Annotated in this window: 220 protein-coding genes, 13 tRNA genes, 1 rRNA gene, 3 pseudogenes, 1 riboswitch and 2 other annotated features (2 of these 240 running past the window's edge); of the genes and pseudogenes, 112 read left to right on the forward strand and 125 right to left on the reverse strand. The window is 39.0% G+C overall.

Annotated elements, in window-relative coordinates; translation table 11 throughout:
• The 9 genes from GY23_RS07700 to GY23_RS07740 form a co-directional block, all read right to left on the reverse strand.
• Window positions 1-391 carry the 5' portion of a VOC family protein gene (locus tag GY23_RS07700; protein WP_245827626.1) on the reverse strand. 14 nt of this gene lie to the left of the window's left edge, so only the first 391 of its 405 coding nucleotides appear in the window; its start codon is at window positions 389-391; the stop codon falls past the left edge of the window.
• A gap of 73 nt (window positions 392-464) precedes the next feature.
• On the reverse strand, window positions 465-914 hold the full coding sequence (locus GY23_RS07705) for a GNAT family N-acetyltransferase (RefSeq protein ID WP_075618638.1): 450 nt from the start codon (window positions 912-914) through the stop codon (window positions 465-467).
• 182 nt (window positions 915-1,096) lie between these two features.
• Window positions 1,097-2,146, reverse strand: a complete 1,050-nt coding sequence (locus GY23_RS07710; protein WP_075618639.1) for a F0F1 ATP synthase subunit beta — start codon at window positions 2,144-2,146, stop codon at window positions 1,097-1,099.
• Window positions 2,147-2,603: 457 nt separating this feature from the next.
• Window positions 2,604-2,978 (reverse strand): nucleotide excision repair endonuclease, encoded by a 375-nt coding sequence (locus GY23_RS07715; RefSeq protein ID WP_075618640.1) that lies wholly within the window; start codon window positions 2,976-2,978, stop codon window positions 2,604-2,606.
• Window positions 2,979-3,072: 94 nt separating this feature from the next.
• Window positions 3,073-3,585: a GNAT family N-acetyltransferase gene (locus GY23_RS07720; protein ID WP_075618641.1), complete on the reverse strand. Its 513-nt coding sequence runs from the start codon at window positions 3,583-3,585 to the stop codon at window positions 3,073-3,075.
• Window positions 3,586-3,602: 17 nt separating this feature from the next.
• Window positions 3,603-4,418, reverse strand: coding sequence for an STAS domain-containing protein (locus GY23_RS07725; protein WP_161487585.1), 816 nt, complete (start codon window positions 4,416-4,418; stop codon window positions 3,603-3,605).
• A gap of 349 nt (window positions 4,419-4,767) precedes the next feature.
• Window positions 4,768-5,100, reverse strand: a complete 333-nt coding sequence (gene ytxJ / locus GY23_RS07730; RefSeq protein ID WP_075618643.1) for a bacillithiol system redox-active protein YtxJ — start codon at window positions 5,098-5,100, stop codon at window positions 4,768-4,770.
• Between the two features lie 112 nt (window positions 5,101-5,212).
• Window positions 5,213-7,108 carry an alpha-E domain-containing protein gene (locus tag GY23_RS07735; protein WP_075618644.1) on the reverse strand — a complete coding sequence of 632 codons (1,896 nt, stop codon included), beginning with the start codon at window positions 7,106-7,108 and terminating at the stop codon, window positions 5,213-5,215.
• Window positions 7,102-8,553: a circularly permuted type 2 ATP-grasp protein gene (locus GY23_RS07740; protein WP_139311088.1), complete on the reverse strand. Its 1,452-nt coding sequence runs from the start codon at window positions 8,551-8,553 to the stop codon at window positions 7,102-7,104. The genes GY23_RS07735 and GY23_RS07740 overlap by 7 nt, the downstream gene beginning before the upstream one ends.
• A 264-nt stretch (window positions 8,554-8,817) precedes the next feature.
• Between GY23_RS07740 and GY23_RS07745 the strand changes: the two genes are divergently transcribed.
• Window positions 8,818-9,180: a VOC family protein gene (locus GY23_RS07745; protein WP_075618645.1), complete on the forward strand. Its 363-nt coding sequence runs from the start codon at window positions 8,818-8,820 to the stop codon at window positions 9,178-9,180.
• A 449-nt stretch (window positions 9,181-9,629) separates the two neighbouring features.
• Here the strand turns inward: GY23_RS07745 and GY23_RS07750 are convergent, their stop codons facing one another.
• The 6 genes from GY23_RS07750 to argS form a co-directional block, all read right to left on the reverse strand.
• Window positions 9,630-10,703 (reverse strand): ABC transporter substrate-binding protein, encoded by a 1,074-nt coding sequence (locus tag GY23_RS07750; protein WP_075618646.1) that lies wholly within the window; start codon window positions 10,701-10,703, stop codon window positions 9,630-9,632.
• Between the two features lie 13 nt (window positions 10,704-10,716).
• Entirely contained in the window at window positions 10,717-11,496 is a 780-nt protein-coding gene (locus GY23_RS07755; RefSeq protein WP_075618647.1) for an ABC transporter ATP-binding protein, read from the reverse strand.
• Window positions 11,497-11,500: 4 nt separating this feature from the next.
• The gene (locus GY23_RS07760) at window positions 11,501-12,307 is read right to left on the reverse strand and encodes an ABC transporter permease (protein ID WP_075618648.1); all 807 of its coding nucleotides are present in this window, start codon (window positions 12,305-12,307) and stop codon (window positions 11,501-11,503) included.
• A 209-nt stretch (window positions 12,308-12,516) separates the two neighbouring features.
• Window positions 12,517-12,687 carry a YpzG family protein gene (locus GY23_RS07765; protein WP_075618649.1) on the reverse strand — a complete coding sequence of 57 codons (171 nt, stop codon included), beginning with the start codon at window positions 12,685-12,687 and terminating at the stop codon, window positions 12,517-12,519.
• Between the two features lie 109 nt (window positions 12,688-12,796).
• Window positions 12,797-13,252: a YaiI/YqxD family protein gene (locus GY23_RS07770; protein WP_075618650.1), complete on the reverse strand. Its 456-nt coding sequence runs from the start codon at window positions 13,250-13,252 to the stop codon at window positions 12,797-12,799.
• An 84-nt stretch (window positions 13,253-13,336) separates the two neighbouring features.
• A complete protein-coding gene (gene argS / locus GY23_RS07775) occupies window positions 13,337-15,001 on the reverse strand; it encodes an arginine--tRNA ligase (RefSeq protein ID WP_139311089.1) in 1,665 nt (554 codons plus the stop codon).
• Window positions 15,002-15,146: 145 nt separating this feature from the next.
• Window positions 15,147-15,354 (reverse strand) — a binding site (T-box leader).
• A 112-nt stretch (window positions 15,355-15,466) separates the two neighbouring features.
• Here argS and GY23_RS07780 point away from each other — a divergent pair.
• The 4 genes from GY23_RS07780 to GY23_RS07795 all read left to right on the forward strand — a co-directional run bounded on the left by GY23_RS07780 (window position 15,467) and on the right by GY23_RS07795 (window position 19,145).
• Window positions 15,467-16,231 (forward strand): MerR family transcriptional regulator, encoded by a 765-nt coding sequence (locus GY23_RS07780; RefSeq protein WP_075618652.1) that lies wholly within the window; start codon window positions 15,467-15,469, stop codon window positions 16,229-16,231.
• Window positions 16,221-16,889, forward strand: coding sequence for a VC0807 family protein (locus GY23_RS07785; protein WP_075618653.1), 669 nt, complete (start codon window positions 16,221-16,223; stop codon window positions 16,887-16,889). Before GY23_RS07780 ends, GY23_RS07785 begins: the two co-directional genes overlap by 11 nt.
• A gap of 100 nt (window positions 16,890-16,989) precedes the next feature.
• On the forward strand, window positions 16,990-17,832 hold the full coding sequence (locus GY23_RS07790; protein ID WP_075618654.1) for a DUF1028 domain-containing protein: 843 nt from the start codon (window positions 16,990-16,992) through the stop codon (window positions 17,830-17,832).
• Between the two features lie 731 nt (window positions 17,833-18,563).
• Entirely contained in the window at window positions 18,564-19,145 is a 582-nt protein-coding gene (locus GY23_RS07795) for a phosphatase PAP2 family protein (protein WP_245827608.1), read from the forward strand.
• On the opposite strand, the gene GY23_RS07800 is transcribed toward GY23_RS07795, so the two are convergent.
• Window positions 19,138-19,653, reverse strand: a complete 516-nt coding sequence (locus GY23_RS07800) for a GNAT family N-acetyltransferase (protein WP_075618656.1) — start codon at window positions 19,651-19,653, stop codon at window positions 19,138-19,140. The genes GY23_RS07795 and GY23_RS07800 overlap by 8 nt on opposite strands.
• A 206-nt stretch (window positions 19,654-19,859) precedes the next feature.
• On the opposite strand from GY23_RS07800, the gene GY23_RS07805 reads away from it, so the two are divergent.
• On the forward strand, window positions 19,860-20,984 hold the full coding sequence (locus tag GY23_RS07805) for an NADH-dependent flavin oxidoreductase (RefSeq protein WP_075618657.1): 1,125 nt from the start codon (window positions 19,860-19,862) through the stop codon (window positions 20,982-20,984).
• A 46-nt stretch (window positions 20,985-21,030) separates the two neighbouring features.
• Here the strand turns inward: GY23_RS07805 and GY23_RS07810 are convergent, their stop codons facing one another.
• From GY23_RS07810 to GY23_RS07825, 4 genes are read right to left on the reverse strand one after another with little or no spacing between them, the layout of a single operon-like run.
• Window positions 21,031-21,540, reverse strand: a complete 510-nt coding sequence (locus tag GY23_RS07810) for a GNAT family N-acetyltransferase (RefSeq protein ID WP_075618658.1) — start codon at window positions 21,538-21,540, stop codon at window positions 21,031-21,033.
• Window positions 21,541-21,555: 15 nt separating this feature from the next.
• Window positions 21,556-22,575 carry an ABC transporter permease gene (locus GY23_RS07815; protein WP_075618659.1) on the reverse strand — a complete coding sequence of 340 codons (1,020 nt, stop codon included), beginning with the start codon at window positions 22,573-22,575 and terminating at the stop codon, window positions 21,556-21,558.
• Window positions 22,553-23,293, reverse strand: coding sequence for an ABC transporter ATP-binding protein (locus GY23_RS07820; protein ID WP_075618660.1), 741 nt, complete (start codon window positions 23,291-23,293; stop codon window positions 22,553-22,555). Before GY23_RS07820 ends, GY23_RS07815 begins: the two co-directional genes overlap by 23 nt.
• Window positions 23,294-23,318: 25 nt before the next feature.
• The gene (locus tag GY23_RS07825; protein ID WP_075618661.1) at window positions 23,319-23,990 is read right to left on the reverse strand and encodes an SOS response-associated peptidase; all 672 of its coding nucleotides are present in this window, start codon (window positions 23,988-23,990) and stop codon (window positions 23,319-23,321) included.
• A gap of 456 nt (window positions 23,991-24,446) precedes the next feature.
• Here GY23_RS07825 and GY23_RS07830 point away from each other — a divergent pair.
• A pseudogene (locus tag GY23_RS07830) lies at window positions 24,447-25,803 on the forward strand (arsenic transporter).
• A gap of 171 nt (window positions 25,804-25,974) precedes the next feature.
• Here the strand turns inward: GY23_RS07830 and GY23_RS07835 are convergent.
• The 5 genes from GY23_RS07835 to GY23_RS07855 form a co-directional block, all read right to left on the reverse strand.
• On the reverse strand, window positions 25,975-27,147 hold the full coding sequence (locus GY23_RS07835; RefSeq protein ID WP_075618662.1) for an MFS transporter: 1,173 nt from the start codon (window positions 27,145-27,147) through the stop codon (window positions 25,975-25,977).
• Window positions 27,134-27,559: a MarR family winged helix-turn-helix transcriptional regulator gene (locus tag GY23_RS07840; protein ID WP_075618663.1), complete on the reverse strand. Its 426-nt coding sequence runs from the start codon at window positions 27,557-27,559 to the stop codon at window positions 27,134-27,136. The genes GY23_RS07835 and GY23_RS07840 overlap by 14 nt, the downstream gene beginning before the upstream one ends.
• Before the next feature lie 153 nt (window positions 27,560-27,712).
• Window positions 27,713-28,753, reverse strand: coding sequence for a Ger(x)C family spore germination protein (locus GY23_RS07845; RefSeq protein ID WP_245827609.1), 1,041 nt, complete (start codon window positions 28,751-28,753; stop codon window positions 27,713-27,715).
• A complete protein-coding gene (locus GY23_RS07850; RefSeq protein ID WP_084544062.1) occupies window positions 28,740-29,894 on the reverse strand; it encodes a GerAB/ArcD/ProY family transporter in 1,155 nt (384 codons plus the stop codon). Before GY23_RS07850 ends, GY23_RS07845 begins: the two co-directional genes overlap by 14 nt.
• 26 nt (window positions 29,895-29,920) lie before the next feature.
• Complete coding sequence (locus GY23_RS07855; protein ID WP_245827610.1) at window positions 29,921-31,906, reverse strand: spore germination protein; 1,986 nt, start codon at window positions 31,904-31,906, stop codon at window positions 29,921-29,923.
• A 185-nt stretch (window positions 31,907-32,091) separates the two neighbouring features.
• On the opposite strand from GY23_RS07855, the gene GY23_RS07860 reads away from it, so the two are divergent.
• Window positions 32,092-32,943, forward strand: coding sequence for a VOC family protein (locus GY23_RS07860; protein ID WP_075618666.1), 852 nt, complete (start codon window positions 32,092-32,094; stop codon window positions 32,941-32,943).
• A 32-nt stretch (window positions 32,944-32,975) separates the two neighbouring features.
• The gene (locus GY23_RS07865) at window positions 32,976-34,046 is read left to right on the forward strand and encodes an LLM class flavin-dependent oxidoreductase (protein WP_075618667.1); all 1,071 of its coding nucleotides are present in this window, start codon (window positions 32,976-32,978) and stop codon (window positions 34,044-34,046) included.
• A 185-nt stretch (window positions 34,047-34,231) separates the two neighbouring features.
• On the opposite strand, the gene GY23_RS07870 is transcribed toward GY23_RS07865, so the two are convergent.
• A complete protein-coding gene (locus tag GY23_RS07870; protein ID WP_075618949.1) occupies window positions 34,232-34,696 on the reverse strand; it encodes a GNAT family N-acetyltransferase in 465 nt (154 codons plus the stop codon).
• Between GY23_RS07870 and GY23_RS18450 the strand changes: the two genes are divergently transcribed.
• The 9 genes from GY23_RS18450 to GY23_RS07910 all read left to right on the forward strand — a co-directional run bounded on the left by GY23_RS18450 (window position 34,685) and on the right by GY23_RS07910 (window position 41,574).
• Window positions 34,685-34,894: a hypothetical protein gene (locus tag GY23_RS18450; RefSeq protein ID WP_169834553.1), complete on the forward strand. Its 210-nt coding sequence runs from the start codon at window positions 34,685-34,687 to the stop codon at window positions 34,892-34,894. The genes GY23_RS07870 and GY23_RS18450 overlap by 12 nt on opposite strands.
• Before the next feature lie 200 nt (window positions 34,895-35,094).
• Window positions 35,095-35,838, forward strand: a complete 744-nt coding sequence (locus tag GY23_RS07875) for a metal ABC transporter ATP-binding protein (protein WP_075618668.1) — start codon at window positions 35,095-35,097, stop codon at window positions 35,836-35,838.
• Complete coding sequence (locus GY23_RS07880; RefSeq protein ID WP_075618950.1) at window positions 35,838-36,698, forward strand: metal ABC transporter permease; 861 nt, start codon at window positions 35,838-35,840, stop codon at window positions 36,696-36,698. The genes GY23_RS07875 and GY23_RS07880 overlap by 1 nt, the downstream gene beginning before the upstream one ends.
• A 22-nt stretch (window positions 36,699-36,720) precedes the next feature.
• Window positions 36,721-37,665, forward strand: a complete 945-nt coding sequence (locus tag GY23_RS07885; protein ID WP_075618669.1) for a metal ABC transporter substrate-binding protein — start codon at window positions 36,721-36,723, stop codon at window positions 37,663-37,665.
• A 390-nt stretch (window positions 37,666-38,055) separates the two neighbouring features.
• Window positions 38,056-38,625: an NADPH-dependent FMN reductase gene (locus tag GY23_RS07890; protein WP_075618670.1), complete on the forward strand. Its 570-nt coding sequence runs from the start codon at window positions 38,056-38,058 to the stop codon at window positions 38,623-38,625.
• A 206-nt stretch (window positions 38,626-38,831) separates the two neighbouring features.
• Window positions 38,832-39,251, forward strand: a complete 420-nt coding sequence (locus GY23_RS07895; RefSeq protein ID WP_075618671.1) for a MarR family winged helix-turn-helix transcriptional regulator — start codon at window positions 38,832-38,834, stop codon at window positions 39,249-39,251.
• A 53-nt stretch (window positions 39,252-39,304) separates the two neighbouring features.
• On the forward strand, window positions 39,305-40,243 hold the full coding sequence (locus GY23_RS07900) for a ring-cleaving dioxygenase (protein WP_075618951.1): 939 nt from the start codon (window positions 39,305-39,307) through the stop codon (window positions 40,241-40,243).
• An 84-nt stretch (window positions 40,244-40,327) separates the two neighbouring features.
• A complete protein-coding gene (locus GY23_RS07905) occupies window positions 40,328-40,936 on the forward strand; it encodes a flavin reductase family protein (RefSeq protein ID WP_075618672.1) in 609 nt (202 codons plus the stop codon).
• A 35-nt stretch (window positions 40,937-40,971) separates the two neighbouring features.
• A complete protein-coding gene (locus GY23_RS07910; RefSeq protein ID WP_075618673.1) occupies window positions 40,972-41,574 on the forward strand; it encodes an alpha/beta hydrolase in 603 nt (200 codons plus the stop codon).
• Window positions 41,575-41,687: 113 nt separating this feature from the next.
• On the opposite strand, the gene recQ is transcribed toward GY23_RS07910, so the two are convergent.
• Together recQ and GY23_RS07920 are read right to left on the reverse strand one after the other, a co-directional pair.
• Window positions 41,688-43,442: a DNA helicase RecQ gene (gene recQ / locus GY23_RS07915; protein ID WP_075618674.1), complete on the reverse strand. Its 1,755-nt coding sequence runs from the start codon at window positions 43,440-43,442 to the stop codon at window positions 41,688-41,690.
• A 46-nt stretch (window positions 43,443-43,488) separates the two neighbouring features.
• On the reverse strand, window positions 43,489-44,106 hold the full coding sequence (locus GY23_RS07920; RefSeq protein WP_075618675.1) for a DUF1836 domain-containing protein: 618 nt from the start codon (window positions 44,104-44,106) through the stop codon (window positions 43,489-43,491).
• 143 nt (window positions 44,107-44,249) lie between these two features.
• Here GY23_RS07920 and trhA point away from each other — a divergent pair, with 143 nt between their 5' ends.
• Window positions 44,250-44,897 (forward strand): PAQR family membrane homeostasis protein TrhA, encoded by a 648-nt coding sequence (gene trhA, locus GY23_RS07925; RefSeq protein WP_075618676.1) that lies wholly within the window; start codon window positions 44,250-44,252, stop codon window positions 44,895-44,897.
• A gap of 131 nt (window positions 44,898-45,028) precedes the next feature.
• Window positions 45,029-45,466: a transporter gene (locus GY23_RS07930; protein WP_075618677.1), complete on the forward strand. Its 438-nt coding sequence runs from the start codon at window positions 45,029-45,031 to the stop codon at window positions 45,464-45,466.
• Window positions 45,467-45,611: 145 nt separating this feature from the next.
• On the opposite strand, the gene GY23_RS07935 is transcribed toward GY23_RS07930, so the two are convergent.
• Both GY23_RS07935 and GY23_RS07940 read right to left on the reverse strand, forming a co-directional pair.
• On the reverse strand, window positions 45,612-46,892 hold the full coding sequence (locus GY23_RS07935; protein WP_075618678.1) for a M48 family metallopeptidase: 1,281 nt from the start codon (window positions 46,890-46,892) through the stop codon (window positions 45,612-45,614).
• Window positions 46,893-47,223: 331 nt separating this feature from the next.
• Window positions 47,224-47,742, reverse strand: a complete 519-nt coding sequence (locus GY23_RS07940) for an alpha/beta fold hydrolase (RefSeq protein ID WP_075618679.1) — start codon at window positions 47,740-47,742, stop codon at window positions 47,224-47,226.
• A 619-nt stretch (window positions 47,743-48,361) separates the two neighbouring features.
• Here GY23_RS07940 and GY23_RS07945 point away from each other — a divergent pair.
• Complete coding sequence (locus GY23_RS07945; protein ID WP_245827628.1) at window positions 48,362-49,168, forward strand: cation diffusion facilitator family transporter; 807 nt, start codon at window positions 48,362-48,364, stop codon at window positions 49,166-49,168.
• Between the two features lie 504 nt (window positions 49,169-49,672).
• Here GY23_RS07945 and GY23_RS07950 read toward each other — a convergent pair.
• The 4 genes from GY23_RS07950 to GY23_RS07965 all read right to left on the reverse strand — a co-directional run bounded on the left by GY23_RS07950 (window position 49,673) and on the right by GY23_RS07965 (window position 54,150).
• The gene (locus tag GY23_RS07950; RefSeq protein WP_075618681.1) at window positions 49,673-50,098 is read right to left on the reverse strand and encodes a hypothetical protein; all 426 of its coding nucleotides are present in this window, start codon (window positions 50,096-50,098) and stop codon (window positions 49,673-49,675) included.
• 214 nt (window positions 50,099-50,312) lie between these two features.
• Window positions 50,313-50,732 (reverse strand): protein-tyrosine phosphatase family protein, encoded by a 420-nt coding sequence (locus GY23_RS07955; protein ID WP_075618682.1) that lies wholly within the window; start codon window positions 50,730-50,732, stop codon window positions 50,313-50,315.
• Window positions 50,733-50,744: 12 nt separating this feature from the next.
• Window positions 50,745-52,862: a type IA DNA topoisomerase gene (locus tag GY23_RS07960; protein WP_075618952.1), complete on the reverse strand. Its 2,118-nt coding sequence runs from the start codon at window positions 52,860-52,862 to the stop codon at window positions 50,745-50,747.
• 91 nt (window positions 52,863-52,953) lie between these two features.
• Window positions 52,954-54,150, reverse strand: a complete 1,197-nt coding sequence (locus GY23_RS07965) for an alanyl-tRNA editing protein (RefSeq protein WP_075618683.1) — start codon at window positions 54,148-54,150, stop codon at window positions 52,954-52,956.
• A gap of 97 nt (window positions 54,151-54,247) precedes the next feature.
• Here GY23_RS07965 and GY23_RS07970 point away from each other — a divergent pair, with 97 nt between their 5' ends.
• The 3 genes from GY23_RS07970 (at window position 54,248) to GY23_RS07980 (ending at window position 56,322) form a co-directional block, all read left to right on the forward strand.
• Entirely contained in the window at window positions 54,248-54,505 is a 258-nt protein-coding gene (locus GY23_RS07970; RefSeq protein ID WP_075618684.1) for a hypothetical protein, read from the forward strand.
• A gap of 178 nt (window positions 54,506-54,683) precedes the next feature.
• Window positions 54,684-55,025: a P-II family nitrogen regulator gene (locus GY23_RS07975; protein WP_075618685.1), complete on the forward strand. Its 342-nt coding sequence runs from the start codon at window positions 54,684-54,686 to the stop codon at window positions 55,023-55,025.
• A gap of 13 nt (window positions 55,026-55,038) precedes the next feature.
• A complete protein-coding gene (locus tag GY23_RS07980) occupies window positions 55,039-56,322 on the forward strand; it encodes an ammonium transporter (protein ID WP_211270651.1) in 1,284 nt (427 codons plus the stop codon).
• Between the two features lie 82 nt (window positions 56,323-56,404).
• Here GY23_RS07980 and GY23_RS07985 read toward each other — a convergent pair whose 3' ends face one another.
• From GY23_RS07985 to GY23_RS07995, 3 genes are all read right to left on the reverse strand, one after another.
• Window positions 56,405-57,229 carry a squalene/phytoene synthase family protein gene (locus GY23_RS07985; RefSeq protein ID WP_075618686.1) on the reverse strand — a complete coding sequence of 275 codons (825 nt, stop codon included), beginning with the start codon at window positions 57,227-57,229 and terminating at the stop codon, window positions 56,405-56,407.
• Between the two features lie 902 nt (window positions 57,230-58,131).
• The gene (locus GY23_RS07990; RefSeq protein ID WP_075618687.1) at window positions 58,132-58,677 is read right to left on the reverse strand and encodes a flavodoxin family protein; all 546 of its coding nucleotides are present in this window, start codon (window positions 58,675-58,677) and stop codon (window positions 58,132-58,134) included.
• A gap of 360 nt (window positions 58,678-59,037) precedes the next feature.
• Entirely contained in the window at window positions 59,038-59,967 is a 930-nt protein-coding gene (locus GY23_RS07995; protein WP_075618688.1) for a catalase family peroxidase, read from the reverse strand.
• Window positions 59,968-60,109: 142 nt separating this feature from the next.
• Between GY23_RS07995 and GY23_RS08000 the strand changes: the two genes are divergently transcribed.
• The 5 genes from GY23_RS08000 (at window position 60,110) to GY23_RS08020 (ending at window position 64,207) form a co-directional block, all read left to right on the forward strand.
• Window positions 60,110-60,457 (forward strand): ASCH domain-containing protein, encoded by a 348-nt coding sequence (locus GY23_RS08000; protein WP_075618689.1) that lies wholly within the window; start codon window positions 60,110-60,112, stop codon window positions 60,455-60,457.
• Window positions 60,458-60,460: 3 nt separating this feature from the next.
• The gene (locus tag GY23_RS08005; protein WP_075618690.1) at window positions 60,461-60,901 is read left to right on the forward strand and encodes a hypothetical protein; all 441 of its coding nucleotides are present in this window, start codon (window positions 60,461-60,463) and stop codon (window positions 60,899-60,901) included.
• 387 nt (window positions 60,902-61,288) lie between these two features.
• Complete coding sequence (locus GY23_RS08010; RefSeq protein WP_075618691.1) at window positions 61,289-61,549, forward strand: hypothetical protein; 261 nt, start codon at window positions 61,289-61,291, stop codon at window positions 61,547-61,549.
• A 203-nt stretch (window positions 61,550-61,752) separates the two neighbouring features.
• Entirely contained in the window at window positions 61,753-63,132 is a 1,380-nt protein-coding gene (locus tag GY23_RS08015; protein WP_075618692.1) for a Glu/Leu/Phe/Val family dehydrogenase, read from the forward strand.
• A gap of 574 nt (window positions 63,133-63,706) precedes the next feature.
• Entirely contained in the window at window positions 63,707-64,207 is a 501-nt protein-coding gene (locus tag GY23_RS08020) for an SRPBCC family protein (RefSeq protein ID WP_075618693.1), read from the forward strand.
• Between the two features lie 215 nt (window positions 64,208-64,422).
• Here GY23_RS08020 and GY23_RS08025 read toward each other — a convergent pair whose 3' ends face one another.
• Together GY23_RS08025 and GY23_RS08030 are read right to left on the reverse strand one after the other, a co-directional pair.
• Window positions 64,423-64,689, reverse strand: a complete 267-nt coding sequence (locus GY23_RS08025; RefSeq protein WP_084544064.1) for a hypothetical protein — start codon at window positions 64,687-64,689, stop codon at window positions 64,423-64,425.
• A gap of 315 nt (window positions 64,690-65,004) precedes the next feature.
• Window positions 65,005-66,279: an acetyl-CoA hydrolase/transferase family protein gene (locus GY23_RS08030; protein WP_075618694.1), complete on the reverse strand. Its 1,275-nt coding sequence runs from the start codon at window positions 66,277-66,279 to the stop codon at window positions 65,005-65,007.
• A gap of 316 nt (window positions 66,280-66,595) precedes the next feature.
• Between GY23_RS08030 and desA the strand changes: the two genes are divergently transcribed.
• The 4 genes from desA (at window position 66,596) to GY23_RS08050 (ending at window position 69,985) form a co-directional block, all read left to right on the forward strand.
• Window positions 66,596-67,630, forward strand: coding sequence for a Delta(5) desaturase DesA (desA, locus tag GY23_RS08035; protein ID WP_075618695.1), 1,035 nt, complete (start codon window positions 66,596-66,598; stop codon window positions 67,628-67,630).
• Between the two features lie 107 nt (window positions 67,631-67,737).
• Complete coding sequence (locus tag GY23_RS08040) at window positions 67,738-68,868, forward strand: sensor histidine kinase (protein ID WP_075618696.1); 1,131 nt, start codon at window positions 67,738-67,740, stop codon at window positions 68,866-68,868.
• Window positions 68,869-68,870: 2 nt separating this feature from the next.
• Window positions 68,871-69,473: a response regulator transcription factor gene (locus GY23_RS08045; protein WP_075618697.1), complete on the forward strand. Its 603-nt coding sequence runs from the start codon at window positions 68,871-68,873 to the stop codon at window positions 69,471-69,473.
• Window positions 69,474-69,694: 221 nt separating this feature from the next.
• Window positions 69,695-69,985 carry a hypothetical protein gene (locus GY23_RS08050; protein WP_075618698.1) on the forward strand — a complete coding sequence of 97 codons (291 nt, stop codon included), beginning with the start codon at window positions 69,695-69,697 and terminating at the stop codon, window positions 69,983-69,985.
• Window positions 69,986-70,552: 567 nt separating this feature from the next.
• Here the strand turns inward: GY23_RS08050 and GY23_RS08055 are convergent.
• The 4 genes from GY23_RS08055 to GY23_RS08075 all read right to left on the reverse strand — a co-directional run bounded on the left by GY23_RS08055 (window position 70,553) and on the right by GY23_RS08075 (window position 74,538).
• Complete coding sequence (locus GY23_RS08055) at window positions 70,553-71,218, reverse strand: hypothetical protein (RefSeq protein ID WP_075618699.1); 666 nt, start codon at window positions 71,216-71,218, stop codon at window positions 70,553-70,555.
• Entirely contained in the window at window positions 71,211-71,741 is a 531-nt protein-coding gene (locus GY23_RS08060) for an RNA polymerase sigma factor (protein ID WP_075618700.1), read from the reverse strand. The genes GY23_RS08055 and GY23_RS08060 overlap by 8 nt, the downstream gene beginning before the upstream one ends.
• Before the next feature lie 719 nt (window positions 71,742-72,460).
• Window positions 72,461-73,660, reverse strand: a complete 1,200-nt coding sequence (locus tag GY23_RS08070; protein ID WP_075618702.1) for an MFS transporter — start codon at window positions 73,658-73,660, stop codon at window positions 72,461-72,463.
• Between the two features lie 38 nt (window positions 73,661-73,698).
• Window positions 73,699-74,538, reverse strand: a complete 840-nt coding sequence (locus GY23_RS08075; RefSeq protein ID WP_075618703.1) for a pirin family protein — start codon at window positions 74,536-74,538, stop codon at window positions 73,699-73,701.
• Window positions 74,539-74,775: 237 nt separating this feature from the next.
• On the opposite strand from GY23_RS08075, the gene GY23_RS08080 reads away from it, so the two are divergent.
• Entirely contained in the window at window positions 74,776-75,102 is a 327-nt protein-coding gene (locus GY23_RS08080) for a winged helix-turn-helix transcriptional regulator (RefSeq protein ID WP_075618704.1), read from the forward strand.
• Window positions 75,103-75,615: 513 nt separating this feature from the next.
• Here the strand turns inward: GY23_RS08080 and GY23_RS08085 are convergent.
• Entirely contained in the window at window positions 75,616-75,960 is a 345-nt protein-coding gene (locus GY23_RS08085) for a winged helix-turn-helix transcriptional regulator (RefSeq protein WP_211270652.1), read from the reverse strand.
• A gap of 235 nt (window positions 75,961-76,195) precedes the next feature.
• Here GY23_RS08085 and GY23_RS08090 point away from each other — a divergent pair.
• A pseudogene (locus GY23_RS08090) lies at window positions 76,196-76,636 on the forward strand (NADPH-dependent FMN reductase).
• 616 nt (window positions 76,637-77,252) lie between these two features.
• On the opposite strand, the gene fumC reads toward GY23_RS08090, so the two are convergent.
• The 4 genes from fumC to GY23_RS08110 all read right to left on the reverse strand — a co-directional run bounded on the left by fumC (window position 77,253) and on the right by GY23_RS08110 (window position 81,254).
• Complete coding sequence (fumC, locus tag GY23_RS08095) at window positions 77,253-78,632, reverse strand: class II fumarate hydratase (protein ID WP_075618705.1); 1,380 nt, start codon at window positions 78,630-78,632, stop codon at window positions 77,253-77,255.
• Between the two features lie 335 nt (window positions 78,633-78,967).
• Window positions 78,968-79,702 carry an amino acid ABC transporter ATP-binding protein gene (locus GY23_RS08100; RefSeq protein ID WP_075618706.1) on the reverse strand — a complete coding sequence of 245 codons (735 nt, stop codon included), beginning with the start codon at window positions 79,700-79,702 and terminating at the stop codon, window positions 78,968-78,970.
• Window positions 79,703-79,735: 33 nt separating this feature from the next.
• Window positions 79,736-80,437 carry an amino acid ABC transporter permease gene (locus tag GY23_RS08105; protein ID WP_139311101.1) on the reverse strand — a complete coding sequence of 234 codons (702 nt, stop codon included), beginning with the start codon at window positions 80,435-80,437 and terminating at the stop codon, window positions 79,736-79,738.
• On the reverse strand, window positions 80,424-81,254 hold the full coding sequence (locus GY23_RS08110) for an amino acid ABC transporter substrate-binding protein (protein WP_075618708.1): 831 nt from the start codon (window positions 81,252-81,254) through the stop codon (window positions 80,424-80,426). The genes GY23_RS08105 and GY23_RS08110 overlap by 14 nt, the downstream gene beginning before the upstream one ends.
• Before the next feature lie 425 nt (window positions 81,255-81,679).
• Between GY23_RS08110 and pepF the strand changes: the two genes are divergently transcribed.
• Complete coding sequence (gene pepF / locus GY23_RS08115; protein ID WP_075618709.1) at window positions 81,680-83,500, forward strand: oligoendopeptidase F; 1,821 nt, start codon at window positions 81,680-81,682, stop codon at window positions 83,498-83,500.
• Window positions 83,501-83,555: 55 nt separating this feature from the next.
• On the opposite strand, the gene GY23_RS08120 is transcribed toward pepF, so the two are convergent.
• On the reverse strand, window positions 83,556-84,497 hold the full coding sequence (locus GY23_RS08120; protein WP_075618710.1) for a DMT family transporter: 942 nt from the start codon (window positions 84,495-84,497) through the stop codon (window positions 83,556-83,558).
• Between the two features lie 185 nt (window positions 84,498-84,682).
• Between GY23_RS08120 and GY23_RS08125 the strand changes: the two genes are divergently transcribed.
• The 3 genes from GY23_RS08125 to GY23_RS08135 all read left to right on the forward strand — a co-directional run bounded on the left by GY23_RS08125 (window position 84,683) and on the right by GY23_RS08135 (window position 87,597).
• A complete protein-coding gene (locus GY23_RS08125; protein ID WP_075618711.1) occupies window positions 84,683-85,156 on the forward strand; it encodes an Lrp/AsnC family transcriptional regulator in 474 nt (157 codons plus the stop codon).
• A gap of 124 nt (window positions 85,157-85,280) precedes the next feature.
• Window positions 85,281-86,273 (forward strand): EAL domain-containing protein, encoded by a 993-nt coding sequence (locus GY23_RS08130; RefSeq protein WP_075618712.1) that lies wholly within the window; start codon window positions 85,281-85,283, stop codon window positions 86,271-86,273.
• A 37-nt stretch (window positions 86,274-86,310) separates the two neighbouring features.
• Entirely contained in the window at window positions 86,311-87,597 is a 1,287-nt protein-coding gene (locus tag GY23_RS08135) for an MFS transporter (protein ID WP_425434979.1), read from the forward strand.
• Between the two features lie 205 nt (window positions 87,598-87,802).
• On the opposite strand, the gene GY23_RS08140 is transcribed toward GY23_RS08135, so the two are convergent.
• The gene (locus GY23_RS08140) at window positions 87,803-88,663 is read right to left on the reverse strand and encodes an AraC family transcriptional regulator (protein WP_075618713.1); all 861 of its coding nucleotides are present in this window, start codon (window positions 88,661-88,663) and stop codon (window positions 87,803-87,805) included.
• A gap of 198 nt (window positions 88,664-88,861) precedes the next feature.
• Entirely contained in the window at window positions 88,862-89,119 is a 258-nt protein-coding gene (locus tag GY23_RS08145; RefSeq protein WP_075618714.1) for a hypothetical protein, read from the reverse strand.
• 212 nt (window positions 89,120-89,331) lie between these two features.
• Here GY23_RS08145 and GY23_RS08150 point away from each other — a divergent pair, with 212 nt between their 5' ends.
• Window positions 89,332-90,315 (forward strand): NAD(P)/FAD-dependent oxidoreductase, encoded by a 984-nt coding sequence (locus GY23_RS08150; RefSeq protein ID WP_075618715.1) that lies wholly within the window; start codon window positions 89,332-89,334, stop codon window positions 90,313-90,315.
• Window positions 90,316-90,363: 48 nt separating this feature from the next.
• Here GY23_RS08150 and GY23_RS08155 read toward each other — a convergent pair whose 3' ends face one another.
• The 3 genes from GY23_RS08155 to GY23_RS08165 form a co-directional block, all read right to left on the reverse strand.
• Entirely contained in the window at window positions 90,364-90,984 is a 621-nt protein-coding gene (locus GY23_RS08155) for a YczE/YyaS/YitT family protein (protein ID WP_075618716.1), read from the reverse strand.
• Between the two features lie 1,056 nt (window positions 90,985-92,040).
• Window positions 92,041-92,523, reverse strand: a complete 483-nt coding sequence (locus GY23_RS08160; protein WP_075618717.1) for a site-2 protease family protein — start codon at window positions 92,521-92,523, stop codon at window positions 92,041-92,043.
• Window positions 92,524-92,640: 117 nt separating this feature from the next.
• Entirely contained in the window at window positions 92,641-93,447 is an 807-nt protein-coding gene (locus GY23_RS08165; RefSeq protein WP_075618718.1) for a DUF2935 domain-containing protein, read from the reverse strand.
• 298 nt (window positions 93,448-93,745) lie between these two features.
• On the opposite strand from GY23_RS08165, the gene GY23_RS08170 reads away from it, so the two are divergent.
• Window positions 93,746-94,816, forward strand: a complete 1,071-nt coding sequence (locus GY23_RS08170) for a YkvI family membrane protein (protein WP_075618719.1) — start codon at window positions 93,746-93,748, stop codon at window positions 94,814-94,816.
• A 364-nt stretch (window positions 94,817-95,180) separates the two neighbouring features.
• Here the strand turns inward: GY23_RS08170 and GY23_RS08175 are convergent, their stop codons facing one another.
• Both GY23_RS08175 and GY23_RS08180 read right to left on the reverse strand, forming a co-directional pair.
• Complete coding sequence (locus tag GY23_RS08175; protein ID WP_075618720.1) at window positions 95,181-95,747, reverse strand: C40 family peptidase; 567 nt, start codon at window positions 95,745-95,747, stop codon at window positions 95,181-95,183.
• A 234-nt stretch (window positions 95,748-95,981) separates the two neighbouring features.
• A complete protein-coding gene (locus GY23_RS08180; protein WP_075618721.1) occupies window positions 95,982-97,628 on the reverse strand; it encodes an FAD-binding dehydrogenase in 1,647 nt (548 codons plus the stop codon).
• A 232-nt stretch (window positions 97,629-97,860) separates the two neighbouring features.
• Between GY23_RS08180 and GY23_RS08185 the strand changes: the two genes are divergently transcribed.
• On the forward strand, window positions 97,861-98,523 hold the full coding sequence (locus GY23_RS08185; RefSeq protein ID WP_075618722.1) for a GntR family transcriptional regulator: 663 nt from the start codon (window positions 97,861-97,863) through the stop codon (window positions 98,521-98,523).
• Between the two features lie 176 nt (window positions 98,524-98,699).
• On the opposite strand, the gene brnQ is transcribed toward GY23_RS08185, so the two are convergent.
• Window positions 98,700-100,055, reverse strand: a complete 1,356-nt coding sequence (gene brnQ / locus GY23_RS08190; protein ID WP_075618723.1) for a branched-chain amino acid transport system II carrier protein — start codon at window positions 100,053-100,055, stop codon at window positions 98,700-98,702.
• Between the two features lie 274 nt (window positions 100,056-100,329).
• Between brnQ and trhO the strand changes: the two genes are divergently transcribed.
• Window positions 100,330-101,298 carry an oxygen-dependent tRNA uridine(34) hydroxylase TrhO gene (trhO, locus tag GY23_RS08195; RefSeq protein WP_075618724.1) on the forward strand — a complete coding sequence of 323 codons (969 nt, stop codon included), beginning with the start codon at window positions 100,330-100,332 and terminating at the stop codon, window positions 101,296-101,298.
• Between the two features lie 131 nt (window positions 101,299-101,429).
• On the opposite strand, the gene GY23_RS08200 is transcribed toward trhO, so the two are convergent.
• From GY23_RS08200 to GY23_RS08230, 7 genes are all read right to left on the reverse strand, one after another.
• Window positions 101,430-102,701 carry a metal-dependent hydrolase family protein gene (locus GY23_RS08200; RefSeq protein ID WP_075618725.1) on the reverse strand — a complete coding sequence of 424 codons (1,272 nt, stop codon included), beginning with the start codon at window positions 102,699-102,701 and terminating at the stop codon, window positions 101,430-101,432.
• A gap of 216 nt (window positions 102,702-102,917) precedes the next feature.
• Window positions 102,918-104,546: an ABC transporter substrate-binding protein gene (locus GY23_RS08205; protein WP_075618726.1), complete on the reverse strand. Its 1,629-nt coding sequence runs from the start codon at window positions 104,544-104,546 to the stop codon at window positions 102,918-102,920.
• A gap of 34 nt (window positions 104,547-104,580) precedes the next feature.
• Window positions 104,581-105,501, reverse strand: a complete 921-nt coding sequence (gene opp4C / locus GY23_RS08210; protein WP_075618727.1) for an oligopeptide ABC transporter permease — start codon at window positions 105,499-105,501, stop codon at window positions 104,581-104,583.
• Between the two features lie 18 nt (window positions 105,502-105,519).
• Entirely contained in the window at window positions 105,520-106,470 is a 951-nt protein-coding gene (locus tag GY23_RS08215) for an ABC transporter permease (RefSeq protein WP_211270653.1), read from the reverse strand.
• Window positions 106,471-106,489: 19 nt separating this feature from the next.
• Window positions 106,490-107,497 (reverse strand): ABC transporter ATP-binding protein, encoded by a 1,008-nt coding sequence (locus GY23_RS08220; protein WP_075618728.1) that lies wholly within the window; start codon window positions 107,495-107,497, stop codon window positions 106,490-106,492.
• On the reverse strand, window positions 107,494-108,519 hold the full coding sequence (locus GY23_RS08225) for an ABC transporter ATP-binding protein (RefSeq protein WP_075618729.1): 1,026 nt from the start codon (window positions 108,517-108,519) through the stop codon (window positions 107,494-107,496). Before GY23_RS08225 ends, GY23_RS08220 begins: the two co-directional genes overlap by 4 nt.
• A gap of 15 nt (window positions 108,520-108,534) precedes the next feature.
• On the reverse strand, window positions 108,535-109,767 hold the full coding sequence (locus GY23_RS08230) for a M20 metallopeptidase family protein (RefSeq protein ID WP_075618730.1): 1,233 nt from the start codon (window positions 109,765-109,767) through the stop codon (window positions 108,535-108,537).
• A 794-nt stretch (window positions 109,768-110,561) separates the two neighbouring features.
• Between GY23_RS08230 and GY23_RS17815 the strand changes: the two are divergent.
• A pseudogene (locus GY23_RS17815) lies at window positions 110,562-110,995 on the forward strand (EAL domain-containing protein).
• A gap of 442 nt (window positions 110,996-111,437) precedes the next feature.
• Here the strand turns inward: GY23_RS17815 and GY23_RS08250 are convergent.
• The 4 genes from GY23_RS08250 to GY23_RS08265 form a co-directional block, all read right to left on the reverse strand.
• Window positions 111,438-111,650, reverse strand: coding sequence for a Spo0E family sporulation regulatory protein-aspartic acid phosphatase (locus GY23_RS08250; protein WP_342742398.1), 213 nt, complete (start codon window positions 111,648-111,650; stop codon window positions 111,438-111,440).
• A 208-nt stretch (window positions 111,651-111,858) separates the two neighbouring features.
• The gene (locus tag GY23_RS08255) at window positions 111,859-112,983 is read right to left on the reverse strand and encodes a DHHW family protein (protein ID WP_075618733.1); all 1,125 of its coding nucleotides are present in this window, start codon (window positions 112,981-112,983) and stop codon (window positions 111,859-111,861) included.
• 15 nt (window positions 112,984-112,998) lie between these two features.
• Window positions 112,999-114,423, reverse strand: a complete 1,425-nt coding sequence (locus GY23_RS08260) for an MBOAT family O-acyltransferase (RefSeq protein WP_075618734.1) — start codon at window positions 114,421-114,423, stop codon at window positions 112,999-113,001.
• A 52-nt stretch (window positions 114,424-114,475) separates the two neighbouring features.
• Complete coding sequence (locus GY23_RS08265) at window positions 114,476-115,039, reverse strand: DUF4358 domain-containing protein (protein ID WP_075618735.1); 564 nt, start codon at window positions 115,037-115,039, stop codon at window positions 114,476-114,478.
• Window positions 115,040-115,371: 332 nt separating this feature from the next.
• Here GY23_RS08265 and GY23_RS08270 point away from each other — a divergent pair, with 332 nt between their 5' ends.
• Window positions 115,372-115,644: an alpha/beta-type small acid-soluble spore protein gene (locus GY23_RS08270; protein WP_075618736.1), complete on the forward strand. Its 273-nt coding sequence runs from the start codon at window positions 115,372-115,374 to the stop codon at window positions 115,642-115,644.
• Between the two features lie 70 nt (window positions 115,645-115,714).
• Here the strand turns inward: GY23_RS08270 and thrB are convergent, their stop codons facing one another.
• The 3 genes from thrB to GY23_RS08285 are packed head-to-tail and all read right to left on the reverse strand — an operon-like array spanning window position 115,715 to window position 118,967.
• Entirely contained in the window at window positions 115,715-116,620 is a 906-nt protein-coding gene (gene thrB, locus GY23_RS08275) for a homoserine kinase (protein WP_075618737.1), read from the reverse strand.
• Entirely contained in the window at window positions 116,617-117,678 is a 1,062-nt protein-coding gene (gene thrC / locus GY23_RS08280; RefSeq protein WP_075618738.1) for a threonine synthase, read from the reverse strand. The genes thrB and thrC overlap by 4 nt, the downstream gene beginning before the upstream one ends.
• Window positions 117,675-118,967, reverse strand: a complete 1,293-nt coding sequence (locus GY23_RS08285) for a homoserine dehydrogenase (protein ID WP_075618739.1) — start codon at window positions 118,965-118,967, stop codon at window positions 117,675-117,677. Before GY23_RS08285 ends, thrC begins: the two co-directional genes overlap by 4 nt.
• 126 nt (window positions 118,968-119,093) lie before the next feature.
• Between GY23_RS08285 and GY23_RS08290 the strand changes: the two genes are divergently transcribed.
• Both GY23_RS08290 and GY23_RS18240 read left to right on the forward strand, forming a co-directional pair.
• Window positions 119,094-120,458 carry an aspartate kinase gene (locus GY23_RS08290; protein WP_075618740.1) on the forward strand — a complete coding sequence of 455 codons (1,365 nt, stop codon included), beginning with the start codon at window positions 119,094-119,096 and terminating at the stop codon, window positions 120,456-120,458.
• Window positions 120,459-120,623: 165 nt separating this feature from the next.
• A complete protein-coding gene (locus tag GY23_RS18240) occupies window positions 120,624-120,779 on the forward strand; it encodes a hypothetical protein (RefSeq protein WP_161487586.1) in 156 nt (51 codons plus the stop codon).
• Between the two features lie 76 nt (window positions 120,780-120,855).
• On the opposite strand, the gene GY23_RS08295 is transcribed toward GY23_RS18240, so the two are convergent.
• On the reverse strand, window positions 120,856-121,971 hold the full coding sequence (locus GY23_RS08295) for an NAD(P)/FAD-dependent oxidoreductase (protein ID WP_075618741.1): 1,116 nt from the start codon (window positions 121,969-121,971) through the stop codon (window positions 120,856-120,858).
• 134 nt (window positions 121,972-122,105) lie between these two features.
• On the opposite strand from GY23_RS08295, the gene GY23_RS08300 reads away from it, so the two are divergent.
• Entirely contained in the window at window positions 122,106-122,804 is a 699-nt protein-coding gene (locus tag GY23_RS08300; protein ID WP_211270654.1) for a TraR/DksA C4-type zinc finger protein, read from the forward strand.
• 249 nt (window positions 122,805-123,053) lie between these two features.
• Here GY23_RS08300 and GY23_RS08305 read toward each other — a convergent pair whose 3' ends face one another.
• A complete protein-coding gene (locus tag GY23_RS08305) occupies window positions 123,054-123,389 on the reverse strand; it encodes a hypothetical protein (RefSeq protein WP_075618742.1) in 336 nt (111 codons plus the stop codon).
• Between the two features lie 509 nt (window positions 123,390-123,898).
• Here GY23_RS08305 and GY23_RS08310 point away from each other — a divergent pair.
• From GY23_RS08310 to GY23_RS08325, 4 genes are all read left to right on the forward strand, one after another.
• Window positions 123,899-124,579, forward strand: coding sequence for a hypothetical protein (locus GY23_RS08310; RefSeq protein WP_075618743.1), 681 nt, complete (start codon window positions 123,899-123,901; stop codon window positions 124,577-124,579).
• 7 nt (window positions 124,580-124,586) lie between these two features.
• On the forward strand, window positions 124,587-124,790 hold the full coding sequence (locus GY23_RS08315) for a DUF3953 domain-containing protein (RefSeq protein ID WP_211270655.1): 204 nt from the start codon (window positions 124,587-124,589) through the stop codon (window positions 124,788-124,790).
• 173 nt (window positions 124,791-124,963) lie between these two features.
• A complete protein-coding gene (locus tag GY23_RS08320; RefSeq protein ID WP_075618959.1) occupies window positions 124,964-125,311 on the forward strand; it encodes a DUF4260 domain-containing protein in 348 nt (115 codons plus the stop codon).
• A 323-nt stretch (window positions 125,312-125,634) separates the two neighbouring features.
• A complete protein-coding gene (locus tag GY23_RS08325) occupies window positions 125,635-126,129 on the forward strand; it encodes a YflT domain-containing protein (protein ID WP_075618745.1) in 495 nt (164 codons plus the stop codon).
• Window positions 126,130-126,344: 215 nt separating this feature from the next.
• On the opposite strand, the gene GY23_RS08330 is transcribed toward GY23_RS08325, so the two are convergent.
• Entirely contained in the window at window positions 126,345-127,484 is a 1,140-nt protein-coding gene (locus tag GY23_RS08330) for a carboxypeptidase-like regulatory domain-containing protein (protein WP_075618746.1), read from the reverse strand.
• A 67-nt stretch (window positions 127,485-127,551) separates the two neighbouring features.
• Complete coding sequence (locus GY23_RS08335; RefSeq protein WP_075618747.1) at window positions 127,552-129,261, reverse strand: pyrroloquinoline quinone-dependent dehydrogenase; 1,710 nt, start codon at window positions 129,259-129,261, stop codon at window positions 127,552-127,554.
• A gap of 173 nt (window positions 129,262-129,434) precedes the next feature.
• Here GY23_RS08335 and GY23_RS08340 point away from each other — a divergent pair, with 173 nt between their 5' ends.
• Together GY23_RS08340 and GY23_RS08345 are read left to right on the forward strand one after the other, a co-directional pair.
• Complete coding sequence (locus GY23_RS08340) at window positions 129,435-129,866, forward strand: cupredoxin domain-containing protein (protein WP_075618748.1); 432 nt, start codon at window positions 129,435-129,437, stop codon at window positions 129,864-129,866.
• Between the two features lie 665 nt (window positions 129,867-130,531).
• Window positions 130,532-130,831 (forward strand): hypothetical protein, encoded by a 300-nt coding sequence (locus GY23_RS08345; RefSeq protein WP_084544069.1) that lies wholly within the window; start codon window positions 130,532-130,534, stop codon window positions 130,829-130,831.
• Window positions 130,832-131,316: 485 nt separating this feature from the next.
• Here GY23_RS08345 and GY23_RS08350 read toward each other — a convergent pair whose 3' ends face one another.
• Both GY23_RS08350 and GY23_RS08355 read right to left on the reverse strand, forming a co-directional pair.
• Entirely contained in the window at window positions 131,317-132,663 is a 1,347-nt protein-coding gene (locus GY23_RS08350; protein WP_075618749.1) for a GntP family permease, read from the reverse strand.
• 14 nt (window positions 132,664-132,677) lie between these two features.
• Window positions 132,678-133,811, reverse strand: a complete 1,134-nt coding sequence (locus GY23_RS08355) for a glycerate kinase (protein WP_075618750.1) — start codon at window positions 133,809-133,811, stop codon at window positions 132,678-132,680.
• 849 nt (window positions 133,812-134,660) lie between these two features.
• Between GY23_RS08355 and GY23_RS08360 the strand changes: the two genes are divergently transcribed.
• Together GY23_RS08360 and GY23_RS08365 are read left to right on the forward strand one after the other, a co-directional pair.
• Complete coding sequence (locus GY23_RS08360) at window positions 134,661-135,173, forward strand: YdcF family protein (RefSeq protein ID WP_245827611.1); 513 nt, start codon at window positions 134,661-134,663, stop codon at window positions 135,171-135,173.
• A gap of 103 nt (window positions 135,174-135,276) precedes the next feature.
• Window positions 135,277-137,010, forward strand: a complete 1,734-nt coding sequence (locus tag GY23_RS08365) for an ABC transporter ATP-binding protein (RefSeq protein WP_075618752.1) — start codon at window positions 135,277-135,279, stop codon at window positions 137,008-137,010.
• Window positions 137,011-137,075: 65 nt separating this feature from the next.
• Here the strand turns inward: GY23_RS08365 and GY23_RS08370 are convergent, their stop codons facing one another.
• The gene (locus tag GY23_RS08370) at window positions 137,076-137,387 is read right to left on the reverse strand and encodes a glycerate kinase (protein ID WP_075618753.1); all 312 of its coding nucleotides are present in this window, start codon (window positions 137,385-137,387) and stop codon (window positions 137,076-137,078) included.
• Window positions 137,388-137,875: 488 nt separating this feature from the next.
• Here GY23_RS08370 and GY23_RS08375 point away from each other — a divergent pair, with 488 nt between their 5' ends.
• Window positions 137,876-138,862, forward strand: coding sequence for a proline dehydrogenase family protein (locus GY23_RS08375; RefSeq protein WP_211270659.1), 987 nt, complete (start codon window positions 137,876-137,878; stop codon window positions 138,860-138,862).
• A gap of 976 nt (window positions 138,863-139,838) precedes the next feature.
• On the opposite strand, the gene GY23_RS08380 is transcribed toward GY23_RS08375, so the two are convergent.
• From GY23_RS08380 to GY23_RS08390, 3 genes are all read right to left on the reverse strand, one after another.
• On the reverse strand, window positions 139,839-140,645 hold the full coding sequence (locus GY23_RS08380; protein ID WP_075618755.1) for a DUF2935 domain-containing protein: 807 nt from the start codon (window positions 140,643-140,645) through the stop codon (window positions 139,839-139,841).
• Window positions 140,646-140,715: 70 nt separating this feature from the next.
• Window positions 140,716-143,808, reverse strand: coding sequence for an AAA family ATPase (locus GY23_RS08385; RefSeq protein ID WP_075618756.1), 3,093 nt, complete (start codon window positions 143,806-143,808; stop codon window positions 140,716-140,718).
• Window positions 143,805-144,992 carry an exonuclease SbcCD subunit D gene (locus GY23_RS08390; RefSeq protein WP_075618757.1) on the reverse strand — a complete coding sequence of 396 codons (1,188 nt, stop codon included), beginning with the start codon at window positions 144,990-144,992 and terminating at the stop codon, window positions 143,805-143,807. The genes GY23_RS08385 and GY23_RS08390 overlap by 4 nt, the downstream gene beginning before the upstream one ends.
• A gap of 301 nt (window positions 144,993-145,293) precedes the next feature.
• Here GY23_RS08390 and GY23_RS08395 point away from each other — a divergent pair, with 301 nt between their 5' ends.
• Together GY23_RS08395 and GY23_RS08400 are read left to right on the forward strand one after the other, a co-directional pair.
• Window positions 145,294-146,214: an S-layer homology domain-containing protein gene (locus GY23_RS08395; RefSeq protein ID WP_075618758.1), complete on the forward strand. Its 921-nt coding sequence runs from the start codon at window positions 145,294-145,296 to the stop codon at window positions 146,212-146,214.
• Window positions 146,215-146,414: 200 nt separating this feature from the next.
• On the forward strand, window positions 146,415-147,044 hold the full coding sequence (locus tag GY23_RS08400; protein ID WP_075618759.1) for a YfbR-like 5'-deoxynucleotidase: 630 nt from the start codon (window positions 146,415-146,417) through the stop codon (window positions 147,042-147,044).
• 114 nt (window positions 147,045-147,158) lie between these two features.
• On the opposite strand, the gene GY23_RS08405 is transcribed toward GY23_RS08400, so the two are convergent.
• A complete protein-coding gene (locus tag GY23_RS08405) occupies window positions 147,159-147,824 on the reverse strand; it encodes a DUF4085 family protein (protein WP_075618760.1) in 666 nt (221 codons plus the stop codon).
• A gap of 287 nt (window positions 147,825-148,111) precedes the next feature.
• Here GY23_RS08405 and GY23_RS08410 point away from each other — a divergent pair, with 287 nt between their 5' ends.
• From GY23_RS08410 to GY23_RS08420, 3 genes are all read left to right on the forward strand, one after another.
• Complete coding sequence (locus GY23_RS08410) at window positions 148,112-148,330, forward strand: DUF1659 domain-containing protein (RefSeq protein ID WP_075618761.1); 219 nt, start codon at window positions 148,112-148,114, stop codon at window positions 148,328-148,330.
• A gap of 20 nt (window positions 148,331-148,350) precedes the next feature.
• Window positions 148,351-148,560, forward strand: a complete 210-nt coding sequence (locus GY23_RS08415) for a DUF2922 domain-containing protein (protein WP_075618762.1) — start codon at window positions 148,351-148,353, stop codon at window positions 148,558-148,560.
• 61 nt (window positions 148,561-148,621) lie between these two features.
• Entirely contained in the window at window positions 148,622-148,750 is a 129-nt protein-coding gene (locus tag GY23_RS08420) for a YvrJ family protein (protein ID WP_075618763.1), read from the forward strand.
• 48 nt (window positions 148,751-148,798) lie between these two features.
• Here the strand turns inward: GY23_RS08420 and GY23_RS08425 are convergent, their stop codons facing one another.
• The gene (locus GY23_RS08425; RefSeq protein ID WP_075618764.1) at window positions 148,799-149,353 is read right to left on the reverse strand and encodes a GNAT family N-acetyltransferase; all 555 of its coding nucleotides are present in this window, start codon (window positions 149,351-149,353) and stop codon (window positions 148,799-148,801) included.
• A 203-nt stretch (window positions 149,354-149,556) separates the two neighbouring features.
• Between GY23_RS08425 and GY23_RS08430 the strand changes: the two genes are divergently transcribed.
• From GY23_RS08430 to GY23_RS08440, 3 genes are all read left to right on the forward strand, one after another.
• Window positions 149,557-151,050, forward strand: coding sequence for an MDR family MFS transporter (locus GY23_RS08430; RefSeq protein WP_075618765.1), 1,494 nt, complete (start codon window positions 149,557-149,559; stop codon window positions 151,048-151,050).
• A gap of 223 nt (window positions 151,051-151,273) precedes the next feature.
• A complete protein-coding gene (locus GY23_RS08435; protein WP_075618766.1) occupies window positions 151,274-152,005 on the forward strand; it encodes a BsuPI-related putative proteinase inhibitor in 732 nt (243 codons plus the stop codon).
• Window positions 152,006-152,304: 299 nt separating this feature from the next.
• Entirely contained in the window at window positions 152,305-153,408 is a 1,104-nt protein-coding gene (locus GY23_RS08440; protein WP_075618767.1) for a DUF4236 domain-containing protein, read from the forward strand.
• 99 nt (window positions 153,409-153,507) lie between these two features.
• On the opposite strand, the gene GY23_RS08445 is transcribed toward GY23_RS08440, so the two are convergent.
• Both GY23_RS08445 and GY23_RS08450 read right to left on the reverse strand, forming a co-directional pair.
• Entirely contained in the window at window positions 153,508-154,614 is a 1,107-nt protein-coding gene (locus GY23_RS08445; RefSeq protein ID WP_075618961.1) for a 5-methyltetrahydropteroyltriglutamate--homocysteine S-methyltransferase, read from the reverse strand.
• A gap of 140 nt (window positions 154,615-154,754) precedes the next feature.
• Window positions 154,755-154,859: riboswitch (SAM riboswitch) on the reverse strand.
• A 359-nt stretch (window positions 154,860-155,218) separates the two neighbouring features.
• The gene (locus tag GY23_RS08450; protein WP_075618768.1) at window positions 155,219-156,829 is read right to left on the reverse strand and encodes a catalase; all 1,611 of its coding nucleotides are present in this window, start codon (window positions 156,827-156,829) and stop codon (window positions 155,219-155,221) included.
• 401 nt (window positions 156,830-157,230) lie between these two features.
• Here GY23_RS08450 and GY23_RS08455 point away from each other — a divergent pair, with 401 nt between their 5' ends.
• The 3 genes from GY23_RS08455 (at window position 157,231) to GY23_RS08465 (ending at window position 159,455) form a co-directional block, all read left to right on the forward strand.
• Entirely contained in the window at window positions 157,231-158,019 is a 789-nt protein-coding gene (locus tag GY23_RS08455; protein WP_075618769.1) for a transporter substrate-binding domain-containing protein, read from the forward strand.
• A gap of 61 nt (window positions 158,020-158,080) precedes the next feature.
• Window positions 158,081-158,746, forward strand: coding sequence for an amino acid ABC transporter permease (locus tag GY23_RS08460; RefSeq protein WP_075618770.1), 666 nt, complete (start codon window positions 158,081-158,083; stop codon window positions 158,744-158,746).
• Window positions 158,733-159,455 (forward strand): amino acid ABC transporter ATP-binding protein, encoded by a 723-nt coding sequence (locus tag GY23_RS08465; RefSeq protein WP_075618771.1) that lies wholly within the window; start codon window positions 158,733-158,735, stop codon window positions 159,453-159,455. The genes GY23_RS08460 and GY23_RS08465 overlap by 14 nt, the downstream gene beginning before the upstream one ends.
• 47 nt (window positions 159,456-159,502) lie before the next feature.
• Here GY23_RS08465 and GY23_RS08470 read toward each other — a convergent pair whose 3' ends face one another.
• Window positions 159,503-159,871, reverse strand: a complete 369-nt coding sequence (locus GY23_RS08470; protein WP_075618772.1) for a DUF2188 domain-containing protein — start codon at window positions 159,869-159,871, stop codon at window positions 159,503-159,505.
• A gap of 674 nt (window positions 159,872-160,545) precedes the next feature.
• Between GY23_RS08470 and GY23_RS18560 the strand changes: the two genes are divergently transcribed.
• The 4 genes from GY23_RS18560 to GY23_RS08490 all read left to right on the forward strand — a co-directional run bounded on the left by GY23_RS18560 (window position 160,546) and on the right by GY23_RS08490 (window position 162,161).
• A complete protein-coding gene (locus GY23_RS18560) occupies window positions 160,546-160,725 on the forward strand; it encodes a hypothetical protein (RefSeq protein ID WP_075618773.1) in 180 nt (59 codons plus the stop codon).
• Between the two features lie 289 nt (window positions 160,726-161,014).
• On the forward strand, window positions 161,015-161,179 hold the full coding sequence (locus GY23_RS08480) for a YvrJ family protein (protein WP_075618774.1): 165 nt from the start codon (window positions 161,015-161,017) through the stop codon (window positions 161,177-161,179).
• A gap of 111 nt (window positions 161,180-161,290) precedes the next feature.
• Window positions 161,291-161,914 (forward strand): sigma factor-like helix-turn-helix DNA-binding protein, encoded by a 624-nt coding sequence (locus GY23_RS08485; RefSeq protein ID WP_075618775.1) that lies wholly within the window; start codon window positions 161,291-161,293, stop codon window positions 161,912-161,914.
• Complete coding sequence (locus GY23_RS08490; RefSeq protein WP_075618776.1) at window positions 161,907-162,161, forward strand: helix-turn-helix domain-containing protein; 255 nt, start codon at window positions 161,907-161,909, stop codon at window positions 162,159-162,161. The genes GY23_RS08485 and GY23_RS08490 overlap by 8 nt, the downstream gene beginning before the upstream one ends.
• A gap of 87 nt (window positions 162,162-162,248) precedes the next feature.
• Here the strand turns inward: GY23_RS08490 and GY23_RS08495 are convergent, their stop codons facing one another.
• The gene (locus tag GY23_RS08495) at window positions 162,249-163,022 is read right to left on the reverse strand and encodes an N-acetylmuramoyl-L-alanine amidase family protein (protein WP_075618777.1); all 774 of its coding nucleotides are present in this window, start codon (window positions 163,020-163,022) and stop codon (window positions 162,249-162,251) included.
• A 413-nt stretch (window positions 163,023-163,435) separates the two neighbouring features.
• Between GY23_RS08495 and GY23_RS08500 the strand changes: the two genes are divergently transcribed.
• A complete protein-coding gene (locus tag GY23_RS08500; RefSeq protein WP_075618778.1) occupies window positions 163,436-164,062 on the forward strand; it encodes a LysE family transporter in 627 nt (208 codons plus the stop codon).
• Between the two features lie 103 nt (window positions 164,063-164,165).
• On the forward strand, window positions 164,166-165,431 hold the full coding sequence (locus tag GY23_RS08505) for an MFS transporter (RefSeq protein ID WP_075618779.1): 1,266 nt from the start codon (window positions 164,166-164,168) through the stop codon (window positions 165,429-165,431).
• 82 nt (window positions 165,432-165,513) lie between these two features.
• Here GY23_RS08505 and GY23_RS08510 read toward each other — a convergent pair whose 3' ends face one another.
• Window positions 165,514-165,789 (reverse strand): YqhV family protein, encoded by a 276-nt coding sequence (locus tag GY23_RS08510; RefSeq protein WP_075618962.1) that lies wholly within the window; start codon window positions 165,787-165,789, stop codon window positions 165,514-165,516.
• Window positions 165,790-166,048: 259 nt separating this feature from the next.
• Here GY23_RS08510 and GY23_RS08515 point away from each other — a divergent pair, with 259 nt between their 5' ends.
• Window positions 166,049-166,675: a LysE family transporter gene (locus GY23_RS08515; protein WP_084544071.1), complete on the forward strand. Its 627-nt coding sequence runs from the start codon at window positions 166,049-166,051 to the stop codon at window positions 166,673-166,675.
• Here GY23_RS08515 and GY23_RS08520 read toward each other — a convergent pair.
• The 7 genes from GY23_RS08520 to GY23_RS08550 all read right to left on the reverse strand — a co-directional run bounded on the left by GY23_RS08520 (window position 166,660) and on the right by GY23_RS08550 (window position 176,119).
• Window positions 166,660-168,012 carry an amino acid permease gene (locus GY23_RS08520; RefSeq protein ID WP_075618780.1) on the reverse strand — a complete coding sequence of 451 codons (1,353 nt, stop codon included), beginning with the start codon at window positions 168,010-168,012 and terminating at the stop codon, window positions 166,660-166,662. The two genes, GY23_RS08515 and GY23_RS08520, sit on opposite strands and share 16 nt — an antisense overlap.
• 258 nt (window positions 168,013-168,270) lie before the next feature.
• A complete protein-coding gene (locus tag GY23_RS08525; RefSeq protein WP_245827612.1) occupies window positions 168,271-169,374 on the reverse strand; it encodes an ATP-binding protein in 1,104 nt (367 codons plus the stop codon).
• Window positions 169,375-169,740: 366 nt separating this feature from the next.
• Entirely contained in the window at window positions 169,741-171,144 is a 1,404-nt protein-coding gene (gene gnd / locus GY23_RS08530) for a decarboxylating NADP(+)-dependent phosphogluconate dehydrogenase (protein WP_075618782.1), read from the reverse strand.
• Window positions 171,145-171,162: 18 nt separating this feature from the next.
• A complete protein-coding gene (locus GY23_RS08535) occupies window positions 171,163-172,509 on the reverse strand; it encodes a GntP family permease (RefSeq protein ID WP_075618783.1) in 1,347 nt (448 codons plus the stop codon).
• A 354-nt stretch (window positions 172,510-172,863) separates the two neighbouring features.
• Window positions 172,864-174,408, reverse strand: coding sequence for a gluconokinase (gene gntK / locus GY23_RS08540; protein WP_075618784.1), 1,545 nt, complete (start codon window positions 174,406-174,408; stop codon window positions 172,864-172,866).
• Window positions 174,405-175,133: a GntR family transcriptional regulator gene (locus GY23_RS08545; RefSeq protein WP_075618785.1), complete on the reverse strand. Its 729-nt coding sequence runs from the start codon at window positions 175,131-175,133 to the stop codon at window positions 174,405-174,407. Before GY23_RS08545 ends, gntK begins: the two co-directional genes overlap by 4 nt.
• A 317-nt stretch (window positions 175,134-175,450) precedes the next feature.
• On the reverse strand, window positions 175,451-176,119 hold the full coding sequence (locus GY23_RS08550) for a GNAT family N-acetyltransferase (protein ID WP_075618786.1): 669 nt from the start codon (window positions 176,117-176,119) through the stop codon (window positions 175,451-175,453).
• Window positions 176,120-176,653: 534 nt separating this feature from the next.
• On the opposite strand from GY23_RS08550, the gene GY23_RS08555 reads away from it, so the two are divergent.
• Window positions 176,654-177,847 (forward strand): chromate transporter, encoded by a 1,194-nt coding sequence (locus GY23_RS08555; RefSeq protein WP_075618787.1) that lies wholly within the window; start codon window positions 176,654-176,656, stop codon window positions 177,845-177,847.
• Between the two features lie 141 nt (window positions 177,848-177,988).
• Here GY23_RS08555 and GY23_RS08560 read toward each other — a convergent pair whose 3' ends face one another.
• The 5 genes from GY23_RS08560 to GY23_RS08580 form a co-directional block, all read right to left on the reverse strand.
• Window positions 177,989-178,417, reverse strand: coding sequence for a hypothetical protein (locus tag GY23_RS08560; RefSeq protein WP_075618788.1), 429 nt, complete (start codon window positions 178,415-178,417; stop codon window positions 177,989-177,991).
• A gap of 88 nt (window positions 178,418-178,505) precedes the next feature.
• On the reverse strand, window positions 178,506-179,279 hold the full coding sequence (locus GY23_RS08565; protein ID WP_075618789.1) for a hypothetical protein: 774 nt from the start codon (window positions 179,277-179,279) through the stop codon (window positions 178,506-178,508).
• An 18-nt stretch (window positions 179,280-179,297) separates the two neighbouring features.
• Complete coding sequence (locus tag GY23_RS08570; RefSeq protein WP_245827613.1) at window positions 179,298-183,146, reverse strand: DEAD/DEAH box helicase; 3,849 nt, start codon at window positions 183,144-183,146, stop codon at window positions 179,298-179,300.
• A gap of 253 nt (window positions 183,147-183,399) precedes the next feature.
• The gene (locus GY23_RS08575) at window positions 183,400-184,338 is read right to left on the reverse strand and encodes an acetamidase/formamidase family protein (RefSeq protein ID WP_075618790.1); all 939 of its coding nucleotides are present in this window, start codon (window positions 184,336-184,338) and stop codon (window positions 183,400-183,402) included.
• Between the two features lie 182 nt (window positions 184,339-184,520).
• On the reverse strand, window positions 184,521-185,783 hold the full coding sequence (locus tag GY23_RS08580) for a S8 family peptidase (protein WP_075618791.1): 1,263 nt from the start codon (window positions 185,781-185,783) through the stop codon (window positions 184,521-184,523).
• A gap of 129 nt (window positions 185,784-185,912) precedes the next feature.
• Here GY23_RS08580 and GY23_RS08585 point away from each other — a divergent pair, with 129 nt between their 5' ends.
• Together GY23_RS08585 and GY23_RS18455 are read left to right on the forward strand one after the other, a co-directional pair.
• On the forward strand, window positions 185,913-187,130 hold the full coding sequence (locus tag GY23_RS08585) for a helix-turn-helix transcriptional regulator (RefSeq protein ID WP_075618792.1): 1,218 nt from the start codon (window positions 185,913-185,915) through the stop codon (window positions 187,128-187,130).
• A gap of 12 nt (window positions 187,131-187,142) precedes the next feature.
• Entirely contained in the window at window positions 187,143-187,283 is a 141-nt protein-coding gene (locus GY23_RS18455) for a hypothetical protein (protein WP_169834557.1), read from the forward strand.
• Window positions 187,284-187,349: 66 nt separating this feature from the next.
• Here GY23_RS18455 and GY23_RS08590 read toward each other — a convergent pair whose 3' ends face one another.
• Window positions 187,350-187,988: a DUF2238 domain-containing protein gene (locus tag GY23_RS08590; protein ID WP_075618793.1), complete on the reverse strand. Its 639-nt coding sequence runs from the start codon at window positions 187,986-187,988 to the stop codon at window positions 187,350-187,352.
• A gap of 167 nt (window positions 187,989-188,155) precedes the next feature.
• On the opposite strand from GY23_RS08590, the gene GY23_RS08595 reads away from it, so the two are divergent.
• A complete protein-coding gene (locus tag GY23_RS08595) occupies window positions 188,156-188,815 on the forward strand; it encodes a hypothetical protein (RefSeq protein WP_075618794.1) in 660 nt (219 codons plus the stop codon).
• Window positions 188,816-189,091: 276 nt separating this feature from the next.
• Here the strand turns inward: GY23_RS08595 and GY23_RS08600 are convergent, their stop codons facing one another.
• On the reverse strand, window positions 189,092-189,505 hold the full coding sequence (locus tag GY23_RS08600) for a hypothetical protein (protein WP_075618795.1): 414 nt from the start codon (window positions 189,503-189,505) through the stop codon (window positions 189,092-189,094).
• A gap of 107 nt (window positions 189,506-189,612) precedes the next feature.
• A complete protein-coding gene (locus GY23_RS08605) occupies window positions 189,613-190,224 on the reverse strand; it encodes a LysE/ArgO family amino acid transporter (protein ID WP_075618796.1) in 612 nt (203 codons plus the stop codon).
• Between the two features lie 185 nt (window positions 190,225-190,409).
• Between GY23_RS08605 and GY23_RS08610 the strand changes: the two genes are divergently transcribed.
• The 3 genes from GY23_RS08610 to arsC are packed head-to-tail and all read left to right on the forward strand — an operon-like array spanning window position 190,410 to window position 192,503.
• A complete protein-coding gene (locus tag GY23_RS08610) occupies window positions 190,410-190,757 on the forward strand; it encodes an ArsR/SmtB family transcription factor (protein WP_075618797.1) in 348 nt (115 codons plus the stop codon).
• 13 nt (window positions 190,758-190,770) lie between these two features.
• The gene (locus GY23_RS08615) at window positions 190,771-192,066 is read left to right on the forward strand and encodes an arsenic transporter (RefSeq protein WP_075618798.1); all 1,296 of its coding nucleotides are present in this window, start codon (window positions 190,771-190,773) and stop codon (window positions 192,064-192,066) included.
• A gap of 17 nt (window positions 192,067-192,083) precedes the next feature.
• Window positions 192,084-192,503: an arsenate reductase (thioredoxin) gene (gene arsC / locus GY23_RS08620; protein WP_075618799.1), complete on the forward strand. Its 420-nt coding sequence runs from the start codon at window positions 192,084-192,086 to the stop codon at window positions 192,501-192,503.
• Window positions 192,504-192,588: 85 nt separating this feature from the next.
• Here arsC and GY23_RS08625 read toward each other — a convergent pair whose 3' ends face one another.
• Together GY23_RS08625 and GY23_RS08630 are read right to left on the reverse strand one after the other, a co-directional pair.
• Window positions 192,589-192,945 (reverse strand): YolD-like family protein, encoded by a 357-nt coding sequence (locus GY23_RS08625; protein ID WP_075618800.1) that lies wholly within the window; start codon window positions 192,943-192,945, stop codon window positions 192,589-192,591.
• Entirely contained in the window at window positions 192,946-193,167 is a 222-nt protein-coding gene (locus GY23_RS08630) for a WYL domain-containing protein (RefSeq protein ID WP_075618801.1), read from the reverse strand.
• A gap of 178 nt (window positions 193,168-193,345) precedes the next feature.
• Here GY23_RS08630 and GY23_RS18920 point away from each other — a divergent pair, with 178 nt between their 5' ends.
• Both GY23_RS18920 and GY23_RS08635 read left to right on the forward strand, forming a co-directional pair.
• Complete coding sequence (locus GY23_RS18920) at window positions 193,346-193,477, forward strand: hypothetical protein (RefSeq protein ID WP_281251493.1); 132 nt, start codon at window positions 193,346-193,348, stop codon at window positions 193,475-193,477.
• A gap of 10 nt (window positions 193,478-193,487) precedes the next feature.
• Window positions 193,488-194,924: a GntP family permease gene (locus GY23_RS08635; protein ID WP_075618802.1), complete on the forward strand. Its 1,437-nt coding sequence runs from the start codon at window positions 193,488-193,490 to the stop codon at window positions 194,922-194,924.
• Window positions 194,925-195,096: 172 nt separating this feature from the next.
• Here GY23_RS08635 and GY23_RS08640 read toward each other — a convergent pair whose 3' ends face one another.
• The 3 genes from GY23_RS08640 to GY23_RS08650 form a co-directional block, all read right to left on the reverse strand.
• A complete protein-coding gene (locus GY23_RS08640; protein WP_075618803.1) occupies window positions 195,097-195,843 on the reverse strand; it encodes an amino acid ABC transporter ATP-binding protein in 747 nt (248 codons plus the stop codon).
• Between the two features lie 15 nt (window positions 195,844-195,858).
• Window positions 195,859-196,515: an amino acid ABC transporter permease gene (locus GY23_RS08645; protein ID WP_075618804.1), complete on the reverse strand. Its 657-nt coding sequence runs from the start codon at window positions 196,513-196,515 to the stop codon at window positions 195,859-195,861.
• Window positions 196,516-196,590: 75 nt separating this feature from the next.
• The gene (locus tag GY23_RS08650; RefSeq protein WP_075618805.1) at window positions 196,591-197,367 is read right to left on the reverse strand and encodes an amino acid ABC transporter substrate-binding protein; all 777 of its coding nucleotides are present in this window, start codon (window positions 197,365-197,367) and stop codon (window positions 196,591-196,593) included.
• Window positions 197,368-197,698: 331 nt separating this feature from the next.
• On the opposite strand from GY23_RS08650, the gene GY23_RS08655 reads away from it, so the two are divergent.
• Entirely contained in the window at window positions 197,699-197,875 is a 177-nt protein-coding gene (locus GY23_RS08655) for an H-type small acid-soluble spore protein (protein ID WP_075618806.1), read from the forward strand.
• Between the two features lie 94 nt (window positions 197,876-197,969).
• Here GY23_RS08655 and GY23_RS08660 read toward each other — a convergent pair whose 3' ends face one another.
• Together GY23_RS08660 and GY23_RS08665 are read right to left on the reverse strand one after the other, a co-directional pair.
• Window positions 197,970-198,485 carry a VOC family protein gene (locus tag GY23_RS08660; protein WP_245827614.1) on the reverse strand — a complete coding sequence of 172 codons (516 nt, stop codon included), beginning with the start codon at window positions 198,483-198,485 and terminating at the stop codon, window positions 197,970-197,972.
• Between the two features lie 113 nt (window positions 198,486-198,598).
• On the reverse strand, window positions 198,599-198,778 hold the full coding sequence (locus GY23_RS08665) for a hypothetical protein (protein WP_075618808.1): 180 nt from the start codon (window positions 198,776-198,778) through the stop codon (window positions 198,599-198,601).
• A 220-nt stretch (window positions 198,779-198,998) separates the two neighbouring features.
• Here GY23_RS08665 and GY23_RS08670 point away from each other — a divergent pair, with 220 nt between their 5' ends.
• Together GY23_RS08670 and GY23_RS08675 are read left to right on the forward strand one after the other, a co-directional pair.
• A complete protein-coding gene (locus tag GY23_RS08670; RefSeq protein ID WP_075618809.1) occupies window positions 198,999-199,451 on the forward strand; it encodes an SRPBCC family protein in 453 nt (150 codons plus the stop codon).
• A gap of 719 nt (window positions 199,452-200,170) precedes the next feature.
• The gene (locus tag GY23_RS08675) at window positions 200,171-201,574 is read left to right on the forward strand and encodes a S8 family serine peptidase (protein WP_075618810.1); all 1,404 of its coding nucleotides are present in this window, start codon (window positions 200,171-200,173) and stop codon (window positions 201,572-201,574) included.
• A 178-nt stretch (window positions 201,575-201,752) separates the two neighbouring features.
• Here GY23_RS08675 and GY23_RS08680 read toward each other — a convergent pair whose 3' ends face one another.
• Window positions 201,753-202,094, reverse strand: a complete 342-nt coding sequence (locus GY23_RS08680; protein ID WP_075618811.1) for a DoxX family protein — start codon at window positions 202,092-202,094, stop codon at window positions 201,753-201,755.
• A 199-nt stretch (window positions 202,095-202,293) separates the two neighbouring features.
• On the opposite strand from GY23_RS08680, the gene GY23_RS08685 reads away from it, so the two are divergent.
• The 17 genes from GY23_RS08685 to GY23_RS08765 all read left to right on the forward strand — a co-directional run bounded on the left by GY23_RS08685 (window position 202,294) and on the right by GY23_RS08765 (window position 207,324).
• Window positions 202,294-202,866 carry a TetR/AcrR family transcriptional regulator gene (locus GY23_RS08685; protein ID WP_075618812.1) on the forward strand — a complete coding sequence of 191 codons (573 nt, stop codon included), beginning with the start codon at window positions 202,294-202,296 and terminating at the stop codon, window positions 202,864-202,866.
• A 432-nt stretch (window positions 202,867-203,298) separates the two neighbouring features.
• Window positions 203,299-203,649: a DUF1428 family protein gene (locus GY23_RS08690; RefSeq protein ID WP_075618813.1), complete on the forward strand. Its 351-nt coding sequence runs from the start codon at window positions 203,299-203,301 to the stop codon at window positions 203,647-203,649.
• Window positions 203,650-204,429: 780 nt separating this feature from the next.
• Window positions 204,430-205,413 carry a GMP reductase gene (gene guaC, locus GY23_RS08695; RefSeq protein WP_075618814.1) on the forward strand — a complete coding sequence of 328 codons (984 nt, stop codon included), beginning with the start codon at window positions 204,430-204,432 and terminating at the stop codon, window positions 205,411-205,413.
• Window positions 205,414-205,659: 246 nt separating this feature from the next.
• Window positions 205,660-205,775 (forward strand): 5S ribosomal RNA (gene rrf / locus GY23_RS08700).
• 9 nt (window positions 205,776-205,784) lie between these two features.
• Window positions 205,785-205,860 (forward strand) — tRNA-Val (locus GY23_RS08705).
• Between the two features lie 18 nt (window positions 205,861-205,878).
• Window positions 205,879-205,954, forward strand: a tRNA-Thr gene (locus GY23_RS08710).
• Between the two features lie 21 nt (window positions 205,955-205,975).
• Window positions 205,976-206,048: transfer RNA gene (locus GY23_RS08715), tRNA-Ala, on the forward strand.
• Window positions 206,049-206,135: 87 nt separating this feature from the next.
• Window positions 206,136-206,212 (forward strand) — tRNA-Ile (locus tag GY23_RS08720).
• 14 nt (window positions 206,213-206,226) lie between these two features.
• A tRNA-Ser gene (locus GY23_RS08725) sits at window positions 206,227-206,319 on the forward strand.
• 209 nt (window positions 206,320-206,528) lie between these two features.
• A tRNA-Met gene (locus tag GY23_RS08730) sits at window positions 206,529-206,603 on the forward strand.
• A gap of 3 nt (window positions 206,604-206,606) precedes the next feature.
• Window positions 206,607-206,682 (forward strand) — tRNA-Asp (locus GY23_RS08735).
• 142 nt (window positions 206,683-206,824) lie between these two features.
• Window positions 206,825-206,900: transfer RNA gene (locus GY23_RS08740), tRNA-Phe, on the forward strand.
• Window positions 206,901-206,908: 8 nt separating this feature from the next.
• A tRNA-Gly gene (locus GY23_RS08745) sits at window positions 206,909-206,982 on the forward strand.
• 13 nt (window positions 206,983-206,995) lie between these two features.
• Window positions 206,996-207,072: transfer RNA gene (locus GY23_RS08750), tRNA-Ile, on the forward strand.
• A 1-nt stretch (window position 207,073) separates the two neighbouring features.
• Window positions 207,074-207,148: transfer RNA gene (locus GY23_RS08755), tRNA-Asn, on the forward strand.
• 4 nt (window positions 207,149-207,152) lie between these two features.
• Window positions 207,153-207,243 (forward strand) — tRNA-Ser (locus GY23_RS08760).
• 9 nt (window positions 207,244-207,252) lie between these two features.
• Window positions 207,253-207,324 (forward strand) — tRNA-Glu (locus GY23_RS08765).
• A gap of 489 nt (window positions 207,325-207,813) precedes the next feature.
• Here the strand turns inward: GY23_RS08765 and GY23_RS08770 are convergent.
• Complete coding sequence (locus GY23_RS08770) at window positions 207,814-208,632, reverse strand: STAS domain-containing protein (protein WP_075618815.1); 819 nt, start codon at window positions 208,630-208,632, stop codon at window positions 207,814-207,816.
• A gap of 306 nt (window positions 208,633-208,938) precedes the next feature.
• Between GY23_RS08770 and GY23_RS08775 the strand changes: the two genes are divergently transcribed.
• Complete coding sequence (locus GY23_RS08775) at window positions 208,939-209,820, forward strand: glycerophosphodiester phosphodiesterase family protein (protein WP_075618816.1); 882 nt, start codon at window positions 208,939-208,941, stop codon at window positions 209,818-209,820.
• A gap of 125 nt (window positions 209,821-209,945) precedes the next feature.
• Here GY23_RS08775 and GY23_RS08780 read toward each other — a convergent pair whose 3' ends face one another.
• On the reverse strand, window positions 209,946-210,620 hold the full coding sequence (locus GY23_RS08780) for a helix-turn-helix domain-containing protein (RefSeq protein ID WP_075618817.1): 675 nt from the start codon (window positions 210,618-210,620) through the stop codon (window positions 209,946-209,948).
• Between the two features lie 367 nt (window positions 210,621-210,987).
• Window positions 210,988-211,242 (forward strand) — a binding site (T-box leader).
• Window positions 211,243-211,291: 49 nt separating this feature from the next.
• On the opposite strand from GY23_RS08780, the gene GY23_RS08790 reads away from it, so the two are divergent.
• The gene (locus tag GY23_RS08790) at window positions 211,292-212,098 is read left to right on the forward strand and encodes a YitT family protein (RefSeq protein WP_075618819.1); all 807 of its coding nucleotides are present in this window, start codon (window positions 211,292-211,294) and stop codon (window positions 212,096-212,098) included.
• A 310-nt stretch (window positions 212,099-212,408) separates the two neighbouring features.
• Here the strand turns inward: GY23_RS08790 and GY23_RS08795 are convergent, their stop codons facing one another.
• The 3 genes from GY23_RS08795 to GY23_RS08805 all read right to left on the reverse strand — a co-directional run bounded on the left by GY23_RS08795 (window position 212,409) and on the right by GY23_RS08805 (window position 215,915).
• On the reverse strand, window positions 212,409-213,308 hold the full coding sequence (locus tag GY23_RS08795; protein ID WP_075618820.1) for a DUF4349 domain-containing protein: 900 nt from the start codon (window positions 213,306-213,308) through the stop codon (window positions 212,409-212,411).
• 208 nt (window positions 213,309-213,516) lie between these two features.
• Entirely contained in the window at window positions 213,517-214,125 is a 609-nt protein-coding gene (locus GY23_RS08800; RefSeq protein WP_075618821.1) for a response regulator transcription factor, read from the reverse strand.
• Window positions 214,126-214,142: 17 nt separating this feature from the next.
• On the reverse strand, window positions 214,143-215,915 hold the full coding sequence (locus GY23_RS08805) for a sensor histidine kinase (protein ID WP_075618822.1): 1,773 nt from the start codon (window positions 215,913-215,915) through the stop codon (window positions 214,143-214,145).
• Between the two features lie 532 nt (window positions 215,916-216,447).
• Here GY23_RS08805 and GY23_RS08810 point away from each other — a divergent pair.
• The 3 genes from GY23_RS08810 (at window position 216,448) to GY23_RS08815 (ending at window position 218,258) form a co-directional block, all read left to right on the forward strand.
• On the forward strand, window positions 216,448-217,293 hold the full coding sequence (locus GY23_RS08810; RefSeq protein WP_075618823.1) for a DUF2382 domain-containing protein: 846 nt from the start codon (window positions 216,448-216,450) through the stop codon (window positions 217,291-217,293).
• 63 nt (window positions 217,294-217,356) lie between these two features.
• A complete protein-coding gene (locus tag GY23_RS18245; protein WP_161487588.1) occupies window positions 217,357-217,503 on the forward strand; it encodes a hypothetical protein in 147 nt (48 codons plus the stop codon).
• A 167-nt stretch (window positions 217,504-217,670) separates the two neighbouring features.
• The gene (locus tag GY23_RS08815; RefSeq protein ID WP_075618824.1) at window positions 217,671-218,258 is read left to right on the forward strand and encodes an acetylglutamate kinase; all 588 of its coding nucleotides are present in this window, start codon (window positions 217,671-217,673) and stop codon (window positions 218,256-218,258) included.
• 181 nt (window positions 218,259-218,439) lie between these two features.
• On the opposite strand, the gene GY23_RS08820 is transcribed toward GY23_RS08815, so the two are convergent.
• From GY23_RS08820 to GY23_RS08850, 7 genes are all read right to left on the reverse strand, one after another.
• Window positions 218,440-218,691 carry a hypothetical protein gene (locus tag GY23_RS08820; protein ID WP_075618825.1) on the reverse strand — a complete coding sequence of 84 codons (252 nt, stop codon included), beginning with the start codon at window positions 218,689-218,691 and terminating at the stop codon, window positions 218,440-218,442.
• 312 nt (window positions 218,692-219,003) lie between these two features.
• On the reverse strand, window positions 219,004-220,509 hold the full coding sequence (locus tag GY23_RS08825; protein ID WP_075618826.1) for a tripartite tricarboxylate transporter permease: 1,506 nt from the start codon (window positions 220,507-220,509) through the stop codon (window positions 219,004-219,006).
• Between the two features lie 15 nt (window positions 220,510-220,524).
• Window positions 220,525-220,980 (reverse strand): tripartite tricarboxylate transporter TctB family protein, encoded by a 456-nt coding sequence (locus GY23_RS08830; protein WP_075618827.1) that lies wholly within the window; start codon window positions 220,978-220,980, stop codon window positions 220,525-220,527.
• A 224-nt stretch (window positions 220,981-221,204) separates the two neighbouring features.
• On the reverse strand, window positions 221,205-221,852 hold the full coding sequence (locus GY23_RS08835) for a bifunctional 4-hydroxy-2-oxoglutarate aldolase/2-dehydro-3-deoxy-phosphogluconate aldolase (protein ID WP_075618828.1): 648 nt from the start codon (window positions 221,850-221,852) through the stop codon (window positions 221,205-221,207).
• 13 nt (window positions 221,853-221,865) lie between these two features.
• The gene (locus GY23_RS08840; RefSeq protein WP_245827615.1) at window positions 221,866-222,849 is read right to left on the reverse strand and encodes a sugar kinase; all 984 of its coding nucleotides are present in this window, start codon (window positions 222,847-222,849) and stop codon (window positions 221,866-221,868) included.
• A gap of 132 nt (window positions 222,850-222,981) precedes the next feature.
• On the reverse strand, window positions 222,982-223,962 hold the full coding sequence (locus GY23_RS08845) for a tripartite tricarboxylate transporter substrate binding protein (RefSeq protein ID WP_075618830.1): 981 nt from the start codon (window positions 223,960-223,962) through the stop codon (window positions 222,982-222,984).
• Between the two features lie 29 nt (window positions 223,963-223,991).
• Window positions 223,992-224,744: an IclR family transcriptional regulator gene (locus tag GY23_RS08850; RefSeq protein ID WP_075618831.1), complete on the reverse strand. Its 753-nt coding sequence runs from the start codon at window positions 224,742-224,744 to the stop codon at window positions 223,992-223,994.
• Between the two features lie 283 nt (window positions 224,745-225,027).
• Between GY23_RS08850 and GY23_RS08855 the strand changes: the two genes are divergently transcribed.
• The 3 genes from GY23_RS08855 (at window position 225,028) to hpaB (ending at window position 229,419) form a co-directional block, all read left to right on the forward strand.
• Window positions 225,028-226,314, forward strand: a complete 1,287-nt coding sequence (locus GY23_RS08855) for a DUF5068 domain-containing protein (RefSeq protein ID WP_245827616.1) — start codon at window positions 225,028-225,030, stop codon at window positions 226,312-226,314.
• Between the two features lie 349 nt (window positions 226,315-226,663).
• The gene (locus GY23_RS08865; protein ID WP_075618833.1) at window positions 226,664-227,644 is read left to right on the forward strand and encodes a hypothetical protein; all 981 of its coding nucleotides are present in this window, start codon (window positions 226,664-226,666) and stop codon (window positions 227,642-227,644) included.
• Window positions 227,645-227,964: 320 nt separating this feature from the next.
• Window positions 227,965-229,419: a 4-hydroxyphenylacetate 3-monooxygenase, oxygenase component gene (gene hpaB, locus GY23_RS08870; RefSeq protein ID WP_075618834.1), complete on the forward strand. Its 1,455-nt coding sequence runs from the start codon at window positions 227,965-227,967 to the stop codon at window positions 229,417-229,419.
• 229 nt (window positions 229,420-229,648) lie between these two features.
• Here hpaB and GY23_RS08875 read toward each other — a convergent pair whose 3' ends face one another.
• On the reverse strand, window positions 229,649-230,188 hold the full coding sequence (locus GY23_RS08875) for an NADPH-dependent FMN reductase (protein ID WP_075618835.1): 540 nt from the start codon (window positions 230,186-230,188) through the stop codon (window positions 229,649-229,651).
• 268 nt (window positions 230,189-230,456) lie between these two features.
• Window positions 230,457-230,686 carry the 3' portion of a DoxX family protein gene (locus GY23_RS08880; protein ID WP_075618836.1) on the reverse strand. The gene runs 166 nt beyond the window's last position, so only the last 230 of its 396 coding nucleotides appear in the window; its start codon lies off the right edge, out of view; the stop codon is at window positions 230,457-230,459.

Below are 230,686 nucleotides of genomic sequence, written 5' to 3' on the forward strand. Positions count from 1 at the left end.
CTTCGTTTACCAAATCATTCATTACATGATCAACAGGTTCCCACAGTTCAACTTTATTACCTTCGGGATCCACAATATGTGCAAACTTCCCATAACTTTCTTCTATAATAGGTGCTAAAATTTCTTCCCCCTTTTCTTGAAGCTCTTTGACTAATTCATGAAGATTGTCTACGCGAAAATTAATCATGAATTGTTTTTGGGAAGGTTCGAAATAGGTGGTTTGTTGTTTGAAAGGTGCCCACACCGTACTCCCCACATTTGGGGGTTCGGTACTATTCCATAGAAATGTTTTGCCATATTCGTCTGCTTGAATTCCTAATATCTCTTCATACCACTTACGTAACTTAATCGGGTCCTCGCTCTTGAAAAATACTCCACCAATTCCTGTCACTCGTGCCAATATCAACACTCCTTAAATAAACGAGGATCCGCTTTTCTTTGCGAATCCTCATTTTATTTTATTATTATCCTAATACCATCACATGCGTAGTATCCGGAGTATCATGCGTTTCTTCAAAACCATTTGCCCGGTAGAACTTGTCTGCTTTCGCTGACTCAGTTCGACACGTAATTTTTTTGAAGCTCCCTTTTGCATGGTTCACCAGTTCCGATAACAATTGAGACCCAACACCTTTTCTCCGTGCATCCCCAAGTGTATAGAATCTCCTTAAGCGAGCTTCATCTTTATTATCAGTATAAGGATTTTTATTGATGCCACCAATGGCCACTAATTTATCAGACCCTTCCCACACACCGAAAAGGGCTTCCCCATCTTGATTGAATGTATTCGACCCATCCTCATAATCATGTACTAAACGAGTTAAAAAGCGATATCCTTCCTCTTCGCTTTCAGCTACCAACTGCGATACGTCGACTTTCTTCAAATCTTCAATTCGTTGAACTTTAAACGTCATCAGAGTTCCTCCTCTTAGTCAGTCTTGATTGTCATCTCTTCTCTACCCTATTTCGATACTTATCAATTATCTCCTCTATTTTATGTGAAATATTTATTCATAATTCAATTAATTCAAAAAGACTTCAGCATAAACTGAAGTCTCTACACATAAAAATATTCGTCTTTCGTGTTAGGTAAATGTTAAATTACGATCTCCAGACTCCCAATGTATCTCAACTCGTCCACTGAAAAACGGTCTGCTTTCCCCTCCATGATACTGTCTACATCTTGAAGTGTTTGTGACATTGAAACTGTTTTTCCTTGTTGTCCCGTGACAGATTCTGCAACGAATAATGGTTGTGTAAAGTAGGCCTCCAGTCGCTCACCTCTTTCATATGTTTCCAACTCAGTGATAGGGATTTTGTCTAGGCCATGTACTGACACTACTGAACGTAACTCACGATATCGTCGAAGTAACTTTTGTGCACGTTGTCTCAGATTAAAATGACGTTGATCCAAGTCTCCCCCTTCGATAATCGAAGAAGTGGAATAAATCGGATGAACAGCTGGGTACTGATGTCTAGCCGCCAAGTCTGCGTCCAATTGCCATAATGTTTCAAGTGGACCATACGGCATCTCTTCATCAACCACTTCACCTGAGAGATCCACAAGAATGGTGGTAATGTTTTGTATGCGTTCTGCCACTAACTTTTCTTGCAAATCAAAGAGTTCGCCAGACACGATATAACTCTTGTCTGTTATGAAGATTACATCCCCATTAAGAGAAGCTAACTTTTGGAACGTCTCATCCGTGGTTGTCGTTACCAAATCAGCTAATTCAGTGGTGCCTTCAAGTACTGGATGCTCTTTTGCAGGTAGTAAAAACACGGTCGTGTAGTCACTTTCTTTAAATCGATGTAGCAATTCAGCTAGAATCACCACTTGCCCCATTCCTGGTCGAGCTACTATTCCAGTCGTTCCACCTTTTACAAGTGGTGCAAAGAAATCCAATGTTTTAATTTGCGTCTCGATCATACTGATTTTCTCCCCTCGAATAATTAATTCATCTACAGAACAATTAGCAAGTGTTGCGAGACCGACTAAGGTACGAACTTCCGCTTTCCCCAAATCAATTTTACCGGTGCATAAGTTTGAGACTGTTGCGGGTCGAATCCCTATTGATTTAGCTGCAGTCGTTAAGTTCGGTACTTTTCTTCTGAGTAAAGCGACGTTCAATCGAATATCATCCATTTTCCATCCCCCTTTGTTACTTTTAATAGTAATTTATTTTACTCTTAAATGCAACAATTCATTACTTTAAAACGTAAATTATTTACGCTACAAAATAATTCGTTACTTTTCACTGACGTATGTAGGATTCATTGGTGCTTTGTACACCTATTTAATCTTGTGGCTGTTATTTGTCCGTCTCCCCCTTCCATCCTGTGTAGGCATAGTATTTATGATTTCGGTCACGAAAGAATCGTCTCTTCCTTTAAAGAACAATCGGTCGAAGATGAAATTTCGACCTCCCACAGCTTTCTATATTTTGGTCCCGCTCAAAGTTCCTATTGGGGTGTCATTGTTACATAATCGATTTGACTCAGTCTACCGAGATAAAAACGATACTTATCTAGAAAAGCCTTTTTATTTCTCTAATAAAATCACACAAAAAAAAGCCATCCTCTAAAGGACAGCTTTTACTTATTCAAAATACATATTTTTTGTCTACGTTATATTTTGCAGACAACTTATTAATTGCATACGTTTCATAAATTTCGCGTTCCATTGCATCTTCCACGTAGCAAATCTTGATTTTCGTTACTTCATCGCGATGATCTTTTAGTGGAGACACATTGTCTTCGAAATGTTTTTTAACACGTTGTCTTACTTTACGTGCTTTCCCTACGAACAAAAGCTCTTCTTCTTTGTTGAAGAACATAATGATACCGCCTTTGTCGCGTGCAATTTGATGAAAGTCGATAAAGCCATAAATTGATGGAATCTCAGGCTCGTCGTTTGAACGATCTTGTTCACGTTGAACAATCGTTATGTCTGGTTTTGGCATTTCAATTTTAATCATATTCGTTCACGTCCTCACTTCTTTAGAGTGTAATGCTATCACAATTCGACTTAAAAATCTATCTGTTAGTTACCTGTTACTTTCTGATAAAGTTTTAGCCAATCCAATATCGTTTAATCACATTTCCGTTGTCTTCAATAAAATCTTCATCTGCAACTCCACCATTATTGCGTATGGTTTTTTCTGAACCAATGTTAATGGCATCACATACTACTAATGCTCGCTCAATTCCAAGCTCTTTTGTTTTTTCTAAGGATAACCTTAATAACTCTGTTGCGTAACCTTTTTGCCGTTCTGATGGTCGGATGCCGTATCCGATATGTCCCCCAGCATTTCTTAAATGCTCGGTCAAAGTATGACGAATATTGACCACTCCAAGGATACGGAATTCATCATTCACAAGCCAGAAGGTTGAATCTGGAACCCAACCAGGTTGTAGGTCAATTCCTTTTTCCGAATCTAGTAATGACTGAACCATCGCTAGGAAATCACTGGGATCTTTCCCGATTACCCAAGGAATCAAGTCTTCTTCGGTTGCTTTCCATTCTTCATAGAATGACAAATATGCTGGTTGTAACTCAATAGTTGGTTTAACTAATTTCAACATAGCTCTTACCCCTATCTCTAATCAACGCTTTCAATCGCTTGTTTGACGCTAGCGAACGTATTGAATGAAGTGAAGTCAATCCCGGCTTGTACAACTGCCATGGATAAGTTCGGACGTATTCCAGTGAACATCACGTGAATGCCTAGTAATTGTAGAACATTGTGGACCATGAATATATGTTGAGCTACCTCAGAATCAATTGTCAATATACCTGAGAAATCGATGATTAAATGTTCCACTTCAAGTTCAGGAATCGTTGGCAACACATTATTAAGTAAATGTTGAACCCGTTCATAATCAATAGCACCAATCAATGGTAATACCGCTATACCACGTTGGATTGGTACGATAGGTGCTGACAATTCGTTAATTTCTTTTTGACGTTCTGTCATTAATTCATTGCGGTATGCTTCGTAAGCGAAAATTGTTTCAGTCATACTCACATCCAATAGGTAGCTTATTCTATTATTGATCTTGACCACATTTTCAGTGGATAATCCATAGGACATGGAGATTTTTGTAATTTGCTGTATATACATTAATCGTTGATTTGCATAGGGTTTAATCAATGTAGTCAATCGACCTAGCATAGAAGCTTGTTGTTCACCGTTCTTTTTGCTCCATGCAATTAGTGCTTCTGCAGCTTTTTCATCACTTTCGTTAAACGATTCAGCTATCAGAATTAAATAGGCGATATTTAATTTCATCGATTGCTCAATCATTTCATCTGTTACTTCGTATTCAACGTTTTTAAGGGTTATTTCCATCATTTCACTTATAATTTCTTCAGCATGATCGATTAAATACTGACCCACTTTTAGTATTTCGTCCAAGTTCAACACTTCCTTACCTAAATATAGTACAAACAACATATAAAAGAATTTTACTATATAATTGCGGACTTGACGAATACTGAATTTTTCAATTCCGAAAAGCTGAGTAAGCTAACATAATATTAACTACATTTGCGCTGACCGCCGGTTCCGTATAAGCCAACAAGTATGAAAACTGCATACTTGTTGGCTCCATTCTTGACGCTCCTGCGCAAGTTCGTCGCAGAAAAGATGTGCTAGTCGCAAATGCACTATTTCGTTTCATACCCAACCTCAATAGCCTTCTTTAACTTAGCAAAAAAGTCCGTTCTATGTTTCTCAATAGAACGGACTTCTGATTAGTTTATGATTACACTTCTGACAATGCTTTGGTTATATTGTCTTGTGTAATATTTCGATGTGAAGCATTCCATACTGCGTGTTCATTTGAAATAACGAATGCTTGAGGTGATTGGTGTTGAATACTTAAATTGCTTTCAATTTCGTTTGATACAGGACGGCTTTCGATGACTTTCACTAAATACGCATCAACGTTTGTTTCTAACGCTGTGAATTCACTGTATGCAGCAGCACTTATTGGACATGTCGTACTATGTTTAAAGACCAAGACTGGCTTATCTTTCGATTGTTGAAGTACGTTTTCCCACTCGGGTATTGTGGTGATTTCTTTATAATTCGTCATAATTCATCATCCTTTTCTAGGTATTTTTACTATTATCTCGAATATTGATGAGTTTCGCATGTATGTTGTCTTATTAAGTTTTGCCTCGACCTTTCATTCGCCGAAGCTCCTCTTATTGATCGATTAAACTTACGGATACTTTCACATCTAATTTATGGCTACCACCGCGATAGATTCCTTGCACGGGACTGACATCCCCATAATCACGACCTACGCCAACACGAATGTGATTCTCTAGTGCTTCAACGTTATTTGTAGGATCCAGTCCTACCCATCCAATACCCGGAACCATCACTTCCACCCATGCATGGCTCGCTGCATCTCCAACTAATGCGGAATTTTCTCCAACATACAAATAGCCGCTGATGTATCTTGCTGGAATGTGATGGGCACGTAAAATTCCAAGCATTACATGTGAGATGTCTTGGCATACCCCTTTTTTCAAATCAAACGATTCTTGAGCCTTTGTTGAAACATTCGTTGAGAATCCATCATATTTAAACCGATTAAATAAATACCCCATTACATTGATGGAATATTGTACAGGGTTGGCTATGTCGCCAATTTCCGCATTGACAATATTGATTTGCTCAGGTGTTAAATATGTGTAGCCTGTATTGCTTAAATAAGCTAAATAGTGACTTTTGAATAAATCCGAATGAAAAATTGCGTGCATTTCTGGTGAATAATCAATTCGATGAACCCATGGACTCTTCTGAATGCTGACCACTGATGTTGATTTCACCTCTAAATGCTTATGATGATCGGCAATAAAAAAGGTTTCCACACTATTGCCCCAAATGTCCACATGCTCTTTTGTCAGAGAAACAGGCGTAATATCCGTTCGATATGACAGCAATCGCTGACACTCGTCTGTTCGTGGTTTTAACCTGATCGAGTTCATGCTTTGATCAACCCATGTATCGTAATCGAAAATATTGATATGTTCGATTCTATATTTCATGGACGATGATTTTGATTTATCGATCGCTATCTGTTGTGAAAAATCAGCAACTTGAACTTGAGTTTGTCGTTGCTTCATACTAGTCGGTTCGATTAAATAATAGGTTTTCGAGAAAATTTGTCCGATTTCATTACATTGATTTTGGAATCGATTTAAAAAGGCTAGCATGTCATCGGCGTTCAATTCCTGAATAGACATTTCATTAAAATCATTTCTTAACTTTTCAAGTGGAAAATAAAGTTCCGCTGAATAATCGGCAACCTTTGCACTTTCCAGGATGTCGATTGCCGCTCTCACATGATTCATATTGTAATGAATCGATCGAGGAAACGATTCATCAGTAATCAAAAATGTCAAAATGGTCTTCGGATCCATCTTCGGACGGTTTACTTTTAGATAGGCTTCATAGCCATTTAACATACGAAGGGCGGACAACCAAGCGTAATAGTCTTCCCCTTTATAGGCAAGCTCGGTATTCGGCGTATGTTCACATACGACATTGAGTACGCGTGCGGTTTTTTCTGCACGCTCCAACCATTTCCCAATTTTAATCATGCGGTAAGCAACGCCACGCGACATGGCAGACTCGATGATTCCTTGCGCTGTTAATGAAGTCCTTTTTATTTTGCGTAAAAACGTTCGTATATTTTGAATGGAAAACGGTTCTCGTTCTGCGTCTTTTGCAAATAAATAGATATCATTCCATACTTCAAATAATTCATTTGGAATATGGTCACGACTGACTCGTGCATTTTCTCTAGCGATGCAAACACAGTTAAAAACGGAACTTGTGTTAGTTTCCCCAAAGGCCAAGTGTAAAATATAGTCTTCCTCTTGAATATTTGGTTGTAATTTCAGGTGATTTAGTTCTTGCTCAGTTGAACATATTTCAAATATCAACTTCCACTGATCATCAGATAATAGCTCATCACTCGAGGTTTCCACCATTTGAGTTAAATGCACATCGAGGATCCGAGCATTTTGCTCAGCTCTTTCAAAATTTCTTGACATCCAATACAGTGAATCTGCGACACGACTTAACATGAGCTTAACCCTCCCGATTTCATGACCCATGTATCTTTACCTCCGCCACCTTGTGAAGAATTCACAACGAGCGAACCTTTTTTAAGTGCGACACGCGATAAGCCTCCAGGGAAAACATGCGTTTCTGCACCTCTAATAACAAACACGCGTAAATCTACATGACATGGATAAAACTCTTCGCCCTGATAGGCAGGTGCTCTAGATAATTTAATCGTTGGTTGTGCAATGTATTGATGAGGTGTCACTAAAATTTTCTGACGGAATTCCTCGATTTCTTTTGAGCTTGCATGCGGTCCTACCAGCATGTCGTACCCACCAGAAGCCCCTACATTTTTTATGACCAACTCATGTAAATGATCTAACACCCATTCTCGTTGACTGCGATCTTCCAATCGATACGTTTTCACGTTATCAATGATTGGTTCTTCCTTTAAATAGTAGCGAATCATATCTGGTACGTATACATACATCGCTTTATCGTCTGCTACACCATTGCCGATCCCGTTTAATATCGCCACATTCCCTTTTCGATAAGCTTCCAGTAAACCTGAAACTCCGAGGGTGGAATCGTCTCGGAATGCTTTTGGATCTAAATAGTCGTCGTCAATTCGGCGATAGATGATATCTACCTTTTCAAGTCCACGAATCGTTTTCATATAAACAATGTCTTTTACAACGATTAGGTCACGGCCTTCGACTAATTGGAGACCCATTTGTTGTGCCAAGAATACATGATCATAATAGGCAGAATTAAACATGCCCGGTGTTAACAAAACCGCACTGGGATTGTCCACTCCAATTGGTGCATGGTCCATAATTGCTTCATATAAATAGGTCATTTGGTGTTCCAACGTTTGAACAGAGTGTTTAGCAAAAAACTCTGGATACACTTGACGCATGACGTATCGATTTTGATAGACATAAGACATGCCAGAAGGATTGCGCAAATTGTCCTCCAGTACTAAGTATTTGCCATTTTCATCTCGAATTAAATCGATTCCAGCCAAAAATATATGATTATTTAAAGGGATTTTAATGCCCTGAACTTGATTCGCGTAATAATAAGGATTGTCTTCAACTAATGCTTTTGGAATAATGCCGTCTTTCATGATTTGTTGATCATTATATACATCATGTAAAAAACAATTAAGTGCTTCCGAACGTTGTACCATTCCTTTTTCGATTGTTTCCCAGTCCCCTGGAGGTATGATGATTGGAACAAAATCAAACGGCATTGTGCGTTCGGCACCTATATTATTATGGTAGATCGTAAAGGTAATTCCTTGTCTCAAAAAAGAGAGTTGGGCGGTTTCATGTTTTTCTTTCAGTTCATCCGCAGAAAATGTATGGAGCATTTCGTAAAACTTTTGATAATGGTCTTTCGGTTTCCCAGTTGCTTTTAACATCTCATCAAAAAATGGTTTTACAGTATACGTATTAAACATGTCAACACCCTCTCTATAAAAAATGTTAGAATATTTAAAAATATAAATATATTAGTAATACTCTATCATATTCTTCCAAGTTTCATTACCCATTCGTATATAATTTTATACATTCTATAAAATATAATATATACCGTGCCTATCACGAATATGTAAGGACCAGAGGGCATTTGACAGAAAATTATTATGTAGACATTATTGTTTGCTAAGAGATTATCATTTAAAATATAGTAGTTAGAATATTAGAAAAGGGGAGCTTTTATTATGAATCGTGTGACACATTTTGAATTACAAGTAGCCAATCCTGAAAATGTAATCGAGTTTTACAAGGATGTGTTTGGATGGACAATCGAAAAGTTTGGAGACCAAGATTATTGGTTCGTTATGACGGGTGAAGAAGGTCACGGAATGAATGGTGGTATCATGCCTTCTCCAGACGCTCAACCACGTACGTTTAATACGGTGGAAGTCGATAATGTGGATGACTATATAGCAAAAGTTACTGCGCATGGTGGCGAATTGGTCGTTCCAAAAGCAGCCATTCCAGGTATGGGGTATGTCGCTTATTGCAAGGATCCGGAAGGTCTCATTTTCGGTGTATATCATAACGATGTAAACGCTAAATAATTCACATCAAAAACCGTCAGAATGCGCAAGGTTCTAATACTATACGGGTTTTCTCTCATAAGAAATAAACAATATTCACAGAAAAAACGAATTTGGAAATGTATCACCAAGTTCATTTTTTACTATCTGTTTTTACGAAAGCATCCGTTAGTGAATAGGTGGTACCCATCTGACAGTTTTCATCACCAACCAGCCTTTATTAACATTTCACCTTACTAGAAATTGATGGTCACCATTCTTTCTTATATTGTCAAAAACCGTCCACACTTGATCAAGAGTGGACGGTTTTTTAATCTATATAAATAGTAGGAGACTGATACTGACAATGACTTAGCCTCATTACTATTATTTTCAGGCTATGTTCAAGATTGCTGTTGATATTGAATAAATTGCACGATAAACAACAGAATCATTTTACATAGCTATTATTAGTATGGGTACATAGCTTCCTATTCTTCGTATTCCCCAATAATCTCGACTGCTTTTTCAGTTACTGAGGTGTCAATCGCTTCGTCAAATTTAAATTCTCCACGAATCGCACCGTTTTTCTTATACAGCTCATACTGATCGCGAATGTCGTCGATGAACATTTCACCGTTTGGATCAAGTCCAGTGACAAATACATCTTCCCACACCGCAGCATCTTTCAATGCCGTATATTGTGTCATGATGTCGATGATCTCGTCTTTGCCTTCACCTTTTTTGAATGCATCGTTATAATCACGAATGCCTTTTAAATAAGCAGCCATAAAACGTAATGAAACGTCTTGCTCTTCATTCATGAATTCCGGTGAAGCGAGAACCATCGCAATCTGTGCCTCAGGTGCAAAATCGGTTGCATCTCCAAAACGCACATGAATTCCTTGCGCAACTCCTTGTGTAATCAGTGGTTCAATATTTAATGCCGCATCAATCGAACCATTTTCAATAGCAGCCAGCATTGTTCCAAAGTCAGGCATTAGCACGAATTCCACATCATCCTTCGCAAGACCCGCATGCTCAAGCATTAATTGGTAAATGTAATCGTCGACCCCATGTTCCCCAGAAACGGCAATTCGCTTCCCTTTCAAATCACTGTAGTCTTTAATTTCATCTTGTTTGTCAGTGCCGATCACAAACGTAAAGTACGATTTTCCTTTTTCATTATGCCCTTTGTCCGCAACAATTTTTACGTCAATTCCTTGTGCTATTGCATTAAAGAATGCAGCTGAAGAAATCCCCCCAGCAATATCTACCTCACCTGAGGCCAGCGCTGGCAACATATCATCGCTGTTCGCAAATGTCGCAAATTCCACTTCAATATTGTAATCATCAAAATAACCATTTTCATTCGCTATATAAAATCCTGCTCCTGAAGCAGAACCATCTTCCGCTATAACAACTTTCGTCTTCTTACTTAATGGAGCTAAATCACCAGAAGGATTATCCTTGCTTACATCATCGTTCACCTTCACTGTTTCTTCTTGTGAACACGCACCCACCATTAAGGTTAAAACAAAAAGCATTGCGACCCACTTTTTCATTCAAACTCTCCCCTCATAATCTTGACCCTTGTACTTCCACTTGCAAATGGTTCCAAATTTCAATAAATTTAGAAGTCATTTCAGGATCCGTGCGTATATCTTCTAATTTTCTTGGCCTTGGTAAATCTATGTTAATCTCAGATACTATTTTTCCAGGCTGTGCACTCATTAATAACACCCGATCACTAAGATAGAGTGCTTCATCGATGCTATGTGTGATGAACAGCACGGTTTTCTTCGTCTCAGACCAAATCGACAAAAGCTCTTCTTGCAGAATATATTTGTTCTGCTCATCCAAAGCACCAAACGGTTCATCCATCAGCAAGATTTCCGAATCATTGGCAAACGCTCTTGCGATACTCACCCGTTGTTTCATGCCTCCCGACAATTCTTTCGGATACATCTTGGCAAACTTTGAAAGACCTACTTTATTCAAGAAATACGTCGTCCGTTCTTTTATAAACGATTTTGACAAGTGACGCATATTTAAACCGAACGCTACATTTTCTTCAACGGTCAACCATGGAAGTATGCCACGTTCTTGGAACACCATGGATTGGTTTGGACGATTTTGGTCCGTTTTTTCAATGGTGAAGTCACCCGAACTTTGATTTTCTAATCCAGCTAATATCCGGAGTAACGTCGTTTTGCCACAACCGCTCGGACCAACGAGACAGACAAATTCACCATCTTCAATCGTGAGTGATATATTTTCAATCGCGGTTACACTGTTTTCCTTTTTGTAAAACACTTTGGTCAATTCATGAATTGAAATTTTTGGTTTTGAACTCAGGTCGTCACCTCCACGGCAATAGTTTTTTCTGTAATCCCCGTATTAACAATGAAAAGATATAACCAAAGAACGAAATGAGAATTAATCCCACAAACATTTCTTTTAGTAAAAATGCACTGTAGGAAGTCCATATTAAATACCCAATACCAGAATTAGCACCCATCATCTCTGCAGCCACAATCGTCAGCAACGCAATTGCCTGCCCCATTTGAATTCCTTCCAACATAAATGGCAGTGAACCCGGCAAGGCAATCTTCAAGAAGAAATCTTTCCTACTAGCCCCATAGTTTTTCGCCACATCTAAATAAATCTTGTCGATGGAAATGACCCCAGCCACGGTATTGATAACTACTGGGAAAAATACACTTCCCGCAATGGTAACGACTTTTGATACTTCCCCAATTCCGAAAATGATTAGGATTAAAGGTAATAAGGCAAGTGTTGGAATCGGCATTAACGCCATAATCAGAGGCGAAATGAAGTGCCGAATTGGTGCATACAATCCCATACACAAACCAATAATAATTCCTGGAATAACACCTAGTAAGAACCCAGCGATAATGCGGAACAATGAAATATTGATGTGTTGAAATAGCTCACCACTCGTGAGCAATTCAATAAACGTGGAAACGATCGCAGTTGGTGGCGGGAAAAAGCGAGCATCAATGAGACCGCTTTGTGAAAGAAATTGCCAGACAAGCAAGAGACATACGGGTGAAAAAATGGTCAACCATGTCTTCAGTCGCTGTTGTAATTGTTGCCTTCTCCATTCATGCTGCTCCGTTTCAACTGGGTTTTTTAGATCCTTCATTTTTCACCACCTCTTCCTCAAAATAATATGTAAGCTCAAGGAAAAGTGTGCCTACAAGCGGTGGAACATCTGAATCGAAAACTTGTTTTCGCACGAATTTCATATGCCAACCGCGAAAAGTCAGACTGAGCCACCGCTCTGCACCAATATGGTTGTTTTCACACAAAAAAAAGACCCAGAAAACTCTCTGGGCCTAAATTTCTTCTGTGTTACATTCCACGTCCACTTCCAAGTCGGTGTATTTTGGCGCTGGTCCTTAAAATCTGAGTCGATTGTGATTCTTGTGTATTACCGTTGACTTGTGATTTAAACCTTTTAGGTCTAGTCCAGTTATGATGTAATTCCTCTGACTTTGCATCAAGTGGAAACTTCTTACTCATTTGCCTTCACCTCATTTTTTGTAGGATGAAAAGAAGAAATCTGATTTAGTATGCGTGATTATATCTGTTTTATGCTCATTGTTTCCTTGCTTTACGGAGTCTCTTTGCTTCAACCTTCTTGCTGGTTTAGGACTTTGACGATTAATTCATTAAAGCCACGTTCAAAATTCTCATTGTTTTCTTTACTTCTTTTTTTCGGACCTTTCATCCTTCCACCTGCGAGTCGGATTTTCTTCGCAATGTGACGACTATGTAGTAGCTGGTCGATGTTCTCGTTTGTATACTCTCGACCATTTTGATCCATTACGTGCCCCCGCTTTGCCAATACCATTGCAGCCAGGCCATAATCTTGCGTGATGACGATATCTCCTGGTTTTACTCGATTGACAAGCACAAAGTCAACAGCATCCATGCCTTTTGAGACCATAATTGTCTCAGCTCCATCACGTTGCATGTTATGTGCTGTATCGCAAAATAACGTGACAGGAAGTTGGTACTGCGTTGCGAATTTAATGGTCAGGTCTACTACCGGACAACCATCTGCGTCCACTAAAATGTTGGTCATTTATGCCCTCCTTCTTAGATTTACTACCGCTATTCCATGATATTGCACTGTTGAGTTTCCTTAAAGACAAATACCTTCATACATTCACATTTCATTTGGTGCTTTTATTCCAAGAAGTCTTAATGATTCTTTTAAAACAATGATTACACAATGAACTAAAGTTACTCGATAGGCCATTAACCTTGGTTTTGTAAGTATTTGAACGTTTCCATAAAATGAATTAAACGCTTGTGCCAAGTCTATTGCATACTTAGCAACGATTGAAGGATCTAGTTGGAGAGCAGCACGAATCACCATGTCAGGGAATTGTTCTAGGTATTTTATGACTTCCCACTCATAGTTATTTACTTCTTCGACCTCGAATGTACCTATTTCTCCGGCCTTTCTTAAAAGAGAGCATGCTCGTGCATGAGTATATTGCACATATGGCCCTGTTTCTCCTTCTTTTTGCAGCATTTTCTCTAAATCAAATTCAATGTCATGCTTCCGATGTTGTTTTAAATCACTAAAAATAATTGCCCCTACCCCAACTGCTTTTGCTACCTCTGTTTTATTTGCCAATAGGGGATTCTTCTCATCAATGTTTGCTTCAGCCAATTGAATCGCTTCATTCAACACTTCTTCTAGTAAAATGATCTTCCCCTTACGAGTTGATAGCTTTTTGCCATCTTTCAAAATCAATCCGAACGGGACGTGTTGAATGGTTTCAGCCCATGCATAATCCATTTTCTTAAGAACAGACCTTAATTGCGCAAAATGAAGACTTTGTTCATTTCCAACAACATAGATTGACTTCACAAAATTGTATGTTTCTTTTCGATTTAGCGCTGCCGTAATATCTCTTGTTGCATACAACGTCGCTCCGTCTGACTTTTTGATTAGACATGGCGGCATGTCTTCTCCTACATCCACTACAAGTGCACCATCAGATTCCCTTAATACATCTTTATGTTGTAACTCTTCAATGATCGAATCCATTTTGTCATTATAATAAGCTTCGCCTTGATACGAATCAAATGAAACACCTAGTAAGTCATAGATTTTCTGGAATTCCTTTAAAGATTCTGTTCGAAACCATTTCCAAATAGCTAACGAATCTGAATCGCCATCTTCGAGCGATTTAAATGCTGCTCTTCCTTCATCATTTAAGGAGTCATCACGTTCAGCTTCTTTGTGAAATCTAATATAGAGCGCTAGTAACGTTTTAATTGGTGATTCCTGAACTTCCTTCTCAGTCCCCCATAAACGATAGGCCACAAGCAATTTTCCGAACTGTGTTCCCCAGTCTCCAAGGTAGTTAATTTTCACTGGCTGAAAACCACTCTTTTCGAGCAAGAAAGAAATGGAATTCCCAATAACGGTTGAACGTAGATGCCCCATGGAGAAAGGTTTTGCGATATTGGGAGAAGACAGATCAATTGTGACGATCCCTCCTCCACCCTCGTTTGAAGAACCATAGTTATTTGAATGCTGAAGGATTTTGGTCAAAATGGAAGTAGTAAATGCATTTCGTTTCATGAAAATATTCACGTATCCATTCACTGCTTCTATTTTTTCAATACTCGGGTCTTGAATGCTTTCAGCGATTTCTTGGGCAATTAGATTCGGAGACTTTCTTAATTCTTTCGCAAGCAGAAAACATGGCAGTGAATAGTCTCCTAAATGAGCATAAGCTGGTATTTCGATCATGTTTTTTTCTATCAATACAGTTGTATTTTGTTGAAGTACTTCTAATACTTTATCTTTCAAAGTAATTCCTCCTTAAAAGTAGGGCGAGCGAACACTAGATTAATCGGCACATTTTTTTGTTTTAATTGGCATTAACCGAGATTTATTCAGTTTCGCCCACTTTTTCCCATAAACGCCTAATAAAAAAAGCCCTCGTCTCATTAAAAAATGAGACGAAAGCTTAACTTCCGCGGTACCACTCAATTTGCCCTATGTTGGGCCTCTTTCTCAATAACGGAGAGTCTCCGGCTTTTTCTACTTCATTCAAAAAAGCATCTTAGAAGTGCGGTTCACACATCCTCTTGACCAGGCTCTCACCATCCCCAGCTCGCTTGTTCATTGGATAATGTTACTCTCTTCATCACAGATATTGTAATTGAATTTAGCAAAGGAAAGTTGAAATGTCAAACTATTTTAAAATACACTTGATTCTGCCGTAACGTAAGGTTTTATAATACAACTAAGGGATGGAAAAGAGGGGTTTTTTTGTATTCAATCGGGAAACTGGCTAAGTTAAGTCATTCTACAATAAGGACACTTCGATATTACGATGAAATTGGACTGTTGAAGCCTTCACAATTAAGTGATGGAGGTCATCGGTATTACGAAGAAAATGATATCACCAAGCTGCATTACATAAAAGTGTTAAAGGATATTGGCTTTGATTTAACAACCATTCAACAAATGATCGAAAATCAGCATCTCAGTCACAAAGAAGCCCTTGTGATGCAATTAAAAGTGCTAGAAATCGAGAAAGTACGAATCGAAGAACGAACTCGTGCCATTCGTTATTTACTTCAGGTGAGCGAACTTGAAGAAATAACCAATTGGAAAGACGTATTCGATGAAATAACCATGCATTCTGCTTCAACACCAAATGAGGTTTTTGAAGAGTTATGGAAATCCCATTTCTCAAGCGAGGAAGTTGAACACTTGAAGCAACTTCCTAAAGTTGGTGACGACGATGAGATGATGCAAAGTTACATTACATTAATTAATGATGTCCGGCAAAAGCTTGATTTTGATAGTAAAAGTCCCGAAGTTCAGGAGTTGGCTAGACGTTGGATTGCCTTGCTCGATCAAATGTACAAAGGAAATTTTCAATTGGCTCAAAAAGTATTGAACAAACATAGAGAAACCAAAGGTAATATTGGGTTGTATCAAGTTGACCCAACCATTATGACTTTTATTGAACAGGCGATTGCTCATTATATGAAGGTAAATTATGAAGGAGAATCCTATGAAATCTAAATTTATTATTCTTGAATTAATTGTTTTCATGGCTCTCCCTTATGTCATTTGGACATATGGCAGAGATTCCATTGGAGATTATTATGCGATGTTGCTATCGACTGTCCCTGCTTTTGTTTATACAGTTGTGCGGTTTGTGATCGATCGCCAACTAAATATTACAGGGTTATTTGTCATTTCTACATTGCTGCTTAATACGGTTGTGGATTTACTTTCTGGCTCTGCCATCAACATGTTATGGAATTCCGTTTGGTTAGGCTATGCATTTTCAGCTGTGTATTTAGGATCCATGTTATTTAGAAAACCGTTAGCTTTATACTTTGCAGTAGACGTGATGTATCTTCAGGGGTTTCCAAGAGAAAACAGTAAAACTTTATATTTCATAAAACGAAATCTTTCATGGTTTCAGCTAATTACCGCAATCTTTGTGTTAAGAGGAATTGTGCTGAATACGCTTATGGCATGGTTGATTTCAAAGCATGGTGTAGATGCTTTCATGCACTTAATCTTTTTAAGAAAAGCAATAAGCATTGGTTTCGGGATCTTGATATTTACTGTCTACGCATATTCAGGGAAGATAATGCATGAGTACTCTCAAACTCATGATATTGACTGGCCAGTAAAAGAAACGAAAACGGAGCTTGAAGGCACTCACTAATCGAGTGGTTATCTTTGAAGTGAAATTACTTCTTTCATCCTTACCCAAAAACCTCTACACTATGGTTATTAGAATATTCTTGAAAAGGTAGGTTTTAGAGATGACATTTTCAATCGTCGGATATGATCCAGAAACTAAAGAGCTAGGTGTTGCCGTTGCTTCCAAGTTTTTAAGTGTAGGTGCAGTAGTACCATTTGCGAAAGCTGGAGTAGGTGCGATTGCAACACAATCTTGGGCGAATCTAGATTATGGCAAACATGGTTTGGAATTGCTTGAAAATGGCCTTACTCCTGAAGAAGTAGTAAAAGAACTTATCAGTAACGATGATAAATTCGCCTCCAGACAGGTGGGGATTGTCGATACAAACGGACAAAGTGCTACATTCACTGGAGATGATTGTTATGACTGGGCTGGTGGTTCTGCTGGGAAGAATTTCGCTGCACAAGGAAATATTTTAGTGGACCAACATACCGTGGAGGCTATGGAATCGACTTTCCAACAAACGCTTGGTTCTCTATCCGAACGTTTATTAGCCGCTTTACTTGCAGGTGATGCTGCAGGTGGTGACAGTCGCGGAAAGCAATCGGCTGCGTTATTAATTGTGAAGGAAAATGGGAGTTACGGCGGATACAATGATCGCTATATCGATTTGCGCGTGGATGATCATGAAGAGCCTGTCCAAGAATTGTCTCGTTTAGTAAAGCTACATAAACTATATTTCGAACCCACTTTGCCAGAAGATGTTGTGGCAATCGAAGGTGGTCTTGCGGACGAACTTCAAAACCTTTTATATGAAAATGGTCATTTACAACGCGAGCTCACGGAACATGACGATTTATTGGATGCGGTACAATCGTATCATCTAATCGAGAACTTCGATGAGCGAGTTCAGCAACGAGGGTTGATTGATCAAAAAGTTGTGGAGTATATGCGAATAAAATAGGTTGCCAGTAGGGAAATTAATAAATTGAAAAACGTCCGATAGTTGATTAAATAGCTTTAATCTAGCCAATTTAACACAGCCTATTATTATGAACCCTCACTAAATTCGTCCCTTTAGTATTCGTCATTGTCTTACCATACAGGATTTTTCATGTTCACTTGCATTAACACTTGAAACCATAAAAGTTAGCATAAACAGATCAAGCAATACCGTAGCAGCCGGAATGTCATCTTCGGCTGCTCATTATCATGGAGTTAGTAATGCTTCTCTTTCTCTAGTTGACCCAAGATTAAAGTCCCTTTGTATGTTGTTGAAGTGGGTCGACTGAAACATCCGAGCCGTCGGATTACCTGTAAGGCTGGGAGGTAATGGAACCGCACGGTGCTTTCCGTAGTTCCGCGAAAAGCCAAACGGAAAATGTTTAATCACTCTTTCCCAAAACCTCTGACTTTTCATACATTTGTATGTCACCCTAAAGTTTTGAATCTCTCTGTTTCGAAAAGCAAACACTCGGGTAAATTGACTTAATAAGGCCATTCCTATTGCCATTTCCCCGACGTCGCTTAATCATATGTGAAGGAATGTCCTCACTTACTAGTCTCTTTATTCTATTTAATTGACGTCATGAGGAGCTAAATTATGGGGTGATCTAGTCTTTGGATGCTAAATTTACTGTTTTTCACTTGGTCAGTCTTATAACCCTCATTGGGTTTTGCTTGATGGCAATCCTTGTGAGCGGAAATCAAATTGTCGGATTTGACAAAGCCATCATTTCTTTTGTGCAAAGTTTCGAGACGCTATTTTTAACATCCATCATGAAATTCTTTACTTTTGTGGGTGCTGGAAATACTATTAAAGTCTTGATTGCGATTGCCATGATAATTCTATTCTTTTTCTTCAAATTCCGCTCTAAACTTGTCCTGCTTATTGGGGTAATGATTGGTTCCCATTACGTTTTCCGTATATTAAAATTAATTTTTCATCGAGCACGTCCAGATCTGCACAGTCTCATCGAGATTGGAGGATACAGTTTTCCGAGTGGTCATGCGACGAATGCCATCACTTTTTACGGGATACTTTTATACCTTCTGTGGCATATCATTCCATCGCGTTGGGGTCGCACACTTTTAGTGGTTATTTGTACTACCATGATTGTCATGATTGGTGTTAGCCGAATTTATTTAGGTGTTCATTATCCTAGTGATGTCATTGCAGGTTATTGTGCTGGTGGCTTTTGGCTGATACTCGCGATTTGGATCTATCAGCTTGTCATGAAAAAAATTCATGAAGGAAAACACAAAAGTGTTAACTAAAGAAGGCAGGAGGATAGCGTAGTTCCCCATTTGTTTTCTTTAGTTCTCCTTTTTTGAGTTCATAAACCATGAACACGTCGTCCTCCACACTAAATTGTGTTAATTCCAAGCCATGATTTCTGGCCGGCTGAAAACCGAATTTTGGATAGTAAGTTGAATGTCCAATTAATAGAACGATTCCGTACCCTAAACTTTTAGCCTTTTTCAGCCCTTCTTTCATTAACTTACTGCCAATTCCTTTATTTTGAGCAGTTGGTTTTACAGCTATAGGTGCTAAAACTAGCACTTCTTTTTCGTTGGTTTCTTGGATAACTTTTGCCTTACTTAAAAGTAGGTGTCCAACTATTTCACCCTTGTCTTCAGCAACGAGTGATAACTCTGCTATAAAACCATTGGAGAAACGGATCCGCTCAACCAATTTTGCCTCATCGTCTCGATTTCCAAACGCGTCATAATTGAGGTTGAATACTTGCTTGTAATCACTTTTCGTTTCAGTTCGGATTCGCATAATTTTCACCTTTTTTCTTAATACTAGATATTAGTTTAACATTCTACTTTACTCGCCATAATTCCTCTTTCTCCTGCCATTTCCTTTGTAAATCGAAGGCATATATTTTGACTGTGGGAATCAACAAGTCTTAAAGTGACACTATACTTTTTCTTATTTAAGTATAGTGTTTCTTACCATTTAATACACTAAGGAGGCATCAAGATATGAAGAATAAAGAATTCGAACCACTTTTAGAACCATTTACCTTCCCAAATGGTGTCCAACTAAAGAATCGTGTTGTGATGGCACCAATGACGAACTACTCATCCAATGAAGATGGGTCAGTTTCTGATGCGGAAGTTGCTTATTATGTACGCCGTTCAAAAGGTGTCAGTATGGTGATTACTGCCTGTACCTATGTCACTGCAAATGGACAAGGATTTCCGGGTGAATTTGCCGGACATACGGACGATATGATTCCTAGCTTGCGTCGTTTGGCAACTTCGATTAAAGGACAAGGAGCTAAAGCCATTTTGCAAATCTTCCATGGCGGTCGACAAGCGCCTAAAAACCTTGTGCCAAATGGAGATGTCGTAAGTGCGAGTAATATCCCGAGTGAAGGAGATAACAAACCAGTTCCACGTTCACTCACTGAAGCTGAAGTTGATTCTATTATTAGTGACTTTGGGGAGACCACTCGACGAGCGATTGAAGCAGGTTACGATGGGGTTGAGATTCATGGTGCCAATACGTATTTAATTCAACAGTTTTTCTCCCCTCACTCCAATCGACGAAATGATCGATTTGGTGGATCTTTAGAAAAACGGTTAACCTTTCCACTTGCTGTTGTAGACGAAGTGCAACGCGTGGTGAAAGAATATGCAACAGAGCCATTTATCGTTGGATATCGATTCTCCCCTGAAGAACCAGAAACCCCGGGAATCACCATGGCGGATACATTGGTGTTAATTGATGCGTTAGCGGACAAGAAAATGGATTACCTACATGTGTCCCTCATGGATTTTTGGTCAACACCAAGACGTGGAGTGGATGACACGCGTTCGCGCATAGAACTCATTCAAGAAACTGTTGGAGATCGTGTTCCAGTTATCGGTGTTGGTTCCATTTACACTGCTGAAGATGCTCGTAAAGCGTTAGCTATCGGTATTCCGTTGATTGCTCTTGGGCGTGAACTCTTAATAGATCCAGATTGGGTTCAGAAAATTGAACAAGGTCTTGCGGACGAAATTGTGACGCAACTCAATATAGATAAGCAACAGGAGTTAGTAATGCCAGACCCGCTTTGGCAGCAAATTTTGAGTAATCCTGGGTGGGTTCCAGGCGTGTAAAATAAAAAAAGTGAAGCGAGTGTTCATAACTCGTTTCACTTTTTTATTAAAATTCTATTGCAAACAATTTTACATATTCTGCCGTAGAGGCATATCGGATCTTTCCTTCATCTCTCATTCCAAGCTTTTGAAGTAGGTTCGCAGATTTTTCGTTATCCAGGGATGTAAAACCAGCAATTCGGCGGTATCCCAGTTCATCCATACCATAAGTCATTACAGCTTTTGCTGCTTCGTATGCGTATCCTTTCCCCCAATATTTCGACAGGTAGCCAAATCCAAGATCAACATCTTTCAAGAAATCACGCTGAATTAACCCGCAAACACCAATTGGCGTAGAGCTCTCTTTTAATTCCACTGCATATAATCCAATGCCCTGTTCCGCATACATCGCCATTGGTCCGTCAATGATATATTTCTTGGCATCATCTATTGTACGAATCCCACGATCCCCAATATATTTTAGCCAATCGGGCTCATTCAAAAGTTCCAAGATGAATGGCCCGTCATTGGCAGTCAAGGGCATAATTAATAATCGTTCCGTTTCAATCATTTTCATAAAAGTGATTCACCTCTAAATTTTTCGATGTTTTTTGAGTGCTACTATATTAAGCACGATAAAGACGACTGCAAAACCCATCAGTGCTAGTATGTCAAACTGCACGTCGCCTAAACCTTGCCCTTTGTACATCACACTTTTCAAGGCGTTTGCCCCGTATGAAATGGGCATTACATTGGAGAACATTTGTAACCATTCCGGCATTCCCGAAATCGGAATAATCCCAGTGAAAAAGACTTGAGGAATGATGACTAATGGGATGAATTGAATCATTTGAAATTCCGATGTAGCAAATGAAGATAATAGAATCCCTAGGCTAAGTGCAACCAGTGCGATTAATAGATTGATGAGTAGAACATGCCACATCGAACCCTTTAATACCATATCCAAAACATTTATTGCGTATAGTACTACAATGATGGTTTGAATGACTGCGAATAATCCATAGCCTAATAAATATCCCATCACGATTTCCCATCTTTTGATTGGGGTCGATAACAACCTCTCGAGTGTTCCTGTCATACGCTCACGTAATAGCCCAATCCCTGAAATTAAAAACACAAAGAAAAAGACAAAAAATCCGACTAAAATCGGACTGAGTACATCAAAGAAAGATGTGTTTTCATTCCCGTAAACATATGCCATCTCAATTGAAGTGCGATCTTGCGTCAGTGACAGTACTTGTTGTAGTTTTGCTTGTAACATTTTGGTTTGACTTGGATCCGTATTTTCAAGCGTTAGTTGGAGTTTCTCACCATCAATTTTGAGAATCCCATCTAGATCTTGTTCCTCCACTAGTTTCTTCAAGGTCGTCGTTTCTTCTATGACCGTCACTTCAAAATCCTGGTCTTCTAGTCTCTCAACTATTTCAAAGCTTCCCCCAATTACACCAATGCTTGAAGGCACTTCATTACTGGTAAATAATAAGTGCATGAGTGTTAAAATAAGTAACGGTGCCAAGAACAATAACGCCAGTGTTCGTTTATCTCGGACAAGTTGTAATACGATGCGTTTAAAGAGAGCTGTGACGCGCATGTGCTTCTCCTCCCGCTTTCAAAAAGACATCTTCCAAGTTTGTAACGTCATAAATGGCTTTTAGTTCTTGAGGTGAACCCGTTGTAATAACACGGCCTTCTCTGATCATGGTCAACACATCACACTTTTCAGCTTCATCCATGACATGTGTGGTGACGAGAATTGTTTTTTGTTCTTCCACCTTCAGCCGCACAAGTTCTGTCCAAATGGATTTTCGTAACTCGGGATCGATTCCAACAGTTGGCTCATCCAAAATCAAAATTTGTGGGTTTTGAATTAATGCGATCGCTAGTGATAATCTTCGTTTCATCCCACCCGAATAGGTTGAGACTCTTTTCTTCAATGCACTTTCTAGTTGAACCAGTTGCGTCACATACGCAATCCGTTCTTTAACCTCTCTTTTACTCATTAAAAACATGGATGCAAAAAAAGTTAAGTTTTCATAGCCGGTCAAGTCATGATACAGTGAGTCTGATTGTGCCATGTAGCCAATTTTCTTCAATAAACCAAGGTTTGGAACTCTTTCCCCAAGCATATCAACTGAACCTGTTGTTGGTACATCCATCCCCACGATAAGCTTGATCAGCGTCGTTTTACCGGATCCAGATGGACCAATCAATCCTACAATTTGACCTTCCTCAGCAGAGAACTCCACATCTGAAAGAATTGAATGTTTTCCATAACTTTTGGTAACATTTGATACTTGTAAAATGGACACTACTTCTTCCCCTCCTTTATCATGATTAGCCAACTCGTTGAACTAACGCCGGAGAATTATTTTTTGGGGAATTTACCATTGATGATACTTCATAAGCTTCAAGGCGGTTATCTTCAAATGGCCGTAATAAATGTTGTAACACTTTAATGTCTTGAATGGATGGGTCAAGCCAAGTATGCTCGTCTTCTGGCTTAAGGATGACCGGCATACGATCGTGAATGCTGGCCATTAATTCATTAGGCTCGGTAGTCAAGACTGTACACGTATGAATGGCTTCTCCAGTTGATGATTTCCAGGTTTCCCACAACCCCGCCATTGCAAAAGGTTCTTCCGACTTTAATTTAACGAGCATCGGTACCTTATCACGATCCGTTTTCTTCCATTCAAAAAACGAGTCTGCCACAACAAGACAGCGTTTCTTCTTTAATGATTCTCGAAAACTAGGTTTTTCATGAACAGTCTCTGATCTTGCATTTATCATCTTAAAGCCTATTTTTGAATCTTTTGCCCAAGGTGGCACAAGCCCCCATTTTAAGTAGCCTAGCCGGTTTTTCGATCCATCGTTGATAACCGTCAGTATGTATTGTGAGGGTGCAATATTATAGCTAGGCTCATAGTCTTCTGCCTCAAAAGTTGCTTCACCAAATCGTTCTTCCAACTTATTTAAGTTCATAAATAAACTGTAGCGACCACACATATAAATTCGCCTCCTTCTTAAGATTCAATTCGTTACGCATGTTCTATTTCCTCTATTATACGATTAATTGAATGATCAAATTCCCCCGTTGAAAAACAAAAAATGGCCTACCTCTGGTGAGATTGTCGGTTCGCATCGATTGTTACTAGTGTTTGATAAGCAGTTCAAATATATTCGGTGATGCACCGCAAAGGCTTTTTCAATCAAATTGCATCGTTCCTCAACAAATATAAACCATTTATTTTAGGTCCTATTTTATCGGTTCTTTATATTAAACGTATGTGATGGTCTCCGACATTTATAATTTTCTATCTAGTTTTCTAATTGGTTCAAAAGCGTTAATTTAATTTAAGTTTTTACCTCATAATCCCACTACTAATCAATAGTTTTGAATATAAATAGAAATAAACGGAGATATACGAATAAAATATTTTATAGAAAGGTTAATGTTAATGCATGAGTTTGCAAATTGTAATTACAGTAACTGTATTTCTGATTACCATGTCAGTGATTTTTTGGAGACCTAGAGGTATGAATGAGGCATGGCCAGCCTCAATTGGAGCAGCAATCATACTCCTGACTGGAATGGTTTCCTATGGAGACATTCTTGATATCATAAGCAAGATAGGAGGTGCATCCGTTACAATAATGGCCACCATCGTCATGGCGGTCATTCTGGAAAGTTTCGGCTTTTTTCATTGGTCTGCTGCAAGGCTTGTGAATTTAGCCAAAGGGTCAGGTTATCGGTTATATTGGTATATTCAGCTGCTTTGTTTTTTGATGACACTGTTATTTAATAACGATGGAAGTATCTTGATCACTACGCCTATTTTAATTCTCCTTCTAAAAAATTTGAGACTAAAACCCCATCAGCAAATCCCCTATCTGTTAAGCGGCGCACTTATTGCAACTGCTTCCAGTGCCCCTATTGGGGTAAGTAATATCGTCAACTTGATTGCTCTAAAAATCGTTCACATGAGTCTATACATGCATACAGCGATGATGTTTGTCCCGGCTACGTTGGGATTAATATTTATGTCATGCTTGATGTTTATCGTAATAAAAAACAAAATACCAAAAGAACTGCCTATTTCTGCTGCTGAGATTGAGGAAGCTTTTTTTCACCAAACATTTTCATCCCCTAAAATCGGGGATAAACGTTGAAACCAAACGTAAACGGACCAAATTTATGCTAAAAATATTACTATTTGTCTTTGTGATGCGTTGCCTACTTTTTGTGGCATCTTATGTCGCCATACCAATTGAACTGGTTGCAGTACTCGGATCACTGGTCTTGTTATTTTGGAGATGGTATCACCTGCGGACAAATCCCATCGATATCTTGAAAAAAACGCCTTGGCACATCCTAATCTTCGCATTCTCAATGTATGTAATTATATATGGTCTTCACAATATAGGTTTGACTTCTTTACTTGTCAGTATATGCGAACCAATTGTAAACCAGGGGTTAATTCATGCGAGTTTGATCATGGGAGGACTGGTTTCATTCCTTTCCAATATTTTCAATAATCACCCTGCATTGATGATTGGCACGATAACTCTTACCGAGATGGGACTTGACCCCATTACACTAAAGACCATCTATCTCGCCAATATCATCGGAAGTGACATGGGATCCTTATTATTGCCGATAGGGACACTTGCTTCTCTTATTTGGATGAATATCCTCAGAGAAAACAAGATAAAGGTAACATGGAAAGATTATATGAGCATTTCATTCCTTGTCATCCCCCCTACGACTATCGTCTCTCTACTATTATTGTTCTATTGGGTGCAGATGGTATTTGCTTAAAACGTGTGAATAACAATTTTACGCTTCCAAGATTAGGATGAGGAATATCAAAAATATTAGAGGGATCAGTGGAAATAGCGAACTCCATCATCCACTAACGAGAGGTTCTGTTTCTATCAGATCCTCTTTTTTTTATTACTGAATTAAATTATTCGAAAAAAAACCAACTTCTTATTTAGAAGTTGGCTTTCGTATGATTACTTTATAATAGATGGTGACAAGTACAACAAAAATCGCAATAAATAAATACACATCTGAATAGCCGAATGCCCCTGCAACAATCCCTAAAACAAACGAACCGGCGGCCAGGCCAGAATCATATAACGTGAAAAATGTAGCCGTTGCATATGCACTTCGTTTGTTTGGTGAAGCCTGAAGTGCCAGTGTTTGAAAACTAGGTAATAGGGTTCCGTAGCCTAATCCCACAAGCGCACCAGCGATCAGAAACATCGATGGGCTAGTTGTAATACTTAGTATATATAATCCGAATGCGTAAATAATAAGGGATGGGATAATTACAATATTCGGACCCATCGAATCGAATAGCCTTCCGGTTATTGGTCTAGAGACAATCATCGCAGCTGCAAATACAACAAAGAAGAAACTGGCGACTTGAACCATATCCAAAGATTGACCGTAAACCGAAATGAACGACATGATACTTGCGTATGAAAAAGCAACCAACATCCCTACCGTTGAAATAGCGATTGCTTTTTTCTCAAATAAATCAGACCATGATAATTTGCGCTTCTCCATATTTAGAGGAACCACTTCTTCAGTGACTTGGACTAATAAACTACAAACCATCCCTATCACGGTAATCACCCCAAATATAAGAAAAATCAAGGTGTATGAAATAATCGGTTGTAATGTTAATGCAAGAAACGGACCAGCAACCATCGCTAAATTCATCGACATCCCGAAATAACCAAGTCCCTCGCCTCGTCGCTCGGGAGGCACAAGATCGGCAGCAATGGATAAAGTCACGGTTGTTGCAATACTGAATGAAATCCCATGGATAAACCGTAAAATGAGTAGGATCGTAATGTCATCCGTAATCATGTATGAAAATGTAGATACGGCAAATGCGGTCATACTTATGACCAGCATTCTTTTTCTACCGAACTTTTCTAATATCATTCCGGAAAAAGGTCTGACGATGATGACTGACAAGAGGAAGATTGTTGTGGCAAGACCCGCTTGTGTGACCGTTCCACCAGGTAAATCTAAAACATATAGAGGAAACATGGTCAGAAAGCCATAAAAGGCTATGAAAATAAAGAAGTTACTAACCGAGATATTGATAAAGTCTTTTGTAAAGATAGGTTTTTTATTTGATGCCATCGGTTTCACCACTTCCACTAATCTTGTTAAGAAGGAATGCTAATTGAATACGTTCTTCTTCTGACAAAGCTTGTAACATCGTTTGTTCCAGCTTTTCAATGCGAGTCTCAATCCGTGGAATCAAGTCTTTTGCATGTTCCGTCAGTTGAACAATTCTTTCTCTTTTATCCTTCCCTTCTTTTCGGATAATTAGTTTGCGCTCTTCCAATTTCACCAATGTTCTAGTAACCGTAGGTGCTTCAACATTTAGATACTGCCAAATTTCTGTTTGTGTCATGGATCCCAAGCGATTTAGGCAAAATAATAAAGACCATTGTGCACTATACAGCCCAAATTCTTTTAATGCTTCGTTGACTTCTTTCATGGATAGTCTCGACTTTTGATGTATGTCATGGAATATTGTATTTGTCATGGTCATCTCTTCTCTAATTTATTTACCTAGGTAAGTATTTTGTATTTCTCAGTATAGTATCCTTTTTTCTTGATGTAAAGAAAAAAACCTGCGGATGCAGGTTTCAGACAAATTATAAAATTCCCATAAAGTAAGGCAAACCGATTGATACCATTATTTTACGGCACCAATATTTACAATTTCAATATTAACAACAACGTCAAACTTTGCTTTTTCTAATAGTTGCTCTGTTAGCTCATTTGTCCACTTGCCTTGGTGCTTCATTCTCAATGTTTCTAAAAGCCCAATAGGATCAACTTTATCTTTTTTAAACTTTGCTATTAATTCTGCTATTTTCATTTCCAGTCTTTCCTCAACACTTTTTTCAAGTTTTCTTAAATCTTTACTCGATGTTATTTTTATTGGACCTTTGTATTCGTCCAATGCACTTTCCAAATTTAGCTTAATCGTAATTTTTGGAGAATCAAAGTTATTATTGCTTTTATATTTCACATCAGCTTTGATAAATTCAAGAGCTACAACTTCTTCTTCACTCAAGTTGAAGTTGAATGGTGCAATTTTTTTCATGCCTGATAGTGCTTGGGTGAGTTTCCCATCATCTTGCTCTAAAGTATCCACCATGTGATTCCCATCAAACAATGCGATTTTTGAAATTTCAGGTTGACCTTCCGTCACTTCTAAATATGGAACAGTTGGTGAAATAGTAGGATCTGTTGATTTAGCTATAAATATATGCAGATCTGTAAACGGACTAAAAGTTGTATAGAGTTTTGGTTCAAAAAGGTTAGTCAAATAAACATTGGTATTTGGTTTGTCCGGATAATCCGCGGTCAGAACATCTCCTGCATTATCCTTCACTATACCTAAACGTACGGTTTCACGTACATCTGCATCACGATATAAATAGTGCACAATTTCAATCATTTTTCCTTTTTTGGCAAACTCTTCGCTAAATAAGACCACACGGAGCTGACTAAGACTAGCCATTCGATCTGCTTTAGCAGAAATTTGAACCAAACCTTCTGTTATTAGCGTTGCTTCAATTGTATAAGACTGCGTATGTTCTTTTGCATCGGGAGAGGGCTGAGGAGCTATGACCGTCATTTTCATCTTTTTCTCGTCTATGTAGTCGAATGCAATAACACCGATCATCGCCAATTCTTCCAGCGCCGGTTGGGTTTCATCGCTTTCCAACGTACAACCTGAACAGACGATTAAAGAGACAACAAATATAAACCATCTTACTTTTGTCATTGGAACCCCTCCCTTTTCTCGATTTGATCATGTGCACGAGACTCAATAGATTCGGCCAAAGTATCAGTGCGTAGCTAGCGTAAAATGCATGTCCGTAAATTTTTTCTTCTTGCGATTGCGAAAGTGGAATAAAGACCATCACAGTGATTATTACGGCGATAATGTATAGGTGTGCTGCATGTTTTTTGGACCGCAACGACTCTATTCCTTCCTTCAACACCCATAGATAAGCAGATACTGTAGATAAAATTAAGAAGACCCAAAACGTAATTCCAATGGTATCGATTTTTTCAAGAAATGATAATTCAACGTACTTAAATAAATTCAAAACTGGATATAAGACGTTTTTTAGTTGCCACTCTGAAAAATGGATCACACTGACCATGCTTATGAGGAAATAAAAAAAGATGGATATCCAGATCCCAATCGATGCATGTTTAAAAACTTTTTTTTGATTAATAATATAAGGAAAATAGAACATCAATAATTCATACCCGACAATGGAGGAATACCCTTCTTTTGTTGCAGCTAAAAATTCCTTTCCAGTGAAGTTAAATAAAGGCAAAAGATGAGTGATTTTCCCTTCTTCTAACCCCCACCTTAAAAGATAAACCATTGGTGAAGTCAAGAAAAACGCAATGATACAAAAACGAGCGACAGACTTTATTCCTCGTTTTGCTATAAATACCGCTACGAGCATTAACATAATGAGAGGTCCGGTTAGGGTTCTGTAGGGGAAAGCTACCAATTGAATCATTTCAAGATAACGCTCTACTGTAGCAGCCATTAATATACAACCTATGATAATTAGAACCATATTAATTGTTTTCCCCATAATTCGTCCGAATAAAATTTCGTGTATCTTAAACAGACTGTCTTCTTTATATTTCCCTGCAAGCCAGATCATTGGGATTATGGTTACATTTGCAATGATTCCAAAAAAAATGGGGAGCCACCACTGACTGTATCCAACAGCACTTAGTTGATAAGGAAACGACAGCAACCCCATGGCAATCATGACATTTTGCACAAGAAATACAACGTGATAGCCATTTAATACTTTTGGTTTTAAGGCATCCAGTGAGACTCACCCCTTTATGATCAATTTCATTTCTTCGCTCTTGCTATCCCTCTTGTTTTTCGAATGAAGTGTAATGGAAATCGGATGATACCATCATATAAATCAGTCATTTTTCTTGGTATAACCGGCGTCATATAAGGAGTTCCAAGTGATGTTAGATTCAATAAATGGTTAAATAACCACGCAAGTGCTAGCATTTGGCCAAAGAGACCGAACACGCCTGCCGAAAGAATAAAAATGTAGCGGACAAATCGGCTGGCATTGCTCATTAAAAAGCTTGGCATTAAGAATGACAGCAATGCAGAAACAGCCACTAACACAATCAATGTATTACTGACAAGTCCCGCTTCGACTGCAGCGGTACCAATTACAATACCGCCAACAATACCAATGGTTTGTCCAATTTTCGAAGGCATTCGTGAACCTGACTCCCGTAGAACTTCAATAACTAGCTCGATGAACAGCACCTCTATTACAGGAGGAAAAGGCACTCTACTTCTGGACTCCTGCAACATGATGAGTAATTCATACGGCATTAAGCCCGGATGGTACGTAAGGGTAGAGATATACATCGGAGTCAACATTATCGTAATGAAGAATCCAAAAAAACGAAGAATCCGCAGCATTGATGCCGTTGTCCACCTATTGTAAAAGTCTTCAGGTGAGAAGAACATTTCTAAGAATGAAGTCGGACAGACCATTACATTTGGACTGTTATCCATGGCAATGACAATTCGACCATCTAAGAGCCATAAAGCAGTTGAATCTGGTCTAACAGTATGGAAGTACTGTGGGAAAGGTGAATACGGGTCATCTTCAATTATTTGTTTAAGCATCGTGATATCGAAAAAACCTGGATAATCGACTTTTGCTATTCGATCCTCCAGTCGTTTCAGGTTTTCATCGTTAACAAGATGTTCAACATAAATTATTGAAATTTTAGTGTTCGTCTCTTTCCCTATTATTCGGTCCACCGTTTTCAAACCCGGTTGAGTAATTCTTCGTTTTATCATTGACAAATTGGTTTGCAATGATTCAGTAAATGCATCTTGTGGACCAATTACAGTAGTTTCAGTATCTGATGTGCTAATCGCTCTTTCCTGTGGACTAAAGGTTTTCACTTTTAACACATGATTTAGCTGATGAAAGTATAGGATAGTTTCACCTTCCACAATTGACATAACCATGGAATCTATATTATTTTTATCTGCACAATCAAAAGTAGAAAGTACATGTTCGATTTCATTTGTAATCGGAAGCGTGACGCTTTCAAGTAACTTTTTAGAGTCTACAAGTGTACTCAAATAGATCATTGTGACAGTCCCTTCATCTGTCTGAATATCCTTGTAGACTGCATCTCCAATATTTTTTAATTTTTGTTTAATTAAGTTAAGATTGACGAACACTTGATTATCAGCGAGTTTCTCTTTTGCTTTTTGTTTCGATGGGTCTGGATCTTCTATTGCTTTTTGTTGTGATAGATCAAGTCCTCTTATTGCTTTTTGCTGCGTTGGATCAAGTCCTCTTATTGCTTTTTGCTGCGATGGATCAAGTCCTCTTATTGCTTTTTGCTGCGATGGATCAGGTCCTTCTATTGCTTTTTGCTTCGATGGGTCAGGTCCTTCTATTGCTTTTTGCTGCCATAGGTCTGGTCCTTCTATTGCTTTCTGCTGTGATGGTTTTGGTCCTTCTATTGCTTTTTGCTGCGATGGATCTGGTCCTTCTATTGCTTTTTGTTGTGATGGGTCTGGTCCTTCTATTGCTTTTTGTTGTGATGGGTCTGGTCCTTCTATTGCTTTTTGTTGTGATGGATCAGGTCCTTCTATTGCTTTTTGCTGTGATGGATCAGGTCCTTCTATTGCTTTTTGCTGTGACTTAACATCATCAGGTTTTCCTTGTTTTTCAATACTAACCGATTGTTCTTCTTTATCTTGCTGGTCCGGCTTGACTGGTTGTTTTGCTTTATTGGCTTGTTCCATTAATTTGTTCCAAAGTTCTTTCCATATTGACACACACATCACGTTCCTCTTCTGTTTTTCAAACGTAAGAAAAGGCTGTTTTCTTTGTACAAGTGTGTCCTTTGCACCTAAAATTTATTCAATAAAGTTATTGACACTTATGATTTACCAATATATACTTGCTTACATAAAGTAACTAATGTATAAAGAGTAACTTCAATTAAAAAGGAGATTTTAACATGACATTTCATCAGCATCCTACGGTTCATCCACAACAGGTCAATCTCAATGTGAGAGACCTAAATCAATCATTAGCTTTCTATAAAAACATCATTGGACTTCAAGTTCTATCTCAATCCAATTCTACAGTCGTATTTACAGTGAATGGAAAAACACCTATTTTGACCATTGAACAACCGGAAGTAATGGAAAAGCGGCAACCACGTGCAACAGGACTTTATCATATGGCGTTCTTAGTTCCAACACGTAAAGACTTAGGCGTTATTTACACCTATCTTCAAGGGATTGGCGTTCCAGTTGGTTCATCTGATCACGCTGTTAGTGAAGCCCTTTATTTAAATGATGTAGATGGCAACGGCATTGAAATTTATTATGATCGGTCACCGCTCACTTGGAATTGGCAAAATGGCGAAGTCGAGATGACCGTAGATCCTCTTAACTTCCCGCGATTATTGAATGATACAGAAGGGCTCACTTGGAACGGCCTTCCATCCGGAACAGTCATGGGCCACGTTCATTTAAGTGTGGCTAATTTAGAAGAAGCAAACACATTTTATGTGAAAGGGTTAGGGTTTGATGTAGTCTGTCGATATGGCGGCCAAGCATTATTCATTTCTTCTAATGGCTACCATCATCATATTGCACTCAATACTTGGGGACAGCCACAGCCAGTAAACCGCACTGTCAATACTCTTGGATTGAAAAGTTTTTCATTAATCTATCCAAGTGAAGAAGCAAGACAAAAAGTAGTTCTTCAATTGAGAGAAATCGGTGCAACAGTGATTGAGCGAAGTGATTATGTAGCTACAATTGATCCTTCCGGCACTGAATTGCAGTTATTGATTGGTTGATTTAGTATTTTTCATAAACGGAGGTCATTCTGATGCAAGATTTGAATTCTAATACCCCAAAAGCAATGGAAATCGGGGTATATACATTTGGAGATTTAGGAACTGACCCATTAACAGGAACAAGGATTAGCCCACAGCAGCGCTTACAAGAGGTCATTTCTGCTTCGAAATTAGCTGACGAAGCTGGGTTAGACATCTTTGGTTTGGGCGAACACCATCGGTTGGACTATACTGTATCTTCGCCTGCAGTTGTATTGGCGGCTATTGCCAGCCACACAAGCCGTATTAAACTGACGAGTGCGACCTCGGTTTTAAGCACTCTTGATCCCGTGCGTTTATTCGAAGATTTTGCCACACTTGATTTACTATCGAATGGCCGAGCTGAAATCATTACTGGTCGAGGCGCTTTTGTAGAATCATTCCCTCTATTTGGCTATGATTTAAGCGATTATGATGCTTTGTTCGACGAGAACATTCATTTACTGCTGGAACTAAATAAGAAAGAAATTCTAACTTGGAATGGCAAGTATCGATCGTCTTTAGAAAATGCCATGATATCCCCACGTCCTATCCAAAAAGAATTGCCAATTTGGGTAGGCGTTGGCGGTACGCCTGAAAGTGCCATACGAGCTGGGAAACTAGGTGTAGGAATGGCATTAGCTATTCTCGGTGGAGATCCCATAAGGTTTAAACCACTCGTTGACCTTTACCATCAAGCTGGTTTAGAAGCTGGCCATAGTTTAGAGCAGTTGAAGGTAGGCGTGACAGGACACACCTATCTTTCAAAAACTTCCCAGCAAGCAAAAGATGAATTCTTTCCTTATTATTCAAACTACTGGGCATACGTAAATCGGCAACGTGGGATGGGAAGTAGAATGTCCCGTGCGGACTTTGACTATATGGCAAGTCCAGAAACCGCTTTATTTGTTGGAAGTCCTCAACAAATCATTGAAAAGATTCTACATCAGCATGAACTATATGGACATTCCCGCTTTATAGCCCAAATGGATATTGGTGGATTGCCTTATGCCCAAGTAGCGAAGGGCATCGAAATGCTGGCAACTGAAGTCGCACCTGTCGTACGCAGGGAAACATGTCGATAAGATACATAAGAAAAGCGAAAGTGCTATTCTAGCCCGACGCCGGTGCTGGAATGATGAAAGGCGAACATTTCGCCTTTCTGAACCCTAAAAGGGGTCCGCGGGCTGGCGCTTGGAGCTCGCTTTCTTGACTATCCAAAAAGCCGAACGTAAACGGATACTCTCCGTTCATGTTCGGCTTTTTTCGATTATCGTTTTATTTGAAATTTGTATACTTCCTCATTTCCATATACAACACCTGTATCTACAAATCCATACCGTTCATAAAGTACTTTCGCACGATGATTTTCTTTAGCCACCGTTAAACGCACTTCTAAACAGTGAGGGTGACGTTTCTGAATCCACCCCACCATCTCCGCGAATGCCGCCTTACCATAGCCTTTTCCTTGGTACTTTTCATCGATTATGAAGCCATTAATCCAGTAACTGTCTTTTGTTTGTTCTTCATATGCATGCATGATGAACCCCACCATTTGTTCTTCAGAATAGATTGCAAAAGGTATGTATGTTACATCTTCACCATCTGGTTTAATGTGCACTTTCGCAAGTGAAACAGCAACAGGTGGAGCGAACGTCACTTGTTGGGGTGTCCCCTTTATGGTCATGGCTTCTTCCCAGTTATTTCGTGACACTTCTCTTAATTGGATATTAATAAAAATCACCCCTTTTTAAATTTGGTTAGGTTAAAGAATGTTGTTGATTTTGAACATAACCGAGAGGGTGCATTTTCGCCTAGCCAACCTCAAGAGCTGAAGAACAAGACCCAAAAGTATGCGGTTTTCATACTAGTTGGCTCTTGCGAACCTGCGACCAGCGCAAATGCACAAGAAACAGCAGTATTGTTTAATTAACATTGCTTCGAACATAAACACTTTTAGCTTACGTTTCCATATAGAACTGAACATAAAAAATTTTCAATTTATCATATTCAGTTGTTCCAAATTAAATTTACTCTGCATATATTTGTTCAAAGGAAACATTTTGTCTTACGAGAAAGATGTCCGAAATAATTATGCAATATTTTTTCTTTTTATTGCATTGGAGGGTATATATGAAAACAGCCATTTCAGTAAAAGATCTATTTGTATCGTACCACGGAAGTGAGGCGCTGAATAACGTCAGTTTCACAGTCAATGAGGGCAACTTGGTCGGAATTATTGGACCGAATGGTGCCGGAAAATCGACACTATTAAAGTCACTCTTGAATCTAATTTCGATAGACAAAGGCGAAGTACAGATTTTGGGTAAATCGATTAAGGAAATGAGAACGAAAGTTGCCTATGTGCCTCAACGAAGTAATATTGACTGGGATTTCCCGATCACTGTGATTGATACAGTTCTCCTTGGCACCTATCCAAACTTAGGAATATTCAAACGTCCAAAGAAATCCGATAAGGCCTGGGCACTTGAATGCTTAGAGAAAGTGGGCATTGCAGAATTTCGACATCGTCAAATCGGGGAACTCTCTGGTGGACAACAACAACGCGTATTTCTTGCCAGAGCATTGGCACAAAAACCCGATATGTATTTTCTTGATGAACCTTTTGTTGGCGTTGATGTGACAAGTGAAGAAACCATAATCACGATATTAAAAGAACTTCGTGATATTGGAAAAACGGTAGTGGTCGTTCATCATGATTTAAGTAAAGCCTCTGACTATTTTAACGAACTGATCCTTTTGAATAAGGAACTTATAGAGTACGGAGCTGTTGAAAAAGTATTTACCCCGGAAGTGTTAGGGAAGGCTTACAGCAATCATTTCCCTTCTATGACAGCTGTTGAGGTGAAGATATGATGAATTTTATTGATGCTCTTATGCAATATGGATTTCTGCAGAAAGCACTGATTACCTCCATTATGGTTGGGATTATTTGCGGAGTAATTGGCTGCTTTATTATTTTAAGAGGCATGGCTTTAATGGGGGATGCCATTTCACACGCTGTATTACCGGGCGTGGCAATTTCCTATATGCTCGGGATTAACTTCTTTTTCGGTGCCGTATTAACTGGGGTGCTCACTGCTCTCGGCATCGGTTTTATCAGTCAGAACAGTCGAATAAAAAATGATGTATCCATTGGAATCATGTTCACCGCAGCCTTTGCGTCAGGGATTATCCTCATTACACTGATGAAAAGCAGCACGGATTTGTATCATATTTTATTCGGCAACGTACTTGCCGTTCGACCTTCGGAAATGTGGACCACTTTATTTATCGGGATCTTTGTCTTAGTAAGCATCTATGTATTTTATAAAGAGTTGCTCGTCAGCTCGTTTGATTCAACGATGGCAGCGGCATATGGGTTGCCTACAAGGGTTATCCATTATTTCTTAATGACCCTTCTGACATTGGTGACAGTTGCTTCCCTACAAACTGTCGGAATTATTTTGGTTGTGGCGATGCTGATCACTCCAGCCTCGACTGCCTATTTGTTAACAAATCGTCTTTGGGTAATGCTTTACCTATCTGCAGGAATTGGCGTGCTTTCATCCATAATTGGCTTGTATCTAAGCTTCACTTACAATTTAGCTTCAGGTGCTACGATTGTACTGGCAGCCACTGCACTTTTTATTGTGGCATTTATCTTTTCACCCAAACAAGGTCTGATTTGGCGTTGGATTAGAAAATTCAGAAAAAGAGAGTCTTATGCTCGATAAGGATTTAATATGGAGGAGTAACATGAAAATCAGGAAAAAACTTTTGATTGGGATAGTTGGGATTTTCGGAATCGCACTTGCAGCTTGTACGAATGAAGGTGGAAGCACAAATAAAGGCAATACGGACAAAATTCAAGTCATTGCCACCTATTCAATCATTTATGACATCGTCAAGAATGTGGGTGGTGAGCTTGTAGATGTGCATACATTGGCACCAGTTGGTTCGAATCCGCATGAATATGATCCTCTGCCATTGGATGTGCAATTGACGACGGATGCGGATATCGTCTTCTACAATGGGCTTAATTTAGAAGGTGGAAACGCGTGGTTTGAGAAACTGCTGCTTACAGCAGGTAAATCCGGAAAAGATGCTCCAGTTTACCGTTTAAGTGAAGGTGTTGAACCGAAGTATTTGACGACTAAAGGAAAAGAGTCAGAAGAAGATCCACATGCCTGGTTAGATATTCGAAATGGTATCATTTATGCAGAAAATGCAAAAAATGGATTTATTCAAGTTGACCCTGATAATGCCGCTATTTATGAAAAAAACGCTGCCGATTATATAAAAAAATTGGAGAGTCTTCATCAGGAATCCGTGGAGCGTTATAGCGAAATCCCCCAAGAACAACGTTTATTGATCACAAGCGAAGGTGCTTTCAAATATTTCTCTGCCGCCTATGGTTTCGAGGCTGCATACATCTGGGAGATTAACTCAGAGAATCAGGGGTCGCCAGAACAAGTAAGTAATGTTGTAGATTTTATTCGGTCGAAGAAGGACCCTGTGCTATTTGTTGAAACCAGTATAGACCCACGAAGTATGGAAATGGTCTCAAGTGAAACAGGCGTTCCAATTTTCGGGAAAGTATTTACTGACTCCATCGGAAAACCGGGTGAGGATGGCGATACCTATATCAAGATGATGGAATGGAATATTGATACGATTTTTCGAGGATTAACCGAAAAATAATGGTCTCCCCCCTTTACTGGGCCCTTAACATGTTATTTAAGGGCTCTTTGTTATGTCGACTATTTATTATTGTGAACCATATTAATTACATGGCAATTCCTTCCCCTTCTTTACTCTCCACTCTACCCCATTCATTATTCGAACGATAAGATAACCGAAGTTTAAAACGTAAGCATATCAATTGACGTTTAACCCTTCTATGGTGTATATTTAGTTTGAATTCAAGATATATTTATTCGAGATAAATGAACTCAATGAGTTTATGGGCATCGAATTGATCCCTCTTTCACTAAGAGCCGGATTCCTTAGTCAGATTAGAAAGTATTGGTGGTAAATATAGTGGGTATTTTAGAAAAATTATTCGGTAAAACAACTAAGGAGGAACACACAATGACAAACGAAAAATTAAAAGTAGGTATTATTATCGGAAGTACTCGTCAAGGACGCAATGCAGAGGCAGTATCAAACTGGATGTACGATTTTGCTTCAAAACGCAACGATGCTGACTATGAATTAGTAGATCTAGCAGATTACAACCTTCCATTCTTGGGTGCAGCAATTCCTGCTGAAACACAACAAGCAGCAGAAGCAGCTATTAAAGCTTGGTCAGAAAAAATGGCTTCATTCGACGGATACATTTTCGTTGCACCTGAATACAACCACGCAGTAAGTGGAGCACTTAAAAATGCAATTGACTTCTTAAATCCAGAACTAAACAACAAAGCTGCCGGATTCGTAGGATATGGTAGTTTAGGTGGAGCACGTGTAATTGAAAATCTTCGTTTGATTTTCGGTGAATTACAAGTGGCTGACGTTCGTACAGCAGTTACCTTCTCACTAATTACAGACTTTGAAAACATGAGCGTATTCAAACCCGCTGACTATCATGCAGGAAATGCAAACGAAATGCTTAACCAACTTCTTTCTTGGAGTGGCGCATTAAAAACTGTTCGTAACTAAATTTCAGAAAAATAGGCTATCCTCACTTGTGGGGAAGCCTATTTTTTATTCAGCACTTTAAATTCAAGTCGACCTCTTCCCTTCAAAATCTTCAACTTAAATTTCATCTAGAAGTTTGACATTCCCTACAAAATATAATACTCTTAATTCAAGATATATTAATTCAGTATAAAGTTATCATTAAATCTATATTTGGAGGTGATCAGATGAGTGAAAATTTATCTCTGAAATCATTTGTTGTCCTGATGAAATCTTCAAAAGCGGTTCAAGAACAAGTTAAATTGGATATTGATAGCTATGGTATGCGTACTTCTGACTTCACTGTATTAGAAGCCCTTTATCACAAAGGCAGGCAAACCATTCGACAAATTTCTGATGCAGTACTTATTAATACTGGATCGATCACCTATGTCATCGATAAATTAGAAACAAAAGGCTTATTGGAAAGAAGCGACTGCAAAGAAGACCGTCGCGTTGTCTATATCCAAATAACTGAACAAGGGAAAGAATTCATGGATGAAATTTTCCCTAAGCATCAAAACCTTATTGAAGACATCTTTTCAGTTTTAACAGAAGCAGAAAAAACAACTTTTATTGAACTTTTAAAAAGAGTTGGAAAAAAATAAATCCTTTAAAAATGAGTCGGCTTAAACACTATAAAAAATTGAGGTGTAAATGTATCTTGAAGAAAACTGCAGGTATTCACCATATAACAGCTATTGTTGGTCACCCACAGGAGAACGTTGATTTTTATGCAGGTGTTTTAGGACTAAGAATGGTTAAGCAAACGGTTAATTTCGATGATCCAGGAACCTATCACCTCTATTTCGGTAATGAGGGTGGTAAACCGGGTACGATCATCACCTTTTTCCCATGGGCCAATGCTCATCAAGGAAAAATCGGGGATGGACAAGTAGGTGTCACTTCTTATGTTGTGCCAACTGGTGCCCTGTCATTCTGGGAAAAACGATTAGAGAAATTCAATATTGAATTCAATAAAACACAACGCTTTGATGAGACCTATTTAACTTTCTCTGATACCCATGGATTGCAACTGGAAATCGTGGAACGTCAAGAAGGCGAACAAAATACATGGACATTTGGTGATGTGACACCAGAAGTAGCCATTAAAGGTTTCGGTGGTGCAACATTATTCTCATCACAACCAGCTAAAACCGCACAACTCCTTAAAGAAGTCATGGGATTTGAAAAAATAGGTGAAGAAAATGGGTTATTACGTTTTAAATCTTATGGCGATCTCGGAAATACCATAGATGTAAAAACAACTCCAAGTGGCCGTGGACAGATGGGCGTTGGAACGGTTCACCATATCGCGTGGCGTGCTGAAGACGACAAAGACCAGTTAGATTGGAAGCAATATGTAGAAAGTAATGGTTATGGAGTCACTCCCGTACAAGATAGAAATTACTTTAATGCCATCTATTTCAGAGAACAAGGTGAAATACTTTTCGAAATCGCAACGGATCCTCCAGGATTCGCACATGATGAGTCACTTGAATCAATGGGGAAAAACCTAAAGTTGCCAGAGCAATATGAAATTTATCGTGAAAAGCTTGTAAATACTTTGATACCGATTGAAGTGAGAAACATAGACTGAGAAGAGCTGAAAGTACCACTTCAGCTCAATGCTGACGGTGGACGAAATGATTTAATAGAGCCTTAACTTTAAGGAGGAATTCCTTTGCTTTCCATTGACCCGAGTAATAGTACAGAAAGAGAAAACTACAAACTGTTAATTGGCAGTGTCGTACCTAGACCCATTGCATTTGTAACGAGCGTTGGACCGGATGGGACAATCAATGGAGCGCCATTTAGTTATTTCAATATTGTTTCATCAAACCCTCCCATGATTTCTATCTCCATTCAACGGAAAAACGGGTTACCTAAAGATACATCCAGAAACATTTTACAATCAAAAGAGTTTGTTGTTCACATTGTGGATGAACAAAATGTGAATAAAATCAATGAAACTGCTGCCTCTCTTCCTCCAGATGAAAGTGAAATTACAAAAGCAAACTTGACACTCGTCGATAGTGAGGCAATTTCTGTTCCTGGAATTCGAGAAGCCAAAGTCCGTTTTGAATGTACATTAGAACATACGCTTGAATTAGGTGGAGTCGAACAACCTGGTGTCGATCTTATTATCGGTAAAATTGTTCGATATCATATTGATGAAGCCATTTATGAAAACGGGAAGATCAATCTTGAAAATTTAGGAGCAATCAGTCGCCTGGCTGGTAATAATTATGCGAAAATCGGTGAGGTCTTTTCTATTAAAAGACCCGACTAAGACTTATTGAAGCGAACTAGAGAGGAGAAATTTATATGAAACATATTTTCCAAAAGGGAACTAACCCATTAAAACCAACTTTATTATTACTACATGGAACAGGTGGAACTGAAACCGACTTGCTTCCACTTGCAGAAAAAATCGATGCTGAATCGAATGTGCTTAGTGTGCGAGGAAATGTACTGGAGAACGGCATGCCCCGTTTCTTCCGTCGCTTAGCTGAAGGAATCTTTGACATGGAAGATTTAATCTTCCGTACAAAAGAGTTAAATGAATTTTTAGATGAAGCCGCGGTTAAATATGAATTTGACCGAAACAACATTCTTGCCATCGGTTATTCGAATGGGGCTAATATAGCAGCGAGCTTAATGTTCCATTATCAAGAAGCATTGGCAGGAGCCATTTTACACCACCCAATGGTCCCAAGAAGAGGAATTGACTTACCGGATTTATCTAGTAAACGCGTATTTATCGCTGCAGGTACGAATGATCCAATTTGTCCAGCACAGGAATCCGAAGACTTAAAATCCCTATTGGATCAAGCAGGTGCCAGTGTAGAATTACATTGGGAAAACAGAGGTCATCAGTTGACTTTTGAAGAAGTAGAAGCTGCTGGGAAATGGTATAAAAATCTTTAAAACGTCCCCTTCTATTCCTTATACAACAAAACCGTACATTTTAGAAAAAACCAAGCTCTGAGGGGAATCTCCCCCTGAGCTTGGCTTTTTTTGCTTTATGTGCTATTGCTGACTTATTGATTAATAACTGTCAAAAAGGCTTCCCCATACTTCTCCAGTTTATTCGCACCCACACCGCTTACTTCCAGGAACTCGTCATCCGTTTTCGGACGCTTTGCACACATATCTTTCAATGTTTTGTCTGAGAATACGACAAATGGTGGAACATTTGATTCATCAGCCAGTTGTTTTCTAAGAATACGCAGTTCTTCGAATAACGGGTCATTATCAGTAACTTGTTGTGTGACGATTGCTCCTTTACGAAGCACTTTTTGATTGCCTGTTAACACTTCTTTGCTCCGAGCCGTTACGTAAATCGTTGGAAACGAACCTTGTTCCACTGCTAGCAAGTCTTGTGAAATCATGAATTCCATTAGATTTGCAACTTCTTTCGCGCTGTAGTGCTTTAAAATGCCGTAAGTAGAAAGTCTTTCAAATCCAAATTCGATCACTTTTTTATTTCGAGACCCCGTCAGCACTTGAGCCGTCAGCATCTTGCCAAATTTCTGCCCCATTCGAATCACACACGACAGCACCATTTGAACATCTTGGGTGACGTCCTGACTTTCACGATTATCCGTACAATTACTGCACTGGCCACACACGTCCGCCTCTGTATCTCCAAAATAATGAATAATGAATTGTTGTAAGCAATTCTCAGTATGACAATAGTCCACCATTCCTTGAAGTTTAATGAGTTCAGCAGGAATTCGACTTGGATCCTGTGCCTGGTCAATCAAAAATCGCTGGGTTTGCACGTCTTGCGATGCATAGAGCACAATACACGCACTCGGTAAGCCGTCCCGTCCAGCCCTACCCGCTTCCTGGTAATAGCTCTCCATATTTTTGGGCAGTTGATAATGAATCACGTATCGGATATTGGATTTATCGATGCCCATTCCGAATGCATTCGTCGCGACCATCACTTGAACTTCGTCTTTTAAAAACCGTTCTTGCTCATAGCTTCGGTCTTCATCAAACATCCCACCATGATATTTCGCTACACTAATGCCTCTTTTTTGAAGCAGCTCGTATATATGGTTCACTGTTTTCCGAGTAGCTGCATAAATGATTCCGGATTCATTTTCATTTTTCATGACATAGTCTTTTACAAATTTTTCTCGATCTTGACCTTGCACAACCGAGAAGGTTAGGTTCGATCTTTCAAATCCAGTCATTACCGTACGTTCTTCATTTATATGGAGAATGCGGCATATATCCTCGCGTACTTGAGGCGTTGCCGTTGCTGTTAGTGCCAGCACTGTTGGTGTATTGGGAAAGAGTTCTGTCAATCGGCTTATTAAGCGATAGCTCGGACGGAAATCATGTCCCCATTGCGATATACAATGGGCTTCATCCACCGCAATCAGGGGCACTGGAATATTGCGAAGCTCATTCAAAAACGATTGTGAATCTAAACGCTCTGGTGCGATATATAAAAGTTTAACGGCACCCCGTTCAACATCGTACATGACTTCTCGTACTTCTTCATGACTCAACGAACTATTTATGTATGCCGCATGAATACCCGCTTCTAGCAAAGTATCGACTTGGTCTTTCATTAATGAAATCAACGGAGAAACGACAATGGTTGTCCCATCCAAAACAAGTGCAGGAATTTGATAACAAATTGATTTCCCTCCACCTGTTGGCATAACGCAAATCGAATTCTCTCCATTGAGTACTTGTTTGATGACTTGTTCTTGACCGGTCCTAAACGTTTCGTATCCGAAATAATTTTGTAAGTATTTACTTGCTTGTTCTAACACATATGTCACCCCTTCATTGGTACTGGTTCTTAATGCTAAGCACTTTTTATGTGGATTTTCCTTTTTTAGTTAGTTGGATACCTTGCTCCATAACATGTTCTTCTTTTAATTCATCGATTAACAGTTCGGCTGCTTTTCGGTACGAATTACTAATGTTGACTAGTGACGTGATGAGGAGGATTTTTTCTAATTGCTCAGAATCGTCATCTTCCATTTTATTCACTTCATTTTGTACCTCGGCTGCTCGCTTATGGAATTCCTGCTCAAAGTCTACTGCATTCCCCTGCTGAATGGCGAGAAAACTAGTGTAGAATTTTTCAAGTTCGATGTTATCATTCGTCAACTTGTTGTTGATCCCTTCTAAAGTAGCTTTAATATCATTAATCGATAGAGCTCCTTTTAATTGGTAGATTAAGCTGATCAACATGAGATGTTTTTTTGAGTACTTTTTATTTTTAATGGGGATGAATAACTTCCCTTTTGCATAGTTATTAATCATGGTTTTAGTTAAGACTTTCTCATCATCATTACGTTTCTTGTCTTTATAAGTATGATCGAATAGTTGAATGACTTGATCCATATATAAATCAATATCAGGCATTTCCTGAAGTGAAATGTTTGTTTCTAGTGATAGTTTATTGATAATTTCTTTTGCGTTCTTCATATAGAACCCCTCAGTTTTCATTAGCTATTAGTAGGATAATTGTATCTTAAAAATTGAGTATCGTAAACATTGACTAGATGATGATATAGTTATATCATTACACATAGTATAGATAACTACTTATAGATATGGGGGTATTTAATATGCAAGGATATATTCGTGAACCTTTTAATTCATTGTCTCATTTAGCAGGTGCCGTTTTATCGGTTGTTGCGTTGATTGCCATGATTTTCAAAGCTTCAATGAACAATTCACCTGTTTTACACATCGTCGCGATCATCATTTTTGGGATTAGTATGATTTTATTGTACTCCGCTTCAGCGACATATCATATGGTACATGCAAAAGACCAGGTAATTGCTTACTTGCGAAAACTTGATCACTCGATGATCTTTTTGCTAATCGCAGGCTCATATGCCCCATTTTGCTTGATTGCACTTAATGGAACTAAAGGGTTTGTTCTATTCTCCGTGGTAACAGGACTTGCCGTTGCTGGAATCTTGTTTAAAATGGTGTGGTTCAATTGTCCACGTTGGCTCTCCACCGGGCTTTACATCGGGATGGGTTGGATTATCGTTTTTCTTGCATCACCATTATCAAAAGTGCTAAATGCACCTGGACTTTGGCTACTAATTATAGGAGGCATGATGTATACAATTGGGGGCATTATTTATGGGGCAAAACCCAAATTCCTTCAATCAAAATATTTAGGTTTTCACGAGATTTTTCACATCTTTATTTTACTAGGCACGTTCTCACATTTCTTCTGTGTTTATTTCTACGTCCTATAACCTAAATCCTTTTATTTCCTTCTTTATTCTGAACTTTTTCGATTTCACCCTCGAGTAATGACTGTCACCCAAACTATTCTATGAACCAGTCATATACTAACTCGAATACAGAATGAAGGAGGTACTCATTTTTGGTTAATCAGTTATTTCCATTTCAACCCGGTGATGATAGGCCAGGCTTTGGAAACCCAAACTTTCCTGGACAAGGAGGGCCAGGCTTTGGAAATCCAAATTTCCCCGGACAAGGACGACCACCTGGATCCCCAGGACAGGGCGGGCAAGGTAGACCATCCGGTAGTTCAGGTCCACCGTCAGGACCACCCCCATCGTTTACTCCTCAACAATCGGCAGGAGCTAGAGGAGGCGTTGGGGCTTTCGCAGTAGATCCTGGTGCAATTCGCGGATGCTTATTCAGATTCACATTTGTATGGTTAAGAAACGGCCGTAGTTTTTGGCTATTTCCGACTTTCGTCGGTAGAGAATCCGTCGCGGGTTGGAGATGGAACGGTTTTAGATGGAGTTATTACGGCACGGATTTAAACAGAATTTCATCTTTCCAATGTTTCTAAGCCATCTATGAGATCAGTTTAAAACCGCCACAAAAGCTCGACCCCGATGGCGGAAAAAACTCATTGAAAATCTGTTTCATATGAAAAAGAAGAGGACGTTCTAAAAGTCATCGATAATGACTTTAGGATCGTCCTCTTTTCTGAATTATTGCAGTAACCTTAAAAAGTCTATTTCATTATCGACTCCAAGATAAGAAAACGCAGATTCACCTGTTGCATCTTCCATGGTAGGATCAGCTCCATACTCATAAAGCATATATGCCAGTTCATAGTTTTCATTGTATAGCGCATTTATAAGTATACTTGAATAATCATCTTGGGCATTCGGGTCTGCCCCTGCTTCTAACAGGACTTGTGCGGTTTCATTATCCCCAGAAAATACAGCATAAGCTAATGCAGTAGATCCCTCTGCATCTCTAGCTTCTAAATCCTCGCCTTGTTCAATTAATGCATTAACCTCATTTAGATCGTTATTGTATGCCGCTGTCATTAGTGGCGTTTCGCCTTCTATAGTTGTTTCATATGTATCCTCCGTAAAGTCGCTAGGAATAATATTTGCATACACCCACCCACCTGCAGTGAATAATAGGAGGATAACCATATAGGCTCCGAACATTCCACCAAATAATAGTCCAGCACCAAGAGCTATCTTCCCGTGATTTGGTACGTAAGAAGGAGTGCCCTCAACCCCCATAAAATGACCAATCGCTTGAATCCGTTTCGGTAGGCGTGGATGGCCCGATAATACTTCACTTAACCAAACGGCAACATTTGACTCACTCTTTATTTGCTCCAAATAAGCTGTTTCATTCACTTCCAGGTACAAATCCTTGCCTGCACCTAAAACAGTTAATGCGCGCTTTGCAGCAATTCCATTTTGAGTATAGTAAGCAGCTTCGCGGTCGCACGTATATTCACATGATCGGCTATAGGCTTGTGAGAGAAAAGGAATAAACATTGCAGGAACCAGGAGAATATTCTTCCAAACATGTCGACGTTTAATGTGGGACAGTTCATGTGCAAGGATGAAATCTAATTCAGTAGCGCCCCCTTGTCTAGCTAGTTCAAAAACCTCCGAATAAATCACGACCATGTCGCGCCCGAAAAAACGTGTTGCAAACGCATTTAATGCACCCTCGGATTGTACGATAAATACTTCAGGTACTCGTTTTAAACCCATCGCGTTGGATAGTGTCTCCACTCGTTCATATACATCCGAAAACTGATTCTGATTAATACGAATACCATTTCCTCTAATGGATCCTAGCATGATTAAATTTGCATAAAGCATAATCGCTAGAAGCCCTAAAGCTATGCCGATTCCGATAATTGAAATGGCTGCAATGATATATATGAAAATACTAAAAAGAATACTTATTACGAAATAAATCGTTTCTCTGTCTGATGTTACATTTGACGTTCTCATTCTTGTTTTCCCCTTTTGTATGAATTTTACATATACACCTGAACTTAACGGATAATCAAGCAAACGTCAATACACATATATTGGATTTTCCGCCTAAGCCTTATTCAACAAAGAATAATTTGCACGCAGAGTTCTAGGTTTCGGCGGAAATAACACGAGCACCGTAGGATTTCCTGAAAAACAAAGTGGGAGCATGTGACGAAATCACATCGCTCCCACTTTTCCTTTATTAAGTAAGGTAAGGTACCATACTTTCCATAGCTCCTAAAAATATTGTGCAAACTGGATTTTTAAAATTCGAAAGATCTTATTACCTAATAGCACCTTCTTCTTAAGCTTCTTCAACATCTACATGATAGGTCTCTAAGTTTTCCGTAGCGATAATTTCAGGGATCAATTGATCAATCATCTTATTACCATCAAAAGTGCCCACTAATTCAATCGATGCATCTAATTCAACTTTCAACCCTTCTATTTCAGGCTCTGCAGTCGAATGAATTAATGAAAATCCTCGAAGTCGTTCTTCGTATTTTTCTGCAAATGCTAAAGTGATATATCCTGCAAGAGAATGACCACATAGTGTTATTTTTTCAATTTCTAAATAGCTTAATAGTTCATTTAAGATATCTGCCATGTATTCTACTTCATAGTTTCCCTTTGAGAAAGCTGAACAACCACTTCCTGGTAGGTCGGGGATAATGACTCGATTCTCTTCAGACAACAGCGGGATTATTCGGTCCCAATAGGCATGACTTCCACAAAAACCATGTAGTAATACAATCGCATCACCTTTTCCAATATCCTGATACGATAAAGTAAAATTGGCTAAGTCAACTTGTCGGTAATTCATTGTAACAACTCCCGTTTATTAGTGGTTTTCTACCATACCCATATTTTGAACAAACTAAGCAAGGCATAGCGATTTGCAGACTTACCTTGAAGATTGTTTTTTATCTAATTGATTAATTATTATTTAGAACCGGGGACATCACCGCGTTGGAACTGTAGAGAAAAAAATGAAAGCACCAAGAAGCGTGACATCACACTTCTCTTGGTGCTTTCCTAAAGTTGTACCGTGTTTGTCCTTCCTATTTCCGACTTTATAGTTTTTTTCTGAAAGGAATGGCACGAAGACTTGAATTTTATGACTTTCAACAACTTGCTTAAATGCCTTATCTGCAGGGTAGTTAGATTTTATACTACTTACTATTGATTAGCTTAATAATTCCAGGATCTAAGCTCAGTAGCCACTAATAATAATCATTCTCATTTACATTTCTAGAAAACGCTTAAAATATACATTGACTTTAATAATCATTCTCATTTAGAAATATAAATTATCAATTATGTTTGACATAATTAAAGCAACAGCGTATATTTACATTATAATAATTCTAATTAAGGAGTTGATATAAATTAGTTCTCATAAAGATGAACATACAACCACACACAAAAATAAGACTTTATTTATTTGGGCAGCTTCCTTAACTGTTTTTTTCGCTATTATTGAAATTGTCTATGGCTTTATATCAGGATCATTAATGATTATCGGCGATGGTGTGCATATGAGCTCAGACGCGATTTCTCTAACACTTTCACTTATTGCCACAATCGTGGCTTCTAAAGTTGCTACAAGCAACCGGACTTTTGGATTTAAGCGTTTTGAACCAATTGCTGCATTTATTAATGGTTTAACACTTGTCATCATCCCTCTTTACATCATTTATGAAGCATTTAGCCGCATGGTCAATCCAGTGGAAATCATGGAAAAACAAATGTTGGTTGTCGGGATTATTGGATTACTCATTAATGCACTCGTCGGATACATTTTATCGAAAGGCAATCACAATATTAATATGAGAAGTGCCATGTTGCATGTTTTTGCTGACATGATCACCAGTTTAAGTGCTGTGATAGTCGCTCTTGCTATATTGTTCTTCGACTTCATTTGGTTAGATCCAATTGGGAGCATCGTGACTTCATTTATTATCATTCGAGGTGGGATTGCGATTACAAAAGAAGCCTTCAATATCCTGATGGAAGGCACACCAAACGGCTATTCAGTTGATGCCATTCGAAAAACGATTAAAAGTATCACACCCATTTTAACAGTGGAAGACGTGAAAATTTGGTGTGTAAATGAAGATGAAGTATACACCATGATCCGCGTGCATGCTCCCATAGAAACTACCAGAGGAATCCATGTGATGATTAAAGAAAAAGTCTCACTTGCAACAAACATTCCGTTAGAACACATTTATGTGGATGTGAACTAAGAGCTCCAATATCAAGAAAAACCATGCAAATTGCATCAGTTCCTTGTTTGTGAGTGAAAACCGATAATAATCTCTGACACATCCAGACTCTAAGGTCGTTATGGATGCCAAAATGCTGCAACATGATCTAAGAATAGGGAGGGGCCTCATGTGACTACGTACTCCGCTCTGTGCTCCCATTGTGGTGTCGATGTTACCAAACCTGTTCATCTTTTTTTGCCAGGAATTTGAAAGACTCTATCGAATTAAGAGATGGACACTGAAAAAGTCCCTTGATTCTAAACAAGCGAGCCTTCCCTCGATAATTCCAGGGAAGGCTCGTTGTTGGTTATTTGTATAAATCGGAATATGTTGGTGGGGCAGGAAAATCTTTGAACACTGGATTTCGTGGGAGTAGTTCACAATTTTACATGCGTATATGTAAATAAAAGACCAAATCGGTTGTCGATTTGGTCTTTTATTTACTATTTATTATTTATTATTTATTCAACAATCTATCAAGACTTATTGAAAGAATTTAATTAATTGATTGCTTGATGGTTCTTGTAGTGGGAACGTTTCTTCTGTGTTCGTCTGGCAGACCACGTGTAAAGTTGGTTCTTCCTTGACGATAAACTTCCAGTGAGAAGTCTTTGCAGAATTCATTACTTTTAACTCTTCGCGCATCATTTTCTTTCTAAAGTTCGCAAGTTTGGCGATTAAGAAACGTTCTTTGTAACGAATAAGCAAATATCCATTTTGTGCAACACGGTTATATTTGTTTAAACTAACTTCTCTTAAATCAAAAACATTTGACTTATTTTGAACGGACGGAGATAATACAAAAAAGTCTCTTTTCTTGAAGATTGTTGTATTTAAATGTTGAATTAACCCTAATTCATTTGTCAAAAAGTCTTTATTTACTTCACTTGGAGTTTTATTAGTATCCATAGTACACCTCTTCTAAAAGTTCTCTTATAATAAGTATACACTTTATCTAATGAAATTTCACGTAAAGCTGGAATTGACATTTTTATGGAAGGAATCCTGTATCATCGCGAACTAACGGTCTTTCCTTTTCCAATGTAATGATGTTTTCTTTCTAAATATTCAATTAATAAAACCATCTACAGCACAGACATTATCCTTACTAATAATATTTTTATTATGCCCTAAAAATTCGTTTCAATGCTTCTTTTTGTTGCGGTTTTACATCCACTTCAGGGCGAATTGATTTTACCATTACTTCAGCATTCTCAAATGAATCGACAAGACGCAGTTCCATTAACACAGCGACCGCCATGGTGCCAGCTCTGCCCCGACCGCTATTACAATGGAAAAATATTCTTTTACCACTTTGATAATCCTCAACAATTTTCTTCACTCCAATTCGTATAGAGTCATCTTGGAATGCTGCATCATTGACGATTGGTTGATGTTTGCTGATCTCACTTGAAGGTTCTGCCACTTCCGCTCGCAAATCATAAACGACATCCATTTTTTCTTTATCGATGGCTCTAGGAACATCATCAACTCCATCGAAAAAAATTCGATCATCTACTAATGCTTGATACTTTTCAATCAATGCTTGTTCCTCCTACAAAAAATCTAATTTCAGTTGCGCATTTTCAAATAGCAATTTCGCATTAAAACGTTTCCCCGCTTTTGAAGTAAATCCATTAATCAATTCTGTTTTTCCTTTTGTACATAAATCTTCAATATGTTTCGCAGAAAGGCGCTTTTTTAAAAATACCGCCGGAAATGTTTGCTTACACCCTTCTTTATAAGCAGAACAACCGTAAAAGTTTTTACGTGTCATAATCGTTCCTTTATGACATGTCGGACATGGCACAACCTCTTTTTTAGTAATGACCTTTTCAGTTGTCATATGAAATGTCTTTGTTTGAATGTGGGTTGGAACTTCTTGAATCAGTTGATTTAAAAATTTTGCGATACTACCTAAGAAGAGTTCCGATGAACCCGTACCTGTCCCAATCTTCTTCAAATAAGCTTCCCATTTGGCTGTCATTGCTGGGCTTGCAAGTAAATTCCCTTCAATTGCTTCGCAAAGCACGCATCCTTTTTCTGTGACTGACACAATATTTCTCTTTACTTCAATATATCCATGCCGTTTGATCGTTTCAATAATTCCACTTCTTGTGGCTTCTGTTCCTAATCCTTCGACCTCTTTCAAAATTTCAGTTTCAACTGCATCTTCCACAAATTTCCCACAGGTTTTCATCATGGCAATGAGTTGTCCTTCCGTATACGGTTTAGGCGGTGATGTTTCTCCTTCTTTGATGGAGACTTTGCTTTTCACTTGTTCGTGTAATGAAAGTTTTGGTAATGCTGGCTCTTTTGAAGCTTTTGGGTCTTTATCAGTTAAAAATAAACCCTTCCATCCTTTATCAATTTCCGTTTTACCACTAGAGAAAAAGGCAAGTCCATTTACATCCGTCTTTACAGTCGTTTCTTGATATAGGTAATCCGAGTGGAACATGGCTAGTGTGGTCCGTAATACTTCTTCATACAAATTGCGTTCTTCAGGAGATAAACCGTTAAGTACTCTTGCAGTCGGTATTTTTTTTGTCGGAATGATCGCATAATGTTCCTGTACCTTGGAACTGTCGACGTACCGTTTACTCGGTCTTCTTGAAGCGACTTCGAATGGTTCCTGGATTAACTGTTGATACGATTCAACTTGATTTTCAAGATAGGCAAATTCATTGGGTGTGATGAATTGCGTATCTGTTCTCGGGTATGAAACCAGTTTCTTTTCATACAGTTTTTGCATCGTTTCCAGTACTTTTGCCGGGCTATATTTCCACCTTCTATTTGCAGTTGCTTGAATAGTGGACAATGCATGCAGTTTGGGAGATGGAATTTTTTTATCTTCCGTTTTTAACTGGTTAATCGTTCCCGGAAGCGTTCCAGCGATTTGATGATTTCGTAAGATTTCTTCAGCCTCTTGGCGAAGCTTCAACTTTCCTTTCGCCTTGCCTTTATACGAACCATGTTGTGCCGAGAAATTTCCTTCCAGCTCAAAGAAAGGTTCTGGAACAAACCGCTCAATTTCAAGCTTCCGTTGGTAAATTAAATAAACAGTTGGCGACTGCACTCTCCCAATGGAAAAAACTTCTCTAATCCCTTTTTGTTGAATTAACATCGTGTATAGCCGTGAGCCATTCATGCCAACGAGCCAGTCACTGATTTGACGTGCTTTGGCCTCTTTATACATCAACAAATCTTTGCGATTGTCTTGTAACTGAAGAAAGCCTTTACGCACTTCATCGATTTCCAGCGAGTTAATCCATAAACGTTTTATCGTTTTATTTTTAGCATGTGTGTAATCAAAAATACTATAGAATATATTTGATCCTTCTCGATCAACATCACACGCATTTATGACGGTATCGGTTTCATGTATTAATTTCTTAATGACCGCGAACTGTTTCGCTTTCCCTTTGGCAATCTGATACTGAAATTGTGCAGGCAAAATCGGCAGCGTTTGGAGTGACCATTTTGCCCATTTAGCATCGTGGGATTTCGGATCACGTAATTCAACTAAATGTCCGATTCCCCATGTAATAAATGCACCTAGTGGAAAAATTTCGCACGGTTGCACATCAAAAAAGCCTTCCTGCTTCTTCACCTTAAAAGCATCTGCATACGCTTTGGCCTGACTCGGCTTTTCTGCGACAATCACCGGTTTCATCATAATTCCACCCTTCTCATTCCCCATTATTACGCAAAGTATACCACCAATAGAACATACATTCTACTTTTCAACAGGTAGTTTGCGTCTTTCACACCATAAGCTGATGGATTTTCTCTACTAATTCCTGACCAGATTGGTTTTTTGTGCCGCCACCTTGTGCGAAGCTTGCAGAGCCTCCGCCTTTTCCGTTAATGAGTGGGAATATTTGTGAAGCTAGTTGTTTCATATTCGTATCATTTTCCGCACCACTTGCTAATACAAATTGTAGTAACCCTTCATTTTCAGCAATGAATATTACTTTACACTTAGGTGACTCCGCGACTAATAGACGTGCAAGCTTTTGTAATTCTTGGATTGATCGTTGTTGGAAAACACGCTCGATGGAAACATTCCCTTGTGTCAACTCACCAAGTATCTCCTTCACTTCATACCCCATCAGTTGTTCACGAAGTTCTTCTATTGTTTTCTCCATTTTCTTCCCATTGTCTACTACTGTTCGAGCTGCTTCTGCCAGCCCTTCTTCAGATGCACTTAATTGGCTTTTCATTTCTTGCAAGACTGTATGTTTGCGATGCAGCTGCGTAATCACTCTGCCACCACAAACGAAATGTACGCGTACTTTCCCTTTCTGCTTTTCGGTGTCTAGAATTTTCAATGCACCAATTTGACCTGTTGAAGATGGATGTGTCCCTCCACATCCGTTGTAATCGAAATCCGGAATAATGACCAAGCGTATGTCTTCATCCACAGAAACTTGTTTTCGCAGTGGATATTGTGCAAGTTCATCTTTCGTTACCCATTTCGTTTCAATCAATCGGTTTTCCAAAATGATTTGATTCGCCAGCTTCTCCACTTTCCCTAATTGCTCATTGGAAATTTTTGAAGCGTCTACATCGATGGTGACGTGTTCTTTTCCTAAATGAAAACTTACGGTTTGGATTCCTAACAACTCCACAAAAGAAGCCGTTAATATATGTTGGCCCGCATGTTGTTGCATAAAGTCAAATCGGCGTGTCCAATCGATTTCGATTCCAACAGATTCCCCCGTTTCAAGTGTTGAGCGTTCACCTATATAGTGACGAATTTCACCATCCACTTCTTCCACGTCTGTTACTTGAACTCCATTTATTAATCCCGTGTCATGTGGTTGACCACCACCTGTCGGATAAAAAATCGTTTCCTGCAGCGTAATGTACCATCTTCCAGACTCTTCTTGAGCCTGGCTGATTATTGTTGTGTTTGCGTTTTTTTGGTATGCATCTTGATAATAATATTTTTGTTTCATCTGTTGGAATTCCTCCTATAAAGTGCACATGACTAGTTTGTCGAATATTTGGGTATATAGAGTAATGTACCATCATTTTGTCATTAGGAGCCAAGAAATGAAACCAGACATCATGCAAAATGAATCCCGAGCAACAGGCACATGTTTCGAAAAGCAGTTTTGTATAAGAGCTCTCATGGCCAGTAGTTTTTATGATTCGACTGTTATTTGTTCAACGAAAAAAAATACGATGTCATTTCATGAAATGAACACTCTTGAAGCTTTAAACCGCCATACGGAACATCAATTTAAATCAATCTCAGAATTCACTCAACATCTAGACGAGCTCCTACTTAAAAAGCTTTTGACTGAATAATGTCAAAAGCTTTTTTTGTGCGATTAATACTGGAATTATTGAGGATTCATGAGAAAAATTCATTATATGTGAGGAAACCTAACACCAATTTCATAAATAGTTTGATTTTTCATTTTAATTGGTTTAATATGTTAGGAAACCTAACATATATTATTAGGAACCAGAAAGGAGCATGAGGATGAAGAAGATTGAGGCAATTATTCGGCCAGATGTATTTTCAGCTGTTCGAAGAGCACTGGCACTAGAAGGAATTGATGGTTTAAGCGTGACTGAAATTGCTGGGTGTGGCAGACAAGAGGGACGCACTGGTCTATTTCGTGGAAATGCATACGAAATGGAGTTTTCATCAAAATTGAAATTAGAGATGGTCATCGAAGATCGTTTAGTTGAACCAATTATTAAGTCCATATTAGAGTACGCCGCTACTGGCGAAGTAGGGGATGGGAAAATTTTTATTTATCCAGTGGATGAAGCCATTCGAATTCGGACAAAAGAACGCGGTGCAGTAGCCGTATATTAAAGGGGGATGCACAATGGAGGGAATTGAAGCCGTACAAAGTTCAGTTGACATGATGTGGATGATGATTGGGGCTATTTTGGTATTCTTTATGCATGCAGGTTTTGCCATGGTCGAAACCGGATTTACTCGATCGAAAAATACTGTAAATATCTTAATGAAAAACTTTTTGACTGTTGCGATTGGGGCTATCTTATATTTTATCGTTGGCTTTGCCATTATGTTTGGCCCTACTGCTTCTGGATTAATCGGTACTGAAGGATTTGCTTTACTTGGGCGTGAAGATATTGGTTTCTTTGTTTTCCAAGCCGTATTTGCTGCTACATGTGCAACCATTATTTCAGGAGCCGTTGCTGAGAGAATGAAGTTATCCTCTTATCTTTTACTTGTTGTTGCCATGACAGGGGCAATTTACCCAATTGTCGGACACTGGGTATGGGGCGGCGGATGGATCTCACAATTAGGTTTCATCGATTTCGCTGGTTCATCAGTTGTTCATTTAACTGGCGCTGTTGGTGCATTAGTAGCTGCTTGGCTGATTGGTCCTCGTATTGGAAAATACAGCGACAACTCTGTAAATGTTATTCCTGGTCATAGCATCCCACTCAGTACGTTAGGTGTCTTTATTTTATGGCTAGGATGGTTTGGATTCAATGGTGGTAGTACACTTGCTGCTGATCCTACATTGGTTCCTTTAGTTATTGGCAATACGTTACTCGCTGCATCAGCCGGGGTTTTATCAACTGCTTTATATACAAAAATCCGTTTTAAACAATTGGATGCTTCTCTTACACTAAACGGCGCGCTGAGCGGTCTGGTAGGGATTACAGCAGGATGTGCCAATGTTTCACTTATTGGAGCAATTGTTATTGGATTAATCGCAGGTGTGGTCATGACTGAAAGTATTCGTTTCTTTGATGTAAAAGTAAAAATAGACGATCCAGTCGGCGCTATTTCAGTACATGGAATTGGTGGGATTTGGGGAACACTCGCAGTTGGTTTATTCGACACAGTGAACGGGACTTTATACGGAGGAGGTCTTGGAATACTTGGCGTTCAAGCAATCGGTATTGTCACAATCATTGGTTGGACAGCACTTACTGTTGGGGGTAGCTTGCTACTCATTCGTCTGTTCATTCCTCTTCGTGTAACTAAGCTTGAAGAAACAGCTGGTCTTGATTATTCTGAGCACGGAACTCAAGCCTACCATATGCAAGATGTATTAAAAGGTACTGCTCCGCGTTCTGAAGATTTCGCTCACCGCATCACGCAACTGGGCAAATCAGTTCAGGCTCGATAATAAAAATATGCCAGTCATCAAGGAATCCACTGAGACGATTCTCATCCCGAAATTCCAAAGGTGACTGGCATTTTATAGCACTTTATTGATGTTGGCTTTCAAGTTCCGAAACAATTGACTCGACTTCTTTACGAGAAATTTTTTCACGGCCGATTTTCATTGCTTTTAATGTGCTGTTAGCAAGAGCTAGTGGTACTTTGCAGAACATGGTAATCCCACGATTATTAATATCTTTTACATACTCGTTCCCCAACGCCAAATTTTGTTTGGCATAGGCAAATAAATCTTCACGTTCCCACCCATCAGGTAAGAAGCGCACGCCACGCTCCCAATCTTCATCTTGGTTACGCAAGATATTTACCGCTTGCAAGCCTCGTCCAAAAGCAACAGCTTTTTCACGATCAGTATCTGTATTGTCATGCCACTTCCATATATCTGATAGCATGCATCCAACGAGGCCTGCTACGTAATACGTATAGTCGTCTAAATCTTCTTTTGTCTTAATACGCCAATCTTTTTCTACCCATTTGGCCATTCCTTCTGCCATAATCGCCGTAGACTCTTTTACTTTCTCCACTACATCTGGCGGACATAGTAACAGCCAGTCGCCAAGTCGTTGAGTTACAACCGGAAGCAAATCTTTATACGGATGGATCAGTGATCGGTATTTTTCTGGATCGAATGTCGTTTTCATACTTTCACTAATCGAAGATAATAAATGACTTTTTGTCCCCGCTAACATATCGGGGTGGTCTTCAATTTCATCTATCGCACGCATGCATAAATAGGCAGATGCGACTGTTTTACGTAATTTAGGCTCTAAGAAATTGATTGGTATAAAAAATGTCCGACTCGTTTGTTTTAACACATCCATCGCTTCCCGTTGCAATAACACGGCCTCGCTCATATTAGATTCCTCCCGTTCCGTTCACTAATTTTGCTTATGTATTATAAAGTATACTACCATTGTAAGTTATTCTAATCCTCTAATCATACAATAAAAACTACTATTAGTAAGTTATCAAGAGTGAAAAATCAAGAAATCTATAAAAAATAATAGTTGCAATGACACATTTTGTTCTAACAAGAGTGATTCCGCATAAAAAAAGAGCCCGGCATTCTAGGTGGCCACTGAAAAGGTTCCACATTCTATAATAACGCTTCGGCACTTTGCGGATGCCTCCTACGCTGGTTCTGCTAGGTTTATGAATTATATCTGTGAAAAAAGAAGACACTTTTTAACTGAGCAATGGCTCAGTTGTAATAATCGAAGGTCACGTAGGAATTTTTGGGGATGACGTAGGAAAAAAGGAAGTTCACGTTGGAATTATTGGCCTTTTAGTAGGAAACTCACCTTTTCCAGAAAGAGTTTCCCATTCTTCTTTTCACAGAAAAGGCTGCCAGATATCCTCCGGCAGCCCCAATCAAGTTTTTTATCTTCCATATTTAATGGAAAATCTCTTTAATAACCCCGCCCGCTTTCGCTTAGAACACTGAAAAAGTTCACCATTATAGACTGGACTATGCATCAACGCTTCGGCGCTTTGCAGATGCCTCCCGCGAGAAGCCAGACAGAAATCCACTGCCAATGCCAGTTTTCTCGCTCCGGCTACCACTTGAAAGACGTCTAGGTTCCGCTAGGCTTATGAATACCATTTGTATACAGATTACCAATGACCCTTCCCACAATTTTATTAGGAAGGGCTCTTGTTTAGAATGAACGGACTTTTTCAGTGACTCGCATTCTAGTAGTATGTAGGACATTGCTTCGTCCCACAGAACTACTTGGTGCCTGACTCTTTCAGCTTCTTAGCTATTTTTCAATTTTTCATTTAGATGTGCTGCAGCTGCAAAGGCAGTTTTGTCCTGTGAAATATCCCCGGGTCGGCTTGCTTTTCCTAGCACATAGCCTTCAAATGACATACTCATGAAATCAAAAATATAGTTGAATTGCTGAATGAGGGGCAACCCTTTTATCATCGGCTTATCTCCGCCCACAGCAACAACGTATGCTTTTTTTGTTCCCAATTCCGCTCTAAAATCAGGGAACTTTTTATCCCGCATCGTTTGTGACCATCGATCAAAAAAGTTTTTCATTGTCCCAGGCATACTGTACCAATAGATAGGTGTCGCAAAAATAAACGTCTCGTGCTTCATCATGCGTTCCACCAAACCATTATAATCGTCATCCACTTCAGCAAATCCACCTTCTGCATGTCGCTGATCATCGATTGGTTTAATGGTGTGATCGCGTAAATATATTTCTTCGACTTCCAGCCCCTCAATTACCCGCTCTGTCAGTTTCTCGGTATTGCCATTTTGTCGTGCACTCCCATATATCACAACAATGCTCATAATTTAAGGTCCCCTTTTGTTTTATAAAATAAGGTAGGCAATTATTAGTGTATGCAAGTGTCTCTGAAATTTCCTCAGAGTACCCCTAAACTGAATCAAACAAAAATTTCACCCATTACATGCGATCATAATGGATTCGACAAAAAACTAACGGCCAAATTCGGAGGGTGAAATGAAGATAAATAAACATATTTCACAGTGGTTTGACTTGTATAGCGATGGCATCTTCCATTACATTCTTCACGCCTTCTTTAACAAAGCATTTACATCAAAGTTATCCACATGTGGATAGATGCAGCGTTTTCTTCTCTTATGCACATTTTGTGGACTGTTACCTATTAAGCGTGTATAACTTTTCGCTTATTCCCCTTTTATTCTTCTATTATAAGACTCTGAATAGGCCTCTTTTCTAAATCGCAATATCTCGTCATCCGAACATTCGATTCCTGCAGGTAACACTGTTGGGTCAAACACATAGTGATCTACAACGACAGGTGCTTTTGATTTCACACGTAAAATCCCTGCTTCTATTCGCGTTCGCTCCTTTGGCCATTCTTTTGTAGGGTCGTCCGTTGGATCACTTGATTCCCCTATCACAATATATAAGCGAAATCGTACCTCTGCTTTATCCAGTCGTTCGTTTAATTCCGTTGATAAGTAGTCTACTGACTTAGTCGCCATTTCTTTAATTGATAATGATTCGACACCCGCTTCTGGTTCCCACTCAAATTTCACTGGAGTTCTTATTCCTTTTTCATTCACCAAATAAAAGGCATGAATAGCATAATAGCGGCCTGTTGCAAAACTATTTGTATTTTCGAGTTTTCGTATCATTTGAAAAGCTGCTCGACTTTCTGGATACTGGGCAAATAGTTTTACCGTGTCTTTAAAATGCGGTTTGAAGTCTTGAAAAGAATGCACTGTATTTAATATATCGAAGAATGTCTGTGGAGACTTCGTTATAAAGATTGGAATGGTTGTTCCGACTAAATTTGCGATTTCTTCGTTAGGTAAATGAAATTGAACTGACATTCCTTTTACTACAGATAATGCGTCGGGTGTTTGAGGATTTGGCCAAACATTAGAAAAACGTACAATTGCCGGGACTTCCGTTTCTGCTAAATGTGCAGCCATCGTATATTTGCCGGCTTCACCGGTCGGGGTAAACGTTGCTTCATATAATTCACCTTTCGCATGCGCTCGACGGTATCCAGGATATGTTCCTGCGACTTTCTCAATTTGATTGACCGTCCGTTTTGCCAAATTTGTTTCATTTGTATGCTCTATCACAACGAATCCTCCTTGTTAATAAAATGTCGCTACCTCTAATCATGGTTTGAAGTCGATATAAAGTGTACACTTAAAAATGGTATCTTCATTCTTAAGATACCCTTAACTAATGCAAATTAACTTATACAAAGGTGGACTACACATGACAAATCATGAAGAAACAAATTTACCTCCAAAAACGTGTTCGGTCGAACGATTAATCACGATGGAATCGGATATTGAGCTTGTACTACAAGGAAAGAAAACCGCAACTCGTCGTAACGGACGCTACGCAGATGTCGGTGAAATCATGGAACTTAAAGGAAAGTCTTTCAAGGTGGATAAAGTTTATATACAAACTCTTGGGGATTTAACAGATAAACATGCAGTACAAGAAGGTTTTCAATCGGTAGAAGACTATAAACAATCCATATTGGCTTACCACCCTGGTATGCCTTGGTTGCCTCATATGACAGTATGGACTCATGAATTCAGTCCGGTAAAAGCATAAGTAATGTATAATTTTTACGGCCTTATCATATTCACCCATGTATTGAGTATGGTTCTATCAGTTGGACCTCTTTTTGTGTTATTTGCAGTCTTGAAAAGAATGCATGGTGCAGACCTCGCAATTGAAATAGCTTACCTTGCAATATTCCGTTCGGTTGTTCGTTTGATTAAACACGCTGGACATGTATTAGTAGGCTCAGGAATTTTACTTGTTTATCTTGGACCATGGCCATGGCATACACCTTGGATTGTGATGACGATCGGATTAATGATCCTCTCCATCTTCTTCTTGGCTAGTGCATTTAAAGGGACACTCAAGAAATATGAAAATCCCGATTTCGATCGACAGGTTTTAAACCGAAAACTGTATAGTTCCACTTGGACTTATATCATTTTATTGGTCCTCATGTTGGCTCTCATGGTGATGAAACCAACATTATGGTAAGAACCACAAATCACTGTGACAACTGTGGGCTCTAAGGTGCTTTGAATTACTACAGCAGCCTGTCTAAACTAATTAAGAGGGATGTGCGAAATGACTACATGTCACTTTGCACATCCCTTTTTTCAGACCAGTAAGTTACGTGTTTATTATTTTCTGGATGCTTCTTAATCTAAATTCCAATTTATTCCTCTGACTCGTACTCGTATTTTCCTTTTCTTTAGATATTTATTAGATGAATAAAGAAAACGGATCAAAAGACGCTCTACATAGTCTTCCAATAACTTTTTTATTCTATCCACTCCATCCTTCTCATGCATAAAATGTGGTGATTTTGCCATAGTAAGAATGAATTGATTTCTAGGACATCGACCCAAGGAGGATTTTGATATGGATGATCACACTCAAATGAGCTGGAAAGAAGATATTGTACTTGGTCAATTACACAATTCTGTGGACAATGCCGCGATGGCTGTAGGTAAAGCTCTGACAAAACCTACCGATCAGTTTATACAAGAAGCACGTCATATGATTGAACATGCAGATCGAACAGTCGAAAATGCTCTCGAAAGTCGCGGAAACATTGAGCCCATTAGTTCACTGCAAGCTCAGTTGAATCATGAGAAGGAACGTCTTAACACTTTGCACTAAATGTCTTATAAGTTTAACTTTCAGGTTTTTCTAGTATCCTGATATAAGTAGTATTATCCCCCGCCCAGTCATACTTTATATAAAAATGTACTAGTTGTTTTGATTAAAACCCACCAGTTCAACTGATGGGTTTTAATCGTTTTACACCTTGATTCTAAGGGTATGCACAAACTAGTCAGATATTAATTCGGAGGTGCTCGAACGTGGAAGAACAAACACGATCCATTGTCCAACAATCACTAAATGCCTTGTTAGAAAACGAAAATTTCTTGACAGATTTAAAGGGTGGCATGCGACAGAAAGCTTTTACTTCCTTAAATTCCATTCTATCAACCCCCAATCAAATACATAAATCATTTTTGCGGGTTCCATTAGAAGGTGGGGAAGTTGTTCGCATTCCCTCATATCGTGTTCATCACAATGATGCCCTCGGTCCATACAAAGGCGGGATTCGTTTTCACGAAACAGTTAATGAAGAAGAAGTCGTGAATTTGGCATTCCTAATGACACTAAAAAACGCTCTTCATAATGTCCCTTTTGGTGGTGGTAAAGGTGGCATTATGATTAATCCCAAAGACTTTTCCGAAAAGGAATTGCATAAAATCTGCATCAAATATGTTAGATATTTCAATAATGTAATTGGACCAGATAAAGACATACCCGCTCCAGACGTTGGTTCAGGTGAGCGTGAAATGGATTGGATGATGGCAGAATACAAAAAGATTAATCAGGGAAGTCCCTACCTTGGGAGTTTCACCGGAAAAAGCGTTGAGAACGGCGGTTCTTTAGGTCGTCGTGAAGCAACCGGCAAAGGTGTTTACTTTACTTTCCGTTATTTACTGAACAATTATGTAAAAGACAATCAAGCAACTTTTGCAACTACAACAAATCCATTTGCTAAAACTGCACTTGAATATGTGAATCGTGAATTAACTGTTGCAGTCCAAGGCTTTGGTAATGTTGGTTCCGTAACAGCTCTCGAGGCATATCGCTGTGCACATATTCAAAACAAGGTGGTAGCTGTCAGTGACCGTAACGTAACGCTCTTCAATGCAGACGGTCTTGATATTCCAGCCCTTGTCGAATTCACTGCCAAAAATAAAGGTGATTTGCCGACATCTGAAGATCAATTAACAGCAGCAGGTATTGCAGCAACGATTCAAGGAAGAGAGGATATATTAACCATGGATGTAGATGTTTTATTCCTGGCCGCCCTTGAAAATCAGTTGAATGACCAAAATAAAACGCAAATCAAAGCACGCATCATTGTAGAAGGTGCAAATGCTCCAACCACCCGAGAAGCAGATGATTATTTAAGTGAGAAAGGCGTCGTCATCATTCCAGATATCTTAGCCAATGCTGGCGGTGTCATTGTTTCTTATTTAGAATGGTTACAAGGTCGAGAAACGCAATTCTTCTCTGAAGAAGAAGTCTACAATCAATTGCTCGCAAAAATGAGGAATACAATGGATACCCTACTTCCGCAATATTTTGGTGATACTTTCTCACTTCGCCAAAATTGCTATATTCATTCGGTGACCCGTCTGTCCACTGTTTTGTATCGTCAAGGGAAGTTATATTAACCACGAGAAATGTCACCTTTTCCTTCGTGTTACTTACTTTGATTGTTCCATTAAGTTCATTATTTATTTGAGGTTTACTGCGAGTATGGATATGGCTCCTAGCACTTGCTTACCAAATAGATTCACTTGCGAATCAGTGGATGCTCTAAGGTTTTAAAGACTCTTGATTGGAAATCATCGGGATCCCACTTGTTATTTGTATATTTACAAAAACAACGAGCCTTTCATCGATAAAATTTTGGGAAGGCTCGTAAGATATATGTATACACTGTACTAGCATACTAAATGGGATGGAATCAATTTGACTAGGCAGAACCAGCGTAGGCTCCTTTCAAGTGGTAGCCAGTCTTCTCATGGGAGGCATCCACAATGCGCCGAAGCGTGTATGATAAGGAATACTTAATCCTTTCTATACTAGTTACTAGTGGACTTTTTGAGTGATCTTATGAATTCCCTTGCTATTTTTTAATTCCACTCATTTTTAGCCCAATATTTGAATAACTTCATTTCATACAGTATCGTTATCATGAGCAATGCAAGAGTAACCTAAATAACTTATAAAGGATGATAGATATTGGGTAATTCGTCTACAACATCACTAACGATGACGCGTGTTTTTGATGTCCCAGCAGATAAAATATTTGATGCTTGGCTGAATCAAGAAATGATGAAGAAATGGTTTTTTACGATGGAGCATACGAATAAAGTGGCACAGAATGAACCTTATGTCGGTGGGACATGGGAAATTGTTGATCATCGAGATGGTAAGGATTACAGAGCCATTGGTGATTACATTGAAGTTGACTCGCCAAGTAAATTAGTTTTCACTTTCAAGATGCCTCAATTTAGTGATTCGCAGGATGTAATTACAGTAGAAATTAAACCTCATGATATGGCTTGTGAGATGACCTTTACACAAGAGATTACCGTTCCTCATGAAGAAGGCTGGACAGATGAAGATATCGAAAAAGCTCTTGATGAATATAGGAGTCAAACCGAACAAGGTTGGGGATATATGTTTGAAGGGTTAAAGCAATTAGTGGAAACGGGTAAAATTAATTATCCCTCATTTTAATTACGTTCACGAGTGCTATATTCGCTCGTGTTTTTTTCTGTTCGAGATAAAACACGCTGTTCTTTATCGTACATTTTCGATGACCGCATGATAACCGCAGAATAGATGTGCTAGGCGCAAATGCACTCTTGATAATAAAATAACCACCTTTAGAAAAAAAACAGTAAAAAGCTTGGATACATTAATCCAAGCTCATTTCTATTCAAAATTAACTCTTATATCGATTTAATCTGATCTTTTTCAAATCCAACTAGAATTGTGTCTTCAGAATTTGCATATTTTAGTTGCGTTTGATTTAATTCTAAACGCATTTTTTCCGTCTCAGCAATGAAATTCTCACTCTTTACCTTCTCCAGTTCCAACTCGTCCTTCAACATTTTCGCTTTCAGCTTTTGAGTCCCTCTTACTTGCCCCAATATTAATGCGGTCAGCGGAATAGAAAATACCATTATGACAGAAATTAACCCTATTATTTCTTGCATACTGTTCGCTCCTTTTTCAATATTCTGATTTCAGAAGTCGTAGATGGTTGACTTTGCAAAATCGGTGTACGGGGAAAATAATAAATTGGTTTCATGTTCGAGAAATAGCCTCACTCATTATTTCGACGTCAAAGTTAGAATACCTCTTAACTCCCGAATTATACTGACTAATATTTGGAAAAATTTCTTTTTCTCCCATTAAGTAGTCTAGATAAAAAACGAAAAGTGTCAGTCACCATAAGCATCGGAGGACGTTTCCCCTCACTTAACCCATTGGCGATTGACACTTTACTCGAGTAAAAAATTTCATCTATATTACCTTCTTAAGATTCCACGTTCTATTGCTTGCTCGGTTAGTTCATCTCTGAATTTCGGATGTGCGATACTAATAAGTTGTTTCGCTCGGTCACTGATTGATCGACCATGAAGGCGAGCAATTCCATACTCTGTCACAACGTTGTCGACATCGTTTTTCCCGGTCGTCACAACTGATCCCGGTGCTAAATCCAATTTAATTCTGGAAATGGTATCGTTTTTTGCCGTGGAATACATGCAAATAAAGCCTTTGCCATTTTCCGCAAAACGTACACCACGTGCAAAATCAATTTGTCCGCCACTTGAAGAATAGTATTTTCCTCCAACCGTCTCCGAAGCACATTGACCAAATAAATCGACTTCAGTGCTTGCATTAATGGACACGATATTTTCTTCTTTTGCAATTTCCCGTGGGTCATTGACAACACTTACGGGTAAAAACTCTACGGATGTGTTGTTATGAAGGAAGTCATATAGTCTTTGTGTTCCAAAAGCGAAAGTCGCGACAATCTTCCCTTTGTTTGTGAATTTCTCAGTTCCAGTTATTGCACCTGACTCTACTAAATCCACGATACCGTCTGTTAACATTTCTGTATGTACACCAAGATTGCGGTGATTTCTCAATAAACTCATAACGGCATTTGGCACTGAACCGATCCCAATTTGTAGTGTAGCCCCATCCTGAATATGTGCTGCGACTTTTTCAGCAATACGCATATCTTTTTCTCCGATTTCCGGAACCACTTCTTCTGCAAGTTGCGTATCATGCTCCACATAGCCTGCAATTTGGCTGATGTGTACTTGGTTGTGTCCAAATGTACGTGGCATATTTCGATTCACTTCTAATATAAATGGTACTTTGCCAATAAACTCAGCTACATAATCCGCTTGAGTCCCAAGTGAGAAATAGCCATGCTCGTCCATCGGAGAGGCAACAGAAAAAACCATCGACATTTTCGTTACTTTCTTAAGCATACGCGGGATTTCATGAAAATTATTTGGCACTAGGTCCATTTTTGCTTGCTGATACGTTTTGCGTGTTGCCCCGCTTAGAAAATACGACACATGTGTTAGCTGTCCTGGCATCTCGCCCAATATATACTTGCGCGGATGTAATGCTAGCATTTGATGAATTTTGACATTACTCAATTCACTAGCATGTTCTTCTAAAATATCTAATAACTGAATGGGTTCACCATTTGCAATCGGGATGATGATGTCTGCTTCCTTCTCAATTAATTCAATTACTTCATTTACGTCTAATAATTTTGACATACTTAATCGCTCCATTCAAAACCTATTCCTATAACTTTAGCATACATACGTCGCGTTTTTTAAGCAGAATGTATGCAGATAATCGTAATAATACTAGTCGAAAATTTAAAAATCACAAATATTTCGTATGAATTGGCGATGAGTGCGAAAAATAGTACTACATAACTTCTTTTTACTAATCATGATGTCCTATATGATATTTGTCATACTCGTCACTTGACGTTTATGCCTTTTAACATCTACTCCTAATGTCTATTCTTAATATAACAAGTAATTTAAATAAAAAATTCAAATACATCTTCATCAGGAGGACGCTATGAGTAAAGAAAAAACAATGCAATTACGTAAACTAATCGCTCCATTTGAGAAATCCGATACAGCTGCAAGTGTTTGGCAAATTATTAACACGATTCCACCTTTCTTCATCCTTTGGTTCTTGGCCTACCAGAGCTTAGACATTTCGGTATGGTTAACTGTTGCGTTAGCAGTAGTGGCATCAGGGTTTATCGTTCGAGTCTTTATCATTTTCCATGATTGTACACACGGTTCTTTCTTTAAGAGTAAGAAAGCTAACGCGGTATTAGGTACGATCACTGGTATCATGACATTGTTTGCTTATGAAAAATGGAAACGTGATCATTCAATTCATCACGCAACAAGCAGTAACTTAGACAAACGTGGAGTTGGCGACGTTTGGGTAATGACAGTTGACGAATATGTTGAAGCGACACCAGGTCGTCGATTTGCTTATCGTTTATACCGTAATCCAATCGTTATGTTTGGTTTAGGACCATTGTTCTTGTATTTAGTATCAAACCGTTTTAACCGTAAAGATGCACGTAAAAAAGAGCGCAATAACACTTGGTTTATTAATGTAGCAATCGTTGTATTGTATGCTTTCATGATTTGGTTGATCGGATTCCCGGCCTTCGCGATCATTCAAGGAACCATGCTAATTGTAGCGGGTTCACTTGGCATATGGTTGTTCTATGTTCAACATCAATTTGAAGATTCATACTTTGAAGACGAAGATCAATGGGATTATGTAAAAGCTGCAGTTGATGGCAGTTCTTTCTACAAATTGCCAAAAATCCTTCAATGGTTAACTGGAAATATTGGCTATCATCATGTGCATCACTTAAGCCCACGTGTTCCAAACTATCGTTTAGAGCAAGCACATGAATCAGCACCGCCGCTTCACAAAGCAACAACGATTACGCTAAAAACAAGTTTACAATCGATTCGTTTCCGTTTATATGATGAAACGAAAAAGACGTTTGTCAGCTTTAATGAAATTAAACACTTACTAAACGCTCAAAAAACTTCTACTCAATTTCAAACAAAACGATAAATAAATGAAAAACCATTCCGCTTATGGAATGGTTTTTCTGTCTGTTATAATTAGGAAAGCTGAAAATTTAATTTTCATATCATTTTTTCGGAATACAGGAGGAACTTATGCAACGTTGGTATCAAATATTCCCTAAAAATCCGTACATCAGTATTTATGTATGGATCATCTTTTGTATCCTGCCATTATTTTTTATATTTAAATCATTTTCCCCTTTAGAAAGTTTCATTGGTCTTTTGCTGGTTGCCGGATTTTTCTTGAGCTATCGCCAATCTTTCCTGTCAAAAGGGTGGCGTATGTATGTATGGATTGCGATTCAAATTGTTGTTAGTATCACGTTAATCATCTTATTTGGATACCTTTATTTTTCCTTGTTCTTGGCCTTTTTCATTGGAAATATTCGCAACAAAGCAGGATTTATCACGATGTATGTCGTACATCTTGTAACAACGATTGTTTCTGTTTGTATTGGGTTTTTCACACAAAACAATTTGTTCGTCACACAATTTCCTTTTCTATTGATTGGTGTTATAGGGGTCATTTTACTGCCATTTAATTCGTATAACCGCATTAAGCAGGAAAAACTAGAAGGACAGTTAGAAAATGCCAACAAACGTATTTCTCAACTTCTTGTCATCCAGGAACGACAACGCATTGCTCGGGATTTACATGATACGTTAGGGCAAAAGCTATCGTTAATTGGGCTAAAAAGTGATTTAGCCTATAAAGTAATCGATAAGGATCCGGTTCGAGCAAAAACTGAGCTTCTGGATATTAACTACACTGCCAGAATTGCCTTAAAAGAAGTGCGAGAACTTGTGTCGAATATACGTGCTGGCAAACTAGAAGACGAACTTATACGCGTTCAGCAAATATTAAAAGCAGCGGAAATTGATTTCCGCGTCAAAGGCGATCCAGCTTTAAAAGATACCCCTTTGCTCGTTGAAAATGTATTAACCATGTGCTTAAAAGAAGCGATAACGAATGTTGTAAAGCATAGTCAAGCCACATTTTGTCACGTCTTGATTAAACAAACTCAAAACGAATTATTTCTTCAAGTACAAGACAACGGCATTGGGTTTGAACAAGGAAAACAATTTTTAGATGGCAATGGATTACGAGGGATGAAGGAACGATTAGAGTTCGTTAATGGCGTGCTTGAAATTTCAGGATCATACGGCACTACGCTTAATATTCGAATTCCTCATGTTATCTTACAAAAGATTAAGGAGGTATAGAAATGATTCGCATTGTACTTGCAGAAGATCAACGCATGTTGCTTGGTGCACTTGGCTCATTGCTTGATTTAGAGGAAGACATGGAAGTGGTAGGAAAAGCTCGCAATGGTGAGGAAGTCCTCCCGTTGGTCCAGCAATTAAATCCAGATGTGTGCATTATGGATATCGAAATGCCGTTAAAAACAGGGTTGGACGCTGCTGAAGAATTAAAGGATCATGATTGTAAAGTAATAATCCTCACCACTTTTGCTCGTGCCGGTTACTTCGAACGAGCACGTAAAGCAAATGTTAAAGGCTATTTATTGAAGGATAGTCCGAGTGAAGATTTGGCTAACTCCATTCGTAGCATTATGCAAGGGCGTCGTATATATGCTCCCGAATTGATTGACCTTGCGTATAGCGGAGATGAAAATCCGTTGACCGATCGCGAACACCAAGTTCTCGAACTCATTGCAAATGGGAAAAACACCAAAGAAATTGCCAACCAAATGTATATCACAACCGGAACCGTGCGAAATTATGTTTCCGCAATCCTCGATAAGTTGGACGTTGGTAACCGCATCGAAGCCATTTCTAGGTTCAAAGAAAAAGGGTGGTTTAAATAGCACTTCCTGTTGGATGTGCTTTTTTATCAGCCTTTTAATATATTCGAACTTATGCATACATAGCCCTCACTTAGTGCCTGGTTCCGCTTCAGCGAATCACTACTCATCTGGATCATTCTTTTATAGCCATAAGCTTTATTTTTACGTGAATTATGATTACTTTATTATCGATGAAAACCCAAACTATTAATAGCACTTGAAAGAAAGAGGAGTATGTGATGATGGATCAAAAAACCTTAACAGATTATATTATTCAAAAATACCAAGAGGATGAGCAAGTGATGATTCAGCTTTTTGTTCAATGGTGTCAACATCATGAGATTGACCCCTTCACTCTTTATCAACAAGCCTATCCGACTCAACCAATAAATGAGGCAATAAAACAGATTGTTGATAACAATGAACCTATGGACCTGGACATTGATTCGGGAACACTCATTGAAATCCTCCAGCTTTTTGGCAATGATGATCTTGCGTATGTCGTATCTGAAGCAACAAATAAGCTTTCTTAATAACCAAGACTTTATCGTGGCTATTCTTTACCTTACATTTGCGCTGGCTCGTCTCAGAAAGGGTGTGCTAGGCGCATATTCACTCCTTTTTTATTGGCTATGTTAAAGTCTCTGGTTGATTTTGTATTAAAAAATGCACTTGGAAACATTTCTCCAAGCGCATTTTTTTACTACCTTTTTTACTAAATCACTGATTAGGTAATTTCCATTTCCACCACCTGTTTTTCAATGTCTTCTATAGAAAGAGACTTTTTAACTTTCGTTTGCCAGCGACCATCATATATGTTTCCATATTGAATTGCGACCGTAAGTAATTCTCTTTAACCTCTTTGTACATTTTCTCAAGTGAAACTAGATAGTTTCCAAACATTCTTGTATCTCCACTCATTATTTTTGTTGAAAAATAATGAGACTAGACTTTTATCTGCTTGATGTGACACAGTAACCCTTCCACCTTCCATTACGGAGGTCAAAAAATATACTTTCAGGACTTTCAAATATTCTTTAAGGATAATCACTTTATAAAGTCTCTATAGGAACAATTGCGGAAGTTAAAATCAGCTTTTATTAAACATCTTCATATACGTTCGAAATAAACCATGTATCATCCACTAATTCAAATTGGATAGTCGTGAAATGATAATAATTTCCTTTTTTCTTTGGAGTGAACTGATAATGCAAATTGTATATTCGTTTATCTTTACTGTCTTCTTGAAATCCATAACCATTTAATTTTGTAAATACAATATTTTCATATAGATTCCAAGTGGGTTTATTGTAGGTATATCCATCACTGAAAGTAATTGAAAAGTCATCCTCTAAAGTTGATCCTGGTAAAAGTAAAGGTTCAATTGCTTCTTTTTCCCCTAGTGACATTGCAAGTAAAAATCTTTGGGCAATTTCTTCAGTCAGTCCCTTTACGTTTTCATTATCTTCAATTGCTGATAATTGGTTTTGTAACTCTTCGTTCTCTACGACGAAACTACTATCTTCCCCTGTGGCAGAATTTGTTGGGGTTGTGGCCTCATTTTTATTTACAATTGAAAAAACAAAAAACGTTGCGAGGGTAATAAATAAAATCGATACAGCTATATGTTTATAGTTAGAAAAGAATGTAGACGATTGTTTAAATTTACTTCCCTCCATTTCATTAAGAATTTGCTTTTTTATTTGGTGAGTAAAACGTGGTTTGCTTCCAATGAAATCATCAATTTCACGCTTAATGTTATTCATAATGAAATCCCTCCCACTCATTTTCATTAAGCCGGTTTTTTAATTGGGTTCTTGCACGAGAAAGCCTTGATTTAACTGTATTTTCTGTGCAATTTAAGACTAAACTAATTTCTGCTATTTTCATTTCTTGGTAGTAGAATAGCAAGATCACTTCTCGATATTTCATTGGTAGAGACATGATTTCCTTAAATAAAGCACTATTTTCAGTTTTTCTAATAGCTTGATTCTCTGGATTAGTCTTATTGGATAAAAGTTCAACAAGGGCATTTGTAAAATTGCTTTTTTTATTCTTCCAGCTTCGCAAATGATCATAGCACCGATTTACTGTGATTTTGCAAAGATAAGTTTTTAGCGATGATCTTTGCTCAAACTGCTCTGAGTTTTGATAATAACGAATAAAGACATCTTGAACAATATCTTCCGCTGCTTCCCAATCTTTAACGTACATGAAAGCTAATCTAATTAAGTATTCCCCATGTTCTTCCATTACTTGTTCAATATGAAGGCTCGTTTTATCATCCATGGGATATCTCCTCTCTAAACATAAAATAAGTAGTCCTTTAGAAATTTTAATAATGGGCTTATTTTTGAATTGCAACATACAAAAACAAGTTTTCAAAAGATGCAGTAAATATTTGGCAACCATCATTTTTATTCTATAGACGTAATGTTTTGAAAGAAGGTGACAAAAAGGGTAAAAAAAATTCCTTAATTTCTTTTTTACTTTTTTATCGATTTCTATAAATAAACTAAGAACTTGTCTTAGATGCGAGTTCACACTGGATATTTATGTTAAAATCCCTATAAGTTTGTGAAGAAATTCACTTAAACTAACGCAGCATAAAAGTTCTACTATATATGATCGCTGGCTTTGTTTTTTCATTCCCAAACTATTATTTATACCTTTTATATATTTATCTATATGGGGATCCATAATCTCATTATTCATCTACCATCTACCTCAGTTTTAATATCTCTCTTCATTCCAAAAAGTTTAGATATATCTTTTCAATCGTTATTCCTATCTTTCTTTTAACGTCCAGTGGAAAATAGAATAGGTCAGTATATAAAAAGTATTCCTTCTTGAAATATAGTTCAATAAAACAGCGGCAGTCTAGGACATTATTTTTCCTAGGCTGCCGCTGTTGAACTGACCATCTATAAAACATATGCTGATTAATTTCTTGTAATAGAAAAAACTGATTTTTCAAAAATACCAAATTTGTGTCCCATAAGTTTGGCTTATATTATTCTAGGTTTGTGATTAATTGCTCCCGATTGTTGTTTTCTTTTTATGGTAGTGGCAGCAATTTGCACGACCATCATCGCTACATTAATTAAAATCAGCCCCGCTATTGCTGTGGAGAAGCTATCCGTTGCATCATGAATCCAGCCAAGAATAAGGGGGCCGGTTGCCCCGATCACATAGCCGGCTGATTGGGTCATGGCTGACCAAGCAGCCGCCTCCTGCGGATTGTCGGTAGCGTCTAGAGGCAGTAGTAGATTGAGAGAAAACAAGCCGCCGGCACCTACACCAATAAAGAACGTGGCAACCAACGGTTCAATGGAGAACGCAAGCATCACAAGCCCCACCAGTTGCAATAGCGCTGCAACCATTAGCCAAAGGCGACGGGAAGGGAATTTGCGAAGCAAGATCGGCAGAGCAAGGCTCACCGGAATCTGAACAACGACAAAAATCGTAAGCGCGCTTGCAGCGTAGGACTTACTATAGCCCATTCCTTGAATAATCTCTGGCAACCATGCGGTGAATGAATAGAATAGCATGGCCATCAAGCCGAACGTCAGTGTAAGAAGCCACGCTTTCTTATTTGTCCATGGCATTCTCGTCTTCGTGCCGGTTGAAGCGAGATGATCTTGCGGTCTAATATGCCGCAAAACGAACAACCACCAAAACAGCACTGCGACGAAAGCGATTACCGCCCATATCCCGAGCGCGCTCTGCCAAGAGTTCATACTATTCTGCATCGGCACGATCAAGCTCGAGCTTAGTGCTGCCCCCAGAGTAAGCGCAACCGTGTATATCGCAATCATCGAGGGTACATGCTTCGGAAAGTGGCGCTTAATAAATCCGGGAAGAAGCGGTCCTGCAAATGCAATCCCTATACCCGCTATAAAAGCAGTAATTAACAAAAATGAAGTTGACTGCGTGAAGAACCTAAGAATAGTACCGACTCCTATGACAAGCAGCGACCATCCCAATACCCGTTCAATACCCCATTTCCCGCTGAACTTTACAGCTACGGGAGCGAAGAGTCCCATGCAAAGAACAGGAATCGAGGTCAGCAAACTTGCTACGGAGGCGTTCATTCCTAAGCTGGTTCTAATCGTTTCGAGCAATGGTGCGATCGAGTTAATTGACGGACGCAAGTTCAATGATGCAATAAACAAAGCTATTATCATTAGAATATATTTTTTTTTCATAAAAATTTCATACTCTCCTTCAGGGTGATATTATAAATTTAAAATTTACCATCTCTATAATCGCTATAAGCCTGTATAATCTCTTCGTCGGTGTTCATGACGAAAGGGCCTCTTGCAACGACAGGCTCGCGAATCGGCTCGCCGGCATACAACATGACACGCATGCTACTGCGTGCTTCGATCTTTATTTCGCTCCGCTCGGCAGTTCCCGCAGATTGTATCCATAATACCTGTCCTTGCTCCCCTTCGGTGCTATCGGCCCCAAAGGAGCCTTCGCCTTCCAAAATATACAGAAACCCGTTGTAGGATCCTGGAAGCTCAAACTTGAAGGCTGCGCCGGTCTCCATATTGATTTCAGCCATCGTAACAGGAGCAATATTTAATGTATCAGAGGCCGTATCGCCGAGTGACCCGGAAAATAGACGAATTTCAGCCCCGTTTTCATGAATGACAGGCATATCGGTTTTCCGCAAATCCTGGTATCTAGAGGGTGACATCTTCTCTCCCGAGGGAATGTTCACCCACAACTGTAGAAGATTTACTGTCTCTCCTTCTGCCGCGTCCTCGAGGTGTTCAACGCCTCTGCCTGCAGTCATCCATTGCGCATCGCCGGCATGAAGCACGCCTGTCCCATGCTTGCTGTCATAATGGTTAAGGTTGCCCTCAATCAAAAAAGTGACCGTCTCCATTCCTCGATGAGGATGGATGCCAAACACTCCACTGCGCATATGGTCATGTGCCATGAGCAGAAACGGATCATGCTCTTCCCAATGACCTGGTTCAACTATCCATGCCATCGTATGAATGTCGCTATTTCGTTGGAAATGGATTGTGCGGACACTTTTTATGCCTCGACTAAATACATCTAGATTTTTCATCATAATCTTCCTTCCGTAAATTATTTATAAACTAACTAATAAAGTTGTTAGGCGGTGTCGATTCATTATGCAACGAATCGAATGTTTTATGAAGTAGGCACAACAAAGATACCGTGTACCTTAAAAGTAACCTTTGGGATTAGCGAAGCTCTGGAGGCTCTTTACACATTGAGTCGAATCGTATTAATATTAGCATCACGATACAGTAGGATAGTCAAGAGGCTGGAGGATTAAAAAATGGATGAAAAACCGGATAATTGTAAAGTCGCGACAACGTTGGATATGATTGTGGGCAAGTGGAAAATCGCCATAATGCTCCATTTACTACATTACGGGACGATGAGGTTTAAAGAATTACAAAAAGTAATGCCCAGCGTAACTAAAAAAGTACTCACCTCGCACTTAAGAGAGTTGGAGGAGGAGGGAATAATCCTCCGGGTAACTTACCCTCAGGTTCCTCCGAAAGTTGAATATTCGATGACCAAATACGGGGAGTCGCTCCAAACGATTCTTGATATGATGCATGACTGGGGAGTGTCTCATTTGGCGAATGACAACGGTTAACATTCGAGTAGGCCCAGGGGATTACATCCTGGGCCTCTCACAGAACCAAACGTTAAAGTCTCCCTTCATTTGGATCTTGTTATCCAATTGTTAGACGTATCCCCATTTGCCAGTGATAAAACAAGATTGGTTTGTGCTTTTGCTATACGTACTCCCCGTTTTATACTAAATCTGACTAATGTGAAATTCACAAAGTCGAGTATCTTTCTTGCCTCACTTGCACAGAATTTTAAAGAGAGAATCAGGATATGATATTGAACCAAAAGAAGTGAGAAAAGGTATAAATATGAACAAAAGATAGACTAGCTTTAGTTAAACATGGCCATTATTTCTATGGTCTGTTTTTACGTTCAAAACATCAAGTAGAGTTCGGCAACCTACTGTGAAATGTTACATTTAAACTAACGTGGCAGTTTAGTGGAAGAAGCATATTAAGACCATAATAAATAAATTAAACGAAGAGGAAGCTAACATTTTAATGAATGCTAGCTTCCTTATTTCTTTCATCTTTAGTTAAGAATTTTTCACATTTTCAATATGTTGCAGATGACTTTTTCCCCACTGGTGTAAAGCTTCCATAAGTGGCTCAATTGTTTGGCCGTATTCAGTAAGCGAATATTCTACTTTCGGTGGGACTTGTGGGTACACAACACGGTTGATTAAATCTTGTTCCTCCAGCTCACGTAGATGAAGTGTCAACATTCTTTGCGTAATGTGAGGCATTCGTTTTCTTAACTCATTAAATCTAAGTGTTCCCTCTGCAAGTAAATGTTGCAGAATAATGGGCTTCCATTTACCAAGAAGTGTATCAAGAGCACTTACTACCTTACATTGTTGTGGTTTAATATTGTCATTCAAATTCTTCACTTCCTTTTAAGTACCTTTTTCATACTAAGGAACATTAATGTGCCTACTTATATTTTATGTATATATATATCATAATTGATTTGTGAAGTAATTTCATCAAATTTATTAAAGGACGTGCAACAAAATGAAAGTAGTAGCAATCGTAGGTAGTGTTCGTAAAGAATCATATAATAATAAATTAGCAAAATTCGTTTAAAAACGCTATGCTGATAAATTCGATTTAGAAATTTTAGATTTAAGTGTTTTACCACTTTACAATCAAGATATTGAAGAAAATGCACCACAAACTGTAGTTGATTTTAAATTAAAAGTAAAAGATGCAGATGCAGTTCTTTAGGTAACACCTGAATATAATGCAACAATTCCTGGTGTATTAGCAAATGCGATTGACTGGTTATCAAGAGTAGATAAAGTAATGATTGGCAAACCATTATGGATTATGGGTGCTTCAATCGGTATGTTAGGAACTGTAAAAGCTCAAGCTCATTTGCGTGACATTTTATTTGCAGGAGGCTTACAATCCCCGGTACTTATTGGAAACGAAGTATATGTCGGTGCGGTTCATACGAAAATGGACGAAGAAGGCAATATTACAGATGAAGGAACAGTTGCCTTTTTAGATAATGTTGTTTCTAACTTCAAACAATGGATGATGCAATTTTCTTAAAGGACTAGCGATAGTTGGATAAGAATTATCAAACTTATACAAAACACATTTGAATAGAGAAAATAGAATGCACTCGGTCTCATTTTTTTAAAACCAGTGCTTTTTGTTTGTCTTAATATAAAGAAGAAAGGTATGACTTTTATCAAACTTTGTTCCGAAGCTCATTTGGCATTTAGTTCCAATGGAATAGTTTTTTTAGTATTGATTTCAGTAGTAGGTTGTTTTACAAATTATTACAAATAATCTTATTCAACTAACGGGTGCTTTAGTTAAAACAAGATTATCATTTCGATGGTCTATTTTTACGTCCAAAATATCAAGTAGATTTCAACGATCCAACTCCATTCTTTATTAGAATAAAGGCAAGGCTGGTGCAGTAACCAGAGTAGGATTAATCTACAATAAGTGCGACAGTCTGTGATGCACCGTGGTCGTTGGAGTCAACCTAACGGATAGGCTCTATGGCACCATACTACATCGACCTTCGACGCCAGCCATAGTAATCAATACCCGTTCTGACTCAAAATAGCCAAAGACAAAAAGTGCAGTCATCTCGAATGGTTAGGATTTATTTTAGATCCTAAATCAATTCGAGCGTCTGCACTTTTCTTGAGTATTATTTAATCATTTTGGAAGGATCGACAATTTGATCGAACTGTTCCTCTGTCAACAATCCACTTAGTAGAGCGGATTGTTTTAAGGTCAGTCCTTTTTCATGTGCGTGTTTCGCGATTTTTGCCGCATTTTCATAGCCGATATGTGGATTTAATGCGGTTACTAGCATTAATGAATTACTGACGTGATGGGCGAGTTGGTCCATATTCGGTTGGATCCCGACTACACAATGATCGTGGAAACTTCGTACACTGTCACTTAGTAAACGTACGGATTGCATGAAGTTATAAAAGATAACCGGTTTAAATACATTGAGTTCAAAGTTCCCTTGGCTTGCTGCAATGCCGATTGTCACATCATTGCCCATTACTTGTGTCGCCACCATCGTCAAGGCTTCGCTTTGTGTCGGATTTACTTTCCCTGGCATGATAGAACTCCCTGGTTCGTTTGCTGGAATTGTAATTTCACCAATCCCACTTCTCGGTCCACTCGCAAGCCAGCGTACATCATTCGCTATTTTCATGAGATCTGCTGCCAATGCTTTTAATGCTCCATGGGCGTATACTAGCTGATCGTGGCTGGTTAATGCATGAAATTTGTTCGTCGAAGACGTGAAATTGAAACCTAGATCTGCACTGATCTCAGCAGCCACCCGGTCACCGAATTCCGCATGTGCATTGATGCCGGTTCCTACAGCTGTCCCGCCAATCGCAAGCTCCGTCACATGCTTCATGCTTTCCCGAATCATTTCTTCACTTTTGGCAATCATGTGATTCCATCCACTGACTTCTTGTCCTAATGTTAAAGGCGTAGCGTCTTGCAGATGCGTTCGCCCAATCTTGATAATGTCTTTGAATTTGTTTTCTTGTCCGCTGAAAGTTTCGCGTAATCTCTTAAGTTCTGGCAGTAACATCTCTTGGATTACTTGCACCGCTGCGATGTGCATAGCAGTAGGGAATGTATCATTTGAACTTTGTGATTTATTCACATCGTCGTTTGGATGCAGGATCTCATCACTACCTTCAGTCTTGAGCAACTGGTTCCCACGAAAAGCGATGACTTCATTCACATTCATATTGGATTGGGTCCCGCTTCCGGTTTGCCAGACGACTAACGGGAAATGCTCATTCCATTTCCCTTCACGAATTTCTGTAGCGGCTCGAGAAATTGCGTTCATTTTCACCTTGGGCAATGTTCCTAAATCATGATTCACTTTGGCAGCAGCCTTTTTCAAAACGGCAAATGAATGAATCAATTCAATCGGCATGAACTCCGTACCAATCGCGAAATTTTCTTTACTACGTTGCGTCTGTGCCCCCCACATCTTATCTTCAGGCACTTGAATCTCTCCAATTGAATCGTGTTCCACTCTGTATTTCATGTTTATGGCTCCTTTCGTTTCCTGTAAAATTCAATATTGGCAATCGATTATTCACAATGTGTATAAGAAAAGGTGTGAACCATGTAAATTTCATGTGTTTTAATGATACATACCCGTCGTGAGCATAAAAAATGCATGTTGTTGTCTAGAAAGTTCTGCCCACTTATTTATTTATGTTGATAACATGTTGATTAGTAGTTCTCCCACTATCATTGCCCACATCGCATTCACATAAAACCAATTTCCTCAAAGAAAAAACACGACAACCTCATCTAACTAATTCAATATCCACAATTTAAAAAAGCACTTCCCTTATTCGGAAAGTGCTTTTTCGATTACTGAAGTAAATTCAGGAATTGTTTCGTGCGCTCTTCTTTTGGATGTGTAAACATATCGATTGGTTTACTACGTTCGATTATTTTACCTTGGTCCATAAATATGATCTCATCGGCAACATCCTTGGCAAATCGCATTTCATGCGTCACAACGACCATGGTAATGCCTTCACCCGCTAAATCTTTCATCACTTGCAATACTTCTCCTACAAGTTCTGGATCTAGTGCAGATGTTGGCTCATCAAACAACATCACTTTCGGTTCTAACGCAAGTGCTCTTGCAATCCCTACGCGTTGTTGTTGACCTCCCGATAATTGATGGGGATAGAAATCAAATTTATCTCCCAGTCCAACCTTATTTAATAATTGTTCAGCTTTTTTACGTGCCTCGACTTTCGATATCTTCTTCACGATCATGGGACCTTCCATGACATTTTGAAGTACCGTCATATGTGGGAATAAATTATAATGTTGAAAAACCATTGCTGACTTTCTTCTAAACAAATCAATTTCTTTTTTATGAACCGTATTCGAGAAATCGGTTGTTTGACCATCAATCGTGATACTCCCGGAAGTGGGTACTTCCAATATATTCATGCATCTAAGTAACGTCGTTTTTCCGGAACCCGACGGACCGATTACCGTGATGACTTGACCTTTATTTATTTGCAGGTCAATGCCTTTCAATACTTCAAGATTGCCGAACTGTTTGTGTAATCCATTTATTGATATCATCATTTACTCCTTTCATTATCCATTCAATTGAATTTATCTCGATACATAGCGATCGAATCGACGTTCCAATCGACCTTGGACAAGCGAAAGTAGGAAACAGATAATCCAATATAGAATCGCTACTTCAGTATAAAGTAGTAAAACCTCATAATTAAATGCAGCAATTTCTTGTGCTCTTCTAAACATCTCGGTTACTAGAATAGCAGACGCCAAAGATGTGTCTTTCACTAACCCGATAAAAGTATTCGATAGAGGTGGGATCGACACACGTGTAGCTTGTGGCAAAATCACGCGACGTAAAGTTTGGGAATACGACATCCCGATCATTTGAGCCGCTTCCCATTGTCCTTTAGGAATCGATAAGATTGCTGCACGAATCACTTCAGAAGCATATGCTCCAACATTTAATGAAAAACCGATAACAGCAGCCGGGAATGGATCAATCACGATTCCGACTGACCCTAAACCGTAAAATAAAATAAATAACTGAACCAATAATGGAGTCCCACGAATTGCAGATACGTAGAAACGAGCAATCCATTGAAGCGGTTTAATGGTCGAGATTCTAGCCAATGCGGTAAGGATGGCTAATGTTAATCCCAATACGAATGTAATCAAAGTTAATGGAAGCGTATATACAACAGCACCCTCCAGCAAAGGCAGGAGGGATGACTGTGCGATATCTAGATAACGCTGCATTTTATCAGGGTCGTAGGAAAAATTATTCCAAAACATTTTCGCCGAACCATTTGTCTGAAATCTTATCATACGTACCGTCTTCAATCATTTCATTTAGAGCTTTATTGACCGCTTCCACTAATGTTTCATTTCCTTTACGGAACATCAGACCACTTTGTGCTGCATCTTCAGCTTCAGCCACGACTTGAATCTTCGCATCTGGTTTTTGTTTTTGGAAATCCAAAACAGTTAGTTTATCATTGATGGTAACATCGACACGTTTTGAGTTCAACAACTCAATCGCTTGGATAAATCCGTCTACACCTACTATTTCCGCACCATTAGATTGAGCCATTTTCCCATAGTTACTTGTTAAAGATTGAGCCGATTTCAAACCTTTGATATCTTCAAACCCTTTTACCTCTGTATTATCCGCATGTGTAACTAACACTGCTGAAGAAGAGATGTAAGGTTCAGAAAAATCATATTTTTCTTGGCGTTCGGGTTTAATTCCCACTTGATTCGCAATCATATCAAAACGTTTTGAATCAAGACCAGGGAACATCGCATCCCATTGTGTTTCCATAAACTTCGCTTTAACGCCTAAACGTGACGCAATTTCTTCGGAAATTTCTACGTCAAAACCAGTTAATTTCCCTGACTCATCGTGGAATGTAAATGGTGCATACGTTCCTTCTGTTCCAACTAATAACTCACCGTTTTCTTTTATGATGGCAAGTTGGTCTTCACTCGTATTTTTAGATCCATTATGATTTTCATTGCCTTCTTCATTTCCTTTATCTTTACCACCACATGCAGCTAAAACAAGAACAGCGGTAATCATTATTAATAGCAAATAGCTAATTTTTTTCATTTAGTTTTCCTCCTAATTCAGATAAACTTACTTGGCATTATCCATCTTATAGCATGCAAAACGGTTAAGTCAAAATAAATATCTCAAAGTATTAATACCCGAATTATTAAGAATTATCACATTTTTTTATAAATAACTTTGCAAAATAATAATAGAAGGAAACCATGATTTTTCACTATAAAGCTATGTTTAATTTCATCGCTGATTTTTACTTATTTATAAACATGGTGAAAAACAGCGGAGGATCGACGCTCGCCTGTGGAAAGCGGAGTTGTTTTGAGGAATATCCACAGTAGGATGTAACATGCCTGCTGTAAAAATCTATCTTCACCTTTAACAAAAAAATGAAAAAAGAATGAATTTTTCAATTAATATCGATATACTTATTATTAGTTCGATATCCGTAATAAAGGGGAGAGATGAAAATGGTTAAGAGTTTACCAGCACGTTCAGAAGTCACTATAGAAGAAACGTGGAATTTACAAGATTTATTTGTTTCTGAAGAAAGCTATCAAGCAGCCATTGTTGAGATTGAAAAAGATGTGGACGCATTCGTCAACCAGTTCCAAGGCAACATTACAGACGTATCATCTGCCGAAGAATCGTTAAAATCGTATGCTGCGATTTACGAAAAATTTGTACCAATTGGCGCTTATGCTAGCCTTTCTCATAGCACGGATCAAACGAACAGCGATGCACAAATGCGTTCAGCTAAATTCGGTTCTGTCTCTGCAAATTTAAGCAGTAAACTATCATTCGTGGATAGTGAACTATTAGCGTTGCCTGTAGATGTTTTAGAGGGTGCGATGAACAACTCAAGTGAATTCGGTCATTACTTGGAAAAATTAATTCGTCGTAAACCACATCAACTAAGTCCCGAGGTAGAAAAGACATTAGCAGCCTACTCTTCAGCCTTCAACGGTCCTTACGAGTTGTACAATACAACAAAGATGGTAGACCTGTCTTTTGAAGATTTTGAAGTGAACGGCAAGACCTACCCATTAAGTTATGTACTATTTGAAGGTGAATGGGAATCCGAGACTGATAAAGACGTACGTCGTGCTGCATTCCAGGCATTCTCAAACCAATTAAAAAAATACCAACACACTACGGCAAAAGCCTATGATATGAATTTACAAATCGAAAAAACTACTTCTGACCTTCGAGGCTATGACACTATATTCGATTCGTTATTATTTGGACAAGAAGTCGATCGTTCATTGTTTAATCGTCAAATTGATTTAATTATGAGTGAACTGGCACCACATATGCGCAAATATGCAAAACTTCTACAAGACGTTCATGGCTTGGAAGAAATGACTTTTGCAGACTTAAAAATTCCATTAGATCCATCGTACGAACCAACAGTTACAATCGAAGAATCGAAAAAGTACATGAACGATGCACTGGCAATTATGGGTGACGACTATTTGGATATGGTCAACCGTTCATTTGATGAGCGTTGGATTGATTTCGCTCAAAATGCAGGCAAGTCAACAGGAGCATTTTGTTCAAGCCCTTACGGTGCCCATCCTTATATTCTCATTTCATGGTCTAGCAAAATGAACGAGGTCTTTGTGCTTGCACATGAACTTGGTCATGCCGGTCATTTCTATAATGCTCATAAAAAGCAAAACGTCTTCAATTCACGTCCGTCACTATACTTTATTGAAGCACCATCAACCATGAATGAAATGCTGATGGCGAACCATTTGCTTGAAAATTCAGATGATCCGAAATTCAAGCGTTGGGTGATTTCATCAATTGTTGCTCGCACTTACTACCATAACTTTGTAACGCATTTACTTGAAGCGGCGTACCAACGCAAAGTTTATGATCGAGTTGATGCAGGTCAAAACGTCAATGCCGGTATTTTGAATGAAATCAAACGTGGCGTATTGGAAGAATTCTGGGGTGATGCAGTTGAGATTACTCCAGGAGCAGAGCTTACTTGGATGCGTCAACCTCACTACTATTTAGGTTTATATCCATATACGTACAGTGCGGGTTTAACAATTTCAACACAAGTATCAAAACGTATTTTAAAAGAAGGCGAACCAGCTGTCGCTGAGTGGCTAGAAGTTCTTCAAGCGGGTGGCACGAAGTCACCTGTTGAACTTGCTCAAATGGCAGGCGTTGATATCACAACTGAACAACCTCTTCGCGACACCATTGCCTACATTGGTGAGTTAATCGATGAACTAGTGAAACTAACAGCAGAAATTGAAGCTGTACCAGCAAAATAGAACAAAACAAAAACGAACCCGAGTCATGTTGACTATCGGGTTCGTTTTCATTTTTTCACTCTCTCGTTAATGGAATAGAAGGTTCTTTATCTTCATAGAGGCAAACTTTCTCCCGAAACAGATTGGGCCTTTGCTTAAAAAAGGTAAACAAGAAACAGCCAGCGATTACGATCAAACTACCAATCCCTTGGATCCACGTCATTCTCTCATCCAACAACAAATATGCGAGTATGGCCGTGAAGATTGGATTAAAGTTCAAGAAAATCCCGGAAGACGTTGCCCCTATCTTTTGAACCCCTATGTTCCATAACAGCATACAAATCACAGTCGAAACTACACCCGTATACACAATGGATTGCACAAACGAAGCATTTAAATTGGTGATGGTAAAATCATTTAGATTGAAAGGAATCAACAGGACGACCCCAAAAACACCGGAATATAAAGTTGCCATTAATGGCGTCGTATATTTCATCGCCCATCTACTGCAAACCGAATATAATCCCCAAATACAGACGGCTAACACCATCAACAAGTCACCTCTATTGAAACCGATCGAAGTCAACATGCCAATATGTCCTTTTGACAGAACTAACAACACGCCTGTAAAAGAAAGTACCATCGAAGCTAATTGAAAAGCATTCACTTTCTCTCTTAAAAACAGGAACGAAAAAAAGGCAATTGAAAACATATTCAACGTTGAAATTAACCCAACATTCGTAGCTGTCGTGAAATCCAACGCAAGAAATTGAAATAGATTAAACAAAACAACACCAGTAACCCCCATGAATAGTAATGGGATAATGGCTTTTGTAGAAGGAAGTAAACGTTTCTCTTTCCACCAGACAATCGGAATGAGACAAACAACCGCAATCAACCATCTCAAGGTTGTTAACGTCACGGGTGATGCATGATCCACTAATGATTTTCCTACCACAAAGTTTCCACCCCATAACAAGCTCGTTACTAGTAATAATAGATAATAAAAATAAGGCATCTCAAGTCACCCCTTTACTGCAATGGAATAATTTTAGCATCAATAAGGGATTTACTATATAACATTCGGTGTATCTCCTTGATTTCAAAACAATCGAAAGAATATAATAGAAATAATTCAGTTCATTCTGTTTCACGTTAATTGAAACAGTCAGTTTGGAATAAAAAGTGAAAGGGTTGATTCATATGGAAACACTGATTAGTAAAGTGCTCGATCCCGTAGACATTCAAATTCTTGATATCCTACAAAAAACAGCGAACATCAGCAATGCGGAACTTGGACGACGTGTTAACCTATCCCCTCCCGCTACACATGCCCGCATTAAACGTTTGGAAACCGAAGGCTATATCAACCGACAAGTTGCCATCCTCAACCAAGAGAAACTCGGATTTGACTTGCTGTGTTTTATCTTCATCAATACTGACATTCATCAGGCTGAACAACTTGAAGTCTTGGAACAAAACTTGGAAGCCATGACTGAAGTGTTGGAATGCCATTGCCTAACAGGTGAATTTGATTATCTATTGAAAGTAGCCAACAAAGATCGTCGTGAATTGGAAGAGTTCATTCGCAAACTCAACAAACTCGGTATCTCACGCATCCAAACAAGTCTTGTGTTGCGCGAGATCAAGCAATCAACTGTCTTGCCGATTTTATAAACTTCTTCCCATTTACATTGCTCATGCGGCGAGCCCCATATCTACGGTAAAAAACATGATATTGCAAAATTCCAAATACATTGTGATACTAATATATATTAGTTGACTTTAGCGAGGTGATTCGATGAACGGTTGCATACATTGTGGAATTTCATTCGATTTCTATGAGGAAGGATTTTTATTCATTGAATCCAATCAAGTTCAGGAACAGAGTACGGATGAGTACCAAATAATAAATGACCATTTAGCTTATATGGCCTATTCTTCATTGGAAAAGGTAGCAGTTGAATTGACTCGCCTGAGGCATATCAGTGATATGAAAATGGGACTATCACGTACAAATCGGGCGGAAAGATTAATCGAACTTGAAACATTCAAATTACGGTTTGAAGAAAAAGAGACCGTCAATTTCATACAACATGGACGATTAGTCAGCCATTTACAACCGATCATTTCTTTGAACTCGAAAGAAGTGTATGCCTATGAATCATTACTAAGGGCGAAAGATCCAGCTAAATCGATATCACCTGGCAAGTTATTCGAAGTAGCAACTAAAACGGGACTGCACTCCCTACTCGATCAACGTGCTCGTGAAGAAGCAATTAAAGCTCGTGAAGGAAAAATCCCAAATGGTACGAAGAGCTTCATTAATTTCCTCCCTTCCACCATCTATAATCCCGATTTTTGCTTACAGCACACTTTTAAAATCGTGGAAAAGAATAACGTGAATCCTGAAGACTTGGTCTTTGAAGTGGTTGAAACTGAAAAAGTCACCGACGTGCAGCATTTGAAGAGTGTCCTGGACCGTTATAAAAAAGAAGGAATGAAAGTAGCCCTTGACGATGTAGGCTCTGGATTCTCGACCCTTGATATGTTTGAGTTACTCAGACCGGATTATCTAAAAATCGACCGTACTTATATCACCAACTGTGACCAAGATCAAACCAAACAAGATTTCCTGAAAGAAGCCAATGACCGTGCGCATGCACTTGGCATTATTACACTTGCGGAAGGGATCGAACGAATTGAAGAGGCTCAAGTCTGTGAAAGTTTGGGCTATGATTTAGGCCAAGGATATTTATTTGGCAAACCTTCCGAAATTCCACTACGAGGTTAGTTTTTAACAATACATAAAAATGGAAGGGAGGCTCCCGATGAGCGAACATATGAAACCAAAAATACACTATGCCTGGATTGTATTGTTACTAGTATTTATCGCCTTACTTTCATCTCAAGGTGTGCGTCTATCATTCGGAGCATTTATCACACCTTGGGAAGAAGATTTCGACACAAGTCGCAGCGTCATTTCTCTCGTTGCTTTTATCAGCTATATAGTCTTTGCCATTTCACAACCGTTCGTTGGTAAATTAGTCGATACATATGGAATAAGAGCAATTTTTACCGTCAGTAGTTTAATCATCGGTATTTCAATGATCTTGACCTTCTTTGTTACTGCACCTTGGCAACTCATGATTTTGTATGGCATCATTGCCTCCATCGGCTTTGGCGGATCGTCCAATGTCGTAGGTTCAATCGCGATTGCGAACTGGTTTACCAAGAAAAAAGGCTTTGCGCTTGGTCTGATGTCAGCTGGTACTGCAGCTGGCCAGTTACTCCTAGTTCCACTTGCGCTTCTATTGAATGATCAATTCGGTTGGAAAACGACCGTTTTAATATTGGGCGCATTTCTAACGTTTATTATCTCACCACTTGTCTATTTCTTTATTCGTACATATCCATCTCAAAAAGGCATTGGTGCTTATGGAGATGCGGAAGCAGTAGTCACCGATCCATCTTCTCAACCCAAGAGCAGTCAAATATTATCGATTTTTCAACTTCTGAAGAAAAAGGAATTTCTTTTTCTCATGTTCCCGTTCTTTGTTTGCGGCATAACGACAACCGGTCTCATGGATACACATCTAATTCCATTTGCACAGTACTGTGGATTTTCTCCCACAGTGACTGGAACCGCCGTCAGTTTACTCGCTGGCTTCAATATTTTGGGTACCGTGTTATCCGGGTATTTAGCAGATCGTTGGAACAGTAAACATATTCTCACGTTTTTATACGGGTTTCGCGCGTTGACCATCATATTGTTACTCGTCATTGTAAACAATGTCTCGTTGTTTGGCTTTGTTATTTCGCAATCCCACTTACTTATTCTTTTCGCCATCAGTTTTGGCGTTGTCAATTTTGCAACAGTAGCACCAACCATTAAACTCGCGACCGATTATTTCAAAGAACTCTCTGCAGGTGCCGTGATTGGTTGGTTATTTTTGAGTCATCAGGTAGGATCTGCACTGGGGTCTTTAATTCCAGGCGTATTGTTTGAAGTGACAGGTGGTTATGGCATTTCGTTCATCGCTTCCATTTTGTTATTAATCATCTCTTCAGGCATGTGTATGTTATTGCCTTCTTCCAAACCTACAGTGACATCTTAACTTAAGGTTTTGTTAAAACTATATTATTGAATTTCGGTCGCAACGCACTTCTATGTTTCGAAACTAGCGTAGCGATGCAGAAGGACGGCTTCGGCTTCGGCTTCGATCAATGAAATAATGAATATCAACGACAAAATCCAACACAGCCTAACTAAGAAAAAACCGCTATCCATATGGGCAGCGGTTTTGTTATAGTTTCATGAATTCATTTTACCGGAATCCAGATCTCTGAAAAGTAATCAGGACCAGAAGGGTTCCCACTTGAATATACTTCCATCGACGGTGTAGTCGTATGTTCGAAACCACTGGACGGGAACCATTCCGAAAGGATTTTCTTCCACATATCTTGCATGGCATGCGGCATTGGCCCAATTACTTCAAATATTGCCCACTTTGCCGCTGGAATTTCCATTGTCATCAATCTCTCCGGTGCATTCCCTACAAACTCAGTCGCAATCCAATATTCTATGGCTGGTCCCTCTTCTGAAGGAACATCTACGCAAACCCCTAACACGCCCCGGATTTGGCCGGAGTTGATGTCAAACAACAAATCATCAATTCCATTTCCATTAACTTCATCCCACATTTTCGGAATACCTGCTAGGTTCTCTCCATTGACACACGAAAATTCCTGCTTTATCCCCGCAATTTGAAATCCGCCTCTTTCCATCATTCTTACTTTCATTGGATCTGCCCCTTTCAAATTCACCTGAATCACCAGGCGGTTATAAATTGTTAGTTCCCCGCTAAAACCTCTTGCTTCACTCGGGGTAATGCCATGCTGTCTACGAAATGCTTTTGTAAAAGCTTCAGGAGTTTCATAGCCATACTTGTAGGCAACGTCGATGATTTTTTGGTCAGATTTTGATAGCTCATGTGCCGCTAATGTCAGTCTTCTGCGTCGAATATACTCGCCAACACTACTATCAGTAAGCACTGTAAATAGTCGATGAAAATGAGATACCGATGTGTTTGCTTGTCTCGCGATTTCCTCAATCCGTATCGGTTCCAACAAATTCTCTTCTATAAAATCAATTGTCGCTTGCAATGACTCCATCCACCCCATATCGCTCACTCCCATAACCGATCATAAAGTCTTTTCTCTATCATAACCTGTTCTTTTATGCTTTGCGTAGACAGACACAAAAAAACCGCAATCCAGTTAGGAATAGCGGCTCGTTAGCAGGTGCATTTCGTGAAAAGTCTTGGTGATAACAAGAAAAGTCCCATGTATATCAAGAAAACTCATGCCTTTATCAAGGAATCAGAAATTTCTACCTTGCTTGTTGTCAATATCATGGATTAAATCATTCAATTTCTGTTCCTTTTTATTGTCATCCGATTGATTATTTTGTTGCAACTCTTTTTCATTAGCTTGCTGTTGATCATTTTCTTCCTGATGATTATCATGAAGCCGTTGATTCTGCCTCAACTCTTTCTCATTTGCTTCTTGCTGTTTTTGCCGTTTCTCTACTTCCGTATAATCTGGTTCAAATTCTGGAAACTGGTCTTTTCTTTCCATGTTCTCTACCTCCTCGAAAGATTTTTTGGTTCTTTCCGTAGTATTCCCTTCTGACAACTTTAAAAACGAGCTAAATAGAAAACAGAATAATGGTCCTATGAAAAATCGAAAACAAACTCAGCCTTTCGACTGAAAATTGCTTGAAAGTGCTTATATTCCCTTCGAAAGTGGTAAACTATTGTAGATTCATTATAATAAGGGGCTTGATATACATGAAAATATATGACGTTACAATTGTAGGCGCTGGGCCTACTGGATTATTCACGGCATTTTACGGTGGAATGCGACAAATGTCAGTGAAAATCGTGGAAAGTTTACCGAATGTCGGTGGTCAATTAACCGCACTATATCCTGAAAAATATATATACGACATTGCTGGATTTCCGAAAATACGGGCAAAAGATTTAGTCGATAACTTGTCTGAACAAGTCTCCATTTTTTCACCAACCATCATCACTGGGGAATCGGTAGTAGATTTAACTAGACTTGAGGACGGTACATGGCAGCTTACCACAGATGCGGACACTCATTTATCTAAATCTGTCATCTTCACAACTGGGAACGGTGCTTTTGAACCAAAACGACTAGAACATGCTGAAGCCACTAAGTACGAGGGTAGTCAACTTCATTACTTTGTTAATGATATGGGCACTTTTGCTGGAAAAGATGTTGTATTATTCGGCGGCGGAGATTCAGCAGTCGATTGGGCATTGATGCTTGAACCGGTGGCAAAATCGGTGACACTCGTTCATCGCAGAGACTCATTCCGAGCACACGAACATAGTATCGAGTTACTTCATCAATCTAACGTCATCATTAAGACACCTTACGTCGTCGATCATTTCGAACCAGAAGGTGATGCGTTTACGCATGTAGCGGTACGGAATTCTGATGGTCAAGTCGAACTACTTAAAGCTGATCACGTGATTGTTAACTACGGCTTCCGCTCTTCCATTGGTTCCATGAAAGATTGGGGAATGGAAATGGAAAGACATGCAATCGTGGTTAATTCCAAAATGGAAACTTCTCTACCTGGTGTCTATGCAGTGGGAGACAGTAATACGTACGAAGGTAAAGTAAAACTGATTGCTTGTGGATTTGGCGAGGCACCTATTGCCATTAATTCCGCTAAACATTTTGTGGATCCTGAAACCAAAAAGCACTTAAAACATTCTACCGATTTATTTTCTCATTAATACAGCAAAAAGGAGCGGAAAATTCTCCGCTCCTTTTTGTATTTATCATTACACTTGTACAGCACATAATTTTTCGCGTATTCTCGTGACGGGAGAAAAAAACAACTGAATAAGGGGACCGATTAAAATGGTCATTAACACTGTCCCGACTCCAATTGGACCACTCACGAAAAATGCGATGACCAAAACCGTTAGTTCCATGCTCATTTTTGATACCCACAAACTCTTCCCTGTTCGATATTGAATCGCCACCATTAAACTGTCCATCGGATTTCGAGCAAAGTTAGATTGAAGATAGCTAGCAATCCCAATGGCACAAATGACAATTCCTGCAATCATCATGAAAACCCGCATCGCAATAGCTGCACTCGTGAATTCCGAAAATACAACCAATAACCAAACATCCATAAATACACCAATAAGAAAAATGGTAATAATTGCTGAAAAATCAGGAATCCTTTTCATAATTAAGCCATTTAATAAAATCAATAAAATTCCAACAATAAAGATCCATGTGCCTACACTTAATCCTAATTTATCGGACAATCCCACATACATGGCATCCCATGCACCTGCCCCTAAATCAGCTATAATCATTAAACTAATTCCAAGTGACAAAAACGTCAAACCAATCAAATAAAACAACGCAATAATTACACGATTTTTCATGCTGGCTCCTTTTCTATGCAACTAAGATGTATTATCCCAACATCTTATCATGAAAACAAACTCATTCAACGATTTCTTAATTCACAAAAAATAGCCCTTCATGGTAGTTTATAAACGGGCTAGGTAGCCACCAGCTAATTAAATGAGGCAATTTTTTAGTTGGGATATCTCTAATGCACTTAATTTCTATAGTTAAAGATTTTCTTTATATTATTACAATCATTATGTTCGTCTTCGGAGTAAATATGGAAGATGAAAAAATTAATTGGGGCTGCCGGAGATGCTGGCAGCCTTTGCTGTGATAAGGAGAATGGGAAACTCTTTCCGGAAAAGGGGTGTTTCCTACCTGAAGGCCAATAATTCCTACGTGATCTCCCTTTTTTCCTACGTCATCCCCAATTATTCCTACGTGACCCACGATTATTACAACTGAGCCCTCGCTCAGTCAAAAAATGCTTAGTCCAGCCTTATTATGGTGAATTTTTTCAGTGGTCTCAACAAAGTGTTTGGGAGCAAATTAGATTCGTTTTCCACTACGCTACTGTTAAAGAAGCATGGCTATTTATTAGTTTTATTTCCATTCATTCTGATCTCTACCTCGTTCGCGAGGTCTTTCTAGCCGTTCATCACCCCTTTCTAGCCTTTCCCGCATGATTTTTCTACCCGTTCACCCAATTACTCCACAAAAAGACCGCTCAATACGAGACAGGCACTGAAAAAGCGCTTTCATTCTAAACCAACGAGCCTTTCCTCGAAAAAATCAAGGAAAGGCTCGTTGGTTATTTGTATATAGAACTGGATGTAAATTTGCCTAGACAGAACCAGCGCAGATGCCTTTCAAGTAGTAGCCAAGCTTCTCGTACGAGGCCATCCACAAAGCGCCGGAACGTGTATTATAGGGAATTCTTAGTCCAGTCTATATTGGTAAATTTTTTCAGCGTCCTATATTTAGGGTAGGAAAAGCGTTCAACACTTGTTTAGGGGTAATCCTAAGTTTTATGCTTCTACTATTATTAAAAAGTTCGACCGATATCGACTATACTTTGGATCATTGTTTTACATTGTCGGATTATTTTTAAAAGGTTTTTTTCGAATGAGATTCAAAACTGCCATTCCATCGCTTGGGTTTTCCCCGTGCCAAATCGGAAATAATGAAAAGAAAACGAAGTAGAAAGAAAAATATACAAAATGATAAAGAAAGATGCTTGGCTCAAGTTCATTCATCAAAATCAATCCATTCAGTATGAAGATACTGGCTACATTAAATATTGAACCACCTAAATAAACTAAAATCAGTTGCCATCTTTTATCTTTTTTAGCAATGGTAACGTACTCGCACCAACCATCATAAAAATATAAACGGCGAATATGAAGTGGCCCAATTTTCGTAAGAACCTTTCCGCTTCCGATATGCATATTTACTTTCCCCCCAAATATGCGCGCGAAAAACATATGTCCCATTTGATGAAATAACGTCACGAGTGGCATAACAAGAAAAAAGGAAAAGAAAAACTTCCAAAGGTCATTGAATCCAAACATTTTGTCACCTACTTATCCATTAAGTAATGATGACTTAGTCTACGAGAAACGTTGGTGGAATTCAATCATTACCCCTTACAATTCTTCAGGTAATATTTGCTAATCGGATTTACTTTTTCAGCAAATCTTATCGGGACCGATATTAACCAGGCTTTCTTCGAACATATCAATAATTTCAACAAAACGGCTTGCTTCTCTAAAAACATGGTCAGCTAACAATGGATGAATATTGCTCTTGATCCGACATTCGTCAATTAAATCACGTGCGGTTTTCTTGAAATCTCTTAATGAAACAACAGATACTCGATTTTGATCCAAGAATTGTGTCAGTAACGGAGTCGTTTCGGACTGAGGTCTCATACTGTCCAGGTCAATTGCCTGATATAGTAACTGATCAAAGTCATGGCTAAATTCTCTTGCCTGATCGACCAATTTCCGTTCACTTGGATCTAACAAATGTCCGATAAACTTCGCATGGTCTGCCATGATTTTAAGGAAGAATACGTTTTCTTGGATGATGGCCTCCGGTAAAGGTTGGAGTGTCCCTTCATTTAACTCTTTTAATCGATTTGCAAAATAAGCAGCTTCCCTACTTATATGGTCAACTAATAAAGGATAATTATTGGTAAAGATTTCACAACGTAGGATTAGCCCTAGTACTTTTCGTTTATATGCCCAAATAGATGCAGCGGCTTGGTACACTTGTGAATTGAAAGCTCTTATTTGTTGAGGATCCGAATGCTCTGAGTACCCTGCTAACTGCTCTTCAATCCTCTCAAAGACCGTAATGAATTGTTGCGCTTCCTCAATGAGCTTTTGCTCATTAAATGTAAATCCTAAGCTCAAAAACAACGCATGTTCTTTCATTATTCTTGACCAAAATTGAATTTCATCTAATGACCTTACAACAAACTCGTTTGACATACATTCGCCTCCGTTTTTTTCAATACAATTTATCGTATGTCACATTCCTATTAATGCTCCATAAGGGGACGAATTAATTAAGTAAAGAAATAAAACATGCAAGTTTCTTAAAACTTTTTATCAATTATGAACCATTTTACATATTAAACGTAGGAGGATAGAAGTGTCCTCGCAGCAACTTGCATCCTTCCCATTGAAAGATGGGGATTATTCTGCTAAATTGAAGCAAGCCTAATTTTTGATATGGATTTTTATCAATATCTTCTTATTTAGCGGGTTTTACATCAAGGGGGACATCATGAAGAAAAGCTTACAGATGGGTAGTGCATTTATTGGCATAATTGTCGGAGCAGGATTTGCTTCGGGACAGGAAATACTTCAGTATTTTACTAGTTTTGGTTATATGGGATTGATCGCGGCATTGATTTCAACTGTATTATTTGCCTATCTCGGCATGAATTTAACTCGACTTGGTAGTAGGATGCAAACAACTTCTCATAAAGAGGTTGTTTATAAGATGAGTGGGAAATATGTCGGGAGAATTGTTGATTACATCATTATCTTTACATTGTTCGGCGTAGGAGTAGTCATGATTGCCGGAGCAGGGTCCATTTTTTCACAGCAATTTGGGCTTTCTTCCGCGCTCGGCAGTACGGTTATGGCGGTGATTGTCATCCTCACCATCATGTTGAATGTACAAAAAGTCATCGCTATTATCGGTGGTGTGACACCATTCTTGATCATTACTGTCGTTTTTGTGTCAATTTACTGCTTACTAACGATGGATTTATCTTTTGCTGAGTTGAATCCAATTGCAAAAGAGCAGCCAACCACATTGCCAAACTGGTTCGTGTCTGCGATCAATTATGTATCCTTTAATATTGCAGTGGGGGCTTCTATGTCAATTGTCATGGGAGGTACTGAAAAAGACGAGAAAATCGCAGCTCGCGGTGGCTTAATTGGTGGACTCGGACTTGGTATCCTAATCATCTTGAGCCATCTAGCCATCTTTTCAAAAATTGATACAGTTGCTGGATTCGAGATGCCTATGTTAAAAATCGTTGACGATATATCTCCGATTCTCGGATTCTTTATGTCGATTATCCTATTTGGGATGATTTACAATACTGCAGTCAGCATGCTCTTCTCATTCTCAGCACGTTTTGTCCCAATGGGAACCACTAAGTTCAGAGTTTTTGTCATCATAACTGGAGTTACAGCTTATGTGGCAAGTTTCGTAGGCTTTACGAAGCTAGTCACAATGTTCTATCCAGTAGTCGGTTATCTTGGCTTATTCCTTGTTGGGGCAATCATTTATGCTTCATTTAAGAAAGACGGTAAAACAGTAACCAACGATCAGAACGGATAAATACGAAAAACACAATAAAGGCTGTCCTGAAAAGTCGCGTTATTCGACTTTTTAAGACAGCCTTCTTACATATAGGCTAGTTGAACTGACACCCGTTGACTAAGCTCTTTAGGAAAACGACGAATACCGATGCGTCGTTTTTTATGTTAAACGCTCTCATTAATCAAGCTCTGAATTCATGAAGGGTCGTAACGATTTAATAAGCTGACTTCTTAAGTATTCTCCATTCAATCGGAACCACTTAGAATTAGTCTAGCTTTTTTCAAATGATTTCAATTAGTTTCTTGCATTATAGATCAAATTTAAATAATATACATTTAAGCAAAGAATAAGGCCAATTGGAACTAGTATTTAGGTATGGTTATTATATACATACCGCCATTTTATGTTTCTCCAAAGTTTGGTTTACTTCTATTAAAAACGGGTAATATTTTAATGTACCGGTATAAATATAAGTCAACTCGCTGGATGAATAGATATCTTTTGGCGAAGTTAGGCTTGGCGGCTTATTTACAATCGGACGCCCACTACTTTTGAATACAGTGGCAACGAATTGCGAACAGAAAAAGGCAGATTCTCTTTCAATAGTTCTCTCGAAAAGTACTCCAAACAATCCCAGGAAATTATATTTGTATTTCTCTTGATTTTTCTCGAAATCTTTCATGAAGGCTCTCATCAACTCATATTCTCTTTCCGTGACCGTGCAACTGAAGACCGCACACTTGGCCCTTTGAAAAAACGGAATACTCATGTCTTCTTTTACAAATCCTCCACCAAAAGGATTGTCAATATTTTTCCTTCCAAAACTATAGACTTCACTCAAGTCTTGACTAAAAGATATCGAGACATGACTAAACGGATGGTTGGTAAATTTTTTAATCAATTTTCCTAGTGACGTTTTAGTATCAGTAAAAACAAAATAAATTTCCATGGTTTCCCCCCTTGTATTACAAAATTCACAATAAATGATGAGTTGATTAATTTTTCAATTTATCAATTTATTTAAAGTATAACTTAGCATTAACAACCACGCCATCGGACGAGAGGCGTTTTGACAACTCAGACCCGAGACCTAGACAGGCAGTCAAATTAAGATAAAGTATGAAATTAGCCATTTCCGTAATTGCGTTTCAATTCATCACTGACAAGCAAATATCCAACATCTTTACTGCCTTGCTATTGCTCGTCCGACTTGAAGCCCAGTAAACAAGCAGCCACCTAAGAAAGTACCTTCTAGAGAACGGTACCCATGGATACCTCCACCACCAAACCCACAAACTTCACCCGCTGCATATAAACCTTGAACAGGCTCGCCAAACGAACCAAGCACACGTCCTGACAAATCAGTTTGCAAACCACCAAGCGTTTTTCTGCTAATAATGTTTAGTCGTACGGCAATCAAAGGACCATTACGTGCGTCCAGAAATTTATGCGGTTTGGCTACTCGTATTAGTTTGTCTCCAATATAATTACGAGCACCTCGTAATGCTGTCACTTGCAAGTCTTTTGAGAATGTATGATCAAGTTCTCTATCACGTGCCACAATCTGACGTTTCAACTCGTCGAATTGAATTAACCCATCACCCGTTAGCTTGTTCATCCCCTCGACAAGTTCTTCAAGTGTGTTGGCAACAACAAAGTCTTTTCCCTTGTCCATAAATGCTTTGACAGGTGCAGTAGGTCCAGGCAGCACACGAGATAGTACTTGGCGAACACTCTTTCCAGTCAAATCCGGGTTTTGTTCGGAACCAGAAAGTGCGAATTCTTTTTCAATTACTTTTTGGGTCAATACAAACCACGAATAGTCATAGCCCGTTTTTTGAATCGTTTCTAAAGTACCGAGTGTATCAAAGCCTGGGAAATTAGGAGCTGGAAATCTTTTTCCTGTTGCATCGAACCATAGAGATGATGGTCCAGGTAAAATCCGAATTCCATGGTTGGCCCATACCGGATTCCAATTTTGAATCCCTTCCGTATAATGCCACATGCGGTCTCGGTTAACGATGCTTCCACCAGCTGCTTCTGCTATTCCTAACATTCGTCCATCCACATGTGTCGGCACACCCGAAATCATACGTTCTGGTGCTTTTCCTAATCGTTTTGGCCAGTTTTGACGGATCAAGTCCAAATTCGCACCAATTCCTCCACTCGTCACAACGACAGATGGAGCTTTTTCATTGAATGGCCCGACTAATTCTCTTGAACTGGCTTCCCCTCGCCCTACGTTACTAGGAACTAGGACCATTCCTTTTACGCCAACCACTGCTCCATTATCCAGTAACAATTCATCTACACGGTGTCTCGGTCGATAATCCACAAGATTTAATTCCATTGCTTTGCGTAATTTCTTTTCGAATGGTTGAACAATTCCCGGACCTGTTCCCCATACGATATGAAATCGCGGGACTGAATTGCCATGCCCTTCAGCTAGATACCCGCCACGTTCGGCCCATCCTACTACAGGAAAGAACCGAACCCCTAAAGAACGTAGCCAGTCTCTTTTTTCACCTGCAGCAAATTCAACATATGCTTCTGCCCATTTACGTCCCCAATAATCATCTTCATCACGATCAAATCCCGCAGCACCTTGCCAGTCTTGCCAAGCTAATTCAAGAGAATCTCGAATCCCCATTCTCCGTTGTTCAGGAGAATTGACTAGAAATAATCCACCAAATGACCACCAAGCTTGGCCGCCAAGTGATGATTCAGGTTCTTGATCTAGCAATAGCACTCTCTTTCCAGCATCGGTCAACTCAGCAGTTACCACTAATCCAGCTAATCCTGCACCTATTACAATCACATCTGCATTCATGTTGAATACACCCCTAGAACACTCAATTTTCCACTATTCTATTTTCTACTATATTCGATTAATCTTGGATATTTTCCTTTATAATATGAAACAATTTATTTATTGAATGTCATATTAATTAATAACTCTGTGATTTGGATTAGCAATATATCGCATAACCATTTTTTGTAGTATACTAGTAGAAACTGGATGTCATACATATGAACTATTTCATAGGAAAGGTTGATTCTTTATGCCTGTACCAATCAATCATGCTAAACCAATTCGTATATCTGCCAAAGAAAATGCATTTAATCAATTGCAGCAATGGATTATCGATGGTACGTTGCGGCCAGAAGAAAAATTGAATGATACCGAATTAGCGGAAGCATTAGGTGTAAGCAGAACGCCTATTCGCGAATCATTACAATTGCTTGAGGTTCAAGGATTTGTTGAAATGTTTCCTGGAAAAGCAACTCAAGTGACGAAAGTGAAAAAAGAAGACATAATAGACCTTCTTCCTCCACTTGCAGCACTTCAAGCACTAGCGGCAGAATTAGTGGTTCCGAATTTAAATGAACACATCATTCGAAATTTAGAAGATATGAACGAACGTTTTTCTCAGGCAATCCAAATCGAAAATTATTTTGCGGCACTTAAACTCGATGAAGATTTTCACCAAATCATTATAGACGCAGCAAATAATCCCTATATTACAGCGATGGTTGCTACCCTCCAAGCGCATGTTAGAAGGCTTTTTTACCATAATTCGATTGTCTTAACTACTCATTCCATAGAAGATCATGCGAAGATTATCAAACATCTAAAAAACCATGATACAACGCTCGTTTCAAAAATAATGCGAGATAATTGGCTGAACGCAATAGAAGAATTTTATTCTCGTGAACGCGAGTAATGTAAAGTGACTCAATCGTTTTACATGTATTTTTAATCAGTATTTATCAAAAATAACACATTTTCGCTTATTTTGGCAGTCTAAATTAAGTAAACATACTTATTAATATTGAAAAAAACCCCAAATCCCACACTTATTATCAAGTGTTAAGAGATTTGGGGTTTTAGTTGATTCAATTATGCGTAACTATTTGATAACTTTCGGACATGCACTAGAATTCCTGTAATGACGATGACAATCAGAACTGGAACTAACCATCCTAGACCTTGATCGTATAAAGGCAAGTAGGCTTCATAGAATGAAATGATTGGTTTCATCCAATCAAAGTACTCCAATTTCAACGATTGACATAAAGTTTTCAGTCCATCAATACTACTAATCATAAACGTAACAATCGTTGCAGACACATAGACTAACCGTGAATGATTAAACAGTGGAGATGCAAATGTTAGCATCATCAAGACAATTGCCAATGGATACAAGAACATAAGAACTGGAACTGAATACGTAATAATGTTTGATAGACCAAAGTTTGCAACAACAAATGAGAATGTAGAGAAACCAATCACAAATAATTTATAACTAATTTTAGGAAGTATTGTATGGAAGTACTCTCCACATGCCGTGATTAAGCCAACGCTTGTCGTTAAACAGGCTAGGAAAATGACAACTGACATCAACATTGTCCCAAAGATTCCAAAATAGTGTGTGGACGCGCTAGTCAGAACTGGTCCACCAGTTTTAAATAGACCAAATGATTCTACACTCGTCGCTCCTAAATAAGCGATTCCTACATAAATCACGCCAAGTAACACAGTGGCAATTCCACCCGATTTTGCTGTTGCTACTAAAATATCTCGAGTCGAAGTAATCCCCATTTTACGAATAATATTAATTACAATAATCCCAAAAACCAAAGATGCTAGTGCGTCCATCGTATTATAGCCCTCTGTAAAACCTTTTAAAAAGGCACCGCTAGCATAAGATTCTTGTGGTGCTTGAATGGATCCCATCGGTTTTACAATAACCATGATCAAAAGAATACCTAGTAAAACTAAAATCGCAGGTGATAATAATTTACCAATGCGGTCCACCATTTTTGATGGATTTAATGACAACCAAAGTGTCACTGCAAAGAAAATAAACGTAAAGACCAGTAGAGCAATTTGTTCATATCCTGCACCGATAAATGGAGCAACACCGATGTCATACGAAACGGCTCCTGTGCGGGGAATCGCAAAAAGCGGTCCAATAGTTAAATACAGCAAAGCTGTAAAAATAACGGCATATATAGGATGTATGCGACTAGCAAGATCCTGTAAACTACGACTACCTGAGAACCCCATTGCTAATATCCCGAGGAATGGTAGACCTATACCAGTTAGTAAAAACCCTGCCACCGCGATCCAAACATTAGATCCAGCTTGTTGTCCTAGTGAAGCTGGAAAGATAAGATTCCCTGCTCCAAAAAACAAAGCAAAAAGCATAACACCTATTACTGTATAAGATCCAAAAGACAATTTCTTATTCATATATGATTCCTCCTATTAGACAATTTTTTATATGATATTTAAAACTCATATGCAATATATCACTGGGTGTTATCTTACTCTATCTAAAATTGAAATGCAATATATTATGCGACACTTTTTAGAATATTATTAAGATTAAATTAAAGTATTTTTAGATGGCTATAATGAACGTTTGTCTGTTCTAATTAAGATTGACTACTTTCATTGTCTTTTTGATGAATTTGTGCTATCTTTATTGATTGAATTAGCATAAATGTAAGGTGGTTAGATTTGAATGGAAAACAAAGCTTATCAAGTATTGTTATATTATAAATATGTACCTATAGAAGAACCCGAATTATTCGCACAAACTCATTTAGCCGCATGTAAAGAGCTCGGCCTATTAGGACGTATTCTCGTTTCTCATGAAGGGATAAATGGAACTGTATCCGGTACATTGGATCAGACCCAAGCCTATATAGATATGATGAAAGACGATGAACGCTTTTCAGATATGTCGTTCAAAATAGATGCTGCTGAAGGTCATGCGTTCAAAAAAATGCATGTCCGTGCAAAAAAAGAAGTGGTTCACCTCGGTCTCGGCGATGATGATATCAATCCAAATGAACTAACTGGACAATATCTATCACCTACCGAGTTCTACGAAAAAATGCAACAAGATGACACGATCGTAATTGATGCACGAAATGATTATGAATTTGATTTAGGTCATTTCCGCGGCGCGGTTCGTCCGGAAATCAAAAACTTCCGTGACTTACCTCAATGGATGCGTGAGAATAAAGAACAGTTCGAAGGGAAGAAAATCCTAACGTATTGTACAGGTGGAATTCGTTGTGAAAAATTCTCTGGATGGTTAGTTAAAGAAGGATATGAAGATGTGGGCCAACTTCACGGAGGAATTGCGACATACGGGAAAGACCCTGAAGTACGCGGTCAATTATGGGATGGTCAAATGTACGTCTTTGACGAGCGCATCGCAGTACCAATCAATCAAGTTGAACACGTAATTGTCGGAAAAGATTATTTTACAGGTGAACCTTGTGAACGCTATGTAAACTGTGCCAACCCAGAATGTAACGACAAAATTCTTTGCTCAGAAGAAAACGAACATCTGTATATGCGTAGTTGCTCTGATGAATGCCGCACACATCCAAGCAACCGCTATATCGTTGAGCATCAATTGACGGAAGAACAAGTTTCTACGAAATTACAGGAAATTGATCGTTTGAGACAAAATGCATAGTCTCCAATTTAAAACCCATCATCAGATCAAATCTTGAAAGATTTGGCCAGGTGATGGGTTTTGTTTTCGAACCAAAAACAGGAGTATCGGATTTTCCCGAGACTCCTGATCAATAAAATACTATTCTCCTATTACATCACGGAAACCAATACCTCACTAGATACTTCTTCCTTCACAACCTTACCGCCTTTTATGACAACACGAATATTTGAGTTGTCTTCCAGTGAGCGCAATTCCGTCAGCGGATTCTTTTTGGTAATGACCACATCCGCGAATTTCCCGACCTCCAACGTTCCTACTTTATCTTCCCATCCTAAGCATTCAGCGGCAGTCTTCGTTGTCGCCACAATCGTTTCCATCGGTGTCATCCCAATCTCATTCATCAAAGACAACTCTCTTAAATTTGTGCCATGAGCCATGACACCGGCATCTGTTCCCATGGCGATTTTCACACCGGCTTTGTAAGCTTTGGCGATGCTTTCTTTATGAGCCACCACCACTTCTTCAGCCTTTTTAACTCCCCATTCCGGCATGCCTGCCGTTGCTGCAAGCTCCAGCACAGCTACCGGGGCCAATAATGTCGGCACCAAATACGTTCCGTTCTCAACCATAAGTTCGATGCACTCGTCATCCAGATAGATGCCATGCTCGATGGAATGGATCCCTGCCTTGACGGCATTCTTGATTCCTTCCGATCCTTGCGCATGTGCCATTACCTTGATCCCTCGTCTAAATCCAGCTTCTTCAACCATCACTTTCAACTCGTCGATCGTAAATTGAGTGAACTCGGGGTGATCTGTCGGACTCAGTACGCCGCCAGTGCTATGAACCTTTATGACTTCCGCTCCGGCACGGAGTATTTCCCTAACCGTTTTACGAACTTCCTCGACCCCGTCGCAAATTCCACTTGGCATGCCGGGATATTCATCCATAAGTAATTTGACAGTCTGGCCGGATGCTGTCCATGTATCGCCATGCCCACCGGTTGTTGTAAGGGCCGTTATGGAAATTTGCATGCGTGGCCCTTCAATCAGACCTTTTTCAACAGCTTGTTTTACACCCGCATCCGTTCCGCCACAATCCCTCACCGTCGTAATCCCGGCATTGAGAGTGTTACGCATGAATTCTATCGATTTATAGAAATTAAGTGAGAAAGGAGTGGCTAGTCTGAATTCCACTGGCTCATACTCCAACATCAAATGAACATGTGAATCAATGAATCCCGGAAGGATGTACCCACCATTCGCATCCATGTAAGAGATTTCCCCTTCAAAGCTCGGCAAATCCTTCTCCTTGCCAACGAATACGATTTTCTCGCCTTCCATTGCCAAAGCAGCATGCGATACCGGCTCTCCACCATTCCCGTCAATTAGACTACCATTCTTAATCACTGTAATAGCCATCCTTCAATCCCTCACTTCATATAATTTTCATCAATTCTAGCTAGGAGTAGAAATATCAATATTCATACTTGTTGGCTAATGCGAACGTGCGTACAGCGCAAATGCACGATAACAACAGAAATATTTAATAGAGTGAATCCTCTTCCTATTACGGAATGAGCATTCTTATTAAAAAAGCGCCGTTTGGACGACGCTATCTCTCTTTCTTGCAACTGATCAGTTAGCCCCGCTCACTGACCATTTCTGTAAGTTATGGTGCATACCGAAAGTTACAGGCTTACCAAACTCGACACGCTTGTTCACACCAGAGAAATCATGGTCAGAGTATAATGTGACGATTGGCGCTTCTTCGATAATTTTTTTCTGGATTTCACTATAGATGACTTTACGTTTTTCAGTATCCGGCTCTTGTTTACCTTTCACTAATAGTGCATCCATTTCCGGGTCACTGTATCCCATGAAGTTGTAAGTAGCTCCTGTCGCATATATACTCGATACGTCTGGATCAAGTGTTAATGTGAATCCGAGTAATAGAAGGTCGAATGCTCCTTCTTTACCTTTTGCCATGATTGTCGGGAAATCGTAGTTTGTTATCTTTGTTTTTACCCCGATTGCTTCAAGACTCTGTGCAATGATTGGAGCCGACTGCTCACGAACTTTATTCCCGATAGGTACAACGAATTCTAAAGGAGTATTGAAATCAAATCCAGCTTTCTCCAGCATTTCTTTTGCTTTTTCAGGATTGTATTCGATTGCACCCACGCTCTTATCCAAGAATGGAGAAACTGATGAATATGGACCATCGATAACTTCTCCAAATCCTTTCAACAATTTGTCAACAATTAGCTGACGATCAATTGCCATGGACAATGCAGTTCGAACTTCATTGTTAAACTTAGTGTTATTGAAATACATTGTTTGGAATCCGATTGTCGGTTCAACATTTGTCACAACATTTTTTAAACCTTCTACAGTTTCATAGTCCTGTACCGCAATTTTACCGATACCTTTTGAAACGTTAAAATCAAGTTCCCCTGTTTGAAGTTGACCTACAAGATTTGGAGCTGGCATGATTTTGATAAATAGCTTTTCAAGCTCTGGTGTTCCCAAATAGTAATCTTTATTGGCAGCCAGTTCCACGAATTGGTCCTTCTCGTATTTAACAAATTTAAATGCACCTGAAGACACTGTAGGATTTTGCATGTAAGAATGTTTCGATAACTCTTCAACCGGGACATCACCCAGAATGTGTTTCGGTAAAGTCAATACGTTCAATCCAAAAATTTCCTTCATATAGTTAGGATCAACTGGAACTGCAGTAGTTAACTCCACCGTTTTGTCATCGATTATTTTCACTGAAGATAATTCAGTTTGTCCTTCAGGGAGCTTTCCGTTTGCTTCTAGACCAGCCAGCATTGAAATGTTTGCTCCTTGGGAAGTCTCTGATTTAGGATTGGCAATTGTGTTGATTGTAAATGCCAAATCTTCCGATGTGACTGGAGTACCGTCTGTCCACTTGGCATCCTTATTGATTTTCACGGTGTAATGTTGTCCATCTTCCGACTCGAATGATTCAGCCAATCGAGGAACAAAGTTCAACGGTCCATCCATTTCCAATAAAGTATCCTGGAAGTACTTCTGGATGAACATTGCAGCTACGTCACCAGCATTGATCGGGTTAAACCCCGTTGGTGGGTTAACTAAGCCAATAAACATTGATTTTGAATCCTGTTTTTTCTCATTACCAGTATTGTCTTTTTCAGTTGCTTCCCCACTGCAAGCAGTTAAGATCAGAAGTGAAAGAATGGTCATCAGGCATAGGACTTTCTGGACTGTGCGTTTCATTTTGTTCCCCCTAAGATATTTATTATATTAACTATTACTTAAAGCTTTTTGGATCTACCGCATCCCGGAGCCCATCTCCCATGAAGTTTATGGAAATGACAGCAAGGACAATCATTAATCCCGGTGGAATCCACAACCATGGTTGCTGCGCAAGAACCGTCAACGACTGTGCTTCAGTCAGCATATTTCCCCAGCTTGCAGTTGGTGGCTGGACTCCCATTCCCAAGAAACTCAAGGAAGCTTCCATGATGATTGCCGCCGCGATCCCAAATGTCGCATTGACGAGTATTGGAGCAAGTGCATTCGGCAGGATATGATTTATCAAAATCCTTGGGGCAGTGTAACCAAGGGCAACCCCCGCCTTCACATAATCCATTTCCCTAAGGGACAACACACTCCCCCTAACTAAACGGGCAATTGGAGGCCAACCCAAAAACCCTAAAACCAAGATAATGTTGAATAAACTTGGTCCCATAACACTAACCAATACCAAAATTACCATCAGGAAAGGAAAGGACATAAAGACATCCGTAATCCGCATGATGATCATATCGGCCCATTTGCCCATATAACCAGCTATCGCACCCAAAATGGTTCCGATTACTACGTATATTGCCACCGCTCCCAAACCAACCGAAAGCGAAACACGTGAAGCGTAAATCAGACGACTCAGTACATCCCGTCCAACCTGGTCCGTCCCGAGTATATGTTCCGCGGACGGTTTCGCCTCAAATTCGTATCCGATTTCAAATGGATCATGAGGTGCTATGACAGGTGCAAAAATAGCCATTAATACAATCAGCGTGAACATGATCATGCCCAAAACAGCAAGCTTATGCTTTAGAAAACGAGTAGCGATTACCCTTAAATAAGTCTCTTCTTTCCCAAGTTCACCTTGCTGTTTCGCAAGCTCGGAGTTTGGAATAACGGCAGAATTTAAATTTTGTAATGACATTTTCCCCCCTCATTTCCTCTAGTTGTATTTAATTCGCGGATCAACAACTGAGTACATGACATCAGTTATAAGGTTAGAAAACAATACTGTAATTGCGGCGAGAAAGTTCAAGGCCATCAATGTTGGATAATCCCGGGATCCAATGGATTGAATTGTTAACTGCCCCAGTCCCGGCCACTGGAAAATCTGCTCGGTTACTACAGCACCACCAATCAACAGTGGAATTTCCAGTCCAATGATCGTTACAATCGGGATCAATGCATTTCGCAATGCATGTTTATTATTGACAATAAAGTGATGCAGTCCCTTTGCCCGTGCAGTCCGTAAGTAATCCTGTCCCAAAACTTCCAGCATGCTTGAACGTACATAACGCACCATGCTTCCTGCAATTCCCGTCCCCAATACCAAGGCCGGGAGAATCAAGTGCATAATGGTATCCGTAAAGCCCGCCGAGCCCCCCAGGGTATTCATCCCTCCCGTCGGGAAAATGGGAAATACAATAGCAAACAGATAAATAGCACCCAGTCCCAAAAAGAAACTTGGAACCGAAATCCCAAAGAACGAAAACGTTGTTGTTAAATAATCAATGAAAGAATATTGTCTTGTTGCACTAAGTATCCCAATTGGAATTGCAATTAAATATGCAATTACCAAGGCAGTCGCCATCAATAGCAACGTTGGGCCAAGTCGATCTGCAATATTACTTATTACAGGTTCGTATGTAGAGAAGGAATAACCAAAGTCACCTTGGAAGAGATTCCCCATCCATCTACCGTACTGCTCCCATAATGGATCATTTAATCCAAGCGCTTCTTTTTTTGCTGTAATATCCGCTACAGACATATTTGGGTTAACAAACATATCTACCGGGTTACCGGGTGCCAGATTGATAATTAGGAAGTTGAAAATCGTGACACCGAATAAAACCGGGACTGCGATGAGTATTCTCCGAATAATATATTGAAACAATATTCTTCCTCCTTTCTTATTAACTTAATGGGAAATGACACGCAACACTATGATCTATGCCCTTTAATACTGGCACTTCCTCCCTGCACTTGCTCTGTACAAAAGGACATCTCGTATGAAACTTACAACCAGATGGTGGATTTGCCGGACTTGGTACATCACCTTGTAAGACGATTTTTTCTTTATTCCGCAGATGTGGATTTGGCACTGGGTATGCACTCAACAATGCACTAGAATAGGGATGCTTTGGGTTTTTAAAGATATCTTCAGTTTTTGCAATTTCCACGATATTCCCCAGGTACATAACTGCAATTCGATCACTGATGTATTTCACTGCACCCAGTCCATGTCCAATAAATAAAAAGGTTAGCTGAAACTCCTTTTGCAAATCTTTTAAAAGGTTTAAGACTTGGGCTTGTATGGATACATCCAGCGCTGAAACCGGCTCATCGCAAACGATTAATTTAGGGTTCAAAATCAATGCTCTTGCAATTCCAATCCGTTGACGCTGCCCCCCCGAGAACTCATGAGGATAGCGACCGACATATGCTCTTGGTAAACCTACGACCTCTAATATATCGTCCACTTTTTTCTTCACCTCAAAAGGCTCTACCAGTTTGTGGAACAACAATGGTTCGCTTAGTAAATCACCAATTCGTTTTCTTGGATTCAACGAAGAATAAGGATCTTGGAAGATTATTTGTAAATCGGTACGGATTTTTCTCATTTCCCTGCTTGAAAAATCCGCTAAGTTTTTTCCTTCAAATATAATTTCTCCTTCAGTCGGCTTTTCCAATTGCACAATCGCTCTGCCTGTTGTTGATTTTCCGCAGCCAGATTCTCCTACCAAACCTAGCGTTTCACCAGGAAATATGTCGAATGAAATTCCATCGACTGCTTTTACATGCCCTACTGTTCTGGAAAGGATTCCTTTTGTAATTGGATAATGTTGTTTAAGGTTTCTAACTTGTAAGATTGGGGAACTTTCAGTAGAAATCGTTGTTTCTTTCAAGGATTCCAAAATCATACGGTAACCTCCCTATTTCCGGGTTGAGTTGCTGCCAATTCTTCTTCCCCTAGCCAACATCTGACTTTATGATCGTCAAGTTCATCATTGGGAACAGGAATTAAATCTGGTTGTTGCTGTAAACAGCGTTCCATTGCAAATTCACATCTTGTATGGAATCGACAACCTGTTGGCATATTCTGAAAACTGGGAACTGCACCGGGAATTGATACCAGACGCTCTTCCGCATCATAATCAATATGTGGGATTGAGCCAATCAAGCCTTTTGTATAAGGGTGTTTGGGATTATCGAATAAGGTGAAGACATTCGCTTCCTCCACAACTTGACCGGCATACATAACAATAATTCTATCTGCCATTTCTGCGACAACACCCAAATCATGGGTAATAATCATAATGGCTGTATTGAACTTAGTACGAATATTTTTCATTAATTCCAGTATTTGCGCTTGAATCGTTACATCCAGAGCAGTGGTTGGCTCATCTGCAATAAGCAATTTGGGGTTGCAGGAAAGCGCCATGGCAATCATGACGCGCTGCCTCATTCCTCCTGACAGGGAGTGTGGAAATTCATCCATTATTGCTTCAGGTCTTGGAATACCAACACTATTAAGCATTTCGATGGAATATTTTCTCGCTTCCTTTTTGCTTAATTTCATATGGAGGCGAATGCCCTCCATCATTTGATTTCCGATTGTGAAAACCGGGTTAAGGGAAGTCATCGGTTCCTGAAAAATCATCGAGATTTCATTGCCTCTGATATTTCTCATCTCCGACTCGGATATTTTGGTCAAATCAAGCCCATTAAACAGGATGGATCCTTTTTTGACTATTCCATGTTTCCCAAGCAATCTCATAATCGATAAAGAGGTAACGCTTTTCCCGCACCCTGATTCTCCGACGATGCCAATTGTTTGTCCTGGTTTCAACTGGAAGCTTACTTCCTCTACAGATGTAACCTCTCCCTTACCTGTCTTAAATACAGTTTGAAGCTTATCTACTTCCAATAAGTATTTTGCCAAAATATGCCCTCCTCTCTAGGTTGTCATTAGTTCAATATCAGCATGTTCATCGAAATTTTCATCTTTAGATGGTTGTTCGCATAAATAGTGATGGGTAATCGATAGTAGAGCTTGACCAGCCAGTATCATGGCTCTTTCATCGAAATCGAATTTTGGGTGATGATGAGGGTAACATGCTCCAATTTCTTCATTTCCTGCTGAAGTGAAGAAAAACATGCCTGGTTTATTTTGAATGAAATACCCAAAATCCTCACTTCCCATAATGGGCTCGATGTTGACTAACTTCTCTTCACCGACTTGTTTGCTCATGACTTCAACAAATACATCCGTTTCTTTATCATGATTTACAAGTGCGGGATAGCCACGTGAATACTCCACTTCACATGTCGCATGAAATGCTGCGCAAATTCCTTGCACAATCGTTTTCATCTCATTTTCAATGCGGTCACGAACTTCCGGATCAAACGTACGGACAGTTCCCGTAATTTCCGCAGTATCTGCGATGACATTCGGTGCTCCCCCAGCATGGAAAGATCCTACGGAAACTACAGCGGGTCTTAGAGGATTGATTTGTCTCGCCACGATATGCTGAAGCTGATTGACAACCTGTGTACCAATTGCGATAGCATCTACTGTTTCGTGTGGCGCTGAACCGTGTCCACCTCTTCCTTGTATTGTTATAACAAAGGCATCTACCGCGGCCATCATCGGTCCTTTGCGATAAGAATAAGTTCCATACGGTGCATTTGCCATTAAATGAGTTCCAAATACAACATCCACCCCATCAAGCGCACCGTCCTCCACCATCGCGATTGCCCCACCTGGAGCTTTTTCTTCAGCGTGTTGATGTAAAAGCACCACATTTCCATGTAAGTACTCTCGGTTCTCACTCAATATTTTCGCCACTCCCAGAAGTGTTGCTGTGTGCCCATCGTGCCCACATGCATGCATGACACCAGGAACGGTTGACTTGTAAGGAACATTCTTCTCATCCTGAATCGGGAGTGCGTCAAAATCTGCACGCAATGCAATTGTTCTACCTGGCTTTCCTCCCCTGATAATCCCGACGACTCCTCGACCACCAACACCTGTTTTCACTTCAATCCCTAAATTACTCAGGTAATCGGCAATTTTTTGGGGCGTCCTTACTTCTTCAAACGATAATTCTGGATTCATATGAAAATCTCGTCTCCACTCAACCATCTGACTATATAACTCATCTAAACTCTCTTTCCAACTGTCTATCATACGAACACATCCCTTATCGTTTATTATAATTATGCAGATTAATTAAATTGTCACAACATTCAGCTAAATAAACACATTATTCAATTCGTCATTTTCGCTCAATTGCACGAAAACAATTTACCGATCATCCCAAATACAAATTTATTATGAGTCACCGTAAGCATCTACTAACTAATTCACACCCCACAGTCATCTTTCTGAAGTACATTTTTATTCATGCTTACGAATAAAGCAATCACAATGATGGAAATAATTAAACTATTTTTAAAACTATAATGGATAATTATCAAATAATCAATTTATATTTTTGAAAATTTAAAAAATTCTATTAAAATATATATATCGACATTATTCTTGTTCTTTCTATTCCATTAATTGACTCCATCAAAAAATCCAAGTCACTTGATTTCCATGACTTGGATTAGATTGCCCGTATTTTTTCACTCATTTTACCTACCATATATCCATTAAAATTCTGTTGTACTGTCCACCTAATAACTAATAACTTATGCAGACACCGCGATATATTATGACAAAATCGATGGGAAAAACACATTTAAACTTTTTACTAATGATCTAAAGCTACAGCTTGAAAGAAAACGTTGATTGAGGTTGAATTAAGAAAAGCGATAAAAAATGTGAACTTTATCTTCACTATCAGTCAAAATTCAATTTGCAGACGAATGAATTAGCAAGAGTCGAAGCACTGATCCGATGGGAAAATTCGAGTTTAGGGTTCGTTTATCCCGATCGCTGAAGATACTGGGGTATTTATCGAAATCGGGAACTGGGTAATTAGTAGAGTCTTAAACCAAATAGACATATTACGGCGCAATGGGCATCCATTAGTTAAATTCTCGTTTAACGTTTCTCAACAACAGTTTCGAGATAATAACTTAATTCCTTTTATCGAATCTAGTTTGTACATATATAACATAGAGGCCAACTATTTAGAACTTGAATTTACGGAGAGTGTGCTTGAAGACTTCGAATTAGTCATTCCAAAAATAACTGCCCTCAAGGAACTTGGATTTGGGTATCGATTGATGATTTTGGAACGGGTTACTCATCCCTTAGTCTTCAGAAAAACTTGCCTTTCGATACGTTGAAGATAGATCAATCATTCGTTCGTGATTTGATCGGCAATAGTAAAGATATTACTCTTATTGAAACAATCATTAACAATGGGAAAATATCCAACTTAAATGTTGTTGCTGAAGGGACTTAAACAGAGGATCACCTTCATTTCCTAGGTCAATTGGAATGTCCGATGGGCCAAGGTTATTATTTCAGCAAACCAATTTCAGCGATAGAGTTAGAAGAACAATTTTTCAGTAAACGAACTATCTTGAACAACTGATGAATGATTTTGCACTCGTTAAACGGTGTACTTTTATGTGGGAATAAAATCCAGTTCGATGTTAATGATTGGGATTTTCTTTGTTTTATCTCTAATGAAGAACATATTGGGAATGCATGAAAATATTGATCTCTAGACGGTTCTTTATCTCGTGTTACACTAAGTGTGTAGTAGAAAAGGAAACTTTTCTAAACTCAATTTTGATCATATGTGCAACAACATACTTTCCCTGATTTGTTATGTTGTTTCACTTATACTTAGACGTCCGGGGTGGTTGCCGGGCGTCTTTTCTGATTCCCACGATGATTCATTAACGATAGTTCATAAACTGCGTTGCACGTTGAGTTGGCATTTGAAAATTCGCATCATTTAATTGTTGATACGTGTTCAATAGTTCATCCAGTCTTTGGCTACACGCAACAACACGTGGATCTACAAATCCAAAACGCTTTGCATTATTATACATATCTCTTTTATATAAATAGATTTTTACCAGCAATATATATTTATTTAACATTCTCATCTTTTTCATTTCCCCCATACACTAATTTTCTCGGCTTCATTTATCCAGTTCGTTATGAAACAACTTTTTCATAGTATTATAGATGGAATGTAAAAATTGTCGAAACTTGGTTCTAATTACAATTTTCATTATTTTGTCACATTTACCCAAAATAAAACAAAAAAATGTTGACTTAAACATTTGTTTGATCCTCTAAATGTCAGGAAAATTACTGTTTCAACCAAATCATATTCTTATCCTGTGAAAAATTAGCTAGATTATATAAAAACAAGACTTCATCAATTTCGTTGGTATCCAAATACTCGTATATATTCAGATGGTAGTAACGAAGATCAATTACATGTATCTCTTCAAAATGATTTGCTAGGAATGGTATAAAGGCGTGTGCATATGAATCTTTTATAACAACGAGTTTTCGTCCGTTATGGAGACTAGATTTAATTTTCACAAGACTATGATTGCCATTTAAAAATACAGCATATTGGTCTTTTTTATTTAAATTGTCCCATTCATATAGCGTGTTTGAACTTTGGTCATTAACTTCGTATTCCACCTCATAAGTTAAATTGAACTTTGGAAGAAAAATTTCAATCTCATCGGGTTCTATACGATAGGCACTTGCTTTCGAATACAAAGTACCATAAAAATCATTAGATACCGTTTCAACGGAAAAATCATCTTTCCTATAAGGCCGAAATCCCATCTTTTTTGCCGCGGCTTCATATGCGTAATAAGCACCTATACTTGTCCAATGATGGTCTGTCCGAAAGTATATCTGCTCCTCTTTTTCACGTAATAGAACACCATATACATCTAAATATATTATCGATTCATTAAACTGATCCTCTAAATAAGTAAGTGTTTCTTTCTGACTAAATGATGGTGCATACAAAGGTAAGTTTTCATTGTATATTCCCACCGATGTTGGAGCGACCATCAAATATGATGTAATATTCTCAGCTTTATTTAAAAAATAGAGAATGTTATTTATATTTTTTTGAAGCTGCTCCCCTGGCTTATCATAGCCTTCTAATAAATAGTCTTCTTTGCCAAAAAATACGCCGTTATTTTCTTTCTTTAATGTTACCCGTTCGACATCGGTATTAAGTCCCACCCAAAATTTTTTCCAAACAAATTGATCACTTAAATACACTTCAAAGTCATCTGTAAATTCACCTGAAATAAAACTGTCAAATGTAAATTGTGGCATTTGAGACAAAACACGATTTTCGATTTCAGAAAAGTTCATGTTCTTTGAAACTAGATTTGAAACGCCTATACCGAATATAAAACACAGGAATATTCCACAAATAACTTTATTCACCACAGACATGTCTAGACCCCCCCATTAAAAACGAAAATACAGAAATGGATTATATGATGCATCAACCAAGTAAGCCGTTGATAATAAAAGAATCCATAAATAATAGGAAGGTATACCCACATGTTCAACAAAAGAAATGATAGTTTTCGATTGCTTACTTATATATGTATGTCGAAAAGTAAAAAGTGCTGGCGTTGATGCAATGAGTAGAATAATAAGTAAAACAATATGGGTATAAAAATAATAGAGAAACTGTGCATCGTAAAGGTTATTCATCGACAAACCGAACATGATTTTCGCATATTCAAGACCTGCCATGAAATCTTCAAATACAAATAGTACCCAACTAATTAGGATGACAAAAAGAAGATAGGCATGTTGAAAAACTGGATTCATTTTTCTTATTATGTTCAGCCAGCCAGCTTTTTCAATGGCAATCAGCACTCCAAAATATAGTCCCCATAAAACAAAATTCCAACTCGCCCCATGCCATAACCCTGTTATCCCCCAAACAATAAATAAGTTTCGGTAGTTTAGTAACTTCCCTTTTCTACTTCCTCCAAGCGGTATGTATACATAGTCACGAAACCAAGTGCCTAAAGAAATATGCCATCTTCGCCAAAACTCAGTCACACTTTTTGAGATATATGGGTAATGAAAATTCCTTGGGAAATTAAATCCAAACATTTTACCTAATCCTACAGCCATATCAGAATAACCACTGAAGTCAAAATAAATTTGTAGAGAGAATGCTATTATTCCAAGCCACGCTGTGAGTACGGATAGTTCAGTAGGGCTTTGATTTTGAATGTCATTCCATAGTAACCCGATATTGTTCGCAAGAAGCACTTTTTTACCTAACCCGATGATAAAAATCTTTATGCCATCAGAAAATTGGGAGGGATTCCACTCACGTCGCTGAAGTTCTTCAGCAATTGTTTGATAACGGACAATTGGTCCAGCGATTAATTGCGGAAATAATGATACATAAAGTGCTAACGCAATAGGATTTTTTTGAGGGAGTACCTGCCCACGATAGATATCAATGGAATAAGACATCGTTTGAAATGTATAAAAAGATATTCCTATTGGGAGGGACAAGTGAAGAGGATCCATTCCCGTACCCAGCAAAACATTTACACTGTCAATCAAGAAATCTGCATATTTAAAAAACGTTAGAATTCCTATATTTACGATCAAGGAAGAAATGAGGACAACTTTTGCTTTCAGCCGATTTTTTAGCCGATATTTATGAATAAATAATCCATGAAAATAATCAACACATGCCGAAAAAATCATAAGGGCTATATAAATAGGCTCCCCCCATGCATAAAAAAACAAACTAACGATAAGTAATACGATATTTTTCATTTTCTTTGGGCTTACATAATAGATGAAAAGCGTGATAGGTAAAAAGAAAAAAAGAAACGTTAAACTGCTAAAAACCATGAAATCACTTCCAGTTTAGATATAGAAAAAGGCACTCAGAGTGCCTTTTGGTTTACTCGAAATTTTGATTAAATACTTCTTTGATTTTTTCTGGATGTTCATACGTCACATACAATAAATAGTTGCCTTTTGTAGTTATGATATTTTTTTTCACTTTTTCATATTGATCTGGCAAATACTGCTCCCAAGTATGTGTTTGCGCTTCTAATTCTCTTTCCAAACTTTCTTTAAGCTTATCTACATGGGCTTCGTCGGACGCTTCCAATAAAATAATCTCATCGGAGTTGACGTTCATCATCGCTGCTATAACAATCCCACTGTTAAACTCTTCCTTGTTTAATTGCATCTTCTCAAGCAAGATAGCAACTGCAGGATCATCCTCTTCCGATTCTTTTAAATCAGTCTCAATATAGCTCTGTAAATTTCCATCAACTAAAACATCTTCCCCGGCACCATTCGCTTTCATGTCCTCAGCAATTTGTTCTTTAATCTGTGTTGCAATCTCCTCTAACGAGACTTTCGGTGCTTTTTCTTTCTCATCAATCGATTGCTCTGTGCATCCTACTAACAAAGATAGGATAGCAATAAAAACTAGTAAACTTAAAATTCTTTTCATGATGTCCTCCTAAAATAATTGAAATATCTTCTTACAACAAAATTAGACGGACACCTTTATATTTAGTTACAAAAGTACTATTATTTAGCATTCAAGGGAATCCGGGATGACAAGTTCTAAATTCGTAATTGAAATTAAGGCTTTAGTAATCATCCACCGATACTGAGCGATGGCTCAGTCGTAAAAAAGGGTTTCACGTAGGAAACACCCCAATCACGGAAACTTTCCGATACTTTACTAGAAGAAGTTTTCACTTTTTTACAGACATTATGTTTACTGAAGAATTCAATTTCTCTTTCAGGAAACACTGTAGTAAAGAGGAGGAGATTCAAATGGCAAAAAACAATAAAATAATTATCCCTGAAGCGAGAGCAGGTTTAAATCAATTAAAAGCAAAAGTCATGAAATCTAAAGGGTACAACGTAAATGAAGAGAAACCAGATGATGTAAAATATGAAATTGCAAATGAACTGGGGATACCACTTAGTAAAGATTACAATGGAAAACTCACATCTGAACAAGCAGGCAAAATAGGTGGACCTATAGGTGGCAATATGGTCAAAGAGATGATTAGAATGGCTCAAGAACAAATGCTGAAAAAATAAAATCGTTGATTGAACACGATTAATCCCAATCATAAATTACCTGATTGGGATTTACTTATAGATATGATAGTTAAATTACCATTTCAAACGATTTCACTCCTGCTGAGGACGGTTTGGTCACAATACATTGATAATGTGGAAACTCTTTTCTTAATTGAACGGCGATTTTTCCTTCTTCCCCTGCATTCACTGCTATGAAAAGGGATGGGCCTGCACCACTGATGGCCGAGCCGTATGCGCCCAACCCCTTGCTTACTTGACGGATGGAATCAAAATCCGAAAATCTACTTTTACGAAAAGGTTCATGGAATGTGTCCTTCCCCATCATTCTTCCAGCAGTCTCCCAATCCCCTTGAACTAATGCAGCTGTTAACACATTGCTTGCTGCACTTCCCTGAGTCGCCACATGATGTAAAAGTGATGCCGGCAAAAGTCCTCTAGACTCCGTTGTTAGAAATTCATTCGGCGGCATCATGATGACGACGCCAATTTCTACTTCCTGTACACGGATGCTTTCTACTTCTTGCCCATCCACATATGAAATCGTTAATCCACCATAAAATGACGCCGAAATATTGTCTGGATGTCCTTCCATCTGACTCCCTATTTTTACTTTATCGCGTATTTGCAATTCTAATCCGAGCAATCGATCTGCTATTTCGATTCCTCCAGCAATAGCGGCAGCACTGCTCCCAAGTCCTTTGCCAAGCGGAATATCTGAGTCTATCAGTAGTTTCGCTGCTGGCAACTGACGACTAAATTGTTTAGCCACCGCCAGTGCAGTGACAACGATTAAATTATCTTTTCCACTGGATAGGTGTTGGTAATTGCAATCGGTATATTCCACTACCCATTCTAGGGAAGGCGATGCCTTAATTGTCATTTGTAGATCAAGTGCTAATCCAATCGAGTCGAACCCTGGACCTAGGTTCGCGGTCGATGCTGGTACTGTCACCGCGAATTCCTTCCAGCTCATACGTTCACACCTTTCTTCAAATCCTCCCAAAAGCGTTCCATATCTTCCGGAACAAGAAAAGGTTTGTGCACATTGACTGAAATGGCAGTTTCCGGATCTTTTAAGCCGTTTCCTGTAAGAATCGCTACTACGGTAGTACCTTTTTTAAGCGAACCGTTTTCTACTTGTTTTTTGATGCCTGCAATGGATGCACATGATGCGGGTTCTGCGAAAACCCCTTCTGTTGAGGCAAGCAATTGGTACGCTTCCAAAATTTCCTCGTCAGTCGCAGCCAGAATGGTCCCATTCGATTCATTCAGTGCCTTTACCGCGAGATGCCAGCTAGCAGGATTGCCGATTCGAATTGCCGTTGCGATCGTTTCTGGATTTTCTACGATATGGTTATTGACAATTGGAGCAGCCCCTGCTGCTTGAACGCCGAGTAATGTTGGACGGTTAGTACCATTCTTCTGTGCATATTCACTGAAACCTTTCCAAGCTGCTGAAATATTCCCCGCATTTCCTACTGGCAAAGCAACGACATCCGGCACTTTTTCTAACTGATCAATCATTTCAAATGCAATTGTTTTTTGTCCTTCTAACCGATATGGATTGACGGAATTTACTAAGGCGATGCCGTCTTCTTGCCCCACCTCACGGACCATTTCAAGTGCTTCATCAAAGTTCCCTTTAATCGCTAATATCTCCGCTCCATACATCTTCGCTTGTGCAAGCTTACCGAGTGCAATTTTTCCGTCTGGAATGACCACAATTGTTCGCATGCCCGCTCTTGCACCATACGCTGCCGCCGAGGCGGACGTGTTGCCAGTTGAGGCACATATAAGAATGGTTTTCCCTTCCTCTTTGGCTTTTGCAACCGCCATGACCATCCCTCGGTCCTTAAATGAGCCGGTTGGATTTGCTCCTTCCAACTTTACATGAAGATCAATTCCCCATTCTTCAGACAACTTTCCCAAGTGAACCAATGGAGTATTACCTTCTTGTAGCGTCAATTTTGGTGTTTCTTCCGACACTGGAAGCCATTCTTTATACTGTTCGATTAGCCCTAACCACTTCATACTGATTCCTCCCCTTCGATGCGGTAATGACTGATGACGCTAGCAATACCTTCCAAATCACTCATGATGTCAACATGTTGTTGTCTGGAAATATGATGTGTTAACAAAATGATTTCGGCTTTGCCTTCACTTTTAATTGGATGTTGCATCACTGACTGAAGACTTGCTTGATGCTGACTGTAAATAGACGTTAATTTGGACAGCACCCCAAGTTCATCTTTTACGAGCAAGCGATGGAAGTATTTCGCGTGGCAATATCTGTCCTCTTTCATCACTCTTTCGTATTGGGCAGCATGTAGACGTTTCCCATTCACCCCTAGCAGTAGATTACGGCAAGCTGCAATAATGTCAGAAACTACTGAAGTGGCAGTAGGAAGTGAACCTGCTCCTGGTCCATAAAGCATGGTTTCACCGACTGCATCCCCATATATGTAAACCGCATTAAATTCGTTATTAACTGCGGCAAGTGGATGTGAATTTGCTAAGAAAATGGGTTCCACTGTAACTTCAATGCCTTCTTCATCTTTTTTTGAAGTACCAACCATTTTAACCGTGTAGCCAAATTGGTCGGCAAGTTCTAAATCACCGTCTTGTATTTCGCTCATTCCCCTTACTAGCACATCGTCTAGATGCACTTCCGTAGAAAATGCGAGTGAAGACAAAATTACCATCTTTCTTGCTGCATCCAGACCGTCCACATCAGATGAAGGATCTGCTTCAGCAAACCCTAGTTCGGTTGCTTTTTCTAAAGCTGTTTCATAGCTCATATTTTCTTTTTTCATTTTCGTTAAGATATAGTTCGTTGTGCCATTCACGATTCCCATAAGACTGGAGATCCTGTCCGAAGCAAGTCCGTCCTCCAGCGTGCGAATAATCGGAATACCACCAGCAACGCTCGCTTCATAAAATAAATCGCATTTTTCTTGATCCGCTAGTTTTAAAAGTTCATGTCCATGTTCTGCCATTACATCCTTATTAGCTGTGACTACTTGTTTTCCTGCACGAAGAGCTTTCTCAATCGCTTGTTTCGCTCCATCGATCCCACCCATCACTTCAACGATGATATCTAATGAAGGATCATTTAAAATCCCCCCGATATCTGTCGTGAAAATATCTGGATTTAACGCGATCTGTCTATCCTTGCCTTCATCTTTAATCAGTACTTTTTTAATGAGTACCGGTACCCCTAATTTATGACGCAGATCTTTTTGATGTTGCTGTAAAATTTTTGCGACTCCACTTCCTACTGTTCCTAGCCCCAGCAACCCAATTGATATTTCACTTTTCATTAAATCATTTCCCCTTTATATTTGTCTTCTCTAAAAAAACATTTGTCTTTTCTATATGGACATTATAATATGTACCTATGTTCAATACAACCCTATATCATTAATAAAAAGATGGGACTTGATAGGATGAAAGTATGCAAATTCGGCGGTACGTCTGTAGCAAGTGCACAACAAATCAAAAAAGTAGCAGGGATAGTCAGATCAGATCCATCTCGGAAAATCGTCGTCGTCTCGGCTCCAGGGAAACGATTTGACGAAGATTTGAAAGTAACCGATTTGCTGATCATCCTCTCAGAAACGGTACTCAGCAATAAAGATCCCCAGGAACAATTAACACAAGTGATAACACGCTACAAGGAAATTGCAGAAGGCCTTGGTCTTGGCACGGAAATCATGGACGTGATTCAAAAGGATTTGCAGAATCGCCTTGCTGTGGATAAAGGGAATGTCGAACGTTTTACAGATATCTTGAAAGCAAGCGGTGAAGATAATTCAGCAAAATTAGTCGCAGCATATTTAACTTCCATCGGTCTTCCAGCAAAATACATAAACCCGAAAGAAGCCGGATTGCTCGTAACTTCATACCCAAATCGTGTCCAGGTGTTACCCGAATCTAATAGCCACTTATCTTCGTTAAGGGAAAAAGCTTCCATTACTGTGTTTCCAGGCTATTTTGGCTATACAAAGGAAGGTGTTCTGCGGACGTTTGAGCGAGGGGGATCAGACATTACGGGCTCGATTTTAGCCGCCTCCGTCAATGCCGAACTGTATGAAAACTTTACTGATGTGGATTGTGTTTTTGCAGCTAACCCAAAAATTGTTGATAATCCTGTGGAAATCGACATAATGACGTATCGTGAAATGCGTGAGTTATCCTACGCCGGTTTCGCCGTCCTTCATGACGAGGCGCTAATGCCAGCTTTTAAAGAATCGATTCCGGTATGCATTAAAAATACGAATAACCCAATCGCTACTGGCACCATGATTGTTGCGAAAAGAGATGTTGCACTTCGTCCGGTAACCGGAATCTCAGCAGATAGCGGATTTTCAACGCTTTATGTTAGTAAATATTTGATGAATCGTGAAATCGGATTCGGACGAAAACTTCTGCAAATTCTTGAAGACGAGGGAATATCCTATGAACATATCCCATCCGGTATCGATGACCTTTCCGTCATATTACGAAGTCATCAGTTAACCACCGACAAAGAAACAAGAATCATTCATCGAATCACGACCGAATTGGAGGCGGATGACGTTCATATTCGCAATGATTTATCCATGATCGTTCTTGTAGGCGAAGGAATGAATAACACAACCGGACTTGCAGCTCGTGCTACAGCTGCCATTTCTCGAACGGGAGCTAATATTGAAATGATCAACCAAGGCTCATCGGAAGTTAGTCTTGTTTTTGGAGTCTTGAAACAAGACGAGACGAAAATTCTTAAGGAGTTATATTGCGAATTTTTCACATCTGCTTTGGTTCTATGAAAAAGATGGGGACAACTCGATTTAATCAATTTTTTGTAATGAACTTTTAATAAAAATATATACAATATCCTTCCCTCTGGCGCATAACATAAGAAAACGATTGGTTATTCCTTTTATGGATGCTATTTCACTTAAGTTTAAAAGTATGCTAAGGAGGGACGTATTTTGTATCGCATGTGGAATGACCCTGAAGAAATGGCACTGCGTCAAGACAAAGATTTTATTGCTTCTCTCAACATGATTAACGAGGGTGGAGTAGCTTTTGAAAAAACAGAAGATGATAACCAACCAGAATCCAACTTCAATCAACAATCAAACTAACAGAATAATAAAAGAAGCTTAATCCCAGAAAACGGATTGAGCTTCTTTACATTGATTATTTTATGGGGATTGTCATTTATTGAATCGCATCGCTCACTGGATACAAGCTTAAATCAAGCGAAACAGGATGACCAAGTACGAGGTTTGCCAATTGGGCACCAAGGAACGGACCCACCGTTAATCCCGAAGCACCAAGGCCATTTGCAAGGAAAAGTCCCTTGAATCCTGGCACCTCTCCTATAATCGGCAGGAAGTTCGGTGTAAACGGACGATATCCGACGCGTGTTTCGATGACCTCACTATCCGACAAGCCTGGAGCAATGGATAATGCTTTATTGAAGATGTTATGCAATCCGCCAGCCGTTACACGCAGATCAAAGTTTTGATTATCTTCATGCGTTGCTCCAATGACGATTCGCCCCTCATCAAAGGCAAGTATATATTGATCGTTTGGGGGCATTACAACTGGCCACAACTCCGTAGATTTATTTTCTAACTGAAGGTGAACGATTTGTGCTTTCTGAGCAGACAGTTTTAACTGAAGACCCAACGGAGACAACAACTGATCTGCCCAAGCACCAGCAGTAACAATTACATAATCAGCTTCATAAAGCGTCTCACCAACAGTTACACCTGTGATTTGATTGTCATGAACAACAATTTCAGCAGAACCTTGAATAAATATGACTCCGTACTTTTTTGATGCCTGAACAAGAGATTGACGAAGTGCTCGGCCGTTTACGCGAGCCGCTCCACTAATATGTACTGAACCAAACTCATCAGATAAAGGTGGAAATAGCTTTGCCGTGTCCTCTGCTGATTTTTGACTGATGTCCCCGATTTCAGGTGCATCTTCACGTCTTAGAGTTGCACGACTTTCCATCTTGTTGAGCTTTTCTTCATCTATATGAAGGCTGATTGCCCCGACTTGTTTATAGCCAGTCTCTGTTTCTCCATCCTCTTCGAGTTGCTGAATGAGTGATGTATAGTAAGCTGCACCACTTTTAGCAAGTGAATACCATGCTTTATTTCGTCTTTGCGAAAGCCATGGACAAATGATACCTGCAGCCGCGTCCGTTGCCTGTCCGGGATCATGTCTATCTATTACTGTCACATTTGCTCCCGATTTGGCCAGATGATATGCCGTCGAAGCTCCTAAAATCCCTGCACCGATCACAATATATTGTTTCATATAAACACCTTTTCCATAAAGATTTCATACATCTATTTTACACAATAATAGATGATGCATCAGGAACATTCATTTTGCTCGACTTCACTAAAAATGTGTTATTAATAGTCTGCCCCAATATGTGCATACTACGAATGATTAAACATAAAGGGTGTGATCGTATTCTTACGGACAAACAGACATCAGAATTAAAGAAAAGCCTTTTAGAGCAAAAAGAACAGTTGGAGAAGCTAGCGGAAAGTTTTTCACTTGAGCATGGGAGTATTCGTGATATGACATCAGAACTTTCCACATTGGATAACCATCCAGCCGACCTTGGGACAGAGCTTTATGATCGTGAAAAAGACATGGCCCTTCAAGTCCATGAAGTGGCTGAATTAAAAAAAGTAACGGAAGCACTTGAAGCCATGAATAACGGGTCCTATGGAGTTTGTGATGAATGCGGAGAAAGCATACCTTATGAACGGTTAGAAGCAGTTCCATATACCACTCGATGTATTGTTCATGCGGATAAGGACATCCCTCAAACTCGCCCTGTCGAAGAACAGGTGCTCCATCCAGCGACTGACAACTCCTTTGCTGGCAGACGTGAAGGTGAAGACGCTAGAAACTACGAGGACAGCTTCCAAGAAGTTGCACAATATGGAACGTCAGAAACAGCTGCCGATTTCACTGGTGATTTTGACGACATCAACGATTTATATGACGATGAAGATGAAATAGGCATGGATGAAGACGTTGATCAATTGCATGTAACGATTATTGGCGGGGTCAACAGAGAAGTAACTCTTGGCGAATCCATTGAAGCTGTACGTAATGATTATGTGGAATAAGAATTCTGTGCAATAAACATGAGGAAATCAAGTAATAAACACACATAATCCGTTCAAATAGTACACGATCAAATATAGGGGGCTGTCCCAAAAGGTCATGAAAAATGACTTTTTGGGATGGTCCGTTTATTTATATAGAAAGATTTTCATTGCGGCGGACGCTTTTCGGGGGCATGGCTTCAGCCTGTGTGCTTGTCTGAAAGAGGCTTTATTTGTCCTACCTTCAAATTTTGGGTCCTCATTTTACAATTAATGCTCTCCTTCAGAGGACGGTTGATTCCCATAGACATCAATAATGATTTTTCGAGCAATTTTTTTAGTTTCGTCCTTATCTTCAATCCATACTCTCACTTCATCACCAGCTCTAAAGCTACTTATATCGCTCTTGCCTTCTATTTCAGTATCTTCGGTAAGAAATATTTCATAATCTGGGTCATCCTTCATAGGATCCGAGGTAGGTGTAGTAATTATTAGACTTGATTCCTTCACCCCTACAACAAACCCGTTATAGTCACTCGAATCAATGAGATTCCAACCTATTAATACAAGTGTGGCAATGAGTATTAGGAACAGTAATTTCTTCAAGTTTGACCCTCCCTTCTTAATTGTTAGACGATTCAGAGTGGCTTTTGTTACTTTTATTCCTTCTTCATGAACTAACCTGTCCCGTTATTTACGATTTTCAAAAAAGCGTAAATCCGTCTTTCAACAACTCGTATAAAAAGTAAAAAATACCCAAAATCCTTAAACCGGATCTTATTCCCTTTACAACTCATTTTTCTTATTGAACTAACGGGGCAGTTTAGTTCAATAAGAAGATAACCAATTTTTTTAATTCAAACGAAAAATTAACTGATAATTGAAACTTATATACATTTCGAACGTATGAAAGTAAAGGGCAGGTTAGTTGAAGAAGAATTCTTGGTTATTAGGAGGGGAAAATATGAAAGAGTATCAATTTTAAAAAATAGACTATTCTGGTTGTGGAATAAGGGGTGGGTAATAGAGAAAAGATACAGCAAGTGATTGATTAAGGAATAGAGGATTGTCTACTATTGAAGTACTATTTTAAACGTAAAGGGGGCGGAAGACTAATGGTGAAAAAGTTGCTAGGTATGATTACAATAATTGGATTATTAATGGCTTGTAGTAACGAGGGGAATCAAACAAATAATAATCAAATTAGCGATGATACGAATAATCAGGAAGTAGAAGCGGAAAAAGAAATTCCAGAAAATGAGAAAAACCAATCGAATTCAAAAGATGTGGTTGAAGTTAATGATACCAGCATGGAGATTCATACAGGCTCTACCGAAACAGTCATTAGAAATAGTGAAGGACAGGACCAGGAAATTAAAGTTATTAATTATCATATAACAACATATGGTATTGCTTATCAATTAGACGAGGCATTCGGTGTTCCTGAAGTGATCAACAACAAAATAACTTATCCAACCGAATATGGTTATAAGATATCGTTAGAGATGATAGAGCACGCAAATCTTGAAAAAGCTGTATCGAATCTGCAAGAAAGATTTGAAACAGAAGGCTATGAAGAAAGTTTTAAAGAAGGTTATGAATTGAAAAGCACACCGGTTGAAGAAAATGGTTTGATAGGAAAAACACAACTTTATGGCGACCATCCAATGGCAGGATTTATTGCATATGAGATTGATGAACATGCACTAGTGATTACTTTTCAATATCCAATAGAAGGTGCAGATGCGATGGGCCCACTTTTAGAAGACTTACGAAAATCGATTCATGTACAATAGTTATTTAATGACCAAAGCGGGTTTGTTGAGGGCTTTGTTTACTGGTACTGTTACTAAAAGTTTCTCTCCCTATATGTTGTCAATTGTAGGAACAATAATTTTATTCATCGGGTTATCTGAATTGAAGTCGAAACGAAAAACAAATGCGATTATATCATTTGTAATATCAGTAGGTGTACTTTCAGTTTCGGCATACATTTTCTTTGACTAAAGGGTGCTTTAGTTGTAGATCACGGGTTGCTTAGGCAACTCTTTTTTCTTATTAAACTAACGAAGCAGGTTAGTTGAAGAGTGTTGTTTAACTTGTGTTCAACAATCGCGCCAAATTGTTGCTTAATGATCTTAAGAGAATGCTTGTTAAAGTTATGGAATGGAGGGTTGATACTGAATAAAATTATTTTACACGTAGAAGGGTTTGCTGTTTTAGCGTTAAGTATTTATTTTTACGGATATAGCCAATTTAGTTGGGTATTGTTTTTTATCTTGTTGTTTTCACCAGATATTTCAATGCTCGGATATTTATTTAATAATAATATTGGGGCTATGCTTTATAATGTATTTCATACATACATTATATCAATTGGTGTAGTTATCTGCGGACTAATATTAAGTAACGAAACTATTTTGGCAATAGGTTTAATTTGGTCTGCTCATATTGGAATGGATAGAATGATTGGATATGGATTAAAGTATCCAACAGAATTTAAAGACACTCATTTAAATCGTGTTTAATCAATTGATTAAACACGTCTGTCTTTCTTATGCAATAAAAGGGCGCGATTGTTTAATATGCGTCTCTTTTTTCTTGTTCAACTAACGGGTGCTTTAGTTGAAGAGCCTCGGACTCCTCAGGTAGCTTTTGTTCTCATAGAACTCCCATGAAAAATTATAAAAATGACAAATTTGATAATTGCACATAACATAAACGACCCAGAATAGATTTTCTTAAAAAAGCTGAGGATTGAGAAAGATTTAATTTAGTTGGCGTTATTCTTCCGCTAATTCGGGTATGAGTATAGTAGATTCATAATTATTCGAATAGGAGGATGATTTGTATGGATAAGCGTGTAATTGGAGTTTATGACAATGGTGATGATGCTGTTCGGGCGGTTGAGGGATTAAAGGCCCAAGGTTACGACCGAGATGATATATCAATTGTTGCAAAAGACAGGGATGAAGTAGAAGCAGTCAACGCCGAAACAGGCACCAAAACTGAGGAAGGCCTTGCAGCTGGTGCTGCAACTGGAGGGATTCTTGGCGGAGCAGCAGGTTTATTGGCAGGTGTAGGAGCGCTTGCAATTCCGGGTATTGGGCCAATTTTGGCAGCAGGTCCTATTGCCGCTATGTTAACCGGAGCTGCAGTTGGTGCTGGTACTGGCGGACTTGCTGGAGCTTTGATTGGCATGGGCATTCCGGAAGATGAGGCAGATCAATACGAGCGTGATGTTAAAGAAGGAAAGCTGCTCGTATTGTTGGATCCGAATGCAAGAACAACGGATTCATTTGTTACTAATGAATTAAATACAAACTCAGGTACATCAAGATATTAAATATAATAAATTAACAAAAAAACAAGGCCAAACCTTACTGAGGATTGGCCTTGTTTTTATGGTGTTAAGAATAAACATGTTTATTTGTTAGCATGATTTTTTTAGAAAGAGAATAATGATCAATCCCTAACTTATATATAAGACATTCTATATCCGCTGAATTGAGGCATTTCGAATGTCGAAACCAAACTATAGTAAGTTTACTAGTTTTTAGATTAATTTGTTATGTTGATATTATTTGGTTCATCTGCATCTGGAAGACGTAATATATCTTTCGTTAATACATCGCCTGGAGTTAAAATACTTTCGTAATATTCATTATAATTAATTTCATAAAAATCAGGTTTCTTCTCCCATGCGTCTTTTGGTAGTGTAACAACGAACGTTCCATCGCTTTTTGGGACAGTTATCTGATAGTCGACGTCTGTGTTTACACCGACTAATACGCCTTTATGAAGTGCTCCTCCGTCATTTGATTCAGCTACAAGTGTTGGTGGCTCATCCACAATAGTTGTACCTTTTTCTGGTAAGATGATATCTAAGTGAATTCCATCATCATCTGGGAAATAAAAAGCCTTATTATCTGGCAATGTATAGGTAAGTCCTTTTTCAGGAATATAAACATTTAAATAATGGCTCTCATCATCTTCTGGGATATAGAACATTTCGAAAACACCATTTTTGTCACTCGGGCTCGATTTCGTGAAGCCTTCAACACCGTCTCGACGAAGATTGACAATGGCTCCTACAAGGGGTTCACCGTTATGATCTTTTAAAGTTCCACTAATACGGAATTTTTCAACACCGAATTTAGGGAAAACGTCTCCATCCTTTAACACTACTTTTGCATATACATCCACTAACGAATCGTTTTCTTTATTATTTTCTACCTTGTCCACTTTAATTGGATAATAGACAGTTAAATCTTGTTCTAATGAAAGAATTTCATCTTTCATTTTTTTATCAATTTTTTTACCATCAATTGTTGCGTCATCTAAAGAAGTGATGTGAATCGTATCTTTTTCAACAATGTTTGCGTCAACCGAGATTGAAAATTCACCATTTTTGTCTGTTACCGTTTTACGTTTTTCCGATACTTGGACAACTGCACCCACAACTGATTTATTATCGTATAAAACTTTTCCTTTAAATGTTTTGTGGTGCTCATTAGATGATCTCCAGTTTTCAGCAAAAAATTCAGTATGTTCTAATGTAAGAGTAGCTTCTCCATCTGTGTTTCTCTTGTTTTCAATGCCGGCTTCCTCTTTTTCCTTGTTACTTTCAGATTCATCCGTGCATGCTGCAAGAAAAATTGCCAGTAAAGATATTAATAAAATGCTTGATAACTTACTCATTTTTTCACTCCTATTTATAAAAAAAAATAAGAGCAGATGCTCTCTGCTCTTATTTTTTTGTTGCGTATTAGTTATGAGGATTTCCGTCAGTATCCGTTTTTCCTTCTTCCTTGCTTTCGCCCTGTGTTTTATCTCCACCCAAAGCAAATACATGGACTTGCGGATTACGACCAGCTGACGTGATCATAATATATTGTTTGCCATCTACTTCGAAGATAGATGGTGCAGCTGAAATTGTCTCACCAGTAGTTTGGAATTCCCAAACGTTCTTACCAGTAGCGGTATCAAGTGCTTTCACTTTACCACTTAATTCACCATAGAATGATAAACCAGTAGTTGTACTTGTTAAGCCACCGCGTTGAGGTTCTGGAGTTTCAATTTGCCATTTAATTTTACCATTGTTTACATCAATTGCTGTGATCTTACCAGTAGCAGGCTCATCTGCAGGTGGTGCGTAAGAAGTACCAAATGCAGCTGCACCTGGAGGTCCTTCTTGCTTCGCCTCTTCTTCGTTACCAGCGACTTTAATGATAGCGCCTTGTTCAATGGAAGGAATTAAAGCAAGATTTAAATTCGGATCATAAGTATCCGTTGCATAGTTTTGACCGCCTAAGATACCAGGGTAAACCAAAGTACCTTCTGGAGTTGGTGGTGCGTGATCAATTTTACCAAATGCTACGTTTTCATAAACGGGTTCGCCAGTTGCAGCGTCGTATGCAAACCATTCAGCACCTTTAGTACCAACAACAACTAGTTTTTGTTTTTTATCATTCACAGTTGCATTGATAATTGTCGGTGAATCCGCAGTATCATAATCCCATAAATCATGAGAAGTTTGTTGCTGTGCCCAAATAAGTTTACCAGTATCTGCATCCACTGCTACGACAGAGTTCGTATGTGGGTTTGCACCAGGACGTTTCTCGCCGTAAAAGTCAGGAGCTGGGTTACCTGCTGAGAAATAAACCATTCCAGTTTCTTCGTCAACACTTGGTTGCATCCAAACAGCACCGCCGCCACCAAATAGACCATCAGCTAACCAATCTTCTCCTTTTGGAGGAACTGTCCAGAATGGCTCATCCCAAGCAGGTGTTAAATCATCAGATTTTAATGCTAATTCGAAACCGCGAACACCGTTGTCTCCGCCTGATGAACCGACAAAGATTTTGCCATCATAATAGGTAGGAGCTGTTGTTTCATAATAACCATTTTCAGGAGTTAGATCAGGGTAGAAATCGCTAAGTTTAACGTATTCAATTGTTTCACCTGTTTTTTGATCGATGGAAGCAACGCCGACATTATTTGTAATAATGAATACTTTGCCATCTGCAACAGCAACCCCGCGGTTAGCGTTCGGTAAACTAGTGCTTTTTGCATTTTCAATAATTTCAGTAGGTGGTTCCCATTCCCATTTCACATCTCCTGTTACTGCATCAAATGCATAAACATAGTTCATGCTTGTAGTAACATAAGCTATTCCATCCACGATAACAGGAAAACTTTGATTCCCTGCTGGAATATCTCCGTTGATATCCTTGAAATTTTTACTCCAAACAAGACCTAAATCACTCACGTTATCTTGTGTTATTTCTTTGAAAGGAACGTGACGTGTTAAACCGTAATCATATCCGTTCGTCGGGAAATTACCGTACGTTACATCCTCTGTTTTTGTTTCTTTTTCGTTTTTCGTTTCTTTTTTATCATCAGCATCATCAGAACATGCTGCTAAAGCTATTGTCGCAGCTAAAATAGCCGAACCGAATATATACTTTTTGTTCATATTGAAAACCCTCCTTATGAGTTTATAATAATGTGTGTAAATCGTCGCATACATATATTACCACAGTATTGACTATATTACTATAAAATTTCGAAAAAGGTACAATAGAGTTGAACTTTTCTAATAAGAACGGTATATTATAGTAGTTTTAAATTAATGAGGAGGAAAAAATTATGAATAAGAAATTTTTAAGTATTATTGGCGTATTGTTATTATCTCTAACACTTGCAGCTTGTGGCGGAGAAGAGAAAGTGAAAGAAAAAGAAACGCCTGCAGGACAAGTTGAAAAAGAAGATACGAAAAATACAGCTGATGAAACAGGGAAAATAGAACCCACAGGAAATGTTGTGGAAGTAGTTATCAAAGGAACAAATTTTGATTTTGATACAAAAGAAGTAAAAGTTAAAGCTGGCGACACAGTAAAATTAACATATGAAAATGAAAACGGTGCACATGGTGTTGCTATTGACGAATTCGGTGTGGATATTAAAGGCGGAGAATCGACTGAATTTGTGGTAGATCAAAAAGGCGAGTTTGAATTCTATTGTTCTCTATTATGTGGTACAGGACATGATATTATGGTAGGTTCATTTATCGCTGAATAATAAAAAAAGAGCCATTTGCTCTTTTTTTTATGATTTTAAACAGATTTCTTTACTTACATCCATTACACAATTAAAGTCAATAAAAGAAACGACTTCATCTTTTTCTTCGATGTTTAACATCCTCGTTTTTTGAATTGAGGCAAAAGATTATTTTGTAAGTAACCTCTTCTTCAAAAAGTATGATTATTTGCTCTAAATGAATTGCAAACACTTTTAAAATATCTTCCTTATTTTCACATCCCTGGGAACCAATCAATTATGACTATTCCTAAAGTGGAATTTTAATACATAGGACACCATTCAATGACAATGGTGTCTCTTTTTTTATACAATCGTAGTGAATAATCTGATTTTCCCCCATCAAAGTGGTCCACCCCTGTAATTTCACTAATTAGTTTCAATTCTTGCTTTAACCCGGAAAATTTCCCCCTTTATTCAAGTTCAAGGTGGAATCAGTCGAAATAAATAAACCTTTCTGTCACCAATCTTTGAAGACCTTTTCGATTAAATCATTTGATTTAGACGGTATTTCTTTATATCCTTTAGAGGTTTCGGTTCATGGAAACTATCTTCTTCTTTAGTTTACGAAGAAAAAAGCTACATATTCTCCTTATATGTTTCACTTTCTCAAATAAAGGAAAAAGATAGTCAAGGAGTGAGCCAATATGACCATGGAAAAATACACTTGCAAAGACTTTCCTGTTACTGGAATTTTAAGGATCCCAAAAAAGTTTCAAGTCATATTAGGATTGCAAACAGGAAGATGTGTAGATATCGCATATGAGGAAAAAATGATCTTCATTCGAAGAGAAAATCCCAAGTCCTTTCACAACAAACGACTAATCTCAGAGAAAGGCTACATCAAGATTCCAAAGGAAATCATCGACATTGCCAACATTACTTCGGAGGACGAGTATTGCCTGTATTTAGATGATCTCAATAAACAGTTGGTCGTAAAAATATAACGTTGCACCCTAAGATTAATCATAGGGATTATAAAAACTTCATTCTCATATATTGCACCTTCAATCACGAATGGAACCTTCTAGCTCCTCCAATTAATCTGCGTCGTTAGTTCTATAAGAAAAAGTGCCGTTTAACTAGTCCTCCGAAATAAAGAAAAAGAGCCTTAAATTAGGTCCTATTTTAATTGTTATTACTCAATTAACGAATTTGTTGTTCGAAAATTTCTTCTTTTCGATATAAATAAGTTGCAACTCAATTAATATTTCGCCAATTTACATGGTCATTTTTTACAAGGTTGCAATATTTTCAGCCGTTCTTTCGATATCTTTAAAAGCATCCTCCAATGGCCAGCATGCTTCATTCTATTTAGGCATTCCAATTCCTTAGAAACCCCACTACAAATAGAATGTTATAGACACTGGTTTTTCACGATAAAAAACTCCAGTTATGAAGAATCATGACTGGAGTTTTTGGTTTCTTAATGCTATACCATAATGAACCAAAGAATCATGGTGACAACAATTGTCGTAATACCTTGTAGCAATGTGGCCATTGTCATCGCCTTGTATGCATCTGTCACTTTCATTCCACTATATTGTGTGACAACCCAGAAGAAACTATCGTTCACATGACTAACTGTCATTGAGCCCGCTCCAATTGCCATAACAACCAGTGCTAATGGAATCGCCCCTTCAATACCAAGTTGAGGAAGCATTGGCGCTATTAAAGCAGATGTAATAACAAGTGAGGCAGTGGAAGAACCTTGCGCAGTCTTAAGTGCAGCTCCTATTAGGAATGGCACCAGTAAAAATAATGCTCCGTTTGCAAGTGCTCCTAAATCCATATTTTGAAGTAATTCTGCGACTCCAGTATTTTTAATAACCGTACCGAATGCACCACCGGCACCAGTAATTAGTAGAATTGGAGCTGCTTCTTTTAGTGCTTCCCCAATCCAGCTCGACAATGTTTTTTCACTTAGTTCTGGTAATAATAAAAATGAAGCAAAGACACCTAAAAATAATGCGACAGTCGGTGACCCTAAGAATTTCAAGAAATTAATCCAGCCACTTTCTCCTCCGACAAGTGCAGCAATTGAACCGATTCCAATTAGTACAATCGGCAATACAATTGGTAAAAACGATTTGAATGTAGAGGGCATTTTACCAAACGATTTGACGATTTCATCATAATCTAACACCAACGCCTCGCGATCCGCTTCTACCTCAATTTTCGTCCCTACTTTTCTCGCCCATAAATAACCAACGATTGTGGCAGGAATTGCAACTAATAAACCAATTAATATAATCGTTCCTAAGTAATCTGCTGCCCCAATATTTCCTGCAGCTGCGATTGGTCCTGGTGTTGGCGGAACCAGAACATGTGTCGCATATAACCCCGTTGCAAGTGCTATTGCCATAGAAGCAATCGTAACTTTTGCCCGTTTAGCTAAAGCCTTTTTTAAGCTAGATAGAATAATATAGCCAGAATCACAGAACACTGGTATTGATACAATGTATCCAATTACTGACATAGCAAGTTGTGGGCGTTTCTCTCCAAGAACACGCAAAACCACTTCCGCCATTCGATAAGCTGCTCCGGACTTTTCTAACACAACACCAATAATGGTCCCCGCTACAATGACTAGCCCAATGCTTGTCATTAAACCACCAAAGCCTGAATTGACATGTTCTACAACTGTTAATAGTGGCATACCTGATGCAATTCCCACAAAAAATGCACTAATCAATAACGCTAAAAATGGATGGATTTTAAGTACTGCCGTTGCCAGGACGATAAAAATAACACCAAGAAAAATGACTAAAAATAACATTCATACACCCTTTCTCACTCTATTTGTAAATAATTTAAAACCGCTTCCTGTGTTTTTATTTTTAAATAATACTCTGCATTTTCCATTGAGTCTTGTGGAGAAATTTCTTCATCTACAACACTCGTAATCGAATGAAAATAGCGGGCTAATTGTTGTTTACTATGAATGCTTACTGAGCCAGAAATTAAGAGAACTGGAACATTATTATCTTTCGCCACTTTCGCAATGCCAAAAGGTGCCTTGCCCGAAAGCGTTTGACTATCTGATTTTCCTTCACCGGTAATAATCAAATCCACATTATGTATACAATCACGAAAAGCCATTGCTTCCATTACTACTTGAATGCCAGGTTTCATTTTGGATGGGAAAAAGGATTGAAATGCTCCACCCATGCCACCTGCAGCTCCAGCACCTTCCCGGTTATGGATAGATGTTTCAGCAGTACGTTCAATGACGTCTGCCAATATGTTCAGATTTCGGTCAAGCACAGCGACCATCTCTTCTGTTGCACCTTTCTGAGGACCAAATACAAACGAAGCTCCGTTAGGACCAACAAACGGATTGTCTACATCCGATGCGATGATAAACTCTGATTCAGCAAGACGAGAATCAAACTGGGACTGATCAATCAGCACCAAGTTTTGAAGTGCGCCTCCCCCCGGCATAATTTCTTCACCATGAAGGTTAAGAAATTTCATTCCAAGGGCTTTCAACATCCCTGTTCCTCCATCATTGGTTGCACTTCCGCCAATCCCTACAATAAATTTCCTAAATCCCTTATCTAATGCATGCAGAATTAATTCACCAGTACCATACGACGTTGCACAAAGAGGATTTCTTTCTTCTGTTTTCAAAAGCATTAATCCAGATGCTTTTGCCATTTCAATCACACATGTTTCGCCGTCTCCAAGAATTCCATATTCAGCGAAAATCTTTCTCTCGAGAGGGTCGGACACTATTACAGAAACGGTTTTTCCTTGTGTTGCACTGATCAGGCTATCTAATGTACCCTCACCTCCATCAGCAACTGGGAGTAAGAGTGTTTCAATCGAAAGATCAAGAGCCCTTATTCCAGCTGCCATTGCCTGTGCAGCCTCTACCGCTGACAAGCTCCCCTTAAATGAGTCCGGACTGATGACGATTTTCAAATGATCCCTCCTCTAATAAAACGTTTACAAAATAGTATATTAATAATGAATACAAAGTATGAATTCCCTGTTTATTCCCCTTTATTCCTTATTTGAACTCAGAAATTCTTCGAACATTTTCTTTCACAATCGCTTCATTACCTAAGGGTGAATACTTAATCTCCAATTTTACACGTCCAAAAATAGAAATATAAAATTTTAATAAAAATATAAGATATGGATACAATCGTTTAAGTGAGAAAGGAGAGAATTGGTTAGTTGATCAAGTTAGGGCTAAAGTTGATCAGGTCAGCTCAATAGTTGATCAAGTCAGCTACTGAATTAATTAATCAATACGAGTAGGCAGAACCAGCGCAGGCGCCTTTCAAGTGGTAGCCGGAGCGAGAAGACTGGCAGTGCTTTTTCTGCCTGGCTTCTCGCGGGAGGCATCCACAAAGCGCCGAAGCGTTAGTGGAGGAAGTGTATACTTTCTTCTTAGCTCAAAATTAGAATCTTCTTTAAACAACTTGATTAATAGCTAACCAAGTTAAAATTCACAGTTCTTTATCGTGCATTTGCGCAAGCTCGTTGCAGAAAAGCTAATAGTTCTTCCATCCAAAAAAGTTATAATTGAGGAAACTTTAGGAAGTTCTTTGGCGTTCTTTTACTAAAAGATCTTGTTCAATCTATTTATGCCAATTTCTGCATTGACTAGAAACAAAGTCAGTTAAACTACACTGTTCTTTATCTACATTTACACTAGCCGTACGTTCCGCATGAGCCAAAAAAAAAGGAGTGTTCACAATAACAATTTCTCACAAATTCATCATCATGCTCTGCCTTGTCCTGGTCACGTGCATTTTCTTATGGATGCTTACAGGAAAATGGATGGCGGAAGGACAATCGCCTGTTGCCAACGGTGAAAATGACTATGCGATTATTCTCGGTGCAAAAGTGAATGGAGAAACCCCTTCCCTTGCTTTGCGTTATCGTCTAGAAGCAGCATTGGAATATGCAAGAGAATATCCACATGTGAAGTTGATTTTATCTGGTGGTCAAGGGGATGACGAGTATATTAGTGAAGCTGAAGCTATGAGAAGATATCTTGTCGAAAATGGCATTGATGAGGAGCGTCTACTACTAGAATCAGCATCTACTTCGACCTATGAGAATATTCTACTCTCCAAAGAATTACTGCCTCCCTCTATACGAAAAGCAACAATCATCACAAGTGATTTTCACCTAGCACGCGCAAAAAGTATTGCGTCCGATCTTGACCTCCAAACCGACGTGGTTGCTGCTAATACGCCGAAAATCGTCGAGTTAAAAATGAGATTACGCGAACGACTTGCACTGTTAAAAAATTTTCTAATAGGTAATTAAACGATTGCCCCCTCCTATTTATACGGAGTGTTGCAGGAAACACCCATAGAGTTGTTGAACTCTAAGAGGAACATGAAACAGTCTTTTGATAGGAGTTTTCATAATGGAAAAAAAACAGACAGGACTACAACCATTTTTTTCACTGATCTTCTCACTTAAAATCCCAAAAACCGCACTGATTATCGGGTTATCCGCAAGCATTCTTACAACGATTGTAGGTTTGATTGTCCCTTTACTGACCAAAAATTTAGTGGATGGTTTTTCGTTTGATGCTTTAAGTACGCCTCTCATGATCGGAATAGGGGTTGCGTTTATCGTCCAAGCGATTATTAGCGGGATTTCCATCTACTTATTAAGTTTAGTCGGCCATACAATTGTCGCTCGTCTTCGTGACCGGATGTGGAAACAACTAATCCGTTTACGCGTCAGCTTTTTTGATAAGCAAGCGACAGGTGAAGTGGTCAGCCGTGTCGTCAGCGATACAGGGGTTGTACGAAATTTGATTTCGGATCATTTTCCGCAATTTATCAATGGGATTATTTCCATCATCGGTGCCATTATCATCCTACTCGTTTTGGATTGGAAAATGACGCTAATCATGTTACTTTCCGTGCCAATTACAGTAGCCATTATGATTCCGCTTGGCAAGAAGATGGCTAAAATATCACGTGGTTTACAGGATGAGACAGCTGTATTTACCGGTACTATTACACAAACCCTAGGCGAAATCCGATTAATGAAATCCTCTACTGCTGAGAACGTAGAACAAGAAAATGGATTAAGCGGAATCTCTAAACTACTCAATTTCGGTCTAAAAGAAGCACGAATATTCGCGTTGATCGCCCCCCTTATGTATCTTGTTGTCATGATCGTAATTGTTATGATCATTGGATATGGCGGCATTCGCGTTGCTAACGGGACGATGTCGACTGGCTCACTGGTTGCATTTTTACTTTATCTTTTCCAAATCATTTTCCCAATTACGTCATTTGCCATGTTCTTTACAGAACTACAAAAAGCCAAAGGTGCGACAGAAAGAATCATTGACATACTTGAATTGCCATTAGAACAAGGTCAAGAAGGATTAGTGGTGGATATTACGAACGAACCGGTCCACGTATCCAATGTAACTTTTGCTTATAATGACGAGGAGCCCGTTATTAAAGATGTGTCGTTTGACGCGCAGCCGGGGGAAATGATTGCCTTTGCAGGTCCAAGTGGTGGAGGTAAAACAACAATCTTCGGATTACTTGAACGCTTCTATGAACCTACGTCAGGGGAAATCCGAATCGGCAACACACCGATCAATGAATTATCGATGACTTCTTGGCGTGATCAAATCGGCTACGTTTCACAGGAAAGTGCCATGATGGCTGGTACCATCCGTGCCAACTTATGTTATGGATTACATGATTCAGAAAGCATAACGGATGAACGTCTCTGGGAAGTGACCAAAATGGCGTATGCAGATGAATTTATCCAAGCCTTCTCAAATGGATTGGAAACAGAAGTTGGAGAACGCGGAGTGAAATTATCGGGTGGACAACGTCAACGAATCGCCATTGCTCGAGCATTCCTTCGAAACCCCAAAATCCTCATGATGGACGAGGCAACTGCTAGTTTAGACAGCCAATCCGAAGGAATAGTACAACAAGCCTTAACACGCTTAATGGAAGGACGTACGACATTTGTCATCGCGCACCGATTATCCACCATCGTCAATGCGGATAAAATTATCTTCATTGAACAAGGTCAAGTTACTGGGATCGGCACGCATAACGAACTAATACTATCCCATTCACTCTATCGTGAATTTGCTGAACAGCAATTGGCTTAATTGCAATACATTTAAAAGTAAAAGCTATCCGAAAAAGTCATGTCATGACCTTTCAGATAGCTTTTTTATTGATCAACTATAGTACCATCTACATGTAATCTAGTATTAATATCTCTCACTGCAGTTTTCCCATCGTGTAAAATACCATATTCCGCGGTAGTAATTATATTTAATGGTCCTTTTACTTCCGCTTTTACCAATTCCCCACCAACCGCCAGTACCAATGCCTCTACAGTGCCTTCACCACCATCAGCTAAGGGTAGGCTTTCGATTTTCGCATCAGCATAGATATCTTGTATTCCTAAGGAAATAGCTTTACTTCCTTCTATAGAAGAGATACTTCCTTTAAAGGAATCAATTGCAATCAGAACTTTCATTGTTAAAATACACCCTATTTAACACTAAGAAAATATCAGCCTCGAGGATAAAAAACAGCTCGAACCTTAAATTATAAGATTCGAGCATTTACACTTTATCGCCTTCATTTTTTGCAAATAATTATAAGAAATAAGGATTTATCTTTAATAAAGGAATAAATGACTATACTTAATCCCATAATTAGATGGTTGTTTGTTTATTGGGGATGATTTTCCCTTTCAACTAGTGATTACTGTTTCTCAAAGCTATTAATCAAAACTGGTGCAAAAAAAGCAGGTATTTCCAATTTTGTATGCTTGATATTCACTGCCTTTTTTGTATATTCTGAACCCTTTTTTTCGGTACAAATAATAATGCATGTTCTATGTAAAAGCTATATAATAAACCTAAATCAAATTAACATAATAGGTTATGGAGTAACTTCCCCCTTAATTTCAGATGTAAAATGATATAGTATGAAACACTTCCAGGAGGATAAACAATGCCAATTTTAAAAGATGTATTCATGAGCTTATCTCAAAACCAACTATTGAATAGCGCAGCTAAAAAATACGGCCTGAAAATGGGTGCCCAAACAGTCGTAGCAGGAACGAATGTTGAAGAGACAATCAAAAGCATCAAGGAACTGAACGCTCAAGGGATTAGCGCGACAGTCGATAACCTTGGAGAATTCGTTTTCGAAAAAGAAGAAGCCATTAAAGCAAAAAACAATATTCTTGAAGTGATTGAAGCAATCAATGAACATGGAGTAGACGCTCACATTTCATTGAAAGCTACACAACTTGGTTTGGATATCGACTTTGATTTCTGTTACGAGAACTTGAAAGGAATCGTGGCTGCTGCAAGCAAATACGATATGCATATCAATATTGATATGGAAGATTACGGTCACCTTCAACCTTCATTTGATTTGATGGATAAACTGTTACAAGAATACAGCAATGTCGGTACAGTTATTCAAGCATACTTCTACCGTGCACAAGACGACATCGAACAGTACAAAAATCTACGTCTACGCATCGTTAAAGGCGCTTATAAAGAGTCTGCTGAACATGCATACCAAACAAAAGAAGAAATTGATGCTAACTACATCAAATTGATCGAATATCATTTACTAAACGGTAAATTCTCTTCAATTGCAACACATGACCACAATGTAATCAACCACGTGAAGAAATTCGTGGAAGAGCATCAAATTCCGAAAGACAAATACGAATTCCAAATGCTATATGGTTTCCGTAAAGATATGCAAGTTGATTTAGCGAAACAAGGCTACAACTTCTGCACATACGTTCCTTTCGGCGATGATTGGTACGGATATTTCATGAGAAGATTAGCTGAACGTCCAGCTAACTTGAATCTTGTTGTAAAACAAGTGTTCAACAAGCGTACGAACACAGCGATCGGATTAGCTGCGGGTGTATTCGCACTTGGCCGTCTGTCAGCGTCTAAGAAAAATAAAACGAAAAAATAATTGTCTGCATGCTGTCCTCTTTATGAGGGCGGCATTTTTTTATTACGGAGTTTTAAGGCATGCTGTATTAAACAAACTATTCTATTGTTATCGTACATTTGTGCTTACCGCAGGTTCCGCATGAGCCAACAAGTATGAAAACTACATTCATACTTGTTGGCTCATTCTTCACGCTCTTGTGGCTGTGCTCCTGCGCAAGCTCATCGCTGAAAAGCTGTGCTAGGAGTAAATGCACTCTTTCGTTTTTCATTCAATATCATCAGCCTTCTTTAAATTAGCCACTAAAAAAATGTTACTTCTTATTAGGTGGCCACCGAAAAAGTCATTTCATTCTAAAAAAGCGAGCCTTTCCTCGGGAATATTGAGGAAAGGCTCGTTAGTTATTTGTATACACTGTACTGAATTAGATGTCATTCATATGCCTAGGAAAAATGCTGTGAAAATTAATGGAAATGGAGTGTTTCTTACTTAAAGGTCAATAATTCCTACGTGAACTCCCTTTTTTCCTACGTCATCCCCAATTATTCCTACGTGACCCACGATTATTACAACTGAGCCCTCGCTCAGTCATTTAGCACTCTTTTCTCTTACAGAAACACCCATTAAGCTTAGCGTGCGGAAGCATCCAAGCGCTTGATTTGGGCTGCCGAAGGGCCTGGCAGCCTTTTCTGTGAAAAGAAGAACGGGAAACTCTTTCTGGAAAAGGGGTGTTTCCTACTTAAAGATCAATAATTCCTACGTGAACTCTCTTTTTTCCTACGTCATCCCCAATTATTCCTACGTGACCCACGATTATTACAACTGAGCCCTCGCTCAGTCAAAAAGTGTATGCTTTTTCCAAAGATACAATCAATATGCCTAGGCATGAATTATAGTGAAGACTTAGTCATGCTATATTGGTGACTTTTCACTGGTCCCTTAGGGTTAGGAGCAGCATTTTTTCTTTGCCTGTCAATCTTGACTTGGATCCGATGTTTCATTCGGTTCTTGGTTTTGCCGGGTCGCAATCTGGTGTTGGGAGATCTGTTGTTTGAGATAGTTTAATTAAGTAATAGCACTCTTCACGAGCCATATGGTCAGCCATTAATGCAGAGAATGTACCCAGTGCTTCTTTTTTGATTTCCATTTCTTCTAACTCGCGTAAAAAGCGTTTGAAAACAATCATTTCCAGATGCACATCCTTGTGGAACTTGGCAAGTGCAGGAAACTCCAGGACATTCGTACGAAGGTAACCTGCAAACTCTACCGCTTTCAAATAGAATCCTTCCCATTCTTTTGCGAACAGTTTTCCGTCTTCCTTCAGGTTTTTTTCCACTTGGTCCAGATTGGCATCAATTGCACCCGCATGACCGGCTGCGTCCAATAACCATAAAAGGTCATGGTGCAAGGAATGAACAACTGGCGGCATCTGGCCTTTGGCTAAGCAGGAAAAAATACGAATGGCTTCCTCTACTTCATTGACCATATGATTAATGAAAGTCGGAGACAAGGAAATCTTAATTTCCCCTACCAAGTGTTCTTTGATCAGGATTAATTTAAAATCACGAATCTCACAACTCAGGGTCTCAGCTTCTTGAAGGAGTAATAACAGAGATTGTTGGTCTACTGGTTGTTTTGAATTAAAAAGCAGTTTATCAAAACGTTTCTTGAAAGAGTTCGCAATTTCGATATATTCCTTCTCGCTCGGTGCCAAAGAGTCGTAAATGAATCGACTATGATCACCTAGTATTTGAAGCCAAAAGTGAAGTTCTTCCAAAGACTCATCGATAAAGGTTTTCGTCAAACACACATCTCCTTTTCATGTCTATACATACTTATGCAAAGGAGACACCCATTGTGTAGATTTTTTTCAATTACTTTATGACAAACTGCGTATGACTGTAGCCTTCTTTTGATTTTTTTACCTCTAAAATTGCAGGAATGGCCGTTTTTAATTCTTGTACATGCGAGATAACGCCGATCATCCGCCCCGATTTTTGCAAATCGATTAATGTGTCAATGGATTTGTTCAAGGATTCCTCGTCAAGCGATCCAAATCCTTCATCAATAAACATGGTGTCAATCGAGACATTGCCTTGGAAACTTTGGATAACATCCGCCATTCCAAGCGCTAAGCATAACGACGCGTTAAACTTCTCTCCTCCGGAAAGCGTTTTGACATCACGTGTTTGCCCTGTATACGCATCATATACATCTAGTCCCAATCCACTTTGTCTGCCTCTTGATTCCTGTCGTTCACTGCGAATCAAATGGAATTGGCCATTTGACAAATTCTTGAGACGTTCATTTGCCAATACGAGTATTTGTTCGAGATATTCAATTTGTAAATACCGTTCAAAGGAAATCTTTAAGCCATTATGACCTCTGATGACATCATGCAAATCCGTAATTTGGTTGAATTCTTGTTCTTTCATCATTGCTTTTTCATGGGAGTTTGAAATTTTCACGATTAATTGATCTGCTGTTTTTTTGTAGTCGATCGATTGATTGACTTCGTTCAACGCAGTTTCATAAGCTTGTTTCATCGTCGATAATTCACTTTGAAGAACGATCAAATCGGCTTTTTCTTTGTTTTCAAGTAGCGTGTTCAACTCTGCGACTTGTTCACTTAAGGTATGGCGAGCTTGTTTGAAAGCAATAATCTGCTCTTTTAGTGCAACCATTTCATTTCCCTTCAATCTTGCTAGTTGGTAGTCTCCTTCAGAATTGAAAGATGAATTCTTTAGAGCCGCCTTGAATTGAATGTCGGCCTTGTCTTTTTTATCATTTGTTTCTTGAACTGCTTGTTCCGTATGCTTAACTGTCAAAATGGAAGAAGAATGCTGCTCTTTTGCATCCTGATGTTGTTGTTGAATAGTTGACCAAGCATGTTCTAACTGATTTTTGTGGATATTTGTTTCTTTGATTTGCAGCTCTAATTGCGTTAAAACTCTTATTTCGTGCGGTATCGAATGAAGTTTGTCCTCATAAATGGCTTTCAACTTTTCGAAAGTAGAATTCATTTCTTGATACGACTTTTCGACTTGTACTTTTTTCAGTTGCAGTTCTTCTACTTTTACCGCCTGAACTTGATGTTGTTGCTTTTTTTCCAAGAGTTTTGCTTTATCTTTACGCATCGTACTTACTTCACGATCTACTTTCAGGCGGGACTCATCCAGGATTCCATAGACTGTTCTCGCTTGTTGAGGATCTACACCCAATGTCGTAAGTTCTTCGACTTTTTTGATGATTTGATCCGATAAAGCACTTTGTTTTGCAACCGCATCTCGATACTGGTTATCCACTTTATTTAATATCGACTTGGATTGTTCCAGCTCTTCTTTTGAAGGGGCAATGGTTTGATCTTGGTCATTTTTATTCGGATGCTCTACACTGCCGCATACCGGACAAGCATCTCCATCATGGAGATGAGCTGCCAACACACGTGCCTGATTGTCGAACCACTGTTGTTCCAGGGCTGTGTATGTTTCGTGAACTCTATCAAATTTCAGTTTCTCGTTGAGTGTTTCAGCCTCTTGCTCGCGAAATGCTTGCTGTATCGCGAGAAACTCGTTTAATACACGACATTGGTCATTTAGGTCGGCTAATGTTTGCACGTGCTCATCAAACACAACCAATCGCTGATCCAGTTGATCTATTTCCTGCTTCAGCACATGTAGTGACTCATTGCCTACCGTTACTTGTCGCTCAATCAACATAAAGTTTGATTTCAATTCTCCCAATTGTGTTTGAACTGTCTTTAGCTCGGATTCTTTTGTATCCATTTCCTTTACAATCGGCAAGAAATCATTCAATCGTATGAGCGTTGCAGTCACTTGCTCACGTTGTGGTAATTTCTTCTCTTCTTCTATATAAAGCTGATTCATCTGTTCCATTTTTTCCTTGGCCTTCGCTTCAGAATCATATGCTATATTTAGGATTTTTTCTTTTTCAAACGTTTCTTTTTGAAGATCTCTATATTGTCGTTCAATGGCTTCGATTAGGCTTGCACGTTCAGCTCTTTCCAGTTGCTTTTCTTTGTTATTAAACAAAGGCAAGTCCATGTTCAAAGATTTCAGTTTCTGTTCTTTCATTTCCCATTCAACAAATCGCTCGTTCAGACTTTTTGCTTGATGGAACTCATTGGATTTCTTCGTATGCTCTTTGTAAGCTTCGTCGTATTTGTTTTTATCAACGGTAATTTTCTCGTCATAATAGGAAACTTCTTCAGTTAAGCCTGAAATGATTTGGTGAATATTATATTGATCCTGAGCTAATGTATGAAAGACCGTTGATTCTCTTTTTGGAAGTACGGACTCAATATTTTGGATGAAGCCATTGGTTGATCGTTGTTCGATTTTTAATTCATCTTCAACTTGCGTTTTCTTTCGCTTGAGACGTTCACTGATCATTTTATACGGCTCAGTTTTAAAAATCTTCCGCAGTAATTCTTCTTTGTTCTCTGTTTCCGAAGTCAGTAACTTTCGGAATTCTCCTTGCGGGAGCATCACGATCTGACTGAACTGATTGATTGAAAGTCCAATGACTTGTTCTATTTTCGGATTAATTTCAGAAACGATTTGTCGTTCAACGCATGGAATTTCCCGGTCACTAAGTTTTTCAAAGAACTCATATTTTTCACCCGTAGCAGACTTATTGCCTTTTTTAACATGTCCCATCTGACGCAGGATTCGATACGTGCGATTATGGATCTCAAATTCCAACTCAACTGCTGTATGAACATCGTCTTCCGCAAAATCGCTGCGCATGCTTCGTGATTCACTACGGTCCTCCCCACTTGCCGAACCGTAAAGGGCAAAACAGATTCCATCAAAAATCGTTGTTTTCCCTGCTCCCGTACTGCCCGATATAACAAACAACTGATTCCCTTTCAGCTCATTAAAATCGATGATTTCCGTATGCTTGTATGGTCCAAATGCGGTCATTTTCAAGGATAGTGGTCTCAAATTTTCACCCCTTCTTTCTTGTCGGAAACAGGCATTTCCTGTTGCTCCATTAAAAATTCTTGGAGAACGTTTTTAAAGATCATTTCGGTTTCTTCAGATACCTTTACTCCTTTTACTTCTTCGTAGAACGCTCTAAATAGGGCGACTTCATCCATTTTCAATCGTGAACCTGACGTGCTTTGCTCGGAATCTTTCGTGATCGAATGCACTTTGCGTTCTACATGCATGGCATTTGGATAAACAGATCGTACTTTTTCCATTGGGAAGAGAATGGGCGTTTCATCAAGCAACTTCACAAACACATAATCTTCATTCACTGAGTGTTTTAATATGTCTTCGATTTTCCCTTCAACCGTGCGAATGTCACGATTTGGGGTTAACAAACGTTTTTCAACTGTGACATTCCCCTGTTCGTCCATATGCACGATGTTAAATCCTTTTTGATGATGCTCTTCCGAAATCGAATACTTCAACGGAGAACCTGAATAACGAATGGTTTGGTTTAACACATGATGCGCTTGATGCAAATGCCCGAGAGCCGTATAGTGAAAGTTCTTGAAATGTGAGGCACTTACATATTCAGCCCCACCAATTGACAGGGGACGTTCTGAATCACTCGTATTGTCCTCCGCTTCACCATGAGGTGTTACAAAAGCATGTCCAACAAAGACATGTCGAATCAACGGATCCATGGCAGATTCTAAATGTGCCGTTACGCTTTTCATGGCTTGATCATGCGAATGAATGTCTGGAATGTCCAATACATGACGAACTTGCGAAGGATCGGCATAAGGAACTAAATGAAAATGTACTTCACCAAACTCATCCTTCAGAACAACCGGTTCCATCTCTTTCTTTAGTTGACCGGTAATATGATAGCCATTGGACTTCATCATTCGACTGCCAAAATTCAACCGTCCCGGGCTGTCATGATTTCCTGAAACCGCAATAACCGGGGTGTTTAGTTCCAATACGATCGTTTCAAGTACGTCGTCCAGTAAATTAACTGCTTCCGTCGGAGGCACCGCACGATCATATAGATCTCCCGCAATGACGACTGCATCCGGTTTTTCTTCGGCAACTGCCGCGATAAATTGTTGTAAGATGAATCTCTGTTCTTCTGTCATATAAACACCTTGAACTAGCTTGCCTAAGTGCCAATCGGCTGTATGGAAAAATTTCATATGGATCTCCTTTCATAGGTCAACTCTTACTTGTATTTGTTACTTTCTATTATACTCTATTATGTTTTATCTTCCGCTTCATATTTACCAATAGTTGACAATAATTAACCGCAAATACCCACTAGCAAAGTTTTCTTTTTTCCTCAATGAACCCTCTTTGTTGTCGTATTTATCCCAATAACAATAGGGGTTCGCACGTCCATCATTTATCCCAATTATTTCTTGTATTTTTTAAAAAATTTACATGGTAAATTGAGTTGTACCAATTTGATAGATTCACTCATCCTAGGAGGAAAAATAAATGTTCAAGAGTTATAAAACACTTTTAGCTACTAGTTTAGTAGCAGTTATGGCTTTATTCGCCATCGTTCCCTCTGCTTCTGCAGCGCAACACAAATTTATTGATGTAAATCCAAATTATGACGAAGCTGTCAGTTTCTTATATGAATTTGAATTGATTAAAGGAAAGACACCTACAACTTTTGGGACTGACTTAAATCTTACAAGAGGCGATGCTGCAGTAATCTTGGCAAACGTGCTTGGTTTGGATGTTAAAAATGCTCCCGATGCTGGTTTTAAGGATTTAAACTCTCGTGTTAAAGGTTCAGTTAATGCACTTACTAAAGCAGGAATCATTTCTGGTATTACAAAAGAGAAATTTGGTCCGGATCTTCTGTTAAGCCGTGGCGCAATGGCTAAATTCCTGAACCTTGGATTTGGCTTAGAAGATTTTGCTACACCAACACCGTTTACGGATGCAGTTGGCGTATTCGCACCTCATATTGAAGCTTTATACGGAACAGAAATTACAGGCGGTAAAACCCCGACTACATTTGGAACAAACCTGAATATCAAACGTGGTGAATTTGCTAACCTTCTATACAGAAGCATCATCTTCAGCATGTACTTTCCTTACGCAGAGTCTGTAACAATCTTGAATCCAACAACAGTTGAAATCAAATTGACAGAAGCAGCACCTGAAGAAATTACGGCTGCAGAACTTGCCGGCGCGTTCTATATCGAGGCTTATTACACAGATGGTTCTGACGAAGAACTGACTTTTGCGGGAACAGCGTTATCTGCTGATCGCACTACTTTGACTGTTGAACTTTCTGCCAACAATTCATTGGTTGGCAAAAAAGGGACACTTGTGATCGACGGTGACATTGAAATCGATTTTGACTATGAAACACCAGTAGCGCACCCAATAGAAACAAAATAATCAATGAAACTCATCCTCCGATGGTACTAGGGGATGGGTTTTTTTGTTACCAAAAGAGGGAATGCCCCATATTGTATACAAAAGTGAAGAAAGACCGAAGATAATACTGAAAATCGTGCTATTAGCAGATCGGTGTACTTCGTTATTGCATTCACAATCGTGTACGGTAAAAGTCAACACCTTAAAGGAGTAGATAAGTTATGGGGATTCACAAATTTTTCACAAGCATGAATGACTTGGAGCGGATTATTCGATGCCCAGGTAAATTTAAGTTCGAGGAACATAACGTGGCAGCACATAGTTGGAAAGTATCTCAATACGCAATGTTTTTCGCAACCATTGAAGAAAATAACGGTGAAGCGATCAATTGGAAATCCTTATACGAAAAAACGATTAATCATGACTTTGCAGAAGTGTTCATCGGGGACATCAAAACCCCGGTTAAACATGCCTCTCCAGAACTGAAACAAATGATTGCACATGTTGAAGAAAAAATGATGGAGAAGTTCATTATCGAAGAAATCCCCGAAGAATTCCAACCTGTCTTCTTTGAACGGATGAAGGAAGGAAAAGATACAACCATCGAAGGACGTTTGCTGGAATTTGCAGATAAACTGGACCAATTTTATGAGTCCTTTTCTGAATTAAAACGGGGCAATACAGATCATGAATTTGTCGTCATGTACCAGGAAGCGTTGACGAAATTACTGAAAATACCGTTGCCCGCAAGTGTGGCCTATTTCCGGGATGTCATGCTAGAGGATGTCAAACGTGAAGAAACTGCACTCGATGTCCAAGCATTTACACAAAAAGTACTTGCGGATAAATAGGAAGAACATATGAAAAATGAGATACGATTATTCAAGAATACACCCCACTAGCTTGTGTTTAGTGGGGTGTATTTTAGTGAGTTACGCTTTTTCACTTCATATCCGTTGTTTTTGTCACACTGATGGATTCAATTCTTCAATCCATACGTCGTCCGCGACTATTTTCACTTCCTGCAAGGGATTGTCTAATAGGACATAATATTCAAACCCCTTCTCCTTAACGTACACCTCATCATACAACCACCAGCTGCCTGTTAGTCTTTCAGGAACAATAAGTTCTTTCACACCTAAAAATGTTACTCTGATGTCTGTGAAATAATGGAATCCACCACGGCAATCCAATATCATGACCAATACATCGTCTGAAGGTCTCTCGACGACAGTCACCTTCGCATCATGCAAGGAATTTTCGTGAAGCTTAATTACGTTTTCAGGTAACGAGTCTTTAATTGATTCATAGCTTTTTCTGTAGGCATCCCTCTTTGAGGTCATCCGCTCTTCAAATTTCAGCTGCCATTGATCTACCATTTCTCGAAGTTTCGGAGTAGGATACTCGGAATTGATTGTGCCATTGTAGATATATGTATGGAAAGATTCCGGAAGAAATTTCAATAAATCCTCTTTTATGTAGGCTAGGTTCTCTTTCTCAACCTGCTTAATATCTATCCCCTCTTCTTCATAATACGCAAGGTTTTCGTCCCATTCTGCCTTCGTATCCGGAAACACAAGAAACCCCGATACCTGCATTTCGTCATACCAATCTCTCATGAAATATTTCATATCGTTTCCTCCCAGGCTTCTATTTGAAGAAGTTTTTATTTTTATCGCAACCATGCGTATGCGATGTCCACAATCTTAACTACGGCAGACCCCTTTTGAACTGTTTATATTTCGCAGTTCTTTCGACTACAGTGAAGACTCTTTTGCAACTGTAACAACTAACTTCATATTTAATCATTCTTTTATGACATCACAGGCAGTGAATAGTAATTCCCATTAATTTTTTCGGAAAATGTCCACTTTTCCCCTCCAACTTTCTATATAAAGAATGAAAGGAGGTGGTAAGCATGGCAAGCATCGACTTTAAGCAAGCCGTGGTTCGTCTAACTTATGACGCAGGATTAACGCAAGACGGTAAAGTGATCAAGAAATCGAAATCGTATCGAAATGTCAATGAAAGTGTGACTGCGGATGAGTTGACAAATGTAATTGGTATTCTTTCTGGGTTTTCTTCTCGGACATTACTAACTGCAGAAAAAATCGAAACAGGCAAAATCCAAAACTAATTTGAAAGGGGAAATGACCAATGGCACAAGTATTAGAAATGTTGTTTGACACAGCCCAGGGGAAAAAATTCACGATTTCAGTGGACGAGCCCCGCCAGGACATTACTGGTCCTGAAGTGGAAAGCGGCATGCAGGCTTTGCTTGCTAGCAATGTGTTCTACGCGGACGGAGCAAACCTTGTTTCAGCCTACCAGGCACGCATCGTGGAACGTAATGTAACTGAACTGTAATCAAAAAATGGCTGCCACAATCTACTTGTGAGCGGTCTTTTTTGTAAAGGAGGAACGACAGATGAACGATTGGCTAACCATCATCCAAGAAGTAGGCTTTCCGATATTCGTGTCATTTTATTTAATGCACCGCGTCGAAACCAAACTTCAAATGATTCATGAAGCCTTGATTTCGTTGAAAACAACTTAAACCAATAGACCTTCCCAATATGGGAGGGTCTATCTTATTGATTCATAATCACCGATGCTTAAGATGATTTACTAATCGATACACGACCATACGATATACCCGATTCGATTCTTCATTTTGTTCGTCGACTCGATCGACCTCAAGGAAATCACTTGTTTCAAGTAGTTTGAGTGAACTCCGATTATTCTCTTCAGTGTAGGCATCTAGATTATCTAACTGCATCACGTCAAAACCGTATGCAGTCACACTACTTAATGCTTCTTTCATTAAGCCTTGCCCTTGATAATCCGGAATAATCCCATATCCTAGTTCCCCGCTATTCTCTTCCTTGTTTAGATTCCAAACACTGATGGACCCAATCACTTTTTCGGATTGTTTATGTTCAATCGCCCAGATAATCCATTTTTTAACGTCCACGCCGGCGTTCATCTTTTCGATGTAGGCTTTCGTTTCTTCGATCGTTGCATCAACTTGTGTATCGGTATATTCATTCATTTGGGGGTTACTTCTCATTTCAAACAAATCATGTGCATCGTTTTGATGCATTTTTCTTAACATTAAATTTGTCGTTTCAATAATTGGAAAAATACTAAAATCTAACATGTGAGCCACCTTCATTCTTGGGTATGGATTTAGTTTAATTGCGACGATTCGCAAACTATTAATTGTTTTTATTCTAACATTCCAGTTCTTAAATAAAGTATACAATTTGTAATGTGTTTTACATAAACTTTCTTTACTTACCTATATAAGGGTGATAAACTTCGGATTATCAATTTTACGTTATTAGAGGAGATTTGGAGCATATGAAAAGTGAAACAAAAGTTGTGCCAGTGATGGCTGCACTCTTGTTGGGAATATTTGTCGCATCGTTGGACAACACCATTGTGGCCACAAGCATGGGTTCAATCATTGGTGATATCGGTGGAATGGATAAGTATGTATGGGTAACATCTGCATACTTAGTAGCTGAAATGGCCGGAATGCCGATTTTCGGTAAGCTATCCGATATGTATGGAAGGAAAAAATTCTTTATTTTTGGTATCCTGCTTTTCCTGGTTGGTTCCATTCTGTGCGGAACTGCACAAACGATGACACAATTAGTCATCTTCCGTGCCATTCAAGGAATCGGTGGTAGTGCGTTAATGCCAATTGCCTTCACCATCATTTGGGATGTCGTGCCGAGTGAAGCACGTGGGAAAATGAGTGGATTGTTTGGAGCTGTTTTCGGGTTATCGAGCATTGCAGGTCCCTTATTGGGTTCATTTATAACAGACACCTTTCATTGGCGTTGGATTTTTTACATCAACGTTCCAATCGGCCTACTAGCTTTAGCACTTATCGTAATATTTTATAAAGAGTCAACTACACACACACGTCAGGTCATTGACTGGGCTGGTGCCATATTCCTTGTAGGCTTCTCTGTCTCGCTAATGTTCGCTCTGGAATTAGGTGGAGATACGTTTAGTTGGAGCTCTTGGCAAATTATATCGTTATTTCTTTTATCCATTGTGTGTTTTATCATTTTCCTATTTATCGAAAAAAATGCGAAAGATCCGATATTACCCTTCAGTTTATTCAAAGATCGTTTATACACTAATAGTGTCCTGACGGGTATGTTCTATGGTGGCGTATTTATGGTTTCCACCATCTACATCCCGCTTTATATCCAAGGAGTAACAGGCGGAACCGCAACCAACTCGGGCTTATTACTATTGCCGATGATGGTGACATCAAGTATTGCAGCTGCAATGGGTGGTGCTCTTGCGAATAAATTCAGTTATAGATCGATCATGATTGTCGCCAGCATCGTTTTGGCAATCGGAACCATTTGCCTAGGCACATTAGAACCTTCAACACCACGTTGGATGCTAACGATTTATATGATGCTCATCGGTTTTGGAGTGGGGCCCTCGTTCTCCGTTCTTGGGATGTCCGCTATTCAAAAAGCCCTACCTCAACAACGAGGCATCGCCAGTTCGACCAGCAGTTTTTTACGTGCTTTAGGAATGACCCTAGGAATCACAATCTTTGGCGTACTGCAAAAAAATATATTCACTGCGGGATTGCCTGAATCATTCAAGCAAAATGCAGAAGGTGAAGATAGCCGTGCCATCTTAACCCCTGAATTACGTGAACAAATCCCTGCAAATGTCTTAAAGGAAATCACGGAAGTCTTATCGGACTCTCTTACCACTACATTCTTATGGACACTCGTTCCGCTTGCGATTGCCTTTGTATTCATATTAATGATGAGCAAAGAAAAACTTTCAGATTCTCACATATATCAAAATAAATGAGATACCACAGAAATACTTATGCTACCTGCTTCCATTGTTCTTTTGGAGACAGGTAGTTTTTTTCGTCGTCATTTGATAAACGAAAGATAAACACCCCCAGCTAGACCGAAGTTACAATTTCAACGGTTCCTACTATTCACACTAAAAGAAAAATTCCAAAACCACTGTAACTCTTTTTCCCTCATAACGGTCTAATTGGTATAAACGAAAGGTGGAATAACAGATGAAAATGAAAAAGTTGCTTAGTGTTTTATCGACAGCAATATTCGTTCTCGCATTGGCCGGTTGTGGAACGACTGTGGATAATAGTGGAAATGAAGATAAGAATTCGGGAACAGGAAATGAAAGCACTGGCATTGTAGAAGGTTCTGTCGTGCCAAGTCTTGCAGAAAAAGCTGAAGGATCGCATCAATATGTGTTTGCCATTAAAAATGATAAGACGGAAGATATCACATTGACGATGAACAGTTCACAGTATTTCGACTATCAGCTATTGGATGATGCAGGAACTGTGCAATACACATATTCAGCTGATAAACAATTCACTCAAATGTTGGAAGAGAAAGTTCTGAAACCAGGTGAAATTCTTGAGATGCCATTTGACTTAACTGAAGGCCTAAACAACTTACCTGCAGGAACATATCAGCTCGATGTATGGTCAACAGCCAATGAAATGAAAGATGTGAAAGTTTCCAAGGATCATATCGTTTGGGAGGGTGCAAAAAATGCACCTGTTGATGGGAAACTATTTGTCGAGGAAGCAAGTGTAACGTATGTAGGACGTCAAGATTTGAACTCAATTGAAGTAATAAACGATCAAAATGAAACTGAAGCAATGAGGTTGACTGAAGTAGCAAAACCATTCTTTACTGAATTAGAAAAAGGAGCAAAAATCACTGTCTTTTACGTAGAACAAGACGGACAAAAAGTGATTCAAGATGCAACGAGAGAATAGAATCATTTTTCATTAACATCGACTCTTATTAGTTTAGCAATTCCCCATACACACAGAGTGTATGGGGGATTATTTGGGAATGTGAAGTTAATCGGCAAAGTTTGTGATTTATTCGGCATGCAGCGAAGTTTAATCGGCATTTCTTATGATTTAATCGGCAATTATCACTATTTATTCGGCAATAACTGAATTTAATCGATTTCACCCATTCCCCTCCTAATTAGAGACCAAAGTCACCTCCTATAAATCCCTTATACTGGTGTCTCTCATGTATAATTAGTGTATAAGGAGTGAGCTAAATGGGACTAAATTTTAGGAAGAGCATTAAGATTGCACCTGGCGTACGTATGAATTTTTCGACTCGAGGCGTTGGTGTCAGTGCTGGGGTAAAAGGGCTGAGGTACTCTGTGAACTCAAGAGGTCAGAGAAGAACTACCGCAAGTATACCGGGCACAGGAATCTCCCATACATCCTATTCAAGTTCGGGGAGAAAATATAATAGTAGCGCTCAACAACACAGGCAACAATTGGCGCGTCAACAACGAGAACAGGCGAAACTAGAAGAGCTTCAATTAGCAAAACTCGAGGTCGAACTGTACAACAATTCCATCGACTTGATCCATTCCATCCATAAAGAATGCGATGATTCATTTGATTGGGCAGAAATCCGGCATTATCGTCACCCACATCATACTAATTCTAAAGGGCAGTTTGAAATCGAGGCACAACAAAAGCTAGATGCTTTTAAGCCATCCATGATGCAAAAAATCTTAAAGACAGCAGATAAGGAAGAACAACACTTACAACTAGCTGTCACTCAAGCCCGTCAAGAAGATGTGAAAGAATTCGATGAATTAAAACGGACAATACGTCTAGCGAATCGAATTTTGCAACAAGATATTGATGCTTATTTTGATGTCATCGAGGAACTATCACCACTTGATGACCTTTTGGAATTTGGTAGTGGCTTCGAGTTTTTCATTGACGACCCTAAAGTATTAGAAGTGGAGTTTCATGTTCATACTAAAAACGTCGTTCCAACCCAAGTTAAATCATTGACAAAGACTGGCAAACTTTCCGTCAAAGACATGTCTAAAACGGTGTATTACGATATTCAACAAGATTATGTATGCAGCTGTGCGATTCGGATTGCTCGGGATATGTTCGCCATTTTGCCATTTAAAACAGTTGTAGTTCACGCAATGGATGAAATTTTGGATACATCAACTGGTCGGACACAAATTGTTCCGATACTGTCCGTGAAATTTGATCGTGAAGTGTTAAACAGCTTGAATTTCGATGCCATCGATTGCTCAGAGGCTATGGCCAACTTCGTGCATCAGATGAAATTCAAAAAAACACAAGGCTTCACACCTGTAGAAAAAATAAATGTAACCAGATAGGAATAATCACCTATATCACTTTAAAACACCACCTCTCACAAATCAGAGAAGTGGTGTTCTTTGTTTGCCTTAACGCTACTATAAAACTAGCAATTATTCTTATCCAAAAATTTCGTGAGATACGTCAACGATGAACTTCAATTTTGCCCACTGTTGTTCTTCTGTCAGGATATTGCCATGGTGAGTCGAAGCGAATCCACATTGGGGGCTGATGCATAATTGCTCCAAGGGCACATATTGAGCTGCTTCATTCACACGTGCTTTGATGGCTTCTTTATCTTCCAAATCACCATTTTTAGATGTGAAGACTCCAAGAACTACTTGTGCTCCACCAGTAGGAATATGTTCAAGTGGTTTGAAGCTGCCTGAACGATCATCATCGTACTCAAGGAAGAATCCGTCCACTTTTTCTTTCGCGAATAACGTCGGTGCGATCAACGCGTAGCTTCCTTCAAATGCCCAGTCCGATTTATAGTTCCCGCGACAAAGGTGAGTCGTCACATGTAAATCTTCCGGTTTGCCTTCGAGAACACCATTCACGACGCGCAATGCTAAATCAATCAAGTACTCCCTGGAGTACTGCCCATCATTGAACGGAATACCGGGTGCCGATAGACCCGCAATGTAAACATCATCAATTTGTAGGTAACGTGCCCCCGCTTCATAGAAAGCCTTGAACGCATCGCGATAGGCCGCGATGATGTCCTTTGCATATTCTTCGATGTCAGGGTAGATGTTGACGTCCCGAATCCCTGCATTGAAGAATTGATTTGGGCTCGGAATGGTTACTTTCGCAACAGCACGGTCAGCCACAATCTCATTGAACTCCACGAAGTCTTTGATGAACGGATGGTCTTGGTTGAAGGAAACCTTCCCTGTATTCCGGACATCGTATCTCTCGGTTTCGACATCATTAAATTTATATCCAGTTTCCGGAACATACCCCTCAACGCCATGGAAGTGCTCCATGAAATCCAAATGCCACCAAGTGCGTCTGAACTCACCGTCCGTCACTGCTTTTAAACCAATTTCGATTTGCTTGTCAACGATGCGTTTGATTTCTTTTGTTTCTACTTCACGCAGTCCCTCAGCCGTGATGTTTCCCTCTTTGAATTCTTGTCTCGCTTGATGCAAGTTCGCTGGACGCAGTAAGCTTCCGACGTGGTCTGCTTTAAATGGTGCTTTGATTAATGTTTTTGTTGTCATGTACAATTCCTTCTTTCTTGTATGTATATTTTCAAGCTTGATAAAAGTTTTTGATTCCACACGTTGATTCTTCATTTTCCCCAAATAAAAACAGGAGCTCTCTTCAAAAAGAAGAAAGCTCCTGTTGTAGGAACGCATTCTTCTCATCTTCTAGGCTATGCCTATTGGAATTAGCACCTTGGTCTTTGTCAGACTGGTTGCTGAGACATCACAGGGCCAAATCCCTCCGTCTCTCTAGATAAGAAATTACATATGCAGTTGTGTGAAAATCAATTTCTCTAACTTTAATACATTTCAAAACGAATATCAACAGTAAATTCAAAATTAATTGAAAATTTATTTTTTGGTATTAAAAGCGTTGATGTTCTTTATCGTACATTTGCGCTAGCCGCATGAGCTGACAAGTATGAAGACCGTACAACTAACTTGTGGGTCTCTCGCTTAACGCTCTAGAGGCATCCTCCTCCGCAAGCTCGTCGCAGAAAAGCTGTGCTGTGCGCAAATGTAAGCTTTATTTTTCATTAGTATCAACAGCATACATAAACAGAGCATTTTACTTACTACTGTTCGCAACAAACCATTATTTGAAACATTACGATTTATATTAATATGGATCTGCTTCTTTACCCAATGATTTTGCTTTGTCATTGATCTTGTCCGCTTCATACGTACCTGTATGGTCTTTATCCTTCATTTCTTTCCTTGCTTTAGCTAAACCGTCAGACAGGCGTTTACCGTAGTCACTATCTGCCATAGTAAAATGCTCAATCATTTTTTCTTGAATATGCGGCTGGCAAATTCTAATGGCATCGACCAAATTACTAATCAATTCAGCTTTTTCCCATTCTTCGAACTCACGGTAGGTTTGTCCAGTTTGTCCATAGTTATTTGTGCGGTCGATTGATTGTCGAACGAGCTTATCATTATATTGCGGCGTATGTTCTTTACCAATTTGTTTCGCTTCTTTCAATCCATTCAGCGAGGAAGGCTCGTAATTCACGTGCGGGTTTTGTCCAGGGGCTATATTCGTATGGTACGACATCTGTCCCCCTTGCTGATTCGTCGCCACTCGTTTTTTAGGAGCATTAATTGGTAATTGTAAATAATTGGCCCCGACTCTGTGGCGTTGTGTATCCGAATAAGAAAACGTACGTCCCTGCAGCATCTTATCATCTGAAAAGTCTAGTCCATCTACTAGAACACCCGTACCGAATGCAACTTGTTCGGTCTCATTAAAGAAGTTCTCAGGGTTTTTATTGAGCACCATCTTGCCGACAGGAAGGAATGGAAACTGATCTACTGGCCATAGCTTCGTATCATCCAGTGGATCGAAATCGAGTTCAGGGTGTTCGTCATCACTCAAAATTTGGACGAATAATTCCCACTCCGGGAAATCTCCTTTTTCAATTGCATCATAAAGATCTTGAGTGGCATGTCCCAAATTCTTCGCCTGAATCTCTTCAGCTTCGCGTTGGGTCAGATTTTTAATTTTTTGTTTCGGTTCCCAGTGATATTTAATCAACACTGCTTCCCCATCTTTATTTACCCATTTATAGGTATTCACGCCAGATCCTTGCATTTGTCGATAATTCGCAGGAATTCCCCACGGTGAAAAAACAAATGTAATCATATGAAGCGTTTCGGGTGATTGGGAAACAAAGTCAAACATCCGCTCAGGATTTGGTACATTGGAAACTGGATCATTTTTAAAAGCATGAATCATATCAGGGAACTTGATGGCATCACGGATAAAGAAAATCTTCAAGTTATTCCCGACCAAATCCCAATTGCCATCTTCCGTATAGAATTTCACCGCGAACCCGCGTGGATCACGAGCCGTTTCACTGGACTCCTTCCCGCCGATTACCGTGGAAAATCTTACGAATACTGGCGTCTGCTTGCCTGCCTCTTGAAACACCTTCGCCCGCGTGTATTTACTGACTGGTTCATCTCCAACTTTTCCATAGGTTTCAAAATAGCCATGAGCCCCTGCACCTCTTGCATGAACAACTCGCTCAGGTACTCTTTCCCGATCAAAATGAGTGATTTTTTCAATGAAATCATAATTTTCTAAAGTCACTGGTCCCCGATTTCCTACTGTTCTTATATTTTGATTGTCCGTAACGGGGTGTCCTTGTCGATTGGTTAAGGTATCATGCGATTCGCCTGTACCGGTTTTGTTATGTTGAGAATTCTCTTTTTCATGATTTGTCAAAACCCATCCTCCTAGATTATCAGCCTTTGTATATACATTACCCATCTTGCCCAATAGAAATAGAAATTAACGGCCATATTACGTATTACCAAAACAATGACCCTCCCTCTAAACAACAAACCATTTTTCTTTTTAAAATTCAAAAATCGATATAAGTACATGCAGTTTCATTTAATAATTATTCATTCAAATTAATACTTAATTAATTGTCACTGTCTTTTAAATAACAAATAAAACATGGATATTGCATATGAACACTATGCATAAAACAATTCTTTATAACCAATTGTCAGAAAAATATAACTTTATTATTTTGTATAAAAATACTTCCAAATTTATATTTAGCGTGTTAAAATTCATAAAACAGTATATATATACAAATAACAAGGAGGAATTTAGAGATGAGTAAAAAGTGGAATTTGTTTAGTGCAGTGGCATTAAGTGCAATAGTTCTCACGGCGTGCGGAACTGATACTACAGGCAGTACAGCAAAAAATGGGGCGGAAGGATCAAGCGACAAAAAAGTATTGGAAATGGCAACATCGGCAGATTTCCCTCCTTTTGAATCACGTGATACTGCAGGAAATTTCGAAGGATTTGATATTGATCTGGCTAATTACATTGCGGATGAAATGGGTTACGAACTAAAAATTCAAGACATGAAATTTGATGGTTTGATTGGAGCATTGCAATCAGATCGTGTCGATTTGGTTCTCTCAGGGATGTCTGCAACAGATAAACGTAAAAAGAATGTAGATTTTTCAATAGAATACAATCGCTCAGGTGAAATGTTCATTACCTTGAAAGATTCAGATATACAAACATTAGAAGATTTAGAAGGAAAAACAGTAGGCGTTCAATTAGGGACAATTCAGGAAGACGGTGCTAATAAAATCAAGGAAGACACAGTTGACTTTGAATTAAAAGCAGTCGATAACGCAAATATTCTAATCCAAGAACTATTATCAAACCGTATTGACGTTGCTTACATGGATAAAGCGGTAGCACAAGGTTATATCGCCGAGCAAGATTTGGCTGGCTTTAACGATCCGACAACAAGTTCTCCTGGAATGGCCGTTGCATTCCCTAAAGGAAGCGACCTAATCAAAGAAGTGAATGCAGCCATTGAGAAAGCGGAAGAGAGCGGAAAACTTCAAGAATTGAAGGACAAATGGTTATCTGAAGAATAAGACGAAAAATAGTTCTTCAGAAACACATACACAAAGCAAAAATGGGAATGAGGTGTAAGCCATGAATTTAGACTTCAGCACGATCACGCCCTATATTCCTTTTATGTTAGAAGGAATTTGGGTAACTATAAAATTTGTATCAGGAGCACTCGTATTCGGATTTATATTAGGAACTCTTTTGGCATTGTGTAAAATTAGCAGCATCAAACCTTTGAATTGGTTGGCAATGGTATATACCTCTATTTTCCGTGGTACACCATTAATCCTTCAGTTGATGTTCTTCTATTTAGCCATTCCTCAATTGACTGGCTATGACATCTCCCCTTTCTTATCAGCCGTTTTGGCTTTTGGTCTGAATTCCGCAGCCTATATTTCTGAAATTATTCGTGCGGGAATCCAGGCAGTTGATAAAGGGCAAACAGAAGCAGCGATGGCACTCGGTGTGCCTTATAATCAACTGATGAGAGACATCATCCTGCCGCAGGCTCTCAAGAACATTCTGCCTGCACTCATGAATGAGGTCATCACATTGACGAAAGAGTCTGCCCTTGTTTCCACCATTTCCGTCTTGGATTTGATGCGCCGTGCACAAGTGGTAGGTGCGGATCTTTATCGAAATTTCGAACCATTACTTTTCGTTGGTTTCATCTATTGGGTCATGGTCTTTGGCCTTTCCTCGATTGGCAGAATGATTGAAAGGAGGTTGAAGGTAAGTGATCAAAGTTGAGAACTTAACTAAGAAGTTTGGGAAAAATGAAGTGTTATGCGGCATTTCCACTGAAATCGCCAAAGGAGAAGTCGTTTCCATCATCGGTCCTTCAGGTTCAGGAAAATCAACATTTCTGCGTTGTATTAACTTCCTGGAAACACCAACCTCAGGCCGCATTATGATAGAAGGTCACGATATGACCGATTCCAAGATCCCTATTCATAAAATGCGTCAACAAATCGGGATGGTATTTCAACACTTTCATCTCTTCCCGCATTTGACGGTTCTTGAGAACTTAACCTACGCACCGATGAAAGCAAAAGGCGTTAAAAAACAAATTGCCGTAGAAAAAGCACGCGAACTTCTTAAAAGAGTCGGCTTATTAGAGAAGGAAACTGCGTATCCAAGTAGCCTTTCTGGAGGCCAAAAACAACGTGTGGCAATTGCCAGATCACTCGCTATGGAACCTGATTTAATGCTGTTCGATGAACCAACGTCCGCTCTAGATCCTGAAATGGTGAAAGAAGTACTGGATGTCATGAAGGATCTGGCAAAATCGGGGATGACGATGGTGGTCGTTACCCATGAGATGGGCTTTGCACGTGAAGTTGCAGACCGTATTCTCTTTCTGGATCATGGCGTTCTGCTGGAAGAAGGCAAACCAGCTGAATTTTTCACTCATCCTAAAACCACTAGAGCAAAAGAGTTTCTAGACAAAATATTATAAGAAAAGATTGAACCCAGTAGTGCTGTAACTACTGGGTTTTATCATCTTTAATCATTTTCATACAATGTATCTTGTAGAGAACCATCTTCATGGTGAATTTTCAGCACTCCATTTTTTTCGTTCACATATGGCTTTGCTTTATCAAGTAATTTTTGTTTAGTCTCTTCTACATAAATGGCTCGATCACTTTCTTCTTTAGTTAATTGCCATCCATCAGCATGCGAATTCACCTCATAGACCACTTGTTCATTCGTTCCACCAACGTACTCTCTCGCTTTTTCAGTGGCAATAGCAATGGCACGTCCTTCTTCCATTCCATCTTTAAGAAGAGCATTGGCAATTTCAATTGCCTTGTCTCTGACCTCTCTATTTAAATTTTTAAAAGAGTCCGGGTAATCATTCTTATTCCAAGGCATATAATCGTCTCCTTTTTAATGTAGAGATTTCCCTGTTGGACTCGTTTAAAACATAGGCAATTTAAATATGATGCTGTTTTTCTAGTAGGACACGTAGGATTTATCGTCATTGACGTAGGAAATTTCTCAGATCCAGCGTTGGCGCCTTTCAAGTGGTCGCCGAAGCATGAATTGCAGTGAACACTTAGTCACGTCTATATTGGTAGACGTTTTCAATGACCTTCTTAAACATTTCAGACTTTTATGGATAAATGCCTCTTTCGTATTTTATATACCATAACATGATCATTGCCAAAACATAAAAACAACTCTAAATCAATTTCTTACCATTTTCTACTAAACTTTTAAGTGAAAGTTCAGATGTCGATAAATGGATTAATTCCAATTATTAAGTAATATTTTGTCACAGATTAGTTAATTATTACCAAAAACAGCCTGTTTTTTCACTTTTTAAATCGTACATTGGAACCTATACTATTTTTTTCAAAATTAATACAATTGAAGGACAACACGATTTACTTAATTAGGAATTGAGGAGGAATAGAATGGAAAAATTTTCATATTAAATATCACCCAAATTACGAAAGCACCTGGAAATAGTACATGAAATACCAAAAGGAGTTAAGGTTATCCGGGCACCTGATCTGGAAGGATACAAAAGGAAAGGTATTGTCGTGGCTTTATTTGATACGGACCATCGTTCTGACCATCTAGATTTAGAAGACCGCATCACCGGTGGTTACAATTTTACAATTGAACGTGATTTTACTGAACCTGAATTGTATTCACAGTTAATAAAAAGAACAGTTCCACTCGGCAACTTTCCAAAAATTGTAGGGTACTTGTTTACTTAACTCTTTTAGATCATGTCAAAAAAGTGCTTGATAAACAGTCGTTACAAACTTTGGTAAATATATAAGGTGAAAACAGATGTCCTGTACTAAAAACAAGTCATCTGTTTTTAGATTATGCAGGTTCATCCCTTCAGTCTTTCCTACCTTTTACCAGTGAGACTGGAATAACTGATTTAGAACTAATTTCCAAAATTTATATTTTTAGAAAAATATTCTTTGGAGGTTGTGAAATAGTCCAATAGTTCTTCTTTAATTAGTAACTACAAATTAAAGAAGGAGAGGATATTTCATGAATACTACATTAGATGTGTCCCTATGGACAACCATTTTAGGGAATTTTGGGTTTCCAATTGCGATTACTGTTTATCTCTTCTATCGGTTTGAGAAAAAACTTGAAAAGCTAGAAACTGTCATAGTTGAACTGAATGAGGAAATTAAAGATTCTTATCACTGAATCAGGTAAAAAGGTGTAGGAAACCAGCATGATTGTAGTAAACAGTAAATACAGTACCTTATCTTTTTTACCGCTTAACTGAACGAACGTTCTTTTTGAGGGGGAAATGATTTGAACGATTTATACAATGGTTACGATCGAAGTATTGATCGGTATCTTGAGAAAATAGAGAAACATCTACAAAATCCCATTATCAAATCGTTTTTTGAGGCACCAGGTAATCTAGACCTATTAAAAGAAGTGATCGACAACCCAACGGATTTGTTAAAGAAAAAACTGGATGATACCTTCAGAGAGTTTTACTTCAAAATCAGATTTACCACTTATTTATCTCAAGCCATTTACTTTAATGCAATCAATTTTGATAAGAAAATCAAGTTATTTTCAGAAAGGAATTTAACGATTTTAGATAAACCCTTAAAAGGCGATCATGAGGGAACATTGATTGATGTATTGAGTTCAGCAGAATGGAAGGACAAACAAGATGTTTTTCCCGCTTCTTCAGATATCAGTGACCATTTAACGAGTGATTCCTTATTTTACGGGGCTCAACTGTTAACAGATAATCAACGTCAATTATTAAGCTTGGCTTACATTTATGGATTAAATGACTCAGAAATCGCCGTATATTTAAATAAATCCCAACAAGCGGTTTCCAGAAGTCATAAAAAAGCCTTAAGTAAGCTTCGCGAAGTCATTGAAATAGACAGAGAAGGAAGGGGTTTGGGTGATTGAGAGTTTATATACACTGGTGAAACAGTCAAGAACTGATAACAACTCACTGGTATGTGTCATTGATATTTTTTCTCCTAAAATCGACCACTCATTAAAGCAGACAAAACAGCAATTCAGAGAAGACTTATCTCAAGAATTGAAAATTAAATTACTGGATTGTATCAGAAATTATGAAGTTGATAATATTCCCGGGTATTTTCAAATGATTGAACTACTAGAAGGAAGGATAGAAAAATCAATATTATGATGATGATGGCTAAGTTCATACAAGTGACACCGCCAGTAATACCCAGTGTTTACTGGCGTGTTTTACTATTAATCATGTCACGGTGGATTATGGTTGTTTGCGGTTTTCAATTGTTGCTAATAAACACAATGCATCATCTAATGAAAGTTGGCGATTTTTGGCAAGTGCTACCCATTTTGAATCACCCAGTATGCCTTCATTTGTGGCATTTTGTAAAAGTGTAATGAATTCATTCATTAATGTACTAGTTGATGGTTTCAAATATCTAACCCCCTCGATTGGCTTAAAATCTTCTATTAACTTCAAATTAAGATATTCTGCTACACCGCGTGCAATTCCTACTCCTTGTGACTGAAGAATTTGCCCATCCCTCATTTTCATGATGTCGATTCTGCTATCCATAAACCCACCTTCGACAAGTACAGCCGGCATATTCGTCTCCCGTAATTCATGGAAGTTGGCGAACTTTATTCCTCGATCACTCAATCCCATCGCCTTTACTGCATGTGGATGAATCGTACTTGCCAATTTTAGTGAAGTTGAGTTTTCTTCCAAATTAACCATGACATATGTTTCGACTCCACTATGAGCTCCCCACACTCCACTTAAAGCATTATGATGACAACTGATATACACATCAGCTTGCCATTCGTTCGCTTTGTTTGTTCGAGTCATGAGAGGAACGTCCGTTTTTCCGCTGGGATCATCCAATCTAAGTTGCTGTACTCCCTCATACTTAGCCAGATAAGCCATAGCTGCATGTACTACTTGGTTATTAAAAGACCATTCTCTTTCATCATCCGGCGTACGTTTGCCCGATGTATTCATTCCGTGTCCTGCTGACCATGCGACTTTAATCATTTTACACCTCCTCTTTTGAATTCTCGACTACTATACTAAGTTCTGTCGAGATGATTATTTATACATATGGCACTATGATCAAGCAAAAATAGTAGCCACATTCTATTTATATTCACTGGAATCTATTTGACTTGATTAACTAATAGAGCAAATTATTCTCTACATAATGATAGAAAACGTAAAAGTAATAGCTTCATACCATTCCATAACAGACATCATAATATGCATTAACACTAAATCAATCCTCGGATTTATTTAGAATGTCCAGTGCACTGTTTTTAGTTTAACGAAAAATATTTAGTGACTCAAAGTTTTTAATGGAATTTTTCATTCTTGGCACTTCAGTGTAGTCGTACAAGTAATCTGTTTCGAATATGATGCAAAAAACATCATTTTACTGGAGGGCTATTTTCATGAATTCCATCTTTACCTACTTTTTTTTGGGTGTATCTTTAGCTGCACCTATTGGCCCTGTTAAGGCAACGTTATTAAATACGGGGATTAAAAATGGGTTTTTCCATGCCTGGCTTTTTGGAATTGGGGCGATTGTAACGGATATCTTGTATATGCTCATGGTTTATTTTGGACTTGGTCAATTCATTGATTATCCATTAATGAAAACAGTTCTGTGGTCGTTTGGCTGTTTCGTATTGATATATACAGGAATTGAAAATTTACTGACATTACATACGGTTGAAATGAAAAAAAAGTATGGCAAAACGACCCGATTACGAAAATCACTATTAACAGGTTTTTTCATGGCATTATTGAATCCCCTAACGATCCTATTTTGGCTCGGGATTTATGGTTCGATTCTTGTCGGTGCGTCTGGAACCTTGAATGGCTACCAAATCATACTGTATAGCGCTGCCATTTTACTTGGCATTGCACTAGTTGATTTGATTATGTCTTTGCTATCTAGTGGATCACGAAAAATATTATCACCCAAATTCTTGAAATCGATATCGATCGTTTCTTCCATCTCCATGATTGGATTTGGAGTCTTTTTTGGGATTCAAGCTTATCATTCCTTATTTTGATTTTCTTATAAGTGAGAAGTACTTCTTACACGCATAAAAAAGTGCTCCTGGGAAATCATACATTGACTGTCAAAAACACATCATTGATGTTTGAGGTGATTGTATGGGTACTACTGAAAGTTGGGAAGAAAAGGGCAAGGAGAAGGTTGAAGACAAGGTAAGTATTTGGTGTATTATCAGTATGGCCTCAATTCCTCTTGTCATGACACTTGGGAATTCCATGCTTATACCCGTGCTGCCAATACTGGAGGATAAGGTCGGAATTTCGTCATTCCAATCAAGCATGATTATTACCAGTTACTCAGTTGCAGCTGTTTTCCTGATACCTGTAGCTGGTTATTTATCAGACCGTTTCGGGAGGAAAATGGTGATTTTGCCTGCACTAATACTTGCTTTAATTGGTGGATTGATTGCCGGCTTTGCTTCCTGGAAAATGGAAGACCCATTTACGTGGATTATTATTGGACGGATTTTACAGGGCATAGGGGCATCAGGGGCCATGCCAATTGTTTTGCCGCTCGTTGGTGATTTGTATAAAGATGATGATGAAAAGACGAGCTCCTGTTTAGGAATTATCGAAACGTCTAATACATTTGGAAAAGTGTTAAGCCCAATCTTGGGTGCCGCTTTCGCTGCAATCTTATGGTTTCTACCATTTTTCTCGATCTCTGCATTCAGTTTAATCTCTATTGGTCTTATTTTCTTCTTTGTAAAGGTACCAAAAGAAAAAGATGACCCCATAAAGTTCAAAGAGTTTTTAGCCAATACGAAAGAAACGTTCAAGACAGAAGGAAAATGGTTATTTACCGTTTTCCTAAATGGGGCTCTCGTGATGCTTATTTTATTTAGCACTTTATTTTTCTTATCAGAAAACCTTGAAAAAGTTCACGATTTGAAAGGCATTAAAAAGGGATTTGTACTCGCCATTCCACTTTTGTTTCTTTGTATTGCTTCTTTTATTACTGGACGTAAAATTAAAGGCAATTTATCAACGATGAAAAAAATGATGATTGCTTGTTTGATTGCCTTGTCCATTAGTGTGGTTTTTGTAGGATTTGTTAGTGACAAACTTATTCTTATGCTAGTTGTAACCAGTATAGTTGGAATCGCTAGTGGTGCATTACTGCCGGTATTGGATGCCATCATTACAGAAAATATAGACAAGGAAGAACGTGGAACAGTCTCTTCCTTCTACAGCTCCGCACGATTTATCGGTGTTGCAGCGGGTCCTCCTATTATGTCCCTGTTAATGAAAGATTATCTCAATGCTAGTTATATTACAGCAGGTGTATTGGGACTAATTCTCCTGTTCATTGTCTTCAAATTCATTGAAGTAGATGAAATTAAACATCGAAATAAACATGCTTAGTTAAGCGGAATGCTAGCAAGACATATGAAAAGGACCAAACAGTACTATGACTGTTTGGCCCTCTCCATTTGGTGTATGTAATTCATTTAAGTTTGAGGCTTATCAGTATGAGGGTGATTCCACAAAAGAGACAAATCATTTTAGTGAACGAAATTTTTTCAGCTAGACCAACTAGACCAATTCCTGTGGTCACAATTAATACAAATGGTCCCACTAGGGCAAGAAGCGTATTGATAAAGAAAGCTTTTTCTAAGTCATTAAATTTAAACATCAATGCCGCAGCTGAAACTTCTATACTTCCTGAAATAAATCTTAATATTATGATGGTAATAAGAGCTTTTTCAATAAATGTAACCACATCCTTTAAGAGATTCACTACTCATTTATATGTGTGTAGATTCAGAAATATTTCAGTCCTTAAAACACATTCTTCAAAAAGGAGGAGCATGTGACATCGTCACATCGCTCCCCCTTTGTCCTTTTTCAGATACAGATGCAAAGTTAATCTCCTGGAAATAAAGAGATATTAGTTCAGTTAAATTTTCTCTTGTAAACGGTTGTACACCTTACTCCTTCCGAATAAGATGCATAGACATCATTTAACGGAGGGCTTTTTCATGAATTCTATATTTACCTATATCTTTTTAGGGGTATCATTAGCTGCACCAGTAGGACCTGTTAACGCAGCCCAATTAGATACAGGCATTAAAAATGGATTTTTTAATGCCTGGATTTTTGGTCTTGGTGCATTATCAGCAGATGTATTATATATGATTTTGGTTTATTTCGGGGTTGGACAAATTATTGACTACCCCTTGATTCAAATCATTCTCTGGGCATTCGGTTGTTTTGTTCTTACATATACTGGAGTAGAAAGTTTACTTACTTTACATAAAATAGAGATTGATTTAAAACTCGGGAAAAAAGTTCGTCTGAAGCGCTCTCTAATTTCAGGTTTCTTCATGTCATTATTAAATCCTCTTACCATTCTTTTCTGGTTAGGGATATACGGTTCAGTCCTTGCCGAAAACTCGAAGAATTTATCAATGAATCAAATCATTATTTATAGCATTGCCATCATTGTCGGGATTATTTTATGGGACACCATCATGGCAACTATATCAAGTGGAGCTCGCAGATTATTATCCACGAAGCTCCTCAAAATCATTTCTATAATTTCTGCTTTATCGATGATTGGATTCGGAATTTACTTTGGCGTACAAGCCTATCATGCACTGTTTTGAGCCTCATCTTTTTTCCATTTTTTACGTAAACACAATACCACAATCGCGATTACAACAAGGAATCCTATGCTGATGAACAGTCCGGGTCGACTCGTTTGATGAAAGACCGTACCACTAATGGCTGCTATAACGAAAATCATGCCGATGATTCTCTTCACTTTATCCCCTGTAGTTTGTTTAATTAGTCGTGGGTACATTAATAAAATAAAGATCCAGTTATAGAGCAACATCAACGCGGCAGCGGTGGTTATATATTCATACACTTTGTCAGGCAGCAATAGAGAGGTAACAATTGATAGTACAAGCCCTGTGGATGTTAGGGCGATTGCAGGCAACGGCATCTGTAACTTTTTCAACTTTTGTTCGCTAAAGAATTTTGGGGCATCGCCTTCTTCAGAAAGAGTCAGAAGAATCGTGGTCACTGAAAAAAGGGATGCAGACATCGTTGAAAACCCGGCAATTATAATCGCTGCAGTAAATACATGCGGGAAAAACCCGATCGAACTAAAGCCGGCTAAAGCCTCGACAAAGGGACTTTTATCTTCTTTAAATGAAGTATAAGGAATCAGTAAGAGTGCTAAAGAGAGAGCCGTCAGATAGATGATCCCAAGCAAGCCCAGCATGACTTTACCTGATTTAGGAGCGTCTTCTTTGTTTTTTAGATGAATGGCCATGACACCCATTACTTCAATCCCACCATGGGCGTAGAAAGCAAATAATAGGGCACTCCAGAAGCCGAGAAATCCCTTTGGGAAAAACTCACCCATCGTTTTAGGTAAATCTCCTTTAACATTTCCATCGATCGTCCCTGTCAGTGCTAAAATGGCAATGACAATAAACATAAAAATTGCAGCTATTTTCATTACTGCATAGATACTTTCTAATTTACCGAAAGCTTTTGCCCCAATGAATAGCACAATTAATCCACAAATGGCATAAATCAAGGCAAATATCCACAACTTAACGTTAGGAAACCAAAATTTTGATAACAATGAAATAGCCGTCAGCTGACTCCCAATGATCAAGATTTCCGAACACCAGTAAACCCACCCACTGCTAAAACCAGCCCAACGTCCATATGCTTTTTTCGCATAGGAACGAAATGAACCTTTTTGTGGATCATCTGCCGACATTTTCGCAAGTGCTTCAAAGACGATATAAGTGGCAGTTGCAGCCATTGCAAAAGCCAGAATCACAGAAGGACCCGTCATTCGAATCGCGATACTTGATGCTAGGAAAAACCCTGTCCCAATAATGCATCCTACCCCAATAAGGGATAATTGCCACCAAGCAAATTGAGCCTCATCTTTGCTATCGTTAGAATTTTTCTTCCCCATCTCGCACCTCCATATAACGATAGTCTTTCACATAAATATGGATTTATGTTATGGAATGCAGAAAAAGAGCCGTCTAAATTACTTTGATCAAGTGGGAAAACTTATATTAAGTTTTATAGTGTAGAAAAGTAAGGTTCCACCGTTCAAGGGAAGGAATTCAAAATTGATCGTATAGGACGTTTAACTTTAATTAATCAATACATACAACGAAAAGACCTTTCAGAAGTTCAAATAAACTCTTGAAAGGTCTTTTCCAATTTATTGCTCTGCCAGTGGGAATTCAATGGAAAATGTTGTCCAATTTCCGACTTCACTGTCCACATTGATTTGGCCTCCCATGCCTTTAATCAGGCTGTACGATACCATCATTCCCAGTCCAGTTCCATTCTCTTTCGTTGTAAAGTAAGGTTCTCCCAGACGACTGATTTGTTTTTGTGTCATCCCTTCGCCTTCATCACGAATCTTGATAAATACGTGTGGATCTGCATAGGTTGTCTGAATTTCCAGATTTCCCCCATTTGGCATCGACTCGATCCCATTTTTTATAATATTAATTAGTGACTGTTCCAACTTTCGTCGATCTCCCCAAATATACGATTCTTCTCTATGAGCAACATTTACTAGTAGTTTGATTTCATTCATGTTCGCTAATGGAGTAAGGATATTGACTACTTGCTGAACCTCTTTGCAAATAAATATCTTTTCCAATTCACCTGGTGCAGGTTTAGCAAAAGTTAAATAATCATTAATAATTTCTGATGCTCGATCGAGTTCTTGTATAGCAGTACCGATGTAGGATTTAACTTCTGGGGGAATATCTTCATTTTGGGAAAGTTGCAAAAATCCCTTACAAGTAGTTAATGGGTTTCTCACTTCATGTGAAATGCTTGCCGCGAGATGACTGACGACTTCAAGTTTCTCAGCTTTCACGAGTTTTTCCAGCAGCTCTGAATTCATTTTGATTACTTCAATAAAAAGCGTTGCTATCAAAATCCCCACGAAATTGATGAGTAAGTAGTGTAGCCATACTAAAGGATCCAAGTTTACATCGGTTATAATGCTTGCTCCTAAAAACGTAAATTGAATAGATACCAAAACTAACAAACCACTTATACCTAACTTATGTACTAACGGCGCCCTTACATAAAACCGTTTAATTAGGTTGATAATAATTGCCATGCCCACGAAAGTACATACTGTCATGTAAAAGCCTAATATATCTCCTATAAAATAACGCACAATAAGTAGGAATGATAATAGTATCATTCCTTTTTTCCGATCAACATATAAAAGACCAAGGATAAATGGTATTCTACGCAGATCCCATAAAACACCATCAGCTATTTGAAATGGTGAGAGCATACAAAGGACTATAGAAACCATTGAGATTATCATAAACAAGGAATCTTTTAATTTTTCGATTTGATATATGTATTTCAGTAAATAGAAGATTGGTAAAGAAAGTAAAGGAAGAAGGATAAATAATATGTTTATGAGTATTTCTTTAGAAAAAAGCTCCATTCATCACCAATCCTTACTATTTTAACAAATTCATTAAATCTTTTTAATTTTCTAACTCAATAATAACTTTCACCTAAATTATTTGCAATCATAGTTAAAATTATCTATAAAAATAGTTTTATATCTCATGTTTTTCAATAAAAAAAGTACTCATTAAAAAGAAAACGGCAGCCACCTATATTAGGTAGCTGCCGTTCAAAAGATACATCATTTCCAATTCGTATGGAAGGATCCTTCCATATCGGTACGTTCATACGTATGGGCACCGAAATAATCGCGTTGCGCCTGCAATAGATTCGCACTGGATTCACCGGTACGGTAACTATCGTAGTACGTGAGAGCGGCGCTTAAAGATGGAAAAGACATGCCAGACATCATGCTTTCAGCCACTACTTTTCGCATGCCCATTTGATATGCTTTCGTTTTTTCCACAAAGTATGGAGCAACCAGTAAATTTGTTGTAGTTGCTTGTTCTTTATAAGCTTCACTGATTGTGTTCAGGAATTCTGCACGAATGATACAGCCACCACGGAAAATGAGCGCGATATCTTTTAATGGCAAGTTCCAGTCGTTCAGTTCGGACGTCTTCTTATACTGAGTGAAACCTTGCGCGTAGGCACAAATTTTTCCCATGTATAAGGCTTGCCTAACATGTTCAACCCATAACTCACGGTCCAATTCTTCCTTACTGTTTTCTGGACCTGCTAAAATACTTGCCGCAAGGACACGTTCATCTTTTCTGGAGGACAGGTATCGTGCAAACAGCGATTCTGTAATGATTGAAACCGGAATCCCATTATCGATCGCCTGAATGCTTGTCCACTTCCCAGTGCCGTTTTGACCAGTTTTGTCGAGGATGACATCAACAAGTGGCAGACCTGTTTTTTCATCCGTTTTTCTTAAAATATCAGCAGTGATTTCAATCAAGTAACTTTTCAGTTCCCCTTGATTCCATGTGTCAAAAATATCAGCTACTTCATTTAATGGAATGTGCAGTCTTTCTCTCAAGAACGTATACGCTTCAGCAATGAGCTGCATATCGGCATACTCTATTCCGTTATGCACCATTTTCACGAAATGACCTGCCCCTTTTGGTCCCATATAGGCGCAACATGGAGTCCCATCGACTTGAGCGGCAATTTTCGTAAGGATGGGTGCCACTTTTTCATAGGCTTCACGATCGCCACCAGCCATCATGGAAGGACCTTTCAAAGCTCCTTCTTCCCCGCCAGAAACGCCGACACCCAAGTAATCGATTCCTTTTGATTTCAATTCATCAAATCTACGGGCAGTATCTTCATAATACGAATTCCCGCCATCCATGATAATGTCGCCTGGCTCCAGATAAGGCACGAGCGATTCAATGACCGCATCGACTACCTTACCGGCCGTAACCATAACAAAGATTTTTCTGGGTGACTGTAAAGACGCAACAAATTGTTGTACATCATAATACGGGGAGAGCTGTCCCTGTTCCACTTTTTCCATAAGCGAGTCGGTCAAATCTCTCGTGTAATTATAAACGGCCACCTTTTCACCTTTACTTGCCATGTTCAGGGCAATACTGCTGCCCATCACACCTAAACCCATAACACCAATTGTATGATTCATCTATTTTCGGACTCCTTTTTAAACGATTAGACTCAAGAGTAAAATGAACACTAAGCCTGATACCGAAATAATTGTCTCAAGCAATGTCCACGTTGCGAATGTTTCTTTCAACGTCAATCCGAAGAACTCCTTGAACATCCAGAAACCGGCATCATTTACATGTGAAGCAATCAAACTACCCGCACCAGTTGCAAGTACGACCAACGCCAAGTTCACATCAGTTGTACCAAGCAACGGAATAACCAAACCAGCAGTTGTTAATGCAGCAACAGTTGCTGAACCTAACGCGATTCGTAAAATAGCAGCAATGATCCATGCAAGTAAGATTGGGGATAATGTCGTGTCACTGAACAGTTCTGCAACATAGTCTCCCACTCCACCAGTGATTAGCACTTGTTTGAAAGCACCACCACCACCAATGATCAAGAGCATCATCCCGATGCTAGCGATCGCTTTAGAACACGTATTCATAAGTGTTTTCATCGGGATATTTCTTGCTAATCCCATTGTGAAGATTGCTAATAATAATGATAATAACATGGCAGTAGAAGCATTCCCTACAAAACGTACAATTTCGAATAGCGTGTTATCTGCAATTTCATTTGTTTGTTGGATCATTGTAATAATTGTCGCGATTGCCATTAAGATAACTGGGAACATCGCTGTAAATACACTAATACCAAAACTAGGTGTATCTTCTAGTTTGAATGATTTTTGTTCACCTAAAGACGCAATATCACCTGTTCGATTGAACGAGTCAGGTACAAGTTTTTTAGCAATTTTAGTAAAGATTGGCCCCGCTAAAATGACCGTTGGAATGGCAATGATAAAACCATAAAGTAATACTTCACCGATATTCGCACCGTATTCCCCTGCAATTACTGTAGGACCCGGATGCGGTGGTAAGAAACCATGTGTGACAGACAATGCAGCCGCCATTGGAATACCAAGATATAAAATAGAAACTCTTAATTGTTTAGAAATTGAGAATACGATCGGGATTAGTAGTACTAATCCTACTTCGAAGAATAAAGCCACACCAATAATGAATGATGCAACGACAACAGCCCATTGAATTCTTTTTTCACCGAATTTGTCGATCAGGGTCATCGCAATACGTTGTGCTCCACCCGCATCTGCAATTAAGCTACCCAACATCGCACCAAGACCAAAGATCAAGGCTAAATGGCCAAGCGTACCGCCCAATCCACCTTCAATTGAACCAACAATGCTATCAAGTGGCATTCCTAAAGCTAAAGCCACTCCGAACGATACAATAATTAATGAAACAAAAGTATTTAATTTCAACCCCATAATCAACACAAGCAACGCAACAATTCCAATCGCTACAATAACTAACGGCATTCTATTCCCTCCAAAACTCTATTTTTTTATTTTTTCTATTTTAAATCCTATTGTTGATATTCCGCAAAACTGCTTCTGAGGTTACTCGTCGCATGAAAACATTTGCTCCATATCTATAAATAGGTTAAAATCCACAATGAATTTCAGCTTATCTTAATCTAGCTTTTTTTATAAAGGCTTTAATATGGAATAAATACGAAAGAGTGCATTTGCGCCTAGCACAGCTTTTCTGCGACGAGCATACAGCACGAGCGTGAAGAATGAGACCAACAACTATGTGGTTTTCATTCTCGTTGGCTCATGCGGAACATGCGACGACGCAACTGTATGATAAAGAAAAGCAGATTAATCTAGCTATTTTTTTGTCAAGCTTCTTTGATACTTCGCAATGTTAGTATATTCTTTTTCCAATACACGAGATAAACTAATGAAAATCGGCAATAGTTCTCTGTATTCTTGCACATCGGTCTCAATCGGAGTGTGCTTGAATGTACTGCCGATCATGTCTGAAACAACATCAAATGAGTCAACTTTCCCAGTTGCATAAAGCCCTAAGATACAGGCTCCGAGACATGAGCTTTCATAACTTTCCGGAACAATTACTTCTAAATCGAAGATATCGGCCATCATTTGGCGCCACACATCTGATCTTGCAAAGCCGCCAGTTGCTTGAATACGGATAACTGGTTCATCCATCACTTCAAGCAAAGCCAAAAATACGGTGTAGAGATTGTAAATGACACCTTCAAGAGCTGCACGAATCATATGCTCTTTCTTATGCGACATCGTTAACCCAAAAAATGAGCCTCGCACATCAGGATTCCATAATGGTGCACGTTCACCAGCCAAATACGGATGGAATAATAAACCTTCAGCACCCGGTCTTACACGCTCGGCAATCTTTGTTAACACTTCGTATGGATCAATGCCCAAACGTTTCGCAGTTTCCACTTCTGATGAAGCAAATTCATCGCGAATCCAGCGAAGGACCATTCCCCCATTGTTTACCGGCCCACCGATGACCCAGTGTTTTTCGGTTAACGCATAGCAGAATATCCGTCCCTTTTCGTCGGTCTGAGGGCGATCGATAACCGTCCGGATGGCACCACTCGTCCCAATCGTCACGGCCACTTCGCCTTTTCCAATCGCATTCACGCCAATATTGGAAAGCACACCATCACTTGCTCCGATGACAAAAGGAGTTTGTGGTGCAATGCCAAGTTTCTGGGCTATTTCCAGATTACAATTCGTGAAAACTTCAGTTGTCGGCACAAGCTCAGATAACTGGTCCCGTGTTACCCCTGCCACTTGCAGTGCTTCTTCATCCCAGTCCAGTTGCTTGAGGTTCATCATGCCCATCGCTGAAGCGAGCGAATGATCCACGACGTAGCGATCGAACAACTTCTTGAAAATGTATTCTTTAATCCCAATATATTTTTGGGTCTTGGCCGCGATTTCAGGACAATCATTCACAATCCAAGCCATTTTGGATAATGGCGACATGGGGTGGATCGGTGTTCCTGTGCGTTTATAGATCTCATGCCCGTTCAATTCATTTTTGATTTTACGTGTCCACGCTTCGCTCCGATTGTCCGCCCAAGTTATACATTGCGTTAGTGGTTGATTGTTTTCATCTATTGCAATGACGCTATGCATTGCACTACTAAATGAAATGAACAGTAGTTTTTCGGGTGAGATCTGGGAAAGCTTCATTATATTTGAAATCGATTTCAAAACGGCACGGAAAATTTCATCCGGGTTCTGTTCTGCCGTTGAAATGTCCGGCGTGTAAAGCGGATACCCAATATTCTCTTGTTGAATAATTTCACCTTGTTCAGTAAACAATACCGCTTTCGTACTAGTCGTACCTATATCTACACCTAACATATAATTGGTCATTTTTTTTGCTCCCTTTCTGTTGTGAGCATTTGTTGCGACATCCAAAGATCATCCACTTTTCCTTGCACATTATCGAAGTTTTGATGTAAGGCGCGGATCATAATATCTCGATCTTTTGTTTTGATCGCTTCCACATAGACTTGATGGTTGGTCAAAATCCGTTTGAAATCCTCGTATTTCTCTTCTAGACGTTTCCGCATGGATAAGAGAATCAGACTTTCCATCACCGGTTTTGTATTATTCCAGATCAACATGATATAGGAATGATTTATCGAGCGAATGATTGTTTCATGGAACACTACATCTTGGTAGGAAAATTCCTCGACGTCTTTATATTTGATAGCAATTTCCATCATTTCGGTGATTTTGCTTAGCTCTCTTACCAATTTGCTGGTATCTAATTTCACAAGGCGTTCGTAGACAAACGTCTCAATCAGTAATCGCACGTCATAAATTTCCTTAATATCTTGTTCAGTTAAACCAACCACAACCGCACCCATTCGTTCCAAGCGAATGATGTTTTCGGAAGCCAGGATTTTCAATGCTTCTCGAATTGGAGAACGACTTACTTCGAATTCGGATGCTAGTTTGTTTTCAGAAAGTACTGTACCCTTTTGAATGTTGCCTGATATGATCCGTATTCTAAGCTCGCATGCTAATCGTACGCCAGTGGAAGCACTCGCAATCCATTTTATTGGATATATATATTCATTGGATGTACTCATAACTTCCCTCCTTTTTTATCAGACGATATACTTGTATACAAGTATAATAGTACGCAATTATCGAAATGTAAACGCTTTTATAATTTTTTTTGCTCTAGGCAGTGTATTTTCGGAAACGTTTCAACTTATTAGTTCATATTGAGCTTGATACTTAAAGGGTTCCAGGGCACTTTGGGATTCCTGACTGCTGCACCTTGGTCTAAGGAATAAAGAGGGATGAGTGTTGTGACTTCATCACAACACTCATCCCTCTTTATTTAGATCATCCTGCGGCTGGTATGTGCAACTAGTGAATGGATACTTCCTGTAAATAACAATCACTGATTCTCAAATGGATTTTTCCACTCCATCAACAAAGCGTAGTTAAGTGACTCCTCATCCTCCAAATAATTGGGTATCAGACATACCGGTGTCCGTCCACATCTGAGCAAGAACGAAATCACTGGATCCCTTAACTCACCTTCCACAACTTTTTCCACATACTGTTCTAGTGTGAGGACCTTCGCATGCCAATGATATCCAGGCATTCTCCCACCACCCAACAAACGCACCAAATCATCATGAACGACTCGCTCATACATTGATTGCATCAACAGTTTGCCGAGATCGAGTTTGCGGTGGGCAGGCTTGACACAAATATCAACAATATATAAGGTCTTTCCCTTAGGATTGTGATTGCGTATATATCCATGATCCGTAATCTCTTCCCATGTATGATTGGGTTGATTAAAATTGAAATCAACCAATAATCCAGTGATCGAACCGACAATCTCTCCGTTTATCTCCACACATAATGCACCTTGTGGATAGAGTTCGACATGATTGGTCAGCTGTTCTTCATTCCACCACAACGCTGACGGAAATGGTGGTGGAAAACTTTCTCGCTGGATGGCAATCAAAGCTTGAAAGTCTTTCTTCTGATAATTTCTCACCACAGTCTTTACCGGCTTTCCTTCTTGAAAAACATACACTTCTTTTCGATACATCACACGAACTCCTTTACTATTATGAATGGGAACATACACATTTTATTTCTTTATGGACAATCAACCTCTTTCTAACACTACAATGTATTTAGTGTTTCAACGAACGGAGCCGCTAGTAGTATAAGAAATAAGAGATATAGCATTCGCTAACTCGATTTATTTAACAAATCTTCCATTGATTAAATACTATCGTATTTCGATTTATCGACATTTTTATGTTCTGTTCTTTTTATCAATATACCAATGAGTAAGATAGATAATACACCTTTTTCTATTTGCGCGTTAGTTTAAAAAAGAGGCTTTCTCCTTCTTTGAATTAATGAACCGGTTAGTCGCATAATCAATATATTTTTAATTCTTTGGCTAATGTAATGTTAAGAGTCTGTAAATTTCTTTGTTTTGAATTGCAAGGTATTTTCATAATGTTATATTTGCATTATTGGAAACCTAAAGGAAATTCAGTCCTTATTGAAGCCAGGAACAAAGCATTTGAACTTTTTAAAGAAATCAAAGACTAAACAATAGGAGATAACAATGAATCAAAATAACTTGAATGGAAAATTCAAATCACTTTTGGAGATACTTTTAGTTTCGACACGACTGGGGCTTACATCTTTTGGTGGACCAACTGCCCATTTAGGGTACTTTCATGAAGAATACGTACGAAGAAGAAAATGGATGGATGAAAAAAGTTATGCTGATTTAGTTGCTTTATCTCAGTTCTTACCTGGTCCAGCCAGTAGTCAAGTGGGAATCGGTATAGGAGTCATGCGCGCAGGAGTGTTAGGTGGAATCACATCTTTTATTGGATTTACGCTTCCTTCCGTTATTGCACTGATCCTTTTTGCCTTACTTCTAAAAGGATTCGATGTAGGAAATGCTGGATGGATACACGGATTGAAAATAGTAGCTGTAGCTGTAGTTGCACATGCCATTATGGGGATGGCAAAAAATTTGACTCCTGATTTAAAAAGAAAAGCCATTGCCCTATTTGCTCTAGTCGGTACACTTCTTTGGCAAACAGCTTTTACTCAAGTCGGAGTCATATTAATAGCTGCACTCTTAGGGTTTCTTCTGTATAAACAACATGACGCAAGTGAAGAAGTGAGTTCAAAATTCCCCATTTCAAAGAGAGTTTCAGTGATATGCCTACTCTTGTTTTTCGGATTACTATTTCTTTTACCCGTCATCAGGGAAGTAACTGGATCCTATTGGGTTGCTATGTTCGATAGTTTTTATCGATCGGGTTCCTTGGTATTTGGTGGAGGCCATGTCGTTTTGCCATTATTAGAACAAGCATTTGTGCCAACTGGATGGATAAGCGAAGAAGCATTTTTAACTGGTTATGGAGCTACACAAGCAGTACCGGGTCCTTTATTTACGTTCGCTGCCTATTTAGGTGCCATTATGAACGGTTGGCAAGGTGGTTTGGTAGCAACAGTTGCCGTATTCTTACCTGCATTCCTTCTTATTCTAGGTACATTATCTTTTTGGGATAGTTTACGAAACAATCCTAAAATTAAAGGAGCAGTAATGGGTGTAAATGCAGCAGTTGTAGGGATTTTAATCTCTGCATTTTATTTCCCAATTTGGACAAGCTCAATTTTAGAACCTCAAGATTTTGCTTTAGCAGCTATCTTGTTTAGTATGCTCGTGTTTTGGAAACTTCCACCATGGATGATTGTAGTTTCTGGTGCTTTAGGCGGTTCATTATTAACATTATTTTAATTTGTAAGGAAATCCCTTCCAATGAAGGGATTTAGTTCGTATTGCTAGTTTAATTTCATTCTGTGGAAGAGTTGATTTTTCAATTTGGATGGTGGTGTGTTCTACTTGAATGTTTTTACAGTTAACAAGTAAAAACATATGTTATTCACTTGTTAACAGTAGCTCTCGAGAATTGACATCATAAATTTTATAACTTATTTCAAACTCATGGTCTTTAGTAACCGTCACCTCACAATAGTAAGGAATCGACTTTCCATAAGCATCAAGTTCGGGAATATGAGTAAAATAAAAAAGTTCATCTGTATCCCGCATGGCAAAGGTCGATTCAGTAGAACGCCCTGAAGACGTTATTTCAATGGTGCAGTCCCCTTTAACAACATCATATTCCTTTAGAAGCATGTATTTTAGACTTGGTAGAGTAACCATTAGACATAATACACCCATTAGTAAGGCTCCAATGAACTTGCCTATATTTAGTAGCGTAAATTCTTTTTCAACATACATATAAATGAAGGTTCCAACCGCAATGAAAACCATCGAAGCCCCTAATATGAGCATTACATAATACAATTTTTCCACTTCCTAAAAATTGGTTAGACTCTTGAGACTGCCTCTTTCTCAAATATGATGAAAATCACTTATCAGTCTCCGTACCCTTTTATTTACTAGAAACATATCTTTCCCGCAATTCACTCGCTTCTTTACGATTAAGTTCCTCTTCGAATCGCTCATCAAAGCGAGCTGTCCAGGCATTCCACACTTGTATATAGACGGTATCGTCGGTTTGATCATGAATATGGATTTCGAAACATCTTGCTGGCACGACTTCTTTTACATCTTGAGAAAGTAAGTCATTAATCAATTTCTGACCTTCTTCAACCAAAAACTCATAGCCCGATTCTTCAATCATTTGATTAATTCGCGCGTCGTCCTGCTCTTCAAAGCTAGATAAGTCGCTCGATATTTCGTAGCGATAGGAAGGCATCTCTTTTGGTCTTCCTACGGATTCCTGGTCGTCTTGTCGTTTCAACACACGCTGATGAAACGGACTATAAGTTACTTCGATTGTCTCTTCAACTGGTTCATGTGTGAAAGTTCCCGCTTCAAGCTGGGCTGTACCATTAGCAGTCAGTCTGTAGATACCCTGTTCCTTTTCAATCATTCCGGACCGCTCCAACAAGATCAGCATATGCTCAATGAAGATCATTTCGACCGATAGTAGCTCACTTATTTCAACCGCCGCTTTAATGTCGAGTCGATTGAAAATCTTTAACATCATCTTCATTAACACATCCATTTGGCTTCGAATGACTGTGTTCATATGGATTTCGAGGCGTTGCATGGGAAAAGACCATTGCAGGGTGTTTAAGACTTTCAAATGCTTCTGCTTGCGAATGTTGTCCAATACCTGCTGATCCGTTTGCGATGACATGCCTTTCCCACTCCTTTCTTAAGTAATTTCTTGATGTTGTTTCAATCCACCGTGTTTCTCCACCACATTCCGAACGTTAGTAAACATGTTTCGTTGAGCTTCACCTTTTGCTTTTTGTGTGAACATCTCTACACTTCCCACGATTAGCATGAGTTCTCTTGCCCGTGACAAGGCTACGTTCAAGCGACGATAGTCTTTTAAGAATCCAATATTGCCTTCTGGATGTTCATGATTTCGTACGAAGCTTAGAATAATGACGTCCATTTCCATCCCTTGGAATTTATCCACAGACCCTGTTCGACAATGTAGATGCGGAAGATTAAGTTCTTGACTGAGCATTCGGTCGACTTTCTTCACTTGGTCACCATAGAAACTGATGATGCCTACCTTTTTCTTCGTTCCCTTACCCATACGTCCTTGCTGTATTGCTTTGGATACAGACTGATCCAAATCCAACAACAATGCGCGAATTTGCTTCAATTCAGCCGAGTTATAATAACTGCGACTATGGCGGTCCTGTTCTTCGAAGTAACCTTGTTTATGTGGCATGTCAAACCATAGAAGATGCTGGCCGCGCTTCACCAACTCACCGTCGAGAAGGTGATCACGGTCCACATCGGAATTTTTCAAGCCACACTGGAGCCCGTAATTTTTTTCCTGGTAGAACGGGTTGATGGTCTCCATGATATTTTCATGCATCCGATACTGAATGCGGAGTGTTGTTTTATTTGTATCTCTCAATGCCTTGAACAATCGTTCAAATATCGACTCTTCCAAGATTGCTTTAAGCTCGGCTTTCTCTTCCCGATTCTCCATATTTTCTAATGTTTCTTCCATTGTCTCTTGCCCAATCAATGGTGGCAGTTGATGATGATCGCCGACTAGAATAACTTTCTTCCCCTTTAACATAGGAAGCAGTAATTCAGGCGGCGTCGCTTTCGACACCTCATCAATGATGACCACGTCAAAATCCGGATAATCATTGATGAAATCTTTTCTCGCGGACCCCGCACAGGTCACGCCGATTACGTTGGCATAACGGATATACAATTTCTTGATTTCATTCAAATCATACTCAGTTGATTCTTCCAGCATGCCGGTCCACTCAAGACGAATATCATTGGATACCGCCAGTAGTTTTTCCTTGCGCTTTAAGTCGTCCAATTCCTGAGTGGTTTTCTGCTGATGAAGTTTGGATTTATTCAACTGACTCTCCACATCCTCCGCTACGATTTCTTCAATCGCCTCCAACTGCTTGTTCAAAATTAGTTGGTTTGATTGGTTGGTGGAAATTTGATGTAGGGAATTCTCCATGGTCAGTTGAAGCTGGTCGATTTCCTTTTGAAGTATTGCCACACTCCGCTCACTTTCCGCAGCTACTTGCTGCAGTTGTCTCACGTAATGCTCTTCGGTACCGAGTTGATTCAACGTTTCTTCTTTTAGCGAAAGCCTTCTTTTCATTTCATCAGAAGATTCATCGTTGCTTCCAGATGGGAATCGCTGTTTCAATTCGTTAAAAGACTTCGACAGGTTGTCTATTTCATAATCCAAGGACTTTAGCTGCTCTCCTAGTGTCAATTTAGCCGTTTCCAATTGATTGATGTGTTGGCTCCCGAGCAGATCCGTCTTCGATTTAATTGCATCAAATGTTTCAATAGCCTCTTGTCTTAATTGAGCAAGCCGCGGGTCTGAGCCACCCTTGCTAGACCCCCTGGACGTTCGTATAACGACCATTTCTTCGAAGTACCTCGCAAGCTTTTGACGATTTTGTTGACTCATCGGTACTTGAAATTGTTTCGTTTCGCGTGTAAAAATACGTAACGCATTTAGGATTTTTTCAACCTGTTGGTCAGATATGCTGGCATTCTCAAGGAGAGAACGCGACTTGATCTTTTGATGGAGCATTTTCATATTGTATTGATGGTGATTCAATTTCTCTTCGACGTATTTAATCGCATTATTCAGTTTGCCACTCACGTCATCCTCGAATTGTTTTGTGACCGGATGACTTTTGTATGCTGCATGAACCCGATCCAGTTGATTAACCAGTTGGACAATGTCCTGAGATACGAACAAATTCATGTCTCTGATCAACACTTTGTAGTTTTCAATTTTAGTCACCGTTTTTAGCTGGACTTTAAGCGTTGTTAACGAAGTCTTTCGGGACGCGCCTTCCTCCAATTTTTGAGCAGTTTCTGTACGGTCCTGCTGATGACTACGCAATGACTGTTCCAGTTGTGCCAAAAGAATATGGTCCTGAAGTAGCTTGATGTCGCCGACAAGTTGATTTTGTATTCTCGAAAACTCCCCAGTTCCCGAAAAACGTTCAACTTGATCAGTGGCCAAGATCAGTGATTCCTGTTCTTTCACCAATCGTTCTTGGAGGTTTGGCAGTTGAGATGCATATTCGTTACGCTCCGTTATCCATTCCACTGACTGATCTTGCGTTACTTTCAGCTGTCTTTCAAACTCCTGTTTTTGCTCTTGAGCTTGGCTTTTTCGCTTCAATTTTTCTTGCAGTTCGACTAAATCATCGGCCAATTGTTCTAGCGTCGCCTCGCAATCTTCGATGTTGGTTCGAATCTTGCCTTCATCTTTTTCAAACGCATTCACATGATCGCCGATCGACGTTACCGTCTGCTGTTTCCAGTACAACGCCACTTGATCCTCTACGAACTTCTGGCCTTCCTCTTCAATGCTCTCCGGTCGCCCAATTCGCAAAATCCGAATTTCTTTGTCGGTCATTAGTTTGCCAAGTGCATTATCTACGGCTAAGTTGGACTGTGACGCAACCAGCGTCTTCAATCCTTGTTTTGCATTTTGATAACAGATTTCAGTAATCACCGTGGTTTTTCCAGTGCCCGGTGGTCCTTGAATGACATACAGATCATTTGCAGCCATTGCACCATTGACTGCCTCCTGCTGAAAGCTATTCAATGGTTGCTTATAGGTCATATCAGGAACCTTGCCATTGGTGACTCTCGGTCGCTCCTCAAATAGCAGCTTATCTAAATTCGGATTGGCAGATAGTCCATTTTCCAGTCGACGAAAACCATCTTTCAATCTTCTGACCAGGGACAACTCGCCCATATTGCTTAAGGATAATTTCCCTCTTGCAGCTGGTTGCCAGATGCCTTTTCTCGCTTTTTCACTCAGAGATGAATCTAAATCTATATCCATGCTCCGCTTGCCTTTATTGATTTTCGACACTTTTCCGAGCACTTGACCAGCTTCAACCAATTTTGCACTCGCAGAACGATAATTCCTGTCAATTCCATTCGGCATGTCCCGTACTTCTAGCGTTAGCTGGCTAAAATCTTTATTTAAGCGTGCTGATTGAAAGGGTAACTCCAGCTCAGCAACATCCGCATTTTTCTCCATGATCTGAAGATACGCATTCCAGCTGCTAATTCGTTTGCGTACATAATCGGATCGTTCCGAGGCAATCGGCAAACCTTTCAAAATGGTGTATAAGTCCAATATCTTATCCGTTGGCACACTGCCATTCATCACCAATTCCATTTTCGTGGAATATTGACGATTGGAGCCGAGTGTCAGACTCTTCTTCTTCGTGACAAAAAAGTTATTTACTTGTAAGCTCTTGCCTGTCCATGTACACTCCATCACGGCCGTGCCCCCGCCTAGCACCTCGGACACTTTTTTATTTCTGGTTGGATCTACATACAAGGAGACGCGAATCTCCTCATATTTCCCGTTTGGCTGTTTCTCAATATGTACATAGAAAGATTTCTGCAGATGTAAAAATGCTCGCGATCCCTTTGCCCATTTGAAAAAGTCTCGCTCCACTTTATCCGTAACCGACAACTCACAACGAATCACAGGCTCACTTGCTGTTAAAGCTGTCACATCACTAGCCCCCTTCAATTCCCGTTCGTTTAAATTCATCTATAGTAAGTAATTATAACTTATTAATTCGTTTCACTTTTCTCACGATACATAATTCAACCGCATTATTCAAATCAGTTCTTCATGATAAGCGATAAACCCCTTTCCCTACAACCTCTTAGGGGAAAGACAGAATCATCACTTTTTGACAATGAAAAATGCGGCTGAAAATCCACATTCAGCCGCACTTCTAAATTATTATTCAGGACATTTCCTATTTACGTATCACACCATGAGGTAAAATCGCGTGAACACCTTTTACTCCATTTACCACTTGAGTTACTCGTAAATCAACAGCAACACTAGCTAGTGCAGTCGCTTCCACTTTTTCAATTCCATAAAACTGTTGCATCAAGATCACCATTTCATTTAGAGCCACAGCAGCAGCTTCATTTAAATCTTCATTAAACCCAAAAGTAATCCATCCTGCTGGGGTATTAGCTATCGGGTTATCGAGATGCATATCTTCTCTAATACTTAATGTTAGATCCACTACATCCATCGGACACTCAATTGCCGTACCGGAACTCTCTCCGTCTCCTTGCAGGGCATGCCCATCCCCGACGGAGAATAATGCCCCCTCTACTGCTATAGGCAAAAACAAGCTGCTTCCTCTAACCAATTCTTTACAATCAATATTCCCTCCACAGTACCGGGGTGGCGATGTAGAATGTGTACCCGCTTCCACTGGTGCCACACCCATCAAGCCCAAAAATGGGGATAGACCTACATAAAATGTTTGATTTCCAATGACTGCGCTACCCGACATCGTCGTTGCATCCAATTCCCAATCGACCTCAAGTTTCTCTGTATCGACTATTCCCAGCTTTTCGTTTTGCCAGTTTAGATGGCCACCTGCCCAATTTCGACCATACCATCCAGGAACCAAATCATTTACTCTTACTTCTAATACCATCCCAGGCTTTGCGTTTCTTATGGCAATTGGTCCAAGTATCGGGTGTCCAGGCTTTTTCTCGTTCTCTCTTGATTCAAAAACCTTTCTTTTCTCCTGCTTAGAGGCAGAATAGCCCCATTGAATATCCAATGTTTTCAATTGAATCGTATCGCCAGAATCAATCGTAATGATCGGTTCATAGTCCTTATTGAAGGACCCATGTAAGTTCGCTGTTTCAAGTTGTAATTTATGTATCATGTATATCGCTCCTTTACAGATGAGTAGCTGACTTATCACTACGCAAATTCAATCTCCATTCTAACATTTTAACTATTTTGAATATACATGCCTTACTACTTATTGACATAAAAAAACAATCCAGAAACCGGATGATTTCTGGATTGTTCTAGTTTTCTATCAATTATAGGTAACCTCTACGATTATTGAGCGCGTGCAAATCCAAAGCCTGATGCGTAATCGTCACCAGTTGTTGCACCGATTCCCCCTTTGATATCAACGCTTTTCGCACGACTTTGAAGATTTGTACGCAATTGCGTGTGTGACCAAGATGGATTTTGAGCCCATAGTTTAGCTGCTAAACCAGCAACATGTGGCGTTGCCATCGATGTACCACTGATTGTGTTGTATCCACCGTTGTTCCAAGTCGAGTAAATCGCGGCACCTGGAGCTGAGATTTCAATATCACCTTGTTGGATTACGTAGTCACCGTCCGTTGAAGCATAACCACGGGAAGAAAAGTCTGCTACGCGGTATGTACCGTTTTGCTGAACATTTTCAAGGGCTGCAACTGCAACTGTATTGACAAGTGCTCCTGGATAACCGATTGATCCTTGGCTTGGCCCTGAGTTCCCGGCAGCTGCCACAATTAGTACGCCTTTACCATAAGCATAGTTGACCGCACTTGAAATAAGGCTGTCATTTCCTGCAGAGCCAAGAGACATATTGATGACAGTCTTTGTGCCAGTTGCAGTTGCTTGGTCGGCCGCATGACGAATGGCAGCCGCGATATCGTCCGAATACCCTGAGCCATTATCACCCAACACTTTGTACGCCCAAAGATCAGCGTCCGGAGCTACTCCGTAAATTCCTGCTTTATCACTTCCTCCGTCCGCCAATGCACTACCGGCAACGTGTGTACCATGTCCGTTTGCATCATTGCAACTGCCATTGATTACTGTCGTGGCACCTGTAAAGTTTTTGCATTGTTCAACCGTGTTTGCCAAGTCATAGTGGGCTACGTTTACACCCGTGTCCAGGACGGCAATATTGATGCCCGCTCCACCGGTAGTAGTCGTTAAACTACTATTATTGTAGATTGCTTTAATGCCCCAAGGAACTTGCTGGGTTGGATATGCTGCAGCCGTCACTTGGCTTGCGTTTGCTCGGACATCTGTATCGAGCGTGACTGCCTGTACTTTCGTGACCGTCACATTTTTACTCTTTTGAAGTAAGGTGAATTGTTTCTCGGTCATCTCAGTAGAGAAACCATTCTCCGTCAATTCCCAACGTGCTTTGTGTTCCTTTTTAAGTGAAGCTTTTGTAGATGGATTAGCCGCTTCCACATACACACGGAATTTCTCGACATCGATTTCTTTCTCCAGTGCCGCACTTACGCCCATGGAAGGAATGATTAAACTTGCAGTTAACAATGCACCCATTAAGACTTTTTTCGATTTTTTCATTCTGTTAGCTCCTTTTGTTTTTGAATTTTGTTGCTAACTCAAAACTAGCATACAAAAAGAGATTTGTTTATTGGGAAAATTTCAATAATTAAGTATAATAAAAGGAAAATAAAGTTAGAAGGTGATAACGTGCAAATCGGCTCATTAATCAAATACCATCGTACAAAGATGAAATTAACACAGAGTCAACTTGCAAATGGAATATGTTCGGTCCCACATCTTAGCAAAATTGAAAATAACAGCAAGGAAGCAAACGTGGAAACGATTCGGCTTTTACTAGGCAGGCTTGAGGTGACTGTACAGGACGTCGAAGAAAGCGAACAAAATATACATATTTTATTGAAGCAATTACTGAAAAACATTCACTATTTGGAAGTAGAAAACGCGAAGATCACTTACCGTGAGTTAGACATGTACAAAGAAATCATTGCTTTTACCAAACACATTTATTTATACGAGCTATATAAATTAAGATATCACCTATTTAATAATGACCTACCCACTGCAGAATACCAGATTAAATGGCTGCAATCACAAAGGCAAAATTTTTCCCAACATGAACGATATTTACTTTCCTATTTTAGTGCGATAGCTTTATTGATGAGGGGGAAATATGGTGAAGCGAACGAACAGCTTTCTGCCATTATTTTAGAAAATGCAGAGAGTAATTTGTTTGAGGGAGAAATCTATTATCATCTGGCATTAGTCAAAGGGCATATGAAACACCCCGAACATGCCATATACTTTGGTAAAAAAGCAATCCAACTTTTACAGGAGCAGTTTAATTACAAAAGAATTCTACATGTTCAAATGTCACTGGCGATTAATTATTCGCAGTCCAAGATTTATGATGAAGCGTTTGTGTACTACGAGCACTTAATCAGAAACAGCATATTGCTTCATCAGACAGATTTACTACCTCAGATTTATCACAATATGGGGGATCTCAGACACAAAATGGGTGACTATGCCATGGCTTTGGATTATTTCAAAAAAAGTTCATTGACCATGCAAAAGAACACGGAGCACTACCTACTGTGTCTCTATAACATTGCGATTACAGAGTTTAGGTTAGAAAAGTGGAATGATAGTAACGCAAGTTTTGCCCTACTCAATCAGGAATCGATTAAAATCAAGGTTCCCCATTATCAGCTCTACTCATCTTTTTATTTAATGCTACTAAATGATAATAAACAGAAGGCTATGCACTTTTTGGAAGATCGAGTGGTTCCCTATACCCGAAAAACGGATAAACAAAGAGATTTTCATCATCACTTTTCCAAAATGCTCACGGACTTTTATGTAAATGAAGGAAAATACGAACAAGCAGTTAAATTCATCTTATAAGGAGTGTTTTGTATGAAAAAAACCGTTTTATTAGCTATAATCATCAGTTTCTCGAGCTTGGCAAGTGTGAATTTTGAAAGTGAGAAAATCAACTTAGTTGTGGTAAATTATGAATTGCCCCAGGATACTGTGCCAATTCATCCTCCAGTTTGAGTCTACTTATAATTAATTGACGAACAAAATAGAAATGGCCCATCTGAGTTCGCACTCAACGATGGGCTATTTCTTTTCTGGTGATTCTATAAGTCTTTTTAACAGCTTGTCATGAAGTTTTGATAAAACCAACAACGCCAATAGTGAACCCACAAAAGCTAAAAACATATCCCATTGTGCATCCCACTTATCGCCTTGCATCCCTAAAAAGTCTTCAGACACTTTCCCCTTTGTCGGAAATTTTGTGCTCAACCATTCGATGATTTCGTACAATGCAGCAATAGCTAACATGATGCTCGTTGTGATCCCAAACAACCAAGCACCCTTCGATAATGGTGTTTTCCGCAACAATATTTCTCTTACCACAATCGCAAATAACCCTTTCAGGAAATGTCCCAATCGATCATAATGATTGCGACTTAAATCAAACTCATCCTTCAGCCAATTAAACAAAGGCACCTCTGAATAGGAGTAGTGTCCCCCAATAAACGTCAAGATTGAGATAATGGCAATTACAGTGTAGGAAAGAGTGGTGAGACGGAACTTATTGTAAGTGATGATTGCAACAACCAATACAACGCCCGCCGGAAGAACCTCCACTACCCAAATCCAATACTGTGTTGGCTGAATAACGGACCAAATAAAAAAGATCGCCACAACTAGGAGCAAATAGCGATCCGACTTTCTACTTTTGCTAATAACCACTACTTCCCCTCCTTCTACCTAACAGTATCTGACATATCAACTATGCATATACAATGGATTTCTACATAAAGGATGCTTTTAACGGATGTTATTGGAGAGTTATTCAATCGTTTTGTCGATTATATTTTGATATAAAGGGAACTTTAAATAGTAGATGGAGGTGCCCTATGGATATACAGTTTTATTTCATGTTCACATTGGGCTATATCAGTCTTTTCATTTGGGGGCTTAGTGGCTTAAATAGTAGCCGTTTTTTAACATGGTCAAGTTTCATTTTTGCCATTTTGGGGGCTCTTATTTTTGATAACGCAGTCCTAGGCTTTGGCAAATGGATTGGTGAAGGAACTGTTCTCGAATCACTTAACGCACTTCGCTACTGGAGCCATGCTTTCTTCACTCCTTTACTTGTCTTGTTTTCGCTAGGCGTCCTGCGCGAAAGCGGCATCGCATGGACCGACAAAAAATGGCTAACCTTGTCAGCTATCATCTACACGATTGGATTGATTGGCATTGAGATTTGGCTTGAAACATCACGACTTCAGTTGAAACCCAAGACAGAGTTTGGGGTCTTGCGTTATGTATCCACTGAATCAGCGTCTGGACCGCCCATCATGATCTTGCTGGTCACCATCGTGCTACTTGTAGCAGGTATAGTGTTATGGAAACAGACAAAATGGCCATGGTTTTTTATTGGAGCTGCAGTCATGACGATCGGTAGTATGGTACCCCTAAACATTAATAGTGCCGCAGTGACAAATGCTTTTGAACTGTTTCTACTATGGGCGCTCGTTTGGACAAAACACAGACTTACCCTTTACCCTATATAAGCAATCTGGGTTGAATTTCAGGAAGAATAAAATCCACGAAAAAAATAGAGCACCTTCTCCAGCTCGTTGCTGAAGGTGCTCTATTTTGCACGGTTATGAAGATCACTGACAAGATGGATACAGTTGCATAGTTCTTTTGCTATTTAGAATCTTCTTCTGTTGCAATTAAATTGACAAAATAACTTTGAACTTGTGCTTCCATTTGATCAACTCCTATTAAGACTTCTTGTAGGAGAACCCATTTTCTAATTTCCTTTGGTACTACTATTGGATTGATTATTTCTTATAAAGTTCTTTATAGGCAATTACTTGTAACGCCAACATTTCCTCATCTGTCAGTTTCTCATCAAGAATCTGCAATACCTCTTCTTTAGATGCAGTTCCATTTTGAACTTGTGATTGAAGTTCCTGGAGTTTGTTTATGCCTACCTTTTTAACTAGTACTCGTGTGGCTTCTCCTTTTGTAGTAAATGGCAAGGTACTTTCATCTGCAGACTCTGCCTGTTTTACCATTTCCGCTAATTCCGGATCATTTTCTATATAGGCTTTCACTTCATTTATTTGTCCACTATCCTCAAGTTCAGTTGTATACGAATCGACTAACTTATCCGAAGCAACATTGGTTCCGAAATAATAAATACCATAACCAACAATTCCTAAAATCAGAATCACGACGATTAGTTTCTTCATTTTCTCACTCCTTCACTGTAGTTGCATTCTAATATAGACGTCTGTGCGTGGGAAATGTAACAGATTTTATTAAATCTTTCAGTAACAACTTTTCCCAGTAAAGTCTATCAACTCACTAATGTAAATAGAAGGTACATCCCTGTCCCCCACATTATGAGTGCCGATCCTTTATTTAATATTGCCAGAAACCCATTTGCGTTTGATAATCTTCCAACCTGCCTACCAACGAATGCAAGAGCAAAGAACCAGATCCAAGATGTTACGACACAAGCAACAGCAAACCCAATTTTTCCAATACCAGAGTACGACAATGAACTTGTGCCAATCACGCCGATCGTATCCATAATGGCATGAGGATTTAATAACGAGACCGAAGCAGCAAAAGCAATTTGCTTTCTCGGTGCAAGTGCTTTTGCATCGATTGAATTTATCTGAGGCTTACTTTTCCAAGTCACATAGCCCATATACATTAAAAATAAGATGCCAATTGTTAATAGAAGTACCTTGATCCAGTAAATGCCTAAAACCAAAACTGATACACCTAGTACAGCTAATGAAATCAGGAGAGTATCACAAAGAGCCGCTGTAAGGATTACCGGTAAACTTCTACTGAATTTCGGGTGAATAGCACCTTGATTAAACACAAAAACATTCTGAACGCCTAATGGAAGAATGAGTCCGAAAGCTAAAATAACACCATGAAGTACAGCACTTATCACAGAATATCTAAATCCCTTCTTAATAACTATATTATTTCGTCTATTATCATACTAAGTTTGCATTAGAAAACCACCAAGTCCATCAATTATTAGACGGAAATTTACTAATGCAACACCTTGACCATATAAGTATATACTGATATGTTTATTTCAAATCAACCATGTAGGTGGAGGTGACACGCTTTATGCTAGCGAAAACGACGCTCGATTTGGATCAGGCGAGTATTATTTTAAAATTAATGGGTGATAAAACCCGATTGACGATGTTAAAGTTACTGCAGAAAAGTCAATATTGCGTATGTGAATTTGTAGCGCTATTTAATATTAGCCAATCTGCAATCAGTCAACATTTACGAAAACTGAAGGATGTAGGTTTAGTGAATGAGAATCGTCAAGGTCAATGGATATTTTATTCGTTGAATACAAACCATGATTCGTATGAGTTTGTTGTACGTCTTCTTGATTTCATTCCCGATCAAGATTATCGAATGAAGGAATTGGAACAGCAAGGGTTACGTATTACTTGCGAATAATGGAGGGCTTATCGTGTTATCAGTTGTTTTAGCATCAGTGATTTTTCTTGTGACCTTACTTTTTGTTATATGGCAACCTAAAAACCTATCAATTGGTTGGTCTGCTTGTGGAGGGGCACTACTTGCATTACTTGCAGGAGTTGTTGATTTTCAAGACGTTATCGATGTTACAGGAATCGTTTGGAACGCTACCTTAGCATTCATCGCTATTATTATTATTTCACTTATTTTAGACGAAATTGGATTTTTTGAGTGGTCGGCTTTACATATGGCTAGAGCCGCAAAAGGCAATGGTCTCCGAATGTTTGTGTACGTCAGCATTTTAGGTGCATTCGTGGCAGCATTATTCGCCAATGACGGTGCCGCGTTGATCCTTACGCCGATTGTCCTGGCAATGGTACGAAATTTGAAATTTGAAGAAAAGATGGTTTTTCCTTTCATCATGGCCAGTGGATTTATCGCAGATACAACTTCTTTGCCGCTAGTTGTCAGTAACCTCGTGAACATTGTGTCTGCAGACTTTTTCGGTATTGGCTTTGTGGAATACGCCTCTAGAATGATTGTGCCGAACTTATTTTCACTTGTTGCCAGTATTTTAGTGTTGTTTTTATTCTTCCGTAAAAGTATCCCTAGAAATTATAATATGGCCGACCTTAAACAACCTCGTGAAGCCATTAAAGACGAGAAAATGTTCCGCTTATCTTGGTTTGTACTAGCCCTATTATTAATCGGGTATTTCTCAAGTGAATTCTTGGGGCTTCCGGTGTCGATTGTGGCAGGAATTATCGCTGTTTTCTTCTTAATGATGGCGCAAAAAAGTTCTGCCGTTCACACAACTCGCGTAGTAAAAGGAGCACCTTGGTCGATTGTGTTCTTCTCACTTGGTATGTACGTTGTCGTATACGGTTTACGCAATGTTGGACTGACAAGTGTGTTGGCTGATTTGATTCAAGTGGCAGCGAATCAAGGGTTATTCGTGGGTACGATCGCAATGGGATTCATTGCAGCCATTTTGTCATCGGTGATGAACAATATGCCGACAGTAATGATTAACGCACTGGCCATTGCAGATACGAGTACGACAGGAACGCTTCGCGAAGCCTTAATTTATGCAAATATCATCGGCTCTGACTTAGGTCCGAAGATTACGCCAATTGGTTCACTTGCGACGCTACTTTGGCTTCATGTGTTATCTCAAAAAGGCGTAAAAATCCCGTGGGGGACCTACTTTAAAGTAGGGATCATTCTCACGGTCCCAACCCTATTATTTACACTAATCGGTCTTTATTTATGGTTATTGATCATCTAATCCAGGAGGTTTTTCTCATGACTAAAAAAACGTTATATTTCCTATGTACAGGTAATTCTTGTCGAAGCCAAATGGCTGAAGGATGGGGTAAAAAGTATTTAAGTGACGAGTGGCAAGCCTTAAGCGCTGGAATTGAAGCACATGGATTGAACCCCTATGCTGTAAAAGCGATGAATGAAGTTGGCATCGATATTTCAAGTCAAACTTCAGATATCATTGATCCACAAATCCTGAACAACGCAGAATTTGTTGTGACATTATGTGGAGATGCGGCTGATAAATGCCCGATGACACCTTCACATGTAAAACGAGAACACTGGGGATTCGAAGACCCTGCAAAAGCTGTAGGGTCAGACGAAGAAAAATGGGGTATGTTCCAACGTGTTCGTGATGAAATTGGAGACAGAATTAAGCGTTTTGCTGAAACTGGTGAGTAAGTTTAAGGAAAGAATGAAGTTTCGCGACTTTACTTTCATAAAATAAACAAGAACAGCCCTTCCTCAACGGAAGGGCTGTTCTTGTTTATTCTACAATCATGGCCGCCACAATTTCATGAATGGGCACACGGTGTTTGCCAAACGGATCTTCGTAGATTACATACTGTGTGCTGACTTCTTGGATTACGCCTCTATGGTAATGCAACTGACCGTCTAGCCAAGTGGTAATACGTGTTTCTAGTCTGCTCGATAAAGCACGTGCCACTTCTTCTTGTAATGTTTGCAGGTCAAATTCATCTAATTCAGGTCGTTTTACTTTATCGGCATCTTCTTGCCATTTTCGAAGTTCCTTTACATGCTCCGGCAACATCATCGCTGTCCATTTTATTTTCCCACGATCACGAATATTTCCATCAACGGTTACATCACGATTAAACGCCAATTAAATCACCCAACTTTCTTTTCGTTCGACTGGGATTAATGCTAAGACATTGTTTACTTTAAAAGTTCGTTTGGTCTTGCGAAGAAAACAGTACGCTTGAAAAGAATCACCATAAAGCTTCAGTACTTTAATGCGTCTTTTTGTGATTTCGCCGCTATTTGAGATGTACATCACTTCTACAATCTGACCGTAATGCATGGACTTAGAAAGACTTTCTTTCACAATAACCCCTCCAAATAGAACATTTGTTCTTATCATATGCGAACAAATGTTTTTTATCAATGGTAAATAGCAGCATGGAGGGATAATTTTTCTGCATGTTTTATACTTCAAAAGAAACTAACGGAATCAATTGCATTTTTCGTACATTCAGAAAAGTTCTTGTGCTACCTCTGTAAATATGCGTAAAATAGAAATATTGATTGTGTTTTCAGCACTCGATCAGCTGGTAGGTACAACCATTGAAGGTACTCTTGGTGCCTTTTGTGTGCAGACATCTAGAACATTCATCAAACAAAAAACAAATGGTTAGGAGTAATTTTATGGACTTGATTATCATCTTATTGGCACTTGGACTCTTAATGTTTACCGCTTACCGCGGTTATTCCGTTATTTTATTTGCTCCTATAAGTGCACTATTAGCCGTTCTCTTAATTGATCCCGCTAATATAATGCCCTTCTTTTCCGGTATATTCATGGAAAAAATGGTTGGGTTTATCAAAAACTATTTCGCCATCTTTTTATTAGGCGCTATCTTCGGGAAAATTATTGAAATATCTGGGATCGCTGAGTCAATTGCAAAAACAATTGTCCGCCTGATTGGTGCAAAACAGGTAATGTTGACAGTCATTATACTGGGTGCAATTTTAACTTATAGTGGAGTCAGTTTGTTTGTAGCAGTTTTCGCAATCTATCCTTTTGCAGTTCAATTGTTCAAGCAAGCAGACATCCCAAAAAGACTTATGCCGGCTACCATCGGTCTCGGAGCATTTACCTTCACCATGGATGCCCTGCCCGGAACACCGCAAATTCAAAACGTTATTCCTATACCTTACTTTGATACTGACATTTATGCGGCACCTGTACTTGGAACAATCGGGGCAGTTCTTGTCTTATTCATTGGTTTATCCTATCTAGAGTTCAGAAAGAGACAAGCAAAAAATAAAGGTGAAGGTTATTATGGATTTGAAGCGGATAAAGCTGCTGCTCTAGAAAAGGAAACAGTCAGCGACAATGAACCAGGTTCTACTCTAAATTCACACGAATCTGTTTTCAAACAGATTTTAGCTTTTGTTCCTCTTATTCTCGTAGCAGTCATGAATAAATATTTAACTACTGCCATACCGAAATGGTATCCAAATGGATTCGATTTTGCTTCCATGGGCTTAGATAAATATTCTGTTGATGTAGCGGCAAATGCTGCAATCTGGGCAGTTGAAATTGCATTAGTTGTTGGGATTGTCGCAGCCATTGCATTTAACTGGAAACGAGTCATGAAAAACTTGAAAGCTGGCCTGAACGCCAGTATTGCAGGTTCACTACTTGCTGTGATGAACACAGCATCTGAATTTGGATTCGGTGGAATCATTGCTGCTCTTCCAGGGTTTGCGGTAATCAGCAACGGAATATCAGGAACGTTTACAAATCCCCTTGTCAACGGTGCAGTTACCACTAGTACACTTGCGGGTATAACCGGATCTGCATCTGGAGGTATGGGAATCGCTTTAAGTGCGATGGGTGATAAATTTAACGAGGCAATTGCTTTAGCCAATATTTCACCTGAAGTTATGCACCGTGTTGTTGCCATGGCATCAGGTGGTATGGATACACTTCCTCATAATGGAGCTGTTATCACCTTGCTTGCTGTAACAGGGTTAACTCATAAACAATCATATGGTGACATATTCATGATCACGATCATTAAAACGTTAGTTGTTTTTGTGGTCATAGCTCTCTACACATGGTTTGGAATAGTTTAATAGAAAACATCCAATTCGATGCGTTTCGCTAGTGACCAGTAAAAAAGGTGAACCTTTCTGTCAGAATCTGACGGAAAGGTTCACCTTTTCATTTCGTCTATGATTGAGCTGTATAACCGCATTCGTATATCATTAATTCTTTCCCACAGATCAAACAATCCATCACGATGAATCATCTCAACGTACGATTTAAGAAGGCTTTCGTTCGGTCGAACTGGGGATTCGTAAACAACACACTCGGATGACCCGTTTCGATAATCTCTCCATTGTCCATGAAGATCGCACGATTTGCTACTTCTTTAGCAAACTCCATTTCATGCGTCACCACAATCATCGTCATATGTTCTTCGGCAAGATTCTTCATTACTTGCAGTACTTCACCGGTTAATTCAGGGTCCAGTGCGGATGTAGGTTCATCAAACAGGAGAATTTCCGGATCCATCATGAGAGCTCTTGCAATGGCAACTCTTTGTTTCTGTCCTCCTGAAAGCTGGGAAGGGTATGCCTTCGCCCGATCAGAGAGCCCCACTTTTTCAAGGAGTTCCGTGCTGCGTCGTTGAATCACCGAGAATGGCTCCTTTTTCAACAACTTCGGAGCAATTTCAAGATTCTCCTGAACGGTGAGATGCGGGAAGAGATTGAAATGTTGAAAGACCATCCCCATTTTGGAAGTGATGAGATTAATCTCCTTGGGTTTCGAGTAAATCCCGCTTTCGACCAGTTTATGTCCAGCCACAGAAATGGACCCGTCATTTATTTCTTCAAGATAGACCAGACTGCGGAGCATCGTGCTTTTGCCTGATCCAGATGGACCAACCACTGCAACCACATCGTTTTTATTGACATCAAAAGTAATCTGTTTCAATACTTCAAGCTCACCAAATGATTTTTTGAGGTTAGATACTTCAATGATTGCCATATTCAACACTCCTTTTTAGACAAATTTAAATCGTCGTTCCAGCCATTTAAAGAACATAGTCAATACCAGTGTTATTGCCAAATAAATCATTCCGGCGAAGAAAAAAGGCACGACCGTAAAATCGCGGTTTACCGCAGTCTGCGCAAAGTGCAACAACTCCGGGACGGCAACCGCATAGAGCAATGCAGTATCCTTCACCAGTGTCACGGACTCGTTGGAAATGGCGGGAAGTGCGATCCTGAACATTTGCGGTAAAATGATTCGAGTCGTGGTCTGCCATTTATTGAGACCGAGCACATGAGAGGCTTCATACTGACCTTTATCAATAGCCAGCAGACCTCCACGGAAAATCTCGGCAAAATAGGCGGCATAATTCAAGATGAATCCAAGACAAGCGGCCACAAAGCGGTCAAGAACCAAGTATTCCCCAACTACAGGAAGTAGAGGTAACCCAAAACAGATAAAGAGTAATTGGAGCAAAAGTGGTGTTCCACGCATCAGGTAGATATAGGTCTGGGCTAGCCAAGATACAATCTTATTATTGCTTTTTACACCAAGAGTCAGGATGAATCCCAATGGTATCGACGACACAATGGCGATCAAAAACAACAGGATGGTGACTTTCGCCCCTTCCAGCATAGGCATAATCATGTTGATGAACTCTGTAGACATGTAAGGATTCCTCCAAAAACAAAACAGTATTTCCTCCAGAGGAAACACTGTTTGCAATTTATTAGTTCGTTCTTTTTACTTTAATACTTTATCTCCATCAAACCATTTCTCTGAAATTTCAGCGGCAGTGCCATCTTCATTCATTTCATCAAGTGCTTTTTGAAGCTCTTCCAGTAATTCTTCATTCCCTTTTTTCACGCCCACTCCATATTCTTCCGGTGCCAAAGATTCCTCGAGTAACTTAAAGGTATCTTTCTCTTTGGTCATGTAATAGTTAATGACCACTTCATCTATCACAACCGCATCCACACGGCCAATTTTCAAGTCAGTAAGAGCCATGACATTATCTGAAAACTCCGTAACTGTTTTGATTTCAGAGTTGATCGGGTTGGCACTCAAGGCCTCAGCCGCTGAAGAAAGAGACTGTAAACCCACTGTTTTACCGACTAAATCGTCAAGTTTCACTAGGTCCGAATCTGCCAAAGTCACGACCACCTGCGCATTTTCCAAATACGGTTTCGTAAATAATACCTTTTCTTTGCGCTCATCCGTGATTGTATATCCATTCCAAATGAGATCAATTCGATTACTGCTCAGCTCGGTTTCTTTTGTTTTCCAATCGATTGGTTGGAACGTCACTTTTTTCCCCATCTTTTCCGCTGCAGCTGTGGCTAAGTCTATATCAAAACCAACAATTTCATTATGTTCATCCCGGAAACCCATAGGTGCAAATTTATCGTCGATCCCAATTACTAGTGTGTCGCTGCTATCTTTCCCACCTGACTCGTTGCATCCTGCAAGGACCAAGAAGACTGTTAATATCGCCAGAATAATCATTATTGAACGTTTCATATTGAAAAACCACCTTTATTTGTTTGACTACTAGTTATTTACTTTACTGTGCTAAAGTACTAGTGTGGTGAAATATCGTAAAACAAAGGTAACATACAATAAAAATAGTTGTCAATAGATTTTTCTTGCGCACTAGCACACTAAAGTGTTTTCACCAGATTCAAGGGCATAAATCCAAAAAACATAATAGTTGATTTCATTCACCATTCTTTTCACTCAACGTTCAGTTGTGGTCAAAACTCCGAATCCACTTCGCATTTCCAGAATGACTGTATATCTTTCCATTTCAAACAAATAGTATAGGTATCGCATATCAAAAGGAGGTGCCCACATGGAAGCAAAACGTGCACAAGAAATCTCTTCCACAAAAAGCATGGTAAGTGTCTCCCATAAAGGAAAGGCCGTTTATATTGAACATATCGATCAGACCAAAGGACTGGCAACCATACATCCCCTCGACAATCCAGATACCAAACAAAGCGTTTCCGTAACAGAATTAGACGAATAATTGTATCGTTGCAGGAAGTTAGTTATGGGAAATAGGACGATTTATATAAGAAGCCACCTTCCATCAGCTCTTGGGTTGGAGGTGGCTTGTTGTCTTATGCTTGCGTCAACTGTTCGATATCCAACTTCTTCATACTGAGCATGGCTTTTGTCACTCGTTGAACTTTCTCCGCGTCAGAATCCTGCATTAATCGACCTAACGCGGTAGGTACTACCTGCCATGACAGACCATACTTGTCCTCCAGCCACCCACACTGCCCTGGCTTCCCTCCTTCGGAAAGTTGATTCCAATAGTGGTCGACCTCTTCTTGCGTTTCGCATGCGATACTAAGGGAAACAGCAGGAGTAAACGTAAAATGAGGACCTCCATTGATTGCCATGAAGTTCTGACCATTCAGTACAAACGATATCGTCATCACTTTTCCTAGCTCACCCATGCCGCCCTCCGTGTATCTCGCTACGTTCTTCACTTCAGCCTCTTTGAAAACAGAGACATAAAAATTCACCGCTTCCTCAGCCTTATCATCAAACCATAAATTCGGTACAATTTTTTGCATATAAATTCCTACCTCCTTCAAATTTCCTCTTACCATCATGTTCGACCCAGCCATTTAATTTTCCTTTATTCTTCGTACATTAACGAAAATTTGCTCTATAATTCTTTCAATTAAATGCACGTATTTTTAGGCATGAAAAAAGGAGCACCAATCTGCTCCTGTTTCACTCATTCTTTTTCTTCGTCTTCTACATCCACATTATCTTTATTTTCATCATCTAGTTCATCTTTTTGTTCACCATCACTGATCCCGTTATCCTGATCTTCACCATCGCCACAACCAGCTACACCACCAAAGATTAATCCTCCAACCATACCACTAGCTAATAATTTCTTTTTCCAGTCCATAGTTATTCTCCTCCTTGATCGTATTTATCGTTCTTATTAAAATTTACCCCAAAAAAAGTTGAATAAACACTACGATGAACTTCTCGTCGTTTTAAAGGAAAACCACCTAGGACTATTTTTAAGTATTGTGCACATTTCTTATGGAATTACTCCTATATAAAGGAGTTTTTGATTTTAAAGGAGAAATTACTTGTATAAAGGAATTTAAGGAGGAATTATTATGCATGCGTCTACTTTCAATTATGTAACCTATATTTCATCAACACCTGAAAAGATCTGGGATGCGCTGACAAAAAGTGAACATACGGAGCAATACTTTTTCGGAACTGCCATTCAATCCGATTGGCAAGTTGGTTCGCGCGTGGAATATTCAAGAGGAGAAGTGACCGATTTTGGGGAAATTTTAAGCTATGAAACGAATCGTGAGATGACCTATACCTGGGAAAACGTCTCAGATAAATCAGATCGGCAAGATCCGACGGTCGTGACGTTCCAATTACAACAGATGGATGGTGATGTCGTGAAGTTGACATTGATCCACAAGAATCTAACGGAAGCTGACTTTGTCCATGAAGATAATACTTTCCGTGGATACAACAATGGCTGGCCGTTCATATTGAGCAATTTGAAAACCTACCTGGAGACAGGGAAAACGCTGCAATTCAGCTTATAGAGCAAAATACCATATTTATAGAAAATCTCGGCTTTGTAAAGTACGGCAACCAGATTCCGGCGTTTCTTTATTTAAAAAACGGCTGATGGAGAAATCTATTTGGTTGCAAACGATTTATTTGGTCCTAGAGACGATTATTGTTCACTGTGGCATTTTATCGATTTATTACCTTCTGCAGCTGAAGAATTCAATCCGGCCGTTATAAACGATGAGAAAAAGATGAGTCTCAGCCGGTATATATGATTTGTGAATACCTCATATAATACTTGTATTAAACACTTCTGATTCGGTGACCAACTGCCTGAATCAGAGTGTTTTTTTCATTCAATTTTTTCTCCTGTTTATTTCCACGTTCATCGTTGTCAACCACTCCTTCCAAAACCCTGAATTGAAAATCAAATTTCTGATTTCATGTTATCGCCCCTATCGTCTTTTCTTCACACATTTGCAACGTTTTTATTCTCATATACAGGCTTTTTTTCCAAGCACTTAATTATTTAAACTATATTTGTAATTTAAAAGTTTGAGCGTTCTACAAATAGGATATAAGAATCGTTAGTATTATCAAAATATTCTAAATTAAAGAGGTGTTGTTGAAGAAATAATATTTGTGTCCACTGCATTTTCTGTCCAAGATCAGGATTGAATCGTCTGTGTAATCGGAAATTTGTACGTGCAATGATTGAAATGCTTAAACCACACGGAAAAGAGGAAAAAGAATGAAAAAATTGTTAGCCTTTCTTGTCATAATCCTATTGATATTCCCTGCAAGCTCCATTTCGCAAGCAACTGGACTACTTCCTGTAGCCAACACGCTGGTTGATGAAAAAGTATGGTCGGTTTTGGAAGAGAATGGTTTGGCACAAGTCATTGTCACGTTTGAAGGAAATCAGAAGCCCTCAAGTACACAGGTTTCATTTATCAGAAACTTGGGAATCACCTCAGCTATCACAATGCAAAGCCTTCCTATTATGGGGGTAGTCGCAACCAAGCAACAGGTGGAACGGTTGATGGAAAGGGACGACGTACTATCTATTTATTTGAATGAAAAGCTGAACTATTTTAATGCAGATTCAACCATGATTACCGGGGTAGATAAAGCTCGGAGTGACCCAGGATTTATTCAAAAGAATAATGGTTTTCCAGTATCCGGAGATGGAATTGGAGTAGTAATAAATGATAGCGGTGTAGATGGAACACATAAGGATCTTAAACTAGGCAAAAATCTTGTTCAGAACGTACTTGGAATGTCGAATTTAGAGAGCACAGGTATTTTGCCAATTTCTTATTTGGAGAATGTGATCCATACTGATGCCAGCTCCGGCCATGGCACACATGTTGCTGGTACAGTGGGCGGGACTGGGGCCCAGTCCAGAGGCAAGTATGAAGGAGTTGCCCCTGGAGCTGACTTGATTGGCTACGGCTCAGGCGCTGCACTATTTGTTTTGGATGGAATTGGCGGATTTGATTATGCCATTACCCATCAAGAAGAGTACAATATTCGTGTAATCACAAACTCGTGGGGATCCACTGGCGATTTTGATCCGAACGATCCAATCAACTTGGCAAGCAAAAAAGCCTACGATGCTGGAATTGTTGTATTATTCGCTGCAGGAAATGAAGGACCTGCGGAAAATACACATAATCCTTACGCAAAAGCACCTTGGGTTATTTCAGTTGGTGCAGGTGAAAAAGACGGTACCAATCTTGCTGATTTCTCCTCAAGAGGTACAAAAGATGTTGGTGGAACATTTGAATTGGATGGGAAGACATGGACATGGACCGATTCCCCTACTGTCGTAGCTCCTGGTGTTGATATCATTTCAACCCGGACCGTTTCACCATTGACCGCATTAGCTTTACAGCTGGATTTACAGCTCATCGAACCACTTTATCTTCCTTTCTACACGACCATGAGCGGAACTTCAATGGCCACTCCACATGTGGCAGGAATTGTTGCATTGCTGTTAGAGGCAGACGCCACACTATCACCTGATGAAGTAAAATCGATATTGGAACAAACCGCATCGGACATGCCAGGTTATGAATCATGGGAAGTTGGATCTGGTTATGTCAACGCGTATGCGGCGCTCGATCTTGTCTTCAGCAATAGAGCATATTAATTATTAGTAAAAAATGGTTGACCGTGTCGACCCTATTTTTTCAGAATGCTTTAATTTTGATACCGTAAAAATGAACAGATTCCATACAGTAAACAAGGCGGCTGAGGATTCAAATCTCAGCCGCTCCTTTTTGATATAAAATTCATCCCTATAAACAATGGTTATAAAAAGGATTTTTCTACAATAAAAATACAAGAACGATTGCTAGAACACCTAAAACAAATATTGGGAACGATTCCTTTAGACCATCTTTCACACGCACATGTGTTAGAACGCCACCTATACCAACAGCAGATAAAATGACGGCACCGTATAATGCCAAGTGATCAACCCAGAAACCTGCGATTAATAAACCAGCAGCCGCTATCTCCAAAAAACCGGTTACGACTCTGAACCACTGTGGCAAACGCCAATGTTCAAACCCTTCTACATGCATTTTTGAACCTGTTACTTTCCCAAGGCCGGCCATTATAAATGCCAATCCTAGTAACCCCTGTAGAATCCACGTTAACCATTCCATCTTTATTTCCCCCTTCTAATTTGTAAACACAATCGGAATTGCACCATTACCATTTACGACATTATTAGTTTATACAACATATGTTGTATAATTAAATAGTATTCACTTGATAAAGATACAACCACCAACAGATTTCAGTTTTTGTCGTTTATACGACAGATAGTGAAATTTGACTGAAAAATAGGCCTGGGGGGAAATCATGACCGAAGTAAAGGTAGATCCACGTATCATTCGAACTCGTAAACTCATTATGGATGCCTTCATGCAATTAGTGATGAAAAAAGAGTTCAAAGATATTACAATCAAGGACATTACGACTGGGGCTACAATTAATCGTGCGACGTTTTACTATCACTTTACAGACAAATACGATTTATTGGATGCCGTACTGACAGAGAATTTAATGACAAATGTCTTGAGTGAAATTATGGAGCACGATGAATTGAACAAGGAAACGCTTACTCAAATCTTTTTATCGGTGACAAAATTCCAAACCGACTTGTCCAATCAATGTCGAAGAAGCTTTGAAGCATTCACTTCAACCATCGAAAAGAAATTAAAAGATGCATTATTGGGCATTTTCTCTAACTTGTTACGAGATTCCTATGAAATTGAGGAGGAGCTGTGCCATATCAGTGCGGTTATGCTGACATGGGCAATTTATGGGGCCACTATCGATTGGCAACAAAATAGCCAACAATCGCCGGAAGCATATATGGAATTAGCGTTACCAATCCTTATGAAAATGTATGACCACCCGATTCATTTCTAAAAGACAAAAAGCCTTTCGCATGTTAACGGGTTCTCTTCTGACGTGTAAAAACTTAAAACACAATACAAAAGGACTATCAATTCGCAATCATATTGGTAGTTCTTTATTTATTGATATATCAGCTTTCTTACTCTAAAAGCTTCATTATTAGGTGTATAATTGGCAGCCTAATTGGTCGCTTTACAATAAAAGTTGTAAGGCGACCAAAATTCCTGTTAATTGATATGCCAATTGCAGTACCAATCAATATCACTTTTTAATAAAGTGGAAATGGGGATTTTTGGTATAATAAATAAAAGAGGATTTTATTTTCTTATTAAATTAACGCAGCAGGTTAGTTGAAGACGGAATTGAAATAAATAATAATTTAAATATTTTAAAGCCGAAGCTCTGACAATAACGTTAATAATTCAACTTAAAGGAGGAGTAATCATGTATTTAGAAATTTATCTTTATCCAGTACTGGAAGAAAACAAAGAACAATTTTTAAAAATTAATCGAGAAGCTGAACGTATTTACAAAGAATATGGTGCTATCGAGAGCGAAACATATACTGCTGCATCTATTCAGCCGGAATATGGTTGTTCAGGAATGGTATCAGCAGTTGAACTACGCGAAAGTGAAGTACTTATGTTAGAAATTAACAGCTATCATAATAAGGTTCACCATAGTCAGGTTTTGGAGAAAGTTGATAATGATGAACAGATTGAAGAATTATATAATCAAATGACAAAGGTGATCGATGTGAGTCGAACTGTCCGTGGTGAATTCGGATTGTCATAACAAAGAAAATGAATTCTGCCTTAATAGGTCCCTTTAATAAAGTAACAGAAAAGCCCTATTTCTCAATTTTTATTTGCAGAGAAGTTGGGCTTTTTAGGTAAGGACGAATAGTGGTAATACCAGACTTCCACCAGCACCCTAACTGGATTGGATAATGGAGCTATATGGTCAAAGACCCAGCTGGAAAGTTTAAAGCCCTACCAGATTTTTCAAAATGGTGAGATAATCTTATAATTCGAGGATGAAGACTTGAACGCTAATGATTTAATTAATCTTTCTTCTTGAACTAACGGGCGCTTTAGTTGAAGAAGGGAACAGAAAACACTGCTGACTAAAAATTATAACGAAAAAAACACTGAGTATATAATCTCAGTATTTTTTATATCTATTTCTATCAGAAAATGACAAAAGTGCACATCTTCAGCTTATTGCGATGCTAATCCCATTTCGTTTTTAATAGCTATTTACAGATACATTTGAAATTTTGTACCTCCCAAGAGAACCCCTTGTTCGCATGTAACGTATTTTTTTGTCTTGATTCCTATTTGACGAGAATTCTGCAACACTCAATTACTCGTGTCATGTAACATAGATGTTTTTAACGTGATGATGTTGTTTCTTCCTATAGAAATAAAAACACTCTATTCTCTTTCAAATAGAACTATTATTGATTATATAATCGAAACTCTTTGACATCTTGACCAAAATATTATAAATTACCCTATGGACGAACAATTTTAATTAACTCAACTTTAATATTCGTATTTAGGGGTGTAATATATGGAAAACGTGTTTGATTACGAAGATATTCAATTGATTCCTGCGAAATGTGTGGTAAATAGCAGATCTGAATGTGATACAACCGTTGCATTAGGCGGACATACATTTAAACTGCCGGTAGTACCTGCAAATATGCAAACGATTATAGACGAAAAGGTCGCTCTCTACTTAGCTGAAAATGGATACTTCTATGTAATGCATCGTTTTGAACCGCAGAAGCGCAAAGCTTTTATTACAGACATGCAATCACGTGGATTGATCGCATCGATCAGTGTTGGAGTTAAAGAAGAAGAGTATGGTTTCATTCAACAATTAGCAGAGGAAGAGCTTACACCGGATTACATCACCATCGATATTGCACATGGGCATTCCAATGCCGTAATCGAGATGATTCAACATATCAAGAAATACTTACCCAATAGTTTTGTCATTGCAGGAAATGTAGGAACTCCTGAAGCCGTGAGAGAATTAGAAAATGCCGGTGCGGATGCAACAAAAGTGGGCATCGGACCAGGGAAAGTTTGTATCACAAAGATCAAAACTGGATTCGGAACGGGTGGTTGGCAACTAGCGGCACTGCGTTGGTGTGCAAAAGCGGCGAGCAAGCCAATCATTGCTGACGGAGGAATTCGTACACATGGCGATATCGCGAAATCAGTTAGATTTGGTGCATCTATGGTCATGATCGGTTCATTATTCGCTGGGCACGAAGAATCTCCAGGTGAAACTTTTGAAAAAGACGGAAAGCGCTACAAAGAATACTTTGGTTCAGCTTCCGAATTTCAAAAAGGTGAAAAGAAAAATGTCGAAGGCAAAAAAATGTTTGTGGAGCACAAAGGCGCTTTAGAAGATACATTGAGAGAAATGGAACAAGACCTGCAATCTTCTATTTCTTATGCCGGCGGAAACAAGCTAGAAGCAATCCGTAATGTAGATTATGTCGTCGTTAAGAATTCAATCTTTAACGGGGATAAAGTATATTAAAGGAATACCATTCTTCAATTGAGGACAATAAACATCCCCAGTCCATAAAATGACGTGGGGATGTTTATTTTTGACTATTTCAACAGCTGAAGAATTTATTTATTGAACCTTTAACAGCCGAATTTTCGCCATTTATCTACTAAACTCAATAGAATTCATTCAAATAAAAATATTCTTGTAGAAAAGTACTTGTAATACTCAACAGAGTTGTTATAATAAATCTTGTCTTCAAAAATGAATACCCAGTCCAGTGATAATGGCAAAGAGGTCACACCCGTTCCCATACCGAACACGGAAGTTAAGCTCTTTAGCGCCGATGGTAGTTGGGGGTTTCCCCCTGTGAGAGTAGGACGTCGCTGGGCGATTTATTTGGAGGATTAGCTCAGCTGGGAGAGCATCTGCCTTACAAGCAGAGGGTCGGCGGTTCGAGCCCGTCATCCTCCACCATTTTTCCCATTACATATTGCCGGTGTAGCTCAGCTGGTAGAGCAACTGACTTGTAATCAGTAGGTCGGGGGTTCGACTCCTCTCGCCGGCACCAGTTTTCATTTATCCCTTATACGGGGCCTTAGCTCAGCTGGGAGAGCGCCTGCCTTGCACGCAGGAGGTCAGCGGTTCGATCCCGCTAGGCTCCATTAACCAAAATAAAGATGTTTGCAGCAACAGCAATTAGAAGTTCTTATCGTAAGATGAAATTTCAATTCCTTCGTCGCCATCTTTTAGGACCTTTAGCTCAGTTGGTTAGAGCAGACGGCTCATAACCGTCCGGTCGCAGGTTCGAGTCCTGCAAGGTCCACCACTTATCTATCTTTCGGAGGTATACCCAAGCCCGGCTGAAGGGATCGGTCTTGAAAACCGACAGGGGAGTCAAATCCCGCGGGGGTTCGAATCCCTCTACCTCCTCCATTTTCACTAAGTGTGTGGTACAAGAAACAAATAAACACTCTACATAATTAAATCGTGAATAGAAAGATTTCACTTTCTATAAAGTAACCGCGAGGGTGGAGCAACGCAGCTGTACGAAGACAGCAAGTAACATCGAAGCAGGCGAAGCCGATGCAGATGTCCACTAAGCCATAAGCGTAGAAGCAATAGTGTCTATAACATAATATTAGCGCGGGGTGGAGCAGTGGTAGCTCGTTGGGCTCATAACCCAAAGGTCGCAGGTTCAAATCCTGCCCCCGCAACCAAATGGTCCCGTGGTGTAGCGGTTAACATGTCTGCCTGTCACGCAGAAGATCGCGGGTTCGATTCCCGTCGGGACCGCCATTTTATTAAAGTATTTAGAATTGGAATAAGCAAAGAAGGTCGAGGAAGCAAAATGAGTGAGTAAAGGAGCGTACTAACGTACGTGACTGAACGAACGAATGAAGCTGACGAAGAGATTCGAAGCTTAGTACAATTCGATTGTGGCTCAGTAGCTCAGTCGGTAGAGCAAAGGACTGAAAATCCTTGTGTCGGCGGTTCGATTCCGTCCTGAGCCACCATTTTTTATGCGGGTGTAGTTTAGTGGTAAAACCTCAGCCTTCCAAGCTGATGATGAGAGTTCGATTCTCTTCACCCGCTCCATTTTTTTATTTGTGGGCCTATAGCTCAGCTGGTTAGAGCGCACGCCTGATAAGCGTGAGGTCGATGGTTCGAGTCCATTTAGGCCCACCATTCCGAAGTAGCTCAGTGGTAGAGCAATCGACTGTTAATCGATTGGTCGTAGGTTCGAGTCCTACCTTCGGAGCCAATCTGGGGAAGTACTCAAGTGGCTGAAGAGGCGCCCCTGCTAAGGGTGTAGGTCGGGCAACCGGCGCGAGGGTTCAAATCCCTCCTTCTCCGCCAGATTATTTCGGCCCCTTGGTCAAGCGGTTAAGACACCGCCCTTTCACGGCGGTAACACGGGTTCGAATCCCGTAGGGGTCATTTAGAAAGATGCGCTATCTTCGGGATAGCGTGTTTTTTTATGGGCAAATGTCGATTTATGACGAATCTTAATTGTTTGAGCAAATTGAAATTCACGATGTTAATAGCAATGACTGGACGCAGCTCTTTATAACGCCATTTCATACTTGAAGGTCAATAATTCCTACGTGAACTCCCCTTTTTCCTACGTCATCCCCAATTATTCCTACGTGACCCGCGATTTGTGTGCACAACTTTCTTCTCTTGAGAATACGAGATTGCTATTAAAGAAAAAAGCTATAATAAACACTGTGATATGGACATTGATCCATAGACAATTCCTTTTGTTCAGCTACATAAGAAAAGCGCAAAGCGCCATTCTACCCTGAAGCTTAGGGATAGGCTGGACCTAGACATGAAAAGTTATAGAATTCTTAAAACTTTCTTATCTTTTAAAAAGACAGCGCCAATCAGCTTCAAGCTGGTTGGCGCTGTCTTCTTTCAAAGTTATTACTCAAGACTTTTCAATGCGGTCTTAACATCCGCAAAAGTCTCGATATCAGAAAAATCAATTCCGCTATTTACCACTGTTTGCGCTAAATCAGGTCGTACTCCGGTAATAAGGATATGGATACCCATTAGGTTGAGCATGTTTCCCAATTGAAGGAGCTGTGTGGCAATATCTTCATCAATAATAAACAATCCTGAAAAGTCTACAATGACATGATCTATATCCATTGTTGCTATTTTCGGAACCACTTGTTCCATTAAATACTTTGTCCGATAGCAATCTATATCTCCAATCAAGGGAAGAATCACGATGTCACCCCTGACAGGTATAATCGGGGCTGACAATGCTGCCAGCTGTTTTTGCGTATCTTCCCTGGCTTCATTTAAGAGATGTTCAAAAGCATACACAGTTTCAGTTAAGCTGACATCCATCAGAATATTCATGCGTTTTATGATCAAGGCATTTTCCTTCACCGATAGAGCAAGTTCTATACTGATTCTCGTCAATATGTCAGTAAAGACATCCCTCGTTGGCGGATAACGAACGAGAATTTCCGAAATTTCCCCACTTGATGATACTTGCATTTTCGCATTCTTTTTACTCCACTCGATCACGGTATCGGGTACTGGGTCTGTACCTTCACCAACCATTGATTCCCCTAAAAAGTTTAATAGCTCAACATACATGGAAATCGCTTGTTCCTTCTCGATTTCAGGTATATCTAATTTCATATTCCCAATAACACCCTCGACCACTTCAATTGCCAAGGATTCTACATGTTTGCTTATGTATTCAGAAAAACTTAAAAACAAGCTCATTGTAATTCACACCTTCCTTCTGTATAACATGAAGCTATTATAACCTACATAACATGGCAATCCATGTATAACGGACCATTTGATTTATTTCATTATAATCTGTATCTTCTAATGTCAACAAGTCAGTAAAACTCGTTAAAACAACACTGACTCAACATTTAGCTCCCTTCTTCCTCCTAGACGTCTATTGATAAGTACTAAAAGACATCCTATGAATCAAGAAATTCACATGGAAATAAACACGGCTTTTTTATCATATAATTTCCGAAAGAATCATTCACTGAACACTTTTGGAGGATACATATTATGAAGAATATCATGTTGCTTACGATCCTTCTTTTTACATACGGATGTTTTCAACAAACACCATCTCCCGCTGTACGTACACCATTACCGGAGAATGATTTTCTTATCATTGCCCATCGCGGGGCATCTGCCTATACAACAGGCCATACACTTGCGGCGTATGAAATGGCGGTACAAATGGGGGCGGATTACATTGAAATCGATTTGCAAATGACCAAAGACGGCAAACTGGTTGCACTTCACGACTCGGTTGTCACCCTTCATGATGTAAAGCAAGCAGTGGCTGATGTTACGTTCGATGATATCCAACTTCACTCTCCCGGACAAGAGCTTGTTAAAAACCCGTTGTCTTACGCTTTTCCAAATTTCAGTGATTTGCGTATCGTTGACTTGTCAGAGATTCTCGATCACTTCGGTGACTCCGTCAATTACTACATCGAAATAAAATCACCTAAAATGTATCCTGGGATTGAAAAAGAGTTACTCCTGCAGTTAGGGGAACATCACCTTCTCAATAAAGAAGACATTACACCGAAAGTGATTATTCAATCCTTCGACGCTGATAGCCTAAAGGAAATACATGCCTTGGATCCTTCCATTCCATTAACTCAATTATATAAGTTCGGCAAGAAAGCGAAGCTATCTAAAAAAGCACTAAAAGAACTATCTCAATATGCATCTGGTGTCGGCGTCAATGTACATGCAGTGAATCGTGATTTTATTGAAGCGATTCATAAGAAAGGATTGCTGGTCCTTCCATACACCATCAACGATGAAAATACGATGCGTCAACTCATGAAACTCGGCGTAAATGGCATTTTCACAGATCGACCCGATGTCGCGTCTCGTGTTAAAAATGAACAAAGCAGTCTGGATCAATAAAATACACTTAGTAGTCTCTACTATAAATAAATCCTTCTTCACTTCTACCTATCCATTGCATCATTAAACATTGCCGTCACGTATAAACGTTTCGACACTCTTAAGATTGCTGCATAGATCACGCCTTATAGGTTCTTCACTTGCCCACGTTTATACGCATTCACTACGGACAGAATCGCATCATTGTAAGCATCCTCATATTGCTCAAATGTAATGGATCGGGTGATGCGTGCTTTTGCCCTTAACATGACGCCATAGATTTCATAAATGGTACTCCGATCAAAGAAGGCACTGAGTGTACGCCCTATTCTTGAAGGCAACTTTATTAATAATCCTTTCTCAAGTGCATCCTCAGTATCATATGTATCTTGTATAAGATTATTAGAATTAAAAGATTTATTCTCCATTTTAGTAGGCTCAGTGCTTACAGGAGTAAGCGTCTTCGGTACAGTGCGAGTTGTCACAGGCGAGTTGTCATTATTAGGTAAAACACGAAGAATGTTCGCTCCATACCCTTTAGCGACACGACGGATAAACTGGATCTTTTCAATCACATGCAATCTCTCCAACTTACGAATGGCCCGACGAATCGTTGCATCTGATTTTGATAAAGACTTCGTAATAGTCTCTACTTTCAGATGTGCCACACCTGGATATTTACAAGCATAACGACTAATTAATGAGAGGACAGCAAGATCCGTTTGATTGAGCTCATGAAAATTAACGTTAATATGTTGCTGAACATGCGTATCCATTTCTTGGACACTACCAAATGTTTGATAATCCGATAAATAGTACATCGTCTGCTCCCCATTGCCACTTTCTCTACCTTGGAGGTAGTGGGCCTTTTTAATGTATAGAAATCCGGTATTTACCCCTGATAATCCTTACATAGAAAAAAACGAGCAATTCGGCGACAATTTTTTGAAAGAATATTTTATTTTTGTGGTGCGTTCTCTGGACAACAAAAAACACCATTTCCACGAAAGAATTTTCGTGGAAATGGTGTTTTTTGATTGCTATGGAATAGGGAATCTCAGTTACTTATTGCTAATAAATATTCCACTAAATTCGAAGTGGAATATTTGAAATACATTCAATTTAATACGATGTAGCCAGATAATATTGACGTACCTATTCGCCCCGTGATAGATTTATTTTTAACAATAAAAATCAGTGATGAGAAAGAGTAAGATCAGACCCCTGTTCTCTAGAGAGTCGGCGCTTGGTGTAAGCTGACCGGCAGATCTCATCCGAAAATCATCTCAGAGATGCAAGGCTGAAATCAATAAGCTTTGACGGGTTTCCTCCGTTACAATGGAACACGTATCTATCGTACGTTGACTAAGAGCCGTATGTTTCTGTTTCTGATTGAAACATATGGATTATGGGTGGTAAAGCGAGCACAAACTCGTCCCTTTTTATGGAGGGACGGTTTTTTTTTGTAATAAATTGGAGGGGAATTTGACATATGAAAAATTTGATCGTCATCGCAGGTTCGTTGATTGTTGCATTTGCTTTTAATTTCTTTCTGGTTCCCTATGGCATTTTAAGTAGTGGAATTAGTGGAATTGCTATTTTGCTTGGATTGATTTCCCCATTCAATACCGGCTTATTGAATTTGGTACTTAACTTGCCGCTTGTCATTCTAGGCTACTTCAAACTCGGAAAAACCATCACAATCAATACATTGATTTGTGTCATTTCACTTTCGGTCTTTTTATTCGTGTTGCCGGTCGTTGAGGTGACCGACAATATATTGCTTTCGACAGTTTTTGGCGGAGTCATTGGCGGGATCGGAGTAGGTCTTATCCTAAAGTTTTCTGGAACATCGGGCGGTTTGGATATCATTGCAATTATGATTTCCAGAACCAGTAATTTCAGTATTGGCCTGCTTCTCACTGGTATGAATGGGATTATCGTTTTTATTTCTGGAGCTATCTTCAACTGGGATATCGCATTATACACCCTTTTATCCATCTATTTGACGGGTAAAATGATTGATACTATCTTTACTAATCATGTCAAATTAACAATGCAGATTGTCACTTCAAAGGGAGAGGTAATACGGGAGGATTTGCTGAACTCCGTCTATCGTGGCATTACCATTTCAGATGCATATGGAGGCTACACATTGGAGAAGAAACAAATCTTAATGATGGTCGTTACACGCTACGAAACCATGCAAATCAAAAAAATTGTCCGGATCCATGACGAGCAAGCTTTTATCAATATATATGAAACGGTTGAAGTCGACGGCAACTTCGCTAAGAACTGAGGCAACTGAAAAAGTTCATCCTTATAGACTTGACTAGGTAAATCCCTCTAATAACGCTTCCGCGAAATGTGGATGCCTACGCTGGTTCTGCCTTGCCGTTCGAGAAGGACAAAATGCAGGAGAATTCAAGAAAGCCATTCATTGAGTGTTAACTTAAATATCCATATCTTTATTCACAAAAAGAATCCAGCACGGTCTTCAGTGCTGAATTCATGAAATTCTATACGCAATTGTAGTTCATAGCCTAAATTGTTTTTCGCACACGTATCTGTCACTAAAAAGCAGCTCAATTTCGAGCTGCTTTTTACGTTCATTTGGTTTTTTGTTCAGACCGTAGTCTTCTCTTAATGATCCAATACACGACAAAACCTATGGCTGCTAAAAGGAGTAACACGGGTAAATTCCCAATGAAAAATACGATAAAGGATGATCCTGCCGCCAGCAAACCGTTTGTACTTGTAGCGAGTTGTTTTTTTGTTTTTTCCCATGTGTTTAAGTCTTTACTTTCTATCTCTGGAACCACAATGCGATTTTCGTACATTATCAGTTCTATCGTAGAAAAAGATGTTTGATTTTCTAGATAGTTCATTTTTCCAACCATGACTTCAATCTCTTCCTGTACCGTCGCTAAATCGGAGGAAATCCTCAACAAGTCTTCCGTTTTCTGTGCGTTGCCCATAAACTCAAGCAAACGCTCCTCAACTGCTCGCTTTGATTTCACGCGTGATTGCAAATCTACATATTGCTCGGTGACATCCTGCCCAGACACATTGCGTTCTAGAATATCGGCCGCTTGCTCTTCAGCATCATGTAGAAATGTTTGAAAATGCTTCTCTGGAATGCGAACAATCATCTTGCCACTGTTCGTTTCATCGTCTTCTTGGTAGACGTTCGATTCAACAATATAACCACCATACTGCTCGACTTTTTTGGTAATGTTCTCCTGTGCCGTTTCAAGTTTTTTCACATTCACCTGTAACTGCGCTTGATGGATGATCATTCTTAATGTTGAGGCTTCTTGAGGTTCCTTGGTAACTGATTCGTTATTCGTTGCACCTGATTCTACAGCTACGTCGTTTGTACTTTCATCCGTAACCATTTCGGCTTTATCGTCCGAAGATTTACTTTCAAACGAGGACTCAGAATCACTACAAGCTGCCAGTAACGTAGCTACACTGATAAATAGGAAAAACAAAATTAATTTTCTCATGTTCGATTGCCCCCCGTCTGTATAGTTCCTTTGACGTAACAACAAAGGGAAAAGTTACTATCAGTACAATTTTCTCCCATCTGCTATCGTTATACTGTATCCGAAACAATCATGAAAATAGGAACAATCCCGTTTGTTCAATCTAGCGGAATTGTTTTTGACAGGGGCATACCGTACCGTTTGGGAGTGATAAATTATCATTTAACACTCAATCTAAAAGATTATATTTAGTAGCAGTAGCAATAGCTTGAACTCTATTTTTAACTTGAAGCTTACTAAAAATATGTACACCATAGTTTTTGATGGTTCCTTCCGTTAATTTTAATAGCAGGGCAATTTCTTTGTTTGTCATCCCACTACTGATTAACGTTAAAATTTCCTTTTCCCGTTTTGTTAAGGGTTCAATGAAGAATGGCTGTGGTACTGTCTCTATGTTGGTCTCTTTTTTTCCTTGTGCAGCTTTCTCGGAAAGGGCCCGGTTGATTGTCAGGTGTAGCCGCTTTTCAGTAATCGGTTTTACGATGTAATCGTAGGCGAAAACTTCATATGCCGGCAGCGCATATTCTTTATGAGACGTGATGAACACGATTTTTATATCGCATCCATATTCCCTTAATCGTTTAGCAAAATCCATACCGCTTTCTCTCGCCATATTAATGTCTAAAAACAGTAAGTCAGCTGTACTTTTCGTCAAAAATGAAAAGGCAGTGATGGTTTCCTGGAATATCGCCACTATTTCGATTTCATTGACTTTGGCTAACATTCTTTTCATGATCAAATGCATCGCCTTATCATCATCAATTACAACGACTTTCATCATTTCAGCCCCCTTCTTTACTTCGCTTGCTCAACAGTAGCGGGAATGGAAAAATAAAAAATGGTTCCTTGTAGATATGTACTTTCAAACCAAATATCACCACCGTTTATTCGCACAAATTCTCTACATAACGTTAGTCCTAGCCCAGTCCCCTTCTCACCTGCCGTTCCATCAAATGTGATTGGATCTTCTGTCGTGAACAAAGGATTCGGTTGGTTTGGATCGATTCCCCGTCCGGTATCTTCAATCGAAATAATCACGTAATCCTCTATTTGCTTCGCTGATACATGAATGCTTCCCTCAATATCTGTAAACTTAATCGCGTTTGAAAGCAAGTTTCGTATAATTAAATCCAACATTTCTGGATCGGCGTAAACAAGCGTATTGTTCGGAATATCAGATTTTACTTGAATGGACTTTCTACTGCTATGCACATGTAGCAAGCGCATATTCGCTTGCACAACCTCGGCTAGTCTGCACATTTTAGGGGTGAACACCATCCCCTCTTTTTGGCTCCGAAACCAATCCAGCAAGTTTTCCACTAATATAGTTGTATTTTGTATTTGCTGTTCCATTTCATAAAGCACTTCCTCGTGGGATTCATCATACGCTTCCATCTCTTCTCGCAGCAACTCCATTAAATTACCAAGGACAGCAAGAGGGGAATGAATATCATGAGCCACCACCATAAACATTTTATCTTTAAACAGGTTCAGTTCAGCTAACTGTTTTGAGTTTGAACGTAATGTATTTTCAGCTAGTACAGCTTCGGTTACATCACTTAACACAAGCATTTTACCAGCTGGTTTATGACGGCTGTCATAAACATACGATACGCTAACAGTATAATAAAAAGGATTTCCTTCGTTAAAAATCTTTACTTTACTTTCAACTGAAGGACCCTGACTAATTTTCTCCAACAATCCAGGATGATGGGCAAATAGAAGTTCTGCCGGCTCTCCAATCACCTGTTTATGATATAAGTTCTTAATAATCTGTTGTGCAGACGGGTTAAGGCTGGTTACACTATTGTCCAAATCAAACACAATTACTGCGTCTTTCATTGACTCAAACACTTTTTGTAAAGCCAAAGGTGCTAATTTTAACAAATCAAATTGATAAATTCCCCACATATAAAAGATTCCAGAAAAAAGAAATCCAAATGGAGAATAGTCAATTGGCGTTTTTAACACCCCACTTATACTAATTAAAGTAATCCCAAAAGGTCCACATGAGCCGATCATCATTAATGCAATTTGCTTTTTCATTCGCCCGGACGATTTCAAGTACATATGAAGCAATAGCCCAATCCCAATAATAAACAAGCTGTATGAATAGACAACATGAAGCTCATAAAGAGGACCTGCTGTTAAAGAAACGATTGGAAATCCCTTTGATTCTTCCAGTACCATTTTTTCATAAAATAAAAAGTGCCACTCGTTTGTATAGTTACCGATAAATGTAATAAAAGGTACGACGGACAGCAAAACAACGTTCCAGTTCCGGAAAAAAGATTGGCGGTTTGTGTACTGAAGCACCATCGTAAACCAGATTAACGGACCAAACGAGATTCCAATGTATTCAATCCTAAGCCAAAATTGGATTTGCTCCAGATTCACGCTCACAATTTCAAAAGCATAGCCAAAGGAATAAAACGCTCCCGCTAACATACCAAAAAACAGGCTACGGACAATCGGAATTTCCCGCCTCTTCCATGCAAGATAGGCAATAAATAACGAACACAAAGTGGTCGCCATAAGCAACGCCGATATATAAAAGTTATACGTCACGACATTGCCTCCTCTGAGCAACATCATCTTCCGTGATGCTCCTTTCTACTATACTAGGAATTTATCAAGATATGTTACTTAGTCAGAAAATTAAAAAAGAAAATCAATACTTGTAGATCATCGTAGCTGGCGCCTTAGAACTGGTTCTGATCTTAGCCGTTATTTACTTACTTCTTAGTTACCTTTATTCTTTCCATCATGAGGAAAATCGATTGTTATAGAACTAAGTGTTGCATTGTCAGCTCAATTAATAACGGTATATATGATGTGTATAAATACGTCCGACCCTTTGCGCCTTCACGTTTAGCACGAGGCTTATAGTTTGTATCGTACGTTCCATACTCTGCATCTTGATTATCATTTTCCGAATTGGCCTCGTTACTCGAAATTGACGATATTCATTTTCAACACTATTACAAATCTCTCCTGTTACTAAGAATTCCCAGTTTATCAACAACGCCTTAAGGCTATGTAGATAGTAGACGTAGTAACAACAAATACTGTCAAACTTACTTTCAGGAGGATGATTAATATGGAAACTAGAGACAAAAAATTATACGGTGTATTTAATAATGAAACAGAACTTCAACAACAAATTGATGAATTGAAGTTGAAAGGATATTCAGACGAGGACATGTATGTAGTGGCAACTCGTGACAATCAAGTCTCAATGGTGCGAGGGGACACGGGCATCCAGTCTAATACAGATGCAGATGGTGGAAGCTGGTGGGACAAGTTCAAGTCCTTCATGATGGGCGAAGACTTAGTAAATGACAGCTTCCAACGCATGGGCTTTGATGATCAGGAGCGTGATCACTATTATTCAGAAGTGAACAGCGGGAAGATTTTCCTATACGTGGACCGTGATTACGGAGCTAATTTCGGGACAAACGATCATTCAGACATTCACACGGCAACTAATGACTTTGTAAATGATTCATATAGTGATTCACGTGTCGATGACTCTGCCGAAGAACGCATCGAGTTACATGAAGAGCGATTGAATGTGGACAAAACACGTGTCAAAACCGGTGAAGTGAATGTCAACAAACATGTGGTTGAAGACGTCCAAACACTTGAAGTCCCAGTCGAACGCGAAGAAGTGTACGTCGAACGCCGTCCGGTCGATCGCGAAACAGGCGTGGACACAACAAATGGCTTTACCACTACAGATGCATACCAGGAAGATGGCACAATTCACATCCCGGTGTCTGAAGAGCAAGTAGAGGTGACAAAGAAAGATGTCATCACGGAAGAAATCGTAGTCGGGAAACGTAAAGTTCAAGACACGGAAACCGTATCTGAAAATGTCCGACGTGAAGAAGTCGATATTGATGATACAACGAATACACTTAACCATGGTAAAGATCGATTCTAAATGCAATGTAAGAACCCTTCTCATCGCGAGAAGGGTTTTTACATTATTGAGTACTTTCAGGAATTGTTGAAGTGGCTTTCTTATACTCGTTATTTAATAGTAGGTGTCCAGGCTATTACAGGATTCCCGTATGGTGAGTCTTTTCTTATTCGCGCTGCCATGTTCATTCGACATGGCATGCGTTATGCGAAACAATCATTAACAATTTAACATGATTGTTTTTGACAAAGGCGCTTACTGTAGGAGCCCTTTTTTAACTATGTCCGAAAAAAGGGGAAACCTTAGGTAGCTTTCATTATTTTTTGGCTTTCCAATGAAGTGAATCACCTCCTATCCATGCGGCGAATATGATAAATGGAGAAAAGGGGGAGATTATTATGTACGTCTATTACTATCCTGCGAGTGTCTACCACATGCCATTCGTTAGTGAATCAGCAATGAATTTTAAATATGCCCAGCGATTGTTATGGGAGCAGCATACGATTTGGACAAGAGCAACTATTGTTTCTTTGATTTTCGATTTGCCAGATACAGAGTTTACCGTTGCTCGGCTATTGAAAAACCCACAGGATATGGGAGATTCCATTAAACCTTATTATGGAGAGCAAATAGGGGAGAAATACGCGAGCTTATTGCACGAACATCTGGTCATCGCGGCTGACCTGGTCAAAGCAGCAAAAGCAGGGAACAATGATTCAGTTGAAGCGCTGGATAAAAAATGGCATAAAAATGCAGATGACATCGCTGAATTGCTGAGTACCATCAATCCTTACTTGGAACTGCAAGCAACCCAAGAAATGCTGTACCATCATCTAGATTTAGTTAAGGAGGAAGCAGTGGCCATTTTGCAAAAAGATTATCGTTTGGCAATTGAGGTGTTCGATAAAGCGGAACTTCAGGCTTTATTAATGGCTGATCAAATTTCAAGCGCAATCATGAAACAATTTCCTGGGTATTTTGTCTAAAAAACAAGAAGAGAGTGATCAAAGCAGTCGCTTATCGTTCACTCTCTTTTTCATTTGCGCAATGAGCAAAGCTCAGTCGCGATCCTAACAATGGGGTTGCAGTAATATGCAGGTACCGCAGGAATCAAATAGGTTATGAAACCGAGAAGCAATCCAGCAAGGTTTTGATTAGAAATATAATTCAAGGCATTTGGCTTTTTAATTTAAATAATTCACTTGTTAAGTAATCGATTTGTTTTTGCATTTTTTTTAATTGTTTCTCTTGATTTTCTTGACTTTTTTCTTCCTCTTCTTCTGCTTCTAAGGCTAGTACTGCTGCAACCGTTCCAAGAGCATCACCGAATGTAACTATGGCTGAAGCAATTATGTCAAGCTGAGTGGCAGATAATGCGTTCCGACCATTTTGACCAAACTCTAAACCTTTTTTATTCAATGTCCCAGCCTTCCTATAAGAAATCGATGAAACTTATTCTTCGCATCATCATTCTTTATTTTATGCGACAAGTTTCTCCACGGTGAAAATGTTAAATGTACACCAATCGGGTGTTGAATACATGGAATTACTATGTGTTGCACAGGTATCTTTCACTAAAAAAGCCCACCACCAGTTAAGATGATGAGCTAGGGGTTCAGTTTTACATTAAATTTCTATCTGGACTAGATAGCCACTTTGCATGTCTGTATTGGAGAGCAAAAGTATTTTCAATTCCGCCCCATATTTATAAAATATTTCAAAAACTGTTTTTTACATTTCTACATCGCTGGCGAAATGTGATTTTTTGTTTTTAATTTCCGCATAAATGCTCGCCAGTAAAATCAGCAGGGAAATTACTAATAAAATACCGGATATCGGACGATTAAAAAATAATAATAAATTTCCTTCAAACATTTTTATTGATTGTAGTAAAGAAGTTTCCATCAACTTCCCTAGAACAAAAGTTAACACGATCGGAGCCATAGGAATATCTAATTTCTTCAGTAAATAACCGAATATTCCGAAAAACATCATTACACCGACATTCCATAAACTATTGTTTACACTATACGCCCCCAACACAGAGATTATTAAGATAATCGGGTAAAGAAGCTTGGATGGTATCAAGGCGACTTTTGCCCAAACGCCAGCCAGTGGTAAGTTCATGAAAAGTAAAATTAAATTACCAATAAACATACTTGCAATAATACCCCATACAAAATCAGGATTATCTTGGAACATAGTTGGGCCAGGAGTTAATCCGTGCATAATAAATGCCCCAAGAATAATAGCAATTGTAGGGGAGCTTGGAATACCTAGTGTCAGCAGTGGAATCAAGGCGGCGCCACTATAGGAATTATTGGCTGTTTCCGGCCCTGCTACACCTTCTATTGCTCCTTTTCCAAATCTTGACGGATCTTTAGCCAGTTTCTTTTCTACAGAATAAGAAAGGAGTGCCGGGATAACTGAATTCGTTCCTGGTATTAACCCTGTTATAAAACCAATCCCTGTTCCTCTGCTGATGGATTTCATTGTTGGTTTCCACTCTTCCCGTCTTGGCAGCAACCCTTTTACTTTTGCAGGTTTTTCACTGTTTGATAAGTTTTCCATCCCAAGTAGGATTTCAGATAAACCAAACAATCCCATTGCGATCGTAACTAAGTCAAATCCTGACATTAATTCAGGAACACCCATTGTAAATCGAACTGCACCAGATACTGGATCCATCCCCACGAGGGATAAGGTTAAACCAATAAATGCAGCAAGCAAACCTTTAATCAATGATTGACCCATGAGGCCGATCACCATGATTAATCCAAACGTCATAAGAGCAAAAAATTCTGGTGGACCAAACTTCAATGCCCATTCTGCGAGACTAGGACCGATAAAAGCCAGTCCAATAATAGCTACTGTACCGCCTATAAAAGAACCTATTGCCGCTACACCAAGAGCAACGCCAGCTCTTCCTTGTTTTGCCAATGGATGTCCATCTAAGCAAGTAATTACAGAAGCGGCTTCCCCAGGTGTATTAATCATTACAGAAGTAATGGTACCTCCGTACATCGAGCCATAATAAATGCCCGCTAGCATAATAATAGCGGAGACGGGCTCCATGCCAATTGTAAGCGGAATCAAAATGGCAGTTCCTGTTGTTGGACCTAGACCAGGCATGACTCCTACTAACATTCCGACAGAGACACCAATCAAACAATATAGAATGTTCCCTAATGATAATGCTGTTTCAAAGCCGTGAAGCAATTGAATGAAAGAATCCATTATTACATCTCCCCTTTACCACCCAAATACACTAACAGGCAGCGGTATTTCAAAGAATACCTTAAATATTATGAATAAAATAATTGATGTAAAGATAGCTATCCCTAAACCCCAATACCATTTGTATTCTCGAGAAAACAAAGTGAAAAGTAGTACCGTACTTGCAATGATGAAACCTGTAAAATTAACTAGTACCATAAAAACTATTAGTGCCAAGACTACTGATAAAATGTTTCCAAAGCTTCTCCCCATTGGAATAATGTCCGAAAAATAGTAGATGCTTTTTTTGATAGATAGCCGAATATACAATATCGATAAGACAAGTAGAATCCCTGATAACCATATTGGGAATAGTCCCGGACCTGGTCCGAATTTACTAAAATAATCTAGATTCATTGCTTGAATAAAAATGACCGAGGAAAAAACCAAAATGATAAGACCTACCCATACACCTGCGTTCTGTTTACTCACGTCCTCACCACCTTACTTAACCATTTTTTTGTAACCTTATTTCAACAATGTGAGTTTGACCTTCTTTTGGTACTCGTCCAATTTGAATAATGAAATCGGCAATTAAAATCAATCCAATTTTGAGGCCACTTTTTTCTCCTTACTATTGAACAGTTAGTTGAACATCTAAGAGATAAATGCCATCTTCAAAGTTATTTCTAAGCTGGCTGTTTTGCTTAATCTTATTATTTGTTAACTCTTGCTTCTGTTACCTTTTCTTTATACTGTCGAGCTAGGCCAGAAAGTTTATCCCATTCGCCGTTTTGTATGTATTCCTTATTCAGTAGGGAGCCGCCAACTCCTGCAGCAACTGCCCCGGCTTTAATATATTCCTGGATATTTTCAAGACCAATGTCGCCTGTTGGCATCATTGGAATGTGACCTAGAGGGCCTCTTACATCTTTAATGAATTGGCTTCCCAATACGCTGGCAGGGAACACTTTAACAATATCCGCACCCCATTCATACGCTTGTAAAATTTCAGTAGGGGTAAATACTCCTGGAATTACAATCTTGCCATAACGGTTTGCGACAGCAATTGTATCCCTGCTCATTGTAGGTGCGAAAATAAATTCGGCGCCTGCTTGAATCGCACGGACAGCACTCTCCCCATCAAGCACAGTTCCAGCACCAATTACTGCTTTTTCGCCAAATAATTTCTTGGCTTCACTAATGACATGAAACGCGTTCGGCGAATCTATTGTCACTTCAATACCAGTAATTCCGCCTTCCACAAGCGCAGCGATGACATCCATCACCTTGTCTGCTTCAATTTTGCGTACTACCGCAACCACTCCAGATTCAAGCAGTCGATTCAGCATATCCTGTTTCATTTTATACACTCCTCTACCTTAGTACATCCACACTTTTTCTATGGAAATTTTCAAGTGCTTCTCTTCGTGGCAAACCCTCCACATCACCTTTGACAGTCACGACCATTGCACCTATCGTTGAACCCATTGTTACGGCTTCCTTCAAACTCTTCCCTTCGAGCAAACCTGACAAAAGTCCAGCAGCAAACCCATCTCCCGCACCAATCGGATCAACCACACGATCAACCTTAATACTCGGAATGAATCCTGCTTCATCCTCTTTGGAATCATAGTAAGTTCCAATATCACCATTTTTAATCGCAATCTTAGAAACCCCTGCATTAAGGAAATATTGAGCTATTTCGTTATAGTCACGTGTTCCAAGTAGATATTCTGCTTCATCTATGCCGGGCATTACAAGATCTGCCAGCTTAGCAATCTTCAATACAATATCTTTCGCATCCGGTTTATCGCTCATCAATTTATAACGAATATTTGGATCGAAAGAAAGAAGGATATTATTTTCTTTTGCAAATTCAGCAACCGCATAGATTAATTCTTCACAGCTGTCACTTAGAAAAGGGGTGATTCCCGTTAAGTGAATAACTTTTGCTTGTCTAAGATACTCCCAATCTAATTCTTCTTTTTTCATCTGGCTTGCTGCAGAACCTTTACGGTAATAATAGACTTGATTAGAGCCTTCACGGAGTGTTTCTTTAATATAAAGGCCTGTCGAAAAATCCTCATTGATTTTTACCCGGGATGTATCGACGCCTTCTCCTCGTATAGATGATATTACGAATTTGCCAAACTCTTCATCTCCAACTTGGCTGATAAAACCTGCAGAATGGCCAAGTCGTGTGACGCCGATTGCAACATTGGATTCTGCACCGCCACATTTTTTGTTGAATTGGTGAATATATTGCAGTGGTCCGTCGGCTGCTGCTTCGAACAAGACCATCGTTTCTCCTATTGTAATAAGTTCAGGAAACAAATCCATTACCTCCGATTTTTGCATTCCTTCAATCAGAACAACATTTTTTTATTTTGTTCCAGATCAAATTCGATTTGCAAGAGATCATAGTGACCTCCGTTATTATCAAAAGTGAAAAGGCTAGACAGTAAGATGCTAGCCTTTTCAGCAAAATTACTAATTTAAATTCAATGAAGGAATTAAATCACCAAAAAGCTTATCTTGTTCTTCTAATAGAGTCGTGAATCCTTCTCCATTTTCATATCGATATCCTAACTTCAATTTATCTAGAGTTGCTTTGAATTCTTCGCTCTGAACCGTTTCACCGAATGATTCCTCTAATTTTTCAACTACATCAGCTGGAGTATCCTTTGGAACTGCAAGACCTCTCCAAGTACCGATTGACAAGTCAATCCCTCGTTCTTTTAATGTTGGAACTTCTGGAAGGGATTCCACTCTTTCCTCTGCCATTACAGCAAGCACTTTAAAATCACCTGATTCTACTAGAGTAGCTACTTCAGCAGGACTCACAGAAACTGCATCAATATGTCCTCCCAAAAGTGCAGTTGTTGCAGGCGCTGCTCCTTCAAATGGAATATGATTTAGTGTTGTACCAGTTTCTTTCTCAAAAGCAGCAGCAGCCAAATGCCAGATAGCACCTGTACCAGAATTCCCGACTTTCAATTTTTCTTTTTTGGCAGCTTCAATAAATTCCTCGATCGTGTTCCATGGAGCATCAGCTTTCACTGTAATTGCAGCGGCATCTTCATTTAATAATGCAACTGGAAGGAAATCTTTATGAGTGAATTGAGCTAATCCAGAGTGTGGAAGAGTCAATAATTCAACGGTCACCATAGATACTGTGTATCCATCTGCTTTTGCGGATAATCCATTTTGCATACCAATGGCTCCACCGCCTCCTGCTTTGTTTACAACCGTAACTGGTTCACCGATATTATCTTTAGCCAAATCTGCAAATGAACGAGCCAACGTATCAGTACCTCCACCAGCTGCATACGGTACAATTATTTCTATGGATTTCTCTGGAAACTTACTTCCAGATGCGTTCGCAGCCACAGATGATTCTCCTCCTCCACCACATGCTGCCAACAATATCAAACTAGTTAATAAAATACTTCCTAATGTAAACTTCTTCAAAACAATGACCTCCTCTATTTTTCTTCGAATTAATTAATATAGCCAAGACTTCTTGAAATCTTTTTTGCAGTATCTTTTAACAGAGGAATATGATGCTGTAGTATCTCATCAGACATTCTGTCAAGAGGACCAGTGACACTTAAAGCGTATTGAGGTCTTCCATTATGGTCAAATATCGGAGCACCGACACAGCGTATTCCCATTTCATGCTCTTGATTGTCATAGGAATATTTATCTTTTTTTATAGTGGCCAATTCAGTTGCCAATGCCTCCCGGTTTACCAAGGTATAATCCGTAAGTCTGGCAAACTCAATCTTGTCCACTAATTTTTTAGCTTCTCTCTCATCAAGAAAGGCTAGAATTGATTTTCCTACAGCCGTACAATACAGTGGTCCTCGTCTACCAATCTGTGAATAGATTCTTATAGTGGATGAGTTTTCAACTTTATCTATGTAAATGATTTCCTGCCCTTCTAATGTTACAAGGTGGACAATTTCTCCCGTTTCCTTGCTAAGACTCTCAATAAAAGGCCTTGCAATTTCAAGTACATTCAAGTTTTTTGTCACTGTATAGTTCATCTCAATAAATTTCAGACCTAATCTATATGTACTTTCCCTGCCGAACTTCTGTACATATCCATGTTCTTCAAGAGACATTAAAAGCCGATGTGCTGTGCTTTTTGCTACTTGAAGAGAAATAGATATCTCAGTGACTCCAAGCCCTCTTGGGTTCTTTCTTAAAAATTCGAGGATTTGTAATGCACGGTCAACGGATTGTATCAATTATATTGTCTCCTCCCATGCGTTCCTCATTATGGAACGCCATTCTTTATTACGGTCTTACTATAAAAAAACATGTAAGCGTTGTCAAGATATTTTTTGAATCTTTTGCATTATTAAAATACTATAATTGATCCACAAGGAATCACAGGTGTTATGGTATATCGTCCGGCATTTGATGGAATCTAGCAGTAATTCGGTAATATCACATTTTAGGGAATTATTGTATGTTATAATTAATTTGTATTATTTTGTAATACATACTACTTAAAAAGGTTGTGAACATGTGGGGAACTCAAAAATTTTATTGGGAATAATTTTTTCTGTCATGCTATTACTTGCAGCATGTGGCGACGAAGAAAAAGCTTCAGGTTCAAAAGAAGTAGTTAAATCTAAGCCGAAAATTGAGGAAAAAGTAGAGAAAGCCCAAGAAAATAGTACAGAAGAAGATAGTGCAGAAGAAGTAACAAGCGTAGCTTCAAAAGAAACAGTTCCTTCAACCGGAGAGGTTTTGAATCCGAACATTGCAGTAGAAACAGAAGGCAATGTCGAAGTAATTTACACAAATAAAGATCCCAAATATACACATGATATGAGTGGTTTTAAAGTTTCCGTGGACGAGTACCAAATTGTGAAAGTAACAGATATGAACGAATACTCAAAGATTTCATTTGATGATCAGATCAATGGATATGTTGTATCCACTAAAGTGACCATTGAAAACGGGACCAGCAAACCGATGTATTACAATAATAACCATAAGATACAAGTAAGCAATAATTTTGATAATATTCCAGCTAATTGGAAGACACTTGTTCCAGAAGATCAACAAATAAATAAAATCAAAAAGAATAAAGAAAAGGTCTCTTTATTTGAAGCTGGTGAAAAGGTAACCGGTTTAATGAGCTTTACTTTAACGGATGATGAATTTGAAAAACTCAAAACCGTAAAACCAAAATATATTATTGAAGGCGGATTGGCCGATAACGACCAATATAAAAATATTAACCAACAACAATCGCCTGCTTATGATTTTATTTATAGTGGAGAACAAGGGGAACAAACGGCAACTGCACCAACTTTTTATCAGGATCGCCTTACTACCGATAACATGGCAGACAAAAAAATGATTTTTGAAAAATCCGGAATCAATGAAACAAAGCAGATTGGCGATGTGAACGTAACCCTTGATGGCGTGCAATACACGGATGTTATCCCGACAGAAGCCAATAAAGCACGATTCCAAAATTTTGGAGAAAGTGGTGTTGTTGCTTTAACGGTTAAACTGAAAATTGATAATCAATCGAGCGCACCGGTGAGTATTTGGAATATCGGCTCTAAAATAGTAATTGATGAAAACCGGGGAACGGCGATTGCTGAAGGAATGGCAGAACCACAAGAACCGCAAGAAATTGCGGCCGGGCAGCAAGGCGAAAAATTACATGTATTCTTATTCAATAAAGATGAATTTGGGATTTTCAAGAAGTTTGATTTAGAATTTGGACCGTTTACCGGTTCAGACGGAAAAGACTTATTCAAAGGCAGAACCGCGACATTTACATTACCTAGATGATAAATAAAAACCAGTGTCTTTTCTTCGACACTGGTTTTTATTTACATAAATCCCGGTAGTTTTTTAGGTTTGGTTTGGATTGTTAAAAGGGAATCTAATGGGGACTTTCCTATTATAATTTTAGGGAGATATGCAGCATGGGAAAAGAGGATAGCCTTATCATGAAGGATCTTCGCCATTTGCAAGAGAAATACAATAGGTGTAACGTGCAAATGAGTAGAGAGCTTATCCGGGAAAATATGCACTTGATCATGAAAGCCCATAGAGAGTTACCGCTCATTCGAATGAATTGTTGGTATATGCCTACAAATTATATTGAAAAATAGAACAAAATAAAAGGGGTCAATGGATGAGAAAAAGGAATGACAAAGAAAAGATAAAAAGACTAGGGTATGCGCTTCTCGCATTCGCAGCATTTGTTTTCTCGATTTGCCTCATTTTCATAAACTGGCAAGAGTATGAGGCATTGAAAAAGGATAATGAGCAAATTCAAACACCAACTACCGTTTATGGGAAAACAGCGAATCAAGACCTCTTTGGAAAGACATATTATTACGCGCTTATCGAAAATGGACTTATTGGAAAAACAACCACTAAATTAAAAGTAGGGCAAAAGGCTAGTATCAGTAAAGAAGAATTTGACAAGATTGAAATTGGCGATTCATTAAATGGCTATACTGTTAATGGAACGTTTCATACACAGGCAGATTTGGACGAAGAATATACCTCCTTTTATGTTGGATTAGCTTTCTTCAGTCTTTATCCAATAGGTTATATTTTATATTTGGTGAGTAAGATAAATATAGTGAGAGCGATGTTTGAACGGATTGAACATGCAAAAGGCTTAAACCGAACGATCAATATCCTTGGGAATTCTCTTTTATTCGGTGGAGTCATTGTAGGTCTGTTGTTCTTTGTATTTGATTTCGGGGACATGCTAAAAAGCGGGTATGATAGATTTATGTCTGAGAAACAGATAGAAACGATAGCATTAGTGGCAGATCATGACATCGTTATTAACTCGTCCATGTATGCAAATAGTGTCTACAATTTAGGACTTGTCTATAAAAACCAGAACGATCAGATTGTTAGCGTAACAAAAGAAGTAACCAAGCACAGCTATGATAAGTACAAAGACGATCCGCTACCAATTAAGTATAATGAACAAGATTATTATCGTGTCTATTTGCAGGAAGTTGATTTTGTGGATATTTTTCAAATTTTCACATCAGACTTATTCATTCTATTTTATTTAGCAGTAATTATAATTGCATTACTAATTTTTCTCCTTTTTGTATTAAGAAAGCGTAAGAAGTATGGATATTACTAACATCAGGAAATAAGAAGAGAATATATATAGAAGAAACTCATTTAACATATTAGATTTCCATTTATAGAAACAATAAGTCATTTAATTTTCTTCTAAAAAAACTAGAGCCTTCCTACATTAGATTATGTAGGAAGGCTCTTAATTTTTTATTTCGAAATCCGAATTATTAAGCGAAGCACCAGTTAGTGTAAGAAGGAATATTAGCAAGCTCTAGTTACATAGGTTAATTTTAGTACGAATAATAAAATATTGAACGATTTACCTTCTTATAACGGCTTAAATGGAATAGTTAAATATTGAATTAAATTGGGGAGTGAAACATGGGGGCTATTAACGGAAAAGATTATATTAACCGATTAAACCAGCTAAACAATGAGATTTGGTACGACGGTGAAAAAATTGAGGGGTTGCTCTCGGAACACCCTGCATTCAAAGGACTTATTCAGTCAAAAGCGGCTCTTTATGATTTGCAACTTGACCCGGAATTAAAAAATGAGATGACTTTTATTTCCCCAGTATCAGGTGAACTTATTGGTCTTTCCTATTTGCAACCAAAAACGAAAGAGGACTTAATAAGAAGAAGAAAAATGATTGAACATTGGGCTAGGTATTCAGGGGGAATCATGGGAAGAAGCCCAGATTATTTGAACACAGTTTTAATGAGCTTTGCCTCTTCAGTATCCTTTTTAAAAAATAAGGACAATTGTTTTCCGGATAATCTGCAAGCATTTTATGAATTGGCTAGGGAAAATGACCTGTCGTTTACACATACCTTTATTTCACCACAAGTGAATCGTTCTCAAATCTACTTTGAAAGTGACGATGAGCCGCCAATCGCCGCAAAAGTTATTGGTAAAAATGAAAAAGGGATCATTATTAAAGGTGCCCGCCTTCTTGCTACGCAAGGTGGTTTAACCGATGAAGTATTAGTATTTAGCGTTGGGAAATTTCTATTTAATGAAGATGAAGCTTTTGCTTTTGCGATCCCTGCTAACACGAAAGGACTAAAGTTTATTTGTAGGGATACATTCATCGGAGGACAATCTTCTTTTAATCATCCATTAAGCTCGCGGTTCGAAGAAATGGATTCTATCGTTGTCTTTGACAATGTATTAGTACCTTGGAAAAGGGTATTTTATTACAACAATTCGGAGGTAGCCGAAGAATTCCCAATCCAAAGCTCTTTCCATCCCTTTACTAAACACCAAGTATTGAATAGACAAATTGTAAAAACAGAGTTCGTCTTAGGTATTGCTGAGCTTATTATCGAAACGATAAATATTGGCGATTATCAACATGTTCAAGAAAAGATGTCAGAAATCATCATGGGTCTTGAAACGATGAAAGCCTTGTTAGAAAAATCGGAGAACAACGCAAAATTAGATGAATGGGGATATATGCGGCCAGAAATTTTCCCGCTTCAAGTTGCTGGTAACATTTTCCCTAAAATTTATCCTCGTTTTACTGAAATTATCCAGATAATCGGAGCTAGTGGAATGATTACATTGCCAACCGAAAAAGCATTTCATTCTATTATTAGAAACGACTTAGATCTTTATCTTCAAGGAACAAATAAGACCGCAGAAGAACGTGTAAAAATATTTCGTTTAGCTTGGGATTTAACCATGAGTTCATTTGGAACAAGACAAACCCAATATGAGCGATACTTTTTTGGTGACCCAATTCGATTAGCAAGCGACTTATATAAAAAATATCCAAAAGATGAATATGCAAAGGTAGTTAGTGAATTCTTAAATCTAAAAAAAGAAGAATAACTCAATTGTTTACAGTCAACAAGACGATATTTGAATAAGAAAGACGATCAAAAGCATCGCTTAGTGAACAATGTCTAATGATTCCAAAACAAAAAAGGTTAAGGAGAATTTCTTCCTTAACCCAGTTCCCCAATATTTTGGAGGTAATTTCCATTTGTTACTTTCATTTTTCGCTCCAATAACAAACACCTCTTACGCAATTTTGCATAAGAGGTGCCTTTGTTATTGATTATGCAAATTGTTTCATCCACTTTTGGAAGTTTGCAATCACGGTATCTAAGAACTCAATTGTTGCTTCATCAATCAGGTTACCTTCAGCGAATTTAGTATGTGCTGCTCCAACATATACTTCATTCATCGGTAATAGTGGAGAATTTAAACCACTTGCAAATAGGATATCGCGTAAGTGCATTTGTGCTTTTGCTGTACCTAAAGCGCCCATAGAAGCGCCCATAATCATAGATGGTTTGCCGAATACTACTCGATCAACACGTGACATCCAGTCAATCGCATTACCTAGTACACCAGAAATTGTCGAGTTGTACTCAGGTGTTACCCAAAGAACTGCATCAGCTGATTTTACTTTTGCTTTAAAGTCCAGTACTTCTTGTGGTGCGTCTAATTCGATATCTTGGTTGTACATTGGAAGTGGAGCTAAATCTAAAATTTCAAGCTCAAATTGGTCAGCGTAACGAGCCTGTACGTGCTTTGCTAGTTGTAAATTATATGAATCTTTACGAATACTTCCTACGATTGCTACTACTTTCATGGTAATTCCTCCAATAATTTAAGTGTATTAGTCGACTGAATGTTCCATTTCACGTGAAATGACTTTGATACAGTCTTTAACCTCGTTCATAAGGTGTTTCATTTTACTACGTGCAACAACTGCTTGTAGTGCTGTAATGGCAACTACTGCTATGGCTTGTCCATTTCTAAAAACAGGAACTGCAAGAGCTACTTTTGCAATTTGGAAAAATCGAATTGGGTGATACGCTAGTATTGTCCGTCGCTCAAAGCTCTATTCCCATCCGGTCTTAGTTTTTAGCTATTGTCTTATCAAGAGAAAGTGGTGAACGTTCTGCAAACATGAAGTAAATTCCTAATGCAAGATATACAACTTCAAGTTCGTAGCCAGCCATCACACCATCTCCAAATAATCCTAGTGGTAATTTCGCTGTGAAAATAGCACCGACCATAAGGATGGCAAATATTGCACCGATAATTCTTGTACCGAGACCTAGAATTAATAATAAGCCTCCTACTA

Source organism: Paenisporosarcina indica (genome assembly GCF_001939075.1).
In the GTDB taxonomy this organism is placed as follows: Bacteria; Bacillota; Bacilli; order Bacillales_A; family Planococcaceae; genus Paenisporosarcina; species Paenisporosarcina indica.

Coding starts and splice junctions, on each gene's coding strand:
- GY23_RS07705 (WP_075618638.1), bottom strand. CDS start 914: ATGACGTTTAAAGTTCAACGAATTGAAGATTTGAAGAAAGTCGACGTA.
- GY23_RS07710 (WP_075618639.1), bottom strand. CDS start 2,146: ATGGATGATATTCGATTGAACGTCGCTTTACTCAGAAGAAAAGTACCG.
- GY23_RS07715 (WP_075618640.1), bottom strand. CDS start 2,978: ATGATTAAAATTGAAATGCCAAAACCAGACATAACGATTGTTCAACGT.
- GY23_RS07720 (WP_075618641.1), bottom strand. CDS start 3,585: ATGTTGAAATTAGTTAAACCAACTATTGAGTTACAACCAGCATATTTG.
- ytxJ (WP_075618643.1), bottom strand. CDS start 5,100: ATGACGAATTATAAAGAAATCACCACAATACCCGAGTGGGAAAACGTA.
- GY23_RS07735 (WP_075618644.1), bottom strand. CDS start 7,108: ATGTTAAGTCGTGTCGCAGATTCACTGTATTGGATGTCAAGAAATTTT.
- GY23_RS07740 (WP_139311088.1), bottom strand. CDS start 8,553: ATGTTTAATACGTATACTGTAAAACCATTTTTTGATGAGATGTTAAAA.
- GY23_RS07745 (WP_075618645.1), top strand. CDS start 8,818: ATGAATCGTGTGACACATTTTGAATTACAAGTAGCCAATCCTGAAAAT.
- GY23_RS07750 (WP_075618646.1), bottom strand. CDS start 10,703: ATGAAAAAGTGGGTCGCAATGCTTTTTGTTTTAACCTTAATGGTGGGT.
- GY23_RS07760 (WP_075618648.1), bottom strand. CDS start 12,307: ATGAAGGATCTAAAAAACCCAGTTGAAACGGAGCAGCATGAATGGAGA.
- GY23_RS07765 (WP_075618649.1), bottom strand. CDS start 12,687: ATGAGTAAGAAGTTTCCACTTGATGCAAAGTCAGAGGAATTACATCAT.
- GY23_RS07770 (WP_075618650.1), bottom strand. CDS start 13,252: ATGACCAACATTTTAGTGGACGCAGATGGTTGTCCGGTAGTAGACCTG.
- GY23_RS07785 (WP_075618653.1), top strand. CDS start 16,221: ATGAAATCTAAATTTATTATTCTTGAATTAATTGTTTTCATGGCTCTC.
- GY23_RS07790 (WP_075618654.1), top strand. CDS start 16,990: ATGACATTTTCAATCGTCGGATATGATCCAGAAACTAAAGAGCTAGGT.
- GY23_RS07800 (WP_075618656.1), bottom strand. CDS start 19,653: ATGCGAATCCGAACTGAAACGAAAAGTGATTACAAGCAAGTATTCAAC.
- GY23_RS07805 (WP_075618657.1), top strand. CDS start 19,860: ATGAAGAATAAAGAATTCGAACCACTTTTAGAACCATTTACCTTCCCA.
- GY23_RS07810 (WP_075618658.1), bottom strand. CDS start 21,540: ATGAAAATGATTGAAACGGAACGATTATTAATTATGCCCTTGACTGCC.
- GY23_RS07815 (WP_075618659.1), bottom strand. CDS start 22,575: ATGCGCGTCACAGCTCTCTTTAAACGCATCGTATTACAACTTGTCCGA.
- GY23_RS07825 (WP_075618661.1), bottom strand. CDS start 23,990: ATGTGTGGTCGCTACAGTTTATTTATGAACTTAAATAAGTTGGAAGAA.
- GY23_RS07835 (WP_075618662.1), bottom strand. CDS start 27,147: ATGGCATCAAATAAAAAACCTATCTTTACAAAAGACTTTATCAATATC.
- GY23_RS07840 (WP_075618663.1), bottom strand. CDS start 27,559: ATGACAAATACAATATTCCATGACATACATCAAAAGTCGAGACTATCC.
- GY23_RS07860 (WP_075618666.1), top strand. CDS start 32,092: ATGACATTTCATCAGCATCCTACGGTTCATCCACAACAGGTCAATCTC.
- GY23_RS07865 (WP_075618667.1), top strand. CDS start 32,976: ATGCAAGATTTGAATTCTAATACCCCAAAAGCAATGGAAATCGGGGTA.
- GY23_RS07875 (WP_075618668.1), top strand. CDS start 35,095: ATGAAAACAGCCATTTCAGTAAAAGATCTATTTGTATCGTACCACGGA.
- GY23_RS07880 (WP_075618950.1), top strand. CDS start 35,838: ATGAATTTTATTGATGCTCTTATGCAATATGGATTTCTGCAGAAAGCA.
- GY23_RS07885 (WP_075618669.1), top strand. CDS start 36,721: ATGAAAATCAGGAAAAAACTTTTGATTGGGATAGTTGGGATTTTCGGA.
- GY23_RS07890 (WP_075618670.1), top strand. CDS start 38,056: ATGACAAACGAAAAATTAAAAGTAGGTATTATTATCGGAAGTACTCGT.
- GY23_RS07895 (WP_075618671.1), top strand. CDS start 38,832: ATGAGTGAAAATTTATCTCTGAAATCATTTGTTGTCCTGATGAAATCT.
- GY23_RS07910 (WP_075618673.1), top strand. CDS start 40,972: ATGAAACATATTTTCCAAAAGGGAACTAACCCATTAAAACCAACTTTA.
- GY23_RS07920 (WP_075618675.1), bottom strand. CDS start 44,106: ATGAAGAACGCAAAAGAAATTATCAATAAACTATCACTAGAAACAAAC.
- trhA (WP_075618676.1), top strand. CDS start 44,250: ATGCAAGGATATATTCGTGAACCTTTTAATTCATTGTCTCATTTAGCA.
- GY23_RS07935 (WP_075618678.1), bottom strand. CDS start 46,892: ATGAGAACGTCAAATGTAACATCAGACAGAGAAACGATTTATTTCGTA.
- GY23_RS07940 (WP_075618679.1), bottom strand. CDS start 47,742: ATGAATTACCGACAAGTTGACTTAGCCAATTTTACTTTATCGTATCAG.
- GY23_RS07950 (WP_075618681.1), bottom strand. CDS start 50,098: ATGGATACTAATAAAACTCCAAGTGAAGTAAATAAAGACTTTTTGACA.
- GY23_RS07960 (WP_075618952.1), bottom strand. CDS start 52,862: ATGAAACCGGTGATTGTCGCAGAAAAGCCGAGTCAGGCCAAAGCGTAT.
- GY23_RS07965 (WP_075618683.1), bottom strand. CDS start 54,150: ATGAAACAAAAATATTATTATCAAGATGCATACCAAAAAAACGCAAAC.
- GY23_RS07970 (WP_075618684.1), top strand. CDS start 54,248: ATGAAACCAGACATCATGCAAAATGAATCCCGAGCAACAGGCACATGT.
- GY23_RS07975 (WP_075618685.1), top strand. CDS start 54,684: ATGAAGAAGATTGAGGCAATTATTCGGCCAGATGTATTTTCAGCTGTT.
- GY23_RS07980 (WP_211270651.1), top strand. CDS start 55,039: ATGGAGGGAATTGAAGCCGTACAAAGTTCAGTTGACATGATGTGGATG.
- GY23_RS07985 (WP_075618686.1), bottom strand. CDS start 57,229: ATGAGCGAGGCCGTGTTATTGCAACGGGAAGCGATGGATGTGTTAAAA.
- GY23_RS07990 (WP_075618687.1), bottom strand. CDS start 58,677: ATGAGCATTGTTGTGATATATGGGAGTGCACGACAAAATGGCAATACC.
- GY23_RS08000 (WP_075618689.1), top strand. CDS start 60,110: ATGACAAATCATGAAGAAACAAATTTACCTCCAAAAACGTGTTCGGTC.
- GY23_RS08005 (WP_075618690.1), top strand. CDS start 60,461: ATGTATAATTTTTACGGCCTTATCATATTCACCCATGTATTGAGTATG.
- GY23_RS08010 (WP_075618691.1), top strand. CDS start 61,289: ATGGATGATCACACTCAAATGAGCTGGAAAGAAGATATTGTACTTGGT.
- GY23_RS08025 (WP_084544064.1), bottom strand. CDS start 64,689: ATGCAAGAAATAATAGGGTTAATTTCTGTCATAATGGTATTTTCTATT.
- GY23_RS08030 (WP_075618694.1), bottom strand. CDS start 66,279: ATGTCAAAATTATTAGACGTAAATGAAGTAATTGAATTAATTGAGAAG.
- desA (WP_075618695.1), top strand. CDS start 66,596: ATGAGTAAAGAAAAAACAATGCAATTACGTAAACTAATCGCTCCATTT.
- GY23_RS08040 (WP_075618696.1), top strand. CDS start 67,738: ATGCAACGTTGGTATCAAATATTCCCTAAAAATCCGTACATCAGTATT.
- GY23_RS08045 (WP_075618697.1), top strand. CDS start 68,871: ATGATTCGCATTGTACTTGCAGAAGATCAACGCATGTTGCTTGGTGCA.
- GY23_RS08050 (WP_075618698.1), top strand. CDS start 69,695: ATGGATCAAAAAACCTTAACAGATTATATTATTCAAAAATACCAAGAG.
- GY23_RS08055 (WP_075618699.1), bottom strand. CDS start 71,218: ATGAATAACATTAAGCGTGAAATTGATGATTTCATTGGAAGCAAACCA.
- GY23_RS08060 (WP_075618700.1), bottom strand. CDS start 71,741: ATGGATGATAAAACGAGCCTTCATATTGAACAAGTAATGGAAGAACAT.
- GY23_RS08070 (WP_075618702.1), bottom strand. CDS start 73,660: ATGAAAAAAAAATATATTCTAATGATAATAGCTTTGTTTATTGCATCA.
- GY23_RS08075 (WP_075618703.1), bottom strand. CDS start 74,538: ATGAAAAATCTAGATGTATTTAGTCGAGGCATAAAAAGTGTCCGCACA.
- GY23_RS08080 (WP_075618704.1), top strand. CDS start 74,776: ATGGATGAAAAACCGGATAATTGTAAAGTCGCGACAACGTTGGATATG.
- fumC (WP_075618705.1), bottom strand. CDS start 78,632: ATGAAATACAGAGTGGAACACGATTCAATTGGAGAGATTCAAGTGCCT.
- GY23_RS08100 (WP_075618706.1), bottom strand. CDS start 79,702: ATGATATCAATAAATGGATTACACAAACAGTTCGGCAATCTTGAAGTA.
- GY23_RS08105 (WP_139311101.1), bottom strand. CDS start 80,437: ATGTTTTGGAATAATTTTTCCTACGACCCTGATAAAATGCAGCGTTAT.
- GY23_RS08110 (WP_075618708.1), bottom strand. CDS start 81,254: ATGAAAAAAATTAGCTATTTGCTATTAATAATGATTACCGCTGTTCTT.
- pepF (WP_075618709.1), top strand. CDS start 81,680: ATGGTTAAGAGTTTACCAGCACGTTCAGAAGTCACTATAGAAGAAACG.
- GY23_RS08120 (WP_075618710.1), bottom strand. CDS start 84,497: ATGCCTTATTTTTATTATCTATTATTACTAGTAACGAGCTTGTTATGG.
- GY23_RS08125 (WP_075618711.1), top strand. CDS start 84,683: ATGGAAACACTGATTAGTAAAGTGCTCGATCCCGTAGACATTCAAATT.
- GY23_RS08130 (WP_075618712.1), top strand. CDS start 85,281: ATGAACGGTTGCATACATTGTGGAATTTCATTCGATTTCTATGAGGAA.
- GY23_RS08135 (WP_425434979.1), top strand. CDS start 86,311: ATGAGCGAACATATGAAACCAAAAATACACTATGCCTGGATTGTATTG.
- GY23_RS08140 (WP_075618713.1), bottom strand. CDS start 88,663: ATGGGGTGGATGGAGTCATTGCAAGCGACAATTGATTTTATAGAAGAG.
- GY23_RS08145 (WP_075618714.1), bottom strand. CDS start 89,119: ATGGAAAGAAAAGACCAGTTTCCAGAATTTGAACCAGATTATACGGAA.
- GY23_RS08150 (WP_075618715.1), top strand. CDS start 89,332: ATGAAAATATATGACGTTACAATTGTAGGCGCTGGGCCTACTGGATTA.
- GY23_RS08155 (WP_075618716.1), bottom strand. CDS start 90,984: ATGAAAAATCGTGTAATTATTGCGTTGTTTTATTTGATTGGTTTGACG.
- GY23_RS08160 (WP_075618717.1), bottom strand. CDS start 92,523: ATGTTTGGATTCAATGACCTTTGGAAGTTTTTCTTTTCCTTTTTTCTT.
- GY23_RS08165 (WP_075618718.1), bottom strand. CDS start 93,447: ATGTCAAACGAGTTTGTTGTAAGGTCATTAGATGAAATTCAATTTTGG.
- GY23_RS08170 (WP_075618719.1), top strand. CDS start 93,746: ATGAAGAAAAGCTTACAGATGGGTAGTGCATTTATTGGCATAATTGTC.
- GY23_RS08175 (WP_075618720.1), bottom strand. CDS start 95,747: ATGGAAATTTATTTTGTTTTTACTGATACTAAAACGTCACTAGGAAAA.
- GY23_RS08180 (WP_075618721.1), bottom strand. CDS start 97,628: ATGAATGCAGATGTGATTGTAATAGGTGCAGGATTAGCTGGATTAGTG.
- GY23_RS08185 (WP_075618722.1), top strand. CDS start 97,861: ATGCCTGTACCAATCAATCATGCTAAACCAATTCGTATATCTGCCAAA.
- brnQ (WP_075618723.1), bottom strand. CDS start 100,055: ATGAATAAGAAATTGTCTTTTGGATCTTATACAGTAATAGGTGTTATG.
- trhO (WP_075618724.1), top strand. CDS start 100,330: ATGGAAAACAAAGCTTATCAAGTATTGTTATATTATAAATATGTACCT.
- GY23_RS08200 (WP_075618725.1), bottom strand. CDS start 102,701: ATGGCTATTACAGTGATTAAGAATGGTAGTCTAATTGACGGGAATGGT.
- GY23_RS08205 (WP_075618726.1), bottom strand. CDS start 104,546: ATGAAACGCACAGTCCAGAAAGTCCTATGCCTGATGACCATTCTTTCA.
- opp4C (WP_075618727.1), bottom strand. CDS start 105,501: ATGTCATTACAAAATTTAAATTCTGCCGTTATTCCAAACTCCGAGCTT.
- GY23_RS08220 (WP_075618728.1), bottom strand. CDS start 107,497: ATGATTTTGGAATCCTTGAAAGAAACAACGATTTCTACTGAAAGTTCC.
- GY23_RS08230 (WP_075618730.1), bottom strand. CDS start 109,767: ATGATAGACAGTTGGAAAGAGAGTTTAGATGAGTTATATAGTCAGATG.
- GY23_RS08250 (WP_342742398.1), bottom strand. CDS start 111,650: ATGAGAATGTTAAATAAATATATATTGCTGGTAAAAATCTATTTATAT.
- GY23_RS08255 (WP_075618733.1), bottom strand. CDS start 112,983: ATGTCTGTGGTGAATAAAGTTATTTGTGGAATATTCCTGTGTTTTATA.
- GY23_RS08260 (WP_075618734.1), bottom strand. CDS start 114,423: ATGGTTTTTAGCAGTTTAACGTTTCTTTTTTTCTTTTTACCTATCACG.
- GY23_RS08265 (WP_075618735.1), bottom strand. CDS start 115,039: ATGAAAAGAATTTTAAGTTTACTAGTTTTTATTGCTATCCTATCTTTG.
- GY23_RS08270 (WP_075618736.1), top strand. CDS start 115,372: ATGGCAAAAAACAATAAAATAATTATCCCTGAAGCGAGAGCAGGTTTA.
- thrB (WP_075618737.1), bottom strand. CDS start 116,620: ATGAGCTGGAAGGAATTCGCGGTGACAGTACCAGCATCGACCGCGAAC.
- thrC (WP_075618738.1), bottom strand. CDS start 117,678: ATGAAGTGGTTAGGGCTAATCGAACAGTATAAAGAATGGCTTCCAGTG.
- GY23_RS08285 (WP_075618739.1), bottom strand. CDS start 118,967: ATGAAAAGTGAAATATCAATTGGGTTGCTGGGGCTAGGAACAGTAGGA.
- GY23_RS08290 (WP_075618740.1), top strand. CDS start 119,094: ATGAAAGTATGCAAATTCGGCGGTACGTCTGTAGCAAGTGCACAACAA.
- GY23_RS08295 (WP_075618741.1), bottom strand. CDS start 121,971: ATGAAACAATATATTGTGATCGGTGCAGGGATTTTAGGAGCTTCGACG.
- GY23_RS08300 (WP_211270654.1), top strand. CDS start 122,106: ATGATTAAACATAAAGGGTGTGATCGTATTCTTACGGACAAACAGACA.
- GY23_RS08310 (WP_075618743.1), top strand. CDS start 123,899: ATGGTGAAAAAGTTGCTAGGTATGATTACAATAATTGGATTATTAATG.
- GY23_RS08315 (WP_211270655.1), top strand. CDS start 124,587: ATGACCAAAGCGGGTTTGTTGAGGGCTTTGTTTACTGGTACTGTTACT.
- GY23_RS08325 (WP_075618745.1), top strand. CDS start 125,635: ATGGATAAGCGTGTAATTGGAGTTTATGACAATGGTGATGATGCTGTT.
- GY23_RS08330 (WP_075618746.1), bottom strand. CDS start 127,484: ATGAGTAAGTTATCAAGCATTTTATTAATATCTTTACTGGCAATTTTT.
- GY23_RS08335 (WP_075618747.1), bottom strand. CDS start 129,261: ATGAACAAAAAGTATATATTCGGTTCGGCTATTTTAGCTGCGACAATA.
- GY23_RS08340 (WP_075618748.1), top strand. CDS start 129,435: ATGAATAAGAAATTTTTAAGTATTATTGGCGTATTGTTATTATCTCTA.
- GY23_RS08345 (WP_084544069.1), top strand. CDS start 130,532: ATGACCATGGAAAAATACACTTGCAAAGACTTTCCTGTTACTGGAATT.
- GY23_RS08350 (WP_075618749.1), bottom strand. CDS start 132,663: ATGTTATTTTTAGTCATTTTTCTTGGTGTTATTTTTATCGTCCTGGCA.
- GY23_RS08360 (WP_245827611.1), top strand. CDS start 134,661: ATGCTTACAGGAAAATGGATGGCGGAAGGACAATCGCCTGTTGCCAAC.
- GY23_RS08365 (WP_075618752.1), top strand. CDS start 135,277: ATGGAAAAAAAACAGACAGGACTACAACCATTTTTTTCACTGATCTTC.
- GY23_RS08370 (WP_075618753.1), bottom strand. CDS start 137,387: ATGAAAGTTCTGATTGCAATTGATTCCTTTAAAGGAAGTATCTCTTCT.
- GY23_RS08390 (WP_075618757.1), bottom strand. CDS start 144,992: ATGAAATTTTTCCATACAGCCGATTGGCACTTAGGCAAGCTAGTTCAA.
- GY23_RS08395 (WP_075618758.1), top strand. CDS start 145,294: ATGTTCAAGAGTTATAAAACACTTTTAGCTACTAGTTTAGTAGCAGTT.
- GY23_RS08400 (WP_075618759.1), top strand. CDS start 146,415: ATGGGGATTCACAAATTTTTCACAAGCATGAATGACTTGGAGCGGATT.
- GY23_RS08405 (WP_075618760.1), bottom strand. CDS start 147,824: ATGAAATATTTCATGAGAGATTGGTATGACGAAATGCAGGTATCGGGG.
- GY23_RS08410 (WP_075618761.1), top strand. CDS start 148,112: ATGGCAAGCATCGACTTTAAGCAAGCCGTGGTTCGTCTAACTTATGAC.
- GY23_RS08415 (WP_075618762.1), top strand. CDS start 148,351: ATGGCACAAGTATTAGAAATGTTGTTTGACACAGCCCAGGGGAAAAAA.
- GY23_RS08420 (WP_075618763.1), top strand. CDS start 148,622: ATGAACGATTGGCTAACCATCATCCAAGAAGTAGGCTTTCCGATATTC.
- GY23_RS08425 (WP_075618764.1), bottom strand. CDS start 149,353: ATGTTAGATTTTAGTATTTTTCCAATTATTGAAACGACAAATTTAATG.
- GY23_RS08430 (WP_075618765.1), top strand. CDS start 149,557: ATGAAAAGTGAAACAAAAGTTGTGCCAGTGATGGCTGCACTCTTGTTG.
- GY23_RS08435 (WP_075618766.1), top strand. CDS start 151,274: ATGAAAATGAAAAAGTTGCTTAGTGTTTTATCGACAGCAATATTCGTT.
- GY23_RS08440 (WP_075618767.1), top strand. CDS start 152,305: ATGGGACTAAATTTTAGGAAGAGCATTAAGATTGCACCTGGCGTACGT.
- GY23_RS08445 (WP_075618961.1), bottom strand. CDS start 154,614: ATGACAACAAAAACATTAATCAAAGCACCATTTAAAGCAGACCACGTC.
- GY23_RS08455 (WP_075618769.1), top strand. CDS start 157,231: ATGAGTAAAAAGTGGAATTTGTTTAGTGCAGTGGCATTAAGTGCAATA.
- GY23_RS08460 (WP_075618770.1), top strand. CDS start 158,081: ATGAATTTAGACTTCAGCACGATCACGCCCTATATTCCTTTTATGTTA.
- GY23_RS08470 (WP_075618772.1), bottom strand. CDS start 159,871: ATGCCTTGGAATAAGAATGATTACCCGGACTCTTTTAAAAATTTAAAT.
- GY23_RS08480 (WP_075618774.1), top strand. CDS start 161,015: ATGAATACTACATTAGATGTGTCCCTATGGACAACCATTTTAGGGAAT.
- GY23_RS08495 (WP_075618777.1), bottom strand. CDS start 163,022: ATGATTAAAGTCGCATGGTCAGCAGGACACGGAATGAATACATCGGGC.
- GY23_RS08500 (WP_075618778.1), top strand. CDS start 163,436: ATGAATTCCATCTTTACCTACTTTTTTTTGGGTGTATCTTTAGCTGCA.
- GY23_RS08505 (WP_075618779.1), top strand. CDS start 164,166: ATGGGTACTACTGAAAGTTGGGAAGAAAAGGGCAAGGAGAAGGTTGAA.
- GY23_RS08515 (WP_084544071.1), top strand. CDS start 166,049: ATGAATTCTATATTTACCTATATCTTTTTAGGGGTATCATTAGCTGCA.
- GY23_RS08520 (WP_075618780.1), bottom strand. CDS start 168,012: ATGGGGAAGAAAAATTCTAACGATAGCAAAGATGAGGCTCAATTTGCT.
- GY23_RS08525 (WP_245827612.1), bottom strand. CDS start 169,374: ATGCTCTCACCATTTCAAATAGCTGATGGTGTTTTATGGGATCTGCGT.
- gnd (WP_075618782.1), bottom strand. CDS start 171,144: ATGAATCATACAATTGGTGTTATGGGTTTAGGTGTGATGGGCAGCAGT.
- GY23_RS08535 (WP_075618783.1), bottom strand. CDS start 172,509: ATGCCGTTAGTTATTGTAGCGATTGGAATTGTTGCGTTGCTTGTGTTG.
- gntK (WP_075618784.1), bottom strand. CDS start 174,408: ATGACCAATTATATGTTAGGTGTAGATATAGGTACGACTAGTACGAAA.
- GY23_RS08545 (WP_075618785.1), bottom strand. CDS start 175,133: ATGAGTACATCCAATGAATATATATATCCAATAAAATGGATTGCGAGT.
- GY23_RS08550 (WP_075618786.1), bottom strand. CDS start 176,119: ATGTATCGAAAAGAAGTGTATGTTTTTCAAGAAGGAAAGCCGGTAAAG.
- GY23_RS08555 (WP_075618787.1), top strand. CDS start 176,654: ATGAATCAAAATAACTTGAATGGAAAATTCAAATCACTTTTGGAGATA.
- GY23_RS08565 (WP_075618789.1), bottom strand. CDS start 179,279: ATGTCATCGCAAACGGATCAGCAGGTATTGGACAACATTCGCAAGCAG.
- GY23_RS08575 (WP_075618790.1), bottom strand. CDS start 184,338: ATGATACATAAATTACAACTTGAAACAGCGAACTTACATGGGTCCTTC.
- GY23_RS08580 (WP_075618791.1), bottom strand. CDS start 185,783: ATGAAAAAATCGAAAAAAGTCTTAATGGGTGCATTGTTAACTGCAAGT.
- GY23_RS18455 (WP_169834557.1), top strand. CDS start 187,143: ATGAAAAAAACCGTTTTATTAGCTATAATCATCAGTTTCTCGAGCTTG.
- GY23_RS08595 (WP_075618794.1), top strand. CDS start 188,156: ATGGATATACAGTTTTATTTCATGTTCACATTGGGCTATATCAGTCTT.
- GY23_RS08600 (WP_075618795.1), bottom strand. CDS start 189,505: ATGAAGAAACTAATCGTCGTGATTCTGATTTTAGGAATTGTTGGTTAT.
- GY23_RS08610 (WP_075618797.1), top strand. CDS start 190,410: ATGCTAGCGAAAACGACGCTCGATTTGGATCAGGCGAGTATTATTTTA.
- arsC (WP_075618799.1), top strand. CDS start 192,084: ATGACTAAAAAAACGTTATATTTCCTATGTACAGGTAATTCTTGTCGA.
- GY23_RS18920 (WP_281251493.1), top strand. CDS start 193,346: ATGCGTAAAATAGAAATATTGATTGTGTTTTCAGCACTCGATCAGCTG.
- GY23_RS08635 (WP_075618802.1), top strand. CDS start 193,488: ATGGACTTGATTATCATCTTATTGGCACTTGGACTCTTAATGTTTACC.
- GY23_RS08640 (WP_075618803.1), bottom strand. CDS start 195,843: ATGGCAATCATTGAAGTATCTAACCTCAAAAAATCATTTGGTGAGCTT.
- GY23_RS08645 (WP_075618804.1), bottom strand. CDS start 196,515: ATGTCTACAGAGTTCATCAACATGATTATGCCTATGCTGGAAGGGGCG.
- GY23_RS08650 (WP_075618805.1), bottom strand. CDS start 197,367: ATGAAACGTTCAATAATGATTATTCTGGCGATATTAACAGTCTTCTTG.
- GY23_RS08655 (WP_075618806.1), top strand. CDS start 197,699: ATGGAAGCAAAACGTGCACAAGAAATCTCTTCCACAAAAAGCATGGTA.
- GY23_RS08660 (WP_245827614.1), bottom strand. CDS start 198,485: ATGGCTGGGTCGAACATGATGGTAAGAGGAAATTTGAAGGAGGTAGGA.
- GY23_RS08665 (WP_075618808.1), bottom strand. CDS start 198,778: ATGGACTGGAAAAAGAAATTATTAGCTAGTGGTATGGTTGGAGGATTA.
- GY23_RS08670 (WP_075618809.1), top strand. CDS start 198,999: ATGCATGCGTCTACTTTCAATTATGTAACCTATATTTCATCAACACCT.
- GY23_RS08675 (WP_075618810.1), top strand. CDS start 200,171: ATGAAAAAATTGTTAGCCTTTCTTGTCATAATCCTATTGATATTCCCT.
- GY23_RS08680 (WP_075618811.1), bottom strand. CDS start 202,094: ATGGAATGGTTAACGTGGATTCTACAGGGGTTACTAGGATTGGCATTT.
- GY23_RS08685 (WP_075618812.1), top strand. CDS start 202,294: ATGACCGAAGTAAAGGTAGATCCACGTATCATTCGAACTCGTAAACTC.
- GY23_RS08690 (WP_075618813.1), top strand. CDS start 203,299: ATGTATTTAGAAATTTATCTTTATCCAGTACTGGAAGAAAACAAAGAA.
- guaC (WP_075618814.1), top strand. CDS start 204,430: ATGGAAAACGTGTTTGATTACGAAGATATTCAATTGATTCCTGCGAAA.
- GY23_RS08770 (WP_075618815.1), bottom strand. CDS start 208,632: ATGAGCTTGTTTTTAAGTTTTTCTGAATACATAAGCAAACATGTAGAA.
- GY23_RS08775 (WP_075618816.1), top strand. CDS start 208,939: ATGAAGAATATCATGTTGCTTACGATCCTTCTTTTTACATACGGATGT.
- GY23_RS08780 (WP_075618817.1), bottom strand. CDS start 210,620: ATGTACTATTTATCGGATTATCAAACATTTGGTAGTGTCCAAGAAATG.
- GY23_RS08790 (WP_075618819.1), top strand. CDS start 211,292: ATGAAAAATTTGATCGTCATCGCAGGTTCGTTGATTGTTGCATTTGCT.
- GY23_RS08795 (WP_075618820.1), bottom strand. CDS start 213,308: ATGAGAAAATTAATTTTGTTTTTCCTATTTATCAGTGTAGCTACGTTA.
- GY23_RS08800 (WP_075618821.1), bottom strand. CDS start 214,125: ATGAAAGTCGTTGTAATTGATGATGATAAGGCGATGCATTTGATCATG.
- GY23_RS08810 (WP_075618823.1), top strand. CDS start 216,448: ATGGAAACTAGAGACAAAAAATTATACGGTGTATTTAATAATGAAACA.
- GY23_RS08815 (WP_075618824.1), top strand. CDS start 217,671: ATGTACGTCTATTACTATCCTGCGAGTGTCTACCACATGCCATTCGTT.
- GY23_RS08825 (WP_075618826.1), bottom strand. CDS start 220,509: ATGGATTCTTTCATTCAATTGCTTCACGGCTTTGAAACAGCATTATCA.
- GY23_RS08835 (WP_075618828.1), bottom strand. CDS start 221,852: ATGAAACAGGATATGCTGAATCGACTGCTTGAATCTGGAGTGGTTGCG.
- GY23_RS08840 (WP_245827615.1), bottom strand. CDS start 222,849: ATGCAAAAATCGGAGGTAATGGATTTGTTTCCTGAACTTATTACAATA.
- GY23_RS08865 (WP_075618833.1), top strand. CDS start 226,664: ATGAGAAAAAGGAATGACAAAGAAAAGATAAAAAGACTAGGGTATGCG.
- hpaB (WP_075618834.1), top strand. CDS start 227,965: ATGGGGGCTATTAACGGAAAAGATTATATTAACCGATTAAACCAGCTA.
- GY23_RS08875 (WP_075618835.1), bottom strand. CDS start 230,188: ATGAAAGTAGTAGCAATCGTAGGAAGTATTCGTAAAGATTCATATAAT.